This is a genomic window from Pseudomonas sp. OE 28.3, assembly GCF_014268205.2.
GTDB lineage: Bacteria > Pseudomonadota > Gammaproteobacteria > Pseudomonadales > Pseudomonadaceae > Aquipseudomonas > Aquipseudomonas edaphica.
On sequence record NZ_CP077082.1, the window covers coordinates 4064260 to 4288265 of the forward strand.

The 224006-nt window shown below is 60.3% G+C and carries 235 protein-coding genes, 1 tRNA gene and 1 pseudogene (2 of these 237 only partly in view); 112 read left to right on the forward strand and 125 right to left on the reverse strand.

The genetic code is table 11. The features are described 5' to 3' along the window. From HU759_RS17995 to HU759_RS18060, 14 genes are all read right to left on the reverse strand, one after another. Window positions 1-58, reverse strand: partial view of a phage tail protein gene (locus HU759_RS17995; protein ID WP_186617630.1) — the start only. It extends 599 nt beyond the left edge of the window; only the first 58 of its 657 coding nucleotides appear in the window; its start codon is at window positions 56-58; its stop codon lies off the left edge, out of view. A gap of 72 nt (window positions 59-130) precedes the next feature. Beyond that, on the reverse strand, window positions 131-547 hold the full coding sequence (locus HU759_RS18000; RefSeq protein ID WP_186617631.1) for a phage tail terminator-like protein: 417 nt from the start codon (window positions 545-547) through the stop codon (window positions 131-133). After that, complete coding sequence (locus HU759_RS18005) at window positions 544-1140, reverse strand: hypothetical protein (protein ID WP_186617633.1); 597 nt, start codon at window positions 1138-1140, stop codon at window positions 544-546. Before HU759_RS18005 ends, HU759_RS18000 begins: the two co-directional genes overlap by 4 nt. Continuing rightward, window positions 1137-1508, reverse strand: coding sequence for a hypothetical protein (locus HU759_RS18010; RefSeq protein WP_186617634.1), 372 nt, complete (start codon window positions 1506-1508; stop codon window positions 1137-1139). Before HU759_RS18010 ends, HU759_RS18005 begins: the two co-directional genes overlap by 4 nt. Before the next feature lie 17 nt (window positions 1509-1525). Further along, the gene (locus HU759_RS18015) at window positions 1526-2029 is read right to left on the reverse strand and encodes a DnaT-like ssDNA-binding protein (protein ID WP_186617635.1); all 504 of its coding nucleotides are present in this window, start codon (window positions 2027-2029) and stop codon (window positions 1526-1528) included. Window positions 2030-2032: 3 nt separating this feature from the next. Beyond that, complete coding sequence (locus HU759_RS18020) at window positions 2033-2335, reverse strand: HeH/LEM domain-containing protein (RefSeq protein ID WP_186617636.1); 303 nt, start codon at window positions 2333-2335, stop codon at window positions 2033-2035. A gap of 52 nt (window positions 2336-2387) precedes the next feature. After that, complete coding sequence (locus HU759_RS18025) at window positions 2388-3356, reverse strand: major capsid protein (protein ID WP_186617637.1); 969 nt, start codon at window positions 3354-3356, stop codon at window positions 2388-2390. A gap of 11 nt (window positions 3357-3367) precedes the next feature. Next, entirely contained in the window at window positions 3368-4075 is a 708-nt protein-coding gene (locus HU759_RS18030) for a hypothetical protein (protein WP_128593529.1), read from the reverse strand. Window positions 4076-4142: 67 nt separating this feature from the next. Further along, complete coding sequence (locus HU759_RS18035; protein ID WP_186617638.1) at window positions 4143-4436, reverse strand: hypothetical protein; 294 nt, start codon at window positions 4434-4436, stop codon at window positions 4143-4145. 64 nt (window positions 4437-4500) lie between these two features. Then, window positions 4501-5586, reverse strand: a complete 1086-nt coding sequence (locus HU759_RS18040) for a minor capsid protein (protein ID WP_186617639.1) — start codon at window positions 5584-5586, stop codon at window positions 4501-4503. Beyond that, complete coding sequence (locus tag HU759_RS18045; RefSeq protein ID WP_186617640.1) at window positions 5561-7021, reverse strand: DUF4055 domain-containing protein; 1461 nt, start codon at window positions 7019-7021, stop codon at window positions 5561-5563. Before HU759_RS18045 ends, HU759_RS18040 begins: the two co-directional genes overlap by 26 nt. Further along, a complete protein-coding gene (locus HU759_RS18050) occupies window positions 7021-8508 on the reverse strand; it encodes a terminase (protein ID WP_186617642.1) in 1488 nt (495 codons plus the stop codon). The genes HU759_RS18045 and HU759_RS18050 overlap by 1 nt, the downstream gene beginning before the upstream one ends. A gap of 1 nt (window position 8509) precedes the next feature. Beyond that, window positions 8510-9109 (reverse strand): hypothetical protein, encoded by a 600-nt coding sequence (locus HU759_RS18055; protein WP_186617644.1) that lies wholly within the window; start codon window positions 9107-9109, stop codon window positions 8510-8512. A 9-nt stretch (window positions 9110-9118) separates the two neighbouring features. After that, window positions 9119-9550: a proteasome subunit beta gene (locus HU759_RS18060; protein WP_186617646.1), complete on the reverse strand. Its 432-nt coding sequence runs from the start codon at window positions 9548-9550 to the stop codon at window positions 9119-9121. 110 nt (window positions 9551-9660) lie between these two features. Between HU759_RS18060 and HU759_RS18065 the strand changes: the two genes are divergently transcribed. Next, a complete protein-coding gene (locus tag HU759_RS18065) occupies window positions 9661-9984 on the forward strand; it encodes a hypothetical protein (RefSeq protein ID WP_186617647.1) in 324 nt (107 codons plus the stop codon). A 60-nt stretch (window positions 9985-10044) separates the two neighbouring features. Here the strand turns inward: HU759_RS18065 and HU759_RS18070 are convergent, their stop codons facing one another. The 10 genes from HU759_RS18070 to HU759_RS18115 form a co-directional block, all read right to left on the reverse strand. After that, window positions 10045-10389, reverse strand: a complete 345-nt coding sequence (locus tag HU759_RS18070; RefSeq protein ID WP_186617648.1) for a hypothetical protein — start codon at window positions 10387-10389, stop codon at window positions 10045-10047. Next, the gene (locus HU759_RS18075; RefSeq protein ID WP_003218335.1) at window positions 10386-10724 is read right to left on the reverse strand and encodes a hypothetical protein; all 339 of its coding nucleotides are present in this window, start codon (window positions 10722-10724) and stop codon (window positions 10386-10388) included. The genes HU759_RS18070 and HU759_RS18075 overlap by 4 nt, the downstream gene beginning before the upstream one ends. A 124-nt stretch (window positions 10725-10848) precedes the next feature. After that, window positions 10849-11361, reverse strand: a complete 513-nt coding sequence (locus HU759_RS18080) for a hypothetical protein (RefSeq protein WP_186617649.1) — start codon at window positions 11359-11361, stop codon at window positions 10849-10851. Between the two features lie 8 nt (window positions 11362-11369). Continuing rightward, complete coding sequence (locus HU759_RS18085) at window positions 11370-11561, reverse strand: Com family DNA-binding transcriptional regulator (protein WP_081214437.1); 192 nt, start codon at window positions 11559-11561, stop codon at window positions 11370-11372. Window positions 11562-11996: 435 nt separating this feature from the next. Further along, window positions 11997-12542: a hypothetical protein gene (locus HU759_RS18090; RefSeq protein WP_056861770.1), complete on the reverse strand. Its 546-nt coding sequence runs from the start codon at window positions 12540-12542 to the stop codon at window positions 11997-11999. Further along, on the reverse strand, window positions 12539-13129 hold the full coding sequence (locus tag HU759_RS18095) for a recombination protein NinG (RefSeq protein ID WP_186617650.1): 591 nt from the start codon (window positions 13127-13129) through the stop codon (window positions 12539-12541). The genes HU759_RS18090 and HU759_RS18095 overlap by 4 nt, the downstream gene beginning before the upstream one ends. Further along, entirely contained in the window at window positions 13126-13596 is a 471-nt protein-coding gene (locus HU759_RS18100) for a hypothetical protein (RefSeq protein WP_186617651.1), read from the reverse strand. Before HU759_RS18100 ends, HU759_RS18095 begins: the two co-directional genes overlap by 4 nt. After that, complete coding sequence (locus HU759_RS18105) at window positions 13596-14402, reverse strand: ATP-binding protein (RefSeq protein ID WP_186617652.1); 807 nt, start codon at window positions 14400-14402, stop codon at window positions 13596-13598. Before HU759_RS18105 ends, HU759_RS18100 begins: the two co-directional genes overlap by 1 nt. Beyond that, entirely contained in the window at window positions 14392-15249 is an 858-nt protein-coding gene (locus HU759_RS18110; RefSeq protein ID WP_186617654.1) for a replication protein, read from the reverse strand. Before HU759_RS18110 ends, HU759_RS18105 begins: the two co-directional genes overlap by 11 nt. A gap of 211 nt (window positions 15250-15460) precedes the next feature. Further along, the gene (locus tag HU759_RS18115; protein ID WP_178955860.1) at window positions 15461-15673 is read right to left on the reverse strand and encodes a Cro/CI family transcriptional regulator; all 213 of its coding nucleotides are present in this window, start codon (window positions 15671-15673) and stop codon (window positions 15461-15463) included. Window positions 15674-15761: 88 nt separating this feature from the next. Between HU759_RS18115 and HU759_RS18120 the strand changes: the two genes are divergently transcribed. The 23 genes from HU759_RS18120 (at window position 15762) to HU759_RS18220 (ending at window position 29433) form a co-directional block, all read left to right on the forward strand. Then, the gene (locus tag HU759_RS18120; RefSeq protein WP_186617703.1) at window positions 15762-16421 is read left to right on the forward strand and encodes a S24 family peptidase; all 660 of its coding nucleotides are present in this window, start codon (window positions 15762-15764) and stop codon (window positions 16419-16421) included. A gap of 55 nt (window positions 16422-16476) precedes the next feature. Next, window positions 16477-16776, forward strand: a complete 300-nt coding sequence (locus HU759_RS18125) for a hypothetical protein (protein ID WP_099491204.1) — start codon at window positions 16477-16479, stop codon at window positions 16774-16776. Between the two features lie 2 nt (window positions 16777-16778). Then, entirely contained in the window at window positions 16779-17018 is a 240-nt protein-coding gene (locus HU759_RS18130; protein ID WP_186617656.1) for a hypothetical protein, read from the forward strand. A gap of 384 nt (window positions 17019-17402) precedes the next feature. Continuing rightward, window positions 17403-17621: a hypothetical protein gene (locus HU759_RS29900; RefSeq protein WP_225932998.1), complete on the forward strand. Its 219-nt coding sequence runs from the start codon at window positions 17403-17405 to the stop codon at window positions 17619-17621. Window positions 17622-17764: 143 nt separating this feature from the next. After that, complete coding sequence (locus HU759_RS29905; protein ID WP_225932999.1) at window positions 17765-18169, forward strand: hypothetical protein; 405 nt, start codon at window positions 17765-17767, stop codon at window positions 18167-18169. Window positions 18170-18355: 186 nt separating this feature from the next. Next, window positions 18356-18688 (forward strand): hypothetical protein, encoded by a 333-nt coding sequence (locus tag HU759_RS29910; RefSeq protein ID WP_225933000.1) that lies wholly within the window; start codon window positions 18356-18358, stop codon window positions 18686-18688. Between the two features lie 105 nt (window positions 18689-18793). Next, a complete protein-coding gene (locus tag HU759_RS18140) occupies window positions 18794-19138 on the forward strand; it encodes a hypothetical protein (protein WP_143521741.1) in 345 nt (114 codons plus the stop codon). 166 nt (window positions 19139-19304) lie between these two features. After that, window positions 19305-19610 carry a DUF2388 domain-containing protein gene (locus HU759_RS18145; protein ID WP_346274581.1) on the forward strand — a complete coding sequence of 102 codons (306 nt, stop codon included), beginning with the start codon at window positions 19305-19307 and terminating at the stop codon, window positions 19608-19610. Window positions 19611-19853: 243 nt separating this feature from the next. After that, complete coding sequence (locus tag HU759_RS18150; protein WP_054898154.1) at window positions 19854-20105, forward strand: DUF1654 domain-containing protein; 252 nt, start codon at window positions 19854-19856, stop codon at window positions 20103-20105. 660 nt (window positions 20106-20765) lie between these two features. Beyond that, complete coding sequence (locus HU759_RS18155) at window positions 20766-21149, forward strand: helix-turn-helix transcriptional regulator (protein ID WP_186617658.1); 384 nt, start codon at window positions 20766-20768, stop codon at window positions 21147-21149. A 420-nt stretch (window positions 21150-21569) separates the two neighbouring features. Beyond that, window positions 21570-21866, forward strand: a complete 297-nt coding sequence (locus tag HU759_RS18160) for a hypothetical protein (RefSeq protein WP_186617659.1) — start codon at window positions 21570-21572, stop codon at window positions 21864-21866. A gap of 257 nt (window positions 21867-22123) precedes the next feature. Further along, window positions 22124-22444, forward strand: coding sequence for a hypothetical protein (locus HU759_RS18165; protein ID WP_157788666.1), 321 nt, complete (start codon window positions 22124-22126; stop codon window positions 22442-22444). Window positions 22445-22604: 160 nt separating this feature from the next. After that, window positions 22605-23042, forward strand: a complete 438-nt coding sequence (locus HU759_RS18170; RefSeq protein WP_017528179.1) for a hypothetical protein — start codon at window positions 22605-22607, stop codon at window positions 23040-23042. Beyond that, a complete protein-coding gene (locus HU759_RS18175) occupies window positions 23039-23224 on the forward strand; it encodes a hypothetical protein (RefSeq protein ID WP_017528180.1) in 186 nt (61 codons plus the stop codon). The genes HU759_RS18170 and HU759_RS18175 overlap by 4 nt, the downstream gene beginning before the upstream one ends. Further along, complete coding sequence (locus tag HU759_RS18180) at window positions 23221-23391, forward strand: hypothetical protein (protein ID WP_017528181.1); 171 nt, start codon at window positions 23221-23223, stop codon at window positions 23389-23391. Before HU759_RS18175 ends, HU759_RS18180 begins: the two co-directional genes overlap by 4 nt. Further along, the gene (locus HU759_RS18185) at window positions 23388-23744 is read left to right on the forward strand and encodes a hypothetical protein (protein WP_017528182.1); all 357 of its coding nucleotides are present in this window, start codon (window positions 23388-23390) and stop codon (window positions 23742-23744) included. The genes HU759_RS18180 and HU759_RS18185 overlap by 4 nt, the downstream gene beginning before the upstream one ends. Window positions 23745-23900: 156 nt before the next feature. Beyond that, window positions 23901-25064: a hypothetical protein gene (locus tag HU759_RS18190; RefSeq protein ID WP_186617660.1), complete on the forward strand. Its 1164-nt coding sequence runs from the start codon at window positions 23901-23903 to the stop codon at window positions 25062-25064. Between the two features lie 7 nt (window positions 25065-25071). Beyond that, the gene (locus tag HU759_RS18195) at window positions 25072-25887 is read left to right on the forward strand and encodes an ERF family protein (protein ID WP_186617661.1); all 816 of its coding nucleotides are present in this window, start codon (window positions 25072-25074) and stop codon (window positions 25885-25887) included. Next, window positions 25884-26651: a lambda exonuclease family protein gene (locus tag HU759_RS18200; RefSeq protein ID WP_186617662.1), complete on the forward strand. Its 768-nt coding sequence runs from the start codon at window positions 25884-25886 to the stop codon at window positions 26649-26651. The genes HU759_RS18195 and HU759_RS18200 overlap by 4 nt, the downstream gene beginning before the upstream one ends. Continuing rightward, window positions 26648-27241, forward strand: a complete 594-nt coding sequence (locus HU759_RS18205) for a hypothetical protein (protein ID WP_186617664.1) — start codon at window positions 26648-26650, stop codon at window positions 27239-27241. Before HU759_RS18200 ends, HU759_RS18205 begins: the two co-directional genes overlap by 4 nt. A gap of 69 nt (window positions 27242-27310) precedes the next feature. Further along, entirely contained in the window at window positions 27311-27637 is a 327-nt protein-coding gene (locus HU759_RS18210; protein WP_054898958.1) for a hypothetical protein, read from the forward strand. Between the two features lie 57 nt (window positions 27638-27694). Further along, the gene (locus tag HU759_RS18215) at window positions 27695-28480 is read left to right on the forward strand and encodes a methyltransferase (RefSeq protein ID WP_186617666.1); all 786 of its coding nucleotides are present in this window, start codon (window positions 27695-27697) and stop codon (window positions 28478-28480) included. A gap of 83 nt (window positions 28481-28563) precedes the next feature. After that, window positions 28564-29433, forward strand: coding sequence for a hypothetical protein (locus HU759_RS18220; RefSeq protein ID WP_186617667.1), 870 nt, complete (start codon window positions 28564-28566; stop codon window positions 29431-29433). On the opposite strand, the gene HU759_RS18225 is transcribed toward HU759_RS18220, so the two are convergent. Next, complete coding sequence (locus HU759_RS18225) at window positions 29434-30153, reverse strand: DUF6602 domain-containing protein (protein WP_186617669.1); 720 nt, start codon at window positions 30151-30153, stop codon at window positions 29434-29436. Between the two features lie 76 nt (window positions 30154-30229). Between HU759_RS18225 and HU759_RS18230 the strand changes: the two genes are divergently transcribed. After that, window positions 30230-32278 carry a DNA cytosine methyltransferase gene (locus tag HU759_RS18230; RefSeq protein ID WP_186617671.1) on the forward strand — a complete coding sequence of 683 codons (2049 nt, stop codon included), beginning with the start codon at window positions 30230-30232 and terminating at the stop codon, window positions 32276-32278. A 13-nt stretch (window positions 32279-32291) separates the two neighbouring features. On the opposite strand, the gene HU759_RS18235 is transcribed toward HU759_RS18230, so the two are convergent. Both HU759_RS18235 and HU759_RS18240 read right to left on the reverse strand, forming a co-directional pair. Next, complete coding sequence (locus HU759_RS18235; RefSeq protein ID WP_186617673.1) at window positions 32292-32837, reverse strand: hypothetical protein; 546 nt, start codon at window positions 32835-32837, stop codon at window positions 32292-32294. 1 nt (window position 32838) lies between these two features. Beyond that, a complete protein-coding gene (locus tag HU759_RS18240; protein ID WP_186617675.1) occupies window positions 32839-33246 on the reverse strand; it encodes a hypothetical protein in 408 nt (135 codons plus the stop codon). A 204-nt stretch (window positions 33247-33450) separates the two neighbouring features. Between HU759_RS18240 and HU759_RS18245 the strand changes: the two genes are divergently transcribed. Beyond that, window positions 33451-34080, forward strand: a complete 630-nt coding sequence (locus HU759_RS18245) for a hypothetical protein (protein WP_186617677.1) — start codon at window positions 33451-33453, stop codon at window positions 34078-34080. 15 nt (window positions 34081-34095) lie between these two features. On the opposite strand, the gene HU759_RS18250 is transcribed toward HU759_RS18245, so the two are convergent. Continuing rightward, window positions 34096-34344, reverse strand: a complete 249-nt coding sequence (locus HU759_RS18250) for an Arc family DNA-binding protein (RefSeq protein ID WP_186617679.1) — start codon at window positions 34342-34344, stop codon at window positions 34096-34098. A gap of 188 nt (window positions 34345-34532) precedes the next feature. Between HU759_RS18250 and HU759_RS18255 the strand changes: the two genes are divergently transcribed. Next, a complete protein-coding gene (locus HU759_RS18255) occupies window positions 34533-34844 on the forward strand; it encodes a hypothetical protein (RefSeq protein ID WP_186617680.1) in 312 nt (103 codons plus the stop codon). 4 nt (window positions 34845-34848) lie between these two features. Continuing rightward, window positions 34849-35456 (forward strand): annotated as a pseudogene (locus HU759_RS18260) (hypothetical protein). Between the two features lie 10 nt (window positions 35457-35466). On the opposite strand, the gene HU759_RS18265 reads toward HU759_RS18260, so the two are convergent. Beyond that, on the reverse strand, window positions 35467-35850 hold the full coding sequence (locus tag HU759_RS18265) for a hypothetical protein (protein WP_186617681.1): 384 nt from the start codon (window positions 35848-35850) through the stop codon (window positions 35467-35469). 397 nt (window positions 35851-36247) lie between these two features. Between HU759_RS18265 and HU759_RS18270 the strand changes: the two genes are divergently transcribed. Together HU759_RS18270 and HU759_RS18275 are read left to right on the forward strand one after the other, a co-directional pair. Continuing rightward, window positions 36248-36484 carry a DUF4224 domain-containing protein gene (locus HU759_RS18270; protein WP_186617682.1) on the forward strand — a complete coding sequence of 79 codons (237 nt, stop codon included), beginning with the start codon at window positions 36248-36250 and terminating at the stop codon, window positions 36482-36484. A 4-nt stretch (window positions 36485-36488) separates the two neighbouring features. After that, window positions 36489-37553, forward strand: a complete 1065-nt coding sequence (locus HU759_RS18275) for a tyrosine-type recombinase/integrase (protein ID WP_186617683.1) — start codon at window positions 36489-36491, stop codon at window positions 37551-37553. 127 nt (window positions 37554-37680) lie between these two features. On the opposite strand, the gene HU759_RS18280 is transcribed toward HU759_RS18275, so the two are convergent. Then, window positions 37681-37771, reverse strand: a tRNA-Ser gene (locus tag HU759_RS18280). 152 nt (window positions 37772-37923) lie between these two features. Between HU759_RS18280 and HU759_RS18285 the strand changes: the two genes are divergently transcribed. Further along, window positions 37924-38595, forward strand: a complete 672-nt coding sequence (locus tag HU759_RS18285; RefSeq protein WP_058419884.1) for a Bax inhibitor-1/YccA family protein — start codon at window positions 37924-37926, stop codon at window positions 38593-38595. 72 nt (window positions 38596-38667) lie between these two features. Here the strand turns inward: HU759_RS18285 and murB are convergent, their stop codons facing one another. From murB to HU759_RS18325, 8 genes are all read right to left on the reverse strand, one after another. Next, entirely contained in the window at window positions 38668-39687 is a 1020-nt protein-coding gene (murB, locus tag HU759_RS18290; protein ID WP_017136560.1) for a UDP-N-acetylmuramate dehydrogenase, read from the reverse strand. Next, on the reverse strand, window positions 39684-40148 hold the full coding sequence (locus HU759_RS18295; RefSeq protein ID WP_017136561.1) for a low molecular weight protein-tyrosine-phosphatase: 465 nt from the start codon (window positions 40146-40148) through the stop codon (window positions 39684-39686). Before HU759_RS18295 ends, murB begins: the two co-directional genes overlap by 4 nt. After that, window positions 40148-40912: a 3-deoxy-manno-octulosonate cytidylyltransferase gene (gene kdsB / locus HU759_RS18300; protein WP_017136562.1), complete on the reverse strand. Its 765-nt coding sequence runs from the start codon at window positions 40910-40912 to the stop codon at window positions 40148-40150. Before kdsB ends, HU759_RS18295 begins: the two co-directional genes overlap by 1 nt. Further along, a complete protein-coding gene (locus HU759_RS18305; protein ID WP_003174668.1) occupies window positions 40909-41094 on the reverse strand; it encodes a Trm112 family protein in 186 nt (61 codons plus the stop codon). Before HU759_RS18305 ends, kdsB begins: the two co-directional genes overlap by 4 nt. A 23-nt stretch (window positions 41095-41117) precedes the next feature. After that, window positions 41118-42128 (reverse strand): tetraacyldisaccharide 4'-kinase, encoded by a 1011-nt coding sequence (gene lpxK / locus HU759_RS18310; protein WP_017136563.1) that lies wholly within the window; start codon window positions 42126-42128, stop codon window positions 41118-41120. Further along, complete coding sequence (locus HU759_RS18315; protein ID WP_017136564.1) at window positions 42128-42556, reverse strand: biopolymer transporter ExbD; 429 nt, start codon at window positions 42554-42556, stop codon at window positions 42128-42130. Before HU759_RS18315 ends, lpxK begins: the two co-directional genes overlap by 1 nt. Then, window positions 42553-43188 carry a MotA/TolQ/ExbB proton channel family protein gene (locus HU759_RS18320; protein ID WP_016969293.1) on the reverse strand — a complete coding sequence of 212 codons (636 nt, stop codon included), beginning with the start codon at window positions 43186-43188 and terminating at the stop codon, window positions 42553-42555. Before HU759_RS18320 ends, HU759_RS18315 begins: the two co-directional genes overlap by 4 nt. Window positions 43189-43297: 109 nt before the next feature. Continuing rightward, on the reverse strand, window positions 43298-45523 hold the full coding sequence (locus HU759_RS18325; RefSeq protein WP_186617684.1) for a DNA internalization-related competence protein ComEC/Rec2: 2226 nt from the start codon (window positions 45521-45523) through the stop codon (window positions 43298-43300). 134 nt (window positions 45524-45657) lie between these two features. Between HU759_RS18325 and HU759_RS18330 the strand changes: the two genes are divergently transcribed. After that, entirely contained in the window at window positions 45658-46173 is a 516-nt protein-coding gene (locus HU759_RS18330) for a DUF2062 domain-containing protein (protein ID WP_017136567.1), read from the forward strand. Window positions 46174-46176: 3 nt separating this feature from the next. On the opposite strand, the gene HU759_RS18335 is transcribed toward HU759_RS18330, so the two are convergent. Next, window positions 46177-47535 carry a sensor histidine kinase gene (locus HU759_RS18335; protein WP_186617704.1) on the reverse strand — a complete coding sequence of 453 codons (1359 nt, stop codon included), beginning with the start codon at window positions 47533-47535 and terminating at the stop codon, window positions 46177-46179. Next, the gene (locus HU759_RS18340; protein WP_186617686.1) at window positions 47522-48247 is read right to left on the reverse strand and encodes a response regulator transcription factor; all 726 of its coding nucleotides are present in this window, start codon (window positions 48245-48247) and stop codon (window positions 47522-47524) included. Before HU759_RS18340 ends, HU759_RS18335 begins: the two co-directional genes overlap by 14 nt. A 231-nt stretch (window positions 48248-48478) precedes the next feature. Here HU759_RS18340 and HU759_RS18345 point away from each other — a divergent pair, with 231 nt between their 5' ends. The 4 genes from HU759_RS18345 to HU759_RS18360 all read left to right on the forward strand — a co-directional run bounded on the left by HU759_RS18345 (window position 48479) and on the right by HU759_RS18360 (window position 53309). Continuing rightward, window positions 48479-51232 (forward strand): response regulator, encoded by a 2754-nt coding sequence (locus HU759_RS18345; protein ID WP_186617687.1) that lies wholly within the window; start codon window positions 48479-48481, stop codon window positions 51230-51232. A gap of 177 nt (window positions 51233-51409) precedes the next feature. Then, window positions 51410-52399, forward strand: coding sequence for a 2-hydroxyacid dehydrogenase (locus HU759_RS18350; protein ID WP_017136571.1), 990 nt, complete (start codon window positions 51410-51412; stop codon window positions 52397-52399). Between the two features lie 71 nt (window positions 52400-52470). Continuing rightward, window positions 52471-52911: a hypothetical protein gene (locus HU759_RS18355; protein ID WP_017136572.1), complete on the forward strand. Its 441-nt coding sequence runs from the start codon at window positions 52471-52473 to the stop codon at window positions 52909-52911. Continuing rightward, window positions 52908-53309, forward strand: a complete 402-nt coding sequence (locus HU759_RS18360; protein ID WP_017136573.1) for an META domain-containing protein — start codon at window positions 52908-52910, stop codon at window positions 53307-53309. Before HU759_RS18355 ends, HU759_RS18360 begins: the two co-directional genes overlap by 4 nt. Before the next feature lie 117 nt (window positions 53310-53426). On the opposite strand, the gene HU759_RS18365 is transcribed toward HU759_RS18360, so the two are convergent. Continuing rightward, window positions 53427-53888, reverse strand: a complete 462-nt coding sequence (locus HU759_RS18365; RefSeq protein ID WP_017136574.1) for a TlpA disulfide reductase family protein — start codon at window positions 53886-53888, stop codon at window positions 53427-53429. 116 nt (window positions 53889-54004) lie between these two features. Here HU759_RS18365 and arsC point away from each other — a divergent pair, with 116 nt between their 5' ends. Genes arsC through HU759_RS18380 form a run of 3 tightly spaced genes read left to right on the forward strand, consistent with a single transcriptional unit; the run spans window position 54005 to window position 55360 of the window. Beyond that, a complete protein-coding gene (arsC, locus tag HU759_RS18370) occupies window positions 54005-54358 on the forward strand; it encodes an arsenate reductase (glutaredoxin) (RefSeq protein WP_169988278.1) in 354 nt (117 codons plus the stop codon). After that, window positions 54355-54969, forward strand: coding sequence for an NAD(P)H:quinone oxidoreductase (gene wrbA / locus HU759_RS18375; RefSeq protein ID WP_138450910.1), 615 nt, complete (start codon window positions 54355-54357; stop codon window positions 54967-54969). The genes arsC and wrbA overlap by 4 nt, the downstream gene beginning before the upstream one ends. Beyond that, window positions 54953-55360 (forward strand): DUF2069 domain-containing protein, encoded by a 408-nt coding sequence (locus tag HU759_RS18380; protein WP_099548016.1) that lies wholly within the window; start codon window positions 54953-54955, stop codon window positions 55358-55360. The genes wrbA and HU759_RS18380 overlap by 17 nt, the downstream gene beginning before the upstream one ends. A gap of 124 nt (window positions 55361-55484) precedes the next feature. Here the strand turns inward: HU759_RS18380 and HU759_RS18385 are convergent, their stop codons facing one another. Together HU759_RS18385 and ttcA are read right to left on the reverse strand one after the other, a co-directional pair. Then, window positions 55485-56156 (reverse strand): DNA-3-methyladenine glycosylase I, encoded by a 672-nt coding sequence (locus tag HU759_RS18385; RefSeq protein ID WP_099548017.1) that lies wholly within the window; start codon window positions 56154-56156, stop codon window positions 55485-55487. 67 nt (window positions 56157-56223) lie between these two features. Next, window positions 56224-57048 carry a tRNA 2-thiocytidine(32) synthetase TtcA gene (gene ttcA / locus HU759_RS18390; protein WP_186617688.1) on the reverse strand — a complete coding sequence of 275 codons (825 nt, stop codon included), beginning with the start codon at window positions 57046-57048 and terminating at the stop codon, window positions 56224-56226. A gap of 388 nt (window positions 57049-57436) precedes the next feature. Between ttcA and HU759_RS18395 the strand changes: the two genes are divergently transcribed. Together HU759_RS18395 and HU759_RS18400 are read left to right on the forward strand one after the other, a co-directional pair. Then, entirely contained in the window at window positions 57437-58039 is a 603-nt protein-coding gene (locus HU759_RS18395; protein ID WP_099548019.1) for a Yip1 family protein, read from the forward strand. A 127-nt stretch (window positions 58040-58166) separates the two neighbouring features. Further along, a complete protein-coding gene (locus HU759_RS18400; RefSeq protein ID WP_026013658.1) occupies window positions 58167-58661 on the forward strand; it encodes a SprT family zinc-dependent metalloprotease in 495 nt (164 codons plus the stop codon). 24 nt (window positions 58662-58685) lie between these two features. On the opposite strand, the gene HU759_RS18405 is transcribed toward HU759_RS18400, so the two are convergent. Beyond that, complete coding sequence (locus tag HU759_RS18405; RefSeq protein WP_186617689.1) at window positions 58686-59861, reverse strand: CaiB/BaiF CoA-transferase family protein; 1176 nt, start codon at window positions 59859-59861, stop codon at window positions 58686-58688. Window positions 59862-60018: 157 nt separating this feature from the next. On the opposite strand from HU759_RS18405, the gene tusD reads away from it, so the two are divergent. The 6 genes from tusD to HU759_RS18435 all read left to right on the forward strand — a co-directional run bounded on the left by tusD (window position 60019) and on the right by HU759_RS18435 (window position 63455). Beyond that, a complete protein-coding gene (gene tusD / locus HU759_RS18410) occupies window positions 60019-60411 on the forward strand; it encodes a sulfurtransferase complex subunit TusD (protein ID WP_138453903.1) in 393 nt (130 codons plus the stop codon). 1 nt (window position 60412) lies between these two features. Beyond that, window positions 60413-60763, forward strand: coding sequence for a sulfurtransferase complex subunit TusC (tusC, locus tag HU759_RS18415; protein WP_186617690.1), 351 nt, complete (start codon window positions 60413-60415; stop codon window positions 60761-60763). Next, entirely contained in the window at window positions 60763-61041 is a 279-nt protein-coding gene (tusB, locus tag HU759_RS18420) for a sulfurtransferase complex subunit TusB (RefSeq protein WP_186617691.1), read from the forward strand. The genes tusC and tusB overlap by 1 nt, the downstream gene beginning before the upstream one ends. Further along, window positions 61038-61373: a TusE/DsrC/DsvC family sulfur relay protein gene (locus HU759_RS18425; protein WP_017136585.1), complete on the forward strand. Its 336-nt coding sequence runs from the start codon at window positions 61038-61040 to the stop codon at window positions 61371-61373. Before tusB ends, HU759_RS18425 begins: the two co-directional genes overlap by 4 nt. Beyond that, window positions 61370-62371, forward strand: coding sequence for a glycosyl transferase family protein (locus HU759_RS18430; RefSeq protein WP_186617692.1), 1002 nt, complete (start codon window positions 61370-61372; stop codon window positions 62369-62371). The genes HU759_RS18425 and HU759_RS18430 overlap by 4 nt, the downstream gene beginning before the upstream one ends. Window positions 62372-62459: 88 nt before the next feature. Next, on the forward strand, window positions 62460-63455 hold the full coding sequence (locus HU759_RS18435) for a glutathione S-transferase family protein (RefSeq protein WP_186617694.1): 996 nt from the start codon (window positions 62460-62462) through the stop codon (window positions 63453-63455). Between the two features lie 167 nt (window positions 63456-63622). Here the strand turns inward: HU759_RS18435 and cysG are convergent, their stop codons facing one another. The 6 genes from cysG to HU759_RS18465 are packed head-to-tail and all read right to left on the reverse strand — an operon-like array spanning window position 63623 to window position 71122. Continuing rightward, complete coding sequence (gene cysG / locus HU759_RS18440) at window positions 63623-65017, reverse strand: siroheme synthase CysG (protein WP_186617696.1); 1395 nt, start codon at window positions 65015-65017, stop codon at window positions 63623-63625. Beyond that, entirely contained in the window at window positions 65018-66298 is a 1281-nt protein-coding gene (gene serS / locus HU759_RS18445) for a serine--tRNA ligase (RefSeq protein ID WP_017137498.1), read from the reverse strand. It lies immediately after the preceding gene. A gap of 16 nt (window positions 66299-66314) precedes the next feature. Next, a complete protein-coding gene (gene crcB, locus HU759_RS18450) occupies window positions 66315-66689 on the reverse strand; it encodes a fluoride efflux transporter CrcB (RefSeq protein ID WP_017137499.1) in 375 nt (124 codons plus the stop codon). Beyond that, the gene (locus tag HU759_RS18455; protein ID WP_099548025.1) at window positions 66689-68011 is read right to left on the reverse strand and encodes a replication-associated recombination protein A; all 1323 of its coding nucleotides are present in this window, start codon (window positions 68009-68011) and stop codon (window positions 66689-66691) included. Before HU759_RS18455 ends, crcB begins: the two co-directional genes overlap by 1 nt. 27 nt (window positions 68012-68038) lie before the next feature. Further along, entirely contained in the window at window positions 68039-68662 is a 624-nt protein-coding gene (gene lolA, locus HU759_RS18460) for an outer membrane lipoprotein chaperone LolA (RefSeq protein ID WP_186617697.1), read from the reverse strand. A gap of 54 nt (window positions 68663-68716) precedes the next feature. After that, the gene (locus HU759_RS18465; RefSeq protein ID WP_069788233.1) at window positions 68717-71122 is read right to left on the reverse strand and encodes a DNA translocase FtsK; all 2406 of its coding nucleotides are present in this window, start codon (window positions 71120-71122) and stop codon (window positions 68717-68719) included. Between the two features lie 494 nt (window positions 71123-71616). Between HU759_RS18465 and aat the strand changes: the two genes are divergently transcribed. The 3 genes from aat to infA all read left to right on the forward strand — a co-directional run bounded on the left by aat (window position 71617) and on the right by infA (window position 73380). Further along, window positions 71617-72297: a leucyl/phenylalanyl-tRNA--protein transferase gene (gene aat, locus HU759_RS18470; RefSeq protein WP_017137503.1), complete on the forward strand. Its 681-nt coding sequence runs from the start codon at window positions 71617-71619 to the stop codon at window positions 72295-72297. 56 nt (window positions 72298-72353) lie between these two features. Beyond that, complete coding sequence (locus HU759_RS18475) at window positions 72354-73061, forward strand: arginyltransferase (RefSeq protein WP_017137504.1); 708 nt, start codon at window positions 72354-72356, stop codon at window positions 73059-73061. Between the two features lie 100 nt (window positions 73062-73161). Further along, window positions 73162-73380, forward strand: a complete 219-nt coding sequence (gene infA, locus HU759_RS18480) for a translation initiation factor IF-1 (RefSeq protein ID WP_002553999.1) — start codon at window positions 73162-73164, stop codon at window positions 73378-73380. A gap of 236 nt (window positions 73381-73616) precedes the next feature. Here the strand turns inward: infA and clpA are convergent, their stop codons facing one another. Both clpA and clpS read right to left on the reverse strand, forming a co-directional pair. Next, window positions 73617-75887 carry an ATP-dependent Clp protease ATP-binding subunit ClpA gene (clpA, locus tag HU759_RS18485; RefSeq protein ID WP_053256828.1) on the reverse strand — a complete coding sequence of 757 codons (2271 nt, stop codon included), beginning with the start codon at window positions 75885-75887 and terminating at the stop codon, window positions 73617-73619. A gap of 29 nt (window positions 75888-75916) precedes the next feature. Beyond that, window positions 75917-76285 carry an ATP-dependent Clp protease adapter ClpS gene (gene clpS, locus HU759_RS18490; protein ID WP_005789091.1) on the reverse strand — a complete coding sequence of 123 codons (369 nt, stop codon included), beginning with the start codon at window positions 76283-76285 and terminating at the stop codon, window positions 75917-75919. A gap of 225 nt (window positions 76286-76510) precedes the next feature. Here clpS and HU759_RS18495 point away from each other — a divergent pair, with 225 nt between their 5' ends. Continuing rightward, window positions 76511-76822 (forward strand): cold shock domain-containing protein, encoded by a 312-nt coding sequence (locus HU759_RS18495; RefSeq protein ID WP_099548040.1) that lies wholly within the window; start codon window positions 76511-76513, stop codon window positions 76820-76822. 78 nt (window positions 76823-76900) lie between these two features. Here the strand turns inward: HU759_RS18495 and icd are convergent, their stop codons facing one another. Further along, window positions 76901-78157: an NADP-dependent isocitrate dehydrogenase gene (gene icd, locus HU759_RS18500; protein ID WP_017137506.1), complete on the reverse strand. Its 1257-nt coding sequence runs from the start codon at window positions 78155-78157 to the stop codon at window positions 76901-76903. Between the two features lie 493 nt (window positions 78158-78650). On the opposite strand from icd, the gene HU759_RS18505 reads away from it, so the two are divergent. From HU759_RS18505 to HU759_RS18620, 24 genes are all read left to right on the forward strand, one after another. Further along, window positions 78651-80876, forward strand: a complete 2226-nt coding sequence (locus HU759_RS18505; protein ID WP_170040220.1) for an NADP-dependent isocitrate dehydrogenase — start codon at window positions 78651-78653, stop codon at window positions 80874-80876. A 211-nt stretch (window positions 80877-81087) separates the two neighbouring features. Next, entirely contained in the window at window positions 81088-81534 is a 447-nt protein-coding gene (locus tag HU759_RS18510; RefSeq protein ID WP_169988258.1) for an NUDIX hydrolase, read from the forward strand. A 59-nt stretch (window positions 81535-81593) separates the two neighbouring features. Beyond that, on the forward strand, window positions 81594-82718 hold the full coding sequence (gene mnmA, locus HU759_RS18515) for a tRNA 2-thiouridine(34) synthase MnmA (RefSeq protein WP_017137509.1): 1125 nt from the start codon (window positions 81594-81596) through the stop codon (window positions 82716-82718). Continuing rightward, entirely contained in the window at window positions 82715-83338 is a 624-nt protein-coding gene (gene hflD / locus HU759_RS18520; RefSeq protein WP_017137510.1) for a high frequency lysogenization protein HflD, read from the forward strand. Before mnmA ends, hflD begins: the two co-directional genes overlap by 4 nt. 123 nt (window positions 83339-83461) lie before the next feature. Next, a complete protein-coding gene (gene purB, locus HU759_RS18525; protein WP_170040222.1) occupies window positions 83462-84832 on the forward strand; it encodes an adenylosuccinate lyase in 1371 nt (456 codons plus the stop codon). Window positions 84833-84917: 85 nt separating this feature from the next. Continuing rightward, window positions 84918-86084: a cupin domain-containing protein gene (locus tag HU759_RS18530; RefSeq protein ID WP_017137512.1), complete on the forward strand. Its 1167-nt coding sequence runs from the start codon at window positions 84918-84920 to the stop codon at window positions 86082-86084. Next, window positions 86077-86499 carry a GNAT family N-acetyltransferase gene (locus HU759_RS18535; RefSeq protein ID WP_017137513.1) on the forward strand — a complete coding sequence of 141 codons (423 nt, stop codon included), beginning with the start codon at window positions 86077-86079 and terminating at the stop codon, window positions 86497-86499. The genes HU759_RS18530 and HU759_RS18535 overlap by 8 nt, the downstream gene beginning before the upstream one ends. Before the next feature lie 212 nt (window positions 86500-86711). Next, window positions 86712-87449, forward strand: a complete 738-nt coding sequence (locus HU759_RS18540; RefSeq protein WP_138453639.1) for a secretin N-terminal domain-containing protein — start codon at window positions 86712-86714, stop codon at window positions 87447-87449. 495 nt (window positions 87450-87944) lie between these two features. Further along, window positions 87945-89270, forward strand: a complete 1326-nt coding sequence (aceA, locus tag HU759_RS18545) for an isocitrate lyase (RefSeq protein WP_003219577.1) — start codon at window positions 87945-87947, stop codon at window positions 89268-89270. 641 nt (window positions 89271-89911) lie between these two features. Then, the gene (locus tag HU759_RS18550) at window positions 89912-90325 is read left to right on the forward strand and encodes an NADH-quinone oxidoreductase subunit A (RefSeq protein ID WP_003219575.1); all 414 of its coding nucleotides are present in this window, start codon (window positions 89912-89914) and stop codon (window positions 90323-90325) included. A gap of 10 nt (window positions 90326-90335) precedes the next feature. Beyond that, window positions 90336-91010 carry an NADH-quinone oxidoreductase subunit B gene (locus HU759_RS18555; RefSeq protein WP_012724951.1) on the forward strand — a complete coding sequence of 225 codons (675 nt, stop codon included), beginning with the start codon at window positions 90336-90338 and terminating at the stop codon, window positions 91008-91010. 72 nt (window positions 91011-91082) lie between these two features. Further along, window positions 91083-92867: an NADH-quinone oxidoreductase subunit C/D gene (gene nuoC / locus HU759_RS18560; RefSeq protein WP_017137515.1), complete on the forward strand. Its 1785-nt coding sequence runs from the start codon at window positions 91083-91085 to the stop codon at window positions 92865-92867. Between the two features lie 2 nt (window positions 92868-92869). Beyond that, window positions 92870-93367 (forward strand): NADH-quinone oxidoreductase subunit NuoE, encoded by a 498-nt coding sequence (gene nuoE, locus HU759_RS18565; RefSeq protein ID WP_003174721.1) that lies wholly within the window; start codon window positions 92870-92872, stop codon window positions 93365-93367. After that, window positions 93364-94719 (forward strand): NADH-quinone oxidoreductase subunit NuoF, encoded by a 1356-nt coding sequence (gene nuoF / locus HU759_RS18570; protein ID WP_017137516.1) that lies wholly within the window; start codon window positions 93364-93366, stop codon window positions 94717-94719. Before nuoE ends, nuoF begins: the two co-directional genes overlap by 4 nt. 134 nt (window positions 94720-94853) lie before the next feature. Continuing rightward, the gene (gene nuoG / locus HU759_RS18575; RefSeq protein WP_170040224.1) at window positions 94854-97568 is read left to right on the forward strand and encodes an NADH-quinone oxidoreductase subunit NuoG; all 2715 of its coding nucleotides are present in this window, start codon (window positions 94854-94856) and stop codon (window positions 97566-97568) included. Then, complete coding sequence (gene nuoH, locus HU759_RS18580) at window positions 97565-98572, forward strand: NADH-quinone oxidoreductase subunit NuoH (RefSeq protein ID WP_017137518.1); 1008 nt, start codon at window positions 97565-97567, stop codon at window positions 98570-98572. The genes nuoG and nuoH overlap by 4 nt, the downstream gene beginning before the upstream one ends. An 11-nt stretch (window positions 98573-98583) precedes the next feature. Then, window positions 98584-99132 (forward strand): NADH-quinone oxidoreductase subunit NuoI, encoded by a 549-nt coding sequence (gene nuoI, locus HU759_RS18585; RefSeq protein ID WP_003174725.1) that lies wholly within the window; start codon window positions 98584-98586, stop codon window positions 99130-99132. Window positions 99133-99141: 9 nt separating this feature from the next. Next, a complete protein-coding gene (nuoJ, locus tag HU759_RS18590; protein ID WP_170040227.1) occupies window positions 99142-99645 on the forward strand; it encodes an NADH-quinone oxidoreductase subunit J in 504 nt (167 codons plus the stop codon). Window positions 99646-99647: 2 nt separating this feature from the next. Then, complete coding sequence (nuoK, locus tag HU759_RS18595) at window positions 99648-99956, forward strand: NADH-quinone oxidoreductase subunit NuoK (protein WP_017137520.1); 309 nt, start codon at window positions 99648-99650, stop codon at window positions 99954-99956. Then, window positions 99953-101806 carry an NADH-quinone oxidoreductase subunit L gene (nuoL, locus tag HU759_RS18600; protein ID WP_138450408.1) on the forward strand — a complete coding sequence of 618 codons (1854 nt, stop codon included), beginning with the start codon at window positions 99953-99955 and terminating at the stop codon, window positions 101804-101806. The genes nuoK and nuoL overlap by 4 nt, the downstream gene beginning before the upstream one ends. Before the next feature lie 49 nt (window positions 101807-101855). Beyond that, complete coding sequence (nuoM, locus tag HU759_RS18605) at window positions 101856-103388, forward strand: NADH-quinone oxidoreductase subunit M (protein WP_017137522.1); 1533 nt, start codon at window positions 101856-101858, stop codon at window positions 103386-103388. Between the two features lie 7 nt (window positions 103389-103395). Beyond that, on the forward strand, window positions 103396-104859 hold the full coding sequence (gene nuoN / locus HU759_RS18610) for an NADH-quinone oxidoreductase subunit NuoN (RefSeq protein WP_170040229.1): 1464 nt from the start codon (window positions 103396-103398) through the stop codon (window positions 104857-104859). 240 nt (window positions 104860-105099) lie between these two features. Further along, window positions 105100-105450: a toxin gene (locus HU759_RS18615; protein WP_026013737.1), complete on the forward strand. Its 351-nt coding sequence runs from the start codon at window positions 105100-105102 to the stop codon at window positions 105448-105450. Further along, window positions 105440-105754, forward strand: coding sequence for an XRE family transcriptional regulator (locus tag HU759_RS18620; RefSeq protein WP_017137525.1), 315 nt, complete (start codon window positions 105440-105442; stop codon window positions 105752-105754). The genes HU759_RS18615 and HU759_RS18620 overlap by 11 nt, the downstream gene beginning before the upstream one ends. A 60-nt stretch (window positions 105755-105814) precedes the next feature. On the opposite strand, the gene HU759_RS18625 is transcribed toward HU759_RS18620, so the two are convergent. Further along, window positions 105815-106849, reverse strand: a complete 1035-nt coding sequence (locus tag HU759_RS18625; protein ID WP_017137526.1) for an AraC family transcriptional regulator ligand-binding domain-containing protein — start codon at window positions 106847-106849, stop codon at window positions 105815-105817. Window positions 106850-107052: 203 nt separating this feature from the next. On the opposite strand from HU759_RS18625, the gene HU759_RS18630 reads away from it, so the two are divergent. After that, the gene (locus HU759_RS18630) at window positions 107053-107994 is read left to right on the forward strand and encodes a transporter (RefSeq protein ID WP_186617699.1); all 942 of its coding nucleotides are present in this window, start codon (window positions 107053-107055) and stop codon (window positions 107992-107994) included. Window positions 107995-108100: 106 nt separating this feature from the next. On the opposite strand, the gene HU759_RS18635 is transcribed toward HU759_RS18630, so the two are convergent. The 4 genes from HU759_RS18635 to HU759_RS18650 form a co-directional block, all read right to left on the reverse strand. After that, entirely contained in the window at window positions 108101-109309 is a 1209-nt protein-coding gene (locus tag HU759_RS18635) for a DSD1 family PLP-dependent enzyme (RefSeq protein WP_170040239.1), read from the reverse strand. A 59-nt stretch (window positions 109310-109368) separates the two neighbouring features. Further along, the gene (locus HU759_RS18640) at window positions 109369-110697 is read right to left on the reverse strand and encodes a D-arabinono-1,4-lactone oxidase (protein ID WP_170040241.1); all 1329 of its coding nucleotides are present in this window, start codon (window positions 110695-110697) and stop codon (window positions 109369-109371) included. Window positions 110698-110773: 76 nt separating this feature from the next. Continuing rightward, window positions 110774-111127: a c-type cytochrome gene (locus HU759_RS18645; protein WP_099548032.1), complete on the reverse strand. Its 354-nt coding sequence runs from the start codon at window positions 111125-111127 to the stop codon at window positions 110774-110776. A gap of 430 nt (window positions 111128-111557) precedes the next feature. Beyond that, window positions 111558-112391 carry an arylamine N-acetyltransferase gene (locus HU759_RS18650; protein WP_017137531.1) on the reverse strand — a complete coding sequence of 278 codons (834 nt, stop codon included), beginning with the start codon at window positions 112389-112391 and terminating at the stop codon, window positions 111558-111560. A gap of 120 nt (window positions 112392-112511) precedes the next feature. Between HU759_RS18650 and HU759_RS18655 the strand changes: the two genes are divergently transcribed. Further along, a complete protein-coding gene (locus tag HU759_RS18655; protein WP_017137532.1) occupies window positions 112512-112748 on the forward strand; it encodes a DUF6555 family protein in 237 nt (78 codons plus the stop codon). Between the two features lie 952 nt (window positions 112749-113700). Here the strand turns inward: HU759_RS18655 and HU759_RS18660 are convergent. Both HU759_RS18660 and HU759_RS18665 read right to left on the reverse strand, forming a co-directional pair. Then, window positions 113701-113901 carry a DUF6021 family protein gene (locus HU759_RS18660; protein WP_017137593.1) on the reverse strand — a complete coding sequence of 67 codons (201 nt, stop codon included), beginning with the start codon at window positions 113899-113901 and terminating at the stop codon, window positions 113701-113703. A 15-nt stretch (window positions 113902-113916) separates the two neighbouring features. Further along, window positions 113917-114096, reverse strand: coding sequence for a hypothetical protein (locus HU759_RS18665; RefSeq protein WP_099550507.1), 180 nt, complete (start codon window positions 114094-114096; stop codon window positions 113917-113919). A 117-nt stretch (window positions 114097-114213) separates the two neighbouring features. Here HU759_RS18665 and HU759_RS18670 point away from each other — a divergent pair, with 117 nt between their 5' ends. After that, entirely contained in the window at window positions 114214-114735 is a 522-nt protein-coding gene (locus HU759_RS18670) for a DUF3087 domain-containing protein (RefSeq protein ID WP_099550508.1), read from the forward strand. On the opposite strand, the gene HU759_RS18675 is transcribed toward HU759_RS18670, so the two are convergent. The 8 genes from HU759_RS18675 to HU759_RS18710 all read right to left on the reverse strand — a co-directional run bounded on the left by HU759_RS18675 (window position 114736) and on the right by HU759_RS18710 (window position 121025). Further along, window positions 114736-115863: an MFS transporter gene (locus HU759_RS18675; protein WP_017137590.1), complete on the reverse strand. Its 1128-nt coding sequence runs from the start codon at window positions 115861-115863 to the stop codon at window positions 114736-114738. A 66-nt stretch (window positions 115864-115929) separates the two neighbouring features. Then, window positions 115930-117294 (reverse strand): MFS transporter, encoded by a 1365-nt coding sequence (locus HU759_RS18680; protein ID WP_170040713.1) that lies wholly within the window; start codon window positions 117292-117294, stop codon window positions 115930-115932. A gap of 242 nt (window positions 117295-117536) precedes the next feature. After that, window positions 117537-118322 (reverse strand): DNA-binding domain-containing protein, encoded by a 786-nt coding sequence (locus HU759_RS18685; protein WP_170040712.1) that lies wholly within the window; start codon window positions 118320-118322, stop codon window positions 117537-117539. Beyond that, window positions 118319-119143 carry a DUF692 domain-containing protein gene (locus tag HU759_RS18690; RefSeq protein WP_170040719.1) on the reverse strand — a complete coding sequence of 275 codons (825 nt, stop codon included), beginning with the start codon at window positions 119141-119143 and terminating at the stop codon, window positions 118319-118321. Before HU759_RS18690 ends, HU759_RS18685 begins: the two co-directional genes overlap by 4 nt. A 113-nt stretch (window positions 119144-119256) precedes the next feature. Then, window positions 119257-119529 (reverse strand): hypothetical protein, encoded by a 273-nt coding sequence (locus HU759_RS18695; RefSeq protein WP_017137586.1) that lies wholly within the window; start codon window positions 119527-119529, stop codon window positions 119257-119259. A gap of 39 nt (window positions 119530-119568) precedes the next feature. Then, a complete protein-coding gene (locus HU759_RS18700) occupies window positions 119569-120330 on the reverse strand; it encodes an alpha/beta hydrolase (RefSeq protein WP_017137585.1) in 762 nt (253 codons plus the stop codon). 21 nt (window positions 120331-120351) lie between these two features. After that, a complete protein-coding gene (locus HU759_RS18705) occupies window positions 120352-120756 on the reverse strand; it encodes a DoxX family protein (RefSeq protein ID WP_017137584.1) in 405 nt (134 codons plus the stop codon). Then, on the reverse strand, window positions 120753-121025 hold the full coding sequence (locus HU759_RS18710) for a DUF2282 domain-containing protein (RefSeq protein ID WP_017137583.1): 273 nt from the start codon (window positions 121023-121025) through the stop codon (window positions 120753-120755). The genes HU759_RS18705 and HU759_RS18710 overlap by 4 nt, the downstream gene beginning before the upstream one ends. A 577-nt stretch (window positions 121026-121602) precedes the next feature. On the opposite strand from HU759_RS18710, the gene HU759_RS18715 reads away from it, so the two are divergent. Further along, on the forward strand, window positions 121603-124419 hold the full coding sequence (locus HU759_RS18715) for a winged helix-turn-helix domain-containing protein (protein WP_170040710.1): 2817 nt from the start codon (window positions 121603-121605) through the stop codon (window positions 124417-124419). A gap of 51 nt (window positions 124420-124470) precedes the next feature. Here the strand turns inward: HU759_RS18715 and HU759_RS18720 are convergent, their stop codons facing one another. From HU759_RS18720 to HU759_RS18780, 13 genes are all read right to left on the reverse strand, one after another. Then, the gene (locus HU759_RS18720; protein ID WP_099550512.1) at window positions 124471-125517 is read right to left on the reverse strand and encodes an EscU/YscU/HrcU family type III secretion system export apparatus switch protein; all 1047 of its coding nucleotides are present in this window, start codon (window positions 125515-125517) and stop codon (window positions 124471-124473) included. 3 nt (window positions 125518-125520) lie between these two features. Continuing rightward, complete coding sequence (gene sctT / locus HU759_RS18725) at window positions 125521-126333, reverse strand: type III secretion system export apparatus subunit SctT (protein ID WP_169988229.1); 813 nt, start codon at window positions 126331-126333, stop codon at window positions 125521-125523. 6 nt (window positions 126334-126339) lie between these two features. Further along, window positions 126340-126609: a flagellar biosynthetic protein FliQ gene (locus HU759_RS18730; protein ID WP_016969171.1), complete on the reverse strand. Its 270-nt coding sequence runs from the start codon at window positions 126607-126609 to the stop codon at window positions 126340-126342. A 10-nt stretch (window positions 126610-126619) separates the two neighbouring features. Then, complete coding sequence (sctR, locus tag HU759_RS18735; protein ID WP_017137580.1) at window positions 126620-127273, reverse strand: type III secretion system export apparatus subunit SctR; 654 nt, start codon at window positions 127271-127273, stop codon at window positions 126620-126622. Next, window positions 127270-128271, reverse strand: a complete 1002-nt coding sequence (gene sctQ / locus HU759_RS18740) for a type III secretion system cytoplasmic ring protein SctQ (protein ID WP_170040708.1) — start codon at window positions 128269-128271, stop codon at window positions 127270-127272. The genes sctR and sctQ overlap by 4 nt, the downstream gene beginning before the upstream one ends. After that, window positions 128268-128714, reverse strand: coding sequence for a hypothetical protein (locus HU759_RS18745; protein WP_017137578.1), 447 nt, complete (start codon window positions 128712-128714; stop codon window positions 128268-128270). The genes sctQ and HU759_RS18745 overlap by 4 nt, the downstream gene beginning before the upstream one ends. Window positions 128715-128889: 175 nt before the next feature. Further along, window positions 128890-130212 carry a FliI/YscN family ATPase gene (locus tag HU759_RS18750; RefSeq protein WP_138453891.1) on the reverse strand — a complete coding sequence of 441 codons (1323 nt, stop codon included), beginning with the start codon at window positions 130210-130212 and terminating at the stop codon, window positions 128890-128892. Further along, complete coding sequence (sctL, locus tag HU759_RS18755) at window positions 130209-130793, reverse strand: type III secretion system stator protein SctL (protein ID WP_169988227.1); 585 nt, start codon at window positions 130791-130793, stop codon at window positions 130209-130211. Before sctL ends, HU759_RS18750 begins: the two co-directional genes overlap by 4 nt. Continuing rightward, the gene (locus HU759_RS18760; protein ID WP_099550516.1) at window positions 130790-131404 is read right to left on the reverse strand and encodes a type III secretion protein; all 615 of its coding nucleotides are present in this window, start codon (window positions 131402-131404) and stop codon (window positions 130790-130792) included. The genes sctL and HU759_RS18760 overlap by 4 nt, the downstream gene beginning before the upstream one ends. Continuing rightward, window positions 131401-132183: a type III secretion inner membrane ring lipoprotein SctJ gene (sctJ, locus tag HU759_RS18765; RefSeq protein WP_017137574.1), complete on the reverse strand. Its 783-nt coding sequence runs from the start codon at window positions 132181-132183 to the stop codon at window positions 131401-131403. Before sctJ ends, HU759_RS18760 begins: the two co-directional genes overlap by 4 nt. A gap of 4 nt (window positions 132184-132187) precedes the next feature. Further along, a complete protein-coding gene (locus HU759_RS18770) occupies window positions 132188-132622 on the reverse strand; it encodes a hypothetical protein (protein WP_099550517.1) in 435 nt (144 codons plus the stop codon). A gap of 9 nt (window positions 132623-132631) precedes the next feature. After that, the gene (locus tag HU759_RS18775) at window positions 132632-132874 is read right to left on the reverse strand and encodes a hypothetical protein (protein WP_017137572.1); all 243 of its coding nucleotides are present in this window, start codon (window positions 132872-132874) and stop codon (window positions 132632-132634) included. Between the two features lie 12 nt (window positions 132875-132886). Continuing rightward, the gene (locus tag HU759_RS18780) at window positions 132887-133450 is read right to left on the reverse strand and encodes a hypothetical protein (protein ID WP_017137571.1); all 564 of its coding nucleotides are present in this window, start codon (window positions 133448-133450) and stop codon (window positions 132887-132889) included. 48 nt (window positions 133451-133498) lie between these two features. Here HU759_RS18780 and HU759_RS18785 point away from each other — a divergent pair, with 48 nt between their 5' ends. Further along, entirely contained in the window at window positions 133499-134263 is a 765-nt protein-coding gene (locus HU759_RS18785; RefSeq protein ID WP_017137570.1) for a tetratricopeptide repeat protein, read from the forward strand. A 461-nt stretch (window positions 134264-134724) separates the two neighbouring features. Here the strand turns inward: HU759_RS18785 and HU759_RS18790 are convergent, their stop codons facing one another. The 7 genes from HU759_RS18790 to HU759_RS18820 form a co-directional block, all read right to left on the reverse strand. Beyond that, window positions 134725-135105, reverse strand: a complete 381-nt coding sequence (locus HU759_RS18790; RefSeq protein ID WP_017137569.1) for a hypothetical protein — start codon at window positions 135103-135105, stop codon at window positions 134725-134727. Between the two features lie 14 nt (window positions 135106-135119). Continuing rightward, window positions 135120-136400: a type II and III secretion system protein family protein gene (locus HU759_RS18795; protein ID WP_017137568.1), complete on the reverse strand. Its 1281-nt coding sequence runs from the start codon at window positions 136398-136400 to the stop codon at window positions 135120-135122. Then, window positions 136397-138535: a type III secretion system export apparatus subunit SctV gene (gene sctV, locus HU759_RS18800; RefSeq protein WP_017137567.1), complete on the reverse strand. Its 2139-nt coding sequence runs from the start codon at window positions 138533-138535 to the stop codon at window positions 136397-136399. Before sctV ends, HU759_RS18795 begins: the two co-directional genes overlap by 4 nt. After that, the gene (locus HU759_RS18805; RefSeq protein WP_170040717.1) at window positions 138532-138870 is read right to left on the reverse strand and encodes a type III secretion protein; all 339 of its coding nucleotides are present in this window, start codon (window positions 138868-138870) and stop codon (window positions 138532-138534) included. Before HU759_RS18805 ends, sctV begins: the two co-directional genes overlap by 4 nt. Then, window positions 138867-139223, reverse strand: a complete 357-nt coding sequence (locus tag HU759_RS18810; protein ID WP_099550522.1) for a hypothetical protein — start codon at window positions 139221-139223, stop codon at window positions 138867-138869. Before HU759_RS18810 ends, HU759_RS18805 begins: the two co-directional genes overlap by 4 nt. Window positions 139224-139395: 172 nt before the next feature. Further along, window positions 139396-140280, reverse strand: a complete 885-nt coding sequence (locus HU759_RS18815; RefSeq protein WP_186618289.1) for an FHA domain-containing protein — start codon at window positions 140278-140280, stop codon at window positions 139396-139398. Between the two features lie 85 nt (window positions 140281-140365). Beyond that, the gene (locus HU759_RS18820) at window positions 140366-140527 is read right to left on the reverse strand and encodes a hypothetical protein (RefSeq protein ID WP_016969018.1); all 162 of its coding nucleotides are present in this window, start codon (window positions 140525-140527) and stop codon (window positions 140366-140368) included. 609 nt (window positions 140528-141136) lie between these two features. Here HU759_RS18820 and HU759_RS18825 point away from each other — a divergent pair. Together HU759_RS18825 and HU759_RS18830 are read left to right on the forward strand one after the other, a co-directional pair. Then, the gene (locus HU759_RS18825; RefSeq protein WP_186618290.1) at window positions 141137-144352 is read left to right on the forward strand and encodes a type III effector HrpK domain-containing protein; all 3216 of its coding nucleotides are present in this window, start codon (window positions 141137-141139) and stop codon (window positions 144350-144352) included. A gap of 71 nt (window positions 144353-144423) precedes the next feature. After that, window positions 144424-144834 (forward strand): winged helix-turn-helix domain-containing protein, encoded by a 411-nt coding sequence (locus tag HU759_RS18830; protein ID WP_017137562.1) that lies wholly within the window; start codon window positions 144424-144426, stop codon window positions 144832-144834. Between the two features lie 163 nt (window positions 144835-144997). Here the strand turns inward: HU759_RS18830 and HU759_RS18835 are convergent, their stop codons facing one another. After that, complete coding sequence (locus HU759_RS18835; protein ID WP_099550525.1) at window positions 144998-145858, reverse strand: Dyp-type peroxidase; 861 nt, start codon at window positions 145856-145858, stop codon at window positions 144998-145000. A 27-nt stretch (window positions 145859-145885) separates the two neighbouring features. Further along, on the reverse strand, window positions 145886-146014 hold the full coding sequence (locus tag HU759_RS29985; protein WP_017137560.1) for a hypothetical protein: 129 nt from the start codon (window positions 146012-146014) through the stop codon (window positions 145886-145888). Between the two features lie 237 nt (window positions 146015-146251). On the opposite strand from HU759_RS29985, the gene HU759_RS18840 reads away from it, so the two are divergent. After that, window positions 146252-147868 carry an NADP-dependent glyceraldehyde-3-phosphate dehydrogenase gene (locus tag HU759_RS18840; RefSeq protein ID WP_176991520.1) on the forward strand — a complete coding sequence of 539 codons (1617 nt, stop codon included), beginning with the start codon at window positions 146252-146254 and terminating at the stop codon, window positions 147866-147868. Window positions 147869-148031: 163 nt separating this feature from the next. Then, entirely contained in the window at window positions 148032-149093 is a 1062-nt protein-coding gene (locus HU759_RS18845; RefSeq protein ID WP_177034493.1) for an FUSC family protein, read from the forward strand. A gap of 63 nt (window positions 149094-149156) precedes the next feature. On the opposite strand, the gene HU759_RS18850 is transcribed toward HU759_RS18845, so the two are convergent. Both HU759_RS18850 and HU759_RS18855 read right to left on the reverse strand, forming a co-directional pair. Further along, window positions 149157-152834, reverse strand: coding sequence for a hypothetical protein (locus HU759_RS18850; RefSeq protein ID WP_186618291.1), 3678 nt, complete (start codon window positions 152832-152834; stop codon window positions 149157-149159). Window positions 152835-153134: 300 nt separating this feature from the next. Further along, window positions 153135-153887 carry a TetR/AcrR family transcriptional regulator gene (locus HU759_RS18855; protein ID WP_170040700.1) on the reverse strand — a complete coding sequence of 251 codons (753 nt, stop codon included), beginning with the start codon at window positions 153885-153887 and terminating at the stop codon, window positions 153135-153137. A 359-nt stretch (window positions 153888-154246) separates the two neighbouring features. Between HU759_RS18855 and HU759_RS18860 the strand changes: the two genes are divergently transcribed. The 4 genes from HU759_RS18860 to HU759_RS18875 are packed head-to-tail and all read left to right on the forward strand — an operon-like array spanning window position 154247 to window position 158861. Then, window positions 154247-154954 carry an ABC transporter ATP-binding protein gene (locus HU759_RS18860; RefSeq protein ID WP_186618292.1) on the forward strand — a complete coding sequence of 236 codons (708 nt, stop codon included), beginning with the start codon at window positions 154247-154249 and terminating at the stop codon, window positions 154952-154954. Further along, window positions 154951-156150, forward strand: coding sequence for an ABC transporter permease (locus HU759_RS18865; RefSeq protein ID WP_186618293.1), 1200 nt, complete (start codon window positions 154951-154953; stop codon window positions 156148-156150). The genes HU759_RS18860 and HU759_RS18865 overlap by 4 nt, the downstream gene beginning before the upstream one ends. Next, window positions 156143-157624, forward strand: coding sequence for a TolC family protein (locus HU759_RS18870; RefSeq protein WP_138449192.1), 1482 nt, complete (start codon window positions 156143-156145; stop codon window positions 157622-157624). Before HU759_RS18865 ends, HU759_RS18870 begins: the two co-directional genes overlap by 8 nt. Then, window positions 157614-158861 carry an HlyD family efflux transporter periplasmic adaptor subunit gene (locus HU759_RS18875; protein WP_099550529.1) on the forward strand — a complete coding sequence of 416 codons (1248 nt, stop codon included), beginning with the start codon at window positions 157614-157616 and terminating at the stop codon, window positions 158859-158861. Before HU759_RS18870 ends, HU759_RS18875 begins: the two co-directional genes overlap by 11 nt. A 103-nt stretch (window positions 158862-158964) precedes the next feature. Here the strand turns inward: HU759_RS18875 and HU759_RS18880 are convergent, their stop codons facing one another. The 11 genes from HU759_RS18880 to HU759_RS18930 all read right to left on the reverse strand — a co-directional run bounded on the left by HU759_RS18880 (window position 158965) and on the right by HU759_RS18930 (window position 170037). Beyond that, window positions 158965-160359, reverse strand: a complete 1395-nt coding sequence (locus HU759_RS18880) for an FAD/NAD(P)-binding protein (RefSeq protein ID WP_017137551.1) — start codon at window positions 160357-160359, stop codon at window positions 158965-158967. 12 nt (window positions 160360-160371) lie between these two features. Continuing rightward, on the reverse strand, window positions 160372-161139 hold the full coding sequence (locus HU759_RS18885; RefSeq protein WP_186618294.1) for an ABC transporter ATP-binding protein: 768 nt from the start codon (window positions 161137-161139) through the stop codon (window positions 160372-160374). A 3-nt stretch (window positions 161140-161142) separates the two neighbouring features. After that, on the reverse strand, window positions 161143-162483 hold the full coding sequence (locus HU759_RS18890) for an ABC transporter substrate-binding protein (RefSeq protein ID WP_169988213.1): 1341 nt from the start codon (window positions 162481-162483) through the stop codon (window positions 161143-161145). Window positions 162484-162500: 17 nt separating this feature from the next. Continuing rightward, the gene (locus tag HU759_RS18895; protein ID WP_099550531.1) at window positions 162501-163550 is read right to left on the reverse strand and encodes a branched-chain amino acid ABC transporter permease; all 1050 of its coding nucleotides are present in this window, start codon (window positions 163548-163550) and stop codon (window positions 162501-162503) included. 4 nt (window positions 163551-163554) lie between these two features. Then, complete coding sequence (locus tag HU759_RS18900) at window positions 163555-164436, reverse strand: branched-chain amino acid ABC transporter permease (protein ID WP_017137547.1); 882 nt, start codon at window positions 164434-164436, stop codon at window positions 163555-163557. Then, complete coding sequence (locus HU759_RS18905) at window positions 164436-165206, reverse strand: ABC transporter ATP-binding protein (protein WP_099550533.1); 771 nt, start codon at window positions 165204-165206, stop codon at window positions 164436-164438. Before HU759_RS18905 ends, HU759_RS18900 begins: the two co-directional genes overlap by 1 nt. Beyond that, window positions 165203-166114: an AMP-binding protein gene (locus tag HU759_RS18910; RefSeq protein ID WP_186618296.1), complete on the reverse strand. Its 912-nt coding sequence runs from the start codon at window positions 166112-166114 to the stop codon at window positions 165203-165205. The genes HU759_RS18905 and HU759_RS18910 overlap by 4 nt, the downstream gene beginning before the upstream one ends. 290 nt (window positions 166115-166404) lie before the next feature. After that, complete coding sequence (locus HU759_RS18915) at window positions 166405-167784, reverse strand: LLM class flavin-dependent oxidoreductase (protein ID WP_017137544.1); 1380 nt, start codon at window positions 167782-167784, stop codon at window positions 166405-166407. Then, window positions 167784-168110: an acyl-CoA dehydrogenase gene (locus HU759_RS18920; RefSeq protein ID WP_138453846.1), complete on the reverse strand. Its 327-nt coding sequence runs from the start codon at window positions 168108-168110 to the stop codon at window positions 167784-167786. The genes HU759_RS18915 and HU759_RS18920 overlap by 1 nt, the downstream gene beginning before the upstream one ends. 12 nt (window positions 168111-168122) lie before the next feature. Beyond that, the gene (locus HU759_RS18925; protein WP_186618453.1) at window positions 168123-169319 is read right to left on the reverse strand and encodes an SfnB family sulfur acquisition oxidoreductase; all 1197 of its coding nucleotides are present in this window, start codon (window positions 169317-169319) and stop codon (window positions 168123-168125) included. Window positions 169320-169473: 154 nt separating this feature from the next. After that, entirely contained in the window at window positions 169474-170037 is a 564-nt protein-coding gene (locus HU759_RS18930; protein ID WP_099550538.1) for an XRE family transcriptional regulator, read from the reverse strand. Between the two features lie 92 nt (window positions 170038-170129). Between HU759_RS18930 and HU759_RS18935 the strand changes: the two genes are divergently transcribed. The 7 genes from HU759_RS18935 (at window position 170130) to HU759_RS18965 (ending at window position 177368) form a co-directional block, all read left to right on the forward strand. Further along, entirely contained in the window at window positions 170130-171056 is a 927-nt protein-coding gene (locus HU759_RS18935) for a DMT family transporter (protein WP_017137541.1), read from the forward strand. Between the two features lie 272 nt (window positions 171057-171328). Then, complete coding sequence (locus tag HU759_RS18940) at window positions 171329-174250, forward strand: monovalent cation/H+ antiporter subunit A (protein WP_017137540.1); 2922 nt, start codon at window positions 171329-171331, stop codon at window positions 174248-174250. Then, complete coding sequence (locus tag HU759_RS18945; protein ID WP_003192163.1) at window positions 174250-174594, forward strand: Na+/H+ antiporter subunit C; 345 nt, start codon at window positions 174250-174252, stop codon at window positions 174592-174594. Before HU759_RS18940 ends, HU759_RS18945 begins: the two co-directional genes overlap by 1 nt. Next, window positions 174591-176273, forward strand: coding sequence for a monovalent cation/H+ antiporter subunit D (locus tag HU759_RS18950; RefSeq protein WP_017137539.1), 1683 nt, complete (start codon window positions 174591-174593; stop codon window positions 176271-176273). Before HU759_RS18945 ends, HU759_RS18950 begins: the two co-directional genes overlap by 4 nt. Next, window positions 176270-176758, forward strand: a complete 489-nt coding sequence (locus HU759_RS18955) for a Na+/H+ antiporter subunit E (RefSeq protein WP_186618452.1) — start codon at window positions 176270-176272, stop codon at window positions 176756-176758. The genes HU759_RS18950 and HU759_RS18955 overlap by 4 nt, the downstream gene beginning before the upstream one ends. Further along, the gene (locus tag HU759_RS18960; protein ID WP_017137537.1) at window positions 176755-177033 is read left to right on the forward strand and encodes a K+/H+ antiporter subunit F; all 279 of its coding nucleotides are present in this window, start codon (window positions 176755-176757) and stop codon (window positions 177031-177033) included. Before HU759_RS18955 ends, HU759_RS18960 begins: the two co-directional genes overlap by 4 nt. Further along, window positions 177030-177368, forward strand: a complete 339-nt coding sequence (locus HU759_RS18965; RefSeq protein WP_017137536.1) for a Na+/H+ antiporter subunit G — start codon at window positions 177030-177032, stop codon at window positions 177366-177368. Before HU759_RS18960 ends, HU759_RS18965 begins: the two co-directional genes overlap by 4 nt. 107 nt (window positions 177369-177475) lie before the next feature. Here the strand turns inward: HU759_RS18965 and HU759_RS18970 are convergent, their stop codons facing one another. Continuing rightward, window positions 177476-177934, reverse strand: coding sequence for an HIT family protein (locus HU759_RS18970; protein ID WP_017134689.1), 459 nt, complete (start codon window positions 177932-177934; stop codon window positions 177476-177478). Between the two features lie 162 nt (window positions 177935-178096). Between HU759_RS18970 and HU759_RS18975 the strand changes: the two genes are divergently transcribed. Further along, window positions 178097-178849, forward strand: coding sequence for a 3-oxoacyl-ACP reductase family protein (locus HU759_RS18975; protein WP_017134690.1), 753 nt, complete (start codon window positions 178097-178099; stop codon window positions 178847-178849). 24 nt (window positions 178850-178873) lie between these two features. Continuing rightward, window positions 178874-179461, forward strand: a complete 588-nt coding sequence (locus HU759_RS18980) for a TetR/AcrR family transcriptional regulator (protein WP_099550544.1) — start codon at window positions 178874-178876, stop codon at window positions 179459-179461. Here HU759_RS18980 and lepB read toward each other — a convergent pair whose 3' ends face one another. From lepB to HU759_RS18995, 3 genes are all read right to left on the reverse strand, one after another. Then, window positions 179462-180139, reverse strand: coding sequence for a signal peptidase I (lepB, locus tag HU759_RS18985; protein ID WP_186618451.1), 678 nt, complete (start codon window positions 180137-180139; stop codon window positions 179462-179464). Window positions 180140-180454: 315 nt separating this feature from the next. Continuing rightward, window positions 180455-181843 (reverse strand): cysteine--tRNA ligase, encoded by a 1389-nt coding sequence (gene cysS, locus HU759_RS18990; protein ID WP_170040691.1) that lies wholly within the window; start codon window positions 181841-181843, stop codon window positions 180455-180457. An 18-nt stretch (window positions 181844-181861) separates the two neighbouring features. Beyond that, window positions 181862-183562, reverse strand: a complete 1701-nt coding sequence (locus HU759_RS18995; protein WP_026013499.1) for a glutamine--tRNA ligase/YqeY domain fusion protein — start codon at window positions 183560-183562, stop codon at window positions 181862-181864. A 249-nt stretch (window positions 183563-183811) separates the two neighbouring features. On the opposite strand from HU759_RS18995, the gene HU759_RS19000 reads away from it, so the two are divergent. Next, window positions 183812-184315, forward strand: a complete 504-nt coding sequence (locus tag HU759_RS19000) for a peptidylprolyl isomerase (RefSeq protein WP_017134695.1) — start codon at window positions 183812-183814, stop codon at window positions 184313-184315. Further along, window positions 184312-185061: a UDP-2,3-diacylglucosamine diphosphatase gene (lpxH, locus tag HU759_RS19005; protein ID WP_170040690.1), complete on the forward strand. Its 750-nt coding sequence runs from the start codon at window positions 184312-184314 to the stop codon at window positions 185059-185061. The genes HU759_RS19000 and lpxH overlap by 4 nt, the downstream gene beginning before the upstream one ends. 242 nt (window positions 185062-185303) lie before the next feature. Here the strand turns inward: lpxH and HU759_RS19010 are convergent, their stop codons facing one another. From HU759_RS19010 to HU759_RS19045, 8 genes are all read right to left on the reverse strand, one after another. After that, the gene (locus HU759_RS19010; protein ID WP_017134697.1) at window positions 185304-186839 is read right to left on the reverse strand and encodes a DHA2 family efflux MFS transporter permease subunit; all 1536 of its coding nucleotides are present in this window, start codon (window positions 186837-186839) and stop codon (window positions 185304-185306) included. After that, window positions 186839-188035, reverse strand: a complete 1197-nt coding sequence (locus HU759_RS19015) for an efflux RND transporter periplasmic adaptor subunit (RefSeq protein WP_017134698.1) — start codon at window positions 188033-188035, stop codon at window positions 186839-186841. Before HU759_RS19015 ends, HU759_RS19010 begins: the two co-directional genes overlap by 1 nt. 15 nt (window positions 188036-188050) lie before the next feature. Beyond that, on the reverse strand, window positions 188051-189508 hold the full coding sequence (locus tag HU759_RS19020; protein ID WP_186618450.1) for an efflux transporter outer membrane subunit: 1458 nt from the start codon (window positions 189506-189508) through the stop codon (window positions 188051-188053). Beyond that, window positions 189505-189978, reverse strand: a complete 474-nt coding sequence (locus HU759_RS19025; protein WP_017134700.1) for a MarR family transcriptional regulator — start codon at window positions 189976-189978, stop codon at window positions 189505-189507. The genes HU759_RS19020 and HU759_RS19025 overlap by 4 nt, the downstream gene beginning before the upstream one ends. Before the next feature lie 490 nt (window positions 189979-190468). Then, a complete protein-coding gene (locus HU759_RS19030) occupies window positions 190469-190612 on the reverse strand; it encodes a hypothetical protein (protein WP_217858123.1) in 144 nt (47 codons plus the stop codon). A gap of 525 nt (window positions 190613-191137) precedes the next feature. After that, complete coding sequence (locus HU759_RS19035; RefSeq protein WP_186618089.1) at window positions 191138-194821, reverse strand: translocation/assembly module TamB domain-containing protein; 3684 nt, start codon at window positions 194819-194821, stop codon at window positions 191138-191140. Next, on the reverse strand, window positions 194821-196548 hold the full coding sequence (locus tag HU759_RS19040; RefSeq protein ID WP_170040869.1) for an autotransporter assembly complex family protein: 1728 nt from the start codon (window positions 196546-196548) through the stop codon (window positions 194821-194823). Before HU759_RS19040 ends, HU759_RS19035 begins: the two co-directional genes overlap by 1 nt. A 63-nt stretch (window positions 196549-196611) precedes the next feature. Further along, window positions 196612-197262, reverse strand: coding sequence for a GNAT family N-acetyltransferase (locus tag HU759_RS19045; RefSeq protein WP_170040868.1), 651 nt, complete (start codon window positions 197260-197262; stop codon window positions 196612-196614). A gap of 168 nt (window positions 197263-197430) precedes the next feature. On the opposite strand from HU759_RS19045, the gene xthA reads away from it, so the two are divergent. Together xthA and HU759_RS19055 are read left to right on the forward strand one after the other, a co-directional pair. Continuing rightward, window positions 197431-198243, forward strand: a complete 813-nt coding sequence (gene xthA, locus HU759_RS19050) for an exodeoxyribonuclease III (RefSeq protein WP_017134623.1) — start codon at window positions 197431-197433, stop codon at window positions 198241-198243. Window positions 198244-198440: 197 nt separating this feature from the next. Then, entirely contained in the window at window positions 198441-199769 is a 1329-nt protein-coding gene (locus tag HU759_RS19055; protein WP_138453585.1) for a phosphate ABC transporter substrate-binding/OmpA family protein, read from the forward strand. Window positions 199770-200117: 348 nt separating this feature from the next. Here HU759_RS19055 and HU759_RS19060 read toward each other — a convergent pair whose 3' ends face one another. After that, window positions 200118-201347: an acyl-CoA dehydrogenase gene (locus HU759_RS19060; RefSeq protein WP_058420935.1), complete on the reverse strand. Its 1230-nt coding sequence runs from the start codon at window positions 201345-201347 to the stop codon at window positions 200118-200120. Between the two features lie 166 nt (window positions 201348-201513). Between HU759_RS19060 and HU759_RS19065 the strand changes: the two genes are divergently transcribed. The 3 genes from HU759_RS19065 to HU759_RS19075 all read left to right on the forward strand — a co-directional run bounded on the left by HU759_RS19065 (window position 201514) and on the right by HU759_RS19075 (window position 203903). Then, on the forward strand, window positions 201514-202449 hold the full coding sequence (locus tag HU759_RS19065; RefSeq protein WP_017136514.1) for a LysR family transcriptional regulator: 936 nt from the start codon (window positions 201514-201516) through the stop codon (window positions 202447-202449). 144 nt (window positions 202450-202593) lie between these two features. Further along, entirely contained in the window at window positions 202594-202986 is a 393-nt protein-coding gene (locus HU759_RS19070; RefSeq protein ID WP_017136513.1) for a MerR family DNA-binding transcriptional regulator, read from the forward strand. 17 nt (window positions 202987-203003) lie between these two features. Next, entirely contained in the window at window positions 203004-203903 is a 900-nt protein-coding gene (locus tag HU759_RS19075; RefSeq protein ID WP_017136512.1) for a hydroxymethylglutaryl-CoA lyase, read from the forward strand. Window positions 203904-204480: 577 nt separating this feature from the next. Here the strand turns inward: HU759_RS19075 and HU759_RS19080 are convergent. Further along, on the reverse strand, window positions 204481-206118 hold the full coding sequence (locus tag HU759_RS19080; RefSeq protein WP_169988199.1) for an AMP-binding protein: 1638 nt from the start codon (window positions 206116-206118) through the stop codon (window positions 204481-204483). Between the two features lie 149 nt (window positions 206119-206267). Between HU759_RS19080 and HU759_RS19085 the strand changes: the two genes are divergently transcribed. The 4 genes from HU759_RS19085 to HU759_RS19100 are packed head-to-tail and all read left to right on the forward strand — an operon-like array spanning window position 206268 to window position 211795. Further along, window positions 206268-207431, forward strand: coding sequence for an isovaleryl-CoA dehydrogenase (locus HU759_RS19085; protein ID WP_017136510.1), 1164 nt, complete (start codon window positions 206268-206270; stop codon window positions 207429-207431). A gap of 12 nt (window positions 207432-207443) precedes the next feature. Beyond that, on the forward strand, window positions 207444-209051 hold the full coding sequence (locus tag HU759_RS19090; RefSeq protein ID WP_138453115.1) for a carboxyl transferase domain-containing protein: 1608 nt from the start codon (window positions 207444-207446) through the stop codon (window positions 209049-209051). A gap of 15 nt (window positions 209052-209066) precedes the next feature. Further along, window positions 209067-209873, forward strand: coding sequence for a gamma-carboxygeranoyl-CoA hydratase (locus HU759_RS19095; RefSeq protein WP_017136508.1), 807 nt, complete (start codon window positions 209067-209069; stop codon window positions 209871-209873). Continuing rightward, on the forward strand, window positions 209870-211795 hold the full coding sequence (locus HU759_RS19100; protein ID WP_170040867.1) for an acetyl/propionyl/methylcrotonyl-CoA carboxylase subunit alpha: 1926 nt from the start codon (window positions 209870-209872) through the stop codon (window positions 211793-211795). The genes HU759_RS19095 and HU759_RS19100 overlap by 4 nt, the downstream gene beginning before the upstream one ends. On the opposite strand, the gene HU759_RS19105 is transcribed toward HU759_RS19100, so the two are convergent. Next, on the reverse strand, window positions 211792-212427 hold the full coding sequence (locus HU759_RS19105) for a LexA family transcriptional regulator (RefSeq protein ID WP_017136506.1): 636 nt from the start codon (window positions 212425-212427) through the stop codon (window positions 211792-211794). The genes HU759_RS19100 and HU759_RS19105 overlap by 4 nt on opposite strands. 130 nt (window positions 212428-212557) lie before the next feature. On the opposite strand from HU759_RS19105, the gene HU759_RS19110 reads away from it, so the two are divergent. Continuing rightward, entirely contained in the window at window positions 212558-212908 is a 351-nt protein-coding gene (locus HU759_RS19110) for a DUF3077 domain-containing protein (RefSeq protein ID WP_170040866.1), read from the forward strand. Between the two features lie 465 nt (window positions 212909-213373). Continuing rightward, window positions 213374-214525 carry a M14-type cytosolic carboxypeptidase gene (locus HU759_RS19115; RefSeq protein WP_099550041.1) on the forward strand — a complete coding sequence of 384 codons (1152 nt, stop codon included), beginning with the start codon at window positions 213374-213376 and terminating at the stop codon, window positions 214523-214525. Between the two features lie 19 nt (window positions 214526-214544). On the opposite strand, the gene HU759_RS19120 is transcribed toward HU759_RS19115, so the two are convergent. The 5 genes from HU759_RS19120 to HU759_RS19140 form a co-directional block, all read right to left on the reverse strand. Continuing rightward, on the reverse strand, window positions 214545-215084 hold the full coding sequence (locus HU759_RS19120) for a cytochrome b (RefSeq protein WP_170040865.1): 540 nt from the start codon (window positions 215082-215084) through the stop codon (window positions 214545-214547). Further along, the gene (locus HU759_RS19125; RefSeq protein WP_138453619.1) at window positions 215081-216163 is read right to left on the reverse strand and encodes a catalase family peroxidase; all 1083 of its coding nucleotides are present in this window, start codon (window positions 216161-216163) and stop codon (window positions 215081-215083) included. Before HU759_RS19125 ends, HU759_RS19120 begins: the two co-directional genes overlap by 4 nt. 120 nt (window positions 216164-216283) lie before the next feature. Further along, window positions 216284-217048 carry an enoyl-CoA hydratase-related protein gene (locus HU759_RS19130; protein WP_170040864.1) on the reverse strand — a complete coding sequence of 255 codons (765 nt, stop codon included), beginning with the start codon at window positions 217046-217048 and terminating at the stop codon, window positions 216284-216286. Between the two features lie 42 nt (window positions 217049-217090). Continuing rightward, on the reverse strand, window positions 217091-218389 hold the full coding sequence (locus HU759_RS19135) for a hypothetical protein (protein ID WP_170040863.1): 1299 nt from the start codon (window positions 218387-218389) through the stop codon (window positions 217091-217093). Continuing rightward, the gene (locus HU759_RS19140) at window positions 218382-219962 is read right to left on the reverse strand and encodes an amino acid adenylation domain-containing protein (protein WP_170040862.1); all 1581 of its coding nucleotides are present in this window, start codon (window positions 219960-219962) and stop codon (window positions 218382-218384) included. Before HU759_RS19140 ends, HU759_RS19135 begins: the two co-directional genes overlap by 8 nt. 197 nt (window positions 219963-220159) lie before the next feature. Here HU759_RS19140 and HU759_RS19145 point away from each other — a divergent pair, with 197 nt between their 5' ends. After that, complete coding sequence (locus HU759_RS19145) at window positions 220160-220666, forward strand: sigma-70 family RNA polymerase sigma factor (RefSeq protein ID WP_170040861.1); 507 nt, start codon at window positions 220160-220162, stop codon at window positions 220664-220666. Further along, complete coding sequence (locus HU759_RS19150; protein ID WP_170040860.1) at window positions 220663-221400, forward strand: anti-sigma factor; 738 nt, start codon at window positions 220663-220665, stop codon at window positions 221398-221400. The genes HU759_RS19145 and HU759_RS19150 overlap by 4 nt, the downstream gene beginning before the upstream one ends. A gap of 74 nt (window positions 221401-221474) precedes the next feature. Here HU759_RS19150 and HU759_RS19155 read toward each other — a convergent pair whose 3' ends face one another. Both HU759_RS19155 and HU759_RS19160 read right to left on the reverse strand, forming a co-directional pair. Continuing rightward, window positions 221475-222446 carry a spore coat U domain-containing protein gene (locus HU759_RS19155; protein ID WP_170040871.1) on the reverse strand — a complete coding sequence of 324 codons (972 nt, stop codon included), beginning with the start codon at window positions 222444-222446 and terminating at the stop codon, window positions 221475-221477. Window positions 222447-222480: 34 nt separating this feature from the next. Continuing rightward, window positions 222481-224006, reverse strand: partial view of a fimbria/pilus outer membrane usher protein gene (locus HU759_RS19160; RefSeq protein ID WP_032865533.1) — the 3' portion only. The gene runs 868 nt beyond the window's last position; the window shows 1526 of its 2394 coding nt (coding positions 869-2394); its start codon lies off the right edge, out of view; the stop codon is at window positions 222481-222483.

Genomic DNA, 224006 nt, shown 5'->3' on the forward strand with positions numbered 1-224006 from the left:
CCGGGCCATAGGTCGCACCGTGCTGGAAGGTGCCGCCGTCCGGAATTTTGTAGCCCATGGGTATTTCCTCTTTGCAGATATGAAAAAACCCGCTCAATGGCGGGTTTGTGGGTTTGCCCAATGGGCGGGATCAGTTCGTGTCGGCTCGGTACAAGAACGAGACCGGGACGGTGTAGGTTGAGTCGCCGGTGATACCGGGGCCCTGGTCGACTGGGGACATGGTCACCACGGTGACAGCGCTCTTCGTGTCCCTGGCGTATAGCGGGAACAGATCGGTCAGTCCAGCCGCTATAGGGTTCGTCTTGGCCTTGCCGGTGCCCGCCGGCGCGATGATGCTGACCTGGAAAACACCGGTGAACAGCCGGTGGTCACCGCCGAGCGTGTTGCTTGCGGTGTCGCCCGGGATAGTGAAGGCTCGCAGATAGGTCTCGCCCGCCGCCGGCGTGTAGGCCGTGTTATCGAACACGATCTTCAGCTTCTCCGGCCTGGCAGCGTTCCAGGCGATTAGCTTGGCCTCGTAGATCGAAGCGATAATTGCGTGACTCATACCTGGTTGTTCCTGATGGCCTCCAGCACTATCTGCTGAAAGCGAGCCACGGTGACCCGAACCATGCCGCCGGGGGCCTGGGTGGAATGGCCGAACTCCAGCGGGATCGCGTAGGGCAAATTGTTGATGATGTAGGCGATCTGGCCGGCGGTGAAGTCGCTCATTGCTGCAACCAGCGCCGCTGTAGTTTCGGCGCCGCTCGGATCCACCTCGTCAAAGGTGACGCTCTCAACCACGCCGAGCGATATGTGCCAGTTCGCCCGGAACCGGCCGCCGACGTAGCCCTCTGGCGCCTTGATGTCCATGCCGTCGTTGAGCTTGCGGCCCTTCTTGAGCCTGCCGCCCTTCGTGAGGTTGGCCGGGTCACCGCGCAGCGCGCTGTTGTGATCATCGACGGCCTTGTTGTACTGGGTGGCCACTGCGTTCTGCGCCCAGATCTCCGGGTTACCCACGGGGGACATCCGTATCAGGCTGCTGCCGACCTCGATGATAATTTCACGCACGCTGGCATCGATGGCTTCGCTGGCCTGCGAGGCGAACTCGGCCAGGCTCAGGGCGAAGCTACCGGACTGGCCGGCGCCTGCCCGGCTCATGATCGCACCTGCAATTCATAAAGGATCGGCGTGCCCGCCGGATTGATCTCTTTCAGAGGAGGTACGATTGACCATGTGCGGCCTTGGGCTACGACTTTGTCGAGCAGACCCGGCACCCAAGCCAATCCTTGCGCGGCAATCTTGAGCTTCTTGTCGCCCTGCCTGATGAGGCTGTTGTTCTGGAATTCCAGGCCGGTGAAGTCGAGCAGGATGCCGTGGGCGATCTGCTCGATGGTTGCGCCAGGCGCTTCCCCGCCCGTCTCCGGGTCGTACTCGCCCGGATCAGTCTTGCTGATGGTCACGGGCTGGCCGAACTCTGTGATCATATCCAGAGCCATCACGGCCATTTCGTCGTAGAAGGTGGCCATGTTGGTCTCCGTTGAAGCTATGCGCGGATTGCGAACAGCCCGCGCTTTTGTAGGTAGTCGGCAAACTGCGTAGCGCTCGGTCGATCCGGCGCCGCCGGCAACAGTCGACCGCTGGTGTTGGAAATCGTGGCGTACTCGCGTGTTACCGCGCCTTCGACACGCTCCAGAGTCACAGCACCCTTGCGCTTCTCCACCGGGTCAATGTCGTCCTGATGGATCTCGGTGGCCAAGGCCATCTGTCCGTACTGGATCCGCGCCGGCAGGTAGTTGTCTGGTTTGATCTGGCAGTCCAGTTCAACGCCCCGACGCGGCCAGGACAGGGCCTGCTCGCTGTTCATCTTGCGGCCTTTCCAGGTTTTGCCATCCATCGCCAAGGCGGCCCGACGAAGCAATGCTTCCTGCTCAAGAACGCCCGCGGGAATGACCGTGCCGAACTTCACGGCATACATGTCCAGGTCCTCGGCGCTCGCGTAGCTTTCGGCGTCAGGCTTACCGGTGCCGTCCTCGATGATGAGTGCCATGAGTTATTCCGCAGGAATGAGTTTTACAAGGTCAGCTTTCGGCGCCTTCGGGTCGAACTCGACACCTTGAGCGGTCAGCCATTCGCGCAATTCTGCCACATCCATCTTTCCTGGGTTGGTTTCATCGCCTTCTTCTGCGTACTCGGCCTTCAGCTTGGCCTTGGGCGGGCTTTCAGATTCGTTCTCGCGGCTTTCGGTCACGTTCGCATCGATGATGCGCAGACCGGCCTTCTTGGCCAATGCCTTCACATCGTCTTCATAACGGTGGAATGGCCCCGGAAGGTACCAGATGTTTTTATCAGTCATCGTTGCTACTCCGCTGCGCCAGGGCTATTGCCCCGGAGCAGTCATCGAAGGGTTACTTGGAGGCATCACCGATCAGAGCCACACCGGCGGCGTGCTTGATGCTGGTGGCGGTCTTGTCCCAGTTGGTACCGGTCGCCAGTTCGGCGTCGGTTGGCGACTTGCCGCCGGTGGTGGTGTCCCAGGTGTACCCCTTCAGGCCCAGGCCGAAGGTGTAGTCGGTCTGGAGCGTGGTTTCGATACGCTCCTTGCCGTTGGTGGTCTGGACGTTGCTGATGATGTCGCGGCCGTCATGGACCAACGCAGCGCCTTGCACCAGGGACAGGATGATTTCCTTGTTCGGGGTGCCGGCCTGCATCAGAGCCGGGGCATCCGTCACAACGGAGATCTTGCCCAGAATGTCGATCACGCGGACGTTACCGGCCTGGAACAGTTGGTTCTGGTTCGCCAGGTTCTGGCCAACCAACTTGTGGTAGCTAGTGCCCTGCATCACCTGGGTAACCAGGTTCTGGCTCGCATCGCCGAACTTCGCGTGAGCGTTGTTCAGGCCAGCGTAGGTGATGCCAGCGGTAGCCGACACATCGTTGACCGCGGTGGCCTGGGCGGTGATTGCAGCAACCAGGGCAGCGATCGCGGTGTTCAGCTGGTCCTTCAGCAGGATTTCAGCGAACGCGCGACTGGCGACTTCAATGCCTTGCGCGGTTGGACGCTCCAGCCAAGTCATCTGCGATGGCTCGTAGCGGATCGGACCGAAGCCACCGGCGACCTTCACCGAAGTGTTCTTCAGCTCAGTCAGGTCGGTTGCAGCGACAGCAGCGTTCGCGCTGTAGCGATCCACGCGGCGCTGGGCGGCGGCCAGGGTCTGGAAGAACGACTCTTGGAGGAAGTCACCAGTGAAGCCGTCTGGGGACAGCACGATTGCACCACGGCTGGCGGCGTTGAAAGCGGCTAGATACTGATCCAGCGTCTCGAGAGTCGCCGGCATGATGTATTCGTTGAAAACCTGCATTTGCGACAGGGACATGAGTTATTTCCTTACGATTGTGGGAGATCCGGGAACCGGCTCGCGATCGCGGCCTGTCGTTCCTCTTTGGTGCCGCCGATTTTTCCTTTTGCGGCCCCGCCGCCACCTCCAGCACCAGCAGCCCCGCCGCCAGATGCCTTACTACCCGCGATCAACGGCGCGAAGGCCGTGTCGTTTGCGAATTCTGCTTTCAGCTCGTCCAGCGTTGCCGCCGAGAGCTTGCCCTGCTGATCAAGGACAACCACAACAGGCTTCCCGTCGCGCTGCTCGACGCTCAGACGGCGCTCGATGTGCGGCAACAGGGCTTTGGCGCTGCCTGGGATTGCCAGGGCAGACGCGATATCGGTAGCGGTACGGCCAACAGTCAGATCCCGGATCTGAGTGCTCAGCGTGCCTCGCTCCTGCTCCAACATGCCGTTCAGCTCAGCTTCGCGGCGGGTGTATTTTTCAGACCAGGAACGCTCGAGCTCTTCGACGTTGCCGGATTTGCGAGCGGCTTCTTCACGCTCAGTGCGAGCCAACTCTTCTGCCTCGCGGGCTTTCTTCTCGGCCAGCTTCTTCTCGCCGAGCAGTTCATCAACCTTGGCTTTCAGGCCGGTTACATCTTCTTGCTGCGGCAAACCTTCAATGCCGAGTACGAACTTGCCGTCCTTCTCGGTGTAAAGAGCGCGCACGGCTTCATCCACCCCTTCCAGGGTATCCAGTTGGAATTTCAGCATTGGTTGTCTCCCAGAGACGTAGGTGCAGGCCCTGCCTGCAGGCATTAAAAAACCCGCCGAAGCGGGTTTAGGTATTCAGTTCATCAATGGTGGGAATAGGTATCTCGCGTCGACGCTCCGTCAGGTTTACAACCTTATGATTAATCGCAATACCTCGAATGTTGAGCGGTTCCGCTATTACTTTAAGGAAGGACTCGAACTCTGAGTCATCCATCAAATAACACTCACCGCCAGCAACCCATACCTTGTTGAATTTCGCATATTCACCCGTTGATGCGGTAATAAGCCCAAGTTTTGGCAACGGTTTTTTATTAAAAAAGTAACTTGTCACATAGCTGCTCATCGGCAGATCTTCAGACATACCAAGCTCCTTGCTTAATGGGAGCGACAATCAATAACAGCTCTTCTGTCATGTATCAATTTTCTCATCCAAACGCTCGCTCAAATGCCAAAGGCTCAAGAGCCTTCATTTGCACAAGGGTCAAAGGAGCAAAGTTGCGATCAAGCTGCAGTTCGGAGAATCGTTCGATGGTTAGGCCGCCTTCGCGGAAGAGCTTGGCCCGAACCGGGCCGATGGCCTTGTCTTGAAAGGCTGCCGGCTGCTGCTTAAGCCAGTCGTAGTAGCTTAGGTCTGCCCTCACCTGCTGGGCGCCGGCGTCACCGATGGATGCCCGAGTGGCATCCTTAGCAAACAGAGCGCTGAAGCGCGTCACCGCCACCACCGTCGAGCGGCAATTGATGTGGATCGGTGGCCTCGGCCCCTCAGTCAGCTTGAATCGTCGCTTATCGAGCGTCCGGCACTGGCTGGTGGTCTTCGAATCCAAGGTGCTGACCCACTCCACTGACTGCACGACGTCGTTGTTTTCCTTCAGCGTCTCCATGCGCGCCTGGGTGGCAACGTGCTGCACTGCCGTCCGCACGATGGCGCCGGCGTTGCGGTTGGTCGTGGCCAGGATGCCGTCGTTGTACTGGAGCGCCTTGGTACCGCGAATATTCTTGATGATCTGGAAGTTCGTCTGGCCTTCGAAGAAGCCCTGCCTGATCGCGCCTGTGAGGCGTTGCCGCTCAGTGGCGGTGAAGCCATCAATGAACGACTTGAGCAGCTTCCCGCCATCAGCACCGCGTACGCTGAGCGGATTAGTGAGGATTGCCGCCCTGATTGCCGCCGCACCGGGCACTGCGGCATCGAAGGTCACACCCACCGGCGCCGCCCGGGTCAGGCTGGTCGCTTCAAACTCAGCCTCATAGTTGGCGATATCCACCAGGTCGAGGTTCAGCTTCTCGCTATAGCGGTCGAAGATGCCCAGCAACAGGCTGTCAACCTCGCTGAGCAGCCGCTCCAGGCGGGCGATGGTGTAATCCGTCAGGTCCGTCCGGGTCAGCCGCTCGCGTATCGAGCGGTCGATCTCCTTGAGGAAGGGGGCGAACTTCGCCACCTCCCCTGACTTCAGCTGCTCCAGGAACACGGCATGCCGGATGGTGGCGTCAAGGATTGCTTGGTTTGCCGCCATTCGGAATTACCTCGTCTTCATCCAGGTCAGGCCCAGTGCTTTGCGCTTCCAGTTCGCCACGGATTTCGTCGTCCGTCTTCTCCGGGTTAATCACGCCGCGATCGCGGAGGTATTGCCAGAAGTCGCCCTCCGGCAGCTTGCCGCCCTGCACTGCGTTGAACAACGCCGCAAGGATCGTTGCGTCCAGAGTGATCTGGCTGAAGTCTTGGTTGAGCTTGTAGACCACCTCACCGGGCGCGTTCACGAACTCAGCCATCCACTCAAGACACTGGCTGTACGCTTCGCTAACGTTGCTCACCACCAGGGAAAGCACGCTGTGTTCGGCGGCGCTGTCGTTGTCCGCCTGGGTTGCAGTCTTCACCGCGCTTCCGCGCTCGATCAGTCTGGCGCCGAGTGACACCATGTCCTGCTTCTTGGCGTCCATGGCCTCCTTCACAAGCGTGTTCGGCTCAGGCTGAGCAAAGCCACACGACCCGCTGGCAGGAAGCGTCAGCGGCGCCCTGGAGCCGACATAAATGCCATTGGCCTCAAGGTGATCGCGCCAGGCCTCGTCCAACCCCGAAATCCAGAATTGCGGTTGTCCGGAAAACCACACCGAGTCCTCGTAGTCCGCACTGTTGCAGTAATGACCGATGTTCAGCACCGCCATGTCGTACAGCGGTGAGTCATCGATGCTGGTGTCGTTGTTCTCGCTGCCGAGAAATTGAAATGGAATCACGCGCCATGGCTGCCCAGCTCCATTGAGCGGGGTGAATGGTGGGATGACCATCGCCGTTTCGCTTGAGCCTTCCTGCCACAGCTCCTGGGTATATACGCCGGCCACATCCAGGCGCAACACGCGGTACTGCACGACCTTTTCGCTTCCAAAGCCGTCATCAGTGTCGATGTCTGCCTCTTCGCGCAACACGACCAGACTCAGCAGGTGCTGACCGCCAACCTTGCGTGTCTTCCAGTTCCGGATTGATTCGGCCGGGTAGCTCGCAACGTTCGCACGGGCGCGCCCGGCCTGCTCATCTGCCTTGCTCACCGTACCGGCCTGCACCGCGGCGTAATCCACCAGCAGGCCGTGACGACCGACTTCGAGCAGATGCCCGATGACTGACTGCGACTGCTGGTAAACGCTCACGCCCTGCCCGTCGACGTCCGTGGCTACGTAATCAAGCGCACCAGGTACGGTTAAAGTTGGCCATGTGCGGAACACGGCACCTACCAAGCTGTGCTTCGTGCGGCCTGTAGCGTTGTAGAACACTGCACGCTGCTTGTACGACTTATACCGCTCGATGTTCTCAGGACTGGTGTCGTGATGATTGGGCTTGGGCAAATACACATCGCCGCGCCCCTTTACCGTCTCGGAGCCCTTGCACACGTCGCGCACCAGCCGCCAACGGGACTGTGCCGCGTCGTATTCCGGGCGGGTGTATGTGACGTCTGCCATTAGCGTGCGAATCCCATTTTGATTGATTTGACCGGCTTCTTTGCGCTCTTGGCGACAGCGAAGTACCGGAATGCATCAGAGCCGTGAGACGTCCAGTCATGCAGCGGCTTGTCTTTCCAGCAGCCCTTCTTGTCGTCCCACTCCTTGCGATAGTTCTCGAGGCAAGCAATGCCTTCTTCGCACTTCGATTCGTCGAAGGCGCACTTGGACAGAATTTCGCGGGCCTGCTCGATGCCGTCGTCCACCCCGATCTTCGGGACAACCTGGAACGTCATCCGGTAAACCTGGCCATCGATCTCGTAACCCTCTCGGGCTATGTCCTTGCGCGTCTTCGCATCACTGCCGAACTCACGGTTCTCGATATCGTGCGGCCCCCAATGCTCGGAGTACGTGTAACCCTTGTCCTTGAGCACCTTCATGTAGTGCCGCAGACCTTCGCCTGAGTTCTCGTAGTAATCGATGACGTGGTATTGCTCGCCGACCTGGCGCACAAACCAAATGGCGGTTGAGTCGCTAACGCCGATGTCCCAAATGGTCATCACTGGCAGGTGGTTGTTGTCGGGCAGAGTGCCGATGCGCTGAGCTGCATACAGCTTGGTGAACTGCTGCGCGTAGTAGGCGCCCTCGACGGACTGTTGGAAGGCTTCGACAGGGATCGACGGGTACTCCCGCTTCATGTCGTCGCCAAGCGTCTTCTCTTTGGCCGCGTACCAGGCGCGCTGGCCCGGGTTCGTGTCTATGCCGTGTTTCGCGAACAGCTCGTTGAAGTAGTCGGTCAGGCGCTGCGGGATGACCACGTCAGTGGGATCAAGCCAATAAGCCTTGTTATTCCACCAACTGAAGAAAAAGAACTTCCAGTCCAGCAGGCCCAGTGGCACCCCGGCCAGTTGCTGGCGCTCTGCTGACTGGCTGTAATCAAAGAAATAGCCGGCTCGACCCTCTGCCGTTGACTCAATGGTGACGAAACACTCAGCAGCGACAGCCTCGAAAGCACCGGTGACGATCTCCCGCGCCTTGTGTGGGAACTTGGCGCAGATCTTCCCGAACTCGGATACGTGCAGGTAGCGCAGCGTGCCGCCACGGAACGAGGTGGAAACGTAAAGCGAACCGCCCTTGCTGAACACCAGCTCGCCGGCCGCGTCGTTCCGCGCCGGGTTGGCAGCTCGAAGCTCCTTCGGCAGATTGTCGTAGGCGTATTTCACCTTTTCCCGGAAAAGGCGCTTCGCGTCGTTCAGTGTGTGAGCGATCAAGGCGCACTTGGCAGCCTCGAACAACGCTGCATCCAACTGGACGATGCACACCAGCGTCGTAAAGCCCAGCTGGCGAGCTTTCAGGATGATGTTCCGGGTATGCATCCCCTGGAAGTAATCGATCTGCTCCTGCGTCATGCGGAAGCGAACCTTCTTTCCCTGCTTGTCGGTGATGAAGTAGAGATTATTCAGTCGCCAGAACCGATCCCGAAGCAGCTTCATGTGCTCGGGTTTCATATCAGGCGTCCTGTGATAGTTCGTCCATCATCTTCGAGATCTCGTCGGCGTCGTCCGTCTTCTCCTTCTCGTCCAGGCTGAATGCCTGACGCTCCAGAACTTGCAGGTTCTTCATTGCTGAGGAAAGCTGAAACAAGGTTTTGGAATTGCTCGGTAGCGCGACAGCAGCGAGCATCGAGGACCGGCGCATGCCGTTGCTGTCTTCCGAGGTTTCATCCTCGATCGCGTCTTCGATCTCTTCGCGGCGCTGAATGGTATTGAGCAGGTCATCCATCAGCAGGTTCGCAAGGTTCGTGGCCTTGCGAATGTCTCGGCGATGGCTGCGAACCACCCTGGCCCCTTCTTCTGCGGCCTCTTCGATGATCTCGGCGTCAAGTTCGCAGTTCGCGCCTTGGTCGTTGCGAACCTCTCCGCGAACCAGCTTGCTGCGAACCTCTTTGCGCACCTGGTCAGAAAGGTCTCTCGCCCATCCTTGAACCTTGGCTTTCTTCCGGATTGCCGTGTCGCTCACGCCTTGGCGCTCTGCGATAGTCCTGATGGAAAGCGAACCTGCCCGGTAGGCACGTTCGATCGCCTCCCAGTCGGGTTGCTTGCTTGTCATGGGGAATCCTTAGTCTTTCTTGATGAACACTCTGCGAATCTTGCCGCCGGTGCTGGTGTCGCGCTTGGAGGCCATCTCTACCGCCTGATAAGCACTGGCGCCCATGTCCATTGCGGCGAACGCGTAGGGCGTACCGCTACCAATGGCGTAAGGGCGATCCAGCATTATCGGCGACCTCCACAGGCCAGTAGCGTCATCCACTGCAACCAGCATCAACTGCTCACCATCCAACACGATGGCCGTAACGTCGATGTTGCCTTCAGGCTTTGCACCGAAGTAAGCATCAACCAGGCGCTGATAGTCAGAGACGGCGCCGGAGCAGAAGAACTTCACACCGTTGCGCTCAAGGCATTTTTCGTAATCGTCGTAGGTGATCACATCACCACGGGTTACCTGGGAGTCATAGGCGATCACGCCGTCTTTGTAGGCAATGGTCGTCATACTGAGTCTCAATGAGGGAGATAGGTCGGGACAGAAAGGTCGGAGTGTCTACACTGAGGCACAAGTCTCGTCAGAGGCTCACGATCACTAACCTTGAATAGAAGGCATGCATGGAAAGCTCCCCTCAATTGCTACGCGCTGGAATAGCCACGTTTTTCCTTTTACTCAGTATCGCGCTGTCAGTGGCGCGCATGGCAAAACCCACCAAAATTTTAGGCAAATGGCAGAGCACGGCATTGAGCGCAATGCTCGGCATGGGGGCTGGTTTCTCTGTGATCCTGATCTGGTCATTCTGCGTGGCTCGCGGATACCCAAGTCGCTTGGATATCTACGCCCTCGTGGCATCAGTCACTAACGGTACCTTTTATACAGCGGCCTTCATGACCGCGTGCCTTCGCTCTCTTTCAGCAATTCGCGAGAAACGCGGCGCATGAAAACTCGACAAGACTCGCGCAATTCACCTTGCATTGGCGCATCCTAAAACGTGGCGCGGATTACTTACCCCGGCGTTCGACCCCACCAGGGGCCTTATCACAGTGCAGGCAGTGCTCACAGTTCAGCGTCCGGCACAGCCAGACCTTCACCCGCTGCCAGTAAGTGACCATGAAGATGTGGCGAGCACCAGCCAGGGCCAGGGACACATGCAGCGTCAGTCCAGCACTGGTCGGGCCGAATAAGATGTTCTGGCTGCGCGCCATGACGACGAAACCGCTGATCGCGATCGTCGAGTAGATCAGCTTCCCGAGAATGCCGTCCCTCACCTTCCCGCTCAGTACGCACCATGCTGCCCACAGCGCGATAAGGCCGCAGGCGATGGAGTTGATCAGTTCAAGATTCATGGTGGATTGCCTCCCCCGAACCGCTGGCGGATAAGCGCCCAGAGGTCAGCGGATTTGATGGCTCGATTGATGGCCGCCAGGAGCGAGCCTCCGAATGCCCCCAGCAGGAAGCCGATGCCGGCAACGATCTTCGGTTCGGTCACGCCAAGGTAGGTGCTGACCATGCTCGTGAGGTAGATCGAGCAGGCCATGCCCGTGATGAGGAAGATCATCCAGGCGCGCCAGTCGTTCAAGTCGTCCTTGTGCCACCAGCTGGCGATCACAGCCCCAACGAGGCCCGCGATTAGCAATTCGAACCTGTCGATTTTGTCGAGCAGGCGCTGTAGATACTCCATGCGCTCGACTCCGTGGGGCATGTTTGAAATAGGTCAGCCCCGGCGGCACTCCCTGCTTAGAGCGAAGGGTGTGGCGGGGCCGAAAACGAAAAAGCCCCGGCGAATGCCGAGGCTCTTGGTCGAGTTAAAAAGCGTTGTTCCAGTGATACGTGTAGAAAGTCGGGAGATCACCCGTACCGTGATCTGGATAGAACACACCACGTGTAGGAACAGCGGTCGGGGTGAAGCCAAATCGAGCCCACCGAGGAACCCCATCTACAACGACAACGTTGCCGTCATCTTGCACCTGCAGGTAAGCGCGATCCGCAGCCCCGTTAATCCAATCACCGCTGGTTGCCCAGGTACGACTACCTACACGGTCGACCAAAAAGGCAGAGCCTTGCATGTAGAAGCAAGTGACCAAATCTGTATTTGGACGGTTGTCTACATACGTGTAGGGAACGCTGCTATCAGCCACCCAGATTGGAACGCCGTTATCGTAGAGCCGTAGATTTCCATCAGCCTCTAGGATCAGTTTGTATCGTTTGCTTGGAGATTCGAGATACTGCCCCGCCACCAGACAGTTACGCGGAGGTAGGATAGCGGTGCCATTATTGGCGCTGTTAAAAAGGATAATACGAAAGCCACTATGGGACATTTTTTCACCTATTGAATCGAATGATTGATAGCGGAGGATTCCGCATTCATGTCGCTCAAAGGCGATTGCTCGAGGCTCGCGGCCTTCACATGATTCAACGTCCCGCATCGGGAACATTTGATCTGGAGCTCTGTAAACCCACCCGTGCGGGCGAGAAGTCTTTTGCAGTTACCACATCTGAATTCTTTCAACATCTGCAAAGTCCTTTGCTGAATCGCCCTTTCCGTGGGCAATAAAAAACCCGACACGATGGTCGGGTTCCTAGAATTTGGTGTGTCGGACAAGCGACACGGTGTTACTGGCTGAGTATCCAAGAAGCAAATCTTGGCACTCGAATGGTCAAAGCAGGCAGGCTGTTGACGTAGAGGGCTGTTGACGCGTTTGCCGCAAAATTTACCGCGGTTTTACTAATCAATTTAACCATACGACGACCTCCTTCTTGTCCAGACTGTTGTGATGCGTTAGGTGTATCAATCACTGCTTGTAGGAACCACATGAAAACTACCCATACAAGCCCACCGAACATCAACAGCCCGCCGCTCGGGCCGCTAACATCTATGGGCGCTCGAGTCATCATCTCCACTAACGCAGAAATGACAGGATGGGTAGATAATGGCTCAATGGCTCATCCGCAGTCAAGCGACTTTTGTCCCAATAAGTCCCTCAGCATCCAAGACGGCCTGTACAGAGACCAAGGCTTCATCTACCTCCCGTTCCAGCAACTTTCGAATATCTCGTCTCCACCGCTCCTGTGTCTTGATCGGGTGCGGCTCATCAGACCAGTTGTCCATCTCGTACCAGCCGGACGGGAGCACATTGGTGGAACGCTTGCCGTCTACTCCGGGAAGCTTTGGCAGCGCCCAAGTCACCACGGCGCAGTGCAGGAACCGCTCAGGCGCTGGCGATCGCACAGACCGGGTCAACTCTGCAATTGCGTCGTGCTTGCGCTCCTGGTGCGTCGAGTACTTCGCCACAAGTGCCCGCCAGTGCGCCGGCGTCAGCGCCCGGTGCAGCCGACCGAAAACCCAGCAGTCCTGGAGAAACGCAGCCTCCTTGCCGACGATCTCCCCCTTCTGCTTGGCGCACTGCACTTTGGGCTCGAAGTCGCAGCCGCCGGCGGAACTGATGGTCTCGGCCGCGAGCGCCCGAACTACTGCTGAAACAACGTTGCGATAGGTCATGCTGCAGCCCTCTTCAGTTCTCTGGTCTTTGCCCTGTAGTAGGCCTTGATGCCCTTGATCTGCTCCACGGAGTACTTGCGCACGCTCTGGTCAGCTTCCAGGGCGTCGACGGCCTCCTGGCCGATGCGCGCGATCAGACCGTTCCGGTAGTCCACCGCGTTGCCGGAAAGGAACCGGTTGTCCTGCTTGCTCTGGGCGTGGCAGTTACGCTCATCAAAGCGCAGGTGCGGCGCGGAGCCAACGCTGCGGTAGTGGCCGGCATCGACTGCGTTGCCGCTCCAGTCCAACGGCTTGCCGCTGGAGATGCATAGATGGCCGGCGGCCTGGTCCCGAGTGCGGACGTATTCGTTGAACGCCTGCTGAGCCTCGCGCATGTGTTCGCCGCGGCTCTTCAGCTTCTCCTTACGGGCCTTGATCTCGCGGCGCTCAACCTGGGCCAGCGACTTGCGCGCCTTCGCCTGGTTCACGTCCTTGATGGCCAGGCCGCATTTCGGGCTGCACACGGCCTGGCCCAGGCGCTGCGGCGGGAAGCTGATGCCGCATGCCGGGTTCTTGCACTTCTTCGGTTTGGGTTGCTTGGCGATCATGCAGCCTCCTTGCTGAGTAGATCAGTGAAAACCACTCCTTGGCCTGTGAAATAGGCGGCGATGCGGTCGGTGTAATTGATGCCCTGGGCGCGGCTGAACAGGCTGGTCACCGGGAAACCGTCGGGGCCGAACAAGTGGCACTCGCCCATCAAGGCCAGCTTCGTTTCGTAGGGGAGCTGGCGCATGACCCGGTACCACTCGGCCTGAAAGCCGGCATCCTCGTTCAACAGGATCTGCACGCCGAAGTGCAGCTTGCAATAGCGCCGGGCGTCAGCCGCGTCACCGATCTGGGTCATTTCGGCGATGCGCTTGTACATCCCGAACCACAACCGATTTTGGTCAAGCGTGCGGTCCTTGCCAGCGCGCAGGGAGACCACCACGAACTTCTTGTCGCGGTACATGGCGCTCAACTTGGTGATAGCCTCAGAGAGCTTGGCCTGGCAGTTGACGCTGATTTTGTCGGACATCAGAAACCCTCCTTCCCGCGCTGCGATTCCCACTCAAATGGAATGACGATCACCCCGCCCTCCCGCAGCCGATCAATGCAGCGCTCGCCAATGGCGGCCGGCAGCGACTGGCCGTCCAGGTTGGAAACGATCACCGTCGGGCGCAGCTCTTCGTAGCGTCCGTTGATGATCGCGAACAGCGTGGTCAACTCGAAGTCACTGGGCTTCTCCTTGCTGACGCCGATCTCATCCAGGATGAGCAGCGAGGGGCTGATCAGGCTCGACAGGATCTGGCTTTCGCTCTGGTCGCTGGAGTGGTCGTACGTCGCGCGGATGGCCTGCAGCACAGCGCCGATGGTGCGGTACACAGCCGTCGCAGATGACCTGGCCATGATCTCGTTGGCAATCGCCACGGACAGGTGCGTCTTGCCGGTACCGGGTTTTCCCAGCAGCAACAGGCAGCGGCCAGTCTCGGCAATCTGCGCGAACTCCGCGGCATACCGGCGGCAGGTGTTCAGCGCCTTGCGTTGCTCCGTGGTGGTGGCGACGTAGCCGTCCAGGGTCTTGCTGGCGAAGCGCTTGGGGATCAGCGCGGCACCGAGCTTGCGCTCCATGGACATGCGCAACTCCATCACCTTGTTGGCCAGCTCAGCAGCGTCGGCCTTCTCGCGAATAATCCGTCCGCACTCAGGGCAACCGCTCTTCAGCTCCTTGCCCAGCACCGGAAAAACCTTCTGGTCGTAGTGGCCGTGGGTTTCGCATTCAGCGGGCTGGATGCGTGTCCCCGGCGGGAGTTCTGGGGTTTGCTGGGCGGGCTCAGATCGCATAGGAACCGTCCTCACGCTGAATCAGGCCATCGGTGTAGTTGCGGTCAGCAAAACCGGTGTGGCGAGACTGGGGGGCCGACACCGGTGCGGATTCCGCCAGGCGCTTGATCACCCAGGAAGCCTTGAAACCCTGCCAGCCCGAATTCAGCGCTTCGGTGATGGCATCGTCTACGGTGATCCCGGCCTCGGCGCACTTGGCCAGCTCGGTGTTCACGGTCGCCCAGACGGTGGCGGTCACTGCGGCGCGCTTGGCTTTGCGCTGTGTCAGCCAGTCGGCCAGCAGTTGCTCAGGGACGTTGTGCGGGTTGTCGGCCAACAACTGCGCCATGCCGAACGGAGTCTTGCGATCAGGCTTCGGAGGTTCGACTGGCTCCTGGGGCGGATTAATCTCTTTCGAAGAAAGAGTTAATAGGGGTTCTTTCTTTGTATAAAGAAGGGAGTGAGCAGTTTTGGTCTCACTCGCAGATGGTCTCAGTGAGACGATATTGGCTGAGTGAGACGTTTTGGTCTCAGTGAGACGTTGTTGTTTTTCTTCGAAGAAAGACCACTCACGGACTGGCGCGATGCCGATATCCCCACGGCTCCCGCCAACGCGGAAAATTATTCGGCGCTCAAGAAGGTGGCTTATCGCCTTCGACGTAACGTCGCGGCGCAAGTTGGTCTGTTTGCCGATGTCGTCGGCAGTCAGGCGTTTGGTTTCCAGTTGATAGCCGATGGTCTGGCGTGCAATGGCCATTAGAACGCGCAGTTCACGCGCTGGCAGATCAACCGTAGCCAAAGCCTCCATAAGGCTATTGTCCATACGGGTGAATCCCCGAGGGTTGTGTAACGCAACAATGTTTGGCATGATTTCTCTCGCATAAAGCTGTTGAAGAAGCCGACCTCGTACGTCGGCTTTTTTTTGCCTGGAATTCGGTGCGGAAGCGCCAACCTCCCCGCCCTGCTCCCCATTTCGCCCCTCTCAAACCCCACTGGATAAAACTCCAGCAACTTCAGGTTTCTTACTTCGCAGACCGTCTGGGCCGATACTGGCTACACGGATCAAGTGAGCGCGGGAGTCAGGCGACCGACTGGATGTCTCTTTGGCGCATACACAGCTCGCGAGCCGTTATCTGTCCGCCGGTTAACTCTTCAGCCTTAAATGCTTTTTCAGCGCCCATCGGATGAATCCCGGAAACCCAGTACGAAACCGCGGCCTGCGAGACGTCGAGCGCCAAAGCTGTTTTGGTTTGCCCGCCGAAGAAGTCGACGAGCCTTTCGATAGGGGTCATAAGAGCGCCCTCCTGATAAGCATGCTTATATCCTAAGTAGAAGGACACTTATTTGCAAGGCAATAAGGGAACTTATAAATTTCAGCTCATGAGCACACTCGCCGAACGAATCAAAACCGCACGCAACCACGCCAAGCTGACGCAGAAGGCTCTCGCCTTAAAAGTGGGTGTTGAGCAGCCGGTAATCTCCCAGCTGGAGACCGGAAAAAACCTTCAAAGCGCACACCTCCCGAAGATCGCGCACGTGTGCGGTGTGAACGCTATTTGGCTCTCGGAAAACACCGGTCCAATGACTAGAGTGAGCGCCTCGGAATCGAACATTTCAGTTGCCGCCCAGCCCACCAAATCATTCCGCTACCCAGTAGTCAGCTGGGTTGCCGCCGGCGCCTGGTCGGAAGCCGTTGAGCCCTACCCGACCGGAATCTCGGACTCGTATGAGTTTTCGGAGTACGACGCCAAAGGCCCCGCTTTCTGGTTGACAGTCAAAGGCGACTCGATGACGGCGCCCGCCGGCCAGAGCATTACCGAGGGCACGCTAATCCTTGTGGACACCGAGGCTGAAGTCGCACCAGGTAAGCTGGTGGTGGCCAAGCTTCCGGACAGCAACGAAGCCACATTCAAGAAGCTGGTCAGCGACGGAGGTCGGCTGTTCCTGAAGCCGCTGAATCCGAGCTACCCGATCGAAGCGGTCGACGAGAACTGCAGGATCGTAGGCGTGGTCGTGCAGGCGCTGCAAAAGTTTTACTGATCAAGGAAGTGCCTTGGCAGTGCCTCTTGGCACGGCCGGCTGACAGGAGGTTAACGTGGAACAATTCACGAATACCGTCACAAAGCGTATAGGCACGGTTCTGTTGCTCGCTGGCCTGATTATCTTGGCTATTGGCCTTTACGATATGAGCGGGTCATACCTGAGCTCAGCGCGCTTTTTTGAGCGTTGGATCGATGTGATTGGTTGGAATAAATATCGCGTCAAACAGTACCCTGCAGTCTTTTATGGTAGCTACCTTGTGATAACAGGACTCTTATTGTCGGTTCTGTACGACAAGGTCACCGGCCGCTTTGTGCAGTGGATTTTGAATGGCCGAGCTAAACGGGATACCTGACCATGCCCCTCACTAAACCCAACCAAGACCTTAAGCGCGACCTGCAAGGCGTCGCCTCCGACCTCAAGTGGTCAGCCGTAGAGCTAATGAGGATTGCAGAGCGCCTGAGCCTTGCCGGCAATGAGGCGGACGCCCAGGCCGTTCTGAAGATGTGCACGGTGCTTCAAGCGGACGAGGATCGACTGACCGGGTATGCGGATGAGGTGAAGGCGGGCCAAATAATCCGGACCAAACCCGAGTAGGCGCATTGTCTTACGCGGCAACCTAAATCGAACTACTGCGAGCTGAGCAGCACTCGTATGCACAAGGGAATGTGGAATGAACGCCTTACGGGTCGCGGCACTGATAGTCGCGCCACTATTTGTCACAGGCTGCTACAGCAAGCTATTTGAAAAAACCGAGTACGAAAAGAAAATCGAAGCCATGCCAATGCCAGCAACGGAAGCCGAGCGAGTTGAGCAATGTCGGGAATTCCAGAGGCTCGCAAGTGAGGCGTTTGTTAGAGACGTACTTCAGTTCTCCCCACATGCCTACTCTGGTCTATGGGTTTACGACTCCTCTGAATCTCCAGCGCTTAGACGCCGCCTCAAAGCGATGAATTGCCCTTACCGTGGATGGCAAGACCAGTGAGTGCATGGCGAGAGCAGAGCTTTTGGAGCAAGGCTTGGACCTATGCTCTGCTCGCACTCGTTGCAGCACTCACTATCTATACTGGTGCGAACTGGTCAGGCGGGGGATCATCGAATCGCAAGCGGGTATTCAGTCCTAATTTCATTGCTTTGTGCGTTTTCGTGGCTGTGGTTGAGCTTATAGCGCTGAACCACTTCTATGGTGCGCGCGGATGAGGTGAAGGCGGGAAGGATTGTGCGAGGTCGGGATGAGTAGGTGGTGCGGCGTGGATTTCTAAGGGCTATATCAAGGTTTTGGCTTAGCAATATTGGACATCTTGAACGCCATGTCCTTTTGCTTATATATCAGGGAGTTAATGATGAAAAATCAAGGCAAGAACGCCACCCCCAAACAGATTGTTTTGGACCTGGGAGTCGAGGTTCAAAGAGATGTAAACGGAATAGAGATGGGCGTTCTGGAAAACGGAATACCATTCCTCACCCAGCGCGGATTAGCTCTTGCCGCCGGGGCGCCAAGAAAAGCCTTACATGAGATATCTCAAGAATGGGTAGAGCATTTTGATGACGAAGTGATCACAAAAGATCGGATTTCATTCATCAAAACGTACCTTTTTGGCCAGGGCTACACCGACCGATCTCTTTATATCGAGGTCATGCGAGATGGTCAGCCGCACTATGCGTATCCAGACGTGGTCTGCATGGCAATTTTGGAGTACTACGCCTTTGAGTCCCGATCTCCCAATCAGCAGGCAAGGGATACGTAAAGGGCATTCGCAACTCTTGGATTGCGCAGGTTCATTTATGAATCGCTGAATTATACGCCTGGTGATAAGTGGCAATACCATAACGAACGAGTTTCAATCCTAAATAACTCTTCCCCCCTGGGTTATTTCATTATTTTCAATGAGATAACTGGCCTGATAGTCGATCTGATAAACGCTGACCTGACGGTGAACGACAAAACCATTCCAGACATCAGCGTTGGGCAGATGTGGGCCAAATACTGGAAAGAATTCAACTATTCATCCATTTACGGTGAGCGCGTACCGTGCCAGCATAATTATCCGCCCAGATACCCTCAGGCAAAAAGCAATCCGCAGGAAGCCAGTGCATACCCCAATGACGCCCTTGGTGAGTTCCGAAGGTGGTTTAGGTACGACTATCTGGTTACGAAATTTCCTGAGTACATTTTGAAGAAGGCGCCAATGCTCAAGGGCGGAAAAGACGAGGCCTTGAAGATCGGAACGATGTATTCACCTAAGAAGCCGAAAGTAATTAAGTAAGCCAACATCACCGAGCTCATCCCGACGCCCGGCCCAGCGCCGTGCTTCTTGTTTCTGTCATCTGAGCTGATAAAATCTTCGCCCCTCTCGAATGGACTCGTTTTCATGCGCCTATCCTCGATGCCACTGGCCTTCTGCGCCATATTCACCTGCATTTCCTTAACCGCCCAAGCAGAAACCCCAAAAGAGAGAGATCTCCACTGCGCGGCCTACTACGAAGTGCTTTCAGTAGCTGGTGACCAGCCAGACATAAGCCGCAGTCAGTCCTCAAGAGCCTCCTATTTACTATTGGTGCATGCTGGCTATACCCCGCAGGCTCAGGAAGAAGTTGCGCAAAAAATGGTGGAATTGCACAAAGAGACACCTGGGCGGATGACGCCAGCTAGCACTGCCAAGCTGCGTGAAAAATACGACGCCGAATGCAAAGTCCTTCTGAAGGCCGCCTTGTGAAGATCCTGGTGCTTGTGAGAGCTGTTACCCTGGCGGTAGCAGCATAAGCAGCCATCATCGAGCCCGACCCAGCGCCGGGCTTCTTGTTTCTGCCAAGCGCCCTCCTCTGCTATGGTGGCCCCTCTGATCGCAGTGGACGCAACGAAGAATGGATTCATGGAAGATTATGACGGTAGCCCTACTGGTATCGATCAACGCTCATGCCTCTGAGGGGTCCGATGACTCCTATAACAACTCGATGCTGTCTGTACTGATGGCTCCAACCTACACCGTTGCAGGCACTACCGGGTTCACCATGCTCGCATCGAATAACTTCAAGCCTGCAAAGGCTGACGCCCTTGCGTTCATCGGATCGGACGGCGAGATTCGCGGCGCTCAGTTTGAGCAAGCATCTAGGTACTATCGCTCGACCTACAGCTCGCCACTGATGTCTGACATGCAACTGGCTCATGCAATCGCTACGTCCTACTGAGCGCCACCTTTCACAACCTTTTCACAGTAGAGGACCTATGGTTACCTCAGCTCCTAGTGAACATCCCTTTAAGCCCGCTACTCCCCATCGCGGGCTTTTCTTTGCCTGCGGTTCAGGCATCCTTGGCGACTCTCGCCTTCACGTCAAGATATGCATTTATGCATGAAACTTGCTGCCGGCCTCTTGCCAAGATATGTCAGTACAAATACTGTGTATGTATACAGTATTCGCAAGGAGCGACGCATGAACCAGGCACCCTACTCCGCATCAAAACCACGAAACTCCTACGAGCTTGTTGGCCGCCGCCTGCAAGGCTTGATCGCCTCTCCACGGGTCCAAAGGATTCAGTTGGTCGAGGTTTCCAGGCGCGACGATGAAAGCCCTGAAGCCTGGCGCCAGGTCATCCAGGACATCGGCGACACCGCAGGCATAAGGATCGAGCATTTGGATGACGGCGCCGTCCGCATCGGTTGGCGCGAGTACTGCGATTCCTAGATGAGCCCGCCAGTGAGCGGGCTTTTTATCGTCCTCAGGAAAATATATAAGCCTGCTTATTGACGCTAAAAATAAGTTGGCTTATATTTCATCTCAGGCCAGCAACGAACATCGCCGGCCAGCAGCGAGAGCTGCGCCGCTCTTTAACAGTCAGCGCAATACAGAAATACCAACAGACCGCATTGCCTCTACCGGCGACCGGCGATCAGACGGGTCAGATAGCCCGCCCACGACAGGAACATCCTGTACGGCTGATCGAGAGCGAAACGCTCGAACCGCGCGAATGACCTGGCAAGCAATGTGCCCCGCGAATCCCAGCGGTAGAAGGGAGACTCAACTGAACAGAATTAGCGGTCCCGATAGCCTCGGCTGGGAACGCCGGACCTCATGCACCCTGCCCCACTCAGCCAGGGCATTCAGAGCTGTAGCGTGCATGTTGTAAGGACCTGTGATCCATGGCGAACAGATGCTGTTTGACGCTGTGAGTAGGAAGCTCGAAGCCCACACCGATGACGACCGGCCTGCCCTGCAATCAGCAGCGGGCAACGGGCCACACCGCTGACGCAACAACCCCAGCCTGACGCCAGTAGCGAGGTCGGGGGTTTCACCGATAGTCCTTGGCAGCAGGGACTAACGGGAAACCAAACGAGGGTCACCACGATGGAAGCAACAATCATCAACGGTTCATGGAAAGGCCACCTCGGACGTGGCCTTGCGCCGCGAGAGCTTCAGTTTCTACTTTGGATTGCCCAGGGCTTCACCTCGAAAGAGATCGCCCGGGAAGCAGGCATTGAAGCGGGCACCGTGAAGAAGCGCCTGACCAATGCAATGTTCAAGCTAGGCGTGACGAAGCGCACTGCTTTGGTGGCTGAGGCCATGAAGCGCCAGATCATCACGCCGGTGTGCTTTGTGCTGGCGGCGCTGATCGCCATGCACTCGATGATCAGTGACGACTTCCTGCGTCGTGATCGCCGGGCGCCGGAAAGGCGAATGGCCCAGATGCGGATGGTGCGCCGGGCTGAGTGCGCAGAACTGGCTGTGTGAACACCAATATCGATGAGCCTCTTCAGCTGGGTATGACTTCTCCAACATCGATGTTTTTGCTTCCGCACTTACAGACAGGCACGAGTGCATCAGATCTTTTCCGATAGTACTCGTAGTCACTTGCGGGAGTGGTATCAAAGCCCTCCCACCACTCTACGGTACGCCCCCAGTCATCTGAGCTCCTGACCTGAACACCCGCATGACCACAAGCGCTGCAAGTTGCTTTGTACCTGCTTTCATCCCTGCTCATTTCGCTCTCCTCGGCCTCGAACAACTGGTTCAAATATAGCAGTGCGATAAGCCTTCACCCTTCCCCCCCACTACCTCTATTACGTCAGCACTCCTCCCCCGCGCCCATCGGCAACCAGCGGGAGGCATGAGTGTTGACGAATACAGGTGAACCAACGAACGGAGAGAGTCATGGCCAAGAAGGTTGGCGTAAAAACCAGGAGCGCCCAAATCGGCGTTCGAATCAGCCCCCGCGTTAAGTACATGCTCGACGTGATGGGTCGCATCCAGCGCAGAACCATGAGTGGAGTTATCGAATCGGCTCTTTTGGCTTATGCCAAGTACGACGAAAAACGCTTGGCCGACCAGACATGGTCAACGGATGAAGGCGAACGATTGCTCAACCTTTACCTAGTAGCGCCTCACCTTCTGTCATTCGACGAAGAGATTGAGGCCAGGCGGCTAATCGCAGCCAAAACCACCGCCTAACCCCAAGCAATGGAGGACGCCAATCGTCAATGCGCTCTGGGTCGAGATCGATGCCAGCAAGCGCCGGTAACGGTGGGCGGCACCCGGCTCCGGTTGCGGTCAGCTTAGGCTGACTGTGCGATGAGAGCCTTCTAACGATGTCGGACGCCAACCCCGCAGGTGCGAGACACCTAGCATAAGGTATGCGTTCTCACTTCTTGGGGAGGTAGTACGAGCACATATCTGGAAGCTTAGATACGACGACAGAGTTGCTCATATTGAACGCCAACGATTGGATTTTTGCTTTGGAAGCTGGATCAGATTTGACTCGGCGAACTTCTGCTCTAAGCGACTCGGTCGTCTCCGGATCGCTATTTAAAGCGTTCTCAACGCTGCTATTCGAATCTGGATTGGCCTTGACGCAAAGGCTTTCAATGGCCAGCAAATTGACGGCGTTTTCGGTGTCGTCCTCTGCTGCGCTTGCCAAGGTACTTACGACCGAAGAAACGCTCAATAGCAGAAGCGCTGCAGAAATTCGCTTTAAAAACATCATTGATCTCCCTGAAAAAACTGAAATTTATCATAGCGCTATTGATTGACGATTTTCCAGTTATCCCTCGCATAGACACCTCCCCACCCACTACCAACAACCTTACCGGTCAGGTGACCGACAGGCCTATTTATGCCGGGATTTAAAGACGGCCACTTCAAATACGTCGCTTACACCGACTAACCCACGCAGCCGCCTCGGAGGCGACCATGAGCGCAGTATTGAAATTATGCCAAGAGCGATTCGACGCTCAGTTGCCTCCAGATGTCAGCGACGCGAATCCGGAACAGGAGTGGCTGGAACATTCGGCGGAACAGTTGGTGTGCGGGATGGACATCAAGTGGAAGCGCCGCCACGGCCAGCCGCAAGTGGTGACGTTTGATCGTTACTGCACGTACCTTCAAGGCCACCTGAACCAGCGCCAAATCGACGGCCTGGACGAGCGAGACTCACTTGCTCGGCTGTTCCTGTCCTCAATCCTTGGCAGCCAAGCGGACTCACGCGGCCACGCCGCGGAACTGATGGGCGAACAGCGCCCCATCGAAGCCGCGGAACGGATCGCTATGGACTTGCTCAGGCCCTACGCCTCCGACGCGGTTGCAGCAGAACGGGAAGAGCTCGAAGACGACGTGGATGGTGACCTATGAGCGCTCACATCCTTATCGACGACGCGCTAGAAAGCCTCAAGCACGCAGCAAGCACTCAGGAAGAGGCGGTAATTGTTCAGCGGATGATCACTCAGTTCCTCGTTGATCAGTCGCTAACCCTCAAAGAATTCGACCACTACTGCGCACGCCTCAATAAGGTCTCGCGCAAGGAGGCAGCATGACCACTGCACCGGTTAAATCACTGATCGACGAACAGATCGCCGAGATCGAACGCAGCCTGACAATCCTCGGCGCCGGCCTGCCGCGAGACCTGCCTGTGTCGGCACTACCGCCAAAGCTTGCTGCTGCGATCAAGGGCGGGCGTATCGCGGTGAGGGTTCGGCCATGAACCCGCGCATTGAAAAGAAGCTGAGCAAGCGCCTTGTTCGGCTGTACCCATCCCTCTATGGGCGCGCCTGGATTGACAGTGATCATTCGGAGCTTGCTTACGATGAAAACTCGAATGTTCGGCATTGCCCGAGCGTCGGTGGTGAATACGACTCGTACAGTGGCGACAGCAACGAGTCCTATACGGTGTGGGCGTCCTGGCTTCAGATGTGGCCTTGGCACGGTCCGTTCGAGGAATATCCACATGACCACAAATTCGCGATGTACCCGAACACCGAAGGTTTCCAGCCGACCACCCGCAACCTTCTGAGGCTTGCCGCAGACTGCCAGATAGCCGATCAGGTTGCGCCATGACCAGCCACCAGCGCACCCGGCGCCTACTCATCTGGCGCGGCTCTTTCTCTGCCCTTTTCGTCTGCACCTTCCTGATGTTGCTCAGCGCACTCGCTGATCGAATCACTCAATAACCAACACCTTCAATCGCTGCGAGCATCGCGGCAAGGATTCCTCATGTCCGCAGAAACCGAACTGGCAGTCGTACCGCCGAAAGAAACAGCGTTGACCGTATTCAGCACCGTTAAGGGACTTGACCCGTGGCTTCAGCAGGTCCGCGCGAAGGTAGACGAATTCAAAAAAGTGCTTCCCGACCTGAAAACGGACAAAGGCCGCAAAGCTTATGCATCGATGGCGCACCAGATCGCAAAATCGAAAAACGCACTTGAAGCGGTAGGCAAAGAGATTTCCGCAAAGCAAAAGGAGATCCCGAAGCTGATCGACGCCGAACGCAAGCGTGTATGGGACACGCTGGAGTCATGGCAGAAGGAGGTGCGGCAGCCGCTGGATGATTGGCAGGCGGCCGAACATGCGCGGGTTGCCAAGCACAACGAAGGCATCCAGCAGATCAAGGGTATGGCGCTGTTCGGCGAAACACCTTCGGCGTCCATAGTTACCCAGTTGATCGCCGACCTCGAAGCCATTGAAATCAACGATGCTTGGGAAGAGTTCCTGGCCGAAGCCGCCCAGGCGAAGGACCAGACCTTGGCGAAGCTGCGCACCCTGCTCAATGAGCGCATCCAGTATGAAGCCGAGCAGGAAGAGCTGGCCCGCCTGCGTGCCGCCGCCGAAGCCCAGGCCCAGCGCGACCGCGATGCAGAGATTGCACGGGTAGCCGCCGAACAGGCCCGGCTCCAGGCCGAGCAGCAGGCCCAGGCAGAGCGCGAAGCTGCCGCACGGCGTGAACAGGAACTGCTGGACCAGGCGGCCGCCACTAAGCGCGCCGCCGCACAGGCCGCACTGGATGCAGAGGCTGCCGCCGAACGCCAGCGCCTGCAACTGGAGCTGCAAGCCGAACAGTCCCGCGCAGCAGCTGCACAGGCCGAAGCAAGCCGCTTGGCTGCCGAGCAGCGCGCCGAGCAAGACCGACTCGCGGCCATCCGCCGACAAGAGGAAGCCGTGGAGCAGGCTCGACTGGCTGAGGTTGCCCGGGCGAACGCAGCGGCAGACGAAATCCTGCGACAGCAGCAGGTGCGCCAGGCTGACGTCGCGCACAAGTCGAAAATCCTGGGCGAGGCCAAGCAAGCGTTGATCGACATGAACATCAGCGAAGAGCTGGCCAAAGCCATCGTCTTGAAGATCGCCCGCGGCGAAGTGCCGAACGTATCCATTCAATTCTGAGGTTGCCATGACTAACTCAGCCCTGGCCGAGCGCACCGAGACTCGGCAGGTCGCCAGCCCGGCGGCCACCAACGAATCAACCGCGATGCTGACAATGATCCAGCGGGCCGCAACCGACCCGGCATTCGATGCAGACAAAATGCAGAAGATGATGGAGATGTACGAGCGCCACACAGATCGTACGGCGGCGGCAGCCTTCAACGCCGCTATGGTCCGCGCCCAAGCTGAAATAGGCCCGGTGTTTCGTGACAAGTTTAACGCCCAAACGAATAGCGCTTATGCCGCGCTTGAGTCGATTGATCGCAAGATTTCCCCGGTCTACACGCTCCACGGGTTTTCACTGTCGTTTGGAACCGGTGATAGCCCGTTGGTTGGCCACATCCGCACCGTATGCGACTGCATGCATGAGGCCGGGCACACAAAGACCTACCACGTCGACCTGCCAATCGACTCGGCCGGCATCAAGGGAAGCGTAAACAAGACGGGTGTTCACGCAAGCGGCTCAACCTTCAGTTATGCCCGACGCTATCTGACGATGATGATCTTCAACGTCGTGCTGACTAACGAGGATAACGACGGCAACGGCGACGAGGGCCAACCTCAAAGCCTTGGGGAGCTGATGAACGAATGGATCCCAAAAGCCTACGCCGCTGACTCCAAAGAGTCGCTCACGGCAATCTGGCAAGCGGGCGTCAAGGCCTCTCAGGACCTGAAAGCCACCGACAATAAGACAGCGACCGACCTCTACGAGGCTTTGAAAGTCGCCGTTACCACTCGCGGCTCACAACTCAGCGCCGCGCCTCAAGAAGGAGCAAGCCAATGATTATTGTCAGTTGCACGCAAGGCTCTGCCGAGTGGCTGCAGGCCCGCGCCGGCGTCATCACCGCAAGCATGTTCAGCACGGCCCGCTCCAAGGTGAACGGACTGACCTCGCAGCAGCAAACCTATGTGAATGCGATGCTGAACGGACACAGCGAGGCCCGCTCGCGAGAATTGGCCGGTTACAAGGCCGCGCCAAGGGCTGAAGTTGTGTTGCGCGCACTGGACGGCGAGAAGGTTGGCGAACCGTCGAATGCCGCCCTGTCGTACGCCTTTGAGCTGGCGGTCGAACGTATCGGCGGCGCTCCGCTAGATGGTGGGTTCGAGACTTGGCAAATGCGCCGGGGGCACGAACTGGAACCCGAAGCGCGAATGGAGCACGAAATCCAGACCGGGCTCATCGTCACCCAGGTCGGATTGGTAAAAACGGACGACGGCGTGTTCGGCGCCAGCGCGGATGGATTCATCGGCGACGACGGCGGCTCGGAATACAAGTGCTTCCTGGCGCCCGACAAGCTTCGATCCTTTCACATCGACAACGATGCCAGCGAGGTGATTGACCAGGTGCAGGGCTGCATGTGGATAACCGACCGCAAGTGGTGGCACATCGGGATGTACTGCCCGCTGTTGAAGCCGGTGGGCCGCCAGCTCTGGTGGAAAGAGTTCAAGCGGGATAACGACTATATCGAAAGCCTCGAAGAAGACCTTTGGGAATTCAAGCTGCTGGTCGACGGGTACGAGGCGGCGCTCAGGAGTAAAGCAGCATGATCAGCAACCACCTCAGCCTGGTCGAGGCGCTGCGCCCGGCCTCGGACGAACTGGCGGCCCAGGTCGCCGAATTCCTGGCCAGCGGCGGCCAGATCGAAGAAGCGGCGCCCATCGGCTACAAGCCCAAGCCCATCACCTACAGCAACCAGATGCCGCCGCCGCCGAAGCCGTTTGTTCGGCGGCGGGTTGAAGCGGCTCCCCTGCCCCTCGACAAAGACGACATCCGCACCCAGGCCCGCCTCAAGCTGGTTGAGCAGATACGCCAGTTCGGCGTCACGCACACCCAGACCGAAGTCGCTGCTGCACTTGGTGTAAGCCGACGGCTCATCTACAACCATGCCGCGCGGTACGACATCACGTTCAAGGCGCCAACCCGGGGCGGCGCGCGAAACCTGGTGCACCACGGCATTGATAAAGAGCGCGACGCGAAGTACGCCGAGCGGATTCGCGCCTTCCTGGAACTGGGCATCACCCGGCGCCAGTGTTGCGGCAAACTGGCGATCAGCAACAAGGCCTTCGAGCGGATCATCGCGGCCCACGGCATCGACTACCCCAAAGCGCGCCAGGGCAAGACTTCATGCGCCGCATAGCCCGCATCCAGCAACGCAAACGTCAAACCTGGCTCGCACTGCCGGCCAGCGGAATAGAAGAGGTAGGCCATGGCCAAGACTGTGCAGGAGCGCTCGGCGAAAACCGCCAGGAAGCGTGTGGCACTTGCCGAAGAGGAGTTGAGGCTCAGAGTTCGCCCCGGTACCCGACAGGCTCTGGCCGACCTGATGGAGTGGTCAGGCATTACTGAGCAGGGCGAGGCGATGACGCTGATGATTCATCACCTTCACGCTATGGGCGCTGCGAAGTGCCAGCCTCTACTGAATCCGCCGCGCCACGAAATAGAGATATCGCAAAACGTGGCGCGGGAATTCCGCAATAAAAGCCTGCTCGCCATCCAGAAAGACCCGGGCGACGAGATCATCGAACCCGCATAACCCACCCTACTCGCTGCATCCGGTAACCGGAGGGCGGCGCCTGACTGGAGATAATCCATGGCGAAAATTCCAAAGGAAGCCGCCAAGCGACACAACCAGGCGCTCGACCTGGTGAAGAGCGATAAACGCCTCAGTCTCGATGATCGCTTGTTCATCCTCGAAAACTTCCATGAGGGTGCCACGAACATGAACGGCCTGGCCGGCGCTTTCTTCACGCCAGAAGGGTTGGCTCGCGATCTCTCGATTGAGGTTGCTGAGTGCGATTCGATTATCGACCTATGCGCCGGAATCGGCCGTCTTTCATTCGCCTGCATGCACAGCGCCAAGCGAATCGTTTGCGTTGAGCAGAACCCTGAATATGCCGAGGTGGGCAGGCGTGTCATGCCTGAAGCCGAGTGGATCGTATCCGACGTTTTCAGCATCGGTGATGTTGGCCGATTTTCCTGGGCGATTTCCAATCCTCCGTTCGGTGCCATCAAGACAGGATCTGTATTTGAGGGCTCCTACAGTGGCGCAAAATTCGAATACAAGGTGATCGAATTGGCGAGCCGTATCGCCGACTGGGGCACTTTCATCGTCCCGCAAACATCTGCTCCATTCCGGTATTCAGGTCGCCAGACCTATAGCGTAGAAATCGACAAGGAGTGCCAAAAGTTCATTGAACAGACCGGCATTGAGCTCGGAATGAACTGTGGCATCGACACCTCGACCTACTTGGATGAATGGAAAGGCGTGAGTCCGATGTGCGAAATCGTGATCTGCGAGTTCGGCAAGGATGAAGAGCTGGAAGCCGCTGTCCCTGTCATCGCTGAATCGCAGCTGAGCCTGTTCGACGCAGCCTGATCCGGCTCCATGCCGGTCACCCGTAATACCCCATATCAACGAATCACGCCAGCCGGCGAGGCAATCGGCTGTCTGGAGCAATTATGAATCCCTACCTGATCACCGGCCCGGCTCAGATCGGCATCAGCGGTGGTCGCACTAGCGGGCACATGGTCTACAAGATCCTCGAAGCGCACGGCGGCAGCCTGCCCCCGGACGTGCACCTGTTTTTCCAGAACACCGGTAAGGAACGCGAGGAAACGCTGGTGTTCATCGACCAAATTGCAAAGCGCTGGAACGTAGCAATCGTCTGGATGGAGTGGTGCCGTGTGTACGGTCAGCCGGATGACGCGCCTTGGTACAAGCTGGTTGATTTTGAGACCGCCAGCCGCAACGGCGAGCCATTCACGATGATGCTCGAGTATTACGCGGCATACCGGAAAGATGTGAAGAACCTACCGCCGGTGTTGCCGAACTTCTCGAACAACATGTGCACCGCTTATTTAAAGGTGAAGATCGGCGAGAAGCACATGCGCGCCCTGGGCTACGACGAATGGGATTGCGTTGTCGGCATCCGCTACGACGAGCCTAAGCGCTATCACCGCATGATGGCCGCCAACGAACGCGGCGGCACCCGCTGGGACAACCTTTGCCCCTCTTACACCGCCGGCATCACGAAGGAAGGCGTCGCCGACTTCTGGGCGGACCAACCGTTCGACCTCGGCATGGATTCAGACTTCGGAAACTGCGACCTGTGCTGGAAGAAGAACGAAGGCAAGCTGATCAGGACCATCATGGATGACCCGTCACGGGTGATCTGGTGGTCAGGTACTGAGGAGCGGTTCGGCCAGGTTTTCCGACAGGATCGCGCCGACTACAAGACGATGGGCTGGTCTGCCGAGCAGCGCTCACGACAGACCGACTTCGATTTTGACTATCTCGCTGAAGACATTGACTGCTTCTGCGGAGATTGACTAACGCGAAGTCTCGCCCAAATTGCCGATAGTTAATAGCCAAGGTTGTGGATTGTATTCAGCCCTTGAATTTGCAGTCTCTACAATAGTTTCGAGGAGCCACCCTATAAACATGCTAACTCCAAAGTCATAATCTTCAAAAGTCATAAACGCTGGAAAAGATGGGTTGAATAATCCAACACCATCGACAAACACCATATTTGAGCTAATCGATATATTTTTATCGGCCCTACACCTTTCGGGCAAAGTCTTTAATTTAGATCCAAAGCCAAACAAACAGCAAAGCGGATAAAACATCTTACCATTTTCAAGATTTCCTACCTGAGACATTTTCAATCCATGCGGATTTTTAGGACTTAATCTCCAAAGCAACTCGGAAAACTGTTTAAGACCTCTGTCATCTAAACTACTTTTCACCTCCAACACTCGAAGAACCGAGTCAAATGGATAAATACCGCGCCCATCAGTTTCCAAAATTGGAGGCATTGTTCTGCGATCATATATTAGGAGGTCAACCTGAGGGCTTTGTCGCCCCCAAAGATCGATGATCACACCCGAACCAACTCCAAACTGAATTGGTAAAAAAAGCTGAATTAGCTCCTTGACAAAAGTTTCTCTAAAACTCCCCTTCTCACCATTATGATCTAGCCCTCCAGTTGCTAAGAACATCGTTCTTAGCTCTTGTATTTTTGCCCGAAATAGCTTTTCGAATAGTGCCATCTTGCCCTCGCTCCTTGTTAACTTCGTAACTCTTTACCCTAAAACGATAAATCACGCCAGCCGGCGAGGATCCCCTATGTCCGCACACCAGAAGAAACACCCCTTCGATTTCAAAACCCAATACGGACTCGGCTTCAACCCTCAGGACGATGAGATCGTTGTCGACTTCTTCTGTGGTGGTGGCGGCGCCGGTACCGGGCTGGAAATGGGCCTGGGCCGCGCGGTGAACGTCGCGAAGAACCACAGCCCGCAAGCGATCAGCATGCACACCGTTAACCACCCCGGCGCCCAGCATTTCACTACCGACGTGTTCGAAGGTGATCCAGACACCGAGTGCGGAGGCAAGGCCGTGGGCTGGTTCCACATGTCGCCGGACTGCACCCACCACTCCCAGGCGGCCGGCGGCCAGCCGCGCAAGCGCGAGATCCGCAACCTTTCATGGATCGGCCTAAAGTGGGCAGGCATGAAGCGGCCTCGGGTGATCAGCCTGGAGAACGTGAAACAGATCCTGCAATGGGGCCGCTTGATCGCCAAGCGCGACAAGGCCACAGGCCGCGTGGTCAAGCTCGGCGGCGAGATTGCTGCACCTGGTGAGGTTGTGCCGGTGGGCCAGCAGTTCCTAATCCCTGACCCGAAGCAGCGCGGCCGGACCTGGCGCCGCTTCGTGGCCCTGCTCGAGGGCATGGGCTACGTCGTTGAATGGAAAGTCATCAAGGCCTGCGACTTCGGCGCGCCGACCAGCCGGGAACGCCTGTTCATGATCGCCCGGTGCGACGGCCAGCCAATCGTTTGGCCCGAGCCGACCCACGCCAAGAACCCCGCCAAGGGCCAGCAGAAGTGGAAAACCGCCGCTGACTGTATCGACTTCAGCGACCTGGGTAAAAGCATCTTCGGCCGCAAGAAAGACCTGGCCCCGGCCACCCTGCGGCGCGTTGCCAAGGGCATGAGGAAGTTCGTCATCGATAGCGCGGCACCATTCATTGTGCCGATTGCCAACTGGTCAGGCGAGACTGTGCAATCGGCCGACGAGCCGCTGCGCACCATCACCTCCTACCCAAAGGGCGGCGCCTTCTCGGTGGTCAGCCCTATCATCGCACCGGCAACGCACCAGGGCAGCGACCGAATCAACGACCCACTCGAACCGCTGCCGACAGTGACCTGCGCAAACCGCGGCGAGCTGACGCTGATCAGCCCGTTGATGGTTGGGGCCGGTGGCCCGGAGTACTCAGGAAAGCCGGTGGGCATGGACCAGCCGGTGGGCACGCTGATGACCCAGAACCACCGAGCTCTGGCTTCCGCCTGCATCGTCCAGGCCGGTCACGGGGAAGGTTCTGGCGCGAACAAACGCCGATCCCACGGGGTGAACGACATCTGCGGCCCGATCGGCACTGTCACTGCCAGCGGCGGCGGGCAATCCGTCAGCGCCGCGGTGATGATCCAGGCCAATGGCGGATTCAACACCACGCACGCCAAGGGCATGCACGAACCCATGACCACGGTGACCAACACCGGCAGCCAGCAGCAGCTGGTGGCGGCGAACCTGGTGCACTTGCGCGGCAACTGCGATGCCCGGGACGTAAATGATCCCCTGCACACCATCAGCGCCGGCGGCCAGCACCACGGGTTGGCCAGCGCATTCATGGAGCGGGCATTCGGCGGCAGCATTGGCCAGGGCCTGGAAGAGCCGGCGCCGACCATCACAGCCGGCGGCGGTGGCAAGAGCTCGCTTGTGTCGCTCACCCTCTCTCCAGAGCATGAAGCGGGCGCCCTGCGCGTTGCCGCCTTCCTGATCAGCTACTACGGTACCGAGAACATCAGCGCATGCGACTCTCCGGCGCCGACGATAACCACCAAGGACCGCCTGGCCATGGTCACCGTGATGGTCAAGGGAACGCCCTACGCAATCGTCGATATCTGCCTGCGGATGCTGAAGCCGGCCGAGCTGTACAAGGCCCAGGGCTTCCCGGCTGACTACATCATCAGCCACGGTGCCGACGGCAAACCGTTCACTAAGACTCAGCAGGTGCACATGTGCGGCAACAGCGTCAGTCCGCCGCCGATGGCCGCGCTGGCGAGGGCCAACGATCCGTGGGGAGTCGAAATGCGAAAATCAAACGCGGCATAATTGCTGCAGTTTTTTATACCAAGTTGGAAACTATCGGCGAAGCCTGAGCATTACTATCTCCACCTTGAAAATCATTACTCCTTACTAGCGCATCGCATTGTTGCTGAGCCAGCTCGTGTGCCTTATCGGTAACTGCCTGCGCTTCTGACTCAGTTCCAGAAATAGGCTGGCCTTTATCATCTATCATACCACTTGCAACCGGTAATGGAGCACGATGAAAAACAGTAGAGTAATAATCAAGCATGCTTTTAATATAATTAATCGCAGGCATTGATCTTGCGTCAGCGCTTATCACTAAAGATTTTTCTCCCTCGCCTAAATTGAGCGTGAAAGGATGGGAGCTCTTCAGCGACTCATTCCTATGAGATACGATCCAAAAAAAACTTCCAATTAAGAGAAATACGATTGATCCGGCCAACGGAAGTATAAATGGCTTCTGACCCATGTATAACCAAACTGAAGCACCAAATGATATCGCGCTAAATGCTAACAGCAAAAAAATTGCTATCTGCCCACCCTTCGGGGATACGTCCACTGTCGCAGCCGCTTTAAGTTCCATCTTAACCCCCAATCGTCACAGTTCCATCTTCATTATGTACAGGCAAGTAGCTTGGATGATCAGACAAATCACCACGCATATTTAAGAACTTTACGACGTTCACGAGCTTGCCTTTCACCTCGATGATATTAGTATCGTCCAAGTAGCAATTCTTCAACTCAAAGTTAGGAGTTTCAATTATGAGTTTGCAGTTGTCGAAACGACATGAATCAAATACCCACCCATCTAACTTTATAACTTTCTGGTTATACCACAACCCTTTAACGGTAGGACTAGCAGGGACAAGTTGCGGTATCGGTGGGAGTGGTGGCGGCACTGAAAGGCCCGAAACGGGGGCAGCTTTCGATGCTTTAGTAGCCGCCATAAATTGCTCCCAGAGCTCCGCAGCATCATTTTTTTTCTCAGACATTTAATTTTTCTCCCAGTCCAGATGGAAATCTCCTGCGCGAAAATATACATGCAATGTGCCAGCACGCAATAAATATCCCGCGAGGCGATGCGCTTTCACGAACACTTTTTGGCGCGCCTTGTTTTTACACGTTTAAAAAGGCACTCCAATAGTTTTCGCCCCTCCCCCTTCAAAGTCAGCCGCTATAGCGGCAAGGAACCCGGCATGCCTGAAGAACACCAAATCGCTGAGCCCGTGCCGAGCCTGGCAACCGGTCACCGCCTCGACGCTGCTACCTGGGCCGACTTCGTGACCCGCCTGCGCTACGACTGCAACGGCGAACGTGTCAGAGATCACTGCACGGCTGCCGCCATCTTTATTGTCGAAGCGCGCCGCATCGTCTGCGGGCTCGACATGGACTACACCGAACAACGCATGGTTTATTGGGATAGCGGTGAATCAGCCGCCTACTCGATAAAAAAGTACTGGAGCGACCTTTCCAGCTACCAGAAAAGCCAGCTCAATAAAAAGATGCAGGATTGGTCTGAGTGCCAGTTCATGAAAGCCGACGAGTCGGATCAGTGGTATGTCCTTGGCGAGCTGGAAGATCATACCGTCACCGGATGGGATGAACGCTGGGAATATATCAACGCTCACCTCACCCATGCTGCAGCCGAAGCGTTCATCAAGCGCAAGAAGCACGACTACCGCGAAGGCATGCGCGTCTACGTCGAATCCCAGCACTACGCCTGGGAGTTCAACGCCATCAAAGAAGCGATCCTCGACGGCACGCTGACCTACACGCCGAAGCCTGTTGTGAATGCCCATGATCTGGTAGCGCGGGAGGATATATGAGCAGCGCGAGGAAACTCACACCTCTGAATAGCTACAAGCGCGCTCATAAGCTTTGATTTTCTTTTCTAGCCGCTCGATTTGCTGCAGCAGCAGAATGTTGATGCTGTCCTCTGCATCATTTAACCGATCCGACTCAAAAGACCTTTCTAGCCTCCCGACAATTTCATTGTTCATGCTTCGTCTGTCTGCCTTTGCTGTGGCTTTGATTTTCGCATGAAGGTGGCGTGGGAGGCGGACGATAAAAGCCTCAAGATTGTTAGGCATGTTGCGCTCTGCTAATTCAAAGAAGAAATATCATATGAATATCGCCAGACCGAAAACTGTAGGAGTTTTCTTAAAATGGAAATGATTTTTCCCTGACTGTCTGACTCCTCATCCTCAGATCACCCTCTGTTTAGCCCCCTAACCCCTCCCCTTTCAAAGTCAGCCGCTATAGCGGCAAGGACGAAGTCATGACCACAGAAAACCAAAGCGCTGAGTTCGAACTGAACGGTCCACAACCTGCACGCCCTGATCTGCGCTGCTACAGCGTCGGCGATCAAGACTGGGTAGCAGCAACCAGCGAAGACGAAGCCCGGCGTGTGCTGGCAGAGATGAACGGCGATGACCCTGCCGAATACGCAGACTGGGACGTCGAGCTGACCAGCGAAACTATGCTCGACCGGCAGTGGACTGATGAGGATCCGACGCACGCCGAATGCGGCTGTCTCCGCGACTGGCTGGCAGAAGCAACTGAGCCCACTTATCTGATGGGCACGGAGTGAATCCATGATCGCAGTCAAAGAACGCCCCATCCTGTTCTCGGCGCCGATGGTGCGCGCCATCCTAGAAGGCCGGAAGACAGTCACGCGCCGGCCAGTCAAAGGCGCCGCCTCGAAGTGGTTGATTGATTTCACCCCCGAGTTCGTGGCCGACAGAGCCAATGACCTTTGCCCGCATGGCCAGCCCGGCGATCGGCTGTGGATGCGTGAGACTTTCATCGATCTGCGCGGCACCGGTGTCAAGCATCGCCCAGACCCGGACGGCCCGCTCCAGCGCTACGCCTACGCTTCCGACCTGGGTCACACAGCGACGAGGCGAGGAAGGACTTCGGCCTGAAGTACAAACCCAGCATCCACATGCCTCGGGTTGCGTGCCGCATCCTGCTGGAGATCACCGCCGTGCGCGTCGAGCGGCTGCAGGACATCACCGAGGACCAGGCCAAGGCCGAGGGCGCATGCACTAGCGCAGTTGAGGCGTTCCAAGTCACCGGCGTGGATCGACCCGCCGGTTTCGCTTTCCGGGATCTCTGGACTTCGATCAACGGCACCGAGTCGTGGGAAACCAACCCGTGGGTCTGGGTGGTCGAGTTCAAGCGGGTGACACTATTATCTTAGTAGCCCCCTCTTACTCACAAACCAAACTCAAACCTCTTCCCTGCCCTAATGCTGCCGCTTGAACTCTTCTACAGGCATCTCTATCACGCGCATGCATGTTGTCGATGCTTGGATTGCCAGTTTTTTCCATATCGCGCATGGCGGGTCTGCCAGGGTGATTGAGCGCCTCTTGGCCTTCGATGCGCAATTCGCGTGGAGTAGCTTTTGCCTCTGGGGGCGATGCTGGTTTGGGCAACTCATTAATGGCATCACCAAAGCGCTGAAGCAACGGCCCTTGCGGTAGTTCCTCAGCTGCCACCAACGTTGATATGGCGACGGCCAACATTGCAACGATGTATCCCTTGAACACTGCAAACACCTCCTCATTGAGTAGCCTGACCAGATAGCCGAGCAATAAATAACTGCCCGCTCAGATGCTTAGGCTGCCTCAGCGCGACCGAATATCAAATTTTCGGCGAAACACTTCCGCGCTGTCACTTGCTGAACTGTTATCGAAATGTAACCCCACTACATGCCTGCCGGTGAGCGGCAAGGTGCCTGCTCAGTATCTGAAAAGTGAATTGGGGAGTCGAAGATTCAAATACTGAGCAGGCAACCAGAGACTACTCCGCAACTTCACAAACAATACGATCCGCCACATTTGTTCAGAGTTAACAAATTCTAGCCTCCAAGAATCAGAGGTTTTCTCGAACAACGCCTCCTTCTGCTACGGATGCAATTCTGAATAGAACCAAAGGTCGCCAGCTACCGGCAACACAACTTCTGCCGCCCAGCGCGGCAAGGACACCACTATGGAAATTCAAAGCGAAACCCTTGCCGAGGAAGAGATCGCGGCAATCACCGGTTACATGATCCCGTCAGGCCAGATCGCCTGGCTCAATCGAAACGGCTGGAAGTATTTGCTGACCCGCGCGCGCCGACCGGTAGTAGGCCGCGTCTACGCCCGCATGAAACTGGCAGGCGTAAAACCATCAGCAGAGAATGTCGCGGCCGAAGCCTGGTCACTGGATCTGTCAAAAGTAGGATAAATCGATGCGAGCAAAAAAGGCGGCAAACAGGGACCTGCCGCCGCGAATGATTCGGCGTGTGCGCACGCTGAAAGGCGGTAAAGAGTGGGTTGGGTATTACTACGACGGGAGGAATGAGGACGGGAAGCGGGTGGAAATCCCGCTCGGGGGTGATTTGGATATAGCCAAAGCTGAGTGGGCAAAGCTCGATTGCAAGCCAGTCCCGAAGAAGAATGCTCTCCTGGGCCAGGTATTCGACCGCTACGAGCGAGAGATCATCCCCGGCAAAGCGCCGAAGACGCAGAGCGATAACTTGCTCAGCCTAAAGCAGCTGCGCAAAGCCTTCAGCGATGCGCCCATTGACGCGGTGACACCGCAGATCATCGCGCAGTACCGAGACGGCCGCACAGCGAAGGTACGCGCCAACCGGGAAATATCGTTGCTGTCACACATTTACAACATCGCGCGCGAGTGGGGTCTCACCGAAAACAACCCTGCCGCCGGCGTGCGCAAGAACAAAGAAGCGCCTCGCGACTTTTATGCAACCGAAGAAATTTGGAGCGCTGTCTACGCGGTCGCGGCGTCGGAGCTACGTGATGCAATGGACCTGGCCTATTTAACCGGCCAGCGCCCAGCGGACGTGCTATCGATGAGGGAGGCTGATGCAGTGAACGAGTTCCTGCAGGTTGCCCAAGGCAAGACATCCAAAAAACTGCGCATACGCCTGACCGCTTCTGGGGTGCTAAACGATCTCGGCGCGCTGGTAGAGCGGCTCATCGAGCAGCGCCGAACACGCAGTGTCCGAAACCCATACCTGATCATCACCGAAGATGGCCGGCAGGTTACCAAGCACATGCTTCGCCTTCGCTTCGACGACGCACGCGACAAGGCTATCGCAACCGCCAAAGAGAAAGGCGACGGGGTGTTGGCGGCCAGCATTCGCCAATTCCAATTCCGTGATATTCGCCCGAAAGCGGCAAGCGAGATCCTCGACCTGGGTGATGCAAGCCGACTGTTAGGACACACGGACAAGCGGATAACCGAAACAGTTTATCGACGTGTCGGAGAGATCGTGAAGCCAACTCGGTGACCGCAATTTGCAACGAGTTGCGGAAACTGCCTGAAATGATGCGGAAACGATCAGCCTCTAAGCTGATGACTAGACCAAACACCAGAAACGCAAAAGCCCCGCTTTCGCGGGGCTTTCGTGTAAATCTTGGCGGGAAACCAGGGATTCGAACCCTGGAGACGCTATTAACGTCCGCCGGTTTTCAAGACCGGTGCATTCAACCACTCTGCCAATTTCCCTTTTGCTTCACAGGATTATGATAGCCCATCCCGTGTCAGCGGGCGCCATAATACCCGAATGAAACACACTGTCAAACTCTTGCCATGGCTTGTTACAGAGCGTCTGTTATGATCCTTGCGACTGAATGTTTCAAAACTGAAGGAGTGTCGCCATGCGCGAACAGAATTACGCACTGAATGGTAACGCGCAGGCTGAGCAGCTTGAAGTCAGCCGCGTGTTGCGCAACACCTACGGCTTGCTCGCCCTTACCCTCGCGTTCAGCGGCGTAATGGCGTATGTGGCGCAGCAGATGCGCGTCGGCTACCCGAATATCTTTGTCGTGCTGATTGGTTTCTATGGTCTGTTCTTCCTGACCAACAAACTGCGTGACTCGGCCTGGGGCCTGGTGTCGGCGTTTGCCCTGACCGGTTTCATGGGCTTTATCCTTGGCCCGATCCTCAACCGTTACCTCGGCATGGCCGGCGGCGCGGAAGTGGTCAGCTCGGCATTTGCCATGACGGCCCTGGTGTTTGGTGGTCTGTCGGCCTACGTGCTGATCAGCCGTAAGGACATGAGCTTCCTGGGTGGCTTCATTACCGCAGGCTTCTTCGTGTTGCTGGCGGCAGTGGTTGCCGGCATGTTCTTCCAGATCAGCGGCTTGCAGCTGGCGATCAGCGCGGGTTTTGTGCTGTTCTCCTCCGTGTGCATCCTGTTCCAGACCAGCGCCATCATCCACGGCGGTGAGCGTAACTACATCATGGCGACCATCAGCCTGTATGTGTCGATCTACAACCTGTTCATTAGCCTGCTGCAGATCTTCGGCATCATGAGCCGCGATGACTGATTGCTAGCGCAATAAAAAATGCCCCGTATCGAAAGATACGGGGCATTTTTGTTTTCACGGGATTGCAAACGCTCAGTACTGGTTAGGTTCCATTTCCAGATCGACCTTGAAACGCTCAGCAATATCACGCTGGATGCGCAGTGCCAGGTTGGCAATATCATGCCCAGTGGCCGCGCCATAGTTGACCAGCACCAGCGCCTGCAGTTTATGCACGCCGGCATCGCCGTCGCGAAAGCCTTTCCAGCCGGCTTTATCGATCAACCAGCCAGCGGCGAGCTTCATCTGCCCATCGGCCTGCGGGTATGCCACCAGATCCGGATACTGCGCCTTCAGCTCAGCCGCCAACACATGGGACACCAGTGGGTTTTTGAAGAAACTGCCGGCATTGCCCAGTTCTGCCGGGTCGGGCAGTTTTTCACGGCGGATGCTGCAAATGGCACGGCTGACATCACTCGGCGTCGCCTCAGTGATGCCCTGCCCGGCCAGGCGCTGCTGCACCGGGCCGTAGTCGAGCTTGAGGTGCCTGGCGCGGCTCAGGGCGAAACGCACCCGCAGGATCAGCCAGCGCCCGGTTTCGTGCTTGAACAGGCTGTCACGGTAGGCGAAGTTGCATTCTTGCAGGCTGAAGTCGCGCAGCTCGCCGGTGTGGCGATCCAGGGCGGTGAGGCCGGCAAACACGTCCTTGATCTCCACACCGTAGGCGCCGATGTTCTGCATCGGCGCAGCACCGACGGTGCCTGGGATGAGGCTGAGGTTCTCGAGGCCGCAGAAGCCGTGTTCCAAGGTCCACACTACAAACGGGTGCCAGGCTTCGCCCGCTTCGGCTTCGACCACCACGTTTACACCGTCGTCCTGCAGCACCCGAACGCCCTGGGTGGCCATGCGCAACACCAACGCCTGGATATCCTGGGTCAACAGCAGGTTGCTGCCACCGCCGATCACCAACAGTGGTAATGACTGCGCCGTTGCATAGGCCAGGGCTTCACGCACATCGGCGTCGCTGCGGGCCTCGGCAAACCACTGGGCGCGCACGTCGATGCCGAAGCTGTTGAATGGCTTGAGCGATACCTGCGCAAGCACTTGCAAGGTCATAACCGCCCCTTCAATTCGATCACCAATAAATCACAGGCCCGCTCGATCAGGTCCAGTACCCGTTCGAAGCCTTGCTCGCCTTCATAGTAAGGGTCTGGCACCTCGTCCACCTCGGCGTCATAGCGGCGCAGGAACAAGTCCAGCTCGGCTTTACCTTGGCCAGGATGCAACGCCTTGAGGTTGCGCAGATTGCTGTGATCCATGGCCAGGATCAGGTCATATCGAGCAAAGTCTGCACGGGAAACCTGCTGGGCACGCTGGGCCGACAAGTCGTAACCGCGCACCAGCGCCGCGCGCTGGCTGCGCTGGTCCGGCGGGTTGCCGATGTGCCATTCACCCGTGCCGGCAGACGCCACTTCAACCTGGCCGGCCAGCCCCGCTTCGCGCAATTTATGGCGCAGCACACCTTCGGCGGTGGGCGAGCGGCAGATATTACCCAGGCAGACGAACAGAACCTCCATCAGGCCCCCAGCAGGCGACGGACGCGCTCAAGGTCTTCCTGGGTGTCGACACCGGCTGGCGGCGCTTCCAGCGCATCGCCCACGTGGATACGCACACCGTGCCACAGGGCACGCAGCTGTTCCAGGGACTCGGTGTTTTCCAGCCAGCACGGCCCCCAGCTGACGAAGTCATGCAGGAAACCGGCGCGGTAGGCATAAATGCCAATATGGCGACGGTACGGTACGCCCTGGGGCAATACGTCGGGCTGTTTGGCAAACGCATCCCGCGCCCAAGGCAGGGTCGAGCGACTGAAGGTCAGCGCAAGGCCATTGATATCGCTGACCACTTTGACCACGTTCGGGTTGAACAGGGTGTCGATGTCTTCGATCGGTTCGGCCAGGGTCGCCATACGCGCCTCGCCGTGCGCGGCCAGGTTGGCGGCGACCTGATCGATCACGCACGGCGGGATCAAGGGTTCGTCACCCTGCACATTGACCACGATCGCGTCGGGCGCCAACCCCAACTGCGTGGCGACTTCGGCCAGGCGGTCGGTGCCGGAATTGTGGTCTTCACGGGTCAGCACCGCTTCAGCACCGAAACCTTTGCAGGCTTCGATAATGCGCGGGTCATCGGTGGCAACCACCACGCGTTCGGCGCTGCTTTTGCAGGCCTGTTCCCACACCAGCTGGATCATCGGCTTGTTGCCGATCAATTGCAGCGGCTTGCCCGGCAGGCGCGTGGAGGCGTAGCGCGAAGGAATGACAACGGTAAAGGCGGTGGTCATTTATCCAGGCGCTCATCGGTGGTCAGGGTACGGGCTTCGCTTTCCAGCATTACCGGAATGCCATCACGGATCGGATAAGCCAGGCCGGCGCCCTTGCTGATCAACTCGGTTTTATCGGCGCTGAGCTTGAGCGGGCCTTTGCAGATCGGGCAAGCGAGGATGTCGAGCAGTTTGGTGTCCATGAGTATTTCCTGGAAAAAGCGGTTTAAGGCAAAAGTCGGGCGGGCAGCAGGCGCATCAATTGCGTGTCGAACCAGGCCACAAACGCCGGTGACGGCAATGCATCCACTGCAAGGTACCACCAGTCGGGCTGGGCAAAGGCGCGGCACTTCACCGCGTCTTTTTCGGTCATCACCAACGGCAATGACGGTGTGAAATTCAACACCTCTGCGCTGTACGGCGCATGGTCGGCAAATGCATGGGGAATCGGCTGCCAGTGTAGCGTTTCGAGGGTATTGAAGAAACGTTGCGGGTTACCGATACCCGCGACGGCATGGACCCGCTGGCCGGCGGCAAAGTGCTCCACCGATTGGCGCTCACCGGTTTTCAAGTTGATCAGCGCCGTGGGTTGCAGGCGAAAGGCAAACCCATCCTCGCGATCGGCTCCGGCGCCGTTGTACAACAGCGCATCCACGCTATGCAGGCGCTCCACCGGTTCGCGCAAAGGCCCGGCCGGCAGGCAACGGCGGTTGCCCAGGCCACGGGCGGCGTCGATCAGCACCAGTTCCAGGTCGCGGGCCAGGCGGTAATGCTGCAGGCCATCGTCGGAGAGGATCAGGTCAAGGGGTTCACTGGCCAGCAAGGCTTTGACGGCTCGGCTGCGGTCTGGATCGATCATCAGGGGTACGCCGCAGCGCTGAACGATCAGCAACGGCTCATCGCCCGCTACTTCGGCGCTATGGCTGGCCTCGACCCGCCACGGCAACTGCGGCGGCTTGGCACCATAGCCGCGGCTGACCACGCCGACCCGCAGGCCGCTGCGCCGGCAGTGTTCGATCAGCCACAGGATCAACGGCGTCTTGCCGGTGCCGCCGACGGTGATATTGCCCACCACCACCACAGGCACCGGCGGTTGGTAAATCTCACCCTCGCCCGCCAGGAAGCGCGCGCGTTTGCGCTGTACAACGTGACGGTAAATAGATTCCAGCGGCCGCAGCAGTACGAGTGCCGGATGGCCCTCGTACCACGCCTTGAGCAAACGATCGGACATAGCCATCAGGGCGGGCTCGCCGCCTCGACGGTGGTCATGCGCAGGTGGCTGAAGCCCAGCTTGCCGGCGGCGTCCATGGCGGTGATCACGGCTTGGTGCTGGGTTTTGCCGTCAGCGCTGATGGAAAGCGGCATATTGGTATCGCCGCCGGACTCTTTCTGCAGGGCATCCATCAGGCTGGCAAGGTCATTTTTTTCGAGCAATTGGTTATTTACCGAAAACACCCCGTCGGCGCTGATGGCAATGTCCAGCTGCTTAATTTCCTGGTCTTCGGCCGGTGAGCCACTCACTGCTTCGGGTAAATCAACGCGCAGTTGGGTTTCGCGGGTGAAGGTGGTAGTCACGACAAAAAACAGCAGCAGGATAAAGACCACGTCGATCAGCGACGCCAGGTTGATATCAACATTCTCCCGTTGCTTGCGGCGAAATTTCACGCTCGACCCTCAACGAAATCGACATCACGATCGCCCTGCACCACTTCCACCAGCTTGATGGCTTCCTGCTCCATGCCGACCACCAGTTCATCGATGCGACGCTGCAGGAAGCGGTGGAAAAACACCGACGGAATACCGACCATCAGGCCGGCTGCCGTGGTGATCAAGGCCTTGGAAATACCACCGGCCAAGACGGCAGCGTTGGTGGTCATGCCTGAACCCATGAACGAGCTGAAAATGTCGATCATGCCCAGCACCGTGCCCAGCAAACCAAGCAACGGCGCCATGGCTGCGATGGTGCCGAGCGCATTGATATAGCGCTCCATTTCGTGGATGACGCGGGCAGCGGCCTCTTCGATGCATTCTTTCATGATCTCGCGACCATGTTTGGAATTGGCGAGGCCCGCTGCGAGGATTTCACCCAACGGCGAGTTGGCGCGTAACTCCTTGAGTTTTTCTTTATCCAGCTGTTTGTTCTTGATCCAGCCCCACACCTGCCCCAGCAGATGCTCGGGGGTTATGCGACTGGCGCGCAGGGTCCACAAACGTTCGGCAACGATGCCGAGTGCGGCGATGGAGCTCAAGATAATCGGCAACATCATCCAGCCGCCGGATTTGACCAATTCCCACACAGTGAATGTCCCCTAGAAAAAGTGCGCCACTTTACCATATAGGTTCACCGGCGTGGTTCGCAGGCGCCAGGCCCGCCTGTCGCAGGCCCAGGTGTTTGGTAAGCCTGTATTACGGTAACGCTTCGCGCCAGAATCGCCGTTGACTGCGCGCAACAACCGGTGCTCTAAAACTGCCCAGTTGCACACGCACGGCACCTTGCTCGGCGCTGTCGTAGACCCGGCTGCCCAGCGCCTGGTAACGCGCCATCACCTGCGGATGGGGATGCCCGAATGCGTTGCCACGGCCGCGGGAAATCAGCACCGACTTGGGCGCAAGCCGCTGTAAAAACGCCCAGGACGAGGAACTGCGACTGCCATGGTGCGGCGCTTGCAGCCAATCGGTCGGCACCGCCAAGGGCGAAGCGAGAAAGGCTGTTTCAGCCGCCTCATCAATATCACCCGTCAGTAGCAACCGCTCGCCACGGGCCTGTACCTGCAAGACGCAGGATTTCGGATTGCTGCTGGTGGCGCCAGGCCATCGCCACAACTCGAATGACACGCCATCCCACTCCCAGCGCTCGCCATTGTTACAGGGCTGGGCGGCGAGAAAAGCCGGCAGCCCTTCGGTCTCTCCGCCGATAACCCTTCCGACGGGCAGCACACGGGCAACCGCTGCGGCACCGCCGGCATGGTCAGCGTGAGCGTGGCTGATCACCATCGCGTCCAACGCCGCCACCCCACCCTTTTGCAGGGATGGCAGCACCACGCGCGCGCCCAGGTCAACCACCCCCGAGCGCGGGCCTGCGTCGTAGAGCATGGCGTGATGGCGCGTGCGCAGGATCACCGCCTGCCCCTGGCCGACATCCAATTGCACCACCTCCACCTGCCCGTACGGCACCAATGGTTTAGGGGCAAAGACGGCCAACAGCAGCATCGGCCAGCCCAGCAGCCGCAATGGCACGCCTTTGGGCAAGAGCAAGAGCACCGCGCCCGTGACGCTGATCAACCAATAACCCAACTGCACGTCGGCGGGCACCCACGCTGCGCGCAGCCCGGCCAGCAGCGCCAAGCCTGTGAACAGGCCATCCAACGCGCCACCGGCCAGCCACAACAAGCCCTCTCCCACCCACGGTACCGCCAACAGTACAGTGCCCAGCAGTGCCAACGGCAGCACCACCAGGCTGATCCACGGCACGGCAAACAGATTGGCCACCGGCGCACTGAGGCTGATGGGCAACCCCAGCACCAGCAGCACCGGAAACAAACCGATGGCGATCAACCATTGGGGACGGGTCCAGGCCTGCCAGACGCTCCACGCGCCCAAACGCCCGCTGAACGCCAGCACCAGCACGGCCACGGCGGCAAACGACAACCAGAACCCCGGCTGCAAACTGGCCAGCGGCTCCAGCACCAGCACGGCATTGAACGCCAGTAATAACGGCCACCACACACCCAAGCGGCGAAACCGCAAACGCCACAGCAGCACCAACCCGACCATCACGCAGGCCCGCTGCACCGGCACACCGAACCCCGCCAGCAGGCCATACCCCAGCGCGGCAGTAAATGCCAGGCCGCAGGCCCACGGCAGCCAGGGCAAGGCGCGGGGCCAGCAACCGTAGCGCGCCAGCCCGGCCACCAGCGCGTAGATCAAACCGGCCAGCAAGCCAATGTGCTGGCCGGAAATCACCAGCAGGTGCACCGTGCCGGTGTCCTGCAACACCCGCCAATCCTCGGTTGCCAGCCCCGAGCCGTCGCCCAGCACCAAGGCTGCCAGCCCCGCCTCGCGGCCCTGAGCATCCACCGCCAGCAGGCGCTGGCGGACGCTGTCACGCCAGGCATGGCGAGCCGGCGCCAGGCGTTGGCCATCTTTCACCGAGCCGGTGGCACCGATGCGCTGGGCCAGCAGCCAGGCCTCGTAGTCAAACCCCTGGAAATTGAGCAGGCCCGCCGGCCGCTTGAGCGTGACCGCCAGACGCCAGCGCTCGCCGCTGTTAACCTGCGGGCCGCCATGCCAGGACAGCCGGATACGCTTGGGCAGCCGGCCCTTGCGTGACCGGCTGTCGGTCAGTTCGAAGCGCACGCCGGTGCTGGTGTTTTGCGGCAACCCGATGACGCGCCCCTCAACCCAGCGAGTCTGACCGTCCAGAGCCGGCCTTAATCGGTCGTCCAACGCCCATTGCGCGCTCATGCACGCCCAGCTCACGCCCAACAGCAAAAACGCCAGCGGATAGGTACGAAACGGCAGCAACATCAAGGCCACTACCAACATGGCCAGCAGCCACGCGGTGGCGGGCAATGCGGGTAAAAATCGCAGCGACAACAAGCCCATTCCGAACGCGAACATCCCTGTTCTCATGAATCATCCTTTTCCAGTGATCCACTAGTCTTAGTCGGATACCCCGCGCGGCCTCTGATGTTTTGTCACAAAGTCTGAATTTTCTGTTTATAGAATGCGGGCATACTTGCCCCTCGAACTGACCTGGACCCCTTATGCCCCGGCGCTTATTCAAACGGTACATGCCCGACCCCACGAGTATCCGGGAACACAAGTCCTTACGATTTCTCGGCACGTTGTTGCATGACCCCAACCTCTGGCACCTGAACCGCCATTCCGTCGCCCGCGCCATGGCAGTGGGCCTGTTCGCGGCGTTTATCCCGATTCCGTTGCAGATGTTATTGGCGGCGGTGCTAGCGATCGCTGTGCGCGGGAATATGCCGATTGCCGTGAGCCTGGTGTGGCTGACCAACCCGATCACCATGCCGGTGGTGTTCTTCTGCACCTACCTGACCGGCGCCTGGCTGATGAACACGCCGCCGCGCAGCCTGCCCGACAACCTGACCTGGGAGTGGATCAGCAGCCAACTGGGCACACTGTGGCAGCCGTTCCTGTTGGGTTCCGTGGTGTGCGGGCTGGTGCTGGCCGCGCTGGCCTATTGCCTGACGATGGGCTACTGGCGCTGGTGGGTCGCGCATCAGTGGAAGAAGCGCAAACAACGACGCACCTGACAGCTAGCGCGCTGGCAGCCGCAGGTGCACGCACAAACCTTGCGCGCTGTTCTGCGCCCACAACGTCCCACCCTGGCGCTGTACCGCATTGCGGGCGATGCTCAAGCCCAGACCAAAACCGCCATCACCCGGCCGTGAGCCTTCGAGGCGGGTGAACGGCGCAAAGATACGTTCCAAGTCCTGCTCATCAATACCGCCGCCCTGGTCTTGCAGCCAGATATGCCAATCATCGCCCTCGCGACAGCCGTCCAGCGTCACCTGCCCCTGAGCGGGGGAATGTCGGATGGCATTGCGCAGGATATTTTCCAGGGCCTGGGCCAGCGCATTCAGGTTGCCGAGCACCCAGCAGTCGACGGGCAACAGACACGGCAAACGCGCTGCTGGCCAGTCACTTTCATAACAAGCGTTTTCCCGCAGCATGTCCCACAAGGCCGGAAGCTGGATGGCTTCCTCGGGTAACCGCGTTCGCTCGCTGTCCAGCCAGGCCAGTTGCAGGCTGTCTTCCACCAGGCGCTGCATGGCGTCAATCTCCCGGCCCAGGCGCTCGCGCAACTGCGCCAGATCCTGCTCACTGTCACAGGCCACGCGCAAACGGCTCAACGGCGTGCGCAGCTCATGGGACATGTCCCGCAATAACTGTTGCTGCAACTCCACCGTGCCCTGCAAACGCTCGGACATGTGGTCAAAGGCGCGGCCCAACTCACCCAATTCATCCTGGCGGCTGGTGGCCTCGCGGGACATGCGCGTATTCAATTGATCGGCGCGCCAGGCGTTGGCCTGCTCGCGCAACTGGTTCAGCGGCATGATCAGCAGCCGATAAAGCCCCACGCACAGCAGCAAGGTAAACAGGCCGGGAATCACGCCGTTGGTCACCACGCGCCAGAACACCTGATAGCGCCCCGGCATAAAGCGCTTGGGTAATTCGATTACCAGCGAGCCGGCGCCAGGGTTGACCGGGAATGGGATTTTCACCCAGGGCAGGCCTTTGACGTGTCGGCTGACCGGCCACTCCAGCCCGCGCAGAAAAGTCAGGCGCTGGCTTTCCTTGTCGCTCAGCGGCAGGCTGCTCAGCGACTGCAAGTCGTGGCCGATCACCCCGATCCAGGTCGATTCGCGCGTGGCCATCAGCTGCAACCAGGCGTCCACGCCAGCACTGCCCTGGGTACTCCAGGCCAATTCCGCGCCCGCGGCATAGCCGCGCAAAATCTCGCGGGACTCCTCGGCCACATAGGCGTTCTGCTCTTCCATATAGCGGCCCCAGGACCAACTGAGCCAGATCATCAGCAAACAGAAGGCGATCAGCAGGCAGGCGAGCTTCCAGAATAACGAGTGCCGGCCGGGCAGCCGCTCAAAGCCCTTCATCATGGCCGCTCAGTACATAACCCTTGCCCCACACCGTGCGCACTTCGCGCTCGCTGTAGCCGATGGCCTTGAGCTTGCGGCGAATCTGGCTGATATGCATGTCCAGGCTGCGATCGTGAGGCGCGTAACCGCGCTGCAACACATGCTGGTAAAGGAAGGCTTTGCTGAGCACTTCATCGGCGCTACGGTGCAAGGTCTCGAGCAAGCGATACTCGCTGCGCGTCAGCCCGGCCCAGTGTTCTTGAAAGAACACGTCGTACAGTTCATCGTCAAAACGCAGGCTGCGGGCATCGTCATGCGCCGGTAAACGCAGCGGCAACGGCCGCCGGTCCAGGGCCACGCGGCGCAGGATGGCTTCGATGCGTACACGCAGTTCAACCATGCTGAACGGCTTGGGCAGGTAGTCGTCCGCACCCAGGCGAAAACCGCTGATGCGATCGGCCTCGGCGCCCAGCGCAGACATGAGGATCACCGGCGTCGCATGGTGCTGGCGCAAATGGGTAAGAATCGACAAACCGTCCATGCCCGGCAGCAGGATGTCCATCAACACCACGTCGAACGCCTGGTCACGTGCCATCTGCAGGCCCTGTTGGCCGTTCTGGCACCAGGTGACCTGGAAGCCACAGCAGCCCAGTTGCTCATGCACATAGGCGCCCAATACAGGGTCGTCTTCGATTGCCAGGATACTGGGTAGGCCAACTGCGGGATTCATTAGCGTCTGCAAGTCATTCTCAATCGCTGATTATTCAAGATTAAACGGTGACAGGCAATCGCCACCCGGCTGCCAATGGTTCGAAGATTGCGCTCGGCGATTGACGTCGGAGATTGACGTCGATCATTAATTTGCGAGGTTCCACACCGCGCAAATGGCTACACTGCGCAGGTGGCGTGGGCCGGATGCCCGCGCAGATAAACGAAAACAGTGTGGTAGCAGGAGAGTGGCGTGCTTAGAAGAATGGGGATAAAAGGCCGCGTACTGTTGCTGACCTTATTACCGACCAGCCTGATGGCCCTGTTGTTGGGGGGCTATTTCACCTGGATGCAGCTGTCGGAGTTGCAGACCCAATTGCTGCAACGCGGCGAAATGATCGCCGAGCAATTGGCGCCGCTGGTGGCCCCGGCGTTGAGCAGCAAGAACACCGACCTGCTTGAACGCATCGCCACCCAGTCGCTGGAGCAACCGGACGTGCGCGCGGTGTCGTTCCTGGCACCGGACCGCTCGTCCCTGGCCCACGCCGGCCCGACCATGCTTAACCTCGCGCCGGTCGGCAACAGTTCGCACCTGCTGCAGCGCAGTGGCAATGACGCCACGCGCTACCTGCTGCCGGTGTTCGGTCGCCATCGCAACCTCGCGGGCGAATTGATCCCCGATGAAGCCGATCGCCTGCTGGGTTGGGTCGAAGTGGAGCTGTCGCACAATGGCATGTTGCTGCGCGGTTATCGCAGCCTGTTTGCCAGCCTGCTGCTGATCGCCATCGGCCTGATCTGCACGGCCGCCCTGGCGTTGCGCATCAGCCGCACGATCAACTCGCCCATCGGCCAGATCAAGCAAGCTGTGGCCCAACTCAAGGACGGCAACCTCGAAACCCGCCTGCCACCGTTGGGCAGCCAGGAGTTGGACCAATTGGCCTCGGGCATCAACCGCATGGCCGAAACCCTGCAAAATGCCCAGGAAGAACTGCAACACAGTATCGATCAGGCCACCGAAGATGTGCGTCAGAACCTGGAAACCATCGAGATCCAGAACATCGAGCTGGACCTGGCGCGCAAGGAGGCCCTGGAGGCCAGCCGGATCAAGTCGGAGTTCCTCGCCAACATGAGCCATGAAATCCGCACGCCGCTCAACGGCATCCTGGGTTTCACTCATCTGCTGCAAAAAAGCGAGCTGTCGCCGCGTCAGCTGGATTACCTGGGCACCATCGAAAAATCCGCCGACAACCTGCTGGGTATCATCAACGAGATCCTCGACTTCTCGAAAATCGAAGCCGGCAAGCTGGTGCTCGACAGTGTGCCCTTCAACCTGCGCGACTTGCTGCAAGACACCCTCACCATCCTTGCCCCCGCCGCCCATGCCAAACAGCTTGAGCTGGTCAGCCTGGTGTACCGCGACACGCCGCTGGCGCTGGTGGGCGACCCGTTGCGCCTCAAGCAGATCCTCACCAACCTGATCAGCAACGCGATCAAGTTCACCCGCGAAGGCACTATCGTTGCCCGCGCGATGGTCGAAGACGAACAGGAAGACAGCGTGCAACTGCGCATCAGTGTGCAAGACACCGGCATCGGCCTGTCGAACCAGGACGTGCGTGCGTTGTTCCAGGCCTTCAGCCAGGCCGACAACTCGCTGTCGCGCCAACCCGGCGGCACCGGCCTGGGCCTGGTGATTTCCAAGCGGCTGATCGAGCAAATGGGCGGTGAGATCGGCGTCGACAGCACACCGGGCGAAGGCTCGGAGTTCTGGATCAGCCTGAGCCTGCCCAAAACCCGCGACGACGCCGAAGACCTGCCCTCCCCGCCGCTGCTCGGCCGTCGTGTGGCCGTGCTGGAAAACCACGAGCTCGCGCGCCAGGCGTTGCAGCACCAACTGGAAGATTGCGGCCTGCAAGTCACACCGTTCAATACCCTGGAAAACCTGACCAACGGCATCACCAGCGCACACCAGACTGAACAGGCAATCGACCTGGCAGTGCTCGGTGTCACCGCCAATGACATTCCGCCCGAACGCCTCAACCAGCATCTATGGGACCTGGAACACCTGGGCTGCAAGGTGCTGGTGCTGTGCCCGACCACCGAACAGATGTTGTTCAACCAGTCAGTGCCCAACCCCAACAGCCAGTTGCAGGCCAAACCTGCGTGTACGCGCAAACTGCGCCGTGCACTGGCCGATTTGATCAGCCCGCGCCCATTGCGCAGCGAACCCGGCGAACCGCTCTCCAGCCGAGCGCCGCGCGTACTCTGCGTGGACGACAACCCGGCCAACCTGTTGCTGGTGCAAACGTTGCTCGAAGACATGGGCGCCAAGGTGCACGCGGTCGAAAGCGGTTATGCGGCCATTGACGCGGTGAAGCAGGAAACCTTCGACCTGGTGCTGATGGACGTACAAATGCCCGGCATGGACGGGCGCCAAAGCACCGAGGCGATCCGCCAATGGGAAAGCGAACGCCACGGTACGCCGCTGCCGGTGGTCGCCCTCACCGCCCACGCCATGGCCAACGAAAAACGCGCGCTGCTGCAAAGCGGTATGGACGATTACCTGACCAAACCCATCAGCGAGCGGCAGTTGGCCCAAGTAGTGTTGAAGTGGACCGGCCTGGCCCTGCGCAATCAAGGGCCGGAGCGCGCGACTGACGGCTTGGCACCCGGCGTGCAACTGCTGGTACTGGATCATGAGGAAGGCCTGCGCCTGGCGGCCAACAAGGCCGACCTGGCCGCCGACATGCTCGCCATGCTGCTGGCCTCGCTGGAAGCCGATCGCCTGGCGATCACCGCCGCCCGTGAAGCCAAAGACAACAATGCGCTGATCGAACGCGTGCATCGCCTGCATGGCGCCACCCGCTACTGCGGCGTGCCTCAATTGCGCGCCGCCTGCCAGCGCGCGGAAACCTTGCTCAAGCAAGACGACGCCAAGGCCATCGCCGCGCTGGATGAACTGGACATGGCGATTGCGCGGTTGGCCAGTGAGGCACGGGTCAGCGCCTGAGGCTTCTCCAGGCCTGTGTTGAGCCAGCTTGTGTGGGAGCTGGCTTGCCTGCGATGGCATCAACTGGGTGTACCTGATGTACCGAGTTGCCTGCATCGCAGGCAAGCCAGCTCCCACAAAAAGCCCGGTGCCCACATCGGCCTACCTAAAACTCAGTGACTGCAGGGAGCATTTTTAATGCGCGTCATTCTTTTCAGCAGCCAGACCTACGACCGCGACAGCTTTCTCGGCGAGCCGCTGCCGGCAGGTGTCGAGCTGCAATTCCAACCGGCCCGCCTGAACCTCGACACCGTGGCCCTGGCCGAACACCACGAAGTGGTCTGCGCCTTTATCAACGATGACCTCAGCGCACCAGTGCTGGAACACCTGGCCGCCGGCGGCACGCGCCTGATTGCCCTGCGCTCGGCCGGTTACAACCATGTCGACCTGGCCGCCGCCCAGCGCCTGGGCCTGAGTATTGTGCGCGTACCGGCCTACTCGCCCCACGCGGTGGCAGAGCATGCGGTTGCGCTGATCCTGGCCCTCAACCGCCGCTTGCACCGCGCCTATAACCGCACCCGCGATGGCGATTTCAGCCTGCACGGGCTCACCGGGTTCGATTTGGTCGGCAAAACCGTCGGCGTGGTCGGCACCGGGCAGATCGGCGCCACCTTTGCCAAGATCATGGCCGGGTTCGGCTGCCAGTTACTCGCCTACGACCCATTCCCCAATCCGCAGGTCCAGGCCCTTGGCGCCCGCTATGTAAACCTGCCAGAGCTATTGGCCCAGGCACAGATCATCAGCCTGCACTGCCCACTGACCGCCGACAGCAAACACCTGATCAACGCACGTTCCCTGGCACAGATGCAGCCTGGCGCCATGCTGATCAACACCGGACGCGGTGGCCTGGTGGACACGCCAGCCTTGATCGAGGCCCTCAAGAACGGCCAACTCGGCTACCTGGGCCTGGATGTGTATGAGGAAGAGGCCCAGTTGTTTTTCGAGGATCGCTCCGACCTGCCGCTGCAGGACGACGTACTCGCACGCCTGCTGACCTTTCCCAACGTGATCATCACTGCCCACCAGGCATTCCTGACCCGTGAAGCCCTGGCGGCAATCGCAGCCACCACGCTGGCCAACATTGCCGCGTGGGCCGATGGCCAGCCGCAGAACCTTGTGCAAGGTTGATCAGCGGTCATATACCAGGCTCATGATAGGCCGGCACCCGTGATAGGATGCCGCGCCTATTTGGAGGATCCATGGCCGAACACGATTTCCGCTTCAGCTTGCTGAGCCCGCAACACACCCTGATCGAATGCCGCGCCCTGGTGCCGGGCCGTTACCAGGTCACCGGCAACGGTGGTTCGATCAAGCATGGCGACGTCTTGATCGTCACCCTGCGCGGCAGTAAAACCCTGTCGATGCGCCTGACCGTCGAAGGTGACGCGCGCTATTCCATTCGCCCGGCGGGCCAGTGGGTCGCCATGGCCCAGGGGCCGAAATTCGGCGAGCTGGAAATTCACACCTGGAAGGTCAACTGCGACAGCTGCGACAGCCTGCTGGAGTTTGAATTCGCCGTGGAAACCAAGCTGGCCAAAGAGCCGCTGCAACCGGCCGCCAATGCGCGCATCAAGGAACTGGGCTGGGCCAGCGAAGGCGACAAGCACCGCTGCCCGAAATGCCAGCAGGCTGCGCAATGAAAGGCGTGCTGCTCGCCGCCCTCGGTGTGGCCCTGACGGGCTGTGCCGGTGACGCGGTAAAGCTGCAGCAAGACCACAGCTACGTGGTGGAGTGGATTGGCGAACGGCCGTTGATGGATTACGCGCACCTGACCGTCACCCTCGGCGCCGATGGCCGCGCCTACGGCAATGGCGGCTGCAACCACTGGTTTGCGCCGTACACCGTCGAAGGCCGGACGCTCAGTTTCGGCAAGATCGGCAGCACCCGCAAACTCTGCGCCGAAGCCTTGATGGAGCAGGAGCACCGCTTCTTCCAGGCCCTGCAAGGTGTGCAGCGCTGGGATATCTCACCGATCGAGCAAACCCGGTTCTGGCCGGCTGAAGGCAAGCCGATTCGACTGTGGCTGGAAGAAGGCTGATCCAAAGTCAGACTGGATCGGCTTTTCTGTGGGAGCTGGCTTGCCTGCGATAGCATCACCGCGGTGTACCTGATACACCGCGCCAACCGCATCGCAGGCAAGCCAGCTCCCACAGATTTAACCACGCAGGGCTTTGAGCTTGGCCAACACGCCTTCTGCCGTCTGCTCACCCATCAGCTGTTCACGCACCTTGCCTTTGTCATCAATGATGTAAGTCACCGGCAGCGCCTCGCTGCGTGGAATATCGAAAATCTCTTCCGGGTTCTGCGCCAGCACCGTGAACTTGATCCCCAGCTTCTCGCTGGCGGCCTTGAGTTCTTCACCCTGTACGTTGTCGAAATTGACCCCGAACACCCCCACGTTCTGGCCTTTCAACTGTTCGGCCAAGGTGTTCAGTTCCGGAATTTCCGTGCGGCACGGGCCACACCATTCGGCCCAGTAATTGACCACCACCCATTGTTTGTCCAGGCGTTCGGCCGCCACTTTCTTGCCATATTGGTCAACGCCGTAATCGTTACCGCAGCCGCTGAGCAGCAGGGTTGTGATGATCGCCAATGCACCGATCAGTCGCCTAGTCATGGGGAAATCCTTCGCAAAAAATGAACGTTGGCTGCGACCTATCGCCTCTTACGGTTTAAGGACGGGGCGCCGCGCAGGTAGAATACCCGCCACCTTACGCAAGATGCGACCCGCACATGACCGATCTGACGCTTTATCACAACCCGCGCTGCTCGAAATCGCGCGGTGCGCTTGAACTGCTCGAAGCCCGCGGCCTGACCCCGACCGTTGTGCGCTACCTCGAAACGCCGCTGGACGCCGCGCAACTCAAGGCCTTGCTCAGCAAACTGGGGATCAGCGCACGCCAACTGCTGCGCACCGGCGAAGACGAATACAAAACCCTCAACCTGGCCGACGCCAGCCTCAGCGAGGCGCAGTTGATTGCCGCGATTGCCGAGCACCCGAAGCTGATGGAACGCCCGATCCTGGCAACCGCCGACAAAGCCATCATCGGCCGCCCACCGGAAAACGTGCTGGAGTTGCTGCCGTGACCGCGCCCTATGTGCTGGTGCTGTATTACAGCCGCAATGGCTCGGTCAGCGAAATGGCTCGGCAGATTGCCCGCGGCATCGAGCAAGGCGGCCTCGAAGCCCGCCTGCGCACCGTACCGGCGATTTCCACCGAGTGCGAAGCCGTGGCGCCGAGCATCCCGGACGAAGGCGCGCTGTATGCAAGCCTGGATGATCTGAAGAATTGCTCGGGCCTGGCCCTGGGCAGCCCGACGCGCTTTGGCAACATGGCCGCGCCGCTCAAGTACTTCCTCGATGGCACCAGCAACCTGTGGCTCACCGGCGCACTCGTCGGCAAGCCAGCCGGCGTGTTCACCTCCACCGCCAGCCTGCACGGCGGCCAGGAAACCACACTGATGTCGATGCTGCTGCCGCTGCTGCACCACGGCATGCTGATCACCGGCCTGCCCTACAGCGAACAAGCCTTGCTCGACACCCAGGGCGGCGGCACGCCATATGGCGCCAGCCACCATTCCGGGCCGGACGGCAAACGCATGCTCGATCAGCACGAAATCACCCTGTGCCGGGCACTCGGCCTGCGTCTTGCCACCACCGCCACGCTGCTGGAGAACGGCCGTGGCCAGAAAACCTAAGGTCCTGCCACCCCAGGCGTGGCTGGAACCACGGGTCAAGGTGGCACGCGTACTGAGCTTGGTGGCTTTTTTAGGGCTGGTGGGCTTGCTGTGCGTGTATTACCTGTTCATCGCCGACCTGCACGGTGCGCGCCCGTGGGTGATCCTGCTGATCGAGCTGGTGCCACTGCTGGTGCTGGCGCCGGGCATGCTGCTGGGCAGCGCGCGCGGGCATTCGTGGATGTGCTTTGTGGTGAACCTGTATTTCATCAAGGGCGCACTGGCGGCATATGACCCGAACCGGCAGTGGTTCGGGGTGCTGGAGATGCTGGCGAGTCTGGCGGTGTTTTGTTCCGCGCTGTTGTATGTGCGGTGGCGGCATCAGTTGAATCGGCGGTTGGCGCAAGTCTGATAGGAATTTGGCGCCGGACAGTCAGTCTTCGCGAGCAAGCCCGCTCCCACATTCGACCGCATTCCAAAGTATGTACGCGGATAAATGTGGGAGCTGGCTTGCCTGCGATCGGATCAACTCAGTCTCAATGATTCACCGTGTAGGCCAGCATCATCGACAACTGACACATCGGCCGCCCACTCTCGGCGTGCCATTGGTTAAACGCGCCCTGCACCGTCGCCAAATCCCGCAGGCTGGTCGGCGCCTTGTCGACGATCTTCTGTGCATTCAAGGCCGCGACCACGTCATCACTCGGCACAAACGTGTCCTTGCCGACCATGCGCAAAAAGCGCGGCGCCGACAGCCCGCCCAACTGGTGGCCGTGCTTGCTCAGGTACTTCCACAAGCTGACGATATCAGTCACCGGCCAGTCGGCGATAAACGCGCCAAAGCTGCCTTTTTCCTGCTCAATGTCCAGCATCATCTGCGCATTGCGCGGCACACTCTTGAGCTTGCCCAGGTGGCGGATGATGCGCGTGTCCTGCATCAAGCGTTCCAGGTGCTCGGCGCCCATCAGCACGACTTTTTCCGGGTCAAAACCGAAGAATACCTGCTCGAACGCCGGCCATTTTGCATCCACCACGCTGTGCTTCAAGCCCGCGCGAAATACCCGCAGCGCCAGGGTCGACAGGTAGCGATCATCACTGATCTTGCGCAATTGCGCCGGGGTCTTGGGTACAGGCAGGTGGGCTTCCAGCTCGGCCGCTGAACCAAAGCGGTTCAGACAATATTCGTGCAGCCACTTGTAATCGCGCATGCCCTCTCCTGGCAGTTGAATTGAAAACGGCGCCCGTGAGCGCCGTCTTTCAGAGCATTGAAACGTCTTAGAGGTTCACCACATTGACGAAGCGCGAAGCGGCGGTCTCGTCAATTTTAAGGCTGGTGAAATCGAACAGGTTGCGGTCGGCCAGTTGCGACGGCTGCACATTCTGCAAGCTACGGAAGATGCTTTCGGTGCGGCCTGGGGTTTTGCGCTCCCAGTCCACCAGCATGTCCTTGACCACCTGGCGCTGCAGGTTTTCCTGGGAGCCACACAGGTTGCACGGGATGATCGGGAATTGCTTGAAGTCGGAGTAAGCCTGGATGTCTTTCTCGTTGCAATACGCCAGCGGGCGGATCACTACGTTACGCCCGTCATCGGCGCGCAGCTTGGGCGGCATGGCCTTGAGCGAGCCGTTGAAGAACATATTGAGAAAGAAGGTCTCAACGATGTCGTCACGGTGGTGCCCCAAGGCCATCTTGGTCGCGCCGATCTCATCGGCAAAGGTGTAAAGCGTGCCACGGCGCAGGCGTGAGCACAGCGAGCAGGTGGTTTTGCCCTCGGGGATCAGCTCCTTGACCACCGAATAGGTGTCTTTTTCGACAATGTGGTACTCCACGCCCAGCTCTTTGAGATAGGCCGGCAGCACGTGCTCCGGGAAGCCCGGTTGTTTCTGGTCCATGTTGACGGCGACGATCTCGAACTGGATCGGCGCGACCTTTTGCAGGTGCAGCAGCACGTCGAGCAGGGTGTAGCTGTCTTTGCCGCCGGAGAGGCAGACCATGACCTTGTCGCCGTCCTCGATCATGTTGAAATCGGCGACCGCTTCCCCGGCCAGGCGACGCAGGCGTTTTTGCAGTTTGTTCTGGTTGACCGTAAGAGTGCCCATGGCGCTTGGATCCGCTAGAGGTGTGTGACGAAAAGCGCAGCATTTTACGCAAAAATACTTCAATGGGCGACGCCGATCCAATGTGGGAGCTGACTTGCCTGCGATGGCGGTGTGTCAGCAACTAATACATCACTGATCCACCGCTATCGCAGCGATGCGGCGACCCGACAAGCCAGCTCCCACAGTAGCCCCAGTGGTCACTGACAGACCTCACCGCGATTAGCGCCCATGTTTACAGCGCAATTTGCTCTAAAGCCCTACAGTTTTTCCGGTCATCACTTCCTATACTGCGACGTAAGGTCGCACAACTATCCAGGACCTTATGTGGCCATTTGGCCCGTGGGCGCTCCGATGGGGGGCGATGGTAATAACGACAGGAGTGACTGGCATGATCCATCACGTCGTGGGGCTGTTTACCCATCCCGACCAGGAATGGCGGGAAATTCGTGGCGATAAGGAAGAAAGTATCGGCCACATGTACCTCACTCACACTTTGATTCTCGCGGCGATCCCCGCCGTATCGGCCTTTATCGGCACCACCCGGGTCGGCTGGGTGATCGGCAGCCGCGCCCCGGTCATGTTGACCCAGGAAAGTGCGTTGTGGATGACCCTCATGTCCTACGCGGCGATGCTCGGCGGCGTGGCGGTGATGGGCGCATTCATCCATTGGATGGCCCGCACCTACGACGCCAGCCCCAGCATGGCGCGCTGCGTAGCGTTTGCCACCTACACCGCGACCCCGCTGTTTATCGGCGGGCTGGCGGCGCTCTATCCGCATATGTGGCTGGGCATGGTCGTGGGCACGGCGGCTATCTGCTACACGGTGTACTTGCTGTATGTGGGGCTGCCGACGTTTATGAACATCGACCCGGACGAGGGCTTTCTGTTTTCCAGCTCGGTTTTGGCCGTGGGCCTGGTGGTACTGGTGGCAATCATGGCGTTTACCGTGATCGTCTGGGGGCTGGGCGTAGGCCCGATCTACACCAACTAAGCTGATCAACCGCAGGCAAAGCCACCGCAAGGTGGCTTTGTGCGTCATGCATGACCATTCGGCGCCTGACAGATTCGGAAACACCTGCTTTTGCGGCATACTGGACGTCTCTGGAGATATGGTCAGCATGCCCGAGCAACTCAATACCCGCGTCGAAGATTGTTTCCTACAAGCCGAATCCTTTTTTAAACGAAGCTTCAAACGCCCCCAGGTCAGCCTCAAGCTGCGGGGCCAGAAGGCCGGTGTCGCGCATTTGCACGAGAACCTGCTGCGCTTCAACCCACAGTTGTACCGCGAAAACAGCCAGCACTTCCTCAAACAGACCGTGGCCCATGAGGTGGCGCATCTGATCGCCCACCAGTTGTTTGGCGAGCGCATCCAGCCCCATGGCGAGGAATGGCAATTGATCATGCGCGGGGTTTACGAACTGCCGCCGGATCGTTGCCACACTTATGAGATCAAGCGCCGCCAGGTGACCCGGTATATCTATCGCTGCCCGTGTGCCGACAGCGATTTCCCGTTTTCGGCCCAGCGGCATGGGCTGGTGAATCAGGGGCGGCGGTATTTGTGCAGGCGGTGTCGGCACACCTTGGTATTCACCGGGGAAACTCGGGTGGAGTAAGGGCCTCATCGCAGGCCCGATCAGTCACCCAACAACCTTGGCCCGCCGCAACTCGGCTATCCGCTGAGTACTGAACCCCAACTCAGCCAACACCTCATCACTGTGCGCCCCCACGGCAGCGCCAATATGCCGAGGCTGCGGCAACCCCTCGGAAAACTTCAGCGGGCAAGCCAGTTGCGCCTGGGTCGAGCCATCACCCCGGGGCACCTGGCTGACCAGCTCGCGCGCCTTCAACTGTGGGTGCTCCAGCGCTTCACTCAGGCTCAGCACCGGTTCGACACACGCATCCACCCCGGCGAACAACTCACACAGCTCGTCAAAGCTGCGCTTCTCAAACTCGACCTGTAACGCCAGCTTCAGGGCTTTTTGCTGCTCGGGTTTCAAGCTTTGCATGGCCAGCTCCGGCCTTCCCAACGTTTCGCACAATTGCCGCATAAACGCCGGTTCCAGGCTACCCACCGACATCCAGCGCCCATCACGCGTGCGATAGTAATCGTAGAAGCTGCCGCCGTTGAGCACATGGCTCTCCCAATCCGGCTCGACCCCACAGGCCAGGTAGCCCGCACCGGCCATGGCATTCAGGCTGAACGAGCAATCGGTCATGCTCACATCCAGGTATTGGCCGACGCCACTGTGCTGGCGGGCAATAACGGCGGCGAGCAACCCCACCACAGCGTGCAACGAACCACCGCCGACATCCGCCAATTGCACGCCCAGCGGCAACGGCCCGCTGTCCTGGCGGCCGGTGTAACTGGCCACGCCGGCCAACGCGAGGTAGTTGATATCGTGCCCGGCGCGGTCTTTATAAGGCCCGGTTTGACCGTAGCCGGTGATCGACACATAAATCAGCCGGGGGTTGAGCGCCTTCAGCGCCTCATAACCCAGGCCCAGACGCTCCATTACCCCAGGCCGGAATTGCTCAAGGACAATGTCATAGTCCTTGACCAGCTCACGCACGATCTGCAGCGCTTCGGCCTGCTTGAGGTCCAGTGCCAGGCTGCGCTTGTTGCGATTGAGGTACGCGTGGCTCGCCGAGGTGCCCTGGTCATGGGGCGGCAGCACGCGTAACAGGTCCATACGCGTGGGCGATTCAATACGCAGCACCTCGGCACCCATGTCCGCCAGCAACAAGGACGCGAACGGGCCAGGCAGCAAGGTGGAAAAATCCAGCACTTTGAGGGACGCCAAGGGACCTGACATAAAGACTCCATTTGGGTAGCGACTGCCCACAGCCTAGGCAGCCTTGCGCCTGGCGGCAATCGTCAGAACGATCAGCGACAGTGACCGTTTTGATCACGGCGGGCTTTTTCGCGGCGGCGGCTTTATCATTGGCTCAGGTTTGCTTGCAGAGTGTTCCATGAAGTTTGCGATTGCAGTATTTTCCGCCGCCCATGCGCCCTCCTCGCGCCGCGCCTTGCTGTTCGCCCAGGCAGCGCTTGCCGGTGGGCATGAGATTGTGCGGCTGTTTTTTTATCAGGACGGCGTGTACAGCGCTGCCAATAACATCGTTGCGCCCCAGGATGAGCAGGACATTGCCCGCAAGTGGCGTGAGTTTGTCAGCCTGCATCAGCTCGACGGCGTGGTGTGCATCGCCGCCGCCTTGCGCCGTGGCGTACTCAATACTGAGGAAGCCACGCGTTATCAACGCAGCGCGGTGAACCTCGACGCGCCGTGGGCGTTGTCGGGCCTGGGGCAATTGCATGACGCCATCCAGGCTGCCGACCGCCTGATCTGTTTTGGAGGGCCGTGAGATGGCCAAGTCTTTATTGGTGATCAGCCGCCAGGCACCGTGGTCCGGGCCAAGTGCGCGCGAGGCGCTGGATATCGTATTGGCCGGTGGCGCTTTTGACCTGCCGATCGGCCTGCTGTTTATGGACGATGGCGTGTTCCAGCTGGCAACCCATCAGGATGCCAAGGCCGTGCAGCAAAAAGACCTCAGCGCCAACCTGCAGGCGTTGGGCCTGTTCGGCATTGATGATGTGTTTGCTTGCAGCCACAGCCTTGCCGAACGCAGCCTCGCAACACCTGCCAGCGCGCAGGCGCTGGACAGCGCCGCGATCGCCGAATTGATTGACCGTTATGACCAGGTGATGACCCTCTGATGTCGACTTTGCATGTGGTATCTCACTCCCCATTTACCGATAGCCGCCTGGCCAGTTACCTGCGCGTGTGCGGCGCCGAGGACGCTATCCTGCTGTGTGGCGATGGCGCCTACGGCCTGCACAACGCAGCCCTGCAAACCCGGGGCGTGAAGGTCTTTGTCCTGGCCGAAGACATGCAGGCACGCAACCTGCCCCTGCCGGACTGGGCCGACAGCGTCGATTACCCAGGTTTTGTGCAGCTGTCGATCGACTACAGCAAGGTCAACACCTGGCTATGAACACCCTGACCGTAGGCGAACGCACGCTGGAACTGGACAAGGACGGCTACCTCGTCGACCTGGATGACTGGTCCATCGACGTGGCCAATGCCCTGGCCGCCGCTGAATCCCTGGAATTGACCGCCGAACATTGGGAAATCCTCGAACTGCTGCGCGGGTTTTACGCAGAATTTCAGCTGTCCCCGGCCACACGCCCGTTGATCAAGTACACCGCTTTAAAGCTCGGCACGGACAAGGGCAACAGCCTGCACCTCAACAAACTCTTCAATGGCACCCCCGCCAAACTTGCCGCCAAGCTGGCGGGCCTGCCCAGGCCGACGAATTGCTTATGACCGACTTTGCCCCGCTGACCCTTGAAACCCCCGCCGAGCACCCGTTTGCGCAGTTCGTGCGCATCCTGGGCAAAGGCAAGCGCGGCGCGCGCAACCTCACCCGTGAGGAAGCCCGCGAAGCCATGGGCATGTTGCTCGACGAAAAAGTCGAAGACACCCAGCTCGGCGCCTTCCTGATGCTGCTGCGCCATAAGGAAGAAAGCCCGGAAGAGCTCGCCGGTTTCACCGAAGCCGTGCGCGAGCGCCTGAATGCGCCAGCGCTGAATGTGGATGTCGATTGGCCGACCTACGCCGGTAAAAAACGCCACCTGCCATGGTATCTGTTGGCGGCCAAGTGCCTGGCGCAAAATGGTGTGCGCATACTGATGCACGGCGGTGGTGCCCATACGGCGGGCCGCTTGTACACCGAGCAATTGTTGCAAGGCCTGCAAATCCCGCTGTGTCGCAATTGGCAACAGGTCGAGACGGCGTTCGAGCAAGGCAACCTGGCGTTTCTCCCGCTGGGTGACTGGGCGCCACAACTGCAACGCATGATCGATTTGCGTAACACCTTGGGCCTGCGCTCACCGATTCACTCCCTGGCGCGCCTGCTCAACCCGCTGAATGCACGTTGCGGCCTGCAAAGCATTTTCCACCCCGGTTACCAGGGCGTACACCGCGATGCCAGCGGCCTGCTGGGCGATAATGTGATTGTGGTGAAGGGTGATGGCGGCGAAGTCGAGATCAACCCGGACACCCTCAGCCATTTGTATGGCACCACTGGTGGCCAGAGCTGGGACGAAGAGTGGCCCGCCCTCTCCGCCCAGCGGCACGTCAAACCGGCCAGCCTGGAACCCGAGCATTTAAAAGCCTTGTGGCGCGGTGATGTCGAGGACAGTTACCCGCAACTCGCGCTGATCGCAACCATGGCCCTGGCCCTGCGCGGCCTCGGCCACGCTCGGGAACAGGCGTTCGAATTGGCCCAGCAATACTGGGATGCGCGGGACAAATCGATTTAATCGATGATTCCCGCCCGGTCTTTGCGCTTTTAGTTCGAACTCATCCCTTTAGACTGGGCTCCAACGCTTATTAGCCAAGGAGCCAGTCATGGGTTTGCTGATCGAAGGACACTGGAAAGACCAGTGGTACGAAAGTAGCGCAGACGGCGCGTTCCAGCGCGAGCAGGCGCAACGCCGCAACTGGGTGACCGCCGATGGCGAGCCTGGCCCCAGCGGCGACGGCGGTTTCAAGGCCGAAGCCGGTCGTTACCACCTGTATGTGTCCCTGGCTTGCCCGTGGGCGCATCGCACGCTGATCCTGCGCAAACTCAAGGGCTTGGAAAGTTTGATCGACGTGTCCGTGGTCAGTTGGCTGATGCTCGAAAATGGCTGGACCTTCGACAAGGCTCACGGCTCGACCGGCGACAAACTCGACGGTTTCGACTTCATGCACCAGCGCTACACCGCCGATACCGCCACCTACACCGGGCGTGTCACCGTGCCAGTGCTGTGGGACAAAAAGCTCAAGCGCATCGTCAGCAATGAATCGGCGGAGATCATCCGCATGTTCAACAGCGCGTTTAACCGGTTGACCGGCAATACTCTGGATTTCTACCCCGAAGCCCTGCGCTCGACAATCGATACGCTGAACGAGCGCATCTACCCCGCAGTGAACAATGGCGTGTACCGGGCAGGGTTTGCCACCTCGCAGCAGGCGTATGAAAGTGCATTTGATGATGTGTTTGCCGAATTGGATCGCCTGGAACAGCACTTGGCTGAGCAGCGCTACCTGGCCGGTAAATACCTGACCGAAGCCGATGTGCGGCTGTTCACCACGCTGATTCGCTTTGATGCGGTGTATTACAGCCACTTCAAATGCAACCTGCGGCGGATTGCCGATTATCCGAACTTGTCGAACTGGCTAAGGGAGTTGTATCAGTGGCCGGGCGTGGCCGAGACGGTGGATTTTGCGCATATCAAGGGGCATTACTATGCGAGCCATCGGACGATCAACCCGACCGGGATTGTGCCGAAGGGGCCATTGCAGAGGTTTGATGCCGAGCATGATCGGGCGCGGTTGAGCGGTAAAGGTGTCTGGAACTGAAAACACCTTGTGGCGAGGGAGCTTGCTCCCGTTGGGCTGCGAAGCGGCCCCAATAAAAACACCGCGTTCTGCCAGGCAAAACGCGGTGTTTGGTTTTAGGGCCGCTTCGCAGCCCAACGGGAGCAAGCTCCCTCGCCACATTAAGATCACTCACCACAGCGGCGATGTCAGACCTGGGATTGCGCGCCTTCAAACCACTTGAGCTTCTCGCGCAACACCACCACCTCACCGACAATCACCAGTGTCGGCGCATGCACTTCATGCTCCGCCACCATGCGTGGCAAGTCCGCCAGCGTGCCAGTAAACACGCGCTGGTTGGACGTGGTGCCCTGCTGGATCAACGCCGCCGGTGTATCCGCCGCGCGCCCGTGCTTGATCAGTTGCTCACAGATGATCGGCAAGCCAATCAGGCCCATGTAGAACACCAACGTTTGCGACGGCCCTACCAGGTCCTGCCAAGGCAGGTCCGACGTCCCGTTCTTTAAGTGCCCGGTGATAAAGCGCACCGACTGCGCATAGTCACGATGCGTCAGCGGAATCCCCGCATACGCCGCGCAACCGCTGGCCGCCGTAATCCCCGGCACCACCTGGAACGGGATGCCATGGGCCGCCAGTTCCTCGATCTCTTCGCCGCCACGGCCGAAGATGAACGGATCGCCACCTTTGAGTCGCAGCACGCGCTTGCCCTGCTTGGCCAGGTCCACCAGTTGCTGGTTGATCTGATCCTGCGGCACGGCATGGTCGGCGCGACGCTTGCCGACATAGATACGCTCGGCATCACGGCGGCACAACTCAAGAATCGCCGGGGCCACCAGGCGGTCATACAGCACCACATCGGCTTGCTGCATCAGACGCAAGGCGCGGAAGGTCAGCAAGTCCGGGTCACCTGGGCCTGCACCCACCAAATAGACCTCGCCCGGCGCGTGCGGCGGCGCGCCGTTGACCTTTTCGATCAACAGACGCTCAGCTTCATCGCCCTGCCCAGCCAATTGACGGTCGGCGATCGGGCCTTGGAACACTTCTTCCCAAAAGGCCCGACGCTGCTGCACATCCGGGTACAAACCTTTGACCTGGGCGCGAAAACGCGCTGCCAAACCGGCCAATTGGCCATAGGTCGACGGAATCCAGGTTTCCAGCTTGGCGCGGATCAAACGCGCCAGCACCGGCGCATCGCCGCCGCTGGACACCGCAATCACCAAGGGTGAACGGTCGACAATCGCCGGGAAGATCACGCTGCACAAGGCTGGCGCGTCCACCACATTGACCGGTACGCAGCGACGCTTGGCATCGCTGGACACTTGCGCGTTCAGCGGCTCGTCGTCCGTGGCCGCGATAATCAGCACGCAGCCGTCAAGGTCTGCCTCCTGATAACCGCGCAGAATCAGGTCCCCGCCACTGCCCAGCACCAGTTCTCGCAACTGGTCTTCGATCTGGGGAGCAACCACCCGCAGCAACGCACCGGCGTCGGCCAGCAGCCGGGATTTGCGCAAGGCAATCTCCCCGCCACCGACGACCAACACACGACTGCCGCGCAGGTTATGAAACAGCGGCAGAAATTCCATTTAGCCGATGACCTCAACGCCGCCCATGTACGGCTTGAGCACTTCCGGCACGCGGATGGAACCGTCGGCCTGCTGGTAGTTTTCCAGCACGGCCACCAGGGTACGGCCTACGGCCAGGCCCGAACCGTTGAGGGTGTGTACCAGTTCCGGCTTGCCGGTTTCCGGGTTACGGAAACGCGCCTGCATGCGACGGGCCTGGAAATCACCGCAGTTGGAGCACGACGAAATTTCGCGGTACTTGTCCTGGCTCGGCACCCACACTTCGAGGTCGTAGGTTTTTACAGCGCTGAAACCCATGTCGCCGGTGCACAGCGCCAGTACACGGTAAGGCAGCTCCAGCAGTTGCAGGACGCGCTCGGCGTTGGCGGTCAGGCCTTCCAGGGCTTCCATGGAGGTCGACGGTTCAACAACCTGCACCATTTCAACTTTGTCGAACTGGTGCTGGCGGATCATGCCGCGCGTGTCACGCCCCGAAGCGCCGGCTTCGCTACGGAAGCACGGGCTGTGGGCCACGAACTTGATCGGCAGCTGCTTGGCGTCGAGGATTTCGCCGGCGACGATGTTGGTCAGCGACACTTCGGCGGTCGGGATCAGGTACAGGTCGGCTTCGCCGTCGCGGCTGATCTTGAACAGATCCTCCTCGAACTTAGGCAATTGGCTGGTGCCCATCAGCGCCGGCGCCTGCACCAGATACGGCGTGTAGGCTTCTTCGTAGCCGTGTTCAGCGGTGTGCAGGTTGATCATGAACTGCGCCAGGGCACGGTGCATGCGCGCGATCGGGCCGCGCAGCAGAGCAAAGCGTGCGCCGGACATTTTGGCGGCCGTTTCGAAATCCAGGCCGCCGGTCAGTTCGCCCAACGCAACGTGATCCTTGATCTCGAAATCAAAGGCTTTTGGCGTGCCCCAACGGCGCACTTCGACGTTGCCGTCTTCGTCTTCACCAATGGGCACGGATTCGTGCGGAATATTCGGGATGCCCAGCAGGATCGAATCCAGCTCGGTCTGAATGCCTTCCAGCTCGACTTTGCCGTCGGACAGCTCGGTGCCCATGCGCTCGACGTCCGCCATCAACGGCGCGATGTCTTCGCCACGCTGCTTGGCCTGACCGATGGATTTGGAACGCGCATTACGCTCAGCCTGCAGTGCTTCGGTGCGGGTCTGGACGGTCTTGCGCTGTTCTTCCAGCGCTTCGATGCGCGCAACATCCAAGGCAAAGCCACGGGATGCCAGGCGGTCCGCTACGTCCTGAAGGTTGCTACGTAACAGTTTGGAATCGAGCATGTCGGTCTCTCGTTTATCAAAGTTTGGTCAAGGACAGGCCAGCCCAGGTGGCGAGCAGCCCGCCGAACACGCTGATGCCCAGGTAACCGAAAGCTACCAAAGCTTGCCCGCTTTCCAGCAGGCGCACCGTATCCAGTGAAAAGGATGAAAAGGTCGTAAGACCGCCTACAAAACCGACAATCAAGCCGGCGCGAACCTCAATCGGCACTTCGGGGCGCAACAGGAACCAGCCGTACAACAGGCCGATAATCAGGCAACCCACCAGGTTGACCGCAAGAGTGGCCGCATAAAAATGCTTCGGCCAATTGGCGCTGACCCAAGTGCCAGTGGCGAAACGCAATAATGTACCAGCGATGCCCGCGGCGGACACGGCAAGAATGGTCTTGAGCACTACTTTCTCCGCTGTTTTGGGCTGAGACGGTCGAGTTGGGCCAGGTGATTGAGCTTTTCACCGATTTTCAGCTCCAGGCCACGCGGCACCGGCTGATACAGCGGCAAGGGCTCAAGCTCATCGGGGAAGTAGTCTTCGCCGGCCGCGTAGGCGTCCGGCTCATCGTGGGCATAGCGATACTCGTCGCCATACCCCAATTGTTTCATCAGCTTGGTCGGCGCATTGCGCAGGTGCATCGGCACTTCAAGGGAGCCGTATTCGGCAGCGGCGCGCAGGGCGGATTTGAAGCCCATGTACACCGCGTTGCTTTTTGGCGCACAGGCCAGGTAGGTGATGGCCTGGGCCACGGCCAGCTCGCCTTCCGGGCTGCCGAGGCGCTCCTGCACATCCCAGGCGGCCAGGCACAGGCTCAGGGCGCGCGGGTCGGCGTTGCCGATGTCTTCGCTGGCCATGCGTACCACGCGGCGCGCCAGGTACAGCGGGTCGCAGCCGCCGTCGATCATGCGTGCAAACCAGTACAACGCGCCGTCGGGGTTGGAGCCGCGCACAGACTTGTGCAGTGCCGAGATCTGATCGTAAAAGGCTTCGCCGCCCTTGTCGAAACGGCGGCGCGTGTCGCCGAGCAGGCTTTGCAACAGGTCGACGCCAATCTCACTGCCGTCTTCGGCCAAATCCGAGGCATTCTCCAGCAGGTTCAGAAAGCGGCGACCATCGCCATCGGCGGCGGCCAGCAGAATTTTGAAGCCTTCTTCGCTGACACTCAGCTGGCGCTTGCCCAAGCCCTTGTCTTCGCTCAGGGCACGATGCAGCAGCTTTTGCATCGCCGCTTCGTCCAGGCTCTTGAGCACATAGACACGCGCTCGCGAGAGCAAGGCATTGTTGAGTTCAAACGAAGGGTTTTCGGTGGTAGCGCCAATAAAGATTAACGTACCGTCTTCGACATACGGCAAAAACGCGTCTTGCTGCGACTTATTGAAACGATGCACTTCGTCGACAAACAGGATGGTGCGCTTGCCGTATTGCCCAGCCTGTTGCTTGGCAACTTCTACCGCCTGGCGAATCTCTTTGACCCCGGCCAGTACCGCCGAAACCGTTTCGAAATGTGCATCCGAGACTTTCGCCAGCAGCCGCGCCAGGGTGGTTTTACCCACGCCCGGCGGCCCCCAGAAAATCATCGAGTGCAGCGCACCCTGCTCCAGGGCTTCACGCAAAGGCTTGCCGCGAGCGAGCAGGTGTTCCTGCCCGACGTACTCATCCAGGTTGGTCGAGCGCAAACGCGCCGCCAAAGGCTGAGCAATCGGGTCACTTCGAAACAAATCCATGGGCAGCGTTTGAAACCTCTAGACAGGTTATTCCTGGATCACGTCGGCACCCTTGGGGATGACGAACTTGAACTTGGATGCGTCCACTGGCTGGTTAGCCTTGACGCCGGAGAACAGGATATCGGTCCGCTGGCCCACGCTGTCGATCAGGCGCATGTTGTTGATCACGCCATTGCCGAACGACAGGTTCAGGCTGTCAAACAGCGTGTCCTTGGATTTAGGCTTGAGGGTGAACTCGATCACGTTGCTGGTTTGCTTGGAGGTGATATCGAAGCTGTCGTTGATCTTTGATACATCGCCCGACAGCAGCAGCGCCGGCGTCTGGTTCAAACGAGGGTCGAGCTTCTTGATGGTCGCCTGCTCCAGGTCCGGGTCCCACAGGGTGACCTTCTGGCCATCGGAAACAATCGTCTGCTCGGCCTTGCCTTCGGTGTGCCAGTAGAACAGACCAGGACGCTGTACGGCCATTTCGCCTTCGGTTTGCTGCAACTGGGTGCCGCCGGCATCCAGGGTCAACTGGGAGAAGCGTGCGGTCAGGGTCTTGGACTTGTCCAGCAGGTTAGTCAGGCTGGCCACCGAGGCCGGATCAGCGTGGGCCGAAATAGCAGTCAGGGCCAGTGCCGGCAACAACAGCATGCGGATAAAGCGCATGGGAATCCTCATTGAGTCGTCAGGGCGCGCTGCGTGTTGTCACGCAGCACGGAATCAGTCGCGCATCTGCCCGGGAGCGATGACTTCACGCGAACCGTTGGTGTTCATGGCGGTTACGACGCCAGCGTTTTCCATGGATTCGATCATGCGGGCGGCGCGGTTGTAACCGATTTTGAGCTTGCGCTGCACCGCAGAGATCGAAGCGCGACGGCTTTCGAGTACGAATGCCACGGCTTCGTCGTAGAGCGCGTCGGTTTCGGCATCGTCATCACCGCTGCTACCGCCGTCGAAGCCGCTGCCGGCCTCTTCGACGCCTGCGAGGATGTCGTCGTTGTATTCCGGCGCGCCGCGCAGCTTCCAGGCTTCCACCACGCGGTGAACTTCATCATCGGAGACGAAGGCGCCGTGAACCCGGATTGGCAGGCTGGTGCCCGGAGGCATATAGAGCATGTCACCGTGACCCAGCAGTTGTTCGGCGCCGCCCTGGTCGATGATAGTGCGCGAGTCGATCTTGCTGGAAACCTGGAACGCCATCCGCGTTGGAATGTTGGCCTTGATCAAGCCGGTGATCACATCCACCGACGGCCGCTGGGTGGCGAGGATCAAGTGAATACCGGCCGCACGGGCCTTTTGGGCGATACGCGCGATCAGTTCTTCCACCTTCTTGCCGACGATCATCATCATGTCGGCAAATTCATCGACCACCACCACGATGGTCGGCAGCTTGGTCAGCAGCGGCGCTTCGTCGTGAATGCTTTCGCGCTTGTACAGTGGGTCGGTCAGCGGTGTACCGGCGTCCTGGGCTTCCTTGACCTTGGCATTGAAGCCCGACAGGTTACGCACGCCCATCTTCGCCATCAGCTTGTAGCGACGCTCCATCTCGGCGACGCTCCAGCGCAAGGCGTTGGCGGCGTCCTTCATATCGGTCACCACCGGGCACAGCAGGTGCGGGATGCCTTCGTAGATCGACAATTCGAGCATCTTCGGGTCGATCATGATCAGCTTGGCGTCATCCGGGCCGGACTTGAACAGGATCGACAGAATCATCGCGTTCACGCCCACCGACTTACCGGAACCGGTGGTACCGGCCACCAGCAAGTGCGGCATTTTTGCCAGGTCGGTGATCACCGGCTTGCCGCCGATGTCGTGGCCGAGGGCCAGGGTGACCGGCGATTTGAAGTTGTCGTATTCCGGGGTCGAGAGCACTTCGGAGAAGCGCACGATCTGACGATCTTCGTTGGGAATCTCGATGCCGACGGTGGTCTTGCCGGGTATCACTTCCACCACACGCACACTGGTCACGGCCAGGGAACGGGCCAGGTCTTTGGCCAGGTTGGAGATACGGCTGACCTTGACGCCGGCTGCCGGCTGGATTTCGTAACGGGTAATCACCGGGCCTGGGTGGATCGAATCCACCGAGACTTCGACGCCGAATTCCTTGAGCTTGATTTCCAGCAGGTGGCCGACGGCCGCCAGGGATTCCGGAGAATAATTGAGTTGTTTCTTTTCGGCCGGGTCGAGAATCGAGATCGGCGGCAAGGTGCCCTCTACGGCGCTATCGACGAACAACGGCGCCTGCTTCTCTTTCTGCACACGATGGCTCGGCTCCGGCGCTTTGGGCGGTGCCGGGGCAATCACCGGCGGCACCTGCTTCTCGCGGTCCGACATGTGCTTGCTCAGGGCTTGCTCGCGCTCGATAAGGCGTTCCTTGACCTTGGCTTGCTCGCGGCGGTCCGGCGTACTCGGGGCCACCACTTCGTTAACGCGGGTGTCCACCTCACGCAGTTGCGCGACCATGCGTTTGCGATCGACCCGGGCCGACCACCAGCGGTTGGCGGCGCCCTGGAACAATTCGAGCAGGTCCAGGGTGATCTTGCCGGTCACGTCCATCACCTTGAACCACGACAGGTCGGTGAACACAGTGAGGCCGAACAGGAACAGCGCGATAAACATCAAGGTGCTGCCCTGGATATTCAGGGTCTTGCGCGCCAGGTCGCCGAGGCTTTCGCCCAACGCCCCGCCCGCGCCCGCCGGCAAGCCGGTAGGTGCATGAAAATGAATGTGCGCCAGCGCCGCGCCGGACAACACCAGGAACACCAGGCCGATCAGGCGCCAGGAGAACAGCCAGCCGCTCCACTGCCACGGTTCGTGACGCTGGCGGAAGATCTGCCAGGTCTTGATCGCCAGCAATAACGGGAAGATATACGCGAAGTAGCCCAGCACCATAAACAGGATATCGGCGCTGTAGGAACCGGCGGGGCCGCCGAAGTTCTGCACGTCTTCGATCTTGCTGTTGTGGCTCCAGCCCGGATCGTCCTTGCCATAGGTAAGCAAGGCCATCATCAGGAACAGGCACAGGGCGCCGATAGCGATCAGCGCGCCTTCCTTGAGTCGATAATGCAGGTGCTGGCGCCAGGCCGGCACGACTGCTGCTTTAGGTGTTGCGGCGGATTTCTTCAAAACGGGTCTATTCCTGCGCCTTTAGCGCGTCCATCTGTTGAATGACTGCACACTGCTCAATCCGAGCAGCTGAAAAATGAACGAATGTCGCTGAAACTACTTTTAACATTGGGTGATGAACAGGTGAAAGGGCGAAAACGCCACAATGCCCGCATTGTACGGGTTTGCGTCGACGATGCCACGTACTTGCCCTCACCCGGTGGCCTGCACAGATGATGTGTCATAGCCTGTTCAATTTGAGCACGCATTGTCTTTGCTGACAAAGGCTTATGCGCTGTTTTTATCAAAGCAGGCAAGCTTGGCAATTGGCCTGCATGGCCCAGACCCGATTACGACCGCGCCCAAAGGGTAGAGTTGCAGAAACACCTATTAACGCTATTGCGCGCGGATGCCCGATTCGGGCTGGCCCCACAGCGCCATGTCGACAATAATCATCCCACATGCGGCAGGCGTCATACCTGCCACTCCCCTCCCCTACCGTAAGCCTGGATACCATGCTGACCTGGTTGCAACGCGATTCCCTGACTTTCCCGCCGCTGGCCAAAGCCATGCGCGAACCCAATGGCTTGCTGGCCGCCGGTGGCGACCTGTCGGCCGAGCGACTGATCCAGGCCTACCGCCATGGCTGTTTCCCGTGGTTCTCCGACGGCCAGCCGATCCTCTGGTGGTCTCCAGACCCGCGCACGGTGATATTCCCCGACGAGCTGCACGTGTCACGCAGCCTCGGCAAACTGTTGCGTCAGCAGCGCTACAGCGTGACCTTTGATCAGGACTTCGCCGCCGTCATCCAGGCCTGCGCCGCGCCCCGCGCTTATGCAGACGGCACCTGGATCACCGAAGGTATCCAAAGCGCCTACCTGGAGCTGCACCGGCGCGGCTACGCGCATTCCGTCGAAGTATGGGATGAAGGCAAGCTGGTCGGCGGCCTGTATGGCCTGGCAATGGGCCAGTTATTTTTTGGCGAATCGATGTTCAGCCGCGCCGACAATGCCTCCAAGTTCGGCTTTGCCACGCTGACCCGCCAGTTGCAGGCCTGGGGTTTTGTACTGATCGACTGCCAGATGCCCAATGATCACCTGCACAGCCTCGGCGCCCGCGCCATACCGCGCAGTGAATTTGCCGGCTTCCTGCGTAACCATTTAGACCAGCCCAGCTCTGGCCCGTGGGTTTCCTAGGCGACTTCCTCGTACCTGGCTTACACTTATTTCAAAGCTTATCCCGAGGGTTGATCATGACCGAGCTGGCACGCTTGAAGTTCTATGCCACTCAAGCTCACTCTTGCAGCTATCTGCCTGACGAGCAGGCCACCACACTGTTCCTCGACCCCAGCCAGCCGATGGACGTGCATGTGTATGCCGACCTCTCAGAGATGGGTTTTCGGCGCAGCGGCGATCATCTGTACCGGCCCCATTGCCAGAACTGCAATGCGTGCGTGCCTGCACGCATCCCGGTTGCGCAGTTTTTGCCGGACCGCAACCAGAAACGCATCCTCAAACGTAACGCCGACCTGACGGTCACGGCCACCAAGCCGCAGTACAGCGAAGAATATTTCGATCTTTACCAACGCTACATCGAACAACGCCATGCGGACGGCGATATGTTCCCGCCCAGCCGCGATCAGTTTTCGACCTTCCTGGTGCGCGACCTGCCCTTCTCGCGCTTCTATGAGTTCCGCCTGGACGGCCGCCTGTTGGCGGTGGCCGTGACCGACCTGCTGCCCAACGGCCTGTCGGCGGTCTACACCTTCTACGAGCCGGCCGAAGAACGCCGCAGCCTTGGGCGCTTTGCGATTTTGTGGCAAATCGGTGAAGCCGCGCGCCTGGAACTGGAGGCGGTGTACCTCGGATACTGGATCAAGAACTGCAAAAAGATGAACTACAAGACCCAATATCGGCCTATTGAGCTACTGATTAATCAAAGATGGGTAACGCTTAACTAGAACCCCTTGGCTTAAACACCCTTTTTCGGGCACAATGCACGCCGCTTTTGCCTGGCGCAGTTGCACCGGGCCATTCACTGGATACCGAGGGCTTTACTGCATGTCGAAAGAAGACAGCTTCGAAATGGAAGGCACTGTCGTCGACACCCTGCCCAACACCATGTTTCGTGTGGAGTTGGAAAATGGGCACGTCGTAACCGCGCATATCTCCGGCAAGATGCGCAAGAACTACATTCGTATTCTTACCGGTGACAAAGTGCGCGTCGAGCTGACGCCCTATGACTTGAGCAAAGGGCGCATCACTTACCGCGCTCGTTAAGCAAGTCAATACAAAACGCCCGGTTATACCGGGCGTTTTTGTGTGTGCGCAATTTTGTTCAACACCACAAATCCCTGTGGGAGCTGGCTTGCCTGCGATGGCGGTCTATCAGGAAAATATTCTTCAGCTGACCCACCGCTATCGCAGGCAAGCCAGCCCCCACAGTAGATCTCCAGCGTATTCAAGACAGCAAAAAGGCGCCCTTGGGCGCCTTTTTACTGTGTTGCGATCAGCTATCAGGCCATTTCGGCGGTGGTTTCGAACTCGAAGGTCAGCTCGCCATCCTTCAGGTCGATGTGCACCACGCCACCATGGTCGGAAAGCTCGCCAAACAGGATCTCTTCGGCCAGTGGCCGCTTGATCTTGTCCTGGATCAGACGCGCCATTGGACGAGCGCCCATTGCCGAGTCGTAGCCACCCTGGGCCAGCCAGTTGCGCGCCGCGTCCGTTACGTCAAGCTGCACGCGCTTGTCTTCCAACTGCGCTTGAAGCTCGGTAAGGAACTTGTCCACCACGCTTTTGATGACCTCATGGCTGAGGCGACCAAACTGGATAATGGTGTCCAGACGGTTGCGGAACTCCGGCGTGAAGCTCTTCTTGATCACTTCCATCGCATCGGACGAGTGATCCTGATGCGTAAAGCCAATAGAGGCTCGCGCAGCAGTCTCGGCACCGGCGTTGGTGGTCATGATCACGATGACGTTGCGGAAGTCCGCCTTGCGCCCGTTGTTGTCGGTCAGGGTACCGTGGTCCATGACCTGCAGCAGCAGGTTGAAGACTTCCGGGTGAGCCTTCTCGATTTCATCGAGTAACAACACGCAGTGTGGCTGCTTGGTGATGGCTTCGGTCAGCAGGCCGCCCTGGTCGAACCCGACATAGCCCGGAGGCGCGCCGATCAGGCGCGACACGGTGTGGCGCTCCATGTATTCGGACATGTCGAAACGCACCAGCTCAATACCCATGGCCTTGGCCAATTGCCGCGCTGCTTCGGTCTTGCCGACGCCGGTCGGGCCTGCGAACAGGAACGATCCGACCGGTTTGTCCGGCGACTTGAGGCCTGCACGCGAGAGCTTGATTGCGGTGGACAGCGCGTCGATAGCGGCATCCTGGCCGAACACCGTGAGCTTGAGGTCGCGCTCCAGGTTACGCAGCAGTTCCTTGTCGGAACTGTTGACGTGCTTGGGTGGAATACGTGCGATCTTGGCCACGATGTCCTCGACTTGAGGCACGTCGATGCGCTTCACACGCTTCTCGACCGGCTGCAGGCGCTGGTAGGCACCCGCCTCGTCGATCACATCGATGGCCTTGTCCGGCATATGCCGGTCATTGATGTAGCGCGACGCCAGCTCAGCAGCAGCGCGCAGGGCTTCATCGGTGTACTCGATGCCGTGATGCGCCTCGAAGCGTCCCTTGAGGCCGCGCAGGATGCCGATGGTGTCTTCAACCGAAGGCTCGGAGACGTCGACCTTCTGGAAACGACGCGCCAGGGCACGGTCTTTTTCGAAAATCCCGCGAAATTCCTGGAACGTGGTCGAGCCAATGCAGCGGATATCACCCGACGACAACAACGGCTTGAGCAGGTTGGAGGCGTCCATCACCCCACCGGACGCCGCGCCGGCGCCAATGATGGTGTGGATTTCATCGATAAACAGAATCGCCTGCGGGCGTTTTTTCAGCTCGCCGAGCAGCGCCTTGAAGCGCTTCTCGAAATCGCCACGGTACTTGGTCCCGGCGAGCAATGCGCCAAGATCAAGGGAGTAGACGACGCTGTTGGCCAGCAGATCAGGCACCTGGTTATCAACGATGCGCTTGGCCAGGCCTTCGGCAATTGCGGTTTTACCCACGCCGGCCTCACCCACCAGCAACGGATTGTTCTTGCGACGACGCGCGAGGATCTGCGCTACACGCTCAACCTCAAGCTCACGCCCCACCAGCGGATCAATCCGCCCCTGGCGCGCCAGTTCGTTAAGGTTGCTGGCATAGGCATCCAGTGGATTGCCCGAAGAAGAAGACTCACCGCCCTCGTCGTCCTGCATATCCTGCTCACCCTCGGAATGATCGCCGTGCCCTGGCACTTTGGAGATACCGTGGGCGATGTAGTTGACGACATCAATACGGGCAACGCTCTGCTGCTTGAGCAGGAACACTGCCTGGCTTTCCTGTTCGCTGAAAATCGCCACAAGCACATTGGCGCCCGTGACCTCACGCTTACCGGAGCTCTGTACGTGGAAGACAGCACGCTGCAATACCCGCTGGAAGCCCAGGGTTGGCTGGGTCTCACGGTCCTCGTCATGCACGGGGATCAGTGGCGTGGTGGAGTCGATGAACTCCTGCAGGTCATGCTTGAGTTTGTCGAGGTTGGCGCCGCACGCACGCAGAACGGTGGCGGCAGCTTCGTTATCCAAAAGTGCCAGCAGCAGGTGCTCGACGGTCATGAACTCATGACGCTTCGAACGAGCCTCCTTGAAGGCAAGATTGAGGGTGACTTCGAGCTCGCGGTTTAACATAGCTTCACCTCATACCCAAGTGGTCGGCGTTAACCGTCCTTCTCGATTTCACAGAGTAGCGGATGCTGGCTTTCCCTGGCGTACTGGTTGACCTGCATGGCCTTTGTCTCGGCGATGTCACGGGTAAACACTCCACATACTGCCCGTCCTTCTGTGTGAACGGCCAGCATTACCTTGGTCGCCAGCTCGCGGTTCAGGTTAAAAAACACCTCGAGCACTTCGACGACGAAATCCATCGGTGTGTAGTCATCATTAAACAAAACCACCTTGTACATCGGCGGCGCCTGAAGAGCAGGCTTCGCCTCCTGGACAGCAATGCCTGCAGAACCGTCGTCATCGTGTTCCTGATCCGGGCGATCCTGATTGAATGTTAGTCGAATCTGGCTGTTTGCATGCATGGAAAGAAAGGTTCGTCAGTGGTTCAAATACAGTGGTGGGGGCGACCTGTCAGATTTTCAACTACTGACCGGTTGGTCGCCTTGACTATCGGCGAAACGGTGTTACAACCAATAGAACCCACAGTGGGTAAAAAAGGTCCGCGCAGTCAACCTTATTTATTCGGGTTAGGACGGATAAACTGGATGATACTCCAGTGATGGAGTCTGGTGCAGAGGGATATGGTTATGTCTGGCGTCAAGGTCAGTGGCAAGGTCAAATGGTTTAACAACGCCAAGGGATATGGGTTCATCAACGCAGATGGAAAATCCGGAGAAGACCTCTTCGCGCATTATTCAGCGATTACCATGGATGGGTACAAGACCCTAAAAGCGGGCCAGCCTGTGGAGTTTTTAATCATTCAAGGGCCGAAAGGGCTGCACGCCGTCGAAATTTGTGCAGCCTGCGCAGTTACATCGGGAACAATCCACGACGAAACGCACGAAACAAAGCCCAGGACAAGTCAGGCCACCCCATCAAAAAAGAAACAAACGGCCTGATAACGCCTTAAGCAATACGACACAAAAAAGCCGGCCATTCTGAGTCATCAGAATGGCCGGCTTTTTTACAGCAGCGCTTTACATATGCGCAATCAACGCATCACCAAACCCTGACGACGACACCAGCTTCGCGCCATCCATCAAACGCTCAAAGTCATAGGTCACGGTCTTCGCCGAAATCGCGCCATTGGTGCCTTTGATGATCAAATCCGCCGCCTCAGTCCAGCCCATGTGCCGCAGCATCATTTCCGCCGACAAGATCAGCGAACCCGGGTTGACCTGATCCTTGCCGGCATATTTAGGCGCAGTACCGTGGGTGGCCTCGAACATTGCCACGGTGTCGGAGAGATTGGCCCCCGGCGCAATACCAATACCACCCACTTCCGCCGCCAGCGCGTCAGACAGGTAGTCACCGTTGAGGTTAAGCGTGGCGATCACATCATATTCCGCCGGGCGCAGTAGAATCTGCTGGAGCATGGCATCGGCAATCGCGTCCTTGACCACCACATTCTTGCCGGTCTTCGGGTTTTTGAACTGCATCCACGGGCCGCCGTCGAGCAGGGTCGCGCCAAATTCTTTTTCGGCAATACCGTAGGCCCACTCTTTGAAGGCACCCTCGGTGAACTTCATGATGTTGCCTTTGTGCACAATGGTCAGCGAATCACGATCATTATCCACTACATATTGCAGGGCTTTGCGCGCCAGGCGCTCGGTGCCTTCCTTGGAAACCGGCTTGATGCCAATGCCGCAGTCCTGGTCGAAACGGATCTTGGTAACGCCCATTTCTTCCTTGAGGAACTTGATCACCTTGATGGCTTCCGGCGAACCAGCCTTCCACTCGATACCGGCGTAAATGTCTTCGGAGTTTTCACGGAAGATGGTCATATCGACGTCGCCAGGCTTCTTGACCGGGCTGGGCACGCCTTCAAACCAGCGCACCGGGCGCAGGCACACATATAAATCGAGCTGCTGACGCAGGGCCACGTTCAGCGAACGGATGCCGCCGCCAACCGGCGTGGTCAGCGGGCCTTTGATGGAAACCACGTAATCCTTGACCGCATCCAGGGTTTCCTGGGGCAGCCAGGTGTCCTGGTCGTAGACTTGAGTCGCCTTCTCGCCGGCATACACCTCCATCCAGGAGATTTTGCGTTTTCCGCCGTAGGCCTTTTCAACAGCTGCGTCGACCACCTTGATCATCACCGGGCTGATGTCGACGCCAATACCGTCGCCTTCTATATAAGGGATGATCGGTTGGTCAGGAACATTGAGAGAATGGTCTGCATTGACGGTGATTTTGTCGCCGACTGCCGGAACCTGAATCTTCTTGTATCCCATGCTGAACTCCATCTATGGATTGAACATCTGGCTGCGTTCGAGCCTACTCCAGATAAATGGCGACTGAAACCTCACGCCATGCTCATTTGCATCGAAAACAGCATAATTTGTCGCCTACAAGCCTGAAAGCAAAGACAAAATCGCCAATCTTGAGCACATCGTGCGACTTTGGTCGCAGTCTGGGCCCTGCGACCTTTAGACCAATGGACGACACACCTTTTGTATGAAGGCTCGGCGTAAGCATAGCGACCTATGTATAATGCCGCCGCTGACCAAAGAGTCACGACGGCGGACCGCTCTAGAACAAAGCCTTACGCTACAAAGCAGGACTAATACAATAGTCCACCCGCTTGACGCTCGACTGATGCAACCCAACATCACCGCGAAGAAACCTCGACATTTCGCTCATGGATGACTTTGAACGAACGCGCTCCACCCGGCGCATCTCGAGTTTCTGCGCACGCTTTCAGCAAAGAAGAGAGTTAATCCGAATATGCCCACCCGCTCGAAGATCATCTACACCTTCACCGACGAAGCCCCAGCCCTCGCCACCTATTCACTGCTGCCTATCGTAGAGGCCTTCACCGCTTCCGCTGATATTGCCGTGGAAACCCGCGACATTTCCCTGGCCGCGCGCATCCTCGCAAGCTTCCCCGAGCAACTGGGCACCAAGGCTATCCCGGACCACCTCGCCGAACTGGGCGACCTGGCCGTTACGCCTGAAGCCAACATCATCAAGCTGCCTAACATCAGTGCTTCGACCCCGCAGCTGCAAGCGGCGATCAAGGAACTGCAGGCCCAGGGCTACGCCCTGCCGGACTACCCGGAAACCGTAACCACCGACGCGGAAAAAGAAACCCGCGCACGTTACGACAAGGTCAAGGGCAGCGCCGTGAACCCGGTACTGCGCGAAGGCAACTCCGACCGCCGCGCACCGCCGTCGGTCAAGAACTACGCGCGCAAGCACCCGCATAAAATGGGCGCCTGGGCTGCGGACTCCAAGTCCCACGTGGCCCACATGAGCAACGGCGACTTCTACGGCAGCGAGAAAGCCGTACAGATCGAAGCGGCTGACGCCGTCAAGATCGAACTGATCGCCAAGGACGGTACCGCTACCGTCCTGAAAGAAAAAACCAGCTTGCAGGCTGGCGAGATCATCGACACCGCCGTGCTGAGCAAGAATGCCCTGCGCAGCTTCATCGCCGCTGAAATCGAAGACGCCAAGAAACAAGGCGTACTGCTGTCGGTCCACTTGAAAGCCACCATGATGAAGGTCTCCGACCCGATCATGTTCGGCCAGATCGTTGCCGAGTTCTATAAAGACGCACTGGCCAAGCACGCTGTCGTGCTGGAGCAGATCGGCTTTAACCTGAACAACGGCATCGGCGACCTGTACGCCCGCATCAAGGCCCTGCCGGCCGATCAGCAAGCGCAGATCGAAGCCGACATCCAGGCGGTGTACGCCGCTCGTCCGTCCCTGGCCATGGTCAACTCGGACAAAGGCATTACCAACCTGCACGTGCCGAGCGACGTTATCGTCGACGCCTCGATGCCTGCCATGATCCGTGACTCAGGCAAAATGTGGGGCACCGACGGCCAACTGCACGACACCAAGGCCGTGATCCCGGATCGCTGCTACGCCACCATCTACCAGGCAGTGATCGAAGACTGCAAGGCCAATGGCGCCTTCGACCCAACCACCATGGGCAGCGTGCCGAACGTTGGCCTGATGGCGAAAAAAGCCGAAGAGTACGGTTCCCACGACAAGACCTTCCAGATCAAGGCTGACGGCGTGGTCCGCGTCACCGACAGCAAGGGCAACCTGCTGATGGAACAGGCTGTCGAAGCCGGCGACATCTTCCGCATGTGCCAGACCAAAGACGCGCCGATCCAGGACTGGGTCAAACTGGCCGTCAACCGTGCTCGCGCCAGCAACACCCCGGCCATTTTCTGGCTGGACCCTAAGCGTGCCCACGATGGCGTGGTGGTCGAGAAAGTTCAGGCTTACCTGAAAGACCACAACACCGAAGGCCTGGACATCCGCATCATGTCGCCGGTCGACGCGATGAAGTTCACCCTGGAGCGCACCCGCAAGGGCCTGGACACCATCTCGGTGACCGGTAACGTTCTGCGTGACTACCTGACCGACCTGTTCCCGATCATGGAACTGGGCACCAGTGCCAAGATGCTGTCGATCGTGCCGCTGATGAACGGCGGCGGCCTGTTCGAAACCGGCGCCGGCGGTTCGGCTCCAAAGCACGTGCAGCAACTGGTTGAAGAGAACTTCCTGCGCTGGGATTCCCTGGGCGAGTTCCTGGCCCTGGCCGCGTCCCTTGAGCATTTGGGTGTCACCTACAACAACCCGAAAGCCCTGGTGCTGTCCAAGACCCTGGACCAGGCCACTGGCCAGTTCCTGGACAACAACAAGTCGCCATCGCGCAAAGTCGGCAACATCGACAACCGCGGCAGCCACTTCTACCTGGCGCTGTACTGGGCTCAAGCCCTGGCCGCACAGACTGAAGATGCTGCACTGCAAGCGCAGTTTGGCGAACTGGCCAAAACCCTGGCCGACAACGAGGCAACCATCGTTGCCGAGCTGAACGCCGTACAGGGCAAGCCAGTGGACATCGGCGGCTACTACGCGCCGAACCCGGAGCTGACCAGCAAAGCCATGCGCCCAAGCAACACCCTCAACGCGGCCATTGCCAAGTTGAAGTAAGGTTGTAAGGATGCAAAGAAGCCCCGGCCCCGTGCCGGGGTTTCTGTTTGTGCCCCCGATTTCATTGAACAACCCCGATCAAATGTGGGAGCTGGCTTGCCTGCGATAGCGGTGGTTCAGCTGCATCTGGGTCAACTGACAGACTGCTATCGCAGGCAAGCCAGCTCCCACACTGAACGAGTTTCTTCAGTCACTACACATTGAGGCACCTATGACCTGGCAACCCCACATCACCGTCGCCACCCTCGTCGAAGACAACGGCCGCTTCCTGATGGTCGAGGAACTCAAGGGCGGCCGCGCCGTGCTCAACCAGCCGGCCGGCCATCTGGACCCGCATGAAACCCTCACCGAAGCTGCCGTGCGTGAAACCCTCGAAGAAACCGGCTGGGACGTCGAGGCCACCGGCATTGTCGGCATCTACCTGTACACCGCTCCCAGCAATGGCGTGACTTATCAGCGCGTGTGTTTTACCGCCAAGGCCTTGAAACATCACCCCGACTACCAGCTCGATGAAGGCATCGTCCGCGCCCGCTGGCTGACCCGTGAGGAGCTGATGGCCCTGCGCGACGACTGGCGCAGTGAGCTGATCATCCGCTGTATCGATGATTATCTGGCCGGCCAGCGCCATAGCCTCGAATTGATCCGCCCTTCTCTTTAGCCTTGCGGGCGTGAGCCTGTTAGAATCGCGTCCTTTTTCAAGACACCCGTTGAAACCCTATGCGTGATCCAGCCCCTTCTGACACACAAAAGAAGCGCGTCATCGTCGGCATGTCCGGCGGCGTGGATTCTTCCGTTTCCGCCGTTCTGCTCATGGAGCAGGGTTATGAGGTGGAAGGCCTGTTCATGAAGAACTGGGAAGAAGACGATGGAACGGAATATTGCACCGCCATGGACGACCTGGCCGACGCCCAGGCCGTGTGCGACAAGATCGGCATCAAGCTGCACACCGCCAATTTCGCCGCCGAGTACTGGGACAATGTGTTCGAGCACTTCCTGGCCGAATACAAGGCCGGCCGTACGCCGAACCCGGACATCCTGTGTAACCGCGAAATCAAGTTCAAGGCGTTCCTCGACTACGCCATGATCCTCGGCGCCGACCTGATTGCCACTGGCCATTACGTGCGCCGTCGCGATATCGATGGCCGTACCGAACTGCTCAAAGGCCTGGACCCGAACAAGGACCAGAGCTACTTCCTGCACGCCGTGGGCGGTGAACAGATCGCCAAGACCCTGTTCCCGGTCGGCGAGCTGGAAAAACCCGAAGTGCGCAAGATCGCCGAAAAACACGGCCTGGCTACCGCCAAGAAGAAGGATTCCACCGGGATCTGCTTTATCGGCGAGCGCCGCTTCAGCGACTTCCTCAAGCAATACCTGCCGGCACAACCTGGCGAGATCAAAACCACCGACGGTGAAGTGATCGGCCGTCACCATGGCTTGATGTACCACACCATTGGCCAGCGTCAGGGGCTGGGCATCGGCGGCCTTAAAGACGCCGGTGAAGAACCCTGGTACGTGCTGGTCAAGGACCTGGAAAACAACGTGCTGGTCGTCGGCCAGGGCAACGAGCACCCGCTACTGTTCTCGGGCGCGCTGCTGGCCTCGGAAATCTATTGGGTCAACCCGATCGACCTGAGCACGCCACGCCGCCTGACCGCCAAAGTGCGCTATCGCCAAAGCGACCAGCCCTGCACCCTGGAAAAAACCGCCAGCGGCTACCGCGCCACGTTCGATGACCCGCAACGCGCGGTCACGCCCGGCCAATCGGTGGTGTTCTATGACGGTGAAATCTGCCTGGGTGGCGGCGTGATTGAAGTCGCCGAAGCCTGGAGCAACCCGGCATGAGCCCGACCCAGGAGCAATTGACGGCGCTCGGCGGAGTTTTCCTCGCCGCGGTGCTGGTCGACAAGATTGCCAAGACCGGCCAGGTGACCGAGGCAGGCCTGACCTGCATGCTCGGCAGCCTGCTGATTCGCGACCCCAAGGACACACTGGAAGTCTACGGCGGTGATGATCTGGCGCTACGCGAAGGCTACCGCGCGCTGATCGGCGCCCTGGAGCGCGACCCAAGCACCTTGCAACGTGAGCCGTTGCGCTATGCGCTGTCGATGCTCGGACTTGAACGGCAACTGGCCAAGCGTGACGACCTGCTCGAAACCATCGGCAAACGCCTGCCGCAGATTCAGTCCCAGGTGGAGCACTTCGGCCCGGCCCACGAAAACGTGATTGCCGCCTGTGGCGCGCTGTACCAGGACACGTTGAGCACCTTGCGCCAACGCATCCAGGTGCACGGCGACATGCGCAACCTGCAACAACCGAACAACGCCTCGAAAATCCGCGCCCTGCTCCTGGCCGGCATTCGTTCGGCGCGGTTGTGGCGCCAGTTGGGCGGTCATCGCTGGCAGTTGGTGATCAGCCGACGCAAATTGCTCAAAGAGCTTTACCCGTTGATGCGCAACGAATAAGTCGCAGCGACCCGTTTTTTATAGCCTCACGCGTAATACGCCGGTCAGTTGGCGACGGACCGGCGGATTTTTTCATGTATGATACGCGCCCCATTTCGTTGCCCGACTGTCCGAGAACACCCCATGCAGCTCTCTTCGCTCACTGCGGTTTCCCCTGTTGACGGCCGCTACGCCGGCAAAACCCAGGCCCTGCGCCCTATTTTCAGCGAATACGGTCTGATCCGTGCTCGTGTTCTGGTTGAAGTGCGCTGGCTCCAGCGCCTGGCCGCTCACCCTGCCATCAGCGAAGTGCCGGCGTTTTCCGCCGAAGCCAACGCTGTATTGAACACCCTGGCGGAAAACTTCTCCCTGGAGCACGCCGAGCGTGTGAAAGAGATCGAGCGCACCACCAACCACGACGTTAAAGCCATCGAATACCTGCTCAAAGAGCAAGCGGCCAAGCTGCCGGAACTGGCCAAGGTCAGCGAGTTCATCCACTTTGCCTGCACCAGCGAGGACATCAACAACCTGTCCCACGCCCTGATGCTGCGCGAAGGCCGTGATGACGTGATGCTGCCGCTGATGCGCCAGACCGCTGACGCCATCCGCGAACTGGCCATCCGTTTCGCCGACGTGCCGATGCTGTCGCGCACCCACGGCCAACCAGCTTCGCCGACCACTTTGGGCAAAGAACTGGCCAACGTGGTGTATCGCCTGGAGCGCCAGATCGCTCAAGTCGCCGCCGTGCCGCTGCTGGGCAAGATCAACGGCGCCGTGGGCAACTACAACGCCCACCTGTCGGCCTACCCGGAAATCGACTGGGAAGAAAATGCCCGCGCCTTCATCGAAGACGAGCTGGGCCTGGGCTTCAACCCCTACACCACGCAGATCGAACCGCACGACTACATCGCCGAACTGTTCGACGCCATTGCGCGCTTCAACACCATCCTGATCGACTTCGATCGCGATATCTGGGGCTACATCTCCCTGGGCTACTTCAAGCAGCGCACCATCGCCGGCGAGATCGGTTCGTCGACCATGCCGCACAAGGTCAACCCGATCGACTTCGAAAACTCCGAAGGCAACCTCGGCATCGCCAACGCCCTGTTCCAGCACTTGGCCAGCAAGTTGCCGATCTCGCGCTGGCAGCGCGACCTGACCGACTCCACCGTACTGCGTAACCTCGGCGTGGGCTTTGCCCACAGCGTGATCGCCTACGAAGCCAGCCTCAAAGGCATCAGCAAGCTTGAGCTCAACGCGCAGAAGATCGCCGCTGACCTGGATGCGTGCTGGGAAGTGCTGGCCGAGCCGATCCAGACCGTAATGCGCCGCTACAACATCGAAAACCCGTACGAGAAGCTGAAAGAGTTGACGCGCGGCAAGGGCATCAGCCCTGAGGCGCTGCAAACTTTCATCGACGGCCTGGACATGCCAGCCGCCGCCAAGGCCGAGCTGAAATTGCTCACCCCGGCCAACTACATCGGCAATGCGGTGGCCCAAGCCAAGCGCATCTGATTTAGCGCAAGCCCTCTTGAGACGCCCGGCCGCGCCGGGCGTTTTTATTCCTGTCTTAAAAGCGCTTTTTTTCAATAGGTTACACATGAATCCTGATATTCCTCTTCAACTTCTGGGCGGCATCACGGCACGCGAATTCCTGCGCGACTACTGGCAGAAAAAACCGCTGCTGATCCGTCAGGCCATCCCTGATTTCGAAAGCCCGATTGACGCCGACGAACTGGCCGGCCTGGCCCTGGAAGAAGAAGTTGAATCGCGCCTGGTAATCGAACACGGCGAGCGCCCATGGGAACTGCGCCGCGGGCCGTTCGCCGAAGATGCGTTCAGCACATTGCCAGAGCGTGAGTGGACCCTGCTGGTGCAGGCAGTCGACCAGTTCGTACCCGAAGTTGCCGAATTGCTCGGGCACTTCCGCTTTTTGCCCAGCTGGCGCATCGACGATGTGATGATCAGCTTCGCCGCACCCGGCGGCAGTGTTGGCCCGCACTTCGACAACTACGACGTGTTCCTGCTGCAGGCCCAAGGCAAGCGCAACTGGAAAATCGGCCAGATGTGCAATTCCGAAAGCCCGCTGCTGCAGCACGCCGACCTGCGCATCCTCGCAGAATTCGAACAGAGCGAAGAATGGGTGCTGGAACCGGGCGACATGCTTTACCTGCCGCCGCGTCTGGCGCACTTCGGCATCGCCGAAGATGACTGCATGACCTATTCGGTGGGCTTCCGCGCACCGAGCGCCGCCGAAGTGCTGACCCACTTCACCGACTTCCTCAGCCAGTACCTGACCGATGAAGAGCGCTACACGGACGCCGACGCCCAACCAGTCAGCGACCCGCACCAGATTCAGGCGGATGCACTCGACCGCCTCAAAGGTCTGTTGGCCGAGCACATGAGCGACGAGCGCATGCTGCTGACCTGGTTCGGCCAGTTCATGACCGAGCCGCGGTACCCGGAACTGGTCGCCGGTGAAGAATTGGGCGAAGAAGACTTTATCAGCAGCCTGGAAAACGGCGCGATTCTGGTGCGCAACCCGAGCGCGCGCATGGCGTGGTCGGAAGTGGACGATGACGTACTGCTGTTTGCCAGCGGCCAGAGCCGTTATCTGCCAGGCAAACTGCGCGAACTGTTGAAACTGGTCTGCTCGGCCGACGCCCTGCACAGCGAAAACCTCGGCACCTGGCTGGCCGACGAAGACGGTCGTGACCTGCTGTGCGAACTGGTCAAGCAAGGAAGCCTGGGATTTGCCGATGAATAAGATTCACGTAAGTGTCGCGGACTGGCAAAAGGATATCGCTGAGATTCGGCGCATTCGTGAGGCGGTGTTTATCGCTGAACAATCGGTTCCACCAGAGTTGGAATGGGATGCGGATGACGCCGACGCAATGCATTTTCTTGCATTCGAAGGCGATTTTCCGATTGGCACCGCTCGCCTGCTGCCCAGCGGCGAGATTGGTCGCGTGTCGGTACTCAAGGACTGGCGCGGACTGAAGGTCGGCGACAAGCTGATGGAAACGGTGATCGGCGAGGCCGAAAAACGTGGCCAGACCAGGCAGTTCCTGAGTGCGCAGGTGTATGCGGCGCCGTTTTATGAGCGGCTGGGTTTCAAGATCGTCAGTGACGAATTCCTGGAAGTCGGGATTCCGCACGTTGATATGGTGCGCGAGGGCTGATTCGAGATCGAGTCGCCCTTATCGCAGGCAAGCCAGCTCCCACAGGGGAATGCATTCCAAATGTGGGAGCTGGCTTGCCTGCGATAGCGCCATCAGCAACACCCAAAATGCCCTGCCTGCCAGGGCATTTTGCCGTCTACGATTCAACTTGCGACCCGCCAGGCCGACAAACTGGCACTATCAAGCCTAATTGACTCGCAGAGATAACGGACATGTCCCTACGCACCCTGCTCACCGCCCTGCTCCTCACTGCCAGCGCCTGCGCCATGGCCGACACCGAAGTCGTCAACCTGAGCAACCGCACCAGCGCCGACCTGCTGCCCGTCGCGCAGAACTTTATCGGCAAGGACGGCACCGTCAGCGCCTATGGCAACCAGCTTATTGTTAAAGCGGACCCCGGCAAGATCCAGGACCTGCGCGCCCTGCTCACGCAACTGGACACACCCGCCAAGCGCCTGTTGATCACCGTCGACAGCAACGAAAACAACCAGCAGAACAGCGGTGACAGCCAAACCCGCATCATCAGCTACGGCACTGCCAGCCGCGACGGCGGCATCCAGCAGATCCAGGCCAGTGAAGGCGTGCCCGCACTGATTCAGGTCGGCCAGAGCGTGCCACTGACCACCACGCAGCCTGACGCCTACGGCCGCCCGCAGAACCAGACCCAGTACCGCAACGTCACCCAGGGCTTTTACGTGACTGCCAGTGTCACTGGCGAGACCGTACACCTGGCTATCAGTACCAACCGTGACCGCATGAGCCAGGAACGTCCCGATGTAGTGAATATTCAAAGTACCGACACAACGGTCAGTGGCCGCCTGGGCGAATGGATCCCGCTGGCGGGTATCAATCGCGAGACCCAGGCCGATAAATCCTCTACAACCCGCAGCTACTCTACCCAGGGCCGTGATGACCTGACTTTGCGGGTCAAGGTCGACACCCTGAACTAAAGCACCAAAAACTGACTGGCGAGTCGCATTAGACTAAAGATGTAGTGCCTGAAAAATAGCACTACAAAACATTTGACGAGCCAAAAAAGCCTGTGCATGATGGCCTCGCTCCCGCTAATCAGAGGCCCTGGCAAGGGCCTTCGGATCGCCGCTCTAAGCTACCCACCTGAGCCGATTCGTGTCTGTACCGCCCACAAGGTGTGTTTGACGTTGGTTGCGACTGGAACGAAGTTGTCCCGAGGGACGGAAGCTAACCAGGTAACCCGGCTACACACTGATGGATCGTACCAAGGCCCACGATGCCCGAAGACTGTTCGCAGTTTGCCCTTACCTGCTCAACTCGCCCTCTCGCACTGCGTTTATCCCGTCGCCTTCCCCGCCAAACCCGACTTGACCGCCTAAGCTTCTGGTCAGCGAGCAGCCCTGCCCACGCATTGAATGCACGGCTGGCAAAACGGATGTTTTTCCAAACAAGACGCGACGAGGTTTTTCCCCATGGCACTGACACGCGAACAGCAAATTGCAGCCCTTGAAAAAGATTGGGCTGAAAACCCACGCTGGAAAGGCGTAACCCGCGCTTATTCCGCTGCTGACGTCGTCCGCCTGCGTGGCTCGGTTCAACCTGAGCACACCTTTGCAAAACTCGGCGCCGAGAAGCTGTGGAAGCTGGTCACCCAGGGTGCCAAGCCGTCCTTCCGCCCCGAAAAAGATTTCGTCAACTGCATGGGCGCCCTCACTGGCGGCCAGGCAGTTCAACAGGTAAAAGCCGGTATCCAGGCGATCTACCTGTCCGGCTGGCAAGTGGCAGCGGACAACAACTCCGCTGAATCCATGTACCCCGACCAATCGCTGTACCCGGTGGACTCCGTGCCGACCGTGGTCAAGCGCATCAACAACTCGTTCCGCCGCGCCGACCAGATCCAGTGGAAAGCCGGTAAAGGTCCGGGCGACGAAGGCTACATCGACTACTTCGCACCCATCGTGGCTGACGCCGAAGCGGGTTTCGGCGGCGTACTCAACGCCTACGAACTGATGAAGAGCATGATCGAGGCAGGCGCTGCCGGCGTGCACTTCGAAGACCAACTGGCGTCGGTGAAAAAATGCGGCCACATGGGCGGCAAGGTACTGGTTCCAACCCAGGAAGCCGTACAAAAGCTGACCGCAGCACGCTTGGCCGCTGACGTTGCCGGCACGCCGACCATCATCCTGGCGCGTACCGACGCCAACGCGGCAGACTTGCTGACCTCCGACTGCGACCCGTACGACCAGCCGTTCGTAACGGGCGAACGCACCCAGGAAGGCTTCTATAAAGTGCGCGCCGGTCTCGACCAGGCGATCGCCCGTGGCCTGGCCTACGCGCCTTACGCCGACCTGATCTGGTGCGAAACCGCCAAGCCGGACCTGGACGAAGCGCGTCGTTTCGCCGAAGCGATCAAGAAGGAATACCCGGACCAACTGCTGTCCTACAACTGCTCGCCTTCTTTCAACTGGAAGAAGAACCTGGACGACGCGACCATCGCCAAGTTCCAGCGCGAACTGTCGGCCATGGGCTACAAGCACCAGTTCATCACCCTGGCTGGCATTCACAACATGTGGCACAGCATGTTCAACCTGGCGCACGACTATGCCCGTAACGACATGACCGCCTACGTGAAACTGCAGGAGCAAGAGTTCGCTGACGCCGCCAAGGGTTACACCTTTGTGGCGCACCAGCAGGAAGTGGGCACCGGCTACTTCGACGACATGACCACCGTGATCCAGGGCGGCACCTCGTCCGTGACCGCGCTGACCGGCTCGACCGAAGAAGAGCAGTTCCACTAAGTCGCGAGTAAACGGCCAGTGCGGCCCCACGGAAGACCTAACCGCACTGCCGCTTGATCTGACGCCCCGACTGGTTCGGGGCGTTTTTTTGCCTGTTTGATAACACCACACCTCACCTGTGGGAGCTGGCTTGCCTGCGATGGCGGTGGGTCAGTGACAGATTTTCAACTGACCCACCGCCATCGCAGGCAAGCCGGCTCCCACATCGACCGTGTCGACCCTGAAGGTTTTGCGCAAAACATTGACCTAGGGCGCTATTTGCCTGAATCAAATCGGTTAAAAGATCCCCTCCAGCAACTAGCAGCAATCACGCAAGTAACAACAACTTCCCGCGCCACACGAGAAACATTCGCTTAAATCCTGCGCAAACAATATTCATTATCATTTAGCCGATGAAAACTTCTTTACCGCTTAAACAAAACACATTTGATTAAATGCCCGCTAATCCCCGCCCCACAAGGGCTACAGCCCCAAGAAGGTGCACTATGTGCTTATTCCATCGAATAATTTCGCTATAGGAATTTTACTTGCCCGGTGTTTAGCCATAAAATCACCGCGATTGATTGCAGTGCGACATATCGTCACTGCATCGTTACTTTTTCGAGCTCAGAGACCTTTGCTCTCTGTTAAGGATTTCCAGCATGACCGAAGCGACAGGACTCATGGCCCACAACTGGGGCTTTGCCATTTTCCTCCTCGGTGTTGTCGGCCTTTGTGCCTTCATGCTCGGCGTCTCCAGCCTCCTCGGGTCAAAAGCCTGGGGCCGCAGCAAAAATGAACCGTTCGAGTCCGGCATGCTGCCTACAGGTGGCGCCCGCTTGCGGCTCTCAGCCAAATTCTATCTGGTCGCGATGCTGTTCGTGATCTTCGATATCGAAGCCCTCTTTCTCTTTGCCTGGTCTGTGTCCGTCCGCGAAAGCGGCTGGACCGGATTCGTCGAAGCCCTCGTTTTCATAGCAATTCTGTTGGCAGGCCTTGTCTACCTATTCCGAGTGGGCGCCCTTGACTGGGCTCCGGAAGCTCGTCGTAAGCGGCAAGCGAAGCTGAAACAATGAGGCTTTGGCGATGCAATACAATCTCACCAGGATCGACCCGGATGCTCCTAACGATCAGTACCCTATCGGCGAACGGGAAACCGTCTCCGATCCGTTAGAAGATCAAGTCCACAAAAACATCTACATGGGCAAACTCGAAGACGTGCTGAGTGGCGCGGTCAACTGGGGGCGTAAAAACTCCCTGTGGCCGTACAACTTCGGCCTTTCGTGCTGCTACGTGGAAATGACCACCGCCTTCACGGCGCCCCACGACATCGCGCGCTTTGGCGCCGAAGTTATCCGGGCATCACCGCGCCAGGCGGATTTCATGGTTATCGCCGGCACCTGCTTTATCAAAATGGCGCCGATCATTCAGCGTCTCTACGAGCAAATGCTCGAACCGAAGTGGGTTATCTCCATGGGTTCGTGCGCCAACTCCGGTGGCATGTACGACATCTACTCCGTCGTTCAAGGGGTGGACAAGTTCCTGCCCGTGGACGTCTACGTGCCTGGCTGCCCGCCCCGCCCTGAAGCTTTTCTGCAAGGCTTGATGCTGTTGCAGGAGTCGATTGGCAAGGAGCGTCGTCCGCTTTCCTGGGTGGTCGGTGATCAAGGCGTTTATCGCGCCGAGATGCCGTCACAAAAGGAACAGCGCCGCGAACAGCGAATCGCAGTCACCAACCTGCGCAGCCCCGACGAAGTCTGATCCAGCCCCGCTTCTTTTATAGAACGAAAACCTGGCTTCATTCTTTACGTTGACCGAAAGCGATAAAAAACCATGACTACAGGCAGTGCTCTGTACATCCCGCCTTACAAGGCAGACGACCAGGATGTGGTTGTCGAACTCAATAACCGTTTTGGCCCTGACGCCTTCACCGCCCAGGCCACACGCACCGGTATGCCGGTGCTGTGGGTGGCGCGCGCCAAGCTCGTCGAAGTCCTGAGCTTCCTGCGCAACCTGCCCAAGCCGTACGTCATGCTTTATGACCTGCATGGCGTGGACGAGCGTCTGCGCACCAAGCGTCAAGGTTTGCCGAGCGGTGCCGATTTCACCGTGTTCTACCACTTGATGTCGCTGGAACGTAACAGCGACGTGATGATCAAGGTCGCGCTGTCCGAAAGCGACTTGAGCATCCCGACCGTCACCGGTATCTGGCCGAATGCCAGCTGGTACGAGCGCGAAGTTTGGGACATGTTCGGTATCGACTTCCCGGGCCACCCGCACCTGACGCGCATCATGATGCCGCCGACCTGGGAAGGTCACCCGCTGCGCAAGGACTTTCCTGCCCGCGCAACCGAATTCGACCCGTTCAGCCTCAACCTCGCCAAGCAGCAGCTTGAAGAAGAAGCTGCACGCTTCCGTCCGGAAGACTGGGGCATGAAACGCTCCGGCACCAACGAGGACTACATGTTCCTCAACCTGGGCCCGAACCACCCTTCGGCTCACGGTGCCTTCCGTATCATCCTGCAACTGGACGGCGAAGAAATCGTCGACTGTGTGCCGGACATCGGTTACCACCACCGTGGTGCCGAGAAGATGGCCGAGCGCCAGTCCTGGCACAGCTTCATCCCGTACACCGACCGTATCGACTACCTCGGCGGCGTGATGAACAACCTGCCGTACGTGCTGTCGGTCGAGAAGCTGGCCGGTATCAAGGTGCCGGACCGCGTCGACACCATCCGCATCATGATGGCCGAGTTCTTCCGCATCACCAGCCACCTGCTGTTCCTGGGTACCTATATCCAGGACGTTGGCGCCATGACCCCGGTGTTCTTCACCTTCACCGACCGTCAGCGCGCCTACAAGGTTATCGAAGCCATCACCGGTTTCCGCCTGCACCCGGCCTGGTACCGCATTGGCGGTGTGGCGCACGACCTGCCGAACGGCTGGGAGCGCCTGGTCAAGGAGTTCATCGACTGGATGCCCAAGCGTCTGGACGAGTACCAAAAGGCTGCGCTGGACAACAGCATCCTCAAGGGTCGTACCATCGGCGTCGCGCAGTACAACACCAAGGAAGCCCTGGAATGGGGCGTCACCGGTGCCGGCCTGCGTTCGACCGGCTGCGACTTCGACCTGCGTAAAGCACGGCCGTACTCGGGCTACGAGAACTTCGAGTTCGAAGTGCCGCTGGCCGCCAATGGCGATGCCTACGACCGGTGCATCGTGCGCGTTGAAGAAATGCGCCAGAGCCTGAAGATCATCGAGCAGTGCATGCGCAACATGCCGGCTGGCCCGTACAAGGCGGATCACCCGCTGACCACGCCGCCGCCGAAAGAGCGCACGCTGCAGCACATCGAAACCCTAATCACGCACTTCCTGCAAGTTTCGTGGGGCCCGGTGATGCCGGCCAACGAATCCTTCCAGATGATCGAAGCGACCAAGGGTATCAACAGTTATTACCTGACGAGCGATGGCGGCACCATGAGCTACCGCACCCGGATTCGTACCCCAAGCTTTGCCCACTTGCAGCAGATCCCTTCGGTGATCAAAGGCGAGATGGTCGCGGACTTGATTGCGTACCTGGGTAGTATCGATTTCGTTATGGCCGACGTGGACCGCTAAGCATGAACAGCACGCTTATCCAGACAGACCGTTTCACCTTGAGTGAAACCGAGCGCTCGGCCATCGAGCACGAGCTGCATCACTACGAAGACCCGCGCGCGGCGTCTATCGAAGCCTTGAAGATCGTCCAGAAGGAACGTGGCTGGGTGCCGGACGGCGCCCTCTACGCCATCGGCGAGATCCTCGGCATCCCTGCCAGCGACGTTGAAGGTGTGGCCACGTTCTACAGCCAGATCTTCCGCCAGCCGGTCGGCCGCCACATCATTCGCGTGTGCGACAGCATGGTCTGCTACATCGGTGGCCATGAATCAGTGGTCAGCGAAATCCAGAACAAGCTGGGCATTGGCCTCGGCCAAACCACTCCGGACGGCCGCTTCACGCTGCTGCCGGTGTGCTGCCTGGGCAACTGCGACAAGGCGCCGGCGTTGATGATCGACGACGACACATTCGGTGACGTGCAGCCTGCTGGCGTGACCCAATTGCTCGAGGGCTACCCATGACCCTTACATCTTTCGGCCCGGCCAACCTGATCAAGCGTTCGCCTGAAACCCACCCGCTGACCTGGCGCCTGCGTGACGACGGCGAGCCGGTATGGCTCGACGAGTACCAGGCCAAGAACGGTTACGCGGCGGCGCGCAAAGCCTTCGCCGACATGGCCCAGGACGATATCGTCCAGACCGTGAAAGACGCCGGCCTTAAAGGCCGCGGCGGTGCTGGCTTCCCCACTGGCGTTAAGTGGGGCCTGATGCCCAAAGACGAATCCATCAACATTCGCTACCTGCTGTGCAACGCGGATGAAATGGAGCCGAACACCTGGAAAGACCGCATGCTGATGGAGCAACTGCCCCATCTGCTGATCGAAGGCATGCTGATCAGTGCCCGTGCACTGAAAACCTACCGGGGCTATATCTTCCTGCGTGGCGAATACACCACCGCCGCCAAGCACCTCAACCGTGCCGTGGAAGAAGCCAAGGCTGCAGGCCTGCTGGGCAAGAACATCCTCGGCTCGGGTTTTGACTTCGAGCTGTTCGTGCACACCGGCGCCGGGCGTTACATCTGCGGTGAAGAAACCGCACTGATCAACTCCCTCGAAGGTCGTCGCGCCAACCCGCGCTCCAAGCCGCCCTTCCCTGCCGCCGTGGGCGTGTGGGGCAAGCCTACCTGCGTGAACAACGTTGAAACCCTGTGCAACGTGCCGGCGATCATCGCCGACGGCGTCGACTGGTACAAATCGTTGGCCCGCGAAGGCAGCGAAGACATGGGCACCAAGCTCATGGGCTTCTCCGGCAAGGTCAAGAACCCTGGCCTGTGGGAGCTGCCGTTCGGCGTCACCGCACGCGAGCTGTTCGAGGACTACGCCGGCGGCATGCGCGACGGCTACACCTTGAAAGCCTGGCAGCCAGGCGGCGCCGGTACCGGCTTCCTGCTCCCCGAGCACCTAGACGCACAAATGTATGCCGGCGGCATCGGCAAGGTCGGCACCCGTATGGGCACTGGCCTGGCGATGGCGGTGGACAACACCGTGAACATGGTTTCGTTGCTGCGCAACATGGAGCAGTTCTTTGCCCGTGAATCGTGCGGCTTCTGCACCCCGTGCCGTGACGGCTTGCCATGGAGCGTCAAGCTCTTGATGGCGATCGAGAACGGTGAGGGCCAGCCAGGCGACATCGAGACCCTGCTGGGTCTGGTCGGTTTCCTCGGCCCAGGCAAGACCTTCTGTGCTCACGCACCGGGCGCCGTGGAGCCATTGGGCAGCGCAATCAAATACTTCCGCTCGGAGTTCGAAGCCGGCATCGCGCCTGTCAGCGCCGCCGTCCCGCCTCTGGCAAGGCCGATCGTAGTCGGCGCGTAACGCTTTAAAGGCGAAGGGTCCGTGCCCTTCGCCTTCTCATGGGCTGACGCCGTAAAGGCTGTGTTGATGCCCATGAATAACAAGATTCCATTAGCCACGCCCGCTGACAACGGGCCAACGAAGAACTTTGAACCATGGCCACTATCCACGTAGACGGCAAAGCGCTCGAAGTCGATGGGGCAGACAACCTGTTACAGGCATGTCTCTCACTAGGCCTCGACATCCCGTATTTCTGCTGGCACCCCGCGCTTGGTAGCGTTGGTGCCTGTCGCCAGTGCGCGGTCAAGCAGTACACCGACGAGAACGACACCCGTGGTCGTATCGTCATGTCCTGCATGACCCCAGCCACCGACAACACCTGGATCTCCATCGAAGATGAAGAATCCAAGGCGTTCCGCGCCAGTGTCGTCGAATGGCTGATGACCAACCACCCGCATGACTGCCCGGTCTGTGAGGAAGGCGGTCACTGCCACCTGCAAGACATGACGGTGATGACCGGCCACAACGAGCGCCGTTATCGCTTCACCAAGCGCACCCACCAGAACCAGGACCTCGGCCCGTTCATTTCCCACGAAATGAACCGCTGCATTGCCTGCTACCGTTGCGTGCGTTTCTATAAAGACTACGCCGGCGGCACCGACCTGGGCGTCTTCGGCGCCCACGACAACGTGTACTTCGGTCGCGTTGAAGACGGCGTGCTCGAAAGCGAGTTCTCCGGCAACCTCACCGAGGTCTGCCCGACCGGTGTGTTCACCGACAAGACTCACTCCGAGCGCTACAACCGTAAGTGGGACATGCAGTTCTCGCCGAGCATCTGCCATGGCTGCTCCAGCGGTTGCAACATCTCCCCGGGCGAGCGCTACGGCGAACTGCGTCGCATCGAAAACCGCTTTAACGGTTCGGTCAACCAGTACTTCCTGTGCGACCGTGGCCGTTTCGGCTATGGCTACGTCAACCGCGAAGACCGCCCACGCCAGCCGCTGTTGGCCGGTGGCGCCAAGCTGAGCCTGGACGACGCGCTGGATAAAGCCGCCGACCTGCTGCGCGGCCGCAACATCGTCGGTATCGGTTCCCCGCGTGCCAGCCTCGAAAGCAACTACGCGTTGCGCGAGCTGGTGGGTGCCGAGCACTTCTACTCCGGTATCGAAGCCGGTGAGTTGGAGCGCATCCGCCTGGTCCTGCAAGTGCTGAACGACAGCCCGCTGCCAGTCCCGAACATGCGCGACATCGAAGACCACGATGCGATCTTCGTCCTCGGCGAAGACCTGACCCAGACTGCCGCGCGTATTGCGCTGTCGCTGCGTCAGTCGGTCAAAGGCAAGGCCGAAGACATGGCCGACGCCATGCGCGTACAGCCTTGGCTCGACGCCGCGGTGAAAAACATCGGCCAGCACGCGCTGAACCCGCTGTTTATCGCAAGCCTGGCTGAAACCAAGCTCGACGACATCGCCGAAGAATGCGTTCACGCAGCGCCGGACGACCTGGCCCGCATCGGTTTCGCCGTAGCCCACGCCCTCGACGCCAGCGCGCCTGCCGTCGAAGGCCTGGACGCTGAAGCCGCTGAACTGGCCCAGCGCATCGCCGACGCCCTGCTCGCGGCCAAGCGCCCATTGATCATTGCCGGCACCTCGTTGGGTTCCAAGGCACTGATTGAGGCTGCTGCGAATATCGCGAAGGCCTTGAAGCTGCGCGACAAGAACGGTTCCATCAGCCTGGTCGTGCCGGAAGCCAACAGCCTCGGCCTGGCCATGCTCGGTGGCGAGTCCCTGGACGCCGCCCTGCAAGCGGTGATCGACGGCAATGCCGACGCCATCGTGGTACTGGAAAACGACCTGTACACCCGCACCGATGCCGCGAAGGTTGACGCTGCACTGGACGCCGCCAAAGTACTGATCGTGGCCGACCACCAGAAGACCGCCACCAGCGAGCGTGCCGACCTGGTACTGCCAGCTGCCACCTTCGCCGAAGGCGACGGTACCCTGGTCAGCCAGGAAGGCCGCGCCCAGCGCTTCTTCCAGGTGTTCGATCCGAAGTACATGGACGCCAGCATCCTGGTTCACGAAGGCTGGCGCTGGTTGCATGCCCTGCGTGCGACCTTGCTGAACCAGCCGATCGACTGGACCCAGCTCGACCACGTGACCGCTGCTGCCGCCGCAAGCGCCCCGCAGCTGGCCCGTATCGTCGACGCTGCTCCGTCCGCCTCGTTCCGCATCAAGGGCATGAAACTCGCCCGTGAACCGCTGCGTTACTCCGGCCGTACGGCCATGCGCGCCGACATCAGCGTGCACGAGCCGCGTACCCCGCAAGACCCGGATACCGCGTTTGCCTTCTCCATGGAAGGTTACTCGGGCTCGGTCGAGCCACGTCAGCAGGTGCCATTTGCCTGGTCGCCGGGCTGGAACTCGCCGCAAGCCTGGAACAAGTTCCAGGACGAAGTCGGTGGTCACATCCGCGCTGGCGACCCAGGCACCCGCCTGATCGAAAGCACCGGTGACTCGCTGAACTGGTTCGCCGCCGTGCCGCGTCCATTCAACCCGGCCCAGGGCACCTGGCAGGTTGTGCCGTTCTTCCACCTGTTCGGCAGCGAAGAGACCTCTTCCAAAGCTGCGCCGGTGCAAAGTCGCATTCCTGAAGCCTACGTGTCCGTGGCCAAGTCCGAAGCCGATCGCCTGGGCGTCAACGACGGTGCCCTGCTCAGCCTGAACGTGGCTGGCCAGACCCTGCGTCTGCCGCTGCGTATCAATGATGAGTTGGGTGCTGGCCTGGTTGCACTGCCGAAAGGCCTTGCGGGTATTCCACCTGCGATCTTTGGCAAAACCGTTGACGGTCTGCAGGAGGCAGCGCAATGACCTGGTTCACCCCTGAAGTGATCGACGTGATCATCTCGGTCGTAAAGGCCATCGTGATCCTGTTGGCCGTGGTCGTTGCTGGCGCCCTGCTCAGCTTCGTCGAACGTCGCCTGCTGGGCTGGTGGCAGGACCGTTACGGTCCGAACCGCGTTGGCCCGTTCGGTATGTTCCAGATCGCCGCCGACATGCTGAAAATGTTCTTCAAGGAAGACTGGACCCCGCCGTTTGCCGACAAGGTGATCTTCACCCTGGCACCGGTCGTGGCCATGAGCGCCTTGCTGATCGCCTTCGCGATCATCCCGATCACCCCGACCTGGGGCGTGGCGGACCTGAACATCGGTTTGCTGTTCTTCTTCGCCATGGCCGGTTTGTCGGTCTATGCGGTGCTGTTCGCCGGTTGGTCGAGCAACAACAAGTTCGCCCTGTTGGGCAGCTTGCGGGCTTCGGCCCAGACCGTGTCCTACGAAGTGTTCATGGGCCTGGCGCTGATGGGCATCGTGGTGCAGGTCGGCTCGTTCAACATGCGCGACATCGTCGAGTACCAGGCGCAGAACCTGTGGTTCATCATTCCGCAGTTCTTTGGCTTCTGCACCTTCTTCATCGCTGGCGTCGCCGTGACTCACCGTCACCCGTTCGACCAGCCGGAAGCGGAACAGGAACTGGCTGACGGTTACCACATTGAATACGCCGGCATGAAATGGGGCATGTTCTTCGTTGGCGAATACATCGGCATCATCTTGATCTCGGCCCTGTTGGTCACGCTGTTCTTCGGCGGCTGGCACGGTCCGTTCGGCATCCTGCCGCAGTTGGCGTTCTTCTGGTTCTTCCTGAAGACCGCGTTCTTCATCATGTTGTTTATCCTGCTGCGCGCTTCCATTCCGCGTCCACGATACGACCAGGTGATGGATTTCAGCTGGCGCTTCTGCCTGCCGCTGACCCTGATCAATTTGCTGGTGACGGCTGCCGTTGTGTTGTTGAACACGCCAGCCGGCGCGGTTCAGTGAGGATTTGACCCATGTTCAAATATATTGGCGACATCGTTAAGGGTACCGGTACCCAGTTGCGAAGCCTGGTGATGGTGTTCGGTCACGGCTTTCGCAAACGCGACACCCTGCAATACCCGGAAGAAGCGGTGTACCTGCCGCCGCGCTATCGCGGCCGCATCGTACTGACCCGCGACCCCGATGGCGAAGAGCGTTGCGTAGCCTGCAACCTGTGCGCCGTGGCGTGCCCGGTGGGTTGCATCTCCCTGCAGAAAGCTGAAACCGAAGACGGTCGCTGGTACCCGGACTTCTTCCGCATCAACTTCTCGCGCTGCATTTTCTGTGGCCTCTGCGAGGAAGCTTGCCCGACCACCGCCATCCAGCTGACACCGGATTTCGAGATGGCCGAGTTCAAACGTCAGGACCTGGTGTACGAGAAAGAAGATCTGCTGATCTCTGGTCCCGGTAAAAACCCTGATTACAACTTCTATCGTGTTGCAGGTATGGCCGTTGCCGGTAAGCCGAAGGGCGCCGCACAAAACGAAGCCGAGCCGATCAACGTGAAGAGCTTGCTGCCTTAAGGAAGAAAGATGGAATTCGCTTTCTATTTCGCGTCCGGTATTGCAGTGGTGTCCACGCTTCGCGTGATCACCAACACCAATCCTGTGCACGCCCTGCTCTACCTGATCATTTCGTTGATCGCCGTGGCCATGACTTTTTTCAGCCTCGGCGCACCGTTCGCCGGTGTGCTGGAAGTGATCGCCTACGCCGGCGCCATCATGGTGCTGTTCGTGTTTGTGGTGATGATGCTCAACCTGGGGCCGGCCTCGGTCGCCCAGGAACGCGTCTGGCTCAAGCCCGGCATCTGGCTCGGCCCGGTCATCCTGACAGCCCTGCTGCTGGGTGAACTGCTGTATGTGCTGTTCGCTCACCAGAGCGGCCAGGCCATCGGCCACACCACCGTAGACGCGAAAGCCGTGGGCGTCAGCCTGTTCGGCCCGTACCTGCTGGTGGTCGAACTGGCTTCGATGCTGCTGCTCGCGGCAGCCATCACCGCCTTCCACTTGGGCCGCAACGAAGCCAAGGAGCAATGACGATGCCTGCTATCCCTTTGGAGCATGGTCTGGCGGTCGCCGGCATCCTGTTCTGCCTTGGCCTGGTCGGCCTGATGGTTCGCCGTAACATTCTGTTCGTGTTGATGAGCCTGGAAATCATGATGAACGCCGCCGCACTGGCGTTCGTTGTTGCAGGTAGCCGATGGGCGCAGCCGGATGGGCAAGTCATGTTCATCCTGGTGATCAGCCTGGCAGCCGCCGAGGCCAGTATTGGCCTGGCGATCCTGCTGCAACTGTATCGTCGCTTCCACACGCTTGATATCGACGCTGCCAGTGAGATGCGCGGATGAACATGATCTTTCTGACTTTCGTATTTCCCCTGATCGGTTTCCTGCTGCTGTCGTTCTCCCGTGGACGCTGGTCGGAAAACCTTTCTGCCTTGATCGGCGTGGGTTCCATTGGCTTGTCGGCGATCGTCGCCGCCTACGTCATCTGGCAATTCAACGTGGCGCCGCCGGAAGGCGGCCACTACACCCTGGTGCTGTGGCAATGGATGTCGGTGGACGGCTTCAAGCCCAACTTCGCCCTCTACGTCGACGGCCTGTCGATCACCATGCTCGGCGTGGTGGTGGGTGTAGGCTTCCTGATCCACCTGTTCGCGTCCTGGTACATGCGTGGTGAGGCCGGCTACTCGCGCTTCTTCTCGTACACCAACCTGTTTATCGCCAGCATGCTGTTCCTGGTACTCGGCGATAACCTGTTGTTCCTGTACTTCGGCTGGGAAGGCGTGGGCCTGTGCTCGTACCTGTTGATCGGTTTCTACTACAGCAACCGCAACAACGGTAACGCGGCACTCAAGGCCTTTATCGTCACCCGCATCGGCGACGTGTTCATGGCCATCGGCCTGTTCATCCTGTTCCAACAAGTGGGCACGCTGAACATCCAGGAACTGCTGGTGCTGGCACCGCAGAAATTCCAGGTTGGTGACTTCTGGATCACCCTGGCGACCCTGATGCTGCTGGGCGGCGCTGTGGGTAAATCCGCACAACTGCCGCTGCAAACCTGGCTGGCGGACGCGATGGCCGGTCCTACGCCGGTGTCGGCGCTGATCCACGCGGCAACCATGGTGACTGCGGGTGTCTACCTGATCGCGCGTACCCACGGCCTGTTCACCCTGGCGCCGGAAATCTTGCATCTTGTAGGACTGGTCGGTGGTGTGACCTTGGTTCTGGCGGGTTTTGCCGCGCTGGTACAGACCGACATCAAGCGTATCCTCGCCTACTCGACCATGAGCCAGATTGGCTACATGTTCCTGGCCCTGGGCGTTGGCGCCTGGGACGCGGCGATTTTCCACCTGATGACCCACGCCTTCTTCAAGGCCCTGCTGTTCCTTGCCTCCGGTGCAGTGATCGTTGCCTGCCACCACGAGCAGAACATCTTCAAGATGGGCGGCCTGTGGAAGAAACTGCCATTGGCCTACGCCAGCTTCATCGTCGGGGGTGCCGCCCTGGCCGCCCTGCCGTTGGTGACCGCAGGTTTCTACTCCAAGGACGAAATCCTCTGGGAAGCGTTCGCCAGCGGTAACCAGAACCTGCTGTATGCAGGCCTGGTCGGTGCGTTCATGACCTCGCTGTACACCTTCCGCCTGATCTTCATCACCTTCCACGGTGAAGCCAAGACCGAAGCGCACGCAGGCCACGGCATCTCCCACTGGTTGCCACTGTCGGTGCTGATCATCCTGTCGACCTTCATCGGCGCCATGATCACCCCGCCTCTGGCCGGTGTACTGCCGGAAAGCGCCGGGCATGCCGGTGGCGCCGCCAAGCACAGCCTGGAAATCGCCTCGGGCGCCATCGCCATCGCCGGTATCCTGCTGGCCGCGCTGCTGTTCCTCGGCAAGCGTCGCTTCGTGACGGCTGTGGCCAACAGTGGCATTGGTCGCTTCCTGTCAGCCTGGTGGTTCGCTGCGTGGGGCTTCGACTGGATCTACGACAAACTGTTCGTCAAGCCATACCTTGCTATCAGCCACCTTCTGCGCAAAGACCCGCTCGACCAGACCATCGGTTTGATCCCGCGCGCCGCCAAGGCCGGTCACACCGCCCTGAGCCGCAGCGAGACGGGCCAATTGCGTTGGTATGCCGCGTCCATGGCTGCCGGTGCGGTGCTGGTGATCGGTGCCATCGTGGTGGTGGCGGTATGACTATGAACATTGCGTACTTTGCGAACTTGCAAAAGGAAACGAGCCCGTCATGATTCTGCCCTGGCTAATCCTGATCCCCTTTATCGGCGGCCTGCTCTGCTGGATGGGTGAACGCTTCGGCGCCACCCTGCCCCGCTGGATTGCGTTGCTGACCATGTCCCTGGAACTCGCGCTCGGCCTCTGGCTGTGGGCGCACGGTGACTATTCATTCGCTCCGGCACCGGGTGTCGATCCAACCTTCGCGCTTGAATTCAAGCACGTGTGGATCCAGCGCTTCGGCATCAACGTGCACCTGGCCCTCGACGGCCTGTCGCTGTTGATGATTTTGCTGACCGGCTTGCTGGGTATCCTCTCGGTACTCTGCTCCTGGAAAGAAATTCAGCGTCACGTGGGCTTCTTCCACCTGAACCTGATGTGGATTTTGGGCGGCGTTGTCGGCGTGTTCCTGGCGCTGGACCTGTTCATGTTCTTCTTCTTCTGGGAAATGATGCTGGTGCCGATGTACTTCCTCATCGCGCTCTGGGGTCACAGTTCTTCGGACGGCAAGAAAACCCGGATCTACGCGGCGACCAAGTTCTTCATCTTCACCCAGGCTTCCGGCCTGATCATGTTGGTGGCGATCCTGGGTCTGGTACTGGTCAACTTCAACAACACTGGCGTGATTACCTTCAACTACGCCGACCTGTTGAAAACCAAGATGTCGCTGACCACCGAGTACATCCTGATGCTGGGCTTCTTCATCGCCTTCGCGGTGAAGCTGCCGGTGGTGCCGTTCCACTCCTGGTTGCCTGACGCTCACGCCCAGGCACCGACCGCAGGTTCCGTCGACCTCGCCGGTATCCTGCTTAAGACTGCTGCTTATGGCCTGCTGCGTTTCGCCCTGCCACTGTTCCCGAATGCCTCGGCCGAGTTCGCGCCGATCGCCATGACCCTGGGTCTGATCGGGATCTTCTACGGTGCGTTCCTGGCTTTTGCGCAAACCGACATCAAGCGTCTGATTGCCTTCTCGTCCGTTTCCCACATGGGTTTCGTACTGATCGGCATCTACTCCGGCAGCCAACTGGCGCTGCAAGGCGCGGTGATCCAGATGTTGGCCCACGGTGTTTCGGCCGCGGCACTGTTTATCCTCAGTGGTCAGCTGTACGAGCGCCTGCACACCCGTGACATGCGTGAAATGGGTGGCGTGTGGTCGCGCATCGCGTACCTGCCGGCCATCAGCCTGTTCTTCGCCGCCGCATCCCTGGGCTTGCCGGGCACCGGTAACTTCATCGGCGAGTTCCTGATCCTGATGGGTTCGTTCGTACACACGCCGTGGATCAGCGCCATTGCTACCTCGGGCCTGGTGTTTGGTTCGGTCTACTCGCTGATCATGATCCACCGCGCCTACTTCGGCCCGGCCAAGTCCGACACCGTCCTGCAAGGGATGGATGCTCGCGAACTGATCATGGTGCTCGGCCTTGCGGTGCTGCTGATCTACATCGGTGTGTACCCGCAACCGTTCCTGGACACTTCTGCCGCGACGATGCATGGCGTGCAGCAGTGGATCGGCACCGCCTTCTCTCAACTCGCTTCGGCCCGGTAAGAGCGCTATGGAATTCACGATCCAACACTTTATCGCGCTTGCGCCGCTGCTGATTACCAGCCTCACCGTTGTGGCGGTGATGCTGGCAATCGCCTGGCGCCGCAATCACTCGCAAACGTTCCTGCTGTCGTGTGCCGGTCTTAACCTGGCCCTGCTGTCGATCATCCCGGCACTCAAGGTCGCGCCATTGGCCGTGACCCCGCTGATGATGGTCGATGACTTCGCGCTGCTGTACATCGCGTTGATCCTCGTTGCCACCCTGGCCTGCGTCACCCTCGCCCACGCCTACCTCGGCGAAGGCGGCACCGGCTACCCCGGCAACAAGGAAGAGCTGTACCTGCTGATTCTGCTGGCTGCGGCCGGTGGCATCGTGCTGGTCAGCGCTCAGCACCTGGCCGGCTTGTTCATCGGCCTGGAACTGCTGTCGATCCCGACTTACGGCCTGGTGGCCTACGCCTTCTTCAACAAGCGCTCGCTGGAAGCCGGCATCAAGTACATGGTGCTGTCGGCGGCCGGTTCCGCGTTCCTGTTGTTCGGTATGGCGCTGCTCTACGCAGAGGCCGGCAACCTGAGCTTCACCGGTATCGGTCACGCCCTGGCGACCACCAACATGCCTGCACCGATTGCCCAACTGGGCCTGGCGATGATGCTGATCGGCCTGGCGTTCAAGCTGTCCCTGGTGCCGTTCCACTTGTGGACCCCGGACGTGTACGAAGGCGCCCCGGCGCCAGTGGCGGCGTTCCTGGCCACCGCGTCCAAGGTTGCCGTGTTTGCTGTGATGGTGCGTCTGTTCCAGATCTCGCCTGCGGCCAACACCGGCGTGCTGAGCACCGTGCTGACCGTGATCGCCATTGCGTCGATCCTGTTCGGTAACTTGCTGGCCCTGACCCAGAACAACCTCAAGCGTCTGCTCGGTTATTCCTCCATCGCGCACTTCGGCTACTTGCTGATCGCCCTGGTGGCGAGCAAAGGCCTGGCCGTGGAAGCCATGGGCGTGTACCTGGTCACCTACGTGATCACCAGCCTGGGCGCATTTGGCGTGATCACGTTGATGTCCTCGCCGTTCAAAGGTCGTGATGCCGACGCCCTGTACGAATATCGCGGCCTGTTCTGGCGCCGTCCGTACCTGACCGCCGTGCTTACCGTGATGATGCTGTCCCTGGCCGGTATCCCGCTGACCGCAGGCTTTATCGGCAAGTTCTACATCGTGGCTACCGGTGTTGAAGCCCATGAATGGTGGTTGGTTGCATCCTTGGTACTGGGCAGCGCCATCGGCGTGTTCTACTACCTGCGCGTGATGGTCACCCTGTACCTGATCGAGCCAAACCTGCGCCGTGTGGATGCCGAGTTGCACTGGGAACAGAAGGCAGGCGGCGTGATGCTGCTGGCCATCGCCCTGCTCGCGTTCTTCCTGGGCGTGTACCCACAACCGTTGCTCACCCTGGTGCAGCACGCGGTACTGGGCGTTTGATCGCTTAGCTTGATGCAGTAAACGAAACGGCGCCTTCGGGCGCCGTTTTGCGTTTCTGGACTTTCAATTCTTTTGCCCTCCCCTGTGCGCTGAAATTTCCTTCCTCCTCTACCTCTTTGTCTGGCATCTAGCCGCTGAACCTAGCCGTATGGTGATTGTGTTTTAGGAAAGTTCCCACAGCCAGGTCACTTGACCCCGGGCGCGTGGGCCACCACACTATACGCAGGCTACGTACAGAACATGGATGCTCTATTTATCGAGTTGCCGGCCTTTGAACGGCATCGCAGGGACTATCTGAGTGACGAGCTATTCCAAGGCTTTCAACAGGAGTTGATGAAGAATCCGCAAGCGGGCGACGTCATCGAGGGAACCGGCGGGTTGCGCAAGGTCCGTTTCGTCGATGAGCGACGCAACAAAGGCAAACGCGGAGGCTTGCGGGTCATTTACTACTGGTGGTCGGGCGGCACGCAGTTCTGGTTATTCACCCTGTACGGCAAACACGAACAGGATGACCTTACCCCCAATCACAAGAAAGCCTTAAAACACATGCTGGACAGGGAAATCAAAGCGAGAACACATCATGAAACGTGAAATCTTTTCCGAACTGGTCGAAGGCTTCGACGCCCTGGCCGAAGAACGCCAAGGCAAAGTCACCCTGCGGACCCACAAGGTCCATCTCAACAACCTGGCCCCCCTGAGCGCCGAAGAAGTGGTGGCCGTGCGCCAACAGCTCAACCTCTCGCGCTCGGTGTTCGCCATGTACCTGCGTACCAACGTGCGCACCCTGGAAAACTGGGAACAAGGCCGGGCCAAGCCCAACGCCCAGGCCACCACCTTGATTCGGCTGGTGGCGCGCTTTCCGGAAACCGTGGCGCAGCTCGCGGCCTTGGGTTGATGGACAAAGCCCCGACAGGTTCGGGGCTTTTTCATACAGGCTTATCGGCTACCCCGAGGACTAGGCCCCTCCTCCTTCGCCACGAAACGCACTCGGGCTCACCCCTGTCCAGCGCTTGAAGGCCCGCCGAAAACTGCGCACATCGCTATAACCGACTTCCTCGGTAATACGTTCGATCGACAGCCCCGGATTCCCCAGCAACCCCATGGTACGTGCACGTCGCACTTGCTCCTGCAACGCTTCGAACGTCAGCCCGTGTTCGGTCAGGCGCCTGCGCAGGGTGCGCCCACTCATGTTCAAGTCGCCGGCGACCTTCTCCAGCTGGCTGCCCTGCAAATCCCGCGAAATAGCGCGTTCAACGGCCTGGATCAGGTCCATCTTCTGGTGTAACTGCGCGCTCTCCAACTCCAGCAACTCCAGGGCCTGGCGCAACGCCAAGGCGTGGTGATTAGGCAGGCGTTTATCCAGCCAATGCGGGGCCAGCACCATGCGATTGTGCAGGCAGCCAAAGCGCACATCCGCGCCAAACAGGCGTTGGTACTCAGCCTGGTAAGGCGGCGCAGCGTGCACGAACTCCATGCGCAGGGGCATAAACGTCTCCCCCACGAGCGCGCGGCCATACACCATCAGGCTGGCGAAGAACTCTTCGGCCGCAAACACCTGCACCTCGGCAAACGGCAGCAGGCATTCGACGTCGACGTGTACTTCTTCCAAGGTCTCATGGGTACGGGTGGTGGCGATGCCGCCTGAGGTGTGCTGATGGCGCTCGCCAATGGCAAATGCATCGCGCAGGGTTTTGCACAGGGAGATCACATGGCCGAGCAGGCCGAGGGTGCCCAGCACGTTCTGATGCCCCACCCACAGGCCCAGCCCCTGATCGGGAAGCACCTTGAGTGCGCGCTGGATCATCGCCACAGCCTGGCGATAGGAAATACGCTGGGCCGGGTCATCCAGGTCGGCCAGGGTAAACCCCAGGCCTCGGCACAACGCTTCGGCATTCGCGCCCTTTTGCGCTACCACGTGCCCGAGGGTCTGCAACAGGAAGGGCGACACCAGCGCCAATTCAAATTGCGGGTCAACGGCTTTCCTTTGCATGGCTCACGGGTTCCCGACTGAGTACTTCAGTTCTTGTTTTAGAAACATCCTGTTAATCATAGGCGCTTGCAAGAGCCGCTGCATCCTGAGTGAAACCTGTCCGGCAAAGTCCCCCTATCTGGCCGCCAAAACCCTGCCCCGCCGGGCGCTGAAGGCATATTTCTAACGTCAGCGGTGCCCTAACAATAATAAAGAGGCCAGACATGAACCCCACCCGTGCACTTCCCCCCCTGCAACTGGCGTTGTTGAGCCTGCTCAGCCTGCCGGCCCTGGCCACCGAAGGCGGCGTCGACAACATCGGCCCCGGCACCGATGGCTTCTACATCCTGCCGCTGGACGTGAACAACCTGCCCGACCATATGTTCGCGTTCAACCTGTATTACAACCACTACCAGGCACGCAAACTGGACATCAGCTCCCTCGGCGGCAAGGTCTCGCAAGTGCGGATCAAGTCCGACGCGATCATCCCACGCCTGGACTACCTGAGCCCCGTGCGTGTGTTCGGCGGGCGCCTGGGCGGCTACATCGCCCAGCCGTATATCAAGCAACAGGTGTCGCTGTTCGGTATGTCCGACACCCGCGAAAGCATGGGCGACACCACCCTGGCGCCGATCATCCTGTGGGACATGGGCAAAAACCTGACCCTGGCCGCCGCCGTGGAATTCACCCTGCCCACCGGCGAATACGACGCCACGCGCCTGGCCAACACCAGCAACAACTTCTACACCTACAAGCCGCTGGTCTCGGCGACCTGGATGCCCAATGAACGCACCGAACTGTCGATCAAGACCACCTACAGCTTCAACGAAGAAAACCACGACACCGACTACCGCTCCGGCCAGATTTTCCATTTCGACTACTCGGCCAGCTACAAGGTGACCGACAACCTGAGCCTGGGGGTCAACGGCTATTACCTCAAGCAGATCACCGACGATAAGCAGTACGGGCGCACGGTGGTAAACATCTATGGTGATGAAGTGAATGATGGGGTCAAGGGACAAGTGTTTGCCATTGGCCCGGCGGTGTATTTCACCTTCTTGAAATACGCCAGTGCAGAGGTGCGCTGGGCTAAAGAGTTTGATGTGAAGAACCGGCCGGAAGGCGATATGTTGTGGGCCAAGCTCACCATTCCCTTTGCCCTGTAAAAACCCGACTTGAAACAGGAACACTGACTTGTGTGGGAGCTGGCTTGCCTGCTCCCACACAAGCCAGCCCCCCACAATCACACTCCCACATTTCGAGCGCTTTGCGTCAGGCATAAACAGGCCAGGTCTCGACGATTTTCCCGTCCCGCACCCCCAGCAAATCCCCAAACTGCAACAACACAAACTCACTCTGGGTCGGGCGCAAAAACACTTGATCCTCAATATTCAATCCCACCGCTGGCGAGCCGTTGACCATCTCCTGATTGGAACTGCGCCCAAACAGCTCATTGCTTTGCAGCCCCTGCGGCGACTCGAATTGCGCCATCCAGTTACCGCCATAAATAAAGAACGTCTCGCGCTGATTCGGATCCCACCACGAAAACACCCGCGACTTGCCATCCAGCGCCGGAATCTCCACCGACCCGGTGCTTTTCAACACTGGCGTGGCGATAAACGCTGCCGGCACATGCTCGCTCAACGACGGCAAATCGTAATGCGTGGGCTTGAGCAACGCGGTACCCACCGACACCTCGGTACTGAGTGTTTCCTGCTCGTGAATCCGATAGCTGGGGCTGCCAGCCGTGTTCAACGTCAGCCCCTCACGCCATAACCCGGCAAACTGCTGACGGGTGAAATCAACATGGCCGTTGTAGCGCTGCATCACCTGCTCAAACAGCGCTTGGGGCGAACCGAGAATACCCGGCACGCCCATGCCCACAAACGGGTCGTAGCCCATAAATCCGGCAAACTCCAAGTGCTGCGGGTTGGCGCTGATCAGCGTGAGCATCCGCCCCAGCACCGCGTTATCGCTAATGCCGCCGCGATGCAGCCCCACATCCAGCTCGATGTTCACCCGCAACCGCGTGCCCAACCCTTGCGCCAACGCCAGGTAGTGCTGCAACCGCTCTGGCGTGTCCAGTAGCCACTGCAATTGCCTGGCCGGGTCAAACGGGCCTTTATGGGTTTGATAAAACAGCTCGGCCGAGCGCACCGGCAACGGCTTGCCCATGAGGATGTCGGCCTCGGGAAACACCTGCGCATCGTGGTTCAGAAACGGTTGATGAAACGACATCAGCCGCGCAGTGCCCGCGCGCTTGGCGATATACGCCAGCAACCCCGGCGACGGCAGCGACTTCTCCACCAGGCGCAAATGCTTGCCACCACGCTGCACCGACTGCATCACCACGTCGATATTGTGATCAAGGCGGTCCAGGTCTATCAGCATCACCGGGCGCATCGGTCCATGGGCTTTGAGTTCATCATTAAGGCTGCGGAAATACTCGCTGTACGGGCCGCCGCGATCACTGGGGCGCAGCCACCAGCCACCCGCCACTGCCGCCACTGCGGCGCCCAGCACAAAATGTCGGCGTTTCATCAGGCCACTCCCAGGATGGATTGCAGGTGCGCATTGAGGAACTTGCCGCTCGGGTCCAGCTCGCGGCGCACGCGGGTGAATTCGTCCCAGCGCGGGTACAGCGGCTGCAAGGTGCGCGCGTTAAGGGTGTGCAATTTGCCCCAGTGCGGGCGGCCGGCGTACTTCCAGAAAATCGGCTCCACGGCGGCAAAGAAGTTGTGATGGTCCATGGCGTAATGCTGATGGACCGAAATCGAACAGCTGTCGCGGCCTTCGAACATGCTCAAAGGGATGTCATCGGCCTTGACGTAGCGATACTCGATAGGAAACCAGGTGCGCAGGTCCTTGTCGGTGATCAGCTTGAGGATTTCCCGCAGGCACGCCGGGCCATGTTCGGCGGGCACCGAATATTCCATCTCGTTGAAACGCACGTTGCGCACATTGGCATAGACCTGGAACGACTCGGCCACGCGGTCCTGGAAGCTGGCAAAAAAACGCAGGCTGTTGAGCAAGGTGCGGCGGGTGCCCGGGAAATCACTGCCATACTTGTCGAGCTTTTCGATGATCGACACAAACTCATTGCCGCCCGCCTCCGCCGGGTCGACGGGAGGCGTTTCGGGGTCATCGGTTTCGTTGAGGGCGATGGACAGCGCGTAGTCGGAATGGGTGACCACGAGCATTTCCCAGTGCTGGTTTTCGCGGGTGTTCTTGTGCACATCCTCCAGCAACTCTTCGGTCTTGGCGATCCACTGACGCTCACGCAAGCGGTACGGTGCGCGGTTCTGCGAGCGGATCTGGGTGACCACCCCCAGCGCACCGAGGGACACGCGGGCGGCGCTGAACAGCTCGGGATGGCGTTGCGCATCGCAGTCCAGCACGGCGCCTTGGGCGGTGACCAGTTGCAGGCCGGTGACGCAACCGGAATACGAGGTAAAGCCCACGCCGGTGCCATGGGTGGAGGTGGAAATCGCCCCGGCCAGGGTCTGGTAATCGATGTCCGCCATGTTCGGCAGCGCCTGGCCGATGGCCTTGAGCGCCGGGCCCATGCGCGACATCGGCGTGCCGGCGGCAAAGGTCGCTTGCAAGGTGGCGGGGTCATGGTCCAACAACCCATTGAAGTAACTCAGCGACAACAAGGTGCCGTCGGTGGGCACCAGGGCACTGAACGAATGTGCCGAGCCTACGGGCCGAATAGTGCTCGGTGCCTGGCGAATCATTTGCACCAATTCATCCAGGTCTTTGGGCGCCAGGCGCGCCAGCGGCAGGCAGGTCTGCGCGCCCGACCAGTTACGCCACGGGATCAACCGTGGCGCGCGGGCCAACTGGGCCAGTACCGGGTTGCTCGACAGGGCCAGAAAAACCCCGGCCACTGCCGAGCGTTGCAAGAGTTGCCGCCGTGAAAACGCCATCCACCACCTCTTTTTATTATTGGAGTTGAACACCGGCCATAAAGCTGATCAGCGCCAGAAACTGCGCTTCGGAACACTGCATGCACAGCCCCATCGGCGGCATGCCGTTGTAGCCGTTGATGCTGTGATCCAGCAGCGTGTCGGCGCCCTGGGCGACGCGCGGGCTCCAGGCAGCCTTGTCACCCGCCAACGGCGCGCCGGCCGCCGGGTTGGCGTGGCATAGCTTGCAGCTGGTGTCGTAGACCTGGGCCAGTGCCGGGTCGGTGGGCACGGTCGTGGTCGCAGCAGTGCGTTCGGGGGCAGGTTTGGGCGTGTCGTCACAGGCCGTCAGCAGGCTGAGTACGAGCAACAGTAACGCGGTGCGGGGCATGGCCACCCTCTCTTATTGTGCAGTGGAAGCTGTTTGCACACTAAGGCAGCGAAGGCAGGGCGTTGAGGGTTTTGGGGGACACAAAGGGGGCTTGGGCGGATAGTCGAATGCTCGGCGTAAGGGTTGGTGCGGTCCTTGAGGTCTACCGTGTCGCTGCCCACCTTCGAGTTTGAAATCGTTATAGCTGCCCTGCAGGCCCAGGACGGAAATCGGGCCAGTCGGTGCTGCGGCGAACACCACAGCAGGCGCGGTGACCAGCGCCAGCAGTGAGGAACCCTTGAGGAATTTTCCGAATAGCTTGGACATCGTTTTACATCTCCTTGTCTGGTGAGCAAATTATTCAGGAACCGGTTCGAACCTCGGCTTTTGCCAAAGGCTCGAATTAATTTGCATTGACATGAAGGTAAAACGGTTCAGCGAAGGCTCTAGCTCAAGGCTCCCTGGAGTTTTCCATTACTAAGCCATCAAGGGTTTGGCGAAGCTGCGGATGACTTGGCAAACGAATACCGAAGGTGCCCTGCAGCAATTCCAGTAACTCATCAGCACTCTCGACTGCGCGCTTTTCGCTGGGCTGGTCAAGGCAGTGAACCGCGTAATTGGCATTGGCCAGGGTATGGCGTTTACCCGGTGCCAATCGCGCCGCTTTCAGCTGACCGACAAAAACGGAAGCCGGGTGCGTCGACACGTACCAATTGCCGATGGTGTAGTCGATATCGGCCTGCACTTGCAGGTCGAACACATATAAGCCACGCCATTCCTCACCCACCTGCGCCCACAGGGTGTAATCGGCACCGTTGAAGGTCAGGCGATAAGGTTCATGGGCGGTGGCCTGGGGCACCTCGGTATCCAGCTGCAACGGACTGCTGGGCACCATGCCGCCGAAACCGACATCGGTGACATAACGCACGCCGTCCAGGGTCACCAGGCTCAGGCGATGGGTGCGCCCGGTGCGCGCATCAGGCGGCCCGCCCATCACCACCCAGCCGGTAAGCCCGCGGGCGTCGAAGCCCAGCTCCTGCAACAGCGCCAGGAACAGGTAGTTAAGCTCGAAACAGTAACCACCACGCCCGTCCAGCAAGACCTTTTGCTCGATGCTGGGCAGGTCAATCGGCACCGGTGAATGCAGCAATGTCGACAGGCTCTCAAAGGCGAAGGTGCACACGTGACGCAGCTGCAGGTCTTGCAAGGTTTTGAGCGTGGGTGGCGGGGCTGAGTCGTAGCCCAGACGCTGCAGGTAGAGCTGGCTGTGAGTCAATCGGGACATGGCGCGATCCTTGGGCGCGTGGCGGATGCGTCACTATGCCGCGCCAGTGTGCGACTTGTCATTTTGAGTGAACCTTTTTGAACGCCCGCCTATCCATCTATAACAAGACAGGGAGGCAACATGAGTACCGCAAAAATCTACACCATTCACTATCAACTGCACGGTCAACCGAAGTCCTTTGTGGTACGCGCCGAAGTGATGAATAACGCTGAAGCGTGGCATTGGGCGGCGGTCGATGCTGATATTGCCCATGTCAGCCGCATTGGGCGCGTGGGTCATGAGCAGGTCAAGAAAACTACCCGGCCTTGGGCGGAGAAGTTTGGGATCAGCGAGGTGACCTGGGTGCCGCCCAAGTAGGTTTCGTTTGGATGTGATCAGGCCCCGCTTTTGCGGGGTTTGGTTTGTGGGGGGTGTTGGGGGGTGTGTATATCCGTTATTTAGGTAACGGCGGCTTATGGTTCCGCTCTTACAGCGGCTCACTTTTCGAAGGACCGAAAAGTAAGCAAAAGGTCCTCGCCCCAACACTCGGTGCCTCGCTGTGGCTCGGCATGCCCGCAATCCGCCAGTGATTTGGGGGGCCGCCGCGATGGGCCATCCTTGGCCCAGCGCGGCTAAACCGGCATCCCTGCCGGTTTACCCCCCAAATCCCTGTCAGATTCCGGCCATCGTGTTTGACGGGGCGATTTCAGATCAAGATCACGATCAAAAGCGCAGATCAAAAGACCGCTGACTTCGTCATCGAAAAGGATGTAAGGGCCAGAGCAACAGCAACAGCAACAGCAACAGCAACAGCAACAGCAACAGCAACAGCAGAGCCATACTCGGTCAAAGGTGGGAGCTGGCTTGCCTGCGATGGCATCAACTCGGTGTACCTGAAGCACCGAGGTGTCTGCATCGCAGGCAAGCCAGCTCCCACAGAAAAGCAGATCCCAGGTGTATGCAAATCCGCTTTTCGCTTTTCGCTTTTGATTCAACCACTCAGGTCGGCTTTCAGGCCGCCGTGCTCTGCTTTTGATCTTGCTTTTGATCTGAGGCGCCCCGTCAACCACGATGGCCGAACGCAGGCTTGAATCCGTGGGTAACCCGGCAGGACGCCGGGTTAGCCGCGCTGGGCCAAGGATGGCCCATCGTGGCGGCCCACGGATTCAAGCCGGAGTGAGGGCACACCGAGCATTAGCGAGGTGCCGAGTGGTGGGGCGAAGACCTTTTGGTTACTTTTGGGGCGTTTGCCAAAAGTGACCCGCTGTAAGAGCGGAACCATAAGCCGCCGTTACCGCAGCAACGGATATGTACACCAAAAGCGCCAACATCACCCAGGTTTCTTAAGATCCCCCAACGGATCATAATCCACCTTTTTCCGCTGCTCCTTGTCCTTATCCAACGGCGCAATCGCCGGCCCAACAGGATCAACCTGCGGGTCCGACACATCAGGCGAATCCGGATCAAACCCCAACTCATTCTCGCCGCTGGCATGCTCGCCCGAACCCGGGCCTTTCGGATGATTACTCACAGTCACCTCCTGAACCTATAGCGGGCGCGCCCTGTCATGCAGGTTTTCCAGGTCTTCCTCAACCCGCTCCACATCATCTTCGTCCTGACGCTCGGCCGGGTCATTGGGCCGCAACGCATCGTTGTCACGCTCCTCCTCTCCCGGCGTACGGTCAGGGTCAGGTGTACCCGGCGGCGGTTGCTTGTACTCAGACATGATGGCTTACCTCAAAAGGGCTACACGGATTTAGAGAAACCACCCCAAGCCATCGTTCAACTTGTTTGCCCAAAGCATGCGAAGATGCCACCCCGCCTTTCTTGAGACCTGACCCGGATGTTCGAGCTCAAACCCTGCGACCCCGCAACCTTCCGCCAACAAACCCGCCGCAGCACGCTGATCATCGCCGTGCTGTTCATGGCCCTGGCCATGCTGCTATCAACCCTGGCGGTGATGCTGTTCGGCGAACCCGGCGGCGATAATTTGCGTTTCAACATCGGCGGCGTATTCGCCGGGGTGCTGATCACCGTCGCCCTGGTGCGCGGCCCATTTTGGACCCAACCATGGCTGGCGCCTGCAGTGTACGGCTGGCAGCTCAAGCGCAACCTGATGCGCGTGACCAATGTGATGCACACCCTCAAGGACCGCGCACAGGCCAACGACCCCACTGCCCTCAAAGTGCTGCGTTTTTACCACTTGGGCCTGACGCAGATGCATGACCTGGACGCCAACTCCAGCGCCCAGGCGCAACTGGTCGGCGAGATGGAAGCGCATAGGGCGAAAATGCAGGCCCTGGGCATCGACACCGAACAAACCCGCTTCGACCCCGCCTGGCTGGAAGGCTTCAAAAAACCATAATCAGTTGGAAACCTTCGCGCGCCAGCAGAACACGGCGCTGACGGCAATCGCCGCGCCTGCCAGACCGAACACCCACGGCGCCGACGCCACCGGTAGCAGCAACCCCGCCATCAGCGGCCCAAGGCCAGCGCCGACATCGCGCCACACCGCGTTGGAGGCCAGGGCCGAAACGCGCATCGAACCAGGGTTGCGCTCAGCCACCAAAGTGGTCACCAACGGCAATTGCAAGGCGCGCAGCACCAGTACCGCGGCCGCGCCGACGATCACCCAATAACTGCCAAATGCCGTCAGCGCCAAGGCACTCAAGAACGAAAACAACAGCAGCATCGAGGTGGCACCAAAACGCTGCGCCGCACGCCCACCCAGCGGGCTCAGGAGCATCTCCGAGGCATAGCGCAGTGCCATCAGGCCGCCGGCGATCAGTACCGCATCGCCGCCAAGAATCTTCTGCGCCTGGATCGACAGGCCAAAGATAAACAGCCCGTCCAGCGCCACGCCTTCGATAAACGACCACACCGCCACGCTGTCCGGCCACTTGAAGCGGCGCCCGGTGCTGTGCAAATCATGCCCGGCGGTCGGCAAACCACGTGCCACCCACACGCCCGCCAGGCAGCAGCCGGCCAGAATCATGAAGATAGGTCGCGGCCCGGCCCACAGGGTCAGCCAGCCCCCCAGCGGCAGCGCCAGCATCGGCCCGAGGGCGATCACCGCCCTGGAGCGCCCTGCCCTGCGCGCCGCGCCCGCAGGCTCAGAGGTGGCCAACACTTGGGTCGACAGGTTCAGCGCGGCAAAACACAGGCCCCAGATCAGCCGCAGCCCCAACAAAGCGGCAAAACCTGACAGCATCGAGTTGCCCAAGGCGCACACCGTGGCGGCACCGGCGGCGATCATGCAGGTCAGCCGGTCGCCATTACGGGCGTAGAAATTCAACACATGGCGGTAGCCGAAAATCCGCACCAGGCGGTTGGCTGCAAGCAATACCCCGGCCTGGGCCAGGGTGATGCCAAAGGCCTGGGATTCCATGGGCAGCAGCAAGTAGAGCAACACATCACTGGGCAGGCATAACGCGAGGGTCAGTGCGGCACGTCGGGAGGTGGTATCAGCAGTGCGTAGAGCCAGGCTGGACATAAATCTGAAACATCCCGAAATATTCAGGCCGCCACGTTAGCGTTGCCGCCGCGTGTTTTACAAGGGCTAAACCTTGTGTTTATACGGCAACAAGCGCAACCCACTGGCCACACTGCCCACCAGCGCAAACCCACAGCCCAGCCACAGCGCGTATTGCGGGCCGCTGCCCAGGGAGAGGTGAAAGCAGAACGCCACTAACGACGCCCCCAGCGTTTGCCCCAGCAAACGTGAAATCGCGACGATGCCACTGGCCCCACCGCTGCGGGCCAACGGCGCGCTGGTCATGATCGCCTTGAGGTTGGGTGACTGGAAAAAACCGAAACCGGCGCCGCACAAGGCCATGCGCCAGCCAATATCGAAGGCGCTGGCGCCGCTGCCCAAGGTCGCCAACGCCGCCATGCCCGCGCTGAGCATCAGCAAACCGATGCCGCACAACAGGCCCAGCGACACACGATCCGCCAGCCGCCCCGCCACCAGGGCCATCACCGCCACCACGGCAGGCCACGGCGTCATCAAAAAACCGGTTGCCACCTGGCTGTGCCCCAGCACCGCCTGCAACAGAAACGGCAGCGATACAAAGGCCAGGCCCTGGGCGCTGAACGCACAGATGGCCGTGAGAGAAGACAGCGCAAACACCGGGCGCTTGAACAAGTCCACGGCCAGCATCGGCGCCGGGTGGCCGGCTTCACGGCGCAACAGCAATGCGCCGCACACCATCGCCAGCACAATCAAACCGAGGGTCAGTGTGCCTTCGGCGCCATGCACCGCCGTGCCCAGGCCCAGCACCAACAGCGCGAACAGACCAGCACACAACAGCGCCGAAAACCGATCGAACGCGTGACCGGTCAACGGCAGTGTCGGCAATGACCGCAGGCCCAGCCCCAGGGCCAGCAGCCCCAGCGGCACGTTGATCAGGTACAGCCAATGCCAGCTCGCCACCGACAGAATCGCCGACGCGGCGGTCGGCCCCAGCGTGAAGGCCAACCCCACCACCAGCGAGTTATAGCCCAGGCCGCGCCCGAGCATTTTTGACGGGTAGATATGCCGCAACAACGCCGTGTTGACACTCATCACCGCCGCCGCCCCGAGCCCTTGGGCCACCCGCGCGGCAGTCAGGGTGAGCAAAGAACCGGCCAACCCGCAAAACAGCGACGAGACAATAAACAGCAGCAAGCCGCCGAGGTACACGCGCCGGTGGCCGAGCACATCACTGAGCGACGCGAACGGCAGCACCGTGGCGATAATCGCCAACTGGTAGGCGTTCACCACCCAGATCACCGAGGCCGAATCAGTGCCGATACCTTGTGCCAGCGTCGGCAGCGCCGTATTGACGATGGCGGTGTCCAGGGTTGCCATGCCAATGCCCAAAGACAAGGCGATCACCGCCGGCAAGCGTTTATTGGAAGGCAGCCCATCGGCAACAGAAGACATGAACAATCCGCACAGGTGACAAAGGCCCTTAGATTAAGGGTTGCGCGAATTTTTTTCAGTGGCCGATTGCCTGGCTGTCCGAATTTTCATGTTTGGATGGCTAAGACTATCCAGACCTTCGCTGCGAACGGGGCTGTAGTGGAGAACTGGCTTGTTATGGCGAGCGGGCTTGCCCCGCGTTGGGCTGCGAAGCGGCCCCAAAACCTGGCTGACCAGGTCCGTCAGGAATACCCGAGGTGGCTTCACTGGGAGTGCTTCGCACTCCAACGCGGGGCAAGCCCGCTCGCCACAGGGTCAACGATCAACTCACTGCCTAACCACCCGGCCAGGTATTCACCGGCCTGGGCCACTCCCGCCTCTTCACCCAGGCGCGCCACCAGAAACTCGCACAGCCCGGCAAAGCTGCCGTCGGCCTGCAGGTGCAACACGGCCTCAAGCTCCAACGCACTGACCTGACGTAAACGTGAGGTGTACTGACGCCGCCACACTAACAATCCACCTGCCTGTTCCAGCATCATTGCCTGCGGCGCAAGCGCGTCTTGCCACAGTGCCGACCAGATAGCCTCAGCATTGGTAGTCAGCCCATGGCAGCGCAACGACGGCGTCAGGCGCAAAACGGCGCTGTCCCAATCCAGCTCGGCCAGGGCTTGCAACGGCAAGGGCGTCGCATCGGCGGCGACAAACGCCTCATTCAGCGCCGACTCGATCCAGGCCAGTTCATGCACATCCGGGTTATTCGGCAATACGGTCTTCAAGGTCGCGTAAAACCCTTCGGGATACGCATCCAGGGTCCAGGCATGCGGGGGTTGCTGGTCGATATGGGTAATGCTGGCCGCCAGAAACGCCTCCTCGCCCAGCCAACGTCGCACAATCGGAAACGCCTGTTCCAGGCAACCCACCAGCTGCGCGCGATAGTTGTTCTGGTACACCGCCAGGCCTGCGTGCCGGTCGCCCAACAGTCGGGCCGAATCATCCGACGCACTCACCAGCCACGTGTGAAATGCCTGCTGCCACTGCGCCAGTTTCATTGCGCCAGCCCCAAAGCCCGCGCCATTGACAGCTCCTCAAGCAATTCGGCCAGCGGCGGGATGGCATCATCGCGCTCAATCATCGTGGCCACCGGCCCGATTAGCGCTATGGCCTTGGCATACAAATCCCAAACCCCGGCGCACACCGGGCTGTCGTGGCTGTCGATCAACAGCTCACGGCCCTGGCTATGGCCGGCCAAGTGAATCTGGCGCACGCGCTCAGCGGGAATGCCTTCGAGAAAGGCCAGGGCATCAAAGCCATGATTGCTGGCACTGACAAACACATTATTGACGTCCAGTAGCAACTCGCACCCCGTGCGCTCGGCCATGGCGGCGATAAATGCGCATTCGCTCATGCTGGCACCGTCAAACGCCAGGTAGCTGGACGGGTTTTCCACCAGCAGCGTGCGGCCCAACACCTCCTGGGCCTGGTGGATATTGGCGCAAACGCGGTCCAGAGCCTCGTCCGTATAGGGCACCGGCAACAAATCGTGGGCATTGAACCCCCCGCTGCGCGACCAACTCAGGTGGTCGGAGACAAACAGCGGCTCCACCTCATCCACCAGCGCTTTGAGACGCCGCAGGTACTCCGGGTCCAGCCCTTCGGCCGTGCCGATCGACATCGACACCCCGTGCAGCGCCACCGGGTAACGCTCGCGAATCTGGCGCAGGATGTGCCGTGGTTGCCCACCTGCGACCATAAAATTCTCAGAAATCACTTCGACAAAATCCACGGGCACCAAGGTTTCCAGGAAGTCGCAGTAATGCTCCTTGCGCAGCCCCAGGCCATAGCCGGAAAAGCGCGGGTTAAATGTCGGCATCATCGGTACTCCAGCAAAAACTGTGGCGAGGGAGCTTGCTCCCGCTCGGCTGCGCAGCAGTCGCCCGTTTCTGGAGGCGCTGCACAACCAAGCTTGCTCGCCACAGGAAGGCGTTATTTCGGCTCAGTCAACGTGCCACCGGCCTTTAGGCATTCAGACGGCGTCTTGACGATCACGCCCTCGCCCTTGCAACTGTTGAGGCCCTTGCAGTCGTGCTTGGCGGTGGCGCACAGGCTTTCGCCCTTGCAACTGTTGACGCCGTAGCATCGGCCGGGCTTTTCCTGCTGATCGGCGGCGCTGGCGGCACTGGCGAATGACGCCGACGCCATGGCAATCAGGGCGGCGGCGGCGGCGAGGCTCAGACGGGATTTAAGTGCAGTGTTCATGGTTATTTCCTTTTGAGGTCTTGTGTGGGGTGAGAGGGATTATTTGATAACGGAAGCCGCGTCTTCGATGACCTTCGCCACAGCCTCAGGCTGGGAGATGTACACCAAGTGGCTAGCCTTGATTTCGGTGACCTTGGAACCGGCGCGCTGGTACATCCAGCGTTGCAGCGCGGGGCTCAGCGCACGGTCTTCGGTGGACACCACGGCATACGTCGGCTTTTTGTGCCACGCCGCCGCCCACACGGTGCCGCCGAACAAGGCGGTGGTAGCCGGCACTTGGGAGGCGGCCATGAAGTCGGTGCGGTTGGGGGTCAGGTCGGCGGCAAAATCGGCGTTGTATTTGCTGCGATCAAAGAACAGGTGGCCGTCGCGGCTCTGCTTGATGTCATCGCTGGGCGCCGGCATCGAGCCGATCAACTGGGCCATGTTCTCGCCCACTTCCGGCTGCAGCGCCGAGACGTAGACCATCGACTTGACCTTGTCGCGGTCGCCGGCAATCGAGATCACCGCGCCACCGGAACTGTGGCCCACCAACACCACGGGGCCGACTTGTTGCTCCAGCACTTCACGTGCCTCGGCCACATCCGCCGCGAGGTTTTCGTGGCCCTGGTGCACCACGGTGACCTTGTAGCCCTTGTGAATCAGGATGTCGTGCACCACACGCCAGCCGGAACCGTCGACAAACGAGCCGGGCACGATCACCACACTTTTGCCGGTGCCGGGCTGCGGTGTATCGGCCGCCTGGGCCAGCACGGGGACAGTCAGGGCCATGGCCATGGCCAAAGAAGAAAGCATGCGCATCGGGTATCTCCATCAGGGTTGTTAAGGTTTGCCGAACAGCCGGCGATCCAGCGACCACGCCCCGCCGCCATAGGCCAGCAGCGGCAGCAACAGGCCCGCCCAGGTCAGGTGCGTCGGCCAGGCCTCGGGGTATACGAACACCTCGATCACCAGGGTCATGCCCAGCAGCGCGGCGGCCGCCGGGCGCGTCAGCAGGCCCACTAGCAGCAACAGCGGAAACAGGTGTTCGGCGTAGGTCGCCAGGTGCGCGGCCCAGTCCGACGGGATCAGCGGCAAGGCGTATTCCGAACGGAACAAGGTGTAGGTCGACGGTTTGAGGCTCATAAATCCGCTGACCTTGGTGCGTCCCGACAGGAAGAACACCGCTGCGATGCCCAGCCGGGCCACCAGCAACAGCAGCGCTTGGGGCAACAGGCGCTGGATCACGGCTGTTCCGTCAGGCTGCCGAAGCCTTTGGGCGTCTTGATCTGGGTGCAGGTGCCCTTGTCGACCAATACCCAGGCGTTGCCCTGGTAATCGGCGGTGGCGGTACCGGCGCACGAGGTGCCTTTACCGGCAGCGCAGTCGTTGGCACCGGCGAGGGCGACGCCGAAGCATTTTTCCTGGGGCTTGGCGTCGTCGGCATGGGCCATCGCCGCAAAGGCGCTGAGGGACAGGGCGAAAGTGGCCGCAAGGGCCGCGTAGGGTCGCTTCATCGGTGTATCTCCTGGCTTGACTGAGTGTGGCCAGGGCGCGTGTGGCGGTGGGTGACCGCCTGCGCCAGCTGGTGAACAGAGTTAAAGCCAGGCGTGTATCCGGTCTGTGTCGCCGACACGCCAGAACGTCATGCCGATGTATCAAGGTGGTGCGGGGATACTTTGTAATACAAAGCCAATAAACCACCGCCAAATCGCCAGCGTTTCAGTCGGCATCCCGAACGACACAATTAGAAATATTCGTGTTTCCGAACGAAGGCATTCGCTGGTCGCCAACGACCCTAAAAATCACCATAAATTTCATATGGTTGTTGTCATCTTTGGTACATGCCAACTGGCATACATTCTGCTTTATCAGGGTTTCTGGTAATAAAATGTTTCAGCTTTGCGACAGTCTCATCCTCCGGGACATGCGCTGTGATACGCCCATAACAACGACTACGCCCCAAAGGAGGGCGGCCTTTCCGACGTTTTGATCGACATCAACTTTCCAAGACTGCTGCTGCACATCTGTACCCCAAAAAGGGCGAATGGCCTGATCGCCAATAACAAGCCCGACTATAAAAAGGACGATTTGATGAGCTCGAGCAAGAACCACGCGGTGTCCTTGATGGACGCCGATCACCCGACCCCGGCAGCCGCCGAGAATGTCCTGGGCTTTGGCCCCTTCCTGTTACTGGCCAGGCAGCACGTGCTGCTGCGTAACGGCGAGCCGGTCAGCCTGGGGAGTCGCGCCCTCTACCTGTTGATCGCCCTGGCGACCCGCGCCGGTGAATTGCTGGAGAAGACCGAGCTGATCGCCTTCGCCTGGCCCAAGGTGGTGGTGGAGGAATGCAACCTGCGTGCACAGATCGTCGCATTGCGCCGGGCACTGGGCGACGATGGCAACTTCAGCTATATCGTCACCGTGCCGGGGCGTGGTTATCGCTTTGTGGCGCCGGTGACCGTGCAAACCGCCGGCGAAGAAAGCCTGCCGGTGCTCTGCGCACGCACCGAGGAGCCCGCGCCGCCAGTGCCGTCCTGCGAGGTCATCGGCCGCGACAGCTTGATTTCAAGCCTTGCCGAGCAGTTGCTCAGCCAGCGCTTCGTCACCCTCACCGGCCCCGGCGGCATCGGCAAGACGACCGTGGCCACCGCCGTGGCGCAGCGGCTGGCGCATGAATCCAAGCTCGACACCTGCTTCGTCGACCTGGCGCCCGCCACCAGCGGGCAATGGGTGGCCGGTATGCTCGCCAGCGCCCTGGGGATCCAGACCGTCAGCACTGAACCGCTGCCGACCATCGCCGCCGCCTTGGCCGAACGCCGTCTGCTGCTGGTACTGGACAACTGCGAACACGTACTGCCGGCCGCCGCCGACGCGGTGGAGACCCTGCTGCGCTGCGCCCCACAATGTTATGTACTGACCACCAGCCGCGAACCACTGCGCGCCGACGGTGAGCGGGTGCATGATTTGGCGCCACTGGAAGTGCCCGACGAAGGCACCCGCCTCAACGCCAGTGAGGCAATGGCCTGGTCCGGCGTGCGCCTGTTTGTCGAGCGCGTGCGCGCCCTCGACCCCGACTTTGTGTTCAACGACACCGACGTGGCAGCCGTCTGCGCCATCTGCCGCAAACTCGACAGCAACGCGCTCGCCATCGAAATCGCCGCGGCCCGGGTACGGACCTTTGGCGTCCAGGACCTGGTCGGCCTGCTTGACGGCAGTTTCCGCCTGCAAATGACCGGCCGACGCACCGCCCTCGCCCGCCATCGCACCCTCAGTGCCACGCTGGACTGGACCTACTCGATGCTCAGTGGTGACGAGCAGGCCATGTTGCGCCAACTGGCGGTGTTCACTGGCTCCTTCACCCTTGATGCGGTCAAGGCCATGACCGCCAGCAGCAGCCTGGACCCACGCAACGCCCTGCCGTTGCTCGAAAGCCTGATGGACAAATCGCTGCTGATCGCCGGTGAGGCGCAGTTGCTCAAACGCTATCGCCTGCTGGAAACCACCCGCGCCTATGCCCTGGAAAAGCTCGAAGAACACGGCGAAGTCAATGCCACCAGCCGGCGCCACGCCCACTATGCCCTCGGCGTATTGCAAGAAGCCGGGCAAACCCTGGACGGCCTGTCGCCAGACACCTGGATCGCCCTCTACGGCCCCGAAAGCAGCACCATTCGCTCGGCTCTGGACTGGGCCTATTCCGCCAGCGGCGAGCTGCCCCTGGCCATCGAACTGACCCTGGGCGGCGTGCCGTTGTGGTTGCGCCTGTCGCGGGTCAGTGAATGCCGAACCTGGGTCGACAAGGGCCTGGCCAGCGACGCCGTCGCACCCTTGGCCGTGCGTCAGCGCATGCTGCTGCAAACCGCCCTGGCCAGCGTACTGATGCTGACCTACGGCACCGGCGCGGAAATGCGCGAAGCCTGGCGCCAAGTCCGCGATGATGCCCGCGACCTGGGCGATGCCGAACACAAAATGCGCGCCTTGTGGGGCCTGTGGACCGACCGCTGCGGCTGCAACCAATACACTGAAGCCCTGGAACTGGCCGAGCGTTATATCGCCCTCAACAGCGGCGGTAATCAGCAATTGCTCGGCAAACGCATGCGCGCCGTGGCGCTGTTTCATATGGGCGACCTGCTGGGCGCGCGGCAAAACATCGATGAAGCGCTTGGCTCGCCGTCGGCACCGCGCTCGCACATCATCGACGTGCATTTTGACCAACGCATTGCCGCCCGTTGTCTCAAGGCCAAGGTGCAATTGCTCGAAGGCGACGTCGACCCGGCGCTGCGCCTGATCGCCAGCTGCGTCGACGATGCCATCAGCCTCGACCACCCCGCCACCCTCTGGTACACCCTGTGCCTGGGCGCACTGCCGCTGGCGCTATTGGCGTCCAACCTGCCGCAGGTGCGCTATTACCTGGGCCTGCTGCAAAGCAGCACTACGCTCCAGGACTTGCCGATCTGGCGGCAATTTCGCCTGTGCTTCGAGAACATCCTGCTGATCCGCGAGGGCTCACCGGAAACGGGCGTGCCGCAACTGGGTGAAGCCTTGCACCACCTGCAAAGCCAGGGCGACAGCCAGCTCTACAGCCTGCTGCGCTGTGAATACGCCTTGGGCCTGGCGCGCCTGGGCCTGGAAAAACTGGCTTTGGAGGTGTTGGAAGATACGCTGCAATTGGCGATTGGCCATCATGAGCGCTGGTTTGTGCCGCAGATGTTGCGGATCAAGGCGCAACTGATCTTGCGCCAAGGTCACTATGGTTCGGTTGACAAGGCCAAGGTGCTGCTGCGCCAGGCGTGGGTGGATGCGCAGTTGGCGGGGGCGCATTTTTGGCGGGCGCAGATTGCTGCTGACTTGGCGCGGTTGCAGGAACCTAAGTTGCGGATTGCTGCGTTGCCGCGGTTTCAGCATCGGTGATGGGGTGGGTATATATCCGTCATTTGGGTAACGGCTGAGTGGTGTGTTGGGTCAGATCAGGCGGGCGGCGACCAGCCAATCCGCCACGGCCTGGAATGAGGCGTCGGGCACCGGGTCACCGGGGACGGTTCTGCGCGCAATCTCCGCCGCCAAGGCCCGGTCCGGCGCATGCGGGATGCCTAAATCGTAAGCCTCCTGCAACATCAGCAACGCCTCCTCCGGCGCGGCGCGGCAGACAATCACTGGCACCGGCGTTTCGCCGCGCACATAGCGCACGCCAATCACCCAGCCATCGGTAGTCCCGATCATCATCGACGCACGGCCCAACCCCAGCTTGGTCGCAAGTGCCTGCATTTCATTGCGCTGGCGCCGGCGTTCGCTCTTGATCAGCGGGTCGCCGTCGATGTCCTTGCGTTCACGTTTGGTTTCGCTGCGGGTCATTTTCATGTCGCGGCCGAACAGCCAACGCTGCATTAACACGTCAACGGCGCCCACGGTGATAAAGGCGCACAGCACGGTAAACACCAGCGGCTTGAGCACCAGGAAAAACGTCGACTCCATGCATTCGGCGCCACAGCGTGAAGACTCCATCAGCGCCTGCAGCGCGTGCTTGCCGACCACATAGAACGCAATCGCCAACACGTGCACCTTGACCAACCCCTTGATGAACTCCACCAGGTTACGCAGGGCGAAGATCTTCTTCATGCCCTCTGCCGGGTTGATGCGCTTGAACTCCGGCTTGATCGGGTCCACCGAGAACACAAAGCCGCGCATGGTGATGATATTGGTCAGGATCACCACCCCGGTGGTCACCGCCATCACTGGCAGGGTAATACCGATGATCAACTGCTCGGCATGGTCCAGCACCCGCGGCCACACGGTGGCGAACGGCTCGATATAGATTTGCGCGGTCAGGTCGATCAGCGCCGTCACCTGGGCCATGGCCCGTGGCGCCAGAATCGAGATGCACAGGGTGCAGAACAAAATGACCATGCCCGACACCAGGTCCTGGCTCTTGGCGACCTGGCCTTTCTTGCGCGCGTCGCTGAGCTTTTTGTCCGTGGCCGGCTGGGATTTCTCTTCGCTGGTATCGGCCATGGGCTACTCCATGCCCGCCAGGGTTTTAAGCAGCTCGACGGTGCCACGAAACTCGGCCAGTTGGTCGAGCATCAGCGGGATCAAAAAGCCGATGTAGATCACCATCAGAATCGAGAAAAACAGGTTTTTCACCGGCAACGACAAGTCGAAAATATGCAGGTTCGGCGCCATCCGCGACAGGTACGCGAGCATCAAGTCGGTGACCAGCAACGCGATCAGCAACGGCGAGACCATCAGCACGCCAACCCGCATGATCTGGTCGAGGATCGACAGCACCGCCAGCAACGCGGAGCTGGCAAATACCGGCGTAAATGCGGTCACCGGCCATAACTGGTAACTGTGGTAATAGCCGTCGACCATCAGGATAAAACCGCCGGACATAAAGAACAGCGTGATCAGCATCACCGTGAGCAAGGTCGACATCACGCTCGACTCGCCGGTGGACAGCGGGTCCACCAGCTGCGCCATGGTCGAGCCGCGTTGCAGGTCGATCAACTCCCCCGCCACTTCCGCCGCCCAGAACGGAATGCCGAACAGCAAGCCGATCAGGATCCCGATCAAGAACTCCTTGATCAGCAAGCCGGCGATAAACACGCTGCCGTGTTCGGGCATGTGGGTCAGCGCATCGAACACCGGAAAGAACATCGGGATGGAAATCGCCACGGCCACACAGCCGCGAATCATGCCGGTGAGGCCCAGGCGGTTAAACGCCGGGGTGATCACCACCACGCCCATGGCTCGACAGGCGGCGAGCGAGGCAGAACTGATCACCGGATAGGCGACTTCCAGGAACTGCGCGGTCAGGCTGGCATCCATGGGCGGTCAGCGCGTCCACATCGGGAAGTTGTCCAGCACCTGGCCACCCAGTTCCGCGACTTGCCCGGCCAATACCGGGCCGAGAAACACGATGGTCAGCAATACCGCCACCAGCTTTACCACCTGCGGCAGGGTCTGGTCCTGGATCTGCGTCAGCGCCTGGAACAGCCCTACGCTCAAACCCACGATAATCGCCACGCCCAGCGCCGGCGCCGAGAGCATCAGCACCGTCATCAGTGCCTGTTTCATCAATGACAGGAACACATCCTGGCCCATGGGTCGTGCCTCAGCCGTAACTCAGAATCAAACCGTGCATCAAGCGCGACCAGCCGCTCAAGGACACGAATAAAAAGATCTTCAGCGGGATCGAAATCAGGTTCGGCGAAACCATCGACATGCCCATCGCCATCAGCACGTTGGACACCAGCAAGTCCACCACCAGGAACGGGATATAGAGCAAAAAGCCGATCTCGAAGGCCCGCGTCAGTTCCGAACTGACGAACGCCGGAATCAACACCACCAGGTCATCGTCGCGCAAGTCGGCCCGCGCCTCCGGCGACCAGATGGTCTCGGTGGCCTGCACAAAAAAACCGCGCTCGGACTCGTTCGCAAAGCGCTTCAAATGCGCCTGCAAGGGCGGGCGCAGTGCATCGCCCAGATCCTTGAGCTGCTCCACATGCTCGATATTAAGGTCGCGGCCCTCCACTTGCCGGTACATGTCACCAATCAACGGCGTGGTCACATACACCGAGAGGATCAGCGCGATGCCGTACAGCACCAGGTTCGGCGGGGTCTGCTGCACACCGAGGGCGTTGCGGATCAGGAACAGCACCACCGAGATCTTCATGAAACCGGTGAGTGTCACCACCGCCAACGGGATCAGCCCGATCGTCGCAACGACCAGGATGATCTCGATCAGGTTGGGCTGATAACCGGTCATGGGGTGGCAAAACTCAGCAGGCGCACACCCAGGCCGTCACCGATTTTCACCAATTGGCCCTGGCCGACGCGGCGCCCGTTGACCATCAAATCGACGCTGTCCACGCCGGGTGTATTGAACTGCAACAAGCTGCCGGCGCCCAGTTCACGCAGTTGCGCCAGGGTCAATTCCAGGCTGCCGACCTGGCACACCAGTTTGAGCGGCAGATCATCCAGGGCCGCAGCCGCATCAACATCAGTCATCGTGTTCTCCATCTGCAAAAGAGGTGCTTGCAAGGCTTCCTGCAAGCGCAAGACTTCACCCTGGTATTGGCAGCGGGCCTGCAGGCGACCCGCCAGCTCCAGCAGCAAACCCGGGCCGGGTTCGAGCATCAGCACATCGCCGGGGCGCAGGCTGCGCAGCTCACCGAGGCTCAAGTGCTGCTGCCCGGCCAGCAGCGCCAGGCTCTGGCGCAGGTCGGGCAATGGGTCCGGCTCAAGCTGGGCGTGTTGATCCAGCAACTGCGCCAACAACACGGCAGCGCCTTCGCTCAGGTCCAGTTGCGCGTGCGTGGCAGGCTGGTTGGCGAAGGACAATTCCAGCGCCAGGTGCAGCGCATAAGGCTGTTGGTCTTGCGGCGCTTCGAGCAATTGCAGCGGCTGACCCAGCAGCGGTTCGAGACGCTCGATCAGGTCCAGTACCGCCAGTTCCAGCAGCAATGCACGCGGCAGCGCCGGCAGCAGTTGCACGTCAAACTGCAACGCCAGCGGCACCAACACCTGCTCTAAGGCGGCGGCCGACAGCCGCAAACGCACTGGCGCGCGACCAAGCAACAGCAGCACCTCGCGTGCCGCATCAAGCGGCTGCGGTTCAGCGGCCCAGTTCACGCGCAGGTCTTGCCCGGCGCAGCGGCCCCGCCAGACGCGGCGGCGCCGGTGCAGTTGGTTGTGCAGCGCCAGCAAGGCCGGGTCGTAGTGCGTCAGCCAAGGCGACAGCGGGTCGGCAAGGGCTGCAATCATGTGCCGGTGCCTTCATCACGCAGTTCACCGACGCGGCGCTCATCGCTTTCACGCCCTTCCAGCAGGCTCTGCCAGGCATCGGACTGACGCTGGCGGCTCAGGCGTTCCTGGCGGAACAGGTCGCGCTCACGCTCCTGGCTTTGCAGGGTGGTGGACACGTGGCTCACGTCGTTTTCCAACTGCTGCTGGTCATCCGACAACCCACGCAAACGGTCCTGAGCCGCCTGCCAACTGGCTACCGACAAGCCCTCGGTGAGCGAGGCGTACACCTGACGGGCTTCCTCGGCAATTGCCTCACGGTGCAGGCGCAGTTGCTCCTTGGCATCGGTCAACACGCCATGGGTCTGCTCGCAGCGTTGCTGCTGGGCGGCCAGTTGGCTGGCAGCACGTTGTTCGCGCAGTACCCGCAAGGTTTGCAGGGTGCGCAGTTGGTCGGTTTTCATTGGGCGTTCTCCTTTCTAATGCCAGCGACTACCGTTTCCGGATCAGCGAAGATCGACTGTGGGAGCTGGCTTGCCTGCGATAGCGGTGTATCAGTCACAACAGGGCTGGCTGACCCACCGCTATCGCAGGCAAGCCAGCTCCCACAGGGTTTTGCGTGTATCTCGATTGCGCGGCTCATGCCAACACCTGGCGCATGTGCATCAGGGTCTGTTCCAGGTTGCTGGGCTCGCCCGCGTTCTGGCGCAGGAATGCTTCGATGGCGGCGTGGCGTGCAATGGCTTCGTCCGCCAGCGGGTCGCTGCCGGCGGAGTACTCGCCCACACGGATCAGCATTTCGATTTCGCCGTAGCGCGCCATCAGCTCACGGATTCGCATGGCCAGGCGCTTGTGCTCCTCCCCGGCGACCTGCTCCATCAAGCGGCTGCGACTGCGCAGCACGTCCACCGCCGGGAAGTAATTGCGCTGGGCCAACTCGGCGCTCAGGGCGATATGCCCGTCGAGGATCGAACGCGCTTCCTCGGCCACCGGGTCGCTGGCGGCATCGCCTTCAGTGAGCACGGTGTACAGCGCGGTAATGCTGCCGGTAGGGCCGGGGCCGGCGCGTTCGAGCAGGCGTGGCAACGCCGAGAAGAACGACGGCGGGTAACCGCGACGGGTCGGTGGCTCGCCCACGGCCAGGCCGATTTCGCGCTGGGCGCGGGCAAAACGCGTGAGGCTGTCCATTAGCAGCAATACATTGCGGCCTTGGTCGCGGTGGTATTCGGCCAGGGTGGTGGCGACGAACGCGGCACGTACACGCTCGGCCGCCGGGCGATCCGAGGTGGCGACCACCGCCACCGTGCGCGCGCGCGCCTGGGCATCGAGTTGCACGTCGAGCAACTCGCGCACTTCCCTGCCCCGCTCGCCGATCAGGCCGATCACAATCACATCGGCTTCGCTGTTGCGGATGATGCTGGCAAGCAGCGACGATTTGCCCACGCCTGGCTCGCCAAAGATGCCCATGCGTTGGCCCTGGGCCAAGGTCAGCAAGCCGTCGATGGAGCGGATGCCCAAGGCCATGGAGCGCACGATCAGCTGCCGCGAAAACGGTGCCGGAGGCTCGGTGTGCAGCGGATAGCTTTTCAGGGCCAGAGTCGGTGGCAGGCCATCACCGTCGAGAAAATCGCCCATAGGGCTGATCACACGCCCCAACTGCGCATCACCGACCGCCACGCCGAGGGTTTCGCCGGTGGCGGTGATCTGCGTGCGGGTCGACAACCCTTCCATCGAGCCGATGGGCGACAGAATCGCCTCGTCACCATCAAAACCAATGACCTCGGCACTCAAGCTGCGGCTGCTGCCGGGATCGCGCAATTGGCACAGCTCACCAATGCTCGCACCGGCCACGCTGGCGCGCAGCAGCACGCCGCGAATGCTCAGCACGGTGCCGTGCATTGGTCGCGGGCGCGCCTGGGCCAGGCGCTCAGTCAGGCGTGGCAGCAACTGCTCCAGGTTCATGCCACACCTTCTTCGGCAAAGGGCAGCAAGCTGCGGCGCAGGGTTTGCAATTGCGCGTCCAGGCCCAGCTCCACCGAGCCGGCCGGGCTGCTGAGGCGTGCCTGGCCGGCGCCAAGCTGTTCATCGGCGTCCACTGCAAGCGCCAAGCCTTCAAGCTTAAGGCGTTGGCGCAATGCGTCGACCTCGGCGGGTGGCACCCACAGGGTCAGTGCCTGGTCCTGGCGAAACGCGCTCAGGGCTTGGCGGGTGCAGCGCACGACGCGCTCGGCGTTATCCAATTCGCCCAGCACTTCACGCACGATGCCCAACGCCAAATCGGCCAGCGAAGTCTCCAGGCTGCTCAGGTAGTGCTGCACCTGGGCTTGGGTCTGCACCAGCAATTGCGCGACCTGCTCGGCACCGGCCTGCCGGGCGCTTTCAAAGCCCTCGGCGCGGGCGGCGTGCAGCCACTGGTCGCTGTCGGCCTTGATCTGTTCGGCCTGGTCTTTGGCCGCTTGCAGGAAGGCAAAACCGTCGGTCCACAACGCGGCTTCTTCGGCCCGCAAAATACGCGCAGCCGGACGGCTCGGTAGTTCATTCATGGGGCAATCTCCTCGGCCAGCAGGCAAGCAGCGGCGGCCTGGACGATTTCCAGGTCACGCGGCACGCGTGCGCTGTAGCCCTGGGGAAAGTCAAAACGCAAGCGCAGCCAGCCTTGCCAGTCAGCGTGCTGGGCCTGCAGCCAGGCGGCGACACAGCCAAGGCCGTCACGGTCGATGGCTTCGATCAACTCGACCGGTTCACGCAGCAGATCCGCCGCGCCCCCCAGTTGGCGCAGAGCCAGGGCGGCCACAAAGACCTCGGCGCCGAGGCCTTCACGCAGCTCATTGACCACCTCGCGGCGGATCTCACGGCTCAAGGTTGCGCCGTGCCAGATAGCCCCGCATAACCTCGGCAGGCGCGCAAATTGCGCAGGCGACAGCAGCAACACCGGCAGGTCGGCCGCCAACGGCGTGACCAATTGCTCGATCGGCGCCAACTGGTAGTGCTTGACCAGCAACTGCTGCAGGCGCGGGCGAAAACGTGGCTGGGCCTGCATGGCCTGCAACACGTCATCTGGCAGCTCAGCGGCAAAACACGCGCCCAGGCTAGGCCCGCGCACAAACTGCAAAGGCTCGGCGATCAACCCCTGCCAGCGTTCGAATAAACTCATTCACCCTCCTTGAGCACATACAGCGCCTGGGACTGGCGCCGCGCCCACTGCTGGCGTGCCAATACACCGAGGGCGCCAAGCGCAATCAGCAACAACGTGCCGAACATGAAACGCGCCTGAGGCACGTTGTCTTCCAGCATCCACAAGCCCATAAAGCGCGCCAGCCGTGGTTGTGCCGGGTTCTGGCTGATGGCGACAGCTGCCTTGATCGCCGTGACCGAAACGCCTTCGTAGCTCAGGCCGGAAATGCCGTTGGCCACCAGCGTCTTGATCTGCGGGATCAGCGTATTGATGTCGGTACCCGGGTCGTAACGCACCAGTACCGAGGCCGACGAGGGTGAAATCACGCGTTTGAGCAGGTCGTTATCGGGCAGCACCACATGCACGCGCGCAGCGACGATGCCGTCGATCTGCGACACCGAATGCGAGAGCTCCTCGCTCAGCGCATAGATCATCTGCGCGCGCTCCTGCACCGGCGACGACACCAGGCCGTTGCCCTTGAACACTTGGCCCATATTGGAAAAGCTCTGTTGCGGCAGGCCGGCGTTGTCGAGCAGCGTCATGGCTTCGGCGAAACGCTCCTCGTCGACCACCACTTTGAGCTGGCCGTTGTCCTGGGTCTTGCGCTCCGCCGGGATACCACCGCGCAGCAGCACCGCGACCATGGCGTTGGCATCGCGCTCGCTGAGGTTGGTATAGAGGTCGGTGTTGCACGCCTGCAACAGACTGGCCAGCAGGCCGATCAGCAACAGGCGCAGGGCGCGGTTTGGGCTTGGCATGGCGTTATTGACCCTTGAGCAGCGTGTTGGCGGAGCCGGAAATCTGCGTTGCACCGCGCACCACCATCTGGGTTTCGATGGAGTAGTCGAACATCTTGCCCAGGGAATGGACGATCTGGTCGACCTGCTGCTCGCCGACTTTTTTTCCCGACTCAGCCTGGGGAGAAGCACTGGCCGTGCGGATTTCGGCCTGCGCGGGTGGCGGCGCCGAGGGGTTGTTGGTGAGCAAATCCGCACGCTCGGAGAACGCTCGCGAACGGTCGATAAAGCTGTTCATGCGCTCCATCAAGCCCGAACCGATCTGGTGCGGGCTGGCGCCCTCGGGCATGCCCTTGGCGGTGTTGGCCATGTGTTCGAACAGGTTCTGCGAGACCCCGGCGGGCCCCGCACCGGCGGACGGCGGCAAGGCCGTGGCGCCGGCGGCGAGACTGATAGTCATAGGGGCCTCCTACTCGTCGTCGTCATCGGACATGGCGTCGTTCAGCAGTTCTTGCATCTTCGGCATGATGATGAACTGGCCGCCGATGGTGACGGCCTGGGTGATCAACGCATCGTTGAATTTGGCGTCGTCGGCGTCCGAGGTGTCCGCCGGTTTGTCGGCGGCCTTGGCGTTATCCACCGCGGCATTGAACTTGGCTTCAGGGCTGGCGCCACCGGGGGCGAGGTTGCTGTCTACGGCCGTTACGGACATGGTGCTGCTCCTTTACTGGGTTGGGGTTTCGGTACTGACTTGCGCGCCGCGAAACACCCGCACACCCCGCTCGCGGGCCACCGGGGCGGCCACGGCGTTGGGTTGCAGGTGATCGACGTGCTGTTGCACCAGCGCCAGGTACGGCGGTGGCCCGGACACGAACACTTCATCGCCTTCGGGGCCATTGCGCATCGACAGCTGCTGGCCGAACACATCAAGGGTGTTGAGGTAAGCCTGCAATTGGTCGAGGTTCAATGCGCTGGCCTTGAACAGTTTTGTGCCGATCTCATCGTTGGCGTTGAGGTACAGAAGGTTGCCGTCGAAGTACCAGGTCAGGCCGTTGGTGTTGCACAGGGTTTGCAGGAACTCACCGGCGCTGGCGGCGCGAATCGTGCTGCGCGCCTTGCCGCGCACCTTGTCCGAGAGCACCACGGGGATGTCGAGGTTGTGGCCGAACTCTTCCAGTGCGCCGCGCACATCCTGGTCGACCAACACGTAGGCATAGGGTTTGGAAAACCATTCGGGCGCTTCGGCCGCGTGGGCCAAACTGGCGCCGAACAGGCATAGGATGGCCATGAAAAATATGCTTACATGGCCTGCGCCTTCGCCCGACGAGTTGTGACGATGACCAAGAATTTCCTGCTTGCCAGTACCCTGCTGTTGGCTGCCTGCTCCAGCAAACCTGCGACCGATTCCGACAAGTCCCTGCAACTGGCCAACGACCTGAACAAGCGCGGCGATTACGCCAGCGCGGCTGCGCTGTACGAGCGCGCCACCCAGCAACCCGGCGCCGGCATCGACCTGTGGCTCAAGCTCGGCCAGGCCAGGCTCGACGCCAAGGACGCGTCGGGCGCCGAGCGCGCCTTCCAGCAAGCCCTGGGTTTGGACGCCCGCAACGCCGACGCCCTGCTCGGCCTTGGCACCGCGCAGTTGCAACTGGGCAAGACCCAACGCGCCGTCACGGCGCTGGGCCAGGCCGCCGAGATCAACCACCTGCCGGTCGCCTACACACGCCTGGGCATCGCGCAGGTCTTGAACGGCCAGGCCGTCGCCGCACAAACCGCCTTCGCCCAAAGCCTCAGCCTGCAACCCGACAACCTCGACAGCCGCTGCAACCTGGCCCTGGCTTATGCGCTGGGTGGGCAATCGCAACAGGCGCTGGACACCATCGCCCCCGTCACCCAATCGCCCCGGGCCTTGCCACGGCATCAGCGTAATGAACTGTTGGTGATGGTGTTGGCGGGGTATGAGCAAAAGGTTGCCGGGCTGGCGCTGGATGATATTCCGGCGGCTGAGCGGGCACAGTTGGTGACCGAAGCCAAGCGCATCAAAGCGATCAGTGATCCGGTGGCGCAAGCCAAGGAGCTGGGGTTGGTGGACCCGCGCTGATACACGACCAACCCGCTTTTGATCTGGCTTGTGATCTGGCTTTTGATCTGCTTTTGATGTTGATCTGAGTCGCCCCGTTAAACCACGCTGGCCGAACGCAGGCTTTGGAGCGAGGGTAACCCGGCAGGACGCCGGGTTAGCCGCGCTGGGCCAAGGATGGCCCATCGCGGCGGCCCACGCTCCAAAGCCGGAGTGAGGGCACACCGAGCCTAAGCGAGGTGCCGAGTGGTGGGGCGAAGACCTTTTGCTTACTTTTGGGTCTTTCCAAAAGTGAGCCGCTGTAAGAGCGGAACCATAAGTGGCCGTTACTACAACAACGGATATGTACGCCGACTCACCGCTATCGCAGCGGTGCGGCGATCCGACAAGCCAGCTCCCACAGTTAGACCGGGTAGCTTCAGTTGGGTAGTGGTCGACCATGAGGCCGCTTTCGCGAGCAAGCCCGCTCCCACATTGGGGCCTCATTGCTGGCCTCCTGCAGCGCCGGCCTTGGCTTCCTGCTGGTCCTTGCGCCGCTGCAACTGCTCGCGGTCGAACCCTTCGATATACACCTGCGCTGCCCGGCCCACCGGCGCGGCCATTGCTGGCCCGGTCGCGCGGCCCTGGGTCAGGTCCTGCTTGCGCTCGACCATCTGCATCAGGTTCAAATTGTTCGCGCAGCCCAACGGCAAGGTCGGTTTGAAGTCTTCATCCAACCCAATCTCATCCTTGGCCGCCGGTTGCTGGCACTGGCTCGGCACGCCATCGGCGCGGTATTCGGGCGAGTAATACGTCGGCGCCAAATGGGTCTTGCAGCCCACCAACACCAAGGGCAACAGCATCAACACACGCAAAACAGTCATGGCAGGCCCCTTAGTCAATTCATGTAGAAACCGAACGCCCCGCCGCTGCGCGGTCCGCTGGCTGCGGCGGTGGTCGGTAAGGCGTCCAGGGGCGTGGCCAGACCGCGACCGCGTACCGGCTCGACCAGGTACGGGGTAATCAGGATCACCAGTTCGGTTTCATTGCGTTGGAAGCGCTTGGAGCGAAACAGGTTGCCGAGGATCGGCAGGTCGCCCAGCAATGGCAGTTTTTCGATGTCCTGGCTGCTCTCGCGCTGGAACAACCCGGCGATGGCGAACGTCTGCCCACTGCCGACTTCCACCCGCGTGTCGGCGCGGCGCACGCTGAAGGACGGCACATGGAAATTGCCGAAGTCCACAGTGCCGCCGCTGACCACGCTGCTGACTTCCGGGCGCACTTGCAGGGCGATGCGCCCGTTAGGCAGCAAGGTCGGGTTGAACAACAACGACACACCGAAGGACTTGTATTCGATGCCCACCAGGTCGCGGTTGACCGGCACCGGGATCGCCACTTCGCCACCAGCGAGGAAGCTCGCGGTCTGGCCGGTCATGGCGGTGATATTCGGCTCGGCCAGGATCTGCAAGATGCCATTGGCTTGCAGCGCATCGAGCATGCCATCGATATTCACATTGCCGGAACCGGTGCCCGCCGTCGCCAAGCCACCGGCCGTCGCTGCCGCCAATGGGCCGCCCGTGATCAGGCCGAAGGAAAACGTGCCGTTATTGAACATCGCGTTCCAGTTCACGCCGTAGTGCAGCAACTCGGAACGCGACACTTCGGCAAAGCGCACCCGTAGGTTCACCTGGGCGGCACCGGCATATTCGGTGGTGTTGATCGCGCTCTGGAAACCTTGGCCCTGAGGGTTGAGCAGCGCGTTGAGGTCGGTGGCCTCGGCCACCGAACCGAGCGTGCCCTTGGCAATCAGGCGGTTGCCGGCGCCGCTTATCTGCGCACCGTTGCCGGGGTGCAGGGTCTGCATCGGCGTGGTCACCGCCTGGCTGTCACTGCTGACCGAAAGCGTCAGGCTGGCCAGTTGTTTGCCGTCGTTGCCCAGGGCTATCAGGCTGGTGTTGCCCGGCGCCTTGCCGAAGATATAGATAGTGCCGGGCGACACCACTTGCAGGTCGGCCACATTGGGTTCGGCCACCAGCACCGAATCCACTGGCGCCACGAAATGCAAAATGCGCCCTTCACCGGACGCCAGGTTGATCGAGCCGCCAGCACCTCGGGCAATGTCCTGGGCCTGACTGGCACACGCAATCAAAGCGAGTAACAACACACAAAAACGCATCATGAGGCAGACGCCAGGGGAGTGACAGAAGCCGCAGCAGGCGCGCGGCGATTGGAAATATCGGTGAGGCTGATGGTCACCAGCGCTTGCAGGTTGTACTCGGTGGCCAATTCGCGGAACGACAGCACCGCCAGTTCCAGCTCGCCGCGCAGCACCAGGCGACGCAAGCTGCGGCGCAGTTCCGGGTGCACCAGCAACACGGCGCTGTTGGCCTCACGGGTGTTCTCGCAAGCCTGACGCAGTTGCGCAAGCAAGGCGCGGCTGACGTCTTCGGGGATCAACTCGCGCTGCGGCTCCTGGCGACGCAAGGACGCACGAAGCTGGTCTTCCAGGCCCGGCGCCAGTACCAGTGCGCCGATTACCCGGTTGCGATCCGCATACTGATGACTGATCTGCCGCGCCAGCGCTGCACGCAAATGCTCAGCCAGGCGCCCGGCGTCAGTTTCACGCGCGCCCCACTCCACCATGGCTTCGAGCAAGGCGCGCTGGTTGCGGATCGACACGCCTTCGCCGACCAGCAAGCGCAGGGTTTCGGCCACGCGTTGCAGCGGCACCAGGCGCAGGGCCTCTTTGACCAGCTCGCCGTAAGTGGCTTCGGTGCGCTCGAGCAACAGACGGGTTTCCTGGATGCCGAGGAAGTCCGCGGCATAGCGGCGCAGGCTGCGTTCCAGCACACCGCGCAGCACTTCGTCAGGCAGCAAAAAGCCGATGCCGGCATTGCGCAAGGTGTCTTCGTGCTGACGCTCGATCCAGTGCGCAGGGCGGCCATTGAGCGGCGAATCGGCTTGTACGGTAGCGATATCGAGCAACTGCACATGCACCGGGTCGTCCTGCAACAGCAGGCAGTTGATCGGCAATTCGCCCTCGCTCACCGGCACGCCTTCCAAAGACACGCGAAAACTGCCCGGCGTGGCCTTGGCTTCCATGTAGATGCCTGGCACTGGTACGTCCACGCCAAGCTCGGTGCGAATGTCGTGACACAGCGCTTCGACACGCTGGCGCAGCATCTGGCGCGGCGCGCTTTGGGACAGGCCGCTGCCGAGGGTCAGCAGTACACGGGTGTCGGGCAGCAGGTTGTCATCCTGTTCGACCGGCACCTCGACCACCGGCTCAGGTGCTTGCACCAACGCTTCAAGTTCACCCTGGGGCTGACGGGCCTGCCGGCGATACATCAAAAATGCCGCACTGCCAAAGGCTAAGGACAAACCGATAAATACCCAGGTCGGAAAACCCGGCAGCAGGCTTACGCCGATCATGATCAGCGCCGTCAGGCCCAGCGCACGGTAGCTGGCGCCCAGTTGCTTGATGATCTCGCTGCCCAGGTCGCCGGCCTCGCCGTCGCTGTTGACGCGCGTCACGACAGTGCCCGCCGCGACTGAAATCAACAGCGCCGGGATCTGGGCGATCAGGCCGTCACCCACGGTCAGCAGCGAATAGGTGTGCACCGCCACGCCGAACGGCATGTCGCGTTCGAGCATGCCGATCAGCATGCCGCCCAGCAGGTTGACCGCGAGGATCACCAGCCCTGCGATGGCGTCGCCTTTGACGAACTTCATCGCGCCGTCCATTGCGCCGAACATCTGGCTTTCCCGCTCCAGGCGCGAGCGCCGACGGCGGGCTTCGGCCTGGTCGATATCGCCATTGCGCAGGTCGTTGTCGATGCTCATCTGCTTGCCGGGCATGGCGTCCAGGGTAAAGCGCGCCGCCACTTCCGCGACGCGCTCGGCACCTTTGGTGATAACCACGAACTGCGCCACGGTGATGATCAGGAACACCACCATGCCGACCACCACTTGCCCGGCAATCACGAAGTCACCGAACGCCTTGACGATATGCCCGGCGTCACCGTGCAGCAGAATCAGGCGCGTGGTGGTGATCGACAGCGACAGGCGAAACAAGGTGCTGAGCAGAATCAGCGGCGGCAGCGCAGAGAACTCCACGGAGTGGCCGATGTAGAACGCTACGATCAGGATCAGGATGCTCAGGGCAATATTGAGGCCGATCAGCATGTCCACCAGGTAGGTGGGCAGCGGGATGATCATCATCACAATCGCCATCAGCATAAACGCGACGATGATCACGTCAGTGCGCTGCGCAGCCATGCGCGCCACATTGTTCAGACGATTGAGTACGCTCATGGGTTGGCCCTGCGTGCGGCTAAGTAGCGTTTGAAGCACTGGCGCGCTTCGTCCTTGCGCTCGCCGTACCACAGCGCACGCGCGCGCAGCAGCAACAGGCTGGCGGACTCACCTTCCAGCGCCACCAGGCGGTCGAGGGCGCCGAGTGCCCGCGTGGCATCGCCACTGTCGGTGAACGCCAGCACCAGCGCGCGCAACAGCACGCAGTCGTGGGGCGCGACACTGACGGCAATCAGCAACATCACCAGCGCGCGCTGGGACTGACCATTGCGCCGGTACAGCTCGCCAATACCCTTGAGCAGTTGCACGGCGTCCTCGTTATCGCGGGCCATCAGGCATGCACCTGTGAGCGCTGCTGTTCGAGGTTGCGGCGCATCTCGATCTCTTCGCTGATCAGGTCATGGGCCAGGGCCTTGATCTCGGGCTCAGCGTCCAGGCTCGGCAGGATGTGTTCCATCACATGCTCCAACAGCTCCAGGGAACGCGCGCTGCCGAACAGCAGGGAGTCCACCCCGGCGGCGCTGGTGAGGGCTTCGAGGTCGCTGCGCAGCGAGCGGCGGGTTTGGGTCTTGCGGGTCTTGAGCACCGCTTCGAAGGCGGTGGCCTGGCGTGAATTGACCGGGCGAATCGCTTCGATAGGCGCGCTGCGCACATCACTGGGAATTAGCGGGCGGGGTTCGACTTTCATGCCGGGGCCTGTTGATCGTTCCCACGCTCTGCGTGGGCATGCATCCTGTGACGCTCTGCGTCACCTTGCGCAGGGGTCACGCATTGCGCTGATTTCAGGACGCGGAGCGTCCGGGGCGGCATTACCACGCAGAGCGTGGGAACGATCATGTGTATACGTCCCATAGACCGACTCATAAGGTGAAGGTAAAGCGCTCATCGCCACGGGCGAGGATCACTTGGTTGTTCTCGATGCGTTCCAGCACCCAGTTGTCCGCCAGCGCAGCGCCGGGGTACAGGCGCTTGCCGCTGTCATTGATCACGTAGGGGTGGGCGCCGAACCACACGGCCTGGAAGCGCACGCGTGGGCTCGCGGCATCGGCACGCGCGGCAACGCGGGGGTTGAGCACGATCTGCTGGCCGTAGCGCTGGTCGAAGGCTTGTTGCAGGGCCAGCCATTGAGGCTTTTGTGACTGTTCGAAACTGCCCTCGGCGCTGAGCTGGCCGTTGCTGTTGGTGACGCTCACCGCATCCAGGCGGGCGGCTTGCAACTGTTGCTCCAGCCAGGCTTTGGCCTGTTCGCGAGACGGCTGTTTAATCGCCGGCACATCGACCACTGCCGCCACCTGCGCCAACGGCGGGTCACTGCGAAAGGCCAGTGCCCCTGCACAGATAAACAGCAGGCCGAGCGCGACAATCCAAGGCGTTAATCTGCGCGGAGCGCGGGAGGGTTGCTCTGCCTCTTCAGGCAGCGCCAGGCTCACACCGGCGGTGCCGATGCGCAGTTGCAAAGGCAGTCGCGCGCGATGACCATTGCCCCGGGGAATTCGCACAGTGCCGGCGACCAGCACCTCACCGCCCAAGGCTTCGACCGCCACATGGCCGCCCTCAAAACGCAGGCGCAGGTGCAGGCCGGCGATACCGGGGTCGCTGAGCACAAGGTCGGCCGCGAGGTCCGCGCCGATGGTGTAGACAGGCTGATCAAGCACCAGGGAACTGCCCTGGTGCAAACCGGCGGTCACAGTGAGGGTCGGTGCGCCAGTCGCAGCCACCGGCCCCAAAGAAATCAAGGCTGTCATGTGTGGGTTTGCCCCCTTGAAAATGTGCAACGGGGTCAAGAATCAGCAGGTAAACGGGCAGCGCCAGCGCCGCCCGTTTGGCAAATCAGTTCTGCGGACGCTGTTTGGTGGCGTCGAGCTCAGCTTTTTTCGCGGTGCTGATTTCGGTGATCTTGGCCGACTTCTCGATAGCCATGTTGAAGGTCGCTTCCATCTTCGCGATAGCGTCGTCGGCGCCGCCGGCTTTTACTGGTGGGACATCAGCCATGTTCATCTCCTTGCATCGATAGGGAAGTTATTCAGTTGCGCAACAGCAAGCTGAAAGTATGCAAACCCGGTAAATGCCCAATACGTCAGACAGTGAGCGTTTGAACCGTCGTTGGTTTGCATGGGGGCCATACTACTCACGATCAAAACGCCTTCGCTGTGAAAGCTTGTGAAACGTTTCGGCTACAGGGTGTGAATTGTTTGGCTCAACCCGGCGTTGAAAAAAACTCATGCCGGTTCGCCCGCGGAACTTTTAGCGAAACATTCAAACAAGGCCAAAGCCCCTTATTACGCGGCGTTGCACGCACACCCCGACATTCTCTTGAACAATAGGCGGCAGGTTTACAGCGTAAAAACGCGCAGTCCGTCACGACGTCGACGTCTTTTTTGTATCGACTTCACATTTTTCGCTAATAGCCTTCTGCCCAACTTCGCAGATATTTCCATTTGTAACAAAAGCGACTTACTCATCGCGTTTCATAGCTCGGCGCGAGCGACCTTAATGCTCGCGGGCAACTAATTTCCTGCGCCTGATTAGTACAGATGCACTAATAGCTAAATAGTCAGTGTGCAGGCCCTGATATATGAAACAACTTCCAGGTGAGCATGTATGCCAGCGATCCCAAGTAGTCGTGACCCTGCGCAAACACCGGGCACAGACGGCTCGCAGAAAAAATTCGAAACCGCGTTGTACACCGCCGTCAACCAGCCGACCTTCGACCCGTCGAAGATCCGTGGCCCGTCGATCCCACTGCCCTATCAAAACGTTCAGGCGCCGGTGAACAACAGCATCACCTACACACCGTTGGGCAGCGACAAGCCAGTCACTCTCAAGCAGAGCGACAACCCGCGTCTCTACGAAACACTGGTCAACCAGTACAACACCCAACAGAACGATGCGAGCTTCGAAAAAAACCTCAGTGACAGTAAAGCGGCCGGCTACACCCAGGCCGATGCGAGCACCGTGGCACCGGGGCTGGGCAACTACACGGCCATCGGCAGCCCGACTGAACTCGGCCCCGGGCTGATCCGCTATGAGACAGCCTCGGGTGACAAGGTGGTGGTCAGCCAGAAAGACACGCCGCAGCTGTTCGATCAGGTCAGCGGCGACTTCACCAAGCTGTCGGCGATCAATGCCAGCGGCGCCGAAGGCTATCGCCTGGCCGGTGCCGACGAGAGCATCGACCCAGCCACCCATATCGGCCCGCCCGAGGAAGTCGGGCCAGGGTTGATCCGCTACCAGACCGCGTCCGGCGACAAAGTGATCGTGTCCCAGGACATCACCCCTGGCCTGTACGACCAAGTCGCCAAGCTTTACGCCGGCACTACTGGAGCGGCAGGCGCCTGCGATACTTCGTGGGTCGACAACTCGTCGTTCGGCGTGTCCGGCGCCAAGGACTGGAACAGCATCACTGGCAACACCAGCACGACACCGACCAAAGAAGAACTCGACCTGAACCGCCCGCGCGCCGCCGCACAATTGCTCTCGCAGAACTGGGACGCCTGGGGCCTGCACGGCGCGCCGATCGACTTTGCCAACCCGCCGACCACCTTGCCGCCCCAGGCTCAGGCCGTGCTCAAGTACGTGGCCAGCAGCCCGAACCTGATGGCTGCGCTGGACAGCGGTGGTCGCGGCAAAGCTGACAATGTGATTACCCATTCCGACGTTGACCATTTCATCAGCAACACCAACAGCGATATCGGCGCGGCGGCGAAGTCCTATGGCAGCTTTATGGGCAGCCACCCAGGCGACTTGGCCAAGGCCAACGCCAAGTCCGCCGCCATCGTGATGGCCAACGAAAGCCTGGTCGCCAGTTCCGGCACTGCCATGCGTCCAGGTGATAACCAGCGCAGCAACGACGGCATGATCCGCCCCGATAACCTGCAAGCCCTGGGCAGTGATTCGGCCTTGAGCAACGAGCTGACCGGCGCTGCAGCAATGTGGTCGCGCCCCGGTCTGTTCCACGCCCTGGAAACCGGCGGTGACAACCCCGCCACCGGCAAATCCGACAACATCGGCACCCGCGACAACATCGGCGCGTGGCTGGAGAAACAGGCGCCGAAAACCGACAGTGACACCCTGACCTTCCTCGACGGCGCCGCCACCCGCGATGCCGTCGCCGGTGTGGACACCTCCAAGCTCACCGCCGATATCCTGGCCAACCCGCAGAACTACACCGGCGAACAAAAAGCCGCCGTGATGGTGCAACTGACCGATGCACAAACGCGCCTGCTGGTCAGCGACTACGTCGGCAACGCAGGCTTGATGGACAAGTACACCTCGCCCAACTGGGGCCTGAACCCCAACGAAGACAAGATCAAGGCGCAGCTGCAAAGCGGCATCGAGACGTTGTCGGCGGACCCGGACGTGCAAGGCTTTTTGCAGAACAATCGCGGCCCCGCACTCAGCGATATCGTGAGCGCCGACCCGAGCATGAAGGTCGCGATGCAGAACTACGTTGAAGGTGGCATCGAGTCGGGCAAAAACCTCAACGACAACCTCAATGCCAAGGACCAGAACGGCAAACAGATCGACATGGGCATGGGCCTGCAAAACGCCGCCAACGACGCGACGATCGCCAACCTCGCACTGGGGGGCAACGGCCATGTGGACCTGACCAAGGTGGCGGCCAACGCCGGGCAAAGTGACGCGATCCTCAGCTACTACAAGAACCAGCTGGTGACCGGCAAAGCCTTCACCGATGCGGTAGCCGGTGGCCTGGACCCGACCGTAGCGGCCAGCAGTTTCGCCGCCAGCACCGCGTCGGCCCAGGCCTTTCTGGGTGACAAGGCCACGGCGGATGACGCGGCGACCTTGCAGGTCAACTTCAACGAAAACCTCGGCGATGCGTTGCTCGGCGGTGCGACCACCGACACGTTGAACGTCACGCTCGGCGATGCCAACGGCAACTTCGACGACGCCAAAGTCACCGCTGCGATCAACGACGCGCAGCAAAAAGACCCCGCGATGTTCACCACCTCCGACGGCGGCAAGATCGACCCGGCACAGGTGGTGTCGATGCTGCGGTCGGTATGGGACATCGGCCGTCAGGGCAACAAGATTGCCGATGCCTTGCCCAAGGCTATCGAAGGTATGAAATTCGGGGATGTCAGCCCGGCGTTCAAGCAAGGCCTGCTGCACATTGGCAGCGCGGTGTTGATGAGCGGCGTGCTGATGGCGCGTTCGGCCAGCGGCAGCACCACCCCGGTGGCGGATGCCAACCGCGTATCGGCGGGCCTGCAATTTGCCGGGTTGCTGCTCGAAGGCGGGACCAAATACGCCAAGGAAGCCGGCTATGGCGTCACCTGGGTCAACCGCCCGGACGGCGGTACCATTGGCGATTTCCCCGGCAAAGTGCCGGTGGGCAAAGGCCCGCTGTCGGCGCAACAGATCGCCAATATCGGCGCGGCGGGCAAGATCATTGGTTCGGCCGGCGGCATTATCGGCGGCGTGATCGGGATTATCGGCGGCGTCGACTCCTTGAAAAAAGGCGACTACCTCACCGGCAGTTTCTCGGTGGCCACCGGTGTGCTCGGCACAGGTGCGGCCGTCGCCGGCCTGGTGGAAGCCGGTGCCGGTTTGTATGGCGCCACCGAAATCGGTGCAGTGGCCGGCACCATCAGCGGCATCCTTGGCGGCGCCACGGCGATTCTCGGGGGTATCGGCAGCGCGTTCCTGCCGTTCGCCCTGGCCGATGCCCATGGCAAGGCGCAAGACGCCTTCTACGGGCAACTGACACCTGTGCTGCAGCAATACGGCCTCACCGGTGGCCCGACGATGGATGGCGATTATCCGGCTGACCCGATCCCGGCGATCAACACCTGACTCTCCCTGGCAACCCGGCGTAAAAAGGAGCCGCGTCGGGCTGCAATGTCCACGCACAAAGGTTAACTGACATGACGTACTCGACTCGCAGCCACCTCACCGATGACGCCTCTTTCGGCATTCACTTCGGCCCGTTCCAACTGCTGCCCCACCGTTATCTGCTGCTCAAGCATGGGCAACCCGTGAACCTGGGCAACCGCGCCCTGACCTTGCTGATCGCCCTCGCCTCCCGGCCTGGTGAATTGCTGCATAAACACCAATTGCTCGACATCGCCTGGCCCAGGCTGGTGGTGGAGGAATGCAACCTGCGCACACAGATCAAGACCCTGCGCCGCGCGCTGGGCGACAATGACTCGTTCTACATCGCCACCGCAGCGGGCCTGGGTTATCGGTTCGTCGCGCCCACCTGGTTGGAACCCGAGCCGGTGCAGGTGATGAAACCGTCGGTGGATGGTGACGATAAGCGCCAGTGGGTGGCGTGATCTACGCCCCCACACAATCAAACTGTGGGAGCTGGCTTGTGTGCCGAGGGAGCTTGCTCCCGCTGGGGTGCGAAGCGCCCCCAGGATAGCTGCGACTGCTGCGCAGCCGAACGGGAGCAAGCGCCCTCGCCACAGCCCCCCACACTGTTTCAGATCTGGGGGATCAGACGAGTGCGCTCACGTCCAAATGCCCATCCTTCACCGGTGGGCACCAGTAATAGCCACCGGTCAGCGGCGTACTGATCCGATACAACCCATCCACAATCCCGTCTTCCAACCCGCTCATGCGCCGCAGTTGCGCTTCGAACGCATCGAAGGAATGCCCAAACGCCAGGAACATCAACCCCGCCTGGCCGTTCTCGGCCCACGGCATCGAGCGGCGCACCACAAAGGCTTGCGGGGTAAAACTTTCCTGGGCGGTACGCTTGGTGTGAGCGGATTCGGGGGCGTCGTCCAGCTCTTCGTTATCGCCATGGCGGCGGCCGATGATGTGGTCACGCTCCTGGGCGGGCAACGCGGCAAAACCGTCGAGGTCGTGTTGCCATTGCTGGATCGCGGCAAAGCTGGCGCCGCTGTCGGTCAGGGCGGCTTCGACGGCGGCGGCGTCGTGGGGGTTTTCGGTGCCGTCTTCGTAATCGGTCAAATCGAAGCCGGTTTTGTAGCGGAAGCCTTCGGTCATCTGCACCAGCCGGAATGCCGGAGCCAGGGCCTTTTCAAATGCGCGGCTGCGCAGCAGCAGTTCACCGCGATCCACACCGTGCAGCCACACCCACAACGCCTGCTGGGTGGACGGGTTATGGGCGCCTGGGCCAGTAACGGCGGGGAATGCGCGCAGCCCTTCAATGTGCGCGCCGAGCGAAGTTACCAGCGGCTCGCCAACACCGACCACTGCGCCCGCGTCCGCCAACTGCACCAGCGCGTCTAACGCGGCGGGTACGGCTGCCAGTGCATCAACGGCAAAAAACAGATGGCGTGCCTGCAACGGCACCGGTGCGGCAAGAATGCCCGGCTGGTAGTGACTCATGTGAACTCCTTCTGAAAGCCGCGCAGTTTAACCGGCCAGCGCGGGCTTTTGCTCAAGGTTTTCCAGATCACGCGGTTCCAGGCCCAATTGCGCCTTGAACTGCGCCCAGCCTTTGGGCGTGACCCGCACCGCACGCGAATCCCTGGCGCTGATCAATCAGGCGTGCGCCACGGCCTGCTGTATGGCCTGATGTTTGTACTCAGCCTGTATTTCTGGGCCTCTCGCCGCTGCGCACCGGCGTGGCGTTCCTGCCACTAACGGTGTTGGTGAGCATCGGCAGCCTGACGGCCGACGAGTGCGTGCGCGCCTTCGTAACGCGTCTGGCGCTTGCCACACAGCCCTTGGATGGGTGACTCTCTAGTCATGTTTTGCAACTATTCCAGGGGTAGCGACATGACCACCAGTAACCTGCTCGCCCAGCTGTTTCCCACCGCCGCCAGCGAAATTCCCGAGCAATTCCGCCTGGCCGCGCCCATCGAACAGCGTGATTACCTGGTCGACGGCCAGTTGCAGGTGTGGAACGGCCCGCTGGCCAAGGTGCAAAGCCCGGTGCAACTGGGCGATGAGCGCGTACACATCGGCAGCACGCCGCTGCTGGATGCCGACACCGCCCTCACCGCCCTGGACGCCGCCGTGCGCGCCTATGACCGCGGCCAGGGTGAATGGCCGACGATGCGCGTGGCCGAACGTATCCAGCATGTCGAAGCCTTTTTACGACGCATGCGCGAACAGCGCGACGCGGTGGTCAAGCTGCTGATGTGGGAAATCGGCAAGAACCTCAAGGACTCACAGAAAGAATTCGACCGTACCTGCGACTACATCACCGACACCATCAACGCCCTCAAGGAACTCGATCGCCGCAGCAGCCGCTTTGAGCTGGAACAGGACACCCTCGGCCAGATCCGCCGCGTGCCACTGGGCGTGGCGCTGTGCATGGGCCCTTACAACTACCCGCTCAACGAGACCTTCACCACGCTGATCCCCGCGTTGATCATGGGCAACACTGTGGTGTTCAAGCCGGCCAAGCTCGGCGTGCTGTTGATTCGCCCGCTGCTGGAGGCGTTCCGCGACAGCTTCCCGGCCGGCGTGATCAACGTGATCTACGGCAGCGGCCGCGAAACCGTCAGCGCGCTGATGGCCAGCGGCAAAATCGATATCTTTGCGTTTATCGGCACCAACAAGGCCGCCAGCGACCTGAAAAAACTGCATCCAAAGCCACACCGCCTGCGCGCAGCCTTGGGCCTGGACGCAAAAAACCCCGGCATCGTGCTGCCCGAGGTCGACCTGGACAATGCCGTGAGCGAAGCGGTCACTGGCTCCCTGTCGTTCAACGGCCAACGCTGCACTGCGCTGAAGATCCTGTTTGTGCACGAAGCGGTAGTCGACAGCTTCATCCAGAAATTCAACAGCAAACTGGCGACGCTCAAACCCGGTATGCCCTGGGAAGACGGCGTATCGCTGACGCCGTTGCCGGAAGTCGGCAAGGTCGATTACCTCAACGCGTTGGTGGCCGACGCCGCGCAGCACGGCGCCAAGGTGGTGAACCCCAATGGCGGCGAAAGTCGCGGTTCGTTCTTCTACCCCGCCGTTTTGTACCCGGTGAACCCGCAAATGCGCGTTTACAACGAGGAACAGTTCGGCCCGGTTGTACCGATCGTGCCGTACCGTGACCTGGATACCGTGATCGAATACGTACTGGACTCGGACTTCGGCCAACAGTTGAGCATCTTCGGCACCAACGCCGTGGAAGTCGGGCGGCTGGTGGACACCTTTGCCAACCAGGTCGGGCGTATCAACATCAACGCCCAGTGCCAGCGCGGGCCGGACACCTTCCCGTTCAACGGGCGCAAGAACTCGGCCGAGGGCACGCTGTCGGTGCATGACGCGCTGCGCGTGTTCTCGATCCGCACGTTGGTGGCGACCAAGTTCCAGGAGAGCAACAAGGCGTTGGTCAGCGATATCTTGCGTAATCGAGATTCGAGTTTCTTGACCACGGATTACATTTTCTGAAGACAGCGCCGCTCCCTGTATAAACAGGTCAGAGTGGGAGCTGGCTTGCCTGCGATAGCATCACTGCGGTCTGACTGAAAGACCGAAGTGCCTGCATCGCGGGCAAGCCCGGCTCCCACACGCGATCCGGTCCACCCTGCATAATGAGGCCACTTTAATACCGATGAACCTGCCCTTCTTCGCCCGGCGCCTGCTGCGCCCTTTGCTCGACCCCTACCGCCGCTACCGCCACGCCAAGCTGATCCACGCCGTGCGCGTGTCCATCGGCCTGCTGGCGACCATCCTGCTCACCACCGGCATCAACCTGCCCCACGGCGAGTGGGCCTCGGTGACCATGCTGATCGTGATCGGCGGCTTGCAGCACCACGGCAATATCGGCAAAAAAGCCGTGGAGCGCGCCTACGGCACCCTGATCGGTGCCAGCGTCGGCCTGCTGCTGGTGGTGCAACAGGCCTATTTCGGCATACCGCTGCTGACCTATCTGCTGATGTCGGTGGTGTGCGGGTTCTTTTCCTATCACGCCATCGGCAAAGGCGGTTACATCGCGCTGCTGTCGGCGATCACGGTGTTTATCGTCGCCGGCCACGGCGACAACCCGATCTCGGATGGCTTGTGGCGCACCGTCGATATCCTTATCGGCATCGTGTTGGCACTGGCGTTTTCCTTTGCCCTGCCGCTGTACGCGGTGTATTCGTGGCGCTACAACATGGCCAGCGCACTGCGCGACTGTGCGGCGATTTACAGCCGCATCATCAACGGCCAGTCAGTCACTGACGATGAACACTTCAAGCTGCTCAACCGCCTGAATGCCGCCATACTGCAACTGCGCTCGCTGATGCCTTCGGTGTCCAAGGAAGTGCGTATCTCGATGACCGAGTTGGATATGATTCAACGGCACCTGCGCATGTGCATCAGTACCCTGGAGATTCTTGGCAACACCCGGCCGGACCCGCGTGATGAGCAGGCAATGGCGCGGATGCAAGTGATGTTAAAGGCCGAGCACCGGCAGATTCGCGTGCAATTGGTGGGGATGGCGCGCGCACTGAAATCCGGGTTTACCGAGCGCCTGGAGCGGCCTGCGGTGCACGCAGCGGATGAAGCTGGGTTGGATGCACCGGTGCAAAGTGCATTGGATGGGTATCGGTTGTTGACGTTGCAACTGGTCGGCAATGTGGAGGCGATGCGGCAGTTGCTGGCGAAGACGGCAAGTCATTGGAGGATTTGAGTGGTGCAAAAAGGGACAGCCTACGGTTAGGTAGAGCTGTCCCGATTGTTCAGCGAGGAAAGATCATGTCAGGCGAGAAATGTAGGCCGAGTGAACGAAAAAATCGTTACCCCAGCCGCTATTCTGGTAATTGTGAAGGACAACCGCCTTTGTTCCGTTCGTCGAAACGCCAAAGTCTGCGGTAAACATGTACCAGGTATTTTTGGGCGGCACGATCGTACCCGACATCTGTACACCGCCTACGAATATCGCGAGTGAGGGATCCACATTGATCCCGCCCGATGGGGAATAATTAAAGATGTAGAATGAAACCCGATATCTATGGCCTATATAAAAATTTGAATTAGTCGTTACTACTACACCGGCATAATTCGATCGATCTGCATGCGTACGTATGTTCAAGCCTGATGCTTCAATACTGGCTCGATCTGCGTTATTACCTAACGCCCAAGGCCCTACTCCGTACATAAAACTAGTGGTCAGGGCGGCAAATGAATCAGACTTGACATACTGCGCCAACGGGAACACCAACGCTCGGGCTTTGTCCACACCGCCATTGAAGGCAACCCTCACCTCCAATTGAAACGTCGTACCATTAGGCAGTGCCGTCAGCGTGCCACGCAATACGGGCATATTGACAAAACCATTTTTTACTTCATCCACAGTGATGGTATGAGCGGGCACTATTTCCACCGACCTGCCACCACCAATAAGGTCAATCCATAGTGTTTGCCCTGCTTTACACAGTGGGAACGTGACCATGTCCGTTCGTGTATTGCCGGCAAAGGTATTCAAATCGATGGTGGTACCAGCAGCTTGATTATTGATCGTTGCCTTCGGAAGGTTAGCGGGCGCAATCGTAGTAACCGATACTGTCTGCACTTTCGACGGTATTGTTTCCCCACCCCTCACAAGAAAACACTGCAACTGAATCACACTGTTTACACTATTGTGCACCACTTGAGCCGGCGTCAGATCAAATACCAGCGTACCACCCGCAGTGCCTGGAAGGGTCTTTGAATACTTAGTGCCGTCCTGGAAAATCCAATCCAGCGTAACGCTGTCCTTCACGGTTCCATTCGGAATCTTAACCGTAACGCTGGTGCTCTTTTCAAGCGACAACGGATCTACCGTAATCTCCTGCGCGGTGCTTGAAACACCGTTAAGGGTTGGATAAGGCAACTCCATGGGCAGTTTCTGAATAATATAGTTTGTCACTGGAAACGGTGTTGCCGTTTGCAAGCTGGGGATTTTTGGAAAGCTCACAAAAAAACTGATGGTAAAAAGACTCCCCTCTTTGAGGGTATCCAAGCCCTCCGGGACCCGCATGGAAACGCCTTTTTGAAGTTCGCTCTCGGTAACCTTTTTGGTAGTAGCGATCTCCTTTTCATACACCCCACCATCCTCCAAGGTACCCGTGCCCTTGCACCATGTTATCTCACCTGCCAGCATGAAGTCCCACACAGGCACATTGATGCGAGCCCCTTCGGCTACTTGGTCAATCGGCAGCACTGTCGAGTGTTCAAACCCATCGATATAAGGGGTAGGCAGAACCTTGAGAGGCAGCAGCAGAATATTCAACGTCTCAAACGGATAACTCCTTTTCCCCTTATTCAAAACAGCTGTCACGGTAATATTGTTGCTATCAGGACGTAGACCTTTTGCGATCACATCGTACGGAATATCCACATCGACGAAACCAGTCTTAGGGTCTACAGATGCTTTTCCCTCAATTTGACTGACATCATACTTGCCAAACCATTGCCAGGAAACCACACCGCCTATTACCGGCGAATGACCGATACGCAGGGTCGCTCCCTGAGTGACCTTGCTCGGTTTGAGCGTTCCATTGACCTTATCAGCCTCAAGAATTTGAAGTGGTTGGAGTACTACTGGCGGACCAACGCTGATCTCATGTTGTTCCGAATACAGGAACGTAGACGGTGAGCCCGGGGTTTCCACGTTATAGTAGACTTTGAAACTACTATTATTATTTGCCTTTAGAAAATCCAGGGGTATACGTATGACCAGTTGCGTGAGGTTGACACCGGCTAGCGCCGCGCTGATAGAAATGGTGCCCGTGATAAAGTTTTGTGACGATGACGCTTCTCCAACAAAAGTATAATTCACCTTTTGCTTCTCGACCGTGCCGGTGTAGGTAATGAATGCCTCAATGTAGGTACCCGATACGTTAGCAAGGTCCACGTTACCATCCAACGCATCTGGAACATGCATTTTTTGCAACTCTGCAATAACGTCTCCAATCTCGACACTCAATGGCTCTGACCTGCGAATAGAGCCCGGGCGACTTTTACCGTCGTCGGTTTGGTAATAAAGCTTAAAAGGCCCTTTTTTATCAAAAACTTGCAATTTCGCCTTGGCAAGCTGTCGTATATCCCCCTGTGGGCCAGCTATCTCTATGAAGGGAACAAGTTGCGAGCCGCCCGTTGATGCATCACTGGCATAAATAATTTCCACATTCTGCTCGTCGTGAGGCGAGTAGTAAGGCATTTCTACAGACGCAGTTGTATCGCGAGGAATAACCCTTCCCCGACACGGAGGAAGTAGCTTAACCGGCGGCATTATTGTCGGCGTGCCCACCGCCCTGATCAAAATACTACCGGATGTACCGAGTTCCACCCCCGCAGGCGTTTTGTACTTGCACGACACCCGGAACTGCCCTCCCGCCAACTTGGCGACAATACTGTTGGGAATAGGGACTTCTATAGTCCTGCGCCCCGTAGCCTTAATTATCGGCAAAAATACCGTTTCCACGTTACCAAGTTTATCCCTCGTTTCCAGCGCCACATGGACCTCATTCGGTGACTTAAGTACTACATTTTTTATCACTAATGAGACTTCTACGCTGAGAGCAGACTGACTGTGTTCGTCCAGATCAAGTTGTAAGGCAACCTCACCGGCTACCAAAAATATCGGAGCATCCACAAGACTGGTATCAAGTTCACTGATATATTCCAAGGGCATGGAATACGTATATTTTCCTTCAGGTTTGTTTTGCACCACATCTTCAACTGTGAATGCGAACCCCACTGTACCCTTCTTCGACATCTTGAGCAGATCTGCCTCCTCGATAGGGATCCTGATCGGCTGAGTACTTTTTGCCTCTGCGGGACTCACAATGTGGGTCACCGGCCTCCCATCAACGGAAACTGTGATTATGTCGTTCGAACGAATATTCAAATACGGTTGAATCAGGCACGTCAGGCCACCGGCGGCAACCTCCGCATTAATGATCGAACCCGGGGCGAAATCTTCGATCCACATAATAAAACCACTGTGCCAGGGCTCCCAAGGCCTGCGATCATACCCCCCCGGAATTGTCAACTTGATGAGCATCGTTTGAATCGGTGAGCGACTTTCATTCCCACTACTGCGCACCACCCGACAGAAGTACGGGACGGCGTCGCCCTCTGCCAGCTTATTGGCTGGAACTTCAAAAATGTGATGGGGAAGACCATCTTTATCGATTTTTTCGATATCCTCAAGCGTGAACTCAGTTGACGCAATCGCCTCCCCCAAATTACCCACGCGCAGGCCGAGATAATTGCTAGCCACCAGGCCGGGCCAATAGGGAACTAAGAATAACCCGTAGGGATATAATGCGCGCCGGCCTGCTCCAATCTTGGACTTTTCAGGGTACTTAGCCTTGTTCGTATCTGTCAGATCGACGGTGAAACTATTAAGAAAAGGGGGGAGGAGGTCTTCTTCATAGGTCGCCATAGTTATCACCTTGCTGGATTAAGGCCGCGCAGGAATAGCGCGACGAGCAAGGTAAATAAGGCGCTTGGAGCAATCGGCAAATCTACTGTCAGAACTGACAGTGGCGACGAGTGGCTGGCGCGTAGGTAAAATCCGACAGACCACGCGACCAGCGTAAATCTGTCTACCCCAGCCATTTTCTTACATTTTTTTCACGATTTATTCACATCCGCAGCCGTAGGGTGAAGCCTCATCCGTTACAAACGCTGCACATCAAAACCCGCCGCCCCAGCGGGTTTTTTTTGTCTTGGATTTGGACTTTTAACGCGCGGCTTTGGTGGCAGGCGGTGCGGCTTGTTCACGAATGGCGCGCTGGGTGTCGAGCACTTTGGCCAGTGCGGTTTCCGCTTCGGGGCTTTGCTGCGGTACGCGAATTGCGGCCGAGACCAGGGTGATCAGCTTGGCCATGACCTCGGCATCCGTGGCCGGGCGGCCCAGGCTCATGGAGTTCATCAGCAGGCGCAGTTCAGTGCCGGCCATTACCCCGGAAATCGCCTTGAGGGCGAATTGCAGACGCACGCCCAGCTCATTGCGCGGCAGATCCGGCAGGGCCAGGGCGAAGGCTTCGAAGAAGCGCTGGAACACCGGCTGGTAATGCACCTTGAGGTATTCCTGGATAAACGGCGAGGTGTCGCTGTACACCCGGCCCAGGAAACGGATAAATGATCGCCCTTCCCCGCTGGCCGGATCACTGCGCTCCAGGCCCATGGCCGGGGCGAACAGCACGCCGAGCAAGGTGTCGCAGTCGAGCGGGCCATCGGCCTCGGCTTCGCAGCGCGCGAGCAGCTCCAGGCGCTGCTCGTTGAGCGGCTCCAGGCGTTGCATCAGCAGGGTTTTCATCAGGGAGTCCTTGTCCCCGAAGTGGTAGTTCACGGCGGCCAGGTTCACCTGGGCGCGCTCGGTAATCTGCCGGAGCAACACGGCGTCATAGCCGTATTTGATGAAAAGAGCCTCTGTCGCATCCAGCAGTCGAGTCTTGGTAACGTTTGGAGCGCTGAGTTTCTTCGCGACCATGAAAGGTTCCACGTGGGAAATATTGTTTTAAAAAATAATTTGATTTTTTATACCGGGGCAGCCCTTCGAAAGCAAGTAGTGACACTGCGCCATGCTACGAAAGGCCTGTATAAACAGGCCTGTCGAGGGTAGCCGAAGGGATTTTCAGGCGCCGCAGCCGAACGACCGGCAAATCGTCACAAGAGGTGAAACCGCTCTACATCCATGGCTGGCGAAGCGCGTTGATCGCGGTTACTATTCAAACAATATTTTAAAAACAAGAAATAAAACCAGTCCGTGGCGCGTATCAGGCAGTTCCCGAACTTGTTACAAGGCTTTGCCGGGGGCGTGGCGATAGCGTCGAGACTGCAGGCGTAGTCATGATGACAGATACCCCCGCGCACCCAGGCTTGATCTCCCTGCAAGGCATCGGCAAGAGCTATCAGCTCGCCGGGCAACACCTGTCGATTCTCAATGACGTGTGCCTGTCCATCGCCCCCGGCGACAGCTGCGGCATTCTCGGCGCCTCAGGCTCCGGCAAAAGTACCCTGCTCAATATTCTTGGCCTGCTGGACTTGCCCGACGGCGGCCAGTACCACTTTGCCGGCCACGATATCTTCAGCGCCACGCCGGATGAGCTGGCGGCGATCCGCAACCAGCAGATCGGCTTTGTGTTCCAGAGTTTCAACCTGCTGCCCCGCCTCAGTGCCCTGGACAACGTCGCCCTGCCCCTCAGTTACCGTGGCGTGTCGCGCCATGAGTCGGTGGAACAGGCGCTGCGCATGCTCGCGCAAGTCGGCCTGGCCGAGCGCGCCCACCACCGCCCGGCCGATCTTTCCGGTGGCCAGCGCCAACGCGTAGCGATCGCCCGCGCGCTGGTCGGCAAGCCGTCGGTGATCCTCGCCGACGAACCCACCGGCAACCTCGACAGCACCACGGCCCAGGAGATCATGGACCTGCTCCTGGCCCTGAACCGCGAGCAGCAGGTGACGCTGATTATCGTCACCCACGATGCACACATCGCCGAGCGCCTGGAGCGCAAGATCCTCGTGCGCAATGGCCTGGTGCATGAGGCTGGGCGCCTATGAGCCAGCGGGTCGAACAGAGCCTGAGCCAACTGCTGCATGAAGCCTTTGTGAGCCTGCGCACCCTGGGCAAACGTTCGATCCTGGCGTTGCTGGGCATCGTGATCGGCAGCTCATCGGTGGTGGCCCTGATCAATATCGGCCATAACGCGGCGGTGGACGCGGCGATGATTTTCAAGGACATGGGCACCGACACCCTGATCGCCCAGTTCCCGCCCAAAGGCAACAGCAATGCACCGATGCGCGCCAGCCTCGACCTGGACGCGGTGCGCCAGGCGGTGCCAGGCATTGCCCATATCGGCGCGCTCAGCCTGTTCAGCGGGCCGCTGGTGTTCCAAGGCCGCACGGCCAACGCCAACTTCGTCGGCAGCACCGCGGATATCAAGGACGCCATGCGCCTGGCCCTGCGCGAGGGGCGCTTTCTGTCCGCCTTCGACGCCAACGAAACCTACGGCGTGATCGGCGATCAAGTCGCCCAGGCCTTGGGCACGCCGGGCAACCCGCTGAAGCTGGGCGACCGTGTGCGTATCAACGATTACCTGTTCCTGGTGGTGGGCATATTGCACAACCAACCCCGGGCGATGCTGATGCCGGTGCAGGCCAACGAATCGCTGTTTATCCCCGCCGAAGGCATGCGGCGCATCTACCCGACGCCGCAGATCGGCAATGTGATCATCCGCGCCGCACCCGGCCAGGACATGGAGCGCATCGCCCGTGAGGCCGCAGTTGCCCTGAAAAGCCAGCTCACCGACCACGATGTCGACATTCAGGTGCCCCAGCAGATGATCGACGGCATGACCCGGCAAAGCCGCACGTTCGCCTACTTGCTGCTGGCGCTGGGCGCGATCTCCCTGGTCGGTGGCGGTGTCGGCGTGATGAACGTGATGCTGATGAATGTCTCGGAGCGCCGCCGCGAAATCGGGATCCGCATGGCCCTGGGCGCGCGCCAGCGTGACATCCGCAATCTGTTTTTGCTCGAAGCGGTCACGCTGACGGCGGTGGGTGCGCTGTGCGGTGCGGTGCTGGGCATGACGGCGGCCTGGCTCTATGCCTGGCTGTCGGGCTGGGAATTTGCCCTGGCCGCTGCCGCCCTGCCACTGGGCGTGGGCAGCACCTTGCTGGTAGGCTTGTTCTTTGGCATCTACCCGGCGGTCTCGGCCTCGCGGCTGCAGCCGGTGGAGGCCCTGCGCGATGAATAAATGGCTGTGGTTACTCGCCCTGGCAAGCCTGCCAGCCATGGCCGCCGATGTGGTGATCAACCCATCGGCGCCGAGCACCACCCGCAGTGGCTATGACCGCAGTGTGTCGCTCAATAACCAGGTCACGACGCTGACCCTGGGTGATGCGGTGTACCTGGGCCTGCGCAAAAACCCGGCGATCCGCAGCGCGTACCTGCAACGCGTGGCGCAAAAGTTCGACCTGCGGGTGGCCGAAGACACCTTCAACCCCAAGCTCTCCCTCAACAGTTACTACCGCCAAAGTCGCGGCTCGGCCGACAACGCTCGCAATGCCAACCTGGCACCGAGAGCGACCTTGCTCAGTGAGTACGGCACCCAGTTGAGCATGGCCTGGACCCAACAACTGAACAACGCCGACCGCGCCGGCCGCTACCGCAGCGACGGCCTCGACCTCACGCTGATCCAACCGCTGATGCGCGGCGGCGGCTGGGACGCGACCACCGCGCCGCTGCGCCTGTCGCGCCTGTCGGAGCAGGCCAACCGCCTGAACCTCAAGGCCACCGTGGCGCAGACCATCAGCCAGATCATCGCCACCTACCGCGAACTGCTGCGCGCCCAAGAGCAGTTGAGCATCGTCCAGGACGCACTCAAACGCTCCAACACCTTGCTGGACGTGAACAAGGCGCTGATCAGCGCGGGGCGCATGGCTGAGTTCGAAATCGTGCAGACCGAAGCCGATATCGCCACCCAGCAATTGGGCGTGGAAGAGGCCCAGAACCAACTCGACACCAGCCGCCTGGCCCTGCTGCGCCTGCTGGCGCTGGACCTGTCGACGCCGATCCGCGCCAGCGAAGCCCTGGAAGCCAAGCCGATGAACATCGACAAACGCCAGGCCTTCAGCCTGGCGCAGACCCAGCAGCCGGAGTACCTCGCCGCCCTGCTCGGCAGCCAACAGGCCGACCTCAACCTGGTGATCGCCAAAGACTCCGGGCGCTGGCAGGTGGACCTGGTGGCGGGCGCCAACCAGCTGCGCGATGCCTACAGCAACAATGACAGCGGCAACAACAATAACCGCACCTGGAACAGCTACGCCGGGGTGCAGGTGCAGATTCCCATCGGCGACATCAGCACCCGCCAGGCCGAGGTGCGCGCGCGGGTCAATGTAGAAGACCAGGAGATCCGTATCACCGATGCGCGCCAGGAACTGGAACGCAGTGTCAACGATGTGGTGCGCGACCTGGGCACGCGTTGGCGCCAATATGAAATTTCCCAGCGCGCCGTCGAGCTGTCGCGGCGCAAGATCGAAATCGAGCGGGAAAAACTCAGTGCCGGGCGCTCCACCAACTTCCAGGTGTTGAGTTACGAAACTGACCTGCGCAACGCCGAAAACGCGCGGCTCAATGCACTGATCGCTTATCTGAACGCCCAGACCCAGCTCGATTTGACCCTGGGCATGACGCTGGAAAGTTGGGAAATCGCCCTCAATGACTACTAATAAAAAATACCTGCTGGGTGCCGTGATCGTCGTGCTGTTGGCGGGCGCAGGCATTGCCCTGCGCAGCCCGGCTACCGATCAGCCGGCCGCAACCGAGCAATGGCTGGCAGTCAAGCCCGACCCGTTGGTGCACCAGATAGGCCTGGTGGGCAAGATCGAACCCGACACCACCATCACCCTCACCGCGCCGTTCGACGGCAATGTGCTGGTCAACCTGGTTGAACAAGGCCAACGCGTCGAGGCCGGCCAGGTACTGTTGCGCATGGACCCCTCCACCCTCGAAGTGCAACTGCGCGACGCGCTTTCCGCCCAGCTCAAGGCCCGACGCACCGTGCAAGAGATGCAAGACTGGGACAGCAGCCCCGCCGTCAGCCGCGCACGCCGCAGCCTGCGCACCGCAGAAATGACCGCCGGCAACACCCAGCGCAAACTCACCGAGAGTGAAAACCTGTTCAAGCGCGGCATCATCCCGCGCAACGAGCTGGACGATCTCAAGCAGCAGACCCAACAGCAACAACTGGACCTGGCCTCGGCCCGCAGCGAGCTGCAGCAGGCGCAAGATCAGGGCAAAGGCGAATACCGACAAATCGCCGAGATGGAGCTGACCAACGCCACGGTGAAATACGACGCCCTGCACAAGCTGCTCGACGGCCAAGAGGTCAAGGCGCCCTTCTCCGGCATCGTCGTGCCGGCGCCGGGCAGCAATAACTCCTCGCCAGGGGGAGCCAATAACAACGCACCGGTGCAGGCCGGCAGCAAGGTCAGCCAGGGGCAGGTGCTGTTCGGGCTGGCCAATATCGAACGGCTGAAAATTGTCGCCAAGGTGTCGGAACTGGACATCAACCAGTTGCATCAGGGCCAGGCCGTGGAAGTGATGGGTGATGGCTTTGACGGCGAGCGCCTGACCGGCTCCGTCAGCGTGGTCAGCGGCCTGGCGATTGCCAGCGATAGCCAGGGCAGCGCGCAGTTTCCGGTCACCTTGTCGATCCCCACGCTCACTGCGCAGCAATTGCAGCGGGTGCGGCTGGGGATGAGTGCGCGGTTGACCATCGTCACCTACAACAATGCGCAGGCGATTGTGGTGCCGAGCCAGGCGATCCAGCCGGACATGAGCGTGGAATATCGGGCCGCGATGGATAAGCCGGTTGAGCGGGTGAAAGTCACCACAGGACAGTCAACCGCCGAAGGTGTCGAGGTGTTTGGGCTCAAGCCAGGGTTTGTAAAAACATCAAAATAGCTGGAGATCCAAAGGTGGGAGCTGGCTTGCCTGCGATGGCGGACTGTCAGTTAGAACAGCTGTGCCTGACCCACCGCTATCGCAGGCAAGCCAGCTCCCACATTCATGCTGAGGTGAGTTTGGCGGCCAGGGCCTTGGCTTGAATCGCCACGTCGGTGACTGCCGTGCTCTCCCACCACATCCCCCGCAAGGGCGGGCCCATGGCAAACAGGCGTTGGCTGACCTGGCCTTGAGCATCCAGCACTGCACCTGATGTATCCGCCGCAATTCCCAACGCCAACGGCCCAGGCTTGATCAACCCACGTTTGAGCAACTGCTGCGGCAGCGGTTTGGCCACTCGCCGCCAGTCGTACTCAATACCGCTGGAGTTAATCAACGCAGCACCCGACACCTGGGTGACAGCTTGTTCGCCGCGCCGTCGCAGCTTGATCGTCACCCCGTTGTCCGACGCCACCAGCCCCTTGAACGACGCCGCCTGAATCCGCAGCCGTCCTTCTGCATGCAACCGCGCCACCAACTGCGCGCTCAATGGCGGCGAGCGATGGTGATGGCTCTCCCACCACGGCCTTACATGGCGCACGAACTGGCGTTTCTCGCGCTCACTGGCCTGGCTCCACAAGCGGCCGATATGCGCTCGCACCGTGTCCAGCGGCGCTTGCCAATCAATGCCCTGTTCCACCGCCAGTTGGCATTGGCGCCGCACCTCGCGCAGCAACTGTCGAGGGCTGCGCAGGTTGTGGTCGTCGGCGAGGAAGTCCACCCAGCTCGGCGGTTGCCGGCGTACGTGGGGCAGCAGGCCGTGGCGCGAAAATATCTCGATTGGCCCACGATGGCCGGCCTGTTCCAGGGACACCACGGCATCCACCATGGTCAACCCGGAACCGATGATCAGCACCGTCGACTGCGGCTCGATCTGGCGCATGGCCTTGACGTCCCACGGGTCCACTGCCGCTGCATTCAAGCCGCTGGATTCGGTCTGCGGCGTGCGTGCCGCCGGGAACATGCCAGTGGCCAATACGGCCTGAGCACCGCGCAATTGTTGGCCGTTATCCAGCGTCAGCCGAGTTGAGTCGGCATCCACTTGCAGGTCGACCACCTCGGCACGAATATGCTCGACCGTGGAAGCCGAGAGCGCCTTGGCCTCAGCCAGACGCTGTTGCGCATACACGCCAAAAATCCCGCGTGGCGGGAACAACTCACTGATGGGTACAGGCTGCTGATTCGACTCCGGCCAGCCCCCAGCACCGATGTAGTCGGTGAGCCATTGGGTCAAGTCATCGGGGTTGTCCGGGTCGACACTCATGCGCGCCGCATTGCCGTTCAGGGTGTGCCCCAGTTCGACGGCACTGTAGGCCTCGCCACGGCCAAGCTCCTCGCGTGGCTCAATCACCAGGATCTGCCGCTTGCCAGGCTGGCGCAGCAGTTGCACCGCCAGCATGGTGCCGCTCAAGCCGCCGCCGATGATCAGCACATCAGCGTTGCGGATGGATTCAGTCATGCACATTCGCCCTTACTGTTTGCCCAGATAAATATCATGCAAATCACCCCGCGCCAGCAGTTCAGCCGCACTGCCGCTCAAGACCACGCGCCCAGTATCCAGCACATAGCCGTGGGAGGCATAGTTGAGCGCGACATTGATGTTCTGCTCGGCGATCAGAAAGCTCACCTGTTGCTCGCGGTTAAGCTGGGCGATGATTGCGAAAATCTCCTGCACGATCATCGGCGCCAAACCCATGGAAGGCTCGTCGAGCAAGACTAAAGTCGGCCGAGTCATCAACGCGCGGCCAATGGCGACCATTTGCTGCTCGCCGCCGGAGGTCAGCCCGGCAAGGGTGTGGCGCTTGGTCTTGAGGCGTGGGAACCAGGCGTAGATGCGTTCCAGGTCATGCTCCAGGTCTTGGCGGCTCAGGCGCCGCACAAAGCCGCCGCTGCGCAGGTTGTCTTCCACGCTCAGTTGGCCGAACACATGGCGGCCTTCCAATACGTGGACCATGCCCTGGCGCACCCGTTGGCTGGGGTCGATGCCGGCCAGGTCGCGGCCGGCATACTCGATCACGCCACGGCTGACCTCGGCGCGTTCGGCGCGTACCAGCCCCGAAATGGCCTTGAGCGTGGTGCTTTTGCCGGCGCCGTTGGCACCCAGCAACGCCACGATGGCGCCCTTGGGCACGTGCAGCGAGACCCCGGCCACCGCCAGTATGGCGCCGTCGTAGATCACTTCGATGTCATTGACGTTTAACAGTGACGGGCTCGCAGGTTCAGCGGCGGGCTGGCTCATGGCTTATTCATCCCCGGTGCAGGTACGCGGCGTCAGGCCTTTTTCCTTGGCGAACGCGGCGGACTTTTCATCGATCAGGGGGCGCAGCAGCGCACGGTCGGCGGCGATCCAGTCGCTGATCAGCGTCCAGTTGGCGCCGTCCCACTGTTGCACACGCGCCGAGCCGCCGCCTTCGTGGTCGCGGCACGACAGCTTGAGGTTCTGCATCAGGCCCAGATAGCCCATGTCTTTAAGGCGCGTGTCATCGATATTCAGATGCTCCAGGCCCCAACGGCCTTCTTCGCCATTAAGCGGGCGCTTGCCGAACTTGGCCTGGGCGGTACGGATCGCTTCCACCGCCACGGCGGCGTTCACCAGGCCGGAGTTGTAGTAGACGCTGCCGAAGTTTTTCAGGTCCTTGAGGTCGCTGTGGCCTTTGTCGAGGATGGACTGTTTGAGGCGTTTATGGATCTCGAAGTCAGCACCTGCCGGGTAAGGCGTGAGCGCCAGGTAACCTTTGGCGGCGGCGCCCGCGGGCAACACGTCCTCGCTGGAACTGGCCCAGATATCGCCAATGATATGGTCAACCGGGAAGCCAAAGCGCGCAGCGGTCTTCACCGCCACCGGCGTGGACACGCCCCAGGTGCGCAAAAACACCCAGTCCGGGTTGGCTTGGCGCACCTGACGCCATTGCGCTGATTGCTCGTTGCCCGGGTCGGCCACCGGGATCTGAATGTTTTCAAAGCCGTACTTCTCAGCCAGCAACTTTAACGGCCCGAGGGTTTCGCGGCCGTAAGCCGAATCGTGATAGACCGTGGCGATCTTCTTGCCCTTGAGTTTGTCGAAACCGCCTTCACGCTGGGCAATGTAATTCACCAGCGTGGACGCTTCGCTGTAGAACGTCAGCATCACCGGGAAGTTATACGGGAACACCGTGCCGTCGGTGGCTTCGGTGCGGCCATAACCGAGGGTAATCAACGGGATCTTGTCGACTTCCGCGCGCTCGCTCAGCGCATACGCCGCCGGTGCGCCGTTAGGCTGGTAGACCGCGACCGGCGCGCCATCCAGGCCATTCTTGAAGCGCTCGTAGCACTCGATGCCCTTCTCCGCCGTCCATTCGGTCTCGCATTCCTGCCACACCAGCTTGACGCCGTTGATGCCGCCTTCGACCTCGTTGATATAACGCAGGTAGTCGATCATCCCGGCCCACACCTGCACGCCGCTGGAGGCATAGGCGCCGACGCGGTAGGTGGCCAACGGGATAAATTGCTGGTCGGGCGAGGCGATTGCCTGGGGCACAGCACCGGCCAAAGCTGCCAACGCAAAAGCAGCGCCGACAAGGGAACGTTTCAAGGATGTACGCATAGGAGTTCTCATCAAGGTCAGAAACGCAGCGGCCATTGCCGCAGACGGTCACGCAGGTTGTGCAAGAGGCGAATCAAGCCTTCGGGTTCCTTGATCAGGAACACGATAATCAACACGCCAAAAATGATTTTTTGCAGGTTCTGCAACTGCCCCGCATCCACCGAGCCACCGAACAGCGCCTGCCCGGCATGGCTGAGGAAAATCGGCAATAAGCTGATGAATGCCGCACCGACAAAGTTGCCGGCAATGCTGCCCATGCCGCCGATAATGATGATGAACAGGATCTGGAACGAGCGGTTGATATCAAAACTGCTGGCGCTGGCCGTGCCCAGGTAGGCGAAGGCCCACAACGCGCCGGCGATGCCTAAGTAGAACGAGCTGACCGCGAAGGCCAGGCGCTTGTAGCGCACCACCGGGATACCGACCACAGCGGCGGCGGTGTCCATGTCGCGGATTGCCATCCAGTTACGCCCTACCTGGCTGCGCACTAGGTTGATGGCCGTCCAGGTCAACAGCAGCACCGTGACCAACGTCAGCCAGTAACGGCCCAGCGGCGTATTGAGGTCATGGCCGAACAGCGAAAGCTTCGGCGCGGAAATGGTCCCGGAGGAGCCGTAGTTGTAGAACCAGGGGAATTTGACGAACAGCCACTCCAAAAAGAACTGCGCCGCCAGCGTGGTGACCATCAAGTAGAAGCCTTTGATCCGCGAGCTGGGCAAACCAAACAGCAGCCCAACCAGCGCGCTGATCACCCCACCGCCGAGCAGCGCCACCGGCAGGCCCAGCTCGGGCAGACGCAGCAGAAAACCGTAGGTGGCAAACGCGCCAACGGCCATGAAGCCCGCCGCGCCCACTGAGGTTTGCCCGGTATAGCCGGTGAGCAGATTCAGGCCCAGACCGGCCAGCGACAGCACCAGAAACGGGATCAGGATCGCATTGAGCCAATAGTCATTGCCCCACAGCGGCACCCCGATAAAGGCCACGGCCAATAAGCCGATCAGGCCCCAGGGCAAGCGCCGCTGAATCAGTAATAACGGCGCGGTTTCTTGAACAACGGGTATCGACATGGTTTCAGACTCGCTCGATGGCGCGCTCGCCGAACAGGCCGGCGGGACGGATATACAGGAAGGCCAGGGCCAATACATAAGCGAACCACGGCGTGATACCGCCACCGATCAGGGGGCCGACATACACCTCGGCGAGGTTCTCCGCCGCGCCGACAATCAGCCCGCCGACAATCGCCCCGCCAATCGAGGTAAAGCCGCCGATGATCAACACCGGCAAGGCCTTGAGCACCACCAGCGAAAGGGAAAACTGTACGCCCTGGCGTGCGCCCCACAGCAACCCCGCCACCAACCCGACAATGCCGGCCACGGCCCAGACGATCTGCCAGATACGGTTGAGGTTGATGCCGATGGACAGCGCCGCCGTGGTGTCATCCGCCACGGCGCGCAACGACACACCGATGCGAGTCTTGTTGAACAGCAACGCCAGCACGGTTACCAGCACCACGGCAGCCGCCGCGGCGATCAAATCAAACTGGCTGAGCATCAGCGGCCCGACAAACAGCGGCACGTCGTCGATGCCCAAGTCCAGCGCACGCACCTGCGAGCCCATCAGCCCTTGGGCCAGGCCTTCGATGATGAACGAAAGGCCCAAGGTGGCCATGAACAGGGTGATCTGCGAGCGGTTCACCAGCGGGCGCAGTACCAGCCGCTCGATGAGCAAGGCGCCGATGATCATCACGATTACCGTCAGCAGCAACGCCAGGGCAAAGGGCACGCCCTGGTCATGCAGGCTGACAAAGGTCAGCGCGGCAAACAGCAGCATCGAGCCCTGGGCGAAATTGAACACGCCGCTGGCCTTGTAGATCAGCACGAAACCGATGGCCACCAGCGAGTACATGGTGCCGGCGAGCAGGCCGCCGAGCAGGGTTTCAAAGAAGAACGTCATCAGTGTGCGACTCCCAGGTACGCCGCGATCACCTCGGGGTCGGCCTGCACCTGCGCAGGTGTGCCGTCGCCGACTTTGCGCCCGTAGTCGAGCACCACCACATGGTCGGACAGGCCCATCACCACGCCGATGTCGTGTTCGATCAACACCACGGTGGTGCCGAGGTCGCGGTTGACGTCGGCGACAAAGCGCGCCATTTCCTGTTTTTCCTCGGCGTTCATGCCGGCCATGGGCTCGTCCAGCAGCAACAGGCTGGGGCCGGCGATCAAGGCACGGCCCAGCTCTACGCGCTTTTGCAAACCGTAAGAGAGGTTGCCCACCAGCACATCGCGGTGCGCTTGCAGTTCGAGGAACTCGAGGATGCCTTGGCCGCGCAGGCGAAAGGCTTCGGCCTCACGGCGGGCGCGGGGCAAGCCCAGGGCTTGCTCGATAAAGCTGGTGCGCATATGCCGCGACAGGCCGGTAAGGATGTTGTCGAGCACGCTCATTTTCTTGAACAGTGCGTTGTTCTGAAAAGTACGCCCGATACCTCGACGCGCCGCACCCAAAGGGTCGATGCGGTGCAAGTGTTGTTGCTCAAACACAATCTCACCGGCATCGAAGCGGTACACGCCGTTAAGCACATTGAGCAGCGAACTTTTACCGGCGCCGTTGGGGCCGATCAGCGCACAGATTTCGCCGCGCTGCACCTCAAAGGACAAGGCATTGATGGCCTTGACGCCTTTGAACGACAGCGAGATCTCGCGCACCTGGAGAATGGTCTGGCTCATGCGATGTCCCGTTTGAATTCAGCCAGCCATGCTGGATCGCGGCTGGTTTTTTGCGCGCTGGCTGGCTGCCAGATATAGGTCAACCGTTGGAAGCCCAGCAACCTGCGTACACGATTTTTCAACAGGCGCCGCAGGCCACTTTGCGGGTGAGCGATGGCCCACTCACACACGCGTCGGCGCCAGGTGCCGTGGGGCGCCAGGCGGCTTTCGATATCGTCGGCCAGGTGCTGTAAACGCTCGGGGGACAGCAGCAGGCCGGTCGGCGCGACCTCACCGCGATCACGTCGGGCCGAGGCCGGGCTTTCCGGGAAAGCCAGGCCGTGGCCGCTGTTCAACCATTGCTCCAGGACTACCGCCAGGCCGCCTTGCCAGTGGGTGCCCTCCTCGCTCCACAACACGGTTTCACCGCTCGGTTGCCACCAGCGCTGCAGGTGTTGCGCCGGGTCTGCCGGGCCGAGCAATTGGGTGAAATCCAACAGATTGGCAGACTGCCAGTGCCGCACCTGCTGCCGCCCCTGGGTATACGAATGGCTGGGGTGAATGCGCCATAGCTGTTGGTACAGGGCTTCTGGCTCCAGGTCATCGGCCAGGGTCAACACCTGCCCGCCGGCAGACTGCGCGGCCAGCGCCAACAGCAGCAGGTCAGGCTCGAACGTGCCGCTTAAGGCCAAGCGTGATTGCGCGCTGAAACCTTGCTGGCGCAAACCATCGGCCAGGCGCTCGACGTCGCGCAACACGTCGATCCAGCGCCAGGCATACCACTGCCCCTGGCGCTTGTGACGCAGGGCGATGTGCAGCGGGGTGAGCTGCGCCCAGTGCTGCAAATGCTCCAGGGCTTCGGGCAGGTTGCCGAGCAGTTCGGCAGGCCATTCCAGCGCCTGCGGACGTTTGAGTTCGTGCACGCTCATAGGGGTAACGCTCCTATTCAAGTAGTGTGCGTGCGGTGGTCCGCTGGCCAGGTCAGGTGGTTCAACAGCGATCAACTGTGGCAAGCCAGCTCCCACATGGACCGAGGTGCTTCAGTTAGATTGCAGTGGCTTTGAGGTCGCGGTGGTCCGCTGGCCTAGTCAGGTGGATCAACACCAATCAACTGTGGGAGCTGGCTTGCCTGCGATGGCGGCGTGTCAGCTGGCTCATTTCTGGCTGACCCACCGCTTTCGCAGGCAAGCCAGCTCCCACATGGACCGAGGTGCTTCAGTTAGATTGCGCTGGCTTTGAGGTCGCGGTAGCTTGCACCCGGATGGTTTGGGGCCAGCCGCGCACCGTCGCCGAATAACTTTTCGCGCAGGGTGCCCTGGGCGTACTCGGTCTTGTATACGCCGCGCTTTTGCAACTCCGGCACGAGCAGGTCCACGGCGTCGATGAAGGTTTCATGGGTCAGCGCGTAGGCCAGGTTAAAACCATCCACGTCGGTCTCTTCGACCCACTCCTGCAACAGGTCGGCCACGGTTTCCGGGCCGCCCACGAACAACGGGCCAAAGCCGCCGATGCCAACCCAATCGGCCAGTTCATTGGGCGTCCAGACCTTGTTCGGGTCCGCCGTGGAGAAGGCTTCCACCGCCGATTGAATCGCGTTGGTGTGTACATGCTTGAGCGGCTCATCGGGCTTGAACTGGCTGAAGTCGATGCCGGTCCAGCCGGAGATCAGCGCCATTGCGCCCTCGTAGCTGACGTAGGATTTGTATTCGTCAAACTTGGCTTTGGCCTTGGCATCGGTCTCGCCGACGATCACCGTTTGCAAGTTGAAGATCAGGATTTTCTTCGGATCTCGCCCGGCCTCAGCGGCTCGGCGGCGGATGTCGGCGACGGTTTTTTTCAGCAGCACCTTGGACGGTGCAGCCACGAACACGCACTCGGCCTGTTCGGCGGCAAACTGCTTGCCACGGCTGGAGGCCCCGGCCTGGTACAGCACCGGCGTGCGTTGCGGCGACGGTTCGCAGAGGTGAATGCCGGGCACCTGGAAGTGTTTGCCGACGTGGCGGATCTCGTGGATTTTGCTCGGGTCGCTGAAAATGCGACGCTCGCGATCACGCAGCACGGCGCCCTCTTCCCAACTGCCTTCCCAGAGTTTGTAGCAAACCTCCAGGTATTCCTCGGCATAGTCGTAGCGCGCATCGTGTTCGGTCTGGGCTTTCTGACCGAGGTTCTTGGCGCCGCTTTCCAGGTAGGACGTGACGATGTTCCAGCCGACACGCCCTTTGGTCAGGTGGTCGAGGGTCGAGAGCCTGCGGGCGAACGGATACGGATGTTCAAATGACAAAGAAGCGGTCAGGCCAAACCCCAGGTGTTCGGTGACCAACGCCATCGGCGCAATCAGCGACAGCGGGTCGTTGACCGGCACTTGTGCAGCCTGGCGAATCGCCGCGTCGCCATTGCCGTTGTACACGTCGTAGATGCCCAGCACGTCGGCGATAAACAGGCCGTCAAACTTGCCACGCTCAAGAATTTTGGCGAGGTCCGTCCAGTACTCCAGATCCTTGTACTGCCACGAGCGGTCACGCGGGTGCGCCCACAAGCCGGGAGATTGATGGCCTACGCAGTTCATGTCGAAGGCATTCAAGCGGATTTCACGGGACATCAAAGCACTCCGTTGAGGTGGTAGTTGCCGACGATCTGGTATTTGCGCCGCAGTGGGTCATCGAGGGTCGACGCCAGCGCGGTACGTTGGCCGGTGAGTTCAAATTCGGCATTACTGGCGGCAATCAAGGCTTCGGCAGCGGCGATTTGTGCTTCGGTCAACGCCACCGGGCTTGGGTGGGTTTCAGCGCGTTCAAACAAGGCGGCGGCTACGTCGACGCGGATCTGCAAGTCGCCAAAGCGGCTGATCACGTACGGGTCATCGCTGGCGTGTACAAACCGTCGGGTACTTTCCAGCAGTTGGCGCGCTTGATTCAGGGCGGTCATGAATAAATATCCTCAGTTCCAGGCGTGGCGCGCAGGCTTCACGCCGTTGAGCACGAAGTTGCCGATCAGGTGGTATTTCCAGCGGGCCGGGTCATGCAGGGTGTGGGTGCGTGCGTTGCGCCAGAAGCGGTCGAGGTTGTGCTTGCCGGTGACCGAGCGGGTGCCGGCCAGTTCGAAGAGTTTGCTGCTGGCGAGCAAGGCGGTTTCGGCCGACAGCACTTTGGCCTGGGCAACCACCAGCGAGGCGTTGGCGACGGTGTCTTCGTTGGGCTCGGCCAGGGCCAGGTCGACGGCCTTGCCGGCCTTGGCGAGGATCGCTTCGGTGCCGTGCACGCGCCATTGCAGATCGCCAATGGCCGCGATGGTGAACGGGTCTTGCCAGCCGTGATCCTGCTGGCTGTCGATCCAGGGGCGAGCTTGGCGGGCGTAGATTTTTGCCTGTTCGAGGGCACCCAGGGCGATGCCGGTGTCGACGGCAGCCTGGATAATCTGCGAGATCGGGCCGTTGGCGGTGGGCTGGTCGAAGGCTTGGTGCGCAGGAATGATCGCGCTAAGGGGCACGCTGACGCCGTCGAGGGTCACGCCGCCACTGGCGGTGGTGCGCTGGCCGAAGCCATCCCAGCTATCAATCACGGTTAGGCCCGGCGCATCGCGTTCGACAAAGGCAATAAACGCCTGGCCGTTCTCGTTGTTGCCGACCGTGGGCACGAGGTGGGCAAACAGCGCGCCGGTGCAGTAGAACTTCTCGCCGTTGATAGAGGCCGTGTCGCCGTCAAAACGAATCTGAGTGTCGAAGGTGCCGGCGTTTTTGCTCTTGGCTTCAGAAAAGGCATTACCGAAACGATAGCCGGCCAAGACCTTGCCGAAATAGTGACGCTTTTGTTCCTCGCTGGCGGTTTGCAGCAGGATGTCCACCACGCCCAGGTGGTTTTGCGGGATTTGCCCCAGCGACGGGTCGGCGGCGGAGATCAACTTGATCACCTCGACCACCGTTACGTAAGACACCTCGGCGCCGCCGTAGGCCTTGGGAATGGTGATGCCCCACAAGCCGCTGGCAGAAAACTCATCAAGCTCGGCCACCGGCAGGCGCCGCTCGCGGTCGCGCACGCTGGCGTCAACGGCAAACCGCGCGGCCAAGCGCGTCGCGACTTCAATGGCTTCGGCATCCGAGCGGATGATATGGGCAGGTTGTTGAGGGTGGGCTGACATGGGCCGACTCCAGGCTCCGATGGGTTACCGGAGCAATTGCAGGAGTCATGCCTGAATTTAATCGTCAGCAAAATCAGGCGGTTGCTGGCTTTAAGAGGCTGTTGAGCGCGTTTCAAACCAACAAAGTGTGCATCCACTGTTGCCGGGCCAACAGTTAGATCACCACGTTGCGCACAAACCGCACGGCAACATCGCCGTCATTGCGATAGCCGTGCACGTTGCGGCTGGCGAACATGTAGAACTCACCGGCCGCCACGTGTTTTTGTTCCTCGCCCACCAGCAAGGTCAGGCAGCCTTCGAACACAAACAGCTGCACGCTCCAGCCGTCCGGGTCGGGGTCGGGGCTGTAGCGATCACCCGGTTCCAGGTGCATCTCCCACAACTCGACTTCACGCCGCGCCGTGGCCTTGGCCAGTAGCACCGCTTTACTACCGGGGATATCGCCGGCCCAGGCCAGCTCGTTGATGCGGCTGTGATCACCGGCATCCGGGGCCTGGATAAGGTCGCTGAAGGCCACGTCCAAGGCTTCGGCGACGCGGTCCAGCGTGGACAGGCTGACATTCTTCTCGCCCGCCTCGATGGCCACCAGCATGCGCCGGCTGACCCCGGACTTTTCCGAGAGTGCGGTCTGGCTCAGATCCGCAGCATGGCGCAGCCGGCGGACGTTCTGGCTGACGTGTTGCAGGACCGAGGCCCGTTGTGGATTTTCTTTGTGCACTATATTGCTCAATGGGTGGGTGTGCGCAGTATACTGCCCAGCGTGCGGCGCATTGTGCGGTCCGTGCCTTTCCCTTGCAAGACCGAGCCGCCATGACCGCCCCGAACGCCGCCCCACGTTTCAACCGTTTCAGCAAAGCCGAATGCATCCTGGTGGTGATCACCATGATCTGGGGCGGCACGTTTTTGCTCGTGCAACACGCCATGACCGTCAGCGGGCCGATGTTTTTCGTGGGCCTGCGGTTTGCGGCGGCGGCGATTGTGGTGGGGTTCTTTTCGTTGCGCACGTTGCGTGGCCTGACCTTATTCGAGTTGAAAGCCGGCGCATTCATCGGCACCTCGATCATGTTCGGCTACGGCATGCAGACCATTGGCCTGCAGACCATTCCAAGCAGCCAGTCGGCGTTCATTACAGCGCTTTATGTACCTTGCGTACCGCTGTTGCAGTGGCTGGTGCTGGGGCGTCGCCCAGGCCTGATGCCGAGCATTGGCATCATGTTGGCGTTTACCGGGTTGATGCTGCTTACAGGCCCGACGGGTGCCTCTCTGAACTTCAGCCCCGGTGAAATTGCCACACTGATCTGCGCAATCGCGGTGGCCGCCGAAATTATCCTCATTGGCGCCTATGCCGGGCAGGTGGATGTGCGGCGAGTGACCGTGGTGCAACTGGCCACGGCCTCGTTGCTGTCGTTCCTGATGGTGGTGCCGATGGGCGAGGCGCTGCCGGGCTTCTCCTGGTTACTGTTGTTCAGTGCAGTGGGCCTGGGTTTGACCAGTGCGGTGATTCAGGTGGCGATGAACTGGGCGCAGCAGAGTGTTTCGCCAACCCGTGCCACGTTGATCTATGCCGGCGAACCGGTATGGGCCGGCGTGATCGGGCGGATTGCCGGGGAGCGTTTTCCGCCGATTGCGATGGTCGGTGCGGCGTTGATTGTGGCGGCGGTGATTGTGAGTGAGATGAAGACACGCAATCAGCGAGAAGCTGAAAAATCAATCGAACTGGAACAGGAAGCCCCCTGACCCGTCAGGTCCGATCGTTCCCACGCTCTGCGTGGGCATGCATCCTGTGACGCTCCGCGTCACCCTTGCGCAAGGCTCACGGCTGCATAAGCAGTTGGGACGCGGAGCGTCCAGGGCGGCATTCCCACGCAGAGCGTGGGAACGATCCGGTTCGAAATAATGCCAAACGGGAGGTTTCGGCCTACCTTGTAGGATCCTGCCACATCTTGCCGTTTGGTGATCGAGAAAGCGGCACGTATGATGCATCCCAAACTCCCGCAGATTAGAAGCCTATGTCCCTGATAGTTCTACTGCTTCTGCCTTTTATCGGCAGCTGTCTGGCGGCCTTGCTGCCGCATAATGCACGTAACACCGAATCCCTGTTGGCCGGCCTTGTGGCCCTGGTCGGCACCATTCAAGTCGCTTTGCTCTACCCTCAGATCGCCCACGGTGGCGTGATCCGCGAAGAATTCATGTGGTTGCCCAGCCTCGGGCTCAACTTCGTGCTGCGCATGGACGGGTTTGCCTGGTTGTTCTCGATGCTGGTGCTGGGCATCGGCACACTGGTGGCGCTGTATGCGCGCTATTACATGTCGCCGGATGACCCGGTGCCGCGCTTCTTTGCGTTTTTCCTGGCGTTTATGGGCGCCATGCTCGGGCTGGTGATCTCCGGCAACCTGATCCAGATCGTGTTCTTCTGGGAACTGACCAGCCTCTTCTCGTTCCTGCTGATCGGCTATTGGCACCACCGCGCCGATGCCAGGCGCGGCGCCTATATGGCGCTGATGGTCACCGGCGCCGGCGGCTTGTGCCTGCTGGCGGGTGTGATGCTGCTGGGGCATATCGTCGGCAGCTATGACCTGGACCTGGTGCTGGCGGCGGGCGATCAGATTCGCGCGCATTCGCTGTACCCGGTGATGCTCGCGTTGGTGCTGATCGGCGCCTTGAGCAAGAGCGCGCAGTTCCCTTTCCACTTCTGGCTGCCCCACGCCATGGCGGCACCCACGCCGGTTTCGGCCTACCTGCACTCGGCGACGATGGTGAAGGCCGGCGTGTTCCTGCTGGCCCGCCTGTGGCCGTCGCTGTCCGGCAGCGAAGAATGGTTCTGGATCGTCGGCGGTGCCGGCGCACTCACCCTCCTCCTCGGCGCTTACTGCGCCATGTTTCAGAATGATCTCAAGGGCCTGCTGGCCTATTCCACCATCAGCCACCTCGGGCTGATCACCTTGCTGCTGGGCCTCAACAGCCCGCTGGCCGCCGTCGCTGCGGTGTTCCATATCCTCAACCACGCCACTTTCAAGGCCTCGCTGTTCATGGCCGCCGGCATCATCGACCACGAAAGCGGCACGCGGGATATCCGCAAGCTCAGTGGCCTGGTGCGGCTGATCCCGTTTACTGCGACCCTGGCGATGGTGGCCAGTGCGTCCATGGCCGGCGTGCCGTTGCTCAATGGTTTCCTGTCCAAAGAGATGTTCTTCGCCGAAACGGTATTTATCTCGGCGACAAAGTGGGTAGAAATCGCCCTGCCGGTGATCGCGACCATCGCCGGTACGTTCAGCGTGGCCTATGCCCTGCGCTTTACCGTCGACGTGTTCTTCGGCCCGCCCGCGACCGACCTGCCCCACACGCCCCACGAGCCACCGCGCTGGATGCGCGCGCCGGTGGAGCTGCTGGTGTTTACCTGCCTGCTGGTGGGCATCTTCCCGGCCCAGGTGGTCGGTTCGATCCTCGCCGCCGCCGCACTGCCGGTGGTCGGCGGGGTACTGCCCGAATACAGCCTGGCCATCTGGCACGGCTGGAACGCGCCGATGATCATGAGCCTAGTGGCCATGTCCGGCGGCATCGTGCTGTACCTGCTGCTGCGCAAACAGCTCAAGCGTGGCCGTTTCAAATACCCGCCGATCATCAGTTACTTCAACGGCAAGCGCATGTTCGAGCGCAGCCTGGTGGTGATGATGCGCGGCGTGCGCCGTATCGAAAAACGCATCAGCACCAAACGCCTGCAAACCCAATTGTTCCTGCTGGTGCTGGCAGCGGTGGTTGCCGGGTTGATCCCGATGCTCAACAGCGGCCTCAGTTGGGGCGACCGGCCGAAGATCCCCGGCTCCATCGTGTTCGTGACCCTGTGGTTGCTGGCCATCGCCTGTGCGCTGGGCGCCGCCTGGCAAGCCAAGTACCACCGGCTGGCAGCCCTGACCATGGTCAGTGTGTGCGGCATGGTCACCTGCGTGACCTTCGTGTGGTTCTCGGCGCCGGACCTGGCCCTGACGCAACTGGTGGTCGAAGTGGTCACCACCGTGCTGATTTTGCTGGGCCTGCGTTGGTTGCCACGACGGATCGAAGAAGTCTCGCCACTGCCGAGCTCGTTGCGCAAGGCGCGCATCCGTCGCCTGCGCGACTTCCTGTTGTCCACCGTGGTCGGTGGCGGCATGGCGCTGCTCTCCTACGCAATGCTGACCCGCCAGACGCCCAACGATATCTCCTCGTTTTACCTGAGCCGCGCGCTGCCCGAAGGCGGCGGCAGCAATGTGGTGAACGTGATGCTGGTGGACTTCCGCGGCTTTGATACCTTGGGCGAAATCACCGTGCTCGGCGCCGTGGCGCTGACCGTCTACGCCCTGCTGCGCCGCTTCCGCCCGTCCAAGGAAAGCATGGAGTTGCCGCCACAACAGCGCCAATTGGCGCCGGACGTGGCCACCGACCTGGTCAACCCGCGCCAGGCCAGCGATACCGCCCTGGGCTTTATGATGGTGCCGGCGGTACTGGTGCGCCTGCTGCTGCCGATTGCGCTGGTGGTGTCGTTCTACCTGTTCATGCGCGGCCACAACCAGCCGGGCGGCGGTTTCGTCGCAGGGTTGGTGATGTCGGTGGCGTTTATCCTGCAATACATGGTCGCCGGCACCCAATGGGTCGAAGCGCAGATGAGCCTGAGGCCGATGCGCTGGATGGGCTTCGGCCTGCTTTCGGCCACCTTGACCGGGCTCGGCGCGCTGTTCGTCGGTTACCCGTTCCTCACCACCCACACCTGGCACTTCAGCCTGCCGCTGCTGGGCGATATCCACATTGCCAGCGCGTTGTTCTTCGACGTTGGCGTGTACGCCATGGTCGTCGGCTCCACGCTGTTGATGCTCACCGCCCTCGGTCACCAGTCGGTGCGAGCGCATAAACCGAGCAACCAGCCCAAGGCCGTTGCCGCAACCGAAGGAGCCGCCTGATGGAAGAAGTCATCGCAATTGCCATTGGAGTGCTGGCGGCCTCCGGCGTCTGGTTGATCCTGCGCCCACGAACGTTCCAGGTCGTCATGGGCCTGTGCCTGCTGTCGTATGGGGTCAACCTGTTCATCTTCAGCATGGGCAGCCTGTTTATCGGTAAAGAGCCGATCATCAAGGACGGCGTGCCGCAAGACCTGCTCAACTACACCGATCCGCTGCCCCAGGCCCTGGTACTCACGGCCATCGTGATCAGCTTCGCCATGACGGCCTTGTTTCTGGTGGTGCTGCTGGCCTCCCGTGGGCTGACCGGCACTGACCATGTGGACGGTCGGGAGCCAAAGGAATGACGTGGATGAATCAAATGATCGTCGCGCCGATCCTGCTGCCGTTGCTGACCGCCGCGCTGATGCTGATGCTCGGCGAAAAACGCCGCCCGTTGAAAGCCAGGATCAACCTGTTCTCCAGCATCATCGGCCTGGGTGTCGCCATCCTGCTGCTGTACTGGACGCAACAAGGCGGCCCCGGCTCGATTGGCGTGTACCTGCCGGGCAACTGGCAGGTGCCCTTCGGCATTGTGCTGGTGGTGGACCAACTGTCGGCGATGATGCTGGTGCTCACCGGCATTATCGGTGTGAGCGCGCTGCTGTTCGCCATGGCCCGTTGGGATCGCGCCGGCACCAGTTTCCACGCGCTGTTCCAGATCCAGCTGATGGGTTTGTACGGTGCATTCCTGACGGCGGACCTGTTCAACCTGTTCGTGTTCTTCGAGGTGCTGCTGGCGGCGTCCTATGGCTTGATGCTGCACGGCTCCGGCCGCGCGCGGGTGTCGTCGGGGCTGCATTACATTGCGATCAACCTGTTGGCGTCGTCGCTGTTCCTGATTGGCGCGGCGATGATCTACGGGGTCACCGGCACGCTGAACTTTGCTGACCTGGCGCTGAAAATCCCGCTGGTACCGCAAGCCGATCGCGGCCTGTTGCATGCTGGCGCGGCGATCCTCGCCACTGCATTCCTGGCCAAGGCCGGCATGTGGCCACTGAACTTCTGGCTGGCACCCGCCTACTCCTCGGCCAGCGCACCGGTGGCGGCGATGTTTGCGATCATGACCAAGGTCGGCGTGTACACCGTGCTGCGTCTGTGGACCTTGCTGTTCTCCGGGCAAGCCGGTGCATCGGCGCTGTTTGGCGGCGACTGGCTGGTGTACGGCGGCATGGCGACCATCGTCTGCGCGGCGCTGGCCATGGTGGCTGCGCAGCGCCTGGAGCGGATGGCCAGCCTGAGCATCCTGGTGTCGGCCGGGATCCTGCTGTCGTCGGTGGGCTTTGCCCAGCCAAGCCTGACCGCCGGGGCGCTGTTCTATCTGGTCAGCTCGACCCTGGCGCTGAGCGCGCTGTTCCTGCTGGCCGAGCTGATCGAGCGTTCGCGCTCGGCCAATGATCTGCCGCTGGATGAAGAAATCGACGCGCTGCCCAAAGCCATGGAGTCGTTGCACCCACGTCCCGGCGTCAACCTGGATGACGAGCAGAAAGCCGTGGTCGGCCAGGTGATCCCCTGGACCATGGCCTTCCTGGGCTTGAGCTTTATCGCCTGCGCACTGCTGATTATTGGCATGCCGCCGTTGTCCGGGTTTATTGGCAAGCTCAGCCTGTTGAGCGCGCTGGTCAACCCAATGGGCCTGGGTAACGCGGTGGATGAGCCGATCCGCCCGGCAGCCTGGGGTTTAGTGGCGCTGTTGATCTTGTCGGGCCTGGCTTCGCTGATCGCCTTCGCCCGCCTTGGCATCCAGCGCTTCTGGACACCGGAGGAGCGCCCATCGCCGCTGCTGCGCCGCTACGAGTGTGTGCCGATCTTCTTCCTGCTCGGCCTGAGCATTCTCCTGACCTTCAAGGCCGAACCGCTGATGCGCTACACCCAGGCCACGGCCGAGAGCCTGAATAACCCGGAGCATTACGTGATGGCGGTGATGGCCACGCGCCCGGTGCTGAGCCCTGAATCCAGAGCCGCCGCCCTGGAGGTGCAGCCATGAAGCGCCTGTTCCCTGCCCCGTGGCTATCGCTGGCATTGTGGGTGCTGTGGCTGGTGTTGAACCTGTCGGTCAGCCCCGGCAACCTGTTGCTGGGCGCGGTGCTGGGCTTTCTCGCGCCGCTGCTGATGGCGCCGCTGCGCCCGCTGCCGGTGCGCATTCGCCGCCCCGGCATCATCATTCGCTTGTTCTTCGTGGTGGGTCGCGACGTGATCGTGTCCAACCTGCAAGTGGCCTGGGGCGTACTGACGTGCGGACCCCGCCCGCCGCGTTCACGTTTTATCAAAATCCCGCTCGACCTGCGTGACCCCAACGGCCTGGCCGTCCTGTCGATGATCACCAGCGTGACGCCTGGCACAGTGTGGTCGGAACTGGCCCTGGACCGCAGCATCCTGCTGCTGCACGTGTTCGACCTGGACGATGAAGCACCGTTTATCGAGCACTTCAAACGCGCCTACGAGCGGCCCCTGATGGAGATCTTCGAATGAGCCCCCTGCTCTCCAATGCAATCCTGGTCAGCCTGTTCCTGTTCTCGCTGGCGATGGTGCTGACGCTGGTGCGCCTGTTCAAAGGCCCGTCCGCGCAAGACCGGGTTCTGGCGCTGGACTACCTGTACATCCTGGCGATGCTGATGATGCTGGTGCTCGGCATTCGTTATGCCAGTGACACCTACTTTGAAGCGGCGCTGCTGATTGCGCTGTTTGGCTTTGTCGGGTCGTTCGCCCTGGCGAAATTCCTGCTGCGTGGCGAGGTGATTGAATGATGCCGTTATGGGTTGAAGTGATCGTGGCCGTGTTGCTGGTGCTCAGCAGCCTGTTTGCGCTGATTGGCGCGATCGGGTTGTTGCGCATGAAGGACTTCTTCCAGCGCATGCACCCACCGGCACTGGCCTCCACACTGGGCGCGTGGTGCGTGGCGCTGGCGTCGATTATCTACTTTTCGGTGCTCAAGTCCGGGCCGGTGCTGCACGGTTGGTTGATTCCGATTTTGTTGGCGATCACGGTGCCTGTTACCACACTGCTGTTGGCGCGCACGGCGCTGTTTCGCAAGCGCATGGCCGGTGATGATGTGCCTGCCGAGGTCAGCAGCCGCCGCTGATTGATCTGCGAGAGCTGGCTTGCCTGCGATAGCGGTGTATCAGTCAATGTTGCTGTGACTGATAGGCCCCCATCGCAGGCAAGCCAGCTCCCACATTGGTTTTTGCGTCAGGCGAACGAGCGGATGTGCGTCGCCAACGCTGCCAGTTCCCCATCATCGGCCCGCACAAAATCGTGGGATGAGATGTAACCCTCATACGCCGCAAAAAACTTGTCGACTTTGGAGCTGATGGGCTTGAACGCGCTGTCCTGCCCCGTGCCGTGCATGGGAAACAGCTTCGCATGCAGATGGTCCACGCCGTAGCCTTCGAGCATCATCCCCGTGCGCGCCACATCGGGAAACGCCCGATCAATCAGCAGTGCGGTTTTCTTGGTCGCCACAATCAGCGCGGACAACACCGCATCCGACTGCGCGAACGCGTAGCTGCCGTAATGCTGTTTGGGGATCACCACGCTGAAACCAGGCGTATTGGGGAAGATCGACAGGAACGCCATATGCTGGTCGTCTTCCCAGAGGATATGGGCCGGGGACGTCTTGCGGACAATGCTGCAGAAAATACAATCCATTCAATTCACCGTCAGTTTCAGTGTGCGAGCCGAGCCTCCAAAGGTAAGGCAAAAATGTCGCGCCCTAGTTAAAGATTAAATAATCCATAAATAGCTTGGCGCATTGGAATTGGCCTGATACGGTTTAGTGGATTTATTAATCCACTAAAAACAGGCACACCCATGACCGCTCATCTCGCACGTTTTACTGACAAAGTCGCCCTGGTAACCGGCGGCTCCCGTGGCATCGGCGAAGCCATCGTACGGCGCCTGGCGGCTGAAGGCGCGGCAGTGGCCTTCACCTATTCCGCGTCGGCTGACAAGGCGCAGGCACTGGTCGGCCAGATTCAAAGCCAAGGCGGCACAGCCCTGGCCATTCAGGCGGACAGCGCCGATGTGGTGGCGATTGCCCGAGCCGTGACCACTACCGTTGCGCATTTCGGCACGCTGAATATCCTGGTTAACAATGCCGGGATCTTGCAGCTCGGCAGCGTGGACGAATTCAGCCTGGAAGACTTCGACCGCATGTTCGCCGTGAATGTACGCGCGACATTCGCCGCCGCGAAAGCCGCGTCAGCAGTGATGCGCAGTGGTGACAGGATCATCAGCGTGGGCAGCGTCGTAGCGCAGCGCTCAGCCTTTCCGGGCTCCAGCGTCTATAGCATGACGAAGGCGGCGATCGCCGGTATGATCCGCGGCCTGGCGATTGATTTTGCCCCGCGCGGCATCACCGTCAATAACGTCCAGCCCGGCCCGACCAGCACTGACATGAACCCGGCAGACGCGCCGCATGCCGACCTGATCAAAAGCCTGGTGCCCTTGGGCCGTACAGGCACGGCTGACGAAATCGCCGGCATGGTCGCCTACCTCGCGTCTGAAGAAGCTGCCTTTGTGACCGGCGCCAGCCTGAGCATCGACGGTGGCTACCTGGCCTGACCCTTCACTTTCCAGAGGTACCCCATGGCAAGACCCCGAGCCTTCGACCGCGACCAGGTGCTGCAACACGCCATCCGCGTATTTTGCGACAAGGGTTTTGCCGCCGCCTCAACCGAAGAACTGATGCAGGCCATGGGGCTGAGCCGCCAGAGCATGTACAACACCTTTGGCGACAAACGCCAGTTGTACCTGCAGGCCATGGCCGAGTATCAGCGCACGGGCGTCGACGACCTGATCGAGCGTCTGGGCCAAGGCCCGACACCGCTGCAAGGCCTGCACGACACCCTGAACTCCTTCGCCACCCGCGCCCTTCGCGAAGGCACGGCCGGGTGCATGGGCGTCAATGCGATCTGTGAGTTTGGCCAGGAAGATGAGGAAATCAATCAGCTCACCGCACACAGCGCCGAGCGTTTGCGCCGTGCATTTGAGCAGACCCTGAGATGTGCGCAGGAACAGGGTGAACTCGTTCCCGGCACCGATTTGCCGGCCGCCTGCGACTTTCTGATGGCCACCCTTAGCGGCATGAAGATTGCCGGTAAGGGCGGCGCTAGCGTCGAGCAGTTGGCTAACATCGCAGGGTTTGCAGTTCGCGCACTGGGCGCCAAGGCGTAATTACAGGATCGGCGCGCCGAAGCGGTTCAAGCGCGGCATCCAATGATCGAGGATTTGCGCAGATGCCAGCACATGATGCGCGTGCCCGATCAACAAGCGGCGTGGCACAAAGCCGATGTAGCGCGAGTCATCGCTGTTGTCGCGGTTGTCGCGGTTGTCACCCAGCATGAAATAACTGTCGGCAGGCACCGTGACCGGGCCGAAATTTCGCAATGCCCGAACCGTGGGCATGAACTGAATGGTGCGCTGACTGTTGCTCGCATGCTCGATCAGCTTGATACCCGGCACTGTCTGGCCTGGCACGATCGGTTCGCTGATGTCCTGGCCATCACTGTAGGTAGCCGGCGTGCCGTTAACCCACAGCACTTCATCTTTCATTTCCAGGGTATCGCCGGGAATGCCGACGATGCGCTTGATCAAACGCATACCGTCCTTGGGTGATGAGAAAGTCACCACATCACCGCGTTTTGGGTCATCCAGCTTGGCCAGGGATATATCCGTAAGCGGCAACTTGAGGTCATACGCCACACGGTTGACCAGCACCACATCGCCCTCAAGCAACGTCGGGCGCATCGACCCGGATGGGATGGGGTTCCAGTCGGCCAGGGAGGTGCGGAACACGCCGAAGCACAGCCAGAAAAGGATGACGTAACGGTAGCGGCTCAACCAACTTCGCATACAGCCTCGCACTAAAAAAGCGGCGCAGACAGCCGCCGGAAAACCCAGGGTAACATTTGGCAATACTCGCTTATTACACCGGAGGATTAAATTAACATTAGCGTTACAGCCCACATTGATCGTCCCCACGCTCTGCGTGGGAATGCATCCCGTGACGCTCCGCGTCACCTTGCACAGGGCTTGAGGTGTTTGCCAAAAGCAGGACCCAGAGCGTCCAGGGCGGCGTTCCCACGCAGAGCGTGGGAACGAGCCACGCTTGCACAATAAAAAACGCCCCGAACCAGTCGGGGCGTTTTTTTATTCAGGGTTTACCGATCAAGCCTGATCAGCCAACCGCCACGTTGTGCCGCCCTTCCCGTCTTCCAACACCACACCCATCGCGGTCAGTTGGTCACGGATACGGTCGGACTCCGCCCAGTCTTTGCCTGCACGGGCAGCCAGGCGCGCTTGAATCAACGCGTCTACTTCAGCGGCATTTACACGCCCTTCGGCGCCGGCTTGCAGGAAGTCATCGGCTTCCATCTGCAGTACACCCAACACGCTGGCCAGCTCTTTCAAGCGCGCAGCAAGACCAGCGGCTGCATCAAGATCACTCTCACGCAGACGGTTGATCTCACGCACCATCTCGAACAGCACCGCGCAGGCTTCCGGCGTGCCGAAGTCGTCGTTCATGACCTCGGTAAAGCGTGCCACGAAGGCTTCGCCGCCGGCCGGCGCCACGGCAGGCAGGCCTTTCAACGCATGGTAGAAACGCTCCAGGGCGCCTTTGGCGTCCTTGAGGTTGTCTTCCGAGTAGTTGATGGCGCTGCGGTAGTGGCTCGACACCAGCAGGTAGCGCACCACTTCCGGGTGGTACTTTTCCAGCACATCGCGGATGGTGAAGAAGTTGTTCAAGGACTTGGACATCTTCTCGCCATTGATGCGGATCATGCCGCAATGCATCCAGGCGTTGGCGTAGGTCTTGCCGGTGGCGGCTTCGCTTTGGGCGATTTCGTTTTCGTGGTGCGGGAACTCAAGGTCGCTGCCGCCGCCATGAATATCGAAGGTCTCGCCCAGGCAGCAGGTGGACATCACCGAGCATTCGATGTGCCAGCCCGGACGCCCGGCGCCCCACGGCGATTCCCAGCTCGGCTCGCCGGGCTTGGTGCCTTTCCACAGCACAAAATCCAGTGGATCCTGCTTGGCTTCGTCGACTTCGATACGTGCGCCGATGCGCAGGTCTTCGATTTTCTTGCGCGACAACTTGCCATAACCCATGAACTTGGCGACGCGGTAGTACACGTCGCCATTGCCTGGGGCGTAGGCGTAACCCTTGTCGATCAGGGTCTGGATCATGCTCAACATGCCCGGAATGTGATCCGTGGCGCGCGGCTCCATGTCCGGTTTGAGGATGTTCAGACGCGCTTCATCCTCGTGCATCGCGGTGATCATGCGCTCGGTCAGCACATCGAACGGTTCGCCGTTCTCGCGCGCCCGGTTGATGATCTTGTCTTCGATGTCGGTGATGTTGCGCACATAGGTCAAGTCATAGCCGCTGAAACGCAACCAGCGGGTCACCAGGTCGAAGGCAACCATGCTGCGGCCGTGGCCGATGTGGCAGTAGTCGTACACGGTCATGCCGCACACGTACATGCGCACCTTGTTGCCGTCCAGCGGCTTAAAGACTTCTTTGGTCTTGCTGAGTGTGTTGTAGATCGTTAGCACAACGGCTTCCTTAGAGAATCACTGGCCCCACGAATCACGCAAGGTCACGGTACGGTTGAAGACCGGATGACCAGGTTTGGAGTCCTTGATATCCGCGCAGAAGTAACCTTCGCGCTCGAACTGGAAACGGTCTTCCGGCTGTGCGTCGCCAAGCGATGGCTCGGCACGACAACCCGTGAGAACTTGCAGGGAGTCAGGGTTGATGTTGTCCAGGAAGCTGGCGCTGTCTTCAGCCTTCTCAGGGTTCGGCGAACGGAACAGACGATCGTACAGGCGCACTTCGCACTCGATGCTGGCAGCAGCCGGCACCCAGTGAACGACGCCTTTGACCTTGCGGCCTTCAGGGTTCTTGCCCAGGGTTTCCGGGTCGTAGGAGCATCGCAGTTCGACGATGTTGCCATCGGCGTCCTTGATCGCTTCATCGGCACGGATCACGTAGCTGCCGCGCAGGCGCACTTCGCCGTTAGGCTCCAGGCGCTTGTAGCCTTTCGGCGGCTCTTCCATGAAGTCATCACGGTCGATGTAGATTTCACGCGCGAACGGCAGCTTGCGCACGCCAAGTTCTTCTTTCTGCGGGTGACGCGGCAGTTCGAGGTGGTCGACCTTGTCTTCCGGATAGTTGGTGATCACGACTTTCAACGGGCGCAATACGCACATGGCACGCGGCGCGTTGGCGTCCAGGTCCTGACGGATGCTGAACTCGAGCATGCCGTAATCGACCACGCCGTCGGAGCGGTTGGTGCCGACCATGTCGCAGAAGCTGCGGATCGACGCCGGGGTGTAGCCGCGACGGCGGAAACCCGACAGGGTGGACATGCGCGGGTCATCCCAGCCATGCACGTGCTTTTCGTCCACCAACTGCTTGAGCTTGCGCTTGCTGGTGATGGTGTAGTTCAGGTTCAGGCGGCTGAACTCGTACTGACGCGGGTGCGCCGGAACCGGCAGGCTGTCGAGGAACCACTCATACAGCGGGCGATGGCTTTCGAACTCCAGGGTGCAGATGGAGTGGGTGATGCCTTCGATGGCGTCCGACTGACCGTGGGTGAAGTCATAGTTCGGGTAGATGCACCACTTGTCACCGGTCTGGTGGTGATGGGCGTGGCGGATGCGGTACATGATCGGGTCGCGCAGGTTCATGTTCGGCGAGGCCATGTCGATCTTGGCGCGCAGCACGCGGGCGCCGTCCGGGAACTCACCGGCGCGCATGCGGTTGAACCAGTCGAGGTTCTCTTCTACCGAACGGTCACGGAACGGGCTGTTCTTGCCCGGCTCGGTCAGCGTGCCACGGTATTCCTTGGCCTGCTCCGGGGTCAGGTCGTCGACGTAGGCCTTGCCGGCCTTGATCAGCTCGACGGCCCAGTCGAACAACTGGTCGAAATACTTGGACGCATAGCGCACTTCACCGGACCATTCGAAGCCCAGCCACTTGATGTCGCTTTCGATGGCGTCGATGTATTCCTGGTCTTCCTTGGCCGGGTTGGTGTCGTCGAAACGCAGGTGCGTGACGCCACCGAACTCCTGGGCCAGGCCGAAGTTCACACAGATCGACTTGGCGTGACCGATGTGCAGGTAGCCGTTGGGCTCTGGCGGGAAGCGGGTGACGATCTGCGTGTGCTTGCCCGAATCCAGGTCCGCCTGGATGATCGGGCGCAGGAAATTGACCGGGACGGCAGGTCCGGCCTTGGAATTCGAGGTAGGGTCGACAGTGGGCTTGCTCATAGGATCCTTGAACAGACAGGTTCGTGGCCGGTTGGGGCCAGATAAAACAAAGGCGATATCATAGCCGATGCTGTCAAGTACCTGACAGAGCAGCACCGAAAACTGCTGCATTTAATGCACCGGCGGTAAAAAACCACCTCGAAATTCCTGCCGGGCACGCTAAACTGCGCGCCTTGGCACACATTTAGCCAAACCGGTAGCGGCGCCTTGGCGTCCAAACCCACGAATTCCCTGAAAAGAGTAGTGAACATGACTCAAGTCAAACTGACCACCAACCACGGTGACATCGTCATCGAGCTGAACGCCGAGAAAGCGCCGATCACCGTCGCCAACTTCATCGAGTACGTGAACGCCGGCCACTACGAAAACACCGTTTTCCACCGTGTCATCGGCAACTTCATGATCCAGGGCGGCGGTTTCGAGCCAGGCATGAAAGAAAAGAAAGACAAGCGTCCAAGCATCCAGAACGAAGCGGACAACGGCCTTTCCAACGACAAGTACACCGTCGCCATGGCCCGTACCATGGAGCCGCATTCGGCCTCCGCGCAGTTCTTCATCAACGTCGCCGACAACGCCTTCCTCAACCACAGCGGCAAGAACGTGCAGGGCTGGGGCTACGCGGTATTCGGTAAAGTCACCGAAGGCCAGGACGTGGTCGACAAGATCAAAGGCGTGTCCACCACCTCCAAGGCCGGTCACCAGGACGTTCCAGCAGAAGACGTGATCGTCCAGAAAGCCGAGATCGTTGGGTGATATTGCTGATTTCAGACTTGCATCTGGAAGAGGAGCGCCCGGATATCACCCGGGCGTTTCTGGATCTGCTCCACGGCCGCGCCCGTGGCGCCCAGGCGTTGTACATTCTGGGGGACTTCTTTGAAGCCTGGATTGGCGACGATGGGATGACCGCCTTCCAGCGTTCCATCTGCGAGGCTTTACGCGAGCTGAGCAACAGCGGCACCCCGATTTTTATCATGCATGGCAACCGCGATTTCCTGATCGGCAAGGCGTTCTGCAAAGCCGCAGGCGCTACCTTGCTCAAGGACCCGAGTGTCGTGCAGTTACATGGCGAGCCCGTGCTGTTGATGCACGGCGACAGCCTCTGCACCCGCGACGTCGGCTATATGAAGCTGCGGCGCATTCTGCGCAACCCGATTGTTTTGTTCATTCTGCGGCACTTGCCGTTGCGCACCCGCCACAAGCTGGCGCGCAAGCTGCGCAGCGAGAGCCGTGCGCAAACGCGCATGAAGGCCAACGATATTGTCGATGTGACGCCCGAGGAAGTGCCACGGGTGATGCAGCAGTTCGGCGTGCGCACCCTGGTCCACGGCCATACGCACCGCCCCGCCATTCATAAACTGCAGATTGGTGACCAGGCGGCCAAGCGTATTGTGCTGGGGGATTGGGACAAGCAGGGTTGGGCGTTGCAGGTGGATGAGCAAGGGTTTGCGCTGGCGGCGTTTGACTTCGTCAACCCACAGTTGGCGTTGCCCGGCGCATAACCCTGAGACACAGAACGCTGGCTTGTGTGGGGTTTGGCTTGTGTTGGAGCTGGCTTGTGTGGGAGCTGGCTTGTGTGGGAGCTGGCTTGTGTGGGAGCTGGCTTGTGTGGGAGCTGGCTTGTGTGGGAGCTGGCTTGTGTGGGAGCTGGCTTGCCTGCGATGCAAGCACCTCGGTACATCAGGCATACCCAGGTGATGCTATCGCAGGCAAGCCAGCTCCCACATTGACTGAGTCCAGTCGGTCAGTGCCCCGATGCCTCCGGCCCGGCCTTCGCACCAAACGGCGGCTTGGCCAGCCACACCAGCAACATCAAGCCCATGAACATCCACCCCAGCAACGTGAAGTAATCCACGGTGGACATCATGTACGCCTGGCTGGTGAGGATCTGGTCCAACTGCGCATAGGCCTTGTGCCCTGCCCCGCCTAGCGCCTGCAATGCATCGCGGGTGGCGGAGTCGTAGGTGGTCATGTTCTCGCTCATGTACGCGTGGTGCTGGTCGGCGCGGCGAATCCAGATCCAGGTGGTCAGCGATGCCGCAAAGCTACCGCCCAGGGTCCGCAGGAAGGTCGCAAGACCCGCGCCGTCGGCGATTTGCGCCGGCGGCAAGTCGGACATCAGGATGCTCAAGGTCGGCATAAAGAACAACGCCACGCCGATCCCCATGAACAACTGCACCAAAGCGATATGGGTGAAATCCACCTGATTGGTAAAGCCTGCGCGCATAAAGCAGCTCAAGCCAATCGCCAGGAACGCCAGGCCCGCCAGCAAGCGCAAATCGAACTTGTGCGCATACTTGCCCACAAAGGGTGACATCAGCACCGGCAAAATACCGATCGGCGCGACCGCCAGGCCGGCCCAGGTGGCGGTGTAGCCCATCTGGGTTTGCAGCCATTGCGGCAGGATCAGGTTGATCCCGAAGAAGCCCGCATAGCCCAGGATCAACACGATGGTGCCGATACGAAAGTTGCGGTAGGCAAACAACCGCAGGTTGACCACCGGGTGCTTGTCGGTCAGCTCCCAGATGATGAACACCGCCAGGGCAATCACCGAAATCGCCGCACCGATGATGATGAAGTTGGATTCGAACCAGTCCAGGTCATTGCCCTTGTCGAGGATGATCTGCAAAGCGCCGACACCAACGATCAGGCTCAACAACCCGACGTAATCCATCGGCTGGTAACTGGTGACAACCGGGCGTTTCTTCAATTGCGAACGCACCACCATCACCGCAAAGATGCCGATGGGCACGTTGATAAAGAAGATCCACGGCCAGCTGTAGCTGTCGGTGATCCAGCCGCCGAGGATGGGGCCGGCAATCGGCGCCACCACCGTAACCATCGCCAGTAACGCCAGGGCCATGCCGCGCCTGGCCGGTGGGTAAACCGCGATCAGTAACGTCTGGGTCATCGGGTACAACGGCCCGGCGACCAGGCCTTGCAGCACCCGAAAGCCAATCAGCTCGGGCATCGAGGTGGAAATACCACAGAGGAACGACGCCAATACAAACAGGATGGTCGCCCACAAAAACAGCTTCACCTCGCCAAACCGGCGGCTCAGCCAGCCGGTGAGCGGCAAGGCAATGGCGTTGCTCACCGCAAACGAGGTGATCACCCAGGTGCCCTGCTCCGAACTCACGCCCAGGTTGCCGGAAATGGTCGGCAACGCCACGTTGGCGATGGTGGTGTCGAGCACCTGCATAAAGGTCGCCAGCGACAGGCCAATAGTGGCCATCAGCAAGCTTGGCGGCGTAAAGGACGCGGGGGCGTTAGCGCTCATCAGCGTTGCACAGCCTTGGGTGCGGCGAGGCTGTTGTCATGGATCAACTGCGTGATCATGGCATCGGCTTCGGCCAGTTGGCGGTCATACACGTTGGTGGTGAACGAGGCCTTTTGCGGTGCCTGTTGCGCCAGCACCGGGCCGCTTTGGTCGTGCAGGTCGACGTTGACCACAGTGCTCAAGCCCACCCGCAGCGGGTTCTTGGCCAACTCGTCGGCGTTGATGTGGATGCGCACTGGCACCCGTTGCACGATCTTGATCCAGTTACCGGTGGCATTCTGCGCAGGCAGCAGGGCAAACGCGCTGCCGGTGCCGGCGCCGAGGCTGTCGACGGTGCCACTGAATTTCACGTCACTGCCATAGATGTCCGCTTCGATGTCCACCGGCTGGCCAATACGCATATCGCGCAGCTGGGTTTCCTTGAAGTTGGCGTCGATCCACAGCTGGTCCAGCGGGATCACCGCCATCAACGCGGTGCCGGGCTGCACGCGCTGGCCCAGTTGCACGGTGCGCTTGGCCACGTAGCCGGTGACCGGTGCGATCAAGGTGCTGCGCGCGTTGGTCAGGTAGGCCTGACGCAGTTGCGCGGCGGCGGCTTGCACATCCGGGTGGGACGAAATCACCGTGTCATCCACCAAGGCATTGGTGGTTTTCAGTTGCTGCTCAAGGTTGGTCAGGGCGTTCTTGGCGGCGGTCAGGTTGTCACGGGCATGGGACAGTTCCTCCTGGGAGATCGCACCGCCCTGGGCCAGCGTCTTACGGCGGTTGAAGTTGTCCTGGGCGGTTTGCACGTCAGCTTTCTGTGCGTTGACCTGGGCTTTCATGCCATCGACATTGCTGTACAAACCACGCACCTGGCGCACGGTGCGGGCCAGGTTGGCCTGGGCACTTTGCAGGCCGACGGCGGCGTCATTCGGGTCGAAGTTGATCAGAACCTGGCCTTCGTGGACCAGGTCGCCGTCGTCGGCGCCGATGCTGACCACGGTGCCGGTGACCAGCGGGGTGATTTCCACCACGTTGCCGTTCACATAGGCGTCGTCGGTGCTTTCATTGAAGCGCCCGTAGAACTCATACCAGCCCCACACGCCGACCACGCCAAGAATGACGATCAGCGCCAGGCCAATCAGCATGACTTTGCGTTTGCGCGGGTTGTTATCGGGCTTTTCAGTTGCGTTGCTGTTTTCGGCAGTGGCCATGACAAATACCTCAAATTATTCCGTACGGGTGGCAGGGCTGGTCGTGGTCGCGGCCACGTTATCGGCGTTGAATCCGCCACCCAGGGCTTGCATCAATTGAATCGACAGGTCGATCTGCGCCGCATTCAAGGTCGCCAGCTGACGCTGGGCCTGCAGCAATTGCTGCTCGATGCTGAGCACATCCAGGTAGTTACCGATGCCGGAGCTGTAACGCTGTACGCCGGTGTCGTAAGACTGCTGGGCGATGTCCGCAGCGTGTTGCTGCGCCTGGATTTGCCGCCCGGTTTCGCGCAGTTGCATCAGGGTGTTGCCGATATCGCCCAAGGCTTGCACCAGGGTTTTGTTGTACTGGGCCACGGCCAGGTCGTAGTCGGCGTCGCGGGCATCGAGGTCGGCACGCAAGCGGCCACCGTCAAAGATCGGCAACGAGATGGTCGGCGCAATGCTGAAGAACCGGCTGGCCGAGCCAAACATCGCATCACCGAGCAACGACTCGGCCCCGGCGCTCGCACTGAGGTTGAGGTTGGGGTAGAAGCGGGTTTTGCTCGCGGCCACGTTTTTACTCGCGGCCTCCACGCGCCAGCGTGCGGCGATCAGGTCCGGGCGACGGCCCAGCAATTCGGCCGGCAAGACTGAAGGCACAGCGACGGCACTGGGTTTCAACACGTTCGGGCGCGTCAGCTCGCCGCCACGGTCCGGGCCTTTGCCGAGCAATATCGCCAGGGCGATCTTGGCGCTTTGCAGTTGTTTTTCAGCGTCGATCAACTGCGACTGGGAGCTGGCTTCCAGGCTTTCGGTCTGTTGGTACTGGTATTCGCTGTCGATGCCGGAGCTGAGGCGGCGTTTGCTCAGGTCGAGCATCTGGCGGGTGCGCTTGAGGTCGTCATTGGCCAGGTCACGCACGATATGCGCTTGGCCCAAATCGCTGTAAGCCTTGGCGACGTTGGCGGCCAGGGTCAGGCGTGCGGCTTGCTGGTCGACTTCGGCTGCACGCGCCTGGCCCAACGCGGCTTCCCAGGCAGCGCGCTGGCCACCCCAAAGGTCGAAGTTGTAGTTGAAGCTGGCGCCGATGTTACGCACCGTGGCATAGGCATCGCCCTGCCCGCGCGGGTCCTGGTCCTTGGCCAGGCGCGAACGGCTCACACCGGCGCTGGCATCCAGGGTTGGCATGCGCGCCGCATCGGCGGCATAAGCGGCGGCTTCGGCCTGGTGCGCACGGGCGCTGGCCACTTGCATATCAGGGCTGTTTTGCAGGGCTTCGTGAATCAGACCGTCGAGTTGCGGGTCGCCGAGGCTTTTCCACCAGTCGGCGGTGGGCCAGGCGGCCGTGGACAGGGTCACGCCGCTCAAGGATTTGCCGGTTTGCAACGTGTTGGCGTCGAGACGTTGGCCCTGGGTGTCGAGGCCGCTGAAGTTGGCACAACCGGCCATGCTCATCGCCACCAGCACCAGGCTGAGTGCACGCGTTTTCATTGATTACCTACCCGCTGGAGGACGATGGCGTCACCGGCAGCTACCAGAATTTTCTTGAGGATTCTTTCCAGGGTTTCCAACTCACCAGGCTCGAGGGCACCGGCCAGTTCATTCATCGACTGCGCGCCGATATGCGGCAACATGTCGGCCAGGCGCTGGCCGTCTTCGGTGAGCACTAACTGCACCTGGCGCCGGTCCTGCTCGGAGCGCTTGCGCGCCAGCAGGCCCTTTTGCTCCAGACGGTCGAGCATGCGGGTCATGGAGCCGCTGTCGAGGGACAGGTGGCGGCACAGCTCCGCCGGGGTATCGACGTCGAACTGGGCAATGATGATCAACACCTTGAACTGCGCGGCGGTGACGCCGTGGGGTTCCATATGGGTGTCGATAATGCGGTCCTTGAGCAGCGCCGCCCGGCCCAGCAACAGGCCGAGGTGGCAGTTGCGAAAGCTGTCAGGGGTGTAGTGGGTCATCGGAAGTCACCTTATTACTGCCTAGGCAGTGAATGTATGACAAGATGTTACTGCTTAGGCAGCGAATGTCAAATGGAATTATTAGCTTGCTTGGTAATTTCGCGAGAGGTGGGCTTGAAACACAAATAACTGTGGGAGCTGGGTTGCCTGCGATAGCGGTTTGGCCGGGGGGTGTTTGGTCGGGTACATATCCATTGCTGCGGTAACGGCGGCCTATGGTTTCGCTCTTACAGCGACTCACTTTTCGAAGGACCGAAAAGTAAGCAAAAGGTCCTCGCCCCAACACTCGGTGCCTCGCTGTGGCTCGGCATGCCCGCAATCCGACAGTGATTTGGGGGGCCGCCGCGATGGGCCATCCTTGGCCCAGCGCGGCTAAACCGGCATCCCTGCCGGTTTACCCCCCAAATCACTGTCAGATTCCGGCCATCGTGTTTGACGGGGCGATTTCAGATCAAGATCAAAAGCGCAGATCAAAAGACCGCTGACTTCGTCATCGAAAAGGATGTAAGGGCCAGAGCAACAGCAACAGCAACAGCAACAGCAACAGCAACAGCAACAGCAACAGCAACAGCAACAGCAACAGCAACAGCAACAGCAACAGCAACAGCAACAGCAACAGCAACAGCAGAGCCATACTCGGTCAAAGGTGGGAGCTGGCTTGCCTGCGATAGCATCAACTCGGTGTGCCTGATGTACCGAGGTGTCTGCATCGCAGGCAAGCCAGCTCCCACAGAAAAGCAGCTCTTCAGTGTATGCAAATCCGCTTTCGCTTTTGATCTAACCACTCAGGTCGGCTTTCAGGCCGCCGTGCTGTAGATCTTGATCTTGCTTTTGATCTGAGGCGCCCCGTTAACCACGATGGCCGAACGCAGGCTTGAATCCGTGGGTAACCCGGCAGGACGCCGGGTTAGCCGCGCTGGGCCAAGGATGGCCCATCGCGGCGGCCCACGGATTCAAGCCGGAGTGAGGGCACACCGAGCCTAGGCGAGGTGCCGAGTGGTGGGGCGAAGACCTTTTGGTTACTTTTGGGGCGTTTGCCAAAAGTGACCCGCTGTAAGAGCGGAACCATAAGCCGCCGTTACCCGAATAACGGATATGTACACCGACAAACCGCCATCGCAGGCAAGCCAGCTCCCACACTTCTTACCTTATACAACCCCTAGAAATCCCGCTTGTAGAAGATATCCAACGAACTCGCCACGCCACTAGCCACTTCCAGATACACCTTCTTGCTCAGCAAGTAACGCAAAGCAATGGTATTGGCCGGCTCAAACACCCCCACCCCATAGCGCAAGCTGAGCTTCTCGGTAATCTTGCCACTGGCCACCACTGCGGTCTTGTTCCCGGAGCCCTGGGTGTCAAGGTCGAAATCCTGAATCCCCAGCTTGTTGGCGATATCCGAAGTCACCCCCGCACTGCCCATCAAACCCAGGCCCAGAGCGGCCTCAGCAAGCATATTGTTATCTTCGCCCGTGTTGTTACGCGAACGCCCCAGCACCAGGTACGACAACGCATCTTCCTGAGGCATCGACGGCTCGGAGAAGATCTGCGTCGTCGGCTGCTCAGCGCTACCGCTCAAACGAATACCGGCAGTCACAGTCCTTGAGTCCTCCACGACCACCCGTGTCGCTTCGATATCCAGGAACGGCTGATCCAAGGGACCGGCAAACAACAGCCGCGCACGCCGCACATTGAGGCGCTGCCCGTAGGCACGGTAACGCCCGTCGTTGAGCCACAACTCACCACGGGTGTCCATGTTGTCGCCAATATGCACATGGCCCTGAACCTTGGCAGTCAAGCCAAAGCCGGCAAAGTTAAGCTGGTCTTCACCCACCTCGACGTCGATGTCCATGGCCATCGCCATCGGCGGCTTGCCCTCCTCGGTCTGGCTGCCGACGATCACCGTGTCATCCGAGACCTTGACCGTCGACGGCGGCAGTTCGCGCACGGTGATATCGCCGCGCGGGATGTGCACCTTGCCGGCAATCGCCAACTTGTCGTCCTTGAGGCTGATCTTAAGGTCCGGCGCCACTTCCAGCTTGGCATAGGGCTCAACCGTGACCGGCAATTTCGAGCCTTGCAGGCTCAGGTCCACCGCCAGGGCCTGGCCCCAGCCGACGCGGCCCTTGAGGCTGCCCTGCCCGTCTTTGCCGCTGCGCCAGCCACCGTTGAGCTGCACACTTTCACCGGCGATCAGCGCCTGCACATTCAAGCCCTCGAGGCTCATCGGCAGCTCAGGCCCGGAAATTTCGCCGTCCACCAGGTTCACATTGCCGTTGACCTGCGGCGCCAACAGCCCACCCGAGATGCGGCCGTTACCGTTGAGCTTGCCATTGAGGGTTTCCACCATCGGCACAAACGGGCGCGCCACAGCGAGGTCCAGGCCGGTGAGGCTGAACGTGCCGGTAATCGGCTTGTCCTTGGGCAACGGGTTGATCTGCGCCTGCAACAGCAACTCGCCGAGCTTGCCACCGCGAAAATTCAGCTGCGTGTCGATGCGCTTGGGGTTGAGGGTGGTTTCCAGCTTCAAGGTGTCGTAGGGGAAATCCACCCACTGATTTTTGTCCTTCACGCGCAAGGTGCCGCCGCTGGCATCCACCGCGACCACGCCTTTAGGGCCGCTGCTGGGCAGGTCGAGTTGCACATCGGCGTTGAGCTTGCCCTGCCAGGCGAAATCCTTGGGCAAGAAGGCCGCCAAGCTGTCGATCGGGAATTGCTTGAGGTGGTAGCGCAGCTTGGGTTCAGGCATCAGACGCTGGTCTTCACCGCACAAGCTGGAACCGCCAGACACCCAGCAATGCGCGGCAAAGGTCAGCTTGCCGTCGGCCAGGCGTTCGATTTTCGCCGGGGCTTGCAGCTTCCAATCCTGGCCGCCGGCCTGCACATCACCACTGGCCAGGCGCCCACGCCAGTTGCCTTTGTCGAGGTTGCCATCCAGGGCCAGGGCGAGTTTGACCAGCGGCCCGGCCAGATCGAGTTGCACCTTCTGGCTCTTGATGTCGCCCTGGGCGCTGGCGGTCAGGGTGCCGACCTGGGTTTCACCGGCTTGAATGCCGCTGCCCTTGAGGTCGATCTTCGCACGCTGGGCGTTGTCGAGGGCCGCATCGAGGGTGAGGCTTTGCAGTTTATTATCCGCAAACGCCAGTTGCTGGCCTTTGAGGTCGAGCTTGCCTTGCGGCGCCTTCAGCGTACCGGCTACATCCACGCGGCCGTTGATTTGCCCGCGCAACTGCGGCCACAGTTGGGCCAGGCGCGCCAGTTTAATGTCAATCTGCCCGGCCAAGCGTTGCTGCAGACTGCCACTGCCATTGATGCGGTTGTCGCCCAGGCGGATATCCAGCTTGGCCAGGGTCCACTGCTCGCCCGCGCCTTCGGCCTTGGCCGCCAGCACGGCGGTCTGGCCGCGCAAATGGCCCTTGAGGTCGAGGTCGGCATTCAGTTTAAGCTGCTCGTTTTTGAACTCGCCTTTGCTGCGCAATGGCCCGGCCAAGGTGCCTGGCAATTCTGCGACCCAGTACGCCGGGTTGAGTGCCGACAAGTCCAGCGCAGTGTCCCAGGCGATGCCGTCGGCAAATTGCAGGTTCAGGTGCCCTTCGGCCTTGCCTTGACCGGCAGTCAGTTTGAGTTCGGGCAGGAAGACTTGCTTGAGGTCGCCGCTGAATGGCGTGACCAGATTGAATTTACCCGCTGGGCCGTCAAGGTCAGCGTTGAGATTGCCGAGGTAATTGCCGTCTTTGTAGGAAACTTCACCATTGAACGTACGCAACGCGACCTGAGGCTCATCAATCAATGGATAGAGGCGATGCCAGGGGAAATCCAGCCAGTTGATTTTCGCGTCGGCGCTGAACCCTTGCTGCCAGTCCAGGTTGGCGCTGAGCTTGAGGCTTTGCTGCTCACCGGCAGTCAGGTCGAGGCCGGCGATCTGTGCGCCCTTGGCGTCAACCTTGCCTTGCAACAGCAAGGCCACCGGGCCTTTTTCTGCGGGCAGCACGGCCCGGCCAAGCAACTGGTAGCCGCTGCTCAGGTCGCCCTTTGCGGTGAGGTCCAATTGATTGAGCTGCAAGGTGTCGGGCAAATCGGCGCTGGGCTTGAAGCCATCCGCCGTGATGTGCAACTGCGCGGGCAGGTTCTCCACCAAAGGTTGCAGCTCGCCGCTGAGCCTGGCGGGCAAGTAGCCGCTGCTGTCGGCGTCGAGCTTGAGGGTCTTGAGCAGGTCGCCGTCAACCTTGAGCGCAATCTGCCACGGCGCGCCGCCCGGAGCATACGGCAGGCTCAGATTGCCGGTGGCGCTCAGCGGCCAGTTGCCGGTGGGTTGCAGCAGGCCGTTGAGGTCCAGCACCAGGTCATCGCGTTGCAGGTGCACCGAATCGATCTGCATGCCAGCAGCCGTCCAATGCGCCGCCAACTGCAGGCCCTTGAGTTCCTCACTGCCATTAAACAGCAGGCTGCCGACGCGAACGTCGCCCAACTGGATGGCAACCGGCAACTTCAGATTCGGCAACGTGATCGGGCCACTGCTCGGTTCATTGCTCGGCGGGAATTGCAGGCTGACCTGTTCCACGTCCAATTGGTTGATGCACAGGGTCATGCGCAACAGGCAGCCTGGTGACCAATCAAACTTCGGAGCATTGAGTTCTACCCGACTCGCGTCCTGCTGCCATAGCAGATGGTCGGCGCTCCATTGGCCACCCAGGTGGCCCTGGTAATTTTCAACGCTCAAACCCGGCACCTGGCTCAAGGCCCAACGGCTGCCTGCTTGAGTACCGAGCACTGTCCACAGCGCCAACAGCAGCAGCATGAGAACCGCCACAATGGCCAGCCCTGCTATTTTCAAACCACGCATCACAGCTCAGGCCCCATGGAAAAGTGCAAACGAATGCCGCCCGGATCTTCGAGGGCATGGGCCAGGTCAAGGCGAATCGGCCCCACTGGCGACACCCAGCGCACACCGACACCCACGCCGGTTTTCAGGCTGGGCATTTCCAGGGTGTTGAAGGAGTTGCCTTGGTCGATAAAGGTCGCGATGCGCCATTTTTCGGCGATGGAATATTGGTACTCGGCGCTCAAGGCCACCATGTAACGCCCGCCGATGCGGTCACCGCGATCGTTTTCGGGTGACAGCGTCTGGTACTCGTAGCCGCGCACGCTCTGGTCACCACCGGCAAAGAAGCGCAACGACGGCGGCACCGACTTGTAGCCGTTGGTGGCACTGCCGCCGAACTGCGCACGGCCGAGGAAACGGTGGTTGTCCCACAAAGTGGTCAAGCCCTTGATGGTGGCGGTGCCGTACAGCAAGTTGGTGTCGGAGCCGAGCCCTTCCTTGGCGACCTTGGCGTCGAACATCAGGCGATAGCCATTGTGCGGGTCGATGCGGTTATCGCTGCGCAGGTAGGAATAGTTGATACCCGGCATCACCAGGTTGCTCAAGCCCGAGTCATTGCCCAGGCGATACTCTTCACGCTGGTATTTGAGCGAGATCACCCGCGTCCAGCCGCTGGGCAGCTTGCTGTGCCATTCGGGGCCGAGGGTGAGCAATTTACTCAGGGTGTCGGTGTTGGCGATTTCTTCGTTCTGGTAACCGCCGGCGAAGCGCAACTTGTCGGTCAACGGCGGGTCGAGCGGGATGTCATACCACAGGCCGACGTTCTGGCGTGGCGCCGACAGTTCGGCCTCCCAGCCATAGCTGTGGCCTTGCGGGTTGACCCAATGGCGGGTCCAGTTGGCTTTGCCGCGCGGGCCGACGTCGGTCGAGTAACCCAGGCCCAGGCCCATGGTGCGTGGCTTGCGGGTATCGAGCTGGACCGCCACCGGGATCACATCGTTGGTCGAGGCGGTTGGGCTGGCGTCCACGCGTACGCCTTCGAAGAAGCCGCTTGATTGCAGGTTCTGGTTGAGTTCGGCGATCAGTTCGGAGTCGTAAGGGGCGCCGCTTTTGAACGGCACCATGCGTTGCAGCAGGTCTTCATCGAACGGCGTATCGCCGGTAAACCCGACTTTGCCCAAGGTGTAGCGCGGGCCGCTGTCGTAGATGAGTTCGATATCGGCGACACCGGCTTGCGGGTCCACCAGCAGCTTCTGGCTGCTGAAACGCCCATTGAAAAAACCGTAGCGCGAAGCCTGATTCTGAATCAGCCGCTTGGCGTCTTCGTAGTTGCCGTGGTTGAGCACGGCGCCCGATTTGAGGTCGTCGCTGGCAGGCACGCGAAAGGCTTTGAGGCTCGCGGCCGGGCCGTCGACCCGAATGGTCACGTTGCGCAGATGCACCGGCTCGCCGGGGTCGATGGTGAGGGTCAGGCGCGGGTTTTTGCCGCCCTTCACGTCACTGGAAATCTGCGGCTGATAGAAGCCCAGAGCCTGGGCCGCCTTGCGGGCCTGCTCCTCGGCGCCACGGCTGAACCGCAGCAAGGCTTCTTCATCACGATCGCCAACCCCGCCGATATAGCCTTCGATGTTGGCTTTCAACGCGTCGTTTGATGGCTTGATGCGCACGTCCAATTCGCTTTGCGCAAATACGCCGCAGCTTGTGAACAGCAGAACCAAGCCGCTGGTAAATCTTCCTGGAAGCTTCATAGGCGCGGATGCTACACAGCTGGGGAGACTCTTTGAACCCGGAATTGTCTGAATAATTCTGTCTCAAGCCGTTGCAGCATGTAACGCCTGGGGATTGGGATGAAAAAACACATGCTCCAGGACAGGTCCTACCGCCACTTCACCGATTTCCTCATAGCCCTGGCGCTTGTAAAAATCCAGATAACGCGAGTTGCCGGTATCGAGCACCACACCCGATGAATGCGGGTCCTCGGCGCACCAGTTGTGCACCGCCTGCAACAGTTGCTCGCCGTAGTGTTTGCCCTGAAATTGCGGGTGAATACCCAGCAGCGGCAACACATGCACCGACTCGTTCGGCAGGCACGCCAACACTGCGTAATGGTAATCCAGATAACGCCGAGTGCCGCGCACGCCGGTGCTCAGCCACATGCGCAACTGCCAGGCCCAGCTCTCGGTGATGCCCAGGCGCCGTTGCGGTGGCGCAATCAAAGCGATGCCGATCAGCCGGTCGTTGACGAACAGGCCGATGGCAGGAAGCTTCTGGAAAAAATGCTGCTTGACCAGCTCACGCACGGTGGCGCGCACCCGCTGTTCGTACCCCGACCGCTCAGCCTCGAAGATGTAAGCGAAGGTCGGTTCATGCCGATAGGCCTGATACAACAAGGAACGGGCCTCGCGGGAATAGTCGCTGTTGAGCAGGCGAATTTCAGCAATGGCAGTGGAAGTGTCAGGCATACAGTCAATCTCCCTGGGCGCCACTCAAAAGATGGCGTTCTTATGGGTACGAACCTGTGCAGCACCAGTCGTTCCCAGACATTAGCAGTGCATGCGCCCTACCGCCACGCTGGCCCCCGTCCGACTTGTCGGCTAGCATCGGCCTTTTGCCAGACTGGACTGCCGACCATGAAAATCGTCTCCTTCAATATCAACGGGCTGCGCGCCCGCCCCCATCAGCTGGCGGCGCTGATTGAAAAGCATCAACCCGACGTGATCGGCCTGCAGGAAACCAAGGTGCACGATGACCAGTTCCCGCTGGCCGAAGTGCAGGCCCTTGGCTATCACGTGTACTACCACGGGCAAAAAGGCCATTACGGCGTGGCCCTGCTGTCGCGCAAGCCGGCGTTGAGCCTGCACAAAGGGTTTGCCAGCGACGAAGAAGACGCCCAGCGTCGCTTTATCTGGGGCACTTTCGCCGACGAGCATGGCCAGTCGATCACCGTGATGAACGGCTACTTCCCCCAGGGCGAAAGCCGCGACCACCCGACCAAGTTCCCGGCCAAACAACGCTTCTACGAAGATTTGCAGCAACTGCTGGAAAGCCAGTTCAGCAATGACCAGCCGCTGGTAGTGATGGGCGACATCAATATTTCGCCGGAAGATATCGACATCGGCATCGGCGCCGACAATGCCAAGCGCTGGCTCAAAACCGGCAAGTGCAGCTTCCTGCCGGAAGAGCGCGAGTGGATGGCCCGCCTTAAAAACTGGGGCCTGGTCGACAGCTTCCGCCACTTGAACCCGGACGTGGCCGACCGCTTCAGCTGGTTCGACTACCGCAGCCGTGGGTTTGAAGATGAGCCCAAGCGTGGGCTGCGCATTGACGTGATCCTGGCGTCCAACGGCCTGGTGTCGCGGGTCAAGGATGCTGGGGTGGATTACGACTTGCGTGGGCTGGAAAAACCGTCGGACCATGCGCCGATCTGGCTTGAGTTGAGCTGATTTCAAGGTTTGTGTACTTCAATGTGGGAGCTGGCTTGCCTGCGATAACGGTGTGTCAGCCAACCATTTGATGACTGGCCCACTGCAATCGCAGGCAAGCCAGCTCCCACATTTTGAATTGCTGTGCGTCAGTCATATTTTTGAAACCCCACTGACTTAATCTGGCGGCACTCCCTTTGGCTTAAGAAGGTGCCGGCATGATGCTGCGCGTTCTGTTCCTGTTGATACTGCCGCTCTACGCTGCCGCCGCTGCCCTACCCGTTCCCGACCAAGGCCCCGCCCTGCGTATCCAGGGTTCTAATACCATTGGTGCGGCGCTTGGACCTGCGTTGGTCAAGGGCATGCTGGAGCACCAGGGCTTGCAGGCGGTGCACAGCGAGCCCGGCGATGGCGCCAATGAACAACGGGTGATCGGCAAGACGCGTCAGGGCAAAACCGTCACGGTGGAGGTCGCAGCCCACGGTTCAAGTACCGGGTTCAGCGCACTGAAAAAATCCAACGCTGACCTTGCGGCTGCTTCGCGCCCGATCAAGGACAGCGAACTGGTGGACCTTGAACCCCTGGGCGACCTGAAAAGCCCAGAGGCCGAGCACGTGATTGCCATCGACGGCCTGGCCATTATCCTCAACCCGCAAAACCCGTTGAATACCTTGAACACCGAGCAGCTGGCGCAGATTTTCAATGGTGAAGTCAGCCACTGGGAGGATGTGGGCGGCGTCGACGGCGCCATTCATCTGTATGCCCGGGATGATCAGTCCGGCACCTATGACACCTTTAAAGAGCTGGTGCTGAACCGGCGCGGCAAACCGCTGGCCGTGGCCGCCAAGCGCTTCGAATCCAGCGAGGCGTTGTCCGATGCGGTGAGCCATGACCCGCAAGGCATTGGTTTTATCGGCCTGCCGTATGTGCGCCAGGCCAAGGCGCTGGCGATTGTCGACGGTGACTCACAGCCGATGTTACCGGTGACCAGCCTGATCGCCACCGAGGATTACCCGCTGTCACGCCGCTTGTATTTTTACCTGCCGCCGTCGAACCGCAACCCGTGGGCCAAAGCCCTGGTGGACTTTACCCAAAGTGGCAAAGGCCAGGCGATTGTGGCCGCCAATGGCTTTATCGCCCAGCAGGTGCAGGCGATTGCCGTGGAGCCACGGGCGTCGATGCCCGAGGACTATCAAAGCATCGTCCGTGACGCCCAGCGCTTGAGTGTGAATTTTCGTTTCGAAGAAGGCAGCGCCAGCCTGGACAACAAGGCGCGCCAGGACTTGCAGCGGGTGGTGGCGTATATAAAAAGCCACGGCAAGCTCGACAAGCAGGTGACGCTGGTGGGGTTTGGCGATGCCAAGAATGACCCGCAGCGGGCGGCGCTGTTGTCAAAGTTGCGGGCAATGGCGGTGCGCCGGGAATTGGTCAAGAACGGCGTGGTGCTCAGGGATATTCGCGGCTTCGGCGCGCAGATGCCGGTGGCGGCGAACACGGCGGATGAGGGGCGGATCAAGAATCGGCGGGTGGAGGTTTGGGTGTACTGACCGCTCGGGTTTCGTGTTGTAAACACTGGCCTCATCGCGGCATAGGTATCTACACAACCGGTTAACACGAAGCCTGTTGTAAGTGGGCTGTTGTGGCGAGCAGGCTTGCCCTGCGTTGGGCTGCGAAGCAGCCCCAAACCCAGTCGCTGAGTTCTTTCAGGAAAATTGCAGTGCCTTTACTGGGCCGCTTCGCAGCCAACGCAGGGCAAGCCTGCTCGCCACAGGAGAAATTGGCTGCCTTCAAAAGTTGTGTAGATACCTATGCTCATCGCGGGCAAGCCCGGCTCCCACCTTTGGAATGCATTCCAGTGTGGGAGCTGGCTTGCCTGCGATGCAGGCGCCTCGGTGTTACTGCCCGCTGCGCATCAGCTCTTTAGGCACATACTTGCCAATCTCAAACTTGCCAATCGCCGCACGGTGCACTTCATCCGGGCCGTCGGCCAGGCGCAGGGTGCGTTGCATGGCGTACATGTAGGCCAGCGGGAAGTCGTTGGAAACACCGGCGCCACCATGGATCTGAATCGCCCGGTCAATCACCTTCAAGGCCACGTTCGGCGCCACGACCTTGATCTGCGCGATTTCGCTTTTCGCCACTTTGTTACCGACGGTGTCCATCATGTACGCCGCTTTCAGGGTCAGCAGGCGCGCCATGTCGATTTCCATCCGCGAGTCGGCGATCTTGTCGATATTACCGCCCAGGCGCGCCAATGGCTTGCCGAACGCGGTGCGGCTGACGGAGCGTTTGCACATCAGTTCCAGCGCACGCTCGGCCATGCCGACGGAGCGCATGCAGTGGTGTATGCGGCCTGGGCCAAGGCGGCCCTGGGCGATTTCGAAGCCACGGCCTTCACCCAGCAGTACGTTTTCATACGGCACACGCACGTTGTCGAACAGTACTTCAGCGTGGCCGTGGGGTGCGTCGTCGTAGCCGAACACCGGCAGTGGTCGTACGATTTTTACCCCTGGCGTGTCTACCGGCACCAGGATCATCGAGTGCTGCTGGTGGCGCGGCGCGTCCGGGTTGCTCAGGCCCATGAAGATCAGGATCTTGCAGCGTGGGTCGCAGGCGCCGGAGGTCCACCACTTCTTGCCATTAATCACCCACTCATCGCCTTGACGCTCGGCGCGGGCGGCCATGTTGGTGGCGTCGGATGAGGCCACGTCCGGTTCGGTCATGGCGAACGCCGAACGAATCTCGCCGCGCAGCAGCGGTTCAAGCCAGCGTTGCTTCTGTTCTTCATTGGCGTAACGCACCAGCACTTCCATGTTGCCAGTGTCGGGGGCGGAACAGTTGAACGGCTCCGGGCCCAACAGCGAGCGGCCCATGATTTCGGCCAATGGCGCATATTCGAGGTTGGTCAGGCCGGCGCCCAGCTCGGATTCGGGCAGGAACAGGTTCCATAGGCCTTCGGCTTTGGCACGGGCTTTGAGCTCTTCCATGATCGCGGTGGGCTGCCAGCGGTCACCTTCGCTGACCTGGCGTTCGAACACCGGCTCGGCCGGGTAAACGTAAGCGTCCATGAACGCAGTGACGCGTTCACGCAGTTCCTGAACCTTGGGCGAATAGGCGAAATCCATGAGCAGCTCCCTTCTCTGAGAGGTTGTTTAGGTCATGCAATCGATGCTAGAACAGCGCTGATAATTTACCTAGCCTATTCTCGGCGTGTATTAACATTCATCACCGATATATGATCGGCGTATGAGCACCTGATAAATCGCCACCTGAAAATAAGAGCGCAACGAAATGAATCTGAGCAAGGTCGACCTCAACCTGTTTATCGTCTTCGACGCGATCTACACCGAAGCCAACCTGACCCGCGCCGGGCAGATCGTTGGTATCACCCAGCCGGCGGTATCCAACGCCCTGGCCCGCCTGCGCGAAACCTTCAACGACCCGCTGTTCGTGCGCACCGCGCAAGGCATGGTGCCCACGCCCATGGCGCAGAACATCATCGGCCCGGTGCGCAACGCGTTGTCGTTGCTGCGGGTGTCGGTGCAGGAAAGCCGAATTTTCAACCCGCAACAGGCGGCCAAGACTTATCGCATCAGCATGACCGACCTCACCGAGGCGGTGATTCTGCCGCTGCTGTTCCAGCGCCTGCGCCGCCTGGCGCCAACCGTGGTGATCGAGAGTTTCTTGTCCAAACGCCGCGAAACCACCAAGGAACTGGCCGCCGGGCGCCTGGACTTTGCCGTGGACGCACCGCTCAACACCGACCCGCAAGTGCGCCACGTCAAACTGATGGAAGATCGCTATGTATGCGCCATGCGCAAGGGCCATCCGATGGCGGGAAAGGACAAGTTCACGCTGGATGACTACCTGTCGCTGACTCACATTCATATCTCCAGCCGCCGCAACGGCCTGGGCCACGTTGACCTGGCGCTGGGCAAGATGGGCATCCAGCGCAAGATCGCCCTGCGTTCCCAGCATTACCTGATGGCTTCGCAAGTGTTGCAGCAGACCGACATGGTGATGACCGTGCCCGAACGCTTTGCCCGCCGCCATGAGCTGCATTGGTTCAACCTGCCGGTCAACGATGTGCCGCCGGTGGAAACCCACCTGTACTGGCACGAAAGCACCGACCAGGACCCGGCCAACCGCTGGATGCGTGAGCAGATGATCGAGTTGTGCCAGCAAGTCACCGCGCACGAAAAGAAACTGGATGGCAAGCAAGCCTAAGCTCTGGTGAGCAGGCTTGTTGTAGTGAGCAGGCTTGCCACAGCAAGCTCCCTCGCCACAGGGTGTGAGTCAATCCAGGCTATTTGCTTGACGTAAACGTCAACCTGCCTTTAGCTTAGCGCCAAGACCTTCTTGAGCGCCGCCATGAGCACGACCTACAGCATCTCTGACCTCGCCCGCGAGCTCGACATCACCACCCGCGCCATTCGTTTCTACGAAGAACAAGGCCTGCTGGCCCCGGAGCGCCGGGGCCAGGAGCGCATCTACTCGGCGCGCGACAAGGTCAGCCTCAAGTTGATCCTGCGCGGCAAGCGCATCGGTTTTTCCCTGGCCGAATGCCGTGAGCTGATCGAACTCTACGATCCCACCAGCGGCAACCACATCCAGCTCAACAGCATGCTGGCGAAAATCGCCGAGCGCCGTGAGCAGCTCGAGCAACAGATGCTCGATATCGAACAGATGAAGCTGGAACTGGACACCGCCGAAGAGCGCTGCACCCAGGCGCTGGCGCAGACCATGAACCCGGTTGGTCCATAAACACAAGGTAGCTGCCCATGTCTCTCCCCTCTTATGTGCGCCTGGTGGAAGTCGGCCCGCGCGACGGTTTGCAGAACGAAGCCCAGCCGATCAGCGTGGCCGACAAGGTTCAACTGGTGGACGCACTCAGCTCAGCCGGCTTGAGTTATATCGAAGTCGGCAGTTTTGTCTCGCCCAAATGGGTGCCGCAGATGGCTGGCTCCGCCGAGGTGTTTGCGCAGATCCAGCGCACGCCCGGCGTCACCTACGGCGCGCTGGCGCCAAACCTGCGCGGCTTTGAAGATGCGCTGGCGGCTGGCGTAAAGGAAGTCGCGGTATTTGCGGCGGCGTCCGAGGCGTTTTCGCAGCGCAATATCAACTGCTCCATCAGCGACAGCCTGGAGCGCTTTGCGCCGATCATGACGGCCGCCAAGCAACACGGCATCAGCGTGCGCGGCTATGTGTCGTGTGTGTTGGGTTGCCCTTACGAAGGCCAGATTGCGCCGGAACAAGTCGCCGCAGTAGCACGTGAGTTGTATGCCATGGGCTGTTATGAAGTGTCGCTGGGCGACACCATCGGCACCGGTACCGCAGGCGCCACACGACGGTTGTTCGAAGTGGTCGGCGCGCAGGTGCCACGGGACAAGCTGGCCGGGCATTTCCATGACACCTATGGCCAGGCAATCGCGAATATCTACGCCAGCCTGCTCGAAGGCATCACGGTGTTCGACAGCTCTATTGCGGGCCTGGGCGGCTGCCCTTACGCCAAGGGCGCCAGCGGTAACGTCGCCACCGAAGATGTGGTGTACCTGCTCAATGGTCTGGGTATCGACACCGGTATCGATCTGGAGGCATTGATTCGTGCAGGCCTGCAGATCAGTAACGTGCTGGGTCGGCCGACGGGTTCGCGAGTCGCCAAGGCACGTAACGCCGGTTGAGTAGCTTAGCCGTGACAATGTGTTACCGCACGCATACACATCGAGTAACACGGGAACATATTTTGTCGAATTATCCGTAGGCAAAACCCTACACAAAAATTAAACCATTGATTTTAAATGACTTTTAAAAGTTGGCACGGCTCCTGCTATCTCTATGGCATAACAAGAATAAAAAGCGCCAAACCTAATAAAAATAAGACGAAACGACTCTGACATAACAAAAACAACACGGCAGAGACGCAGCTAACAGATTTTTTTGAAGAAGATGTGCTTCGCAGGGTACGGCGTGCCGACACCCGCAACCGGTTAGAGAAAAATAAAACTACCTCAGGTAGCTGCCACTGGTTGGATCGTTAACGAAGAAGCAGATCAGCGTTCAAAAAAATACGTTTGCTCTTGATCCCGGATGGGGGTCGCAAAAAAACAGCGGTAAAGGGTAACGGTTGCCAAAAACAACAACAGACCGCCCCTCAATAATAAAAAAAGAGCACGCAACGACAAATTAAAGGGGACCTTCGGGTCCCCTTTGTGCTTTCTGTGGAAGCTGGCTTGCCAGCTCCCACATGAGCCTGTGCTGTCAGTTGGATTGGGTTCGCAGCTCCTCGATCGAAATTTCGCGCATGCGAAACTTCTGGATCTTGCCCGTCACTGTCATCGGAAACTCATCCACGAACTTGAAGTGCTTGGGCGTCTTGAAGTGCGCAATGCGGCCCTTGCACCAGGTTTGCAGCTCCAGTTCGTTGGCCACATGGCCGGGATGGAATTTGACCCAGGCAACGATCTCTTCGCCGTAACGCTCATCCGGAATGCCAATGATCTGCACATCGGCCACCGCCGGGTGAGTGAAGAAAAACTCCTCCAGCTCGCGCGGATACACGTTCTCACCGCCGCGAATGATCATGTCCTTATTGCGCCCGGCGATGCACACGTAGCCGTGTTCATCCATGCTCGCCAGGTCGCCGGTATGCATCCAGCCTGCGTCATCAATCGCGTCGCGGGTGCCTTCGGGGTTGTTCCAGTAGCCGAGCATCACGCTGTAGCCACGGGTGCAGAGTTCACCGATCTGGCCACGGGGCACGGTGTTACCGGCCTCGTCGATAATTTTGTTTTCGAGCTGGGGCTGGGTGCGGCCAACGGTGGTGACGCGCCGCTCCAGGTCGTCATCGGCGCCGGTCTGCAATGACACCGGGCTGGTTTCGGTCATGCCATAGGCAATCTGCACTTCGCCCATATGCAACTCGCTGATGACCCGACGCATCACTTCGATGGGGCACGTGGCGCCGGCCATGATGCCGGTGCGCAAGGTGGCCAGGTCGAATTCGCTGCGACGTGGGTGATCCAGCAGTGCAATAAACATGGTCGGCACGCCGTACAGGCCGGTGGCGCGTTCCTGCGCGACAGCGGTGAGCGTCAGCAGCGGGTCGAAACCGTCATTGGGGTAAATCATGGTGGTGCCGTGGGTGATACAGCCGAGGTTGCCCATGACCATGCCAAAGCAGTGGTACAGCGGCACCGGGATCACCAGGCGGTCCTGCGCGGTGAGGCCCAGGCTTTCGCCGACCATGTAACCGTTATTGAGGATGTTGTGGTGACTGAGGGTGGCGCCCTTGGGGAAGCCCGTAGTGCCGGAGGTGTACTGGATGTTGACGGCTTGATCGAAGTGCAGGCTGGCTTGGCGACTATAAAGCTGCTCGGGCGGGATGCCAGCACCGAGGGCCGCCAATTGCGACCAGGGCATAAATCCCGCTGGCGGGCTGGGGTCCAGGCTGATGAGGCCGCGCACGTCGGGGTGCAGTTCCTGCAACATCGCGTGGTAATCGGAGCTCTTGAACGAGCCGGCACACACCAGCCATGCGCAGCCGGACTGTTTGAGTACGTAGTCCAATTCGCTGCTGCGGTAGGCCGGGTTGATATTCACCAGGATCACCCCGAGCTTGGCGCTGGCTATTTGAGTGATGCACCACTCGGCACAATTCGGCGCCCAGATGCCCAGGCGATCGCCGGTTTGCATGCCCAAAGCCATGAAGGCGCGGGCATGCAAATCCACCGTCTCGGCCAACTCCCGCCAGGTGTAACGGCGTTGCTGATGGCGCACCACCAAGGCTTCGCCATCGGGGTAGTGCGCAACGGTGCGATCGAAAGCCTGACCGATGGTCATGGCCAGCAAGGTCTTGTCCTGGGAGCCACGGCTGTAGCTCGGGTGCGGTTGATCCATAACGACCCCTGTTGTCTTTTTTGTAGGTTGACGTAAACGTAAACTACGATTGACAGCGCCGTAACGCAAGCTTACGTTAACGTAAAGGTGAGCGCCCTCCCTCGCGCCCCACCCACACAACAACAAAGCTCACATTAAGGTGCCTGTCCATGAGTTACCCGTCCCTGAACTTCGCCCTCGGTGAAACCATCGACATGCTGCGCGACCAGGTGCAGTCGTTCGTGGCGAAGGAGATCGCGCCCCGCGCGGCGCAGATCGACATCGACAACCTGTTCCCTGCCGATCTGTGGCGCAAGTTCGGGGACATGGGCCTCTTGGGCATCACAGTGCCGGAAGAGTACGGCGGCGCCGGCCTGGGTTACCTGGCGCACGTGGTGAGCATGGAAGAAATCAGCCGTGGTTCGGCGTCAGTGGCGCTGTCCTACGGCGCGCACTCCAACCTGTGCGTCAACCAGATCAACCGCAACGGCAATCACGAACAAAAACTCAAGTACCTGCCCAAGTTGATCAGCGGCGAGCACATCGGCGCCCTGGCCATGAGCGAACCGAATGCTGGCTCCGACGTGGTCTCGATGAAGCTGCGCGCCGACAAACGTGGTGACCACTACGTGCTCAACGGCAGCAAGACCTGGATCACCAATGGCCCCGACGCCAACACCTACGTGATCTACGCCAAGACCGACCTGGAAAAAGGCCCTCACGGCATCACCGCGTTTATCGTCGAGCGCGACTACAAAGGCTTCAGCCGCAGCAACAAGTTCGACAAGCTGGGCATGCGCGGCTCCAACACCTGCGAACTGTTTTTCGATGACGTCGAGGTGCCCGAAGAAAACATCCTTGGTGTGCTCAATGGCGGCGTCAAAGTGCTGATGAGCGGCCTGGACTACGAGCGCGTGGTGCTCTCGGGCGGCCCGACCGGGATCATGCAAGCGTGCATGGACCTGATCGTGCCCTACATCCATGACCGTAAGCAGTTCGGCCAGAGCATCGGCGAATTCCAGCTGATCCAGGGCAAGGTCGCCGACATGTACACCCAGCTCAACGCCAGCCGCGCCTATCTCTACGCGGTGGCCCAGGCCTGCGAACGTGGCGAAACCACGCGCAAGGACGCCGCCGGGGTGATCCTCTACAGTGCCGAGCGCGCCACGCAAATGGCCCTGGACGCGATCCAGATTCTCGGCGGCAATGGCTACATCAATGAATTCCCCGCCGGGCGCCTGTTGCGTGATGCCAAGCTGTACGAAATCGGTGCTGGCACCAGTGAGATTCGGCGGATGCTGATCGGTCGCGAACTCTTCAACGAAACCCGCTGAAGGAGCGCCCCCATGGCCACCTTGCATACCCAGCTAAACCCGCGTTCAGCGGAGTTCGCCGCCAACAGCACGGCGATGCGCCAACAGGTCGACGCCCTGCACAGCCTGCTCGCCCATGTGCAGCAAGGCGGCGGCGCCAAGGCCCAGGAACGGCACACCTCGCGCGGCAAACTGCTGCCCCGTGAGCGTATCAACCGCTTGCTCGACCCTGGCTCACCGTTCCTGGAACTCAGCCAACTGGCGGCTCACCAGGTGTACGGCGAGGACGTGCCCGCCGCTGGCGTGATCGCCGGAATCGGCCGTGTGGAAGGCGTCGAATGCATGATTGTCGCCAACGACGCCACGGTCAAAGGCGGCTCGTACTACCCGCTCACGGTAAAAAAACACCTGCGGGCCCAGACCATCGCCGAGCAGAACCGCCTGCCGTGCATTTACCTGGTGGACTCCGGTGGCGCCAACCTGCCGCGTCAGGATGAGGTATTTCCTGATCGCGAACACTTCGGGCGGATCTTCTTCAACCAGGCCAACATGAGCGCCCAGGGCATCCCGCAAATCGCCGTGGTGATGGGCTCCTGCACCGCCGGTGGCGCCTACGTACCCGCCATGGCCGACGAAGCGATCATGGTGCGCCAGCAAGCCACGATCTTCCTCGCCGGGCCGCCGCTGGTAAAAGCCGCGACCGGCGAAGTGGTCAGCGCCGAAGACCTGGGCGGTGCCGATGTGCACTGCAAGATCTCCGGCGTAGCCGACCACTATGCCGACAGCGATGAACATGCGCTCGCCCTGGCCCGACGCAGTGTGGCCAACCTCAACTGGCGCAAGCAGGGTGAGTTAGTGCAACGCCCGCCGGTGGCGCCGTTGTACAGCAGCGAAGAACTTTATGGCGTGATCCCGGCCGATGCCAAGCAGCCATTTGATGTGCGCGAAGTGATCGCGCGGCTGGTGGATGGCTCGGTATTCGATGAGTTCAAGGCGCTGTTTGGCACCACGCTGGTGTGTGGTTTTGCGCACCTGCACGGCTACCCGATTGCGATCCTGGCCAACAACGGGATTCTGTTCGCCGAGGCCGCGCAAAAAGGCGCGCACTTTATCGAACTGGCCTGCCAGCGCGGGATTCCGTTGCTGTTCTTGCAGAACATCACCGGGTTTATGGTCGGCCAGAAATACGAAGCCGGCGGCATTGCCAAGCACGGCGCCAAGCTGGTCACAGCGGTGGCGTGTGCCAAGGTACCCAAGTTCACGGTGATCATCGGTGGCAGCTTTGGTGCCGGTAACTACGGCATGTGCGGTCGCGCCTATGACCCGCGCTTTTTGTGGATGTGGCCGAACGCACGCATCGGTGTGATGGGCGCCGAACAGGCCGCCGGCGTGCTGGTGCAGGTCAAGCGTGAACAGGCCGAGCGCGCGGGCAATGCGTTCAGCGCCGAAGAAGAAGCCGCGATCAAGCAGCCGATTCTCGACCAGTACGAAACCCAGGGCCATCCCTACTACTCCAGCGCACGTTTGTGGGATGACGGTGTGATTGACCCGCAGCAGACCCGTGACGTGCTGGCGCTGGCGTTGTCCGCCGCGCTGAATGCCCCCATCGAGCCGAGCCGCTTCGGCGTGTTCCGCATGTAAATGGAGCTGTACCCCATGAGCGATTTCAACACCCTCGAACTGGTCACCGACAGCCGTGGTTTTGCCACGCTGTGGCTCAGTCGTGAAGCCAAGAACAACGCGTTCAATGCGCAGATGATCCGCGAGTTGATCATCGCCCTCGACCAGGTGCAGGCCGATGCGTCCCTGCGTTTTTTAGTGTTGCGCGCACGTGGCAAGCACTTCAGCGCCGGCGCAGACCTGGCCTGGATGCAGCAATCGGCCGAGCTGGATTACCACACCAACCTGGACGACGCGCGCGAGCTGGCCGAGTTGATGTACAACCTGGCCAAACTGAAAATCCCGACCCTGGCAGTGGTGCAAGGCGCAGCCTACGGGGGCGCGCTGGGCTTGATCAGCTGCTGCGACATGGCGATTGGCGCCGATGACGCGCAGTTCTGCCTGTCGGAAGTGCGCATCGGCCTGGCACCGGCGGTGATCAGCCCGTTCGTGGTACAGGCCATCGGCGAGCGGGCCGCGCGGCGCTATGCGCTGACGGCCGAGCGTTTTGGCGGCCAGCGTGCACGCGACATTGGCCTGCTGGCGGAAAGTTACCCGGCCACCGAGCTGGATGCGCAAGTGGAACTGTGGATCGCCAACCTGTTGCAAAACAGCCCGGCTGCCATGCGCGCCAGCAAGGATTTGCTGCGCGAAGTCGGCAACGGCGCCCTCACCCCGGCGCTGCGTCGGTATTGCGAAAATGCCATCGCGCGGATTCGCGTCAGCGCCGAGGGCCAGGAAGGCTTGCGCGCGTTCCTGCAAAAACGCCCGCCCAGCTGGCAAGCGCAGGAGCCACGTTCATGAGCACACTGACCACTGTGCTGGTGGCCAACCGTGGCGAAATCGCCTGCCGGGTAATGCGCACCGCCAAGGCGATGGGGTTGACCACCGTGGCGGTCCACAGCGCCACCGACCGCGATGCGCGCCATAGCCGCGAGGCCGACATTCGGGTTGACCTGGGTGGCAGCAAGGCCACCGACAGTTACCTGCAAATCGACAAACTGATCGCCGCCGCCCAAGCCAGTGGCGCTCAGGCGATCCATCCGGGTTACGGCTTTCTGTCGGAGAACGCCGGCTTTGCTCGTGCGATTGAAGCCGCCGGTCTTGTTTTCCTGGGTCCGCCCGCCTCGGCCATCGATGCCATGGGCAGCAAATCGGCGGCCAAGGCGCTGATGGAAACTGCCGGGGTGCCGTTGGTGCCGGGTTATCACGGCGCGGACCAGGACCTGGAAACTTTCCGCGATGCCTGCGAACGTATCGGTTACCCGGTACTGCTCAAGGCCACGGCAGGTGGCGGCGGCAAGGGCATGAAGGTGGTCGAGGACGTCAGCCAGTTGGCCGAAGCCCTGGCCTCGGCCCAGCGTGAGGCGCTGTCGTCCTTTGGCAATGGGCAGATGCTGGTGGAGAAGTACCTGCTCAAGCCGCGCCACGTGGAGATTCAGGTGTTTGCCGACCAACACGGCCATTGCCTGTACCTCAATGAGCGCGACTGTTCTATTCAACGTCGCCATCAAAAGGTGGTGGAAGAAGCACCCGCACCGGGCTTGAGTGCCGAGCAGCGTAAAGCCATGGGTGAGGCGGCCGTGCGTGCGGCCCAGGCGATCGGCTATGTGGGCGCCGGCACCGTGGAGTTTTTGCTGGACGCGCGTGGCGAGTTCTTCTTCATGGAGATGAACACGCGGCTGCAAGTGGAGCATCCAGTGACCGAGGCGATTACCGGCCTTGATTTGGTAGCCTGGCAGATTCGTGTGGCTCAGGGTGAACCGCTGCCGATCACTCAGGATCAGGTGCCGTTGGTGGGCCATGCGATTGAAGTGCGCTTGTATGCCGAAGACCCGGCCAATGATTTCCTGCCAGCCACCGGGCACCTGGCGCTGTACCGCGAATCTATTCCAGGCCCGGGGCGCCGTGTGGACAGTGGCGTAGCACAAGGCGACAACGTTTCGCCCTTCTACGACCCGATGCTCGGCAAACTGATTGCCTGGGGTGAAGACCGCGAACAGGCGCGCCTGCGGTTGTTGAGCATGCTCGATGAGTTTGCGGTCGGCGGAGTCAAGACCAACCTCGGCTTTTTGCGGCGCATCATCGGCCATCCGGCGTTTGCGGCGGCTGAACTCGATACCGGGTTTATTCCGCGCTATCAGGATGAACTGCTGCCAGCACCTGGTGCTTTGAGCGATGAGTTCTGGCAGGCGGCAGGGGCGGCGTTTATGCAGAGCCAGCCCGCCGGTGAAGGCCCGTGGGCGGATAACCGAGGCTTTCGTGCCGGGTTGCCGAGCGACGTGTCGTTGCACTTGAGTTGCGCCGGGCAGGACCGGCTGGTGAAGCTGGTAGCGGGCACTGCGCAATTGCGCGGCGAGCAACTACTGATCGAACACCATGGCGTGCGCCGCGCTTATCTGGCGGTACGCAGCGAAGGCATCCTGTATCTGCGCTGGGACGGCCAGATGCAGGCCGTCAGCTTGTATGACCCGATTGCTGCAGTCGAGGCCAACCAGACTCATCAAGGCGGCCTCACAGCGCCGATGAACGGCAGCATCGTGCGGGTGCTGGTAGAAGTCGGTCAACACGTGGAGGCTGGCACTCAGCTGGTGGTGCTCGAGGCCATGAAGATGGAGCACAGTATCCGCGCGCCTCACGCCGGGGCGGTCAAGGCAGTGTTTTGCCAGGAAGGCGAAATGGTCGCCGAAGGCAGCGCCCTGGTGGAACTTGAGACCACGGACTAGAACTTCGCCGTGGCTTGCACCACGACCCCGAGGATTCGGCACGCATCGGTGAAAAGCTGCTTGGGATAAGTCGGATTGAGCGGCACCAGGTAAAGCTGGCCGCTCTCTTCCATCAATTGGCGAAAGGTCGCCTGGGTGCTGTCGGCCCATTGCGCAACCACCAGCTTGCCGGGTTCGGGCTCGATGGCCGGGTCCACCAGAATCATCATGCCCGCACCGATGCTCAGGCCGCTGGGCGCGGTCATGGCATCGCCCGTTACGGGCAGCCAGAAGGCTTCGCCCTGGGCATGGTAATCGCTCAGTTCGAAACGGGCCGCGCCGTAGGTCGGGCGCTCTTCGCGGATTTCGCAGACGCCTTTCCAGTCGCTGACCGGGTAGCGGAAATACGGGTTGTAGTGTTTTTCCAGCGCAGGTGTTGGGTCGGCCTTTTCGCGAATCTCCAGCGCGACTTCCAGATAGCCGAGCCCCAGCTCGTCCAGCACCCGGTTCATGTCCGCAAGACTGGGCACGCGGCGCTTATTGAGCCAATGACCGACGCCGCCCTGGGACATGCCCAAGCGTTCGGCCAGTTCATCCTGCGTGACCTTGCGGTCTTTCATGTTGGCTTTGACCAACGCTATCCAGTTGTCCATGGAGCCTGACCATACGTTGCGCAATTGCCACGACAATAAACAGTTTGTAGTAATCCATCAAATGACATAAATACGATTCGTATTACTATCAGGTGCAGGTTTTCAACGTCCAGCCAGAGTAATCGCCCTCATGATGACCCTCCCGAATCACCTGCCTTGCACGCCCGAAACCGACGAACTGCTGACCCTGCGCAGCAGTGGCGCCGTGCAACGGGCACTCGACTATTACCTGAAAGAAGATGTGTCGGCGCCCACGCCTGACGCCGCGTTTTTCGACATCAGGCCCGGCATCAGCCAGGAAGACGCCCTGGTGCACGCATCGGAGCTGCTACGCAGTGCGGCGGCAGCCGCCTATGAATCGGCAAGCAACCGGCAGGGCAACCAGCGGGACCTGGCCTTTTCGGTGGTGTATTTGATTGATATGGCCAAAGCGATGGTGGAACAGGCAGTGCAGGTGCCTGCTGCCCAGGCGAGCGCCTGAAAGGCACGTAAGAAAAATATTTCTATCACACGGATAAAAACATTTGACTTGCAAATGATAATGATTATTATTGGGCTCAGCTGATCGCGAGATCAGTCGATAGACCAAGGGACCTTAGGTCGGACTCTTGGAATATCTCCTCATCAGGCTAATCACGGTTTTTGACCCGGCTCTTTGGCCGGGTCTTTTTTTTGCCAGTTTTTCTGGCGTGGCTTCAGGCTAATGAAGACTGTGTGTTGCTTGATGGCGCGCATGGTAGCAAAAGAGCATCGCCAAAAGAAAGCCGATCGAACGCTCTAGCCCGGATCTTTGCGAAATAGCGCTTGAGAATCAATCTCATAGAATCTAAGCTGCCTCAGCGTCAAGGACGACGCCCCCTTCCCCGTGCAACAATTTTGCACCAAGATTTTGCCTCACTCCTGTGTAAGATATCTGCCACAACAATCCTACGCAGGCAGCCAGCCCATGACAGTGGCCTTGACCTCCATCAAGATCAGCACCGACTTCGACAGCGGCAACATCCAGGTCCTGGATGCCAGCGACGCTTATCAGTTGTTGCTGGCGATCAAACCCGATACTCGCAGCGCACATTTCCAATGGTTCCACTTCAAGGCCGAAGGCATGCATGTGGGCCATACCCACACCTTCCGCCTGAGCAACGCCAGCCATTCGTCATATAAAAATGCCTGGAGTGGTTACAACGCCGTGGCGTCCTACGACCACGTCAACTGGTTCCGCGTGCCCACGCGTTTTGATGGCGATACATTGCACATCAGCCTGCAAACCCGCGAGAAGCAAGCCTGGTTCGCCTACTTCGAACCGTATAGCCGTGAGCGTCACGACTGGCTGATCGAACAGGCCCTGAACCGCGCCGGTACCCAACTGCTCGCCACCGGCAAAAGCGTCGAGGGCCGTGATATCCAGCTGCTACGCCGCGGCAAAGGTGGCGAAGGCCAGCGCAAGGTGTGGATCATCGCCCAGCAGCATCCCGGCGAACACATGGCTGAATGGTTTATGGAAGGCGTCATCGAGCGCCTGCAACAGGACGGTGATGCCGAGCTGAAAAAACTCCTGGCCGTCGCCGACCTGTACCTGATCCCCAACATGAACCCCGATGGCGCCTTTCACGGGCACCTGCGCACCAACGCCATGGGCCAGGACCTCAACCGTGCCTGGCAGAACGCCAGCGAGGCGCTCAGCCCGGAAGTGCTGTTCGCCCAGCAGCAAATGGAGAAATACGGCGTCGACCTGTTCCTCGATATCCATGGCGATGAAGAAATCCCCTACGTCTTCACCGCAGGCTGCGAAGGCAACCCCGGTTACACCCCGCGTATCGAAGCGCTGGAAAAACACTTCCGCAGGCACTTGAGCGCCCTGACCCGCGATTTCCAGACCACCCACGGCTACACCCGCGACCTGCCGGGCGAAGCCAACATGACCCTGGCCTGCAATGCCGTTGGCCAGCAATACGACTGCCTGTCGCTGACCCTCGAGATGCCCTTCAAGGACAACGACGACGCCCCCAACCCGAAAACCGGTTGGTCCGGTGAGCGCTCCAGGCAACTGGGCAAGGACGTGTTGAGCACCGTGGCCGATATCGTCACCACCCTGCGCTGACCCGCCCTGCCCCCCGGCATCAGCCTTTGGTGCCGGTCATGCTTTGCAGCACACCGTCGCGACGAATCAACCCGTGAAACAGCGCCGCCGCCAGGTGTAACAGTACTGTCAGGAACAACAGGTAGGCCAGGTAGCCATGGGCCTTGCGCAGCAGCGCAAATAACGGTGCATTGGCCGCTAACAACGCCGGCAATTGCACCGAACTGCTGAGCATCACCGGGTCACCGGCCGCCGAAATCATCGCCCAGCCCAGCAGCGGCAGCACCAGCATCAACGCATATAACACGACATGGGACGCTTTGGCGGCCAGCACTTGCCACAGTGGCAGGTCAGCCGGCAACGGCGGCTGACGGGTGGAAAAGCGCACCACCAGCCGCACGATCACCAACGCCAAAATCGCGATACCCAGTGGCTTGTGCAGATGAATCAGCCACTCGTGACGCTCCGACACCGACGCCGCCATGCCCGCGCCGATAAACAACATGGCAATGACCATCAACGCCATCAGCCAATGCAGCAGGCGGGCCAGAGGCGCGAAAAACCGTGGTTGGGCATTCATGGTTTCGACTCCTGAGGGGCACTGTGCAGCGGGCTGACTTCGCCAGCGCGGCGTACGTAGGAACTGGCATAAGCCGCCGAGCGTGCAGCCAGCAGCGGGTCATTGGAGGCTTGGATACCGCTGGGCAGAATCAGCGGGTCAAAGTTGATATCGCGGCAATCGCCGTCAGCCTGCGGTTGGCTGCTTTGCAGCACCAGGGTGCCGGCGTTGAGCACCTTGTGCTCGCCGGTCCAGGCTTTGCTGGCGTCGTCCAGCGGATCGCCGGGGTTGGCCAGGGTCAGGTTCAGCTGCCAACGCAGCGGCCCGGAAGCCAGACGCTGCACCAAATCCTTTTCGAGAAAGTCAGCGCCAGGCGGCGCGGTGTCACCCGTCGCATCCTGGCTCTGTGGCACTACGCCCCAACGCACCGCCTGGCGCTGGCCATCGGCGTTTACCAGGTAAAAGGCATTGATGCCGTTGTAGGTTTCGGTCGCGTAACTGGCCGAGGGCTTGGCGGTCTTGACCCACGCCAGGAACGGCGCCGTCTCGGGGTGCGCGGCAAAAAACGCCGGCATACTGGCCGGGTTCGGCTTGCCGGTGGCCGGCTCGGGTGCGCCGGCCTTGAGCATCTGGTAAAACGCCTCAGGCGTGCCCACCGGGAACACCGGCATGCTGTTCATCCCCGTACGCCATTGCTGGCCGTTGGCCTGGCTGAACTGCACCGCGAAACTGCGGATCGGCACACTGCTGTCCGGCGCGTAGGGGTTGCCGCTGGGCAAGGCGAATCGGCCGATCACCGGGGTTTTCGCCGCGCTGAACACCTGGGCACTGGAGTAAGCGCGCGCCTCGGGGCTGCTCTCGAAGTAACCGGCCACACACACGCCCTTGGCATGGTTACGCCGAAACCCCGGGTGTACACCGTTATTGGTTTCCAGGGCATTGACCAGGGTTTTGGGACGCAGGCGCTGTGGGTCAAGCGTGCCGTTGACGTAGGCGAATGCCCCGGCAACAACCGCCACTACACTGCCAATACACGCCAGCCTGACTAACAAACTGGCGGTACTGAGGGGCGTACGTGGCGGCGATGAGTGATCTACCATGAAAAACTCCAGGGCACGTGGCCACAGGGAAAATGAACTATGAGACGAATCCCACGTAGGTCTATTCCCTTTTCACTGTAGTTTTTTCAGAGCAGATGCGTTGCCAAACCGAGCGTTCTTCTAAACCGCGTTGAAGACTGCCGGGCGCTTGTTTATAAACGCCTGCATGCCCTCCTGTTGATCCGGCGTCGCGAACAGCCCATGAAACAGTCGGCGCTCCAGGCGCACGCCATCGTGCAACCCAAGTTCCAAGGCTTGCTCAACCGCCTCCCGCGCCGCCCGTGTGGCGGTGCGCGAGAACCCGGCAATCTGTGCAGCCACCGCCAGCGTCTGCTCCATCAAGTCTGCCGCCGGGTACACACGCGACACTAACCCGGCCTGGAGCGCCTCTTGAGCCATCATCGGCCGTCCGGTCAACACCATGTCCATGGTCTTGGCCTTGCCGACCAGCCCGGTCAAGCGCTGGGTCGCACCCATGCCCGGAATAACGCCCAGTTTGATTTCCGGCTGGGAAAAGGTCGCCGTATCGGCGGCGAAAATCATGTCGCACATCATCGCCAGCTCACAGCCGCCGCCGAACGCATAGCCGGCCACTGCGGCAATCGTTGGCGTGCGCCGGCGGGTAAAGGCTTCCCAGCCGACGAAGTAATCCTCATCGAGCATGTCCAGGTAGGACTTGGTACTCATCTCCTTAATATCGGCCCCAGCGGCGAAGTATTCAGGCGTGCCGGTGATGACGAAACAGCCGACCTGCGGGTCCTGGTCCAGCACTTCCAGACGGCTGATCAACTCCGTCATCAGCGCCGAACTCAACGCATTCTTGACCTGGGGGCGATTAAGCCTGACCAGTACCACTCGGCCATGACGTTCTATTAATACATTCATAAAAACCTCTGCTGATTAATGTTGTGCCTCAATGCCGCGGTTTCAGGAATCCCAGATCGCGCCATAAGCCGGTATGCCAAGGGCTTCCATTTCATGCACCACGCGCTCGGTCAACGCCTGGTTGGCGATACAGATCACCGCTTCTGCACCGAAGGTTTGCACCGCGCCGTAGGCCAATTGCACCAAGTCCGGTTTACCACGCTCATCGGTGTCCCAGATCAATGCCCCGGGCTGAGCACGCAGGATTTCGTCCACCAGTTCATCGCCATAGGTTTTGCGCGGGCTGCGGGTAGACCAGATCAACTGGATCGGCACTTGGGCGGCCAGCAAATGCGGCATGACCGGGCCGATCCCACTGCCGGTGGCGATATACACCACTGACTTGAACAGGGTTTCCACATTAGCCACGCCCGCCGTGGTGATGCCTTTGACCCACACGTGGCTGGGCAGGTCTTCGATGAAGCGCCCAGTCCAATCGCCCGCACGCGATATGATCAGGCGAAACCCCGCCGCCTCTGGTGCAGGAATATTGGCAAACGAATGCCACTCCAGCAGAGGGTTGCGGCTGATCGCAGTGGATGAACCGGCGAACGGCGTGGTGTGCTTGAAGCGCGTAATCACCGCATGCCCGGAAGGCCGTGTGTGTTCAACGGCGACCTTGCGCAGACGCAACCATGGCAGGGCAATGCTCAACGTCAGCAGCACCAGCATCCAGAATGATCCACTGTGTAATAAGCTGGTCGAAGACTCGCTGGACGCCAGTAAAGTCAACGCCCAGAACAGTAGCAGCGCGCTCCAGCCGGCAAACCGATGGACCCGCTCGAAGCCATTATGGAATCGGCTGCGAATCCACGGCTGCGCCATGCTCACCATCAACAGCAACAGCCCGAGCAACACACCCGTGAGCCACAACCAGGCTGACGACACGCTATCGGGCTGGCGCAGATAGCGTGCAACCTGAACGCCGACCATCGCTATAAACCACGCGGTCGCCGCCAGGGCCGCGCCACTGTGCAGCCCGCCGAAGTGGTAAACCTTGGCCGCGCTGCGCCGCACACGCAACGGCCAGGTGACTGGCACACGGGTTGCCAGCCAGAACAGTGCATTGATCAGGTAATGCTGACGAATCAGGATGGCCAGCGACAGGTTGATCAGCACCATGTCCGAAAGCCTTTCAACCGTAATGGCAGCAAAATCGACCGCCAACAGTACAAACACGGCATTAACCAACAACACCAGTGCCACCAGGCGGTTGTAGTAGGAAAACACCGGCAGTGCAGTCCAGCGACGCCACAACGCCGGTTTGGGTGGCACAACGGCACGGGTCAGTGCATCAAGCATGGCGAGCCACCTCGGCCGCGAATGCCTGTTGCAGCAGCAAGGCCTTGTCGATTTTGCCCCTGGCGGTCAGCGGAAAAGCCTCCACCGCGTAGATGGATGTCGGCACGCAGTAGTAGGCCAGGCGCTCCTGGCAGCGGGCTCGGCACGACTCGACGTCGGCACTGACGGGCGAGACGAAAGCCACCAGGTTACGGCTGTTCAGCTTCAAAGTGACCGCCCGCATGCAGCCATCGCCCGCCTCCAGGGCCGTAGACACAGCGTCCAGTTCCACACGAAAGCCACGCACCTTCACCTGATCATCGACACGCCCCAAGTGTTCCAGTTGACCGTCTGCCGTCCAGCGCCCCAGGTCCCGCGTGCGAAACATCATTGCGTCACCGCCCATAAAAGGGTCCGGGCGATAGCGCTCCTGGGTCAGCTCGGTATTGTTCAAGTAACCGGCCGTTACCCCGACGCCGCCGGCCCACATTTCACCGATCTCACCCAGTTCACAGGCGCGACCGTGTTCGTCGAGGACATACACGGTGTTATTCGGAGTCGGTTTGCCGATGGTCAACAACGTGCCGGGCACATGCCGGTGCAACGTGTTGACGATGGTGGTTTCGGTAGGCCCGCAGCCGTTGTAGAACGTGCAATGTTCGGCCCAACGCTCGGCCAGCGCTTGAGAACAGGGCTCACCTGCCACCGCAACCACCTTCAGGTCAGGACACTGCGCCGGGTCAAGGTTCGCCAGTATCGAGGGGGTGGCGATCAGCACGTGGCATTGCGCAGCGGTTTGCGCAATGTCTTTATCACGAATCAGCAAGGTCGCCCCATGGGCCAAGCAACCGAGGATTTCCCAGGCGGCCATATCAAAGCCGATATTGAGGATTTGCCCCACGTTACGACCCGGCGCCATGCCCATCTGCCCCGGCTGCGTGAGCAAGATATTGCACACGTTGCGGTGGCTGACACACACACCGTTGGGCCGCCCGGTCGTGCCGGAGGTGAACAGCACGAAACACAGGTCATCGGTGTCGGCAGCGGCGAACACCTGAGTGTTGTCCTCGGCGACCCAGGGCTCTTCGGCCAGGAACGTGTCCAGGCATACACTGCGCTGCGTCGCATCGGCCGGCAGGCGATCGGCCAGGTTCGACAAGGTCATAATCACCGGACTGGTCAACGACTCCAGCACCATGCCCAATTGCAGCGTCGGCACGATTCTGGCGTCTTGAGGCACATACGCAGCGCCCACCTTCAACACCGCCAGAAGCCCTACCAGCATGGGAATCGAACGTTCGACAAACAGCCCCACGGTGTCGCCGCGCTTCACGCCCAGATCAATCAGGCGCACGGCCAATCGATTGGCTTGACGGTTGAGTTGTTCATAACTGATACGCTGTCCCGCCCACACCGCCGCAATCGCTTGTGGCGTCAACGCCGCTTGCACCTCGATGGCCTGGTGTACGCGGTCGTGGCCCGGCTTGGCCGATGGCCCGCCCCCCCATTGTTCAAACACGATCCGCTGCGCGGCAGGTAAGTGAGCCAGCGCGGGGCGGCGATAAAACTGTTTATCGGTCGGAGAAATGGTCATGCCTGCACCCTCATCAATTAACCGCAGAAATTGTTCGCGGTTGTTACGAGGGTTGATTGAGGTGTGGGAGCGGTATTACAGGCCCGAGTGCATTGCAGATATCCCCTACAAAAGAGCGCAATATTCCTATAGTTATTGATGGAATAACCTACGTCGGCCGGCGTCTTCCTCTGCACAATTGACCAGAACCCACGCCCATGCACGAACTCGACGATCCGTTACGTGAACTCATCCCCAGGCTGCGACGTTTTGCCGTGTCCCTGACGCGTAACGCCAGCAGCGCCGACGACCTGGTGCAGTCCACGCTCGAGCGGGCGATCATCAGCTGGGCCGACAAACGCCTGGAAGGCGACCTGCGCGCCTGGCTGTTCTCGATCCTCTACCGCCAGTTCCTCGACGCCCACCGGCGCAGCCGCCGTTATGCACGCATGCTCGAATTCTTCACCGGCCGTGACGATGCACAACCCTCGGTGGAGCGCACAGTGATGGCCCAATCGACCCTGCACGCCTTCGACCAACTCAACACCGAGCAACGTGCACTGCTGCTGTGGGTGTCGGTCGAAGGGTTAAGTTACAAGGAAGTCGCCGAGATCCTGGCGGTACCGGTAGGCACCGTGATGTCGCGCCTGTCCCGTGCGCGCCAGGCCTTGCGTCAACTCAGCGAAGGCGAAATTACCAGCCCTGCCCTGCGGATACTCAAATGATTAGCCTGCCCCCCAGCGAACGCGATTTGCATGCCTACGTCGATCACCAACTGCCCGAGAGCGACCGCCGTGTGCTTGAAACCTGGTTGGCTGCCCACCCTGAAAGGGCCGCCCAGGTACATGCCTGGCAACAGGATGCACAAGCCCTGCGCGCCGCCTTGAGCGGAACCTTGCAGCAACCGGCCAACCCCGACCTCGACCCGGCACTGATTCGCCAACGCATTCGGCATCAATCGCGCCGCCACCTGGCCAGCGCCGCCGTGCTGCTGATCGCAGTCTGCCTCGGCGGGCTTGGCGGTTGGCACGCGCGCGAAGCGACCCAACCATCGATGTTGCCGATGGCCGACGCCATGCAGGCGTTTCGCCTGTTTGCCCAGGACGGCATCATGCCCGCCGACTTCAGCACCGAAGATGGCGGCACTATGCAAGCCTGGCTGGATCGCTATTTCAACCAGGCCCATCGCCTGCCCGATTTGAGCCAGGCCGGTTTCAAGCCCGTGAGCGGGCGCCTGCTCACCACTGAGCAAGGTGCGGCGGCGATGGTGTTGTACGAGGATCAGCAAGGCCATCGCATCAGCTTTTACATCCGCCCACCGGGACCGGAAAACGGCTTTTTGCCGCGCGGCAGCCGCAGCGAAGATGGGTTGCAGGCCGATTACTGGTCCGGTGGAGGGTACAACTATGCGATGGTCAGCCCGGTGGATCAGGCGGCTACGCACTTGCTCAAGTTCTAGAGGATCAAGACCGGCTTTTGTGGAGCGGGCAAGCCCCCACATTTTGACCGCGTGGACCTTCAACGGACGCGGCGTTAAAAGCCCACATCCAGCACCACATTATCAATGTAGGTGCCGCCCGGCGGCGTGGCTTGGTCAGTGTAGATCTTGGCGTTGTAGTTGAACACTTGGCTGCCGGTGCCCAGGCCGTTGCCGGGGTTGATCTCGGCCGAGGAACTGGCCCGCCGTGCTGCGCCCACACTGCCCCAGCGCGTGGTGCCGGCACTCATGAAGATGTCGTAGGCCAGGAAGTTACCGCCGGAAATCATCCGCCGCCGTCCGCCCACGCTCACCGGGTTCTGCCCATCACCGAGGCCGACGGTGTAGGCACTGCCCTTGGTGCAGGCCACACTGGCCTGGCCGTTGACGGTGGCGAAGGCGCTGACCACCGGCGCACTGCCGAACGCAATCGGCGGCGTGGTGATCTGGCAGTCGTTGACCACCGTCATGCTGACGTTCAAGGTCGTGGTGCCGTTGTTGATCTCACGGCCCAGACAGGCCCCAGCAATACCAATGCCCGAGCAATAGTTCCAGTTCCAGAAAATACTCAGGGTTTCGCTGTACACCCCCGACGCCACGTTGCTGCCAAGGGTGGTGGCGAAGTACAGCGGCACGACTTTGGTGCCCGGCCCGAACACCAGGCCAAGGGAGGCGGCAATGCCGCCACTGCCGCCAAAATCGAACGCGGTGCCGCGTGTCATCGGGAACGCCGTGGTGTTGTTGGCATAGATCGTATAGTTGATGACATCACCGGTCGGCCCCACCAGGCCACCTTGGGGCGAACCACTGACGGTCGCGTAAAAATGGTCATTGGAGGCCAACACCGACAATAGCGCCGGCGTGCAGCTGAAGCCGGCATTGGTGGTCGAACTGGGCTGAGAGGTGGTGCGCACGGTCATCGAACTCACCGTCGTGCCAAAGCTGGCCGGTACGCTGGCCACCACCGAGCACACGGCCTGCACCTGCGCCGACACGCCCAGGCTTGCCAGCAACAGGAACCGCAACAGCCATTCCTTGACCCGCACACGCACACTCCTTATGTCATTGGCACACCAGTGGCCCGATCAGTGGCACCTGGGCCTGGGTGGTATCCAGCTCGAACATTGCCTGGCAGGTCTGGCCGTCACCCAAGGTGACTTGCAAGGTGTTATGGGCGGCCAGGTTCTCCAGGTACACCAGGCCGTCCCACCCCACCACCGCCTGCGCGCCGCTTTGCTCGTGTCGCACCTGGCTGCCCAGTGGCAAGTCCTGGTGCTGGGCGTCGACCAAGGTGATGCTCGCCGCGATCACCTGGCGCACCGGGAATTCCAGCAAGTAGCCACTGCCACGGCGCACGGCAACCCGTTGCTCGACGTTGGGCACCTGCACGTTCGATGGCAGGTTCAGTGGGTCGATCTCATATTTGGCGCGGTAGTAAGCACTGGTCCACGGCACCAGCAAGTGCCCGTTGCGGTCGGTTTCGCCCACCACCTGGTTCTCGTAGCGCACCGGTACACCACTGACCCCATCGGTGCTTACCACCACAAACGCATCGTTGACGCGGTTGGCGGCAAACATTTGATTGTCCATCCACACCAACGAACCACTGGCGTCCGCCCACCGAGTTTCCGCGTCGCTGCTGCCGTACACGCCGGCCTGCAACTGCACCGACTGCAGGCGCCAGGTCAGGTCAGCCTGGCGATAAGCCGGCCCATCACCGCTGGCGTAACCCAGGTTGAAGCCCACGCCGCCTTCGGCCGGCACTGCTCGGCTGTAGTTGACGCGCTGCTGGCTCGCGCCGGTTTTACTGCGCTCGGTGCCCACGCTGAGGCTGCCGTAGACGTCGAACGGCACCACCACCTGCGCCTGCACCGCCCAGCTGCTATCACCCACTTCATGGTTGGCCGACAGGTAAAAACTGCTGTTGCGCCACAACGGCTTGCTCCAGGTCAGGTTCACCAGGCGGGTGCGCGAATCATCCGCCGCCTGCACATCGAAATAGCCGACGCCCAGGCTGCCAAAATTGTTCAGGTTCAGGCTCAAGGTCGCCTGCTGGCTGCGCTTGCTGAGGCTGGCGTAAGGCGTGTCGATCAGGCTCAAGTCGGCGTATTGCTCACGGCGCTCGACCCGTTGATACGAGAGGCTGTAGCGCTGGTTGCTGTATTGGTAGCCCAGGCTCAGTTGCTGGCCGGTCCTGCCGTCGTACTGGCTTTGGCTGACGGCGGTATTGAGCACGCCGAAGTTACCGACCCGCAGGTTGCCGCCGACACCGCCCAGGGACAGGTCACTGGAGGCTTCGGCATGGCTTTCGAGGGTAAATGCATCCGAGATGCCGTAGCGAAAGGTGCCGCTGGCCACGCCAGGGCCATAGCCAAAGTCCCGTATGGTGTAGTCGCGGCGCAAATTACCCGCCGCCACCGAGAAGTCCGACAAGCCCTTTTGCAGCAAGGTACTGGTGACATAGAACGGCACCGTGGTCGACACCTGCCGGCCCAACGCATCGGTGGTGACCACCACCGCCTCGCCGGCGCCGTTGATAAACGGCACGTTGGTGAGGGTGTACGGCCCCGGCTGCAGATCAGCACTGC

What these genes read in the sequence shown, in the direction of transcription:
- serS (WP_017137498.1), bottom strand. Translation starts at nt 66,298, where the DNA reads ATGCTCGATTCCAAACTGTTACGTAGCAACCTTCAGGACGTAGCGGAC.
- HU759_RS19105 (WP_017136506.1), bottom strand. Translation starts at nt 212,427, where the DNA reads ATGGACAACTGGATAGCGTTGGTCAAAGCCAACATGAAAGACCGCAAG.
- HU759_RS18230 (WP_186617671.1), top strand. Translation starts at nt 30,230, where the DNA reads ATGTCCGCACACCAGAAGAAACACCCCTTCGATTTCAAAACCCAATAC.
- HU759_RS29905 (WP_225932999.1), top strand. Translation starts at nt 17,765, where the DNA reads ATGAAAAATCAAGGCAAGAACGCCACCCCCAAACAGATTGTTTTGGAC.
- HU759_RS18695 (WP_017137586.1), bottom strand. Translation starts at nt 119,529, where the DNA reads ATGAACACTGCACTTAAATCCCGTCTGAGCCTCGCCGCCGCCGCCGCC.
- HU759_RS18075 (WP_003218335.1), bottom strand. Translation starts at nt 10,724, where the DNA reads ATGGAGTATCTACAGCGCCTGCTCGACAAAATCGACAGGTTCGAATTG.
- HU759_RS18400 (WP_026013658.1), top strand. Translation starts at nt 58,167, where the DNA reads ATGCCCGAGCAACTCAATACCCGCGTCGAAGATTGTTTCCTACAAGCC.
- HU759_RS18815 (WP_186618289.1), bottom strand. Translation starts at nt 140,280, where the DNA reads ATGACAGCCTTGATTTCTTTGGGGCCGGTGGCTGCGACTGGCGCACCG.
- HU759_RS18050 (WP_186617642.1), bottom strand. Translation starts at nt 8,508, where the DNA reads ATGAAACCCGAGCACATGAAGCTGCTTCGGGATCGGTTCTGGCGACTG.
- HU759_RS18845 (WP_177034493.1), top strand. Translation starts at nt 148,032, where the DNA reads ATGAACCTGCCCTTCTTCGCCCGGCGCCTGCTGCGCCCTTTGCTCGAC.
- HU759_RS18355 (WP_017136572.1), top strand. Translation starts at nt 52,471, where the DNA reads ATGGCCGAACACGATTTCCGCTTCAGCTTGCTGAGCCCGCAACACACC.
- HU759_RS18385 (WP_099548017.1), bottom strand. Translation starts at nt 56,156, where the DNA reads ATGCGCGATTACAAGTGGCTGCACGAATATTGTCTGAACCGCTTTGGT.
- HU759_RS18505 (WP_170040220.1), top strand. Translation starts at nt 78,651, where the DNA reads ATGCCCACCCGCTCGAAGATCATCTACACCTTCACCGACGAAGCCCCA.
- HU759_RS18830 (WP_017137562.1), top strand. Translation starts at nt 144,424, where the DNA reads ATGACGTACTCGACTCGCAGCCACCTCACCGATGACGCCTCTTTCGGC.
- HU759_RS18270 (WP_186617682.1), top strand. Translation starts at nt 36,248, where the DNA reads ATGGAAATTCAAAGCGAAACCCTTGCCGAGGAAGAGATCGCGGCAATC.
- HU759_RS18200 (WP_186617662.1), top strand. Translation starts at nt 25,884, where the DNA reads ATGATTATTGTCAGTTGCACGCAAGGCTCTGCCGAGTGGCTGCAGGCC.
- HU759_RS18020 (WP_186617636.1), bottom strand. Translation starts at nt 2,335, where the DNA reads ATGACTGATAAAAACATCTGGTACCTTCCGGGGCCATTCCACCGTTAT.
- HU759_RS18975 (WP_017134690.1), top strand. Translation starts at nt 178,097, where the DNA reads ATGACCGCTCATCTCGCACGTTTTACTGACAAAGTCGCCCTGGTAACC.
- HU759_RS18495 (WP_099548040.1), top strand. Translation starts at nt 76,511, where the DNA reads ATGTCTGGCGTCAAGGTCAGTGGCAAGGTCAAATGGTTTAACAACGCC.
- HU759_RS18720 (WP_099550512.1), bottom strand. Translation starts at nt 125,517, where the DNA reads ATGGCCGATACCAGCGAAGAGAAATCCCAGCCGGCCACGGACAAAAAG.
- sctJ (WP_017137574.1), bottom strand. Translation starts at nt 132,183, where the DNA reads ATGCCAAGCCCAAACCGCGCCCTGCGCCTGTTGCTGATCGGCCTGCTG.
- HU759_RS18970 (WP_017134689.1), bottom strand. Translation starts at nt 177,934, where the DNA reads ATGGATTGTATTTTCTGCAGCATTGTCCGCAAGACGTCCCCGGCCCAT.
- HU759_RS18715 (WP_170040710.1), top strand. Translation starts at nt 121,603, where the DNA reads ATGAGCTCGAGCAAGAACCACGCGGTGTCCTTGATGGACGCCGATCAC.
- HU759_RS18630 (WP_186617699.1), top strand. Translation starts at nt 107,053, where the DNA reads ATGAACCCCACCCGTGCACTTCCCCCCCTGCAACTGGCGTTGTTGAGC.
- HU759_RS18275 (WP_186617683.1), top strand. Translation starts at nt 36,489, where the DNA reads ATGCGAGCAAAAAAGGCGGCAAACAGGGACCTGCCGCCGCGAATGATT.
- HU759_RS19060 (WP_058420935.1), bottom strand. Translation starts at nt 201,347, where the DNA reads ATGGATTTCGCCTATTCGCCCAAGGTTCAGGAACTGCGTGAACGCGTC.
- HU759_RS18240 (WP_186617675.1), bottom strand. Translation starts at nt 33,246, where the DNA reads ATGTCTGAGAAAAAAAATGATGCTGCGGAGCTCTGGGAGCAATTTATG.
- HU759_RS18175 (WP_017528180.1), top strand. Translation starts at nt 23,039, where the DNA reads ATGAGCGCTCACATCCTTATCGACGACGCGCTAGAAAGCCTCAAGCAC.
- HU759_RS18225 (WP_186617669.1), bottom strand. Translation starts at nt 30,153, where the DNA reads ATGGCACTATTCGAAAAGCTATTTCGGGCAAAAATACAAGAGCTAAGA.
- tusC (WP_186617690.1), top strand. Translation starts at nt 60,413, where the DNA reads ATGGCCAAGTCTTTATTGGTGATCAGCCGCCAGGCACCGTGGTCCGGG.
- HU759_RS18680 (WP_170040713.1), bottom strand. Translation starts at nt 117,294, where the DNA reads ATGTCTTCTGTTGCCGATGGGCTGCCTTCCAATAAACGCTTGCCGGCG.
- HU759_RS18710 (WP_017137583.1), bottom strand. Translation starts at nt 121,025, where the DNA reads ATGAAGCGACCCTACGCGGCCCTTGCGGCCACTTTCGCCCTGTCCCTC.
- HU759_RS18655 (WP_017137532.1), top strand. Translation starts at nt 112,512, where the DNA reads ATGAGTACCGCAAAAATCTACACCATTCACTATCAACTGCACGGTCAA.
- sctT (WP_169988229.1), bottom strand. Translation starts at nt 126,333, where the DNA reads ATGGATGCCAGCCTGACCGCGCAGTTCCTGGAAGTCGCCTATCCGGTG.
- mnmA (WP_017137509.1), top strand. Translation starts at nt 81,594, where the DNA reads ATGCGTGATCCAGCCCCTTCTGACACACAAAAGAAGCGCGTCATCGTC.
- HU759_RS18850 (WP_186618291.1), bottom strand. Translation starts at nt 152,834, where the DNA reads ATGGCGACCTATGAAGAAGACCTCCTCCCCCCTTTTCTTAATAGTTTC.
- HU759_RS18255 (WP_186617680.1), top strand. Translation starts at nt 34,533, where the DNA reads ATGACCACAGAAAACCAAAGCGCTGAGTTCGAACTGAACGGTCCACAA.
- HU759_RS18205 (WP_186617664.1), top strand. Translation starts at nt 26,648, where the DNA reads ATGATCAGCAACCACCTCAGCCTGGTCGAGGCGCTGCGCCCGGCCTCG.
- HU759_RS18750 (WP_138453891.1), bottom strand. Translation starts at nt 130,212, where the DNA reads ATGAACCTGGAGCAGTTGCTGCCACGCCTGACTGAGCGCCTGGCCCAG.
- HU759_RS18095 (WP_186617650.1), bottom strand. Translation starts at nt 13,129, where the DNA reads ATGATCGCCAAGCAACCCAAACCGAAGAAGTGCAAGAACCCGGCATGC.
- HU759_RS18030 (WP_128593529.1), bottom strand. Translation starts at nt 4,075, where the DNA reads ATGCTGAAATTCCAACTGGATACCCTGGAAGGGGTGGATGAAGCCGTG.
- HU759_RS18685 (WP_170040712.1), bottom strand. Translation starts at nt 118,322, where the DNA reads ATGAAACTGGCGCAGTGGCAGCAGGCATTTCACACGTGGCTGGTGAGT.
- HU759_RS18915 (WP_017137544.1), bottom strand. Translation starts at nt 167,784, where the DNA reads ATGTCCCGTGAAATCCGCTTGAATGCCTTCGACATGAACTGCGTAGGC.
- purB (WP_170040222.1), top strand. Translation starts at nt 83,462, where the DNA reads ATGCAGCTCTCTTCGCTCACTGCGGTTTCCCCTGTTGACGGCCGCTAC.
- HU759_RS18145 (WP_346274581.1), top strand. Translation starts at nt 19,305, where the DNA reads ATGACGGTAGCCCTACTGGTATCGATCAACGCTCATGCCTCTGAGGGG.
- HU759_RS18425 (WP_017136585.1), top strand. Translation starts at nt 61,038, where the DNA reads ATGAACACCCTGACCGTAGGCGAACGCACGCTGGAACTGGACAAGGAC.
- HU759_RS19085 (WP_017136510.1), top strand. Translation starts at nt 206,268, where the DNA reads ATGAGTTACCCGTCCCTGAACTTCGCCCTCGGTGAAACCATCGACATG.
- HU759_RS18890 (WP_169988213.1), bottom strand. Translation starts at nt 162,483, where the DNA reads ATGCGTACATCCTTGAAACGTTCCCTTGTCGGCGCTGCTTTTGCGTTG.
- HU759_RS18950 (WP_017137539.1), top strand. Translation starts at nt 174,591, where the DNA reads ATGACGTGGATGAATCAAATGATCGTCGCGCCGATCCTGCTGCCGTTG.
- ttcA (WP_186617688.1), bottom strand. Translation starts at nt 57,048, where the DNA reads ATGGGCACTCTTACGGTCAACCAGAACAAACTGCAAAAACGCCTGCGT.
- sctL (WP_169988227.1), bottom strand. Translation starts at nt 130,793, where the DNA reads ATGAATGAACTACCGAGCCGTCCGGCTGCGCGTATTTTGCGGGCCGAA.
- HU759_RS18475 (WP_017137504.1), top strand. Translation starts at nt 72,354, where the DNA reads ATGACCGAGCTGGCACGCTTGAAGTTCTATGCCACTCAAGCTCACTCT.
- HU759_RS18110 (WP_186617654.1), bottom strand. Translation starts at nt 15,249, where the DNA reads ATGCCAAACATTGTTGCGTTACACAACCCTCGGGGATTCACCCGTATG.
- HU759_RS18220 (WP_186617667.1), top strand. Translation starts at nt 28,564, where the DNA reads ATGAATCCCTACCTGATCACCGGCCCGGCTCAGATCGGCATCAGCGGT.
- HU759_RS18955 (WP_186618452.1), top strand. Translation starts at nt 176,270, where the DNA reads ATGAAGCGCCTGTTCCCTGCCCCGTGGCTATCGCTGGCATTGTGGGTG.
- hflD (WP_017137510.1), top strand. Translation starts at nt 82,715, where the DNA reads ATGAGCCCGACCCAGGAGCAATTGACGGCGCTCGGCGGAGTTTTCCTC.
- HU759_RS18405 (WP_186617689.1), bottom strand. Translation starts at nt 59,861, where the DNA reads ATGTCAGGTCCCTTGGCGTCCCTCAAAGTGCTGGATTTTTCCACCTTG.
- HU759_RS18550 (WP_003219575.1), top strand. Translation starts at nt 89,912, where the DNA reads ATGACCGAAGCGACAGGACTCATGGCCCACAACTGGGGCTTTGCCATT.
- icd (WP_017137506.1), bottom strand. Translation starts at nt 78,157, where the DNA reads ATGGGATACAAGAAGATTCAGGTTCCGGCAGTCGGCGACAAAATCACC.
- HU759_RS18155 (WP_186617658.1), top strand. Translation starts at nt 20,766, where the DNA reads ATGGAAGCAACAATCATCAACGGTTCATGGAAAGGCCACCTCGGACGT.
- HU759_RS18235 (WP_186617673.1), bottom strand. Translation starts at nt 32,837, where the DNA reads ATGGAACTTAAAGCGGCTGCGACAGTGGACGTATCCCCGAAGGGTGGG.
- HU759_RS19150 (WP_170040860.1), top strand. Translation starts at nt 220,663, where the DNA reads ATGATTAGCCTGCCCCCCAGCGAACGCGATTTGCATGCCTACGTCGAT.
- HU759_RS18190 (WP_186617660.1), top strand. Translation starts at nt 23,901, where the DNA reads ATGTCCGCAGAAACCGAACTGGCAGTCGTACCGCCGAAAGAAACAGCG.
- HU759_RS18005 (WP_186617633.1), bottom strand. Translation starts at nt 1,140, where the DNA reads ATGAGCCGGGCAGGCGCCGGCCAGTCCGGTAGCTTCGCCCTGAGCCTG.
- arsC (WP_169988278.1), top strand. Translation starts at nt 54,005, where the DNA reads ATGACCGATCTGACGCTTTATCACAACCCGCGCTGCTCGAAATCGCGC.
- HU759_RS18365 (WP_017136574.1), bottom strand. Translation starts at nt 53,888, where the DNA reads ATGACTAGGCGACTGATCGGTGCATTGGCGATCATCACAACCCTGCTG.
- HU759_RS18455 (WP_099548025.1), bottom strand. Translation starts at nt 68,011, where the DNA reads ATGGATTTGTTTCGAAGTGACCCGATTGCTCAGCCTTTGGCGGCGCGT.
- HU759_RS19130 (WP_170040864.1), bottom strand. Translation starts at nt 217,048, where the DNA reads ATGAATGTATTAATAGAACGTCATGGCCGAGTGGTACTGGTCAGGCTT.
- HU759_RS19040 (WP_170040869.1), bottom strand. Translation starts at nt 196,548, where the DNA reads ATGAAGCTTCCAGGAAGATTTACCAGCGGCTTGGTTCTGCTGTTCACA.
- HU759_RS18070 (WP_186617648.1), bottom strand. Translation starts at nt 10,389, where the DNA reads ATGAATCTTGAACTGATCAACTCCATCGCCTGCGGCCTTATCGCGCTG.
- HU759_RS18690 (WP_170040719.1), bottom strand. Translation starts at nt 119,143, where the DNA reads ATGCCGACATTTAACCCGCGCTTTTCCGGCTATGGCCTGGGGCTGCGC.
- HU759_RS18065 (WP_186617647.1), top strand. Translation starts at nt 9,661, where the DNA reads ATGGAAAGCTCCCCTCAATTGCTACGCGCTGGAATAGCCACGTTTTTC.
- nuoK (WP_017137520.1), top strand. Translation starts at nt 99,648, where the DNA reads ATGCCTGCTATCCCTTTGGAGCATGGTCTGGCGGTCGCCGGCATCCTG.
- HU759_RS18730 (WP_016969171.1), bottom strand. Translation starts at nt 126,609, where the DNA reads ATGGGCCAGGATGTGTTCCTGTCATTGATGAAACAGGCACTGATGACG.
- HU759_RS18130 (WP_186617656.1), top strand. Translation starts at nt 16,779, where the DNA reads ATGCCCCTCACTAAACCCAACCAAGACCTTAAGCGCGACCTGCAAGGC.
- HU759_RS18785 (WP_017137570.1), top strand. Translation starts at nt 133,499, where the DNA reads ATGACCAAGAATTTCCTGCTTGCCAGTACCCTGCTGTTGGCTGCCTGC.
- HU759_RS18870 (WP_138449192.1), top strand. Translation starts at nt 156,143, where the DNA reads ATGAATAAATGGCTGTGGTTACTCGCCCTGGCAAGCCTGCCAGCCATG.
- HU759_RS19145 (WP_170040861.1), top strand. Translation starts at nt 220,160, where the DNA reads ATGCACGAACTCGACGATCCGTTACGTGAACTCATCCCCAGGCTGCGA.
- HU759_RS18615 (WP_026013737.1), top strand. Translation starts at nt 105,100, where the DNA reads ATGGATGCTCTATTTATCGAGTTGCCGGCCTTTGAACGGCATCGCAGG.
- kdsB (WP_017136562.1), bottom strand. Translation starts at nt 40,912, where the DNA reads ATGACCACCGCCTTTACCGTTGTCATTCCTTCGCGCTACGCCTCCACG.
- HU759_RS18795 (WP_017137568.1), bottom strand. Translation starts at nt 136,400, where the DNA reads ATGATGCGTTTTTGTGTGTTGTTACTCGCTTTGATTGCGTGTGCCAGT.
- clpS (WP_005789091.1), bottom strand. Translation starts at nt 76,285, where the DNA reads ATGCATGCAAACAGCCAGATTCGACTAACATTCAATCAGGATCGCCCG.
- HU759_RS18960 (WP_017137537.1), top strand. Translation starts at nt 176,755, where the DNA reads ATGAGCCCCCTGCTCTCCAATGCAATCCTGGTCAGCCTGTTCCTGTTC.
- HU759_RS18625 (WP_017137526.1), bottom strand. Translation starts at nt 106,849, where the DNA reads ATGCAAAGGAAAGCCGTTGACCCGCAATTTGAATTGGCGCTGGTGTCG.
- HU759_RS18825 (WP_186618290.1), top strand. Translation starts at nt 141,137, where the DNA reads ATGCCAGCGATCCCAAGTAGTCGTGACCCTGCGCAAACACCGGGCACA.
- HU759_RS18395 (WP_099548019.1), top strand. Translation starts at nt 57,437, where the DNA reads ATGATCCATCACGTCGTGGGGCTGTTTACCCATCCCGACCAGGAATGG.
- HU759_RS18055 (WP_186617644.1), bottom strand. Translation starts at nt 9,109, where the DNA reads ATGACAAGCAAGCAACCCGACTGGGAGGCGATCGAACGTGCCTACCGG.
- HU759_RS18195 (WP_186617661.1), top strand. Translation starts at nt 25,072, where the DNA reads ATGACTAACTCAGCCCTGGCCGAGCGCACCGAGACTCGGCAGGTCGCC.
- HU759_RS18510 (WP_169988258.1), top strand. Translation starts at nt 81,088, where the DNA reads ATGACCTGGCAACCCCACATCACCGTCGCCACCCTCGTCGAAGACAAC.
- HU759_RS19030 (WP_217858123.1), bottom strand. Translation starts at nt 190,612, where the DNA reads ATGGCTCTGCTGTTGCTGTTGCTGTTGCTGTTGCTGTTGCTGTTGCTG.
- HU759_RS18965 (WP_017137536.1), top strand. Translation starts at nt 177,030, where the DNA reads ATGATGCCGTTATGGGTTGAAGTGATCGTGGCCGTGTTGCTGGTGCTC.
- HU759_RS18090 (WP_056861770.1), bottom strand. Translation starts at nt 12,542, where the DNA reads ATGACCTATCGCAACGTTGTTTCAGCAGTAGTTCGGGCGCTCGCGGCC.
- HU759_RS18010 (WP_186617634.1), bottom strand. Translation starts at nt 1,508, where the DNA reads ATGGCCACCTTCTACGACGAAATGGCCGTGATGGCTCTGGATATGATC.
- HU759_RS18325 (WP_186617684.1), bottom strand. Translation starts at nt 45,523, where the DNA reads ATGAGAACAGGGATGTTCGCGTTCGGAATGGGCTTGTTGTCGCTGCGA.
- HU759_RS19095 (WP_017136508.1), top strand. Translation starts at nt 209,067, where the DNA reads ATGAGCGATTTCAACACCCTCGAACTGGTCACCGACAGCCGTGGTTTT.
- HU759_RS19010 (WP_017134697.1), bottom strand. Translation starts at nt 186,839, where the DNA reads ATGAGCGCTAACGCCCCCGCGTCCTTTACGCCGCCAAGCTTGCTGATG.
- HU759_RS18810 (WP_099550522.1), bottom strand. Translation starts at nt 139,223, where the DNA reads ATGAAAGTCGAACCCCGCCCGCTAATTCCCAGTGATGTGCGCAGCGCG.
- HU759_RS18015 (WP_186617635.1), bottom strand. Translation starts at nt 2,029, where the DNA reads ATGGCACTCATCATCGAGGACGGCACCGGTAAGCCTGACGCCGAAAGC.
- nuoJ (WP_170040227.1), top strand. Translation starts at nt 99,142, where the DNA reads ATGGAATTCGCTTTCTATTTCGCGTCCGGTATTGCAGTGGTGTCCACG.
- HU759_RS19110 (WP_170040866.1), top strand. Translation starts at nt 212,558, where the DNA reads ATGATGACCCTCCCGAATCACCTGCCTTGCACGCCCGAAACCGACGAA.
- HU759_RS19120 (WP_170040865.1), bottom strand. Translation starts at nt 215,084, where the DNA reads ATGAATGCCCAACCACGGTTTTTCGCGCCTCTGGCCCGCCTGCTGCAT.
- HU759_RS18945 (WP_003192163.1), top strand. Translation starts at nt 174,250, where the DNA reads ATGGAAGAAGTCATCGCAATTGCCATTGGAGTGCTGGCGGCCTCCGGC.
- HU759_RS18295 (WP_017136561.1), bottom strand. Translation starts at nt 40,148, where the DNA reads ATGGAGGTTCTGTTCGTCTGCCTGGGTAATATCTGCCGCTCGCCCACC.
- HU759_RS18780 (WP_017137571.1), bottom strand. Translation starts at nt 133,450, where the DNA reads ATGGCCATCCTATGCCTGTTCGGCGCCAGTTTGGCCCACGCGGCCGAA.
- HU759_RS18790 (WP_017137569.1), bottom strand. Translation starts at nt 135,105, where the DNA reads ATGACTGTTTTGCGTGTGTTGATGCTGTTGCCCTTGGTGTTGGTGGGC.
- HU759_RS18925 (WP_186618453.1), bottom strand. Translation starts at nt 169,319, where the DNA reads ATGTCAGCCCACCCTCAACAACCTGCCCATATCATCCGCTCGGATGCC.
- HU759_RS18305 (WP_003174668.1), bottom strand. Translation starts at nt 41,094, where the DNA reads ATGGACACCAAACTGCTCGACATCCTCGCTTGCCCGATCTGCAAAGGC.
- HU759_RS18540 (WP_138453639.1), top strand. Translation starts at nt 86,712, where the DNA reads ATGTCCCTACGCACCCTGCTCACCGCCCTGCTCCTCACTGCCAGCGCC.
- HU759_RS19125 (WP_138453619.1), bottom strand. Translation starts at nt 216,163, where the DNA reads ATGGTAGATCACTCATCGCCGCCACGTACGCCCCTCAGTACCGCCAGT.
- aat (WP_017137503.1), top strand. Translation starts at nt 71,617, where the DNA reads ATGCTGACCTGGTTGCAACGCGATTCCCTGACTTTCCCGCCGCTGGCC.
- HU759_RS18700 (WP_017137585.1), bottom strand. Translation starts at nt 120,330, where the DNA reads ATGCGCATGCTTTCTTCTTTGGCCATGGCCATGGCCCTGACTGTCCCC.
- HU759_RS18650 (WP_017137531.1), bottom strand. Translation starts at nt 112,391, where the DNA reads ATGTCCCGATTGACTCACAGCCAGCTCTACCTGCAGCGTCTGGGCTAC.
- HU759_RS18770 (WP_099550517.1), bottom strand. Translation starts at nt 132,622, where the DNA reads ATGACTATCAGTCTCGCCGCCGGCGCCACGGCCTTGCCGCCGTCCGCC.
- HU759_RS18855 (WP_170040700.1), bottom strand. Translation starts at nt 153,887, where the DNA reads ATGGTCGCGAAGAAACTCAGCGCTCCAAACGTTACCAAGACTCGACTG.
- HU759_RS18875 (WP_099550529.1), top strand. Translation starts at nt 157,614, where the DNA reads ATGACTACTAATAAAAAATACCTGCTGGGTGCCGTGATCGTCGTGCTG.
- HU759_RS18185 (WP_017528182.1), top strand. Translation starts at nt 23,388, where the DNA reads ATGAACCCGCGCATTGAAAAGAAGCTGAGCAAGCGCCTTGTTCGGCTG.
- HU759_RS18210 (WP_054898958.1), top strand. Translation starts at nt 27,311, where the DNA reads ATGGCCAAGACTGTGCAGGAGCGCTCGGCGAAAACCGCCAGGAAGCGT.
- HU759_RS18900 (WP_017137547.1), bottom strand. Translation starts at nt 164,436, where the DNA reads ATGACGTTCTTCTTTGAAACCCTGCTCGGCGGCCTGCTCGCCGGCACC.
- HU759_RS19065 (WP_017136514.1), top strand. Translation starts at nt 201,514, where the DNA reads ATGAATCTGAGCAAGGTCGACCTCAACCTGTTTATCGTCTTCGACGCG.
- HU759_RS19090 (WP_138453115.1), top strand. Translation starts at nt 207,444, where the DNA reads ATGGCCACCTTGCATACCCAGCTAAACCCGCGTTCAGCGGAGTTCGCC.
- HU759_RS18860 (WP_186618292.1), top strand. Translation starts at nt 154,247, where the DNA reads ATGATGACAGATACCCCCGCGCACCCAGGCTTGATCTCCCTGCAAGGC.
- HU759_RS18250 (WP_186617679.1), bottom strand. Translation starts at nt 34,344, where the DNA reads ATGCCTAACAATCTTGAGGCTTTTATCGTCCGCCTCCCACGCCACCTT.
- nuoL (WP_138450408.1), top strand. Translation starts at nt 99,953, where the DNA reads ATGAACATGATCTTTCTGACTTTCGTATTTCCCCTGATCGGTTTCCTG.
- HU759_RS18535 (WP_017137513.1), top strand. Translation starts at nt 86,077, where the DNA reads ATGAATAAGATTCACGTAAGTGTCGCGGACTGGCAAAAGGATATCGCT.
- HU759_RS18140 (WP_143521741.1), top strand. Translation starts at nt 18,794, where the DNA reads ATGCGCCTATCCTCGATGCCACTGGCCTTCTGCGCCATATTCACCTGC.
- HU759_RS18350 (WP_017136571.1), top strand. Translation starts at nt 51,410, where the DNA reads ATGCGCGTCATTCTTTTCAGCAGCCAGACCTACGACCGCGACAGCTTT.
- tusD (WP_138453903.1), top strand. Translation starts at nt 60,019, where the DNA reads ATGAAGTTTGCGATTGCAGTATTTTCCGCCGCCCATGCGCCCTCCTCG.
- HU759_RS18665 (WP_099550507.1), bottom strand. Translation starts at nt 114,096, where the DNA reads ATGTCTGAGTACAAGCAACCGCCGCCGGGTACACCTGACCCTGACCGT.
- HU759_RS19020 (WP_186618450.1), bottom strand. Translation starts at nt 189,508, where the DNA reads ATGAAAACGCGTGCACTCAGCCTGGTGCTGGTGGCGATGAGCATGGCC.
- infA (WP_002553999.1), top strand. Translation starts at nt 73,162, where the DNA reads ATGTCGAAAGAAGACAGCTTCGAAATGGAAGGCACTGTCGTCGACACC.
- HU759_RS18285 (WP_058419884.1), top strand. Translation starts at nt 37,924, where the DNA reads ATGCGCGAACAGAATTACGCACTGAATGGTAACGCGCAGGCTGAGCAG.
- murB (WP_017136560.1), bottom strand. Translation starts at nt 39,687, where the DNA reads ATGACCTTGCAAGTGCTTGCGCAGGTATCGCTCAAGCCATTCAACAGC.
- HU759_RS18035 (WP_186617638.1), bottom strand. Translation starts at nt 4,436, where the DNA reads ATGTCTGAAGATCTGCCGATGAGCAGCTATGTGACAAGTTACTTTTTT.
- HU759_RS18335 (WP_186617704.1), bottom strand. Translation starts at nt 47,535, where the DNA reads ATGAAGGGCTTTGAGCGGCTGCCCGGCCGGCACTCGTTATTCTGGAAG.
- HU759_RS18775 (WP_017137572.1), bottom strand. Translation starts at nt 132,874, where the DNA reads ATGTCCGTAACGGCCGTAGACAGCAACCTCGCCCCCGGTGGCGCCAGC.
- HU759_RS18435 (WP_186617694.1), top strand. Translation starts at nt 62,460, where the DNA reads ATGGGTTTGCTGATCGAAGGACACTGGAAAGACCAGTGGTACGAAAGT.
- HU759_RS19100 (WP_170040867.1), top strand. Translation starts at nt 209,870, where the DNA reads ATGAGCACACTGACCACTGTGCTGGTGGCCAACCGTGGCGAAATCGCC.
- HU759_RS19055 (WP_138453585.1), top strand. Translation starts at nt 198,441, where the DNA reads ATGATGCTGCGCGTTCTGTTCCTGTTGATACTGCCGCTCTACGCTGCC.
- HU759_RS18905 (WP_099550533.1), bottom strand. Translation starts at nt 165,206, where the DNA reads ATGAGCCAGACCATTCTCCAGGTGCGCGAGATCTCGCTGTCGTTCAAA.
- HU759_RS18920 (WP_138453846.1), bottom strand. Translation starts at nt 168,110, where the DNA reads ATGACCGCCCTGAATCAAGCGCGCCAACTGCTGGAAAGTACCCGACGG.
- HU759_RS18675 (WP_017137590.1), bottom strand. Translation starts at nt 115,863, where the DNA reads ATGTCCAGCCTGGCTCTACGCACTGCTGATACCACCTCCCGACGTGCC.
- HU759_RS18865 (WP_186618293.1), top strand. Translation starts at nt 154,951, where the DNA reads ATGAGCCAGCGGGTCGAACAGAGCCTGAGCCAACTGCTGCATGAAGCC.
- nuoH (WP_017137518.1), top strand. Translation starts at nt 97,565, where the DNA reads ATGACCTGGTTCACCCCTGAAGTGATCGACGTGATCATCTCGGTCGTA.
- lolA (WP_186617697.1), bottom strand. Translation starts at nt 68,662, where the DNA reads ATGCGCTTTATCCGCATGCTGTTGTTGCCGGCACTGGCCCTGACTGCT.
- sctQ (WP_170040708.1), bottom strand. Translation starts at nt 128,271, where the DNA reads ATGATTGCAGCCCTTGCCGACCCGCTGTCGCCTTGGCTGACGCACTAC.
- HU759_RS19000 (WP_017134695.1), top strand. Translation starts at nt 183,812, where the DNA reads ATGACTCAAGTCAAACTGACCACCAACCACGGTGACATCGTCATCGAG.
- HU759_RS18620 (WP_017137525.1), top strand. Translation starts at nt 105,440, where the DNA reads ATGAAACGTGAAATCTTTTCCGAACTGGTCGAAGGCTTCGACGCCCTG.
- HU759_RS18935 (WP_017137541.1), top strand. Translation starts at nt 170,130, where the DNA reads ATGACCGCCCCGAACGCCGCCCCACGTTTCAACCGTTTCAGCAAAGCC.
- HU759_RS18245 (WP_186617677.1), top strand. Translation starts at nt 33,451, where the DNA reads ATGCCTGAAGAACACCAAATCGCTGAGCCCGTGCCGAGCCTGGCAACC.
- nuoE (WP_003174721.1), top strand. Translation starts at nt 92,870, where the DNA reads ATGAACAGCACGCTTATCCAGACAGACCGTTTCACCTTGAGTGAAACC.
- HU759_RS18215 (WP_186617666.1), top strand. Translation starts at nt 27,695, where the DNA reads ATGGCGAAAATTCCAAAGGAAGCCGCCAAGCGACACAACCAGGCGCTC.
- clpA (WP_053256828.1), bottom strand. Translation starts at nt 75,887, where the DNA reads ATGTTAAACCGCGAGCTCGAAGTCACCCTCAATCTTGCCTTCAAGGAG.
- HU759_RS19025 (WP_017134700.1), bottom strand. Translation starts at nt 189,978, where the DNA reads ATGACCCACTACACCCCTGACAGCTTTCGCAACTGCCACCTCGGCCTG.
- HU759_RS18105 (WP_186617652.1), bottom strand. Translation starts at nt 14,402, where the DNA reads ATGCGATCTGAGCCCGCCCAGCAAACCCCAGAACTCCCGCCGGGGACA.
- aceA (WP_003219577.1), top strand. Translation starts at nt 87,945, where the DNA reads ATGGCACTGACACGCGAACAGCAAATTGCAGCCCTTGAAAAAGATTGG.
- HU759_RS18835 (WP_099550525.1), bottom strand. Translation starts at nt 145,858, where the DNA reads ATGAGTCACTACCAGCCGGGCATTCTTGCCGCACCGGTGCCGTTGCAG.
- nuoI (WP_003174725.1), top strand. Translation starts at nt 98,584, where the DNA reads ATGTTCAAATATATTGGCGACATCGTTAAGGGTACCGGTACCCAGTTG.
- HU759_RS18940 (WP_017137540.1), top strand. Translation starts at nt 171,329, where the DNA reads ATGTCCCTGATAGTTCTACTGCTTCTGCCTTTTATCGGCAGCTGTCTG.
- HU759_RS18895 (WP_099550531.1), bottom strand. Translation starts at nt 163,550, where the DNA reads ATGTCGATACCCGTTGTTCAAGAAACCGCGCCGTTATTACTGATTCAG.
- tusB (WP_186617691.1), top strand. Translation starts at nt 60,763, where the DNA reads ATGTCGACTTTGCATGTGGTATCTCACTCCCCATTTACCGATAGCCGC.
- nuoF (WP_017137516.1), top strand. Translation starts at nt 93,364, where the DNA reads ATGACCCTTACATCTTTCGGCCCGGCCAACCTGATCAAGCGTTCGCCT.
- HU759_RS19115 (WP_099550041.1), top strand. Translation starts at nt 213,374, where the DNA reads ATGACAGTGGCCTTGACCTCCATCAAGATCAGCACCGACTTCGACAGC.
- nuoN (WP_170040229.1), top strand. Translation starts at nt 103,396, where the DNA reads ATGGAATTCACGATCCAACACTTTATCGCGCTTGCGCCGCTGCTGATT.
- HU759_RS18160 (WP_186617659.1), top strand. Translation starts at nt 21,570, where the DNA reads ATGGCCAAGAAGGTTGGCGTAAAAACCAGGAGCGCCCAAATCGGCGTT.
- HU759_RS18100 (WP_186617651.1), bottom strand. Translation starts at nt 13,596, where the DNA reads ATGTCCGACAAAATCAGCGTCAACTGCCAGGCCAAGCTCTCTGAGGCT.
- HU759_RS18995 (WP_026013499.1), bottom strand. Translation starts at nt 183,562, where the DNA reads ATGAGCAAGCCCACTGTCGACCCTACCTCGAATTCCAAGGCCGGACCT.
- lpxK (WP_017136563.1), bottom strand. Translation starts at nt 42,128, where the DNA reads ATGGCTATGTCCGATCGTTTGCTCAAGGCGTGGTACGAGGGCCATCCG.
- HU759_RS18115 (WP_178955860.1), bottom strand. Translation starts at nt 15,673, where the DNA reads ATGACCCCTATCGAAAGGCTCGTCGACTTCTTCGGCGGGCAAACCAAA.
- sctV (WP_017137567.1), bottom strand. Translation starts at nt 138,535, where the DNA reads ATGAGCGTACTCAATCGTCTGAACAATGTGGCGCGCATGGCTGCGCAG.
- HU759_RS18760 (WP_099550516.1), bottom strand. Translation starts at nt 131,404, where the DNA reads ATGAGTTTATTCGAACGCTGGCAGGGGTTGATCGCCGAGCCTTTGCAG.
- HU759_RS19070 (WP_017136513.1), top strand. Translation starts at nt 202,594, where the DNA reads ATGAGCACGACCTACAGCATCTCTGACCTCGCCCGCGAGCTCGACATC.
- HU759_RS18430 (WP_186617692.1), top strand. Translation starts at nt 61,370, where the DNA reads ATGACCGACTTTGCCCCGCTGACCCTTGAAACCCCCGCCGAGCACCCG.
- HU759_RS18045 (WP_186617640.1), bottom strand. Translation starts at nt 7,021, where the DNA reads ATGGCAGACGTCACATACACCCGCCCGGAATACGACGCGGCACAGTCC.
- lepB (WP_186618451.1), bottom strand. Translation starts at nt 180,139, where the DNA reads ATGCGAAGTTGGTTGAGCCGCTACCGTTACGTCATCCTTTTCTGGCTG.
- HU759_RS18885 (WP_186618294.1), bottom strand. Translation starts at nt 161,139, where the DNA reads ATGAGCCAGCCCGCCGCTGAACCTGCGAGCCCGTCACTGTTAAACGTC.
- HU759_RS18645 (WP_099548032.1), bottom strand. Translation starts at nt 111,127, where the DNA reads ATGCCCCGCACCGCGTTACTGTTGCTCGTACTCAGCCTGCTGACGGCC.
- HU759_RS19045 (WP_170040868.1), bottom strand. Translation starts at nt 197,262, where the DNA reads ATGCCTGACACTTCCACTGCCATTGCTGAAATTCGCCTGCTCAACAGC.
- HU759_RS19080 (WP_169988199.1), bottom strand. Translation starts at nt 206,118, where the DNA reads ATGGATCAACCGCACCCGAGCTACAGCCGTGGCTCCCAGGACAAGACC.
- HU759_RS18360 (WP_017136573.1), top strand. Translation starts at nt 52,908, where the DNA reads ATGAAAGGCGTGCTGCTCGCCGCCCTCGGTGTGGCCCTGACGGGCTGT.
- HU759_RS18060 (WP_186617646.1), bottom strand. Translation starts at nt 9,550, where the DNA reads ATGACGACCATTGCCTACAAAGACGGCGTGATCGCCTATGACTCCCAG.
- cysG (WP_186617696.1), bottom strand. Translation starts at nt 65,017, where the DNA reads ATGGAATTTCTGCCGCTGTTTCATAACCTGCGCGGCAGTCGTGTGTTG.
- nuoM (WP_017137522.1), top strand. Translation starts at nt 101,856, where the DNA reads ATGATTCTGCCCTGGCTAATCCTGATCCCCTTTATCGGCGGCCTGCTC.
- HU759_RS18040 (WP_186617639.1), bottom strand. Translation starts at nt 5,586, where the DNA reads ATGGCGGCAAACCAAGCAATCCTTGACGCCACCATCCGGCATGCCGTG.
- HU759_RS18670 (WP_099550508.1), top strand. Translation starts at nt 114,214, where the DNA reads ATGTTCGAGCTCAAACCCTGCGACCCCGCAACCTTCCGCCAACAAACC.
- HU759_RS18170 (WP_017528179.1), top strand. Translation starts at nt 22,605, where the DNA reads ATGAGCGCAGTATTGAAATTATGCCAAGAGCGATTCGACGCTCAGTTG.
- HU759_RS18980 (WP_099550544.1), top strand. Translation starts at nt 178,874, where the DNA reads ATGGCAAGACCCCGAGCCTTCGACCGCGACCAGGTGCTGCAACACGCC.
- HU759_RS18840 (WP_176991520.1), top strand. Translation starts at nt 146,252, where the DNA reads ATGACCACCAGTAACCTGCTCGCCCAGCTGTTTCCCACCGCCGCCAGC.
- HU759_RS19035 (WP_186618089.1), bottom strand. Translation starts at nt 194,821, where the DNA reads ATGCGTGGTTTGAAAATAGCAGGGCTGGCCATTGTGGCGGTTCTCATG.
- HU759_RS18820 (WP_016969018.1), bottom strand. Translation starts at nt 140,527, where the DNA reads ATGGCTGATGTCCCACCAGTAAAAGCCGGCGGCGCCGACGACGCTATC.
- HU759_RS18080 (WP_186617649.1), bottom strand. Translation starts at nt 11,361, where the DNA reads ATGTCCCATAGTGGCTTTCGTATTATCCTTTTTAACAGCGCCAATAAT.
- HU759_RS18530 (WP_017137512.1), top strand. Translation starts at nt 84,918, where the DNA reads ATGAATCCTGATATTCCTCTTCAACTTCTGGGCGGCATCACGGCACGC.
- HU759_RS18910 (WP_186618296.1), bottom strand. Translation starts at nt 166,114, where the DNA reads ATGAGCGTGCACGAACTCAAACGTCCGCAGGCGCTGGAATGGCCTGCC.
- HU759_RS18880 (WP_017137551.1), bottom strand. Translation starts at nt 160,359, where the DNA reads ATGACTGAATCCATCCGCAACGCTGATGTGCTGATCATCGGCGGCGGC.
- HU759_RS18745 (WP_017137578.1), bottom strand. Translation starts at nt 128,714, where the DNA reads ATGAAAACCGACCAACTGCGCACCCTGCAAACCTTGCGGGTACTGCGC.
- HU759_RS18150 (WP_054898154.1), top strand. Translation starts at nt 19,854, where the DNA reads ATGAACCAGGCACCCTACTCCGCATCAAAACCACGAAACTCCTACGAG.
- HU759_RS19135 (WP_170040863.1), bottom strand. Translation starts at nt 218,389, where the DNA reads ATGCTTGATGCACTGACCCGTGCCGTTGTGCCACCCAAACCGGCGTTG.
- HU759_RS18180 (WP_017528181.1), top strand. Translation starts at nt 23,221, where the DNA reads ATGACCACTGCACCGGTTAAATCACTGATCGACGAACAGATCGCCGAG.
- HU759_RS18330 (WP_017136567.1), top strand. Translation starts at nt 45,658, where the DNA reads ATGCCCCGGCGCTTATTCAAACGGTACATGCCCGACCCCACGAGTATC.
- xthA (WP_017134623.1), top strand. Translation starts at nt 197,431, where the DNA reads ATGAAAATCGTCTCCTTCAATATCAACGGGCTGCGCGCCCGCCCCCAT.
- HU759_RS19075 (WP_017136512.1), top strand. Translation starts at nt 203,004, where the DNA reads ATGTCTCTCCCCTCTTATGTGCGCCTGGTGGAAGTCGGCCCGCGCGAC.
- HU759_RS19015 (WP_017134698.1), bottom strand. Translation starts at nt 188,035, where the DNA reads ATGGCCACTGCCGAAAACAGCAACGCAACTGAAAAGCCCGATAACAAC.
- HU759_RS18120 (WP_186617703.1), top strand. Translation starts at nt 15,762, where the DNA reads ATGAGCACACTCGCCGAACGAATCAAAACCGCACGCAACCACGCCAAG.
- nuoG (WP_170040224.1), top strand. Translation starts at nt 94,854, where the DNA reads ATGGCCACTATCCACGTAGACGGCAAAGCGCTCGAAGTCGATGGGGCA.
- HU759_RS18000 (WP_186617631.1), bottom strand. Translation starts at nt 547, where the DNA reads ATGAGTCACGCAATTATCGCTTCGATCTACGAGGCCAAGCTAATCGCC.
- HU759_RS18025 (WP_186617637.1), bottom strand. Translation starts at nt 3,356, where the DNA reads ATGTCCCTGTCGCAAATGCAGGTTTTCAACGAATACATCATGCCGGCG.
- HU759_RS19140 (WP_170040862.1), bottom strand. Translation starts at nt 219,962, where the DNA reads ATGACCATTTCTCCGACCGATAAACAGTTTTATCGCCGCCCCGCGCTG.
- HU759_RS18340 (WP_186617686.1), bottom strand. Translation starts at nt 48,247, where the DNA reads ATGAATCCCGCAGTTGGCCTACCCAGTATCCTGGCAATCGAAGACGAC.
- HU759_RS18555 (WP_012724951.1), top strand. Translation starts at nt 90,336, where the DNA reads ATGCAATACAATCTCACCAGGATCGACCCGGATGCTCCTAACGATCAG.
- sctR (WP_017137580.1), bottom strand. Translation starts at nt 127,273, where the DNA reads ATGACCGGTTATCAGCCCAACCTGATCGAGATCATCCTGGTCGTTGCG.
- nuoC (WP_017137515.1), top strand. Translation starts at nt 91,083, where the DNA reads ATGACTACAGGCAGTGCTCTGTACATCCCGCCTTACAAGGCAGACGAC.